Genomic DNA, 226,763 nt, shown 5'->3' on the forward strand with positions numbered 1-226,763 from the left:
CGCCGCGGCAACCCCTTCAACGCCGCCGCGTCCACCGAGGCCGGCCCGAGGTCCCGCAACGCGGGCACGTGCCACGCCCCCGCCACCACCGCGACGGGCCCGGCGAAGTCCTTCAGCGCCCGCCGCAGGTTCTGCCGCATCGCGGCCTCGCGCCGCAACGTCCGCGCGTCCACCCGGTCGGCGAACTCCTCGCGCAGCGCCCCCATCGCCTCCGCCACCGCCTCGGCCAGGTCGGTCGGGTCGCGGTGGTGCTCGACCACGTCCTCCCACCACCGCTCCGGGTCGTCGAACCCCGCCGCCTCGGCCAGCACGCCCAGCGGGTCCAGCGCCGCCCGCGGCGTCGAGTCCGGCGTCGAGTCCGGTTCGGCGAGCGACGCCGCCGCCGGCAGGTCGAAGAACCGCACGGGGACGCCGTGCTCGTGCGCCCACACCACCGCCCGCCACTCCGGCGAGAACTCGGCGAACGGCCAGAACGCGGCCCGCGCCGGCTCGGCCTCGTCGTGCAGCAGCAACGCCACCGGCGGCACCAGCCCCGGCACGTGCGCCAGCAGCGCGTCACCCTCCGGCGGCCCCTCGACGAGCACCACCTCGGGCCGCGTCGCGTCCAGCGCGGCGGTGACCATGCGCGCCGAGCCCGGCCCGTGGTGCCGGACGCCGAGCAGGGCCACGCGTTCCGGGAGCGGCATCAGCCCACCAGGTCCCGGCACGCCCGGTACAGGTCGCGCCAGTCCGGGCGCTCCTTCACGACCGCCTCCAGGTACTCCTGCCACGCCGCCGCGTCCGACACCCGGTCCTTCACCACGGCCCCGAGCAGCCCGGACGCCAGTTCGTCGGCGGTGATCCGACCGTCGCCGAAGTGCCCGGCCAGCGCCATGCCGCCGGTCACCACGGAGATCGCCTCGGCGGTGGACAGGCTGCCGCCGGGCTTCTTCAGCTGCGTCCGGCCGTCCACCGTGGACCCGTCGCGCAGCTCCCGGAAGATCCGCACCACCCGGCGCACCTCCTCCAGCGCGGGCGGCTCGGCCGGCAGCTCCAGCGCCCGACCCAGCTGCGACGCCCGCGCCAGCACGATCTCCACCTCGGCGTCCTCGCTCGCGGGCGGCGGCAGCACGACCGTGTTGAACCGCCGCGCCAGCGCCGACGACATCTGGTTCACGCCCCGGTCCCGGTCGTTCGCGGTCGCGATCACCGTGAACCCGGGCACCGCCTGCACCTGGATGCCCAGCTCCGGCACCGGCAGCACCTTCTCCGACAGGACCGTGATGAACGAGTCCTGCACCTCGGCGGGCATCCGGGTCAGCTCCTCGACGCGCGCCACCGCCCCGGTCCGCATGGCCGTCATCACCGGGCTCGGCACCAGCGCCGCCTCCGACGGGCCCTCGGCGATGAGCCGGGCGTAGTTCCAGCCGTAGCGGACCTGGTCCTCGCCGGTGCCGGCGGTGCCCTGCACGACCAGGGTCGAGTTCCCGCTCACCGCCGCCGCCAGGTGCTCCGACAGCCACGACTTCGCCGTCCCCGGCACGCCGACCAGCAGCAGCGCCCGGTCCGTCACCAGCGTGCCGACCGCGACCTCCACCAACCGCCGGTCGCCCACGTACTTCGGCGTGATCACCGTGCCGTCCGGCAGCGCGCCGCCCAGCACGTAGGTGACCACGGCCCGGGGCGACATCCGCCACCGCGGCGGGCGCGGGCGGTCGTCCGCGGCGGCCAGGGCCGCCAGCTCGGCGGCGTACTGCTGTTCCGCGGCGGGCCGCAGCACGGTCTCGGTCACTGGCTTTCCTCCCGGGTGTTGAACGCCCCGCGCAGCCGCATCCGCAGCCGCAGGACGTCGAGTTCGACGGTGTGCCCGGGCCAGCGCCCGGTGATGCGGTCCCAGTTCGCGCCCAGGACCTCGGCGTCACCGCGCGCCAGCAGCACCGACGGCGGCCGGCCCGCGCGCCACCTCGGGTCGCGCACGGCCGCGTACCGGTCGAGCAGCTCGGCGGTCGCCCGCGGCCCCCACGGCGCGGGCAGCTGCGAGCACGCGTGGTCGAGCAGGTCGTAGTTCCACTGCCGGGACACCTCGACCACGGTCCGCGCGGCCAGGTCGGCGGGCAGCCCGGCGAGCATCTCCAGCTGCTCCATGCCGGTCAGCGACCGGGTGGCCGCGACCGCCCACGGCCGGGCGTCGACGGCGAGCCTCAGGTTCTGCGCCACGCCCCGCAGCAGCGCCGACGCCCACGGCCCCCTCGCCAGCTCGGCCGCCGCGCCCGCGTCGTCCGTGTCCAGCCGGTTCGTCCAGTGCGCCGGCGGCACGCTCGCCGCCGCACCCCGGATGCGCCCGGTCACGCCGGTCTCGGAACCGTCCCTGAGCAGGTCGCGGGCCTCCTCCGGTCCGGGGGCGAGTTCCGTCCACAGCTCGTCGTCCTGCACGTCGAACCCGTCGCCGGTGAGCCAGAGGCCGCGGTGCAGGCGTTCGGCGGCCCGTTCGGCGAGGGCCGAGCCGGGCAGGGTGCGCAGCAGCCGCAGCGCCTCGTCGTGCACGCCGATCGCCCGGTCGTCGAGGGCGCGTTCGAGCAGCGGCTCGTCCTCCGGCCCCAACCCGGTCTCCAGGGCGCCGACCAGCACCTGCCGGTCGGTGGCGCGGCGCTGCGCGTCGAACCGCGCGTCGACGAACGCGCGGGTGCCCGCCGGGTCGCGCGTGCGGGCCCGGCGCAGCGCGGCCAACCGGGACGCGCCGGGCAGGTCGAGCGCCTGCTCCAGGTCCACGTCCTCGTACCCGGCGCCCGTCGCCCACGCCCAGCGGTCCCGCAGCCCGGCCAACCAGCGCCCGCGCACGCCGAGCACCGCCGTCACCGCGGACCGCAGCCCGGGGTGCGCGGTGCCGAGCCCGAGGAGGGCGGGCAGCTCGCGGGGGTCCGCGGTCACCCCGGCGGTCCGGGCCAGGCCGCACCACTCGGTGAGCAGCACCTGGTCGTCCAGGGCGAGGATCTCCACCAGCACGTCCCGGGCCGCGGCGTGGGCCCGCGCGTCGTCGGCCGCGGGCGCCGGTGCGAGCAGGGGCTCGTCCACGACGGGCGGCAGCCGCGCGCCGTGCGCCGCGACGCCCAGCTCCGCCATCCGGTCGAGCAGCGCGGCCGGCGTCGTGCCGGCGCGGTGCGCCCCGATCAGCGCCGCCCGCACGGTCTGCTCCCACTCGTCGGCGAGGGTCACCCCAGCACCTCCGGCGCCCGGCCCGGCCCGGCCACGGCCCCCAGCCGCAGCGAGTGCCCGTCCCACAGCCCCCACGCGTCGAACGCCGCGCCGCCCGTCACCGCCAGCGCCTGGTCGAGCGCCACGTCGGCCCGCACCGGCAGGCCGCGCCCGGTCCCGTCGACCAGGTGCGCGGTGTCCCCGGTCAGCCGCACGCCCGCGCACCCCAGCGGGTGGAGCCGCTCCCACGGGTCGGCGCGCAGCCACGCCTCCAGCCCGGCCAGCGCCTCCCGCCACGACGGCGCCGCGTCGACCGGCCCGACCGGCCCGGCCACCGCCACCTCGCCCACCGCCACCCGGTGCGGCGGCGCACCGGGGTACGGGTGCAGCACCCCCTGGACGGCCACCCCGTGCACCAGCGGCGGGGCGGGCCGACCACCGCCCCCCTCATGCCGCACGACGACCACCCAGCCGCGCTCACGCCCCCACACCCACTGCCGCACGGTCCGCACCAACCCGTCGTCGGACTCCAGCTTCAGCAGCGGCACCCAGCGGTCCGCCCAGCCGGCCCCCGCGCGGACCTCCTCCTCCGCCACGGAGAAGCCCAACCGGCGGCGCACCACGTCCGCCGGGGCCGGCGACCCGGCCAACCGCGCCAGCAGGTGCAGCCCGCCCAGCCGGTCGGCCGCGTCGTGCGCCCACGCCGGCCCGCCCGCCGCCACGGCGTCGCGCACCCCCGCGACCGCCGCGGCCAGGCCCTTGGCCTGCGCGTCGACCATCCGCGCCTCGATCGAGCGCCACCACGCCCCGTCGCGCGACGGCAGCCCGGCGATCCCGGAACCGGCCACGTCGGCCAGCCAGTCGGTCAACCCGGCCACGCCGCCGCGCACCGCGTCCTGCCTGGCCAGCGCCGTCTTCTCCTTGGCCCTGGCCCGCCGCAGCACGGCCTCCGGCGAGTCGTCCACCGCGGCGGCCGGCCTGGCGCGGCGGTCCAGCCACTCCGCCACCCACGCCGGGGGTTCGCCGGCCGGCAGCGGTTCGCGCACGTCCCGCAACTGGAGCGCGAGCGCGTGCTTGCACGGGAACTTCCGCGACGGGCACGAGCACTTCGCCGCGCGGTCGGCCAGGTCGACGCACACCTGGTACGGGTTCTTGCCGCTGCCCGCGCACAGGCCCCACAGGGCGGTGTCGCCGCGCCCCGTGCCGTGCCAGCCGGACGACCCGGCGAGCCTGGTGGCGGCGCTCGCCACCTGCCCGTCCGGCGCCGTGCCGAGCAGCGTCTGCGCGTCCATGCCGGTTGACGTTAGAGGTGCCCCCCGACAAGGAGCCGATCAGTCCAGGTCGGGTCCCCGGCGGGCCCACGACCACGCGTACTTCGGGTCCTCGGTCGCCAGCGCCGCCTCGCCCAGCCGCAACGGCCGGAAGGTGTCGACCATGACCGCGGTCTCGTCGAAGCGCTCCGCGCCCAGGGAGGCCTCCACCGCGCCGGGTTGCGGGCCGTGCGTGCAGCCCGACGGGTGCAGCGACAGCGACCCGATGCCGATGCCCGAGCCCTTGCGCGCCTCGTAGTCGCCGCCCACGTAGAACATCAGCTCGTCGGAGTCCACGTTCGCGTGGTTGTACGGCACCGGGATCGCCAGCGGGTGGTAGTCGACCTTGCGCGGCATGAACGAGCACACCACGAAGTTCGGACCCTCGAAGGTCTGGTGGACGGGCGGCGGTTGGTGCACGCGGCCGGTGATCGGCTCGAAGTCGCGGATGTGGAACGCCCACGGGTACAGGCAGCCGTCCCAGCCGACGACGTCGAACGGGTGGTTCGCGTAGGTGAAGCGGGTGAGCCCGGCGCGGTGCCTGACCAGCACGTCCACGTCCTCGCCGTCGACCAGCAGCGGCTCGGTCGGCCCGCGCACGTCGCGCTCGCAGTACGGCGAGTGCTCCAGGAACTGCCCCTTGGCCGACAGGTAGCGGCGCGGCGGCCCGATGTGCCCGGTCGCCTCCAGCACCAGCAGGCTCATGGGCTCGTCCGGCACCACCCGGTAGGTGCACGACGTGGGCAGCACGACGTAGTCGCCCTCCGCCACGGGCAGGGCGCCGTAGACCGTCTCCACGACCCCGGCGCCGGCCTGCACGTACAGCAGCTCGTCGCCCGTCGCGTTGCGGTACAGGGGGCTGGGCGCGGTGGCCTTCACGAAGCCGATGAGGACGTCGGAGTTGCCGAACAGGGTGCGCCGCCCGGTGACCGCGTCCACACCGTCGTCCCAGGTCAGGTCGGGTGTGCGGAAGTGCCGCGGCTTGAGCGGCAGGTTGGGTGCGAGGGCGCCGCGGTCCTCCTCGACGGTGACCGCGTCCACGATGGCGGTGGGCAGGTGGCGGTGGTAGAGCAGGGCCGAGTCGGCCGAGAAGCCCTCGGCGCCCATCAGCTCCTCCGCGTACAGGCCCCCCTCCGGATCGCGGAACTGCGTGTGGCGCTTTCGGGGGATCTCACCGACCTGGCGGTAGTACGCCATCGTCTCACTCCGGGCGTTCGATAATCGGACATCTTTGTTCATTGACCGGTACGCCACTAGCGTGTCAGCCGTGTCAAGCGCCTTCGAACTCCGTGCGCCCGGTCCACGCGGGACTCCGCCCCTGCTCGCGAGGCTCGTCGACGACGCCGCACTGTTCCCGCCGGGCAACGCGAACATGCCCGACGCGGTCCGCGGCCACCTCGACGCGCGCAGCGGGGAATGGGCCGGCGCGGTCGGCCTGTTCCTGTGCCCGGCGTCGCGACTCGCCGAGCTCATCACCGAGTTGATCAAGGTCAAGCCGGTGAAGCCCATCGCCCTCTCCCTGGTCATCGACACCGGCCTGGGCGGTGTCCCCAAGGCCGTGTCGATCGTCGAGTCCCGCAGCGAGCTCCTCGCCCTGCGCATGGTCGAGATGCCCGCCCCGTCCGACGTGGACGAGGTGTGGCTGGAACGCGTCTCGGAGTTCGTCCCCGAGGACGTCATCCGCGTCGTCGAGCCCCGCCGGGGCGGCGCCGAGTGGCTGGACGGCGTGCGCCGCGTCATCGAGCACGGCAGCTGGCCCAAGCTGCGCTGCGGCGGCGTCAGCAGGGAGAACTTCCCGAGCGTCGACGAGGTCGCCGACTTCCTCGCGGTGGTCAGCTCCGGCGGGGTGGCCTTCAAGGCGACCGCCGGCCTGCACCACGCCGTCCGGCACACCGACGAGAAGACCGGCTTCACCCACCACGGGTTCCTCAACCTGCTGGTGGCGACCGCGCGGGCGCTGTCCGGCGGCGACGTGCGCGAAGCCCTGGCCAGCACCGACCCGGCCGCGCTCGGCGAGGAGGCCGGGTCGCTGTCCGACCAGGCCGCGCACGCCGTCCGCGGCGTGTTCGCCTCCTACGGGTCGTGCTCGCTGGACGAGCCGATCACCGACCTCGACCGCCTGGGGCTGCTGTGAGCTGGGTCGACGACCCCGCGTTCACCGCGGACGCCCCGTTCGGGCCGCAGACGCTGCCCTACGGCGTGCTGGCCGGCCACGGCGTGGCGGTGCGGCTGGGCGACCACGCGCTGCCGCTGCGCGGCCTGAGCCTGGGGGAGCGGCTGGCGCCCCTCGTGGCGGGGCCGTCCCTGGACCCCCTGCTGGCCGCCGGGCGCCCCGCGTGGAGCGAGCTGCGGGCCCGGCTGGGCGAGCTGGTGTCGTCGAGGGCCGCGCCGCGCGGCGCCGCGCTCGTCGGGCTGGACGACGCCGTGCTGCCGTTCACCGTGGCCGACTACGTGGACTTCTACTCGTCGCGCCACCACGCGGAGAACGTCGGGCGCATCTTCCGCCCCGACGGCGACGCGCTGACGCCGAACTGGACGCACCTGCCCATCGGCTACCACGGCCGCGCGGGCACGGTCGTCGTGTCCGGCACCCCGGTGACCAGGCCGAACGGCCAGCGCCGGACCTCGGGCGGGCCCGTGTTCGGGCCGTCCGGCCGGCTGGACATCGAGGCCGAGGTCGGCTTCGTCTGCGGCGGGCCCGTGGCGACCAGGCTGAGCCCGTCGAGGGCCGTGGAGCACGTGTTCGGCGTGGTCCTGGTCAACGACTGGTCGGCGCGCGACATCCAGGCGTGGGAGTACCAGCCCCTCGGGCCGTTCCTGGGCAAGTCGTTCGCCACGTCCGTGTCGGCCTGGATCACGCCGCTGGAGGCGTTCGCGGTCGCCCGCGTCACCCCGCCGCCGCTGCCCAACCCCGTGCTGCCCTACCTGGTCGAGGACCACCCGTGGGGCCTCGACATCGACATCGAGGTCGAGTGGAACGGCGAGGTCGTCTCGCGGCCCCCGTTCCGCGAGATGTCGTGGACGTTCGCGCAGCAGCTCGCGCACCTGTCGGTGAACGGCGCTACGGTCCGTCCGGGCGACCTGATCGCGTCGGGCACGGTGTCGGGTCCGGACCGCGCCGAGCGCGGCTCCTTCCTGGAGCTGAGCTGGGGTGGGAAGGAGTCGATCGCGCTGGGCGGCGGCGAGCGGACCTTCCTGGAGGACGGTGACACGGTGCGCATCACCGCCACCGCTCCGGGTGAGGGGGGTTCGGTCGTCGGGCTGGCCGAGGTGGTCGGCACGATCGCGCCCGCCGTCGCCGGTGTCGGCGTCGGCACCGCCGTCGAGGGGTAGGCCGTGGTCAGACCCGATCCGCGCGGACGACCGCCGGCGCCGGCGTCGAAGGAGAGCTCGTTGACCCTGGAGCGGGGCCTGGCCCTGCTCCAGGCGGTCGCCGACGCCGAGACGGAGGCGCCGTCGATCAGCGAGCTGGCGGCGGCCATCGGGGCGTCGCGCGCCGCCGTGTACCGGCTGCTGGTGCCGCTCCAGTCGCGCGGCCTGGTGCGGCGGGAGGGCTCCAAGGTCCGGCTGGGCCTCGGCGTGCTGCGGCTGGCGTCCAACGTCCTGCCGCAGCTGCGCATGGCCGCCCAGCCCGCGCTGCGGACCCTGGCGGAGCACGTGGGCGCGACCGCGCACCTGACCGTGGCGGACGGGTCGGAGGCGCAGGCCGTGGCGGTCGTCGAGCCGTCGTGGACGGCGTACCACGTGGCCTACCGGGTCGGGTCGCGCCACCCCGTGCACCGGGGGGCGGCCGGGAAGGCCATCGGGCTGTCCGTCGAGGGGCGCCAGTGGGTGCACTCGACGGGTGAGCTGCAACCGGGCGCGTTCGGGGTCGCGGCGCCCGTGCGCGGGGTACCCGGGCTGCGGGCCAGCGTGGGCGTGGTGGCCCTGGAGAAGCTGGACGGCGACGTCGTGGGGCCGCACGTGGTGCGCGCGGCCCAGGAGGTGGCGGATGCGTTGCGTTAACACAACGCTACGCTGCGTGTGCGGCAATGGCGTGGACGCGCGGAGGACCAAGTGACCGCTCTGCCCGAGCCTTCGGCGAACGAGCCCCACTTGTTCACGGTCGCCGAATACGCCGCGCTCGGAGAAGTCGAGTTCGGCTACTCCGAGCTGCAAGAAGGCCGCATCTTGATGTCGCCAAGTCCCGCACCGGACCACAACCACGCTTCGCTGCAACTCGCCATGCAGCTCAGCGCCCAGTTGCCGGCCGAACTCGAGGTCATCCAGGACGTGGATCTCGACCTCGAGCTGACCGAGCCGGACGCGCCCGGTTTCTCCCGCAGGCCGGACCTGCTGGTGCTGGAGCGGCGCGCCCGCCGGCGGGTGCGGTCGGAAGGCGGGCTGATGCGCGCGTCCGAGGTCTCGGTCGTCATCGAGATCGCCTCGCCGGGGTCGAAGCGCATGGACCGGATCGTGAAGCGGGGCGAGTACGCGGACGCCGGGATTCCCCACTACTGGATCGTGGACCTGGCCGAACCGGTCTCCCTGGTGGCCTGCCACCTCGCCGGCGAGTTCGGCTACCAGGACCCCGGCGACGTGACGGGGGTCTTCACCACCGACGTGCCGTTCCCCGTCCGGCTCGACCTGGACGTCCTCGTCTGAGCGGGGCGCGCGGCCCCCGGCGCGGGGCCGGGGGCCGCGCGCCGATCACGGCCAGGGGCCGCTGTTGCAGTACACGCCGCCGGTGCCGGTCACCGAGCCCGTCGCGTCGGCCACCACCGCCTGCACGGACACGGTCCGACCGCCCGAGCAGCCGCGACGGCCGGTGAACGTGCGGTTGTCCAGGCTCGCGACGTACGAGCCGTTGAGGTACCACTTGACCGTGTAGGGCGCGACGGCGTCGTGGTAGGCGAAGCAGTAGAACTGGTTGCCGCCGCTCTCGCACTGCACGTCGACCGACGTGACGGCGCTCGCGGCCGGGGCGGAGGCCAGCACGGCCCCCGCCGACAACAGCAGGGCGGTCAGGGTTCGTCTCACGTCTCGGCACCTCCGGGTCGCAGGGGCCTCGACGGTAGCCGCGCACCCCGCCCGCGCTCAGCACCCGATCAGGGGACGGGACCTTGGTCCCGGTCCGGACAGGACCCTCGTACCTGAGAAGAACGCCAGGTCAGACGTAATTTCATTGCCGTGGACGTCCTCGACCTGGCGCGGTGGCAGTTCGGCATCACCACCGTCTACCACTTCCTGATGGTGCCGCTGACGATCGGTCTGTCACTGCTCGTCGCGGGCATGCAGACGGCCTGGCTGCGCACGGGTGAGCGCAAGTACCTCGCCATGACGAAGTTCTGGGGCAAGCTGCTGCTGATCAACTTCGCCATGGGCGTGGTGACCGGCATCGTGCAGGAGTTCCAGTTCGGCATGGCCTGGAGCGCCTACTCCCGCTTCGTCGGCGACGTGTTCGGCGCGCCGCTGGCCATGGAGGGGCTCGTCGCGTTCTTCGTCGAGTCCACCTTCCTCGGCCTGTGGATCTTCGGGTGGGACCGCCTGCCCAAGAAGGTCCACCTGGCCTGCGCCTGGGCGTTCTCGCTGGCCACGATGATCTCGGCCTACTTCATCCTGGCCGCGAACTCGTGGATGCAGCACCCGGTGGGCGTCGTCATGGACGACGGACGACCGCGGCTCACCTCGATCTGGGCCGTGCTGGGCAACAGCACCGTGCTCGCGGCCTTCCCGCACACGATCTTCGGCGCCTTCGCCGTCGCGGCGTCGTTCCTGGTGGGCATCGCGGCGTGGCACCTGTGGCGGCGCACCGAGGAGGGAGCGGTCTGGCGGGCGTCGGTGAAGCTCGGCACGTGGGTCGGGGTCGTCGCGTTCGCCGGCCTCGCCGTCAGCGGTGACGTCCAGGGCAAGTTGATGTTCGAGCAGCAGCCGATGAAGATGGCCGCCGCCGAGGCGCTGTGCCACACCGAGCAGCCCGCCTCGTTCTCCGTGTTCGCCGTCGGCGACGTGGCGCGGCAGGACTGCGAGAGCGTCAAGAGCATCACCGTGCCCGCGCTGCTGTCGTTCCTCGCCCACAACGACTTCAGCACGGAGGTCAAGGGCATCGAGGACCTGGTGCCCGAGTACCAGGAGAAGTACGGCGCCAACTACCCCGTCGACCCGCGGCTGGGCGAGCTGTCCGGCAAGCCGATCGACTACGTGCCGAGCCTGCCCGTCACCTACTGGGGCTTCCGGCTCATGATCGGGTTCGGCGGTATCGCGGTGGCGTCCGGCCTGGCGATCCTGTGGCTGACCCGGGGCGGTCGCGTGCCGCGCGGGACGTGGTTCACGTGGCTCGCGCTGGGCAGCATCGCGACGCCGTTCCTGGGCAACAGCTTCGGCTGGATCTTCACCGAGATGGGACGCCAGCCGTTCGTGGTGGTGCCCAACCCGAGCGGCGTGGACGGGGTGTGGATGTTCACCGCGCGCGCCGTCTCGAACTCGACCGTCGGCGAGGTGCTGACCTCGCTGGTGGCCTTGACGCTGGTCTACGGGGTGCTGGCCTGCGTCGAGGTGTTCCTTGTCCGGCGGTACGTCCGCGCGGGTGTCGCGGGCGTGCTGCCGGACGGGGAGCCCGACGACGTGGGGAAGTCCGACGACCACCTGCAGTTCGCCTACTGAGCGGGGAGAGAGCCGTGGAGACGTTCTGGTTCTGCGTGATCGCCCTGCTGTGGCTGGGCTACCTGTTCCTGGAGGGCTTCGACTTCGGCGTCGGCATGCTGCTGCCGGTGCTGGGCCGCGACGACACCGAGCGCCGTGTGCTGATCAACACCATCGGCCCGGTGTGGGACGGCAACGAGGTGTGGCTGCTGGTCGCGGGCGGCGCGACGTTCGCCGCGTTCCCCGACTGGTACGCCTCGCTGTTCAGCTCCGCCTACCTGCCGCTGACGCTGTTCCTGATCGCCCTGATCGGGCGCGGGGTGGCGTTCGAGTACCGCGGCAAGGTCGACTCGGCGCGCTGGCGGCGGGTGTGGGACACCGTGATCGTCGCCGGCTCGTGGGTCGCGGCGCTGGGCGTCGGCCTGGTGCTGTCGGCGAACGTGTTCGGCCTGCCGCTGGACGCGAACGGCGACCGGCTCGGCTCGCCGTTCGCCGCGATCAGCCTGGAGACGCTGCTCGGCGCGTTCGCCGTGGCCGGGTACGCGCTCGTGCACGGCGCGGTGTTCCTGTCCCTCAAGACCGAGGGCGAGGTGCGGGAACGCGCCCGCTCGCTGGCCTTGAAGGTCGCGCCGCTCGCCCTGCTGCCGCTGGTCGTGCTGCTGCTGACCGTGCAGCTCCGGTTCGGCTCGGTGTGGACGTGGGCCGCCACCATCGTGGTGGCGCTGGCCGCGCTGGGCGCGTACGCCCGGCTGGTGCTGCGGCGCGAGGGCCAGGCGTTCGCCCTGATGGGCGTCGCGGTGGCGGCGACGGTGACCGCGCTGTTCGGCGCGCTCTACCCGAACGTGCTGCCGTCCACGCTGGACCCGGCGTGGTCGCTGACCGTGGCCGGCGCGGCGTCGTCGCCGTACACGCTGACCGTGATGACCTGGGTCGCCGCGTTCGGCACGCCCGCCGTCCTCGTCTACCAGGGCTGGACGTACTGGGTGTTCCGCAAGAGGATCGGCACCCGCCACATCCCGCCGGTCCACGTGCCGACCGGCGACGCGCGCGTCGGCGAACCGTCATGAGCTCCCCCGGGACCCCTTCCGCCACGAAGCCGGGGAAGGGCCCGCTCGGCGCGCTGCCCGCACTCTCGCGGTCGGCGCGCCGGGCGCTGGCCCTGTGCGCCGCGCTCGCCGCGCTGACGGCCGGCGCGCTGGTGTGGCAGGCCGTGGCGCTGGCGTCGGCGCTGGTGTCCGGCGGGTCGCTGTGGGTGCTGGCGGCGGCCGTCGTGGTGCGCGCGCTGCTGGCGTGGGCGACGGAGTCCGTGGCGGCCCGCGCGGCGGCCGGCGCGAAGGAGGAGCTGCGCGCCGCCGTCCTGGACCGCGCGCTGGCGCTCGGCCCCGGCTGGATCGTCGAACGCGGCCCCGCCGAGCTGGCCGTCCTCGCGACCAGGGGGCTGGACGCGCTGGACGCCTACTTCACCAAGTACCTGCCCGCGCTGGTGACGACGGCCGTGGTGCCGCCGCTCATCGGGGCGTGGGTGCTGTGGACCGACCCGACGTCGGCCGTGCTGATCGCCGTGACGCTGCCGCTGATCCCGATGTTCGCCATCCTGATCGGCAAGTTCACCTCCACCAGGGTGGCCGCCGCGGCCGAGGCGCTGGAGCGGCTGTCGGGGCGGCTCGCGGAGCTGGTGCGCGCGCTGCCGGTGCTGACCGCGTTCGGTCGCGCGGCGGCGCAGGCCGGCGCCGTCCGGGAGGTCGGCGAGCGGTACCGGAAGGCGACCATGGGCACGCTGCGGGTCGCGTTCCTGTCGGCCCTGGTGCTGGAGATCGCCGCGTCGCTGTCGGTGGCGCTGATCGCCGTCGGCATCGGGCTGCGGCTCGTGTCGGGGGAGATGTCGCTGGCCGTGGGGCTGGTGGTGCTGATCCTCGCCCCCGAGTGCTACCTGCCGCTGCGGGCCGCCGGCGCCGCGCACCACGCGTCCGAGGACGGCGTGGAGGCCGTGCGCCGGGTCGCCGAGGTCCCGGTGCGCGCCGCCGGGCCGTCCCCCCGGGCCGACGTCGCGGGCGTCGAGGTGCGCGACCTGCGCGTGCTGCGCCGCGGCCGGTACGCGCCGGACGGCGTGAGCTTCCGGGTGCGGCCCGGCGAGGTGCACCGGCTGGACGCGCCGAGCGGCGCGGGCAAGTCCACGCTCTTCGACGTGCTGCTGGGCTACGTGCGGCCCGACGGCGGGTCCGCGGCGGTGGACCGGGACGCCATCGCCTGGGTGCCGCAGCGGCCCGCGTTCGCCGGGCGCACGGTCGCCGACGAACTGGAGCTGACCACCGGTCGCGTCGCCCTCGACGTGCTGGCCTCGGTGGCCGCCGAGCACCTGGTGCACCGGCCGATCGCCGAGCTGTCCACGGGGGAGCGCCAGCGCGTCGCCCTGGCCCGCGCCCTGACCCGGGTGCGCGACGGGGCGACCGTCCTGCTCCTCGACGAGCCCACCGCCCACCTCGACCCGGCCACCGCCGCCCGCGCGATGACCGCCGTGCACGACGCGGCCGCCTCGGGCGCGGCCGTGCTGCTGGCCACCCACCGGGTGGTCGGGCAGGCGGACGACGAGGTGGGCGGCCGCGCGGTCGCCCGGACGGCCGAGCCCCCGGCGACGCCCCGCTCCCCGCGGCCGACCCGCCGGCTGGTGGCGGGTGCGCTGCTGGGCGCGGCGGCGTCGTCGAGCGGGGTGGCGCTCACGGCGGTCGCGGCGTACCTGATCGCGAAGGCCGACACGCAGCCGCCGATCCTGACGCTGTCCGTGCTGGTGGTGGGCGTGCGGACGTTCGCGCTGGCCAAGGGCGTGCTCCGGTACCTGGAGCGGCTGGTGTCGCACGACGCGGCGTTCCGGCACGCCGAGGAGCTGCGGGTGCGGTTGTGGCGGTCGCTGCGGCCCGGCCGGGCCGACCTGACCAGGCTGGTCGACGATGTCGACACCGTGCGCGACCTGCTGCCGCGCGTCCTCCAGCCGCCGATGGTCGCGTTCGGCACGGCGGTGGCGGCCGTGGTGCTGTTCACGCTGGTCGAGCCCGCCGCCGGGGTGGCGCTGGCGGTCGCGCTGGCCGCGGGCGGGGTGCTCGCGCCGCTGGTCGCGGTGCTCGTGGAGCGGCGGGCCACGACCGTGCTGGCGCGCGGGCGGCGCGAGGTGTCGGAGCGGGTGCTGACCCTGCTCACGGCCGCGCCCGACCTGATCGCGTTCGGGGCGGACCGCGCGGTGCGCGCCGACCTGGCCGCGCGGGACGCCGAACTGGCCCGATCGGCGCGCCGGCAGGCCGTCGGCGCGGGTGCGGCGACCGGGATCGTGCACCTGACCACCGGGTTGGCCGCGGCGGTGTGCACGGGCCTCGCCCTGGCCGGCGGCGTGGACCCGCTGTGGGTGCCGGTGCTCGGCCTCGTGCCGCTCGCGCTGGCCGAGGTGCTGGGGGCGCTGCCCGCCGCGGCCCAGCACCGGGCGGCGCTGCGCGAGTCCTACGGCCGGATCGTCGACCGTTCCGACGCGCCGGCGCCCTCGGTGGCGGTGGGCGACGACGTGGTCCTGTCCGGGGTCACCGTGCGCTGGCCGGAGAGCACCGAGAGCACGCTCGCCGACGTGACCGCGCGTCTGCCGCGGGGTGCGAAGGTCGCCCTGCGCGGTGCTTCGGGAGCCGGCAAGTCCACCCTGTTCGCGCTGCTGCTCGGGTTCGTGGCGGCGGAGCGGGGAACGGTGTCGCGGCCGGCGCGCGTGGCGTGGTGCCCGCAGGAGCCGATGCTCGTGACGACCACCGTGCGCGAGAACCTGCGGCTCGGCGACCCGCACGCCGACGACGACCGGCTGCGGTGGGCGCTCGGCGTGGCCGGCCTGGGCGGGCTCGACCTCGACACCGCCATCGGCCCGACCCTGCTGTCCGGCGGCGAGGCGCAGCGCGTCGCCCTCGCCCGCGCCCTGCTGCACGACGCCGACCTCGTCCTGCTCGACGAACCCACCGCCCACCTCGACGAACCCACCGCCCGCGCCCTCCTCGACCGGCTCGACGACGTCCTGCGCGACCGCACGGTCGTCCACATCACCCACCGCCCCGCCGAGGCCGAGCGGGCCGACCTCGTGCTGGACGTCGACGCGGGCCGGGTGCGCACCGCCGTCAGGGCCTAACGTTGACCTCCGTGGACCCCGCCCGCGTGCTCGCCGCGTCGACCGAGATCACCCACGCGGCGCTCGCGGGCGACGACCCGGACGCCGTGCTGCCGCTCGTCGTGCGCAGCGCCGTCGAACTCGCCGGGGCCGACCTCGGGCTCGCCATGGTCACCGCCGACGACGGCACGCTGACCGTCGAGGCGGCTTCGGGCGGCTCCACGGGCGACGGCGACCCGGTGGGCGTGGTCCTGTCCGGCCGCTCGTCGGCCGCCCGGGCCGCGCGGACCGGCGTGCCCGTGGTGGCTGACGACTTCACCACCGACCCGCGCACCGCGCCGTTCGTGCCGAAGGTGCTGCGGGCCTACGGGCCGTTCGCCGTGGCGCCGTTCGGGACGAAGGAGCGCAGGATCGGCGCGCTGGCCGTGTACCGGCGCAAGGGCGCGCAGCCGTTCAGCCCGGACACGGTGGACGTGCTGGCCGCGTTCGCCGCGCAGGCCGGACTCGCCGTCGTGCTGGCCGAGGGGTCCACCGCGCGCCAACGGGTGGCGGTCTACCAGGAGCGCGAGCGCATCGCGCGCGACCTGCACGACGTGATCATCCAGCGGCTGTACGCGACCGGCGTGCAGCTCGACCTGCTCGACCGGCGCCTCAAGCTCGACGGCCGCGAGGCCAAGCGCCTGGCCGACGCCGTCGACCAGCTCGACCAGACGATGGCCGAGGTGCGCGCCACCGTGCGGGCGCTGCGCAGCGCCGACCCAGGAACCCCGGCCGAGGCCGACCTGGGCCGTTCCGTGCGGGCCGAGGCCCGGACCGCGGGCGAGCTCCTCGGCCACGCCCCCGAGGTGCGCGTCGAGGGGGACCTCACCGACGTGCCCGCCGACCTCGCCGACCACGCCCGCGCCGCACTGCGCGAAGCCCTGGCCAACGTCGTCCGGCACTCCGGCGCGAGCCGGGTGGGGATCACCGTCGAGCGCACCCCCGACCGGCTCCGCCTGGAGGTGGCCGACAACGGCTGCGGCATCCCCCGGGGCGTGGCCAGGCGCGGTCTGCGCCACCTGGAGGAACGCGCCCTCGCCGCGGGCGGCGGCTGCGAGGTCGCCTCGTCCCCCAGCACCGGCACCACCATCACCTGGCACGTCCCCCTCCGCACCTGACCGGGAGTCCGACCCCCAGTCCTCGAGAGTCCACCCCCGGGTCGCGGGAGTTCTACGTCCAAGGCCCGTGAGTTCTACGTTCGAGTGGCGTGCGCCGGTCCTGGGCGTAGAACTCACCGGGCCTGGGCGTTGGACTCTCGCGACCCCGGGGTTGGACCCCCGCGGGTCAGCGGGAGCGGCGGGCCACCCAGGCGGCGGCCTGGGTGCGGCGTTCCATGCCCAGCTTGGACAGGACCGCGGTGACGTAGTTCTTGACCGTCTTCTCCGCCAGGAACAGGCGCTCGGCGATCTGCCGGTTCGTCAGGCCCTCGCCGATCAGCTCCAGCACCCGGCGCTCCTGCTCGGTCAGGGCGTCCAGCACGTCCGCCACGGCCGGCCGCCGCATCCGGTCCAGCACCCGCGCCGTCGTCTGCGGGTCCAGCAGCGACCGGCCCGCCGCCACCTCGCGCACCGCGTGCACCAGGTCCTGGCCGCGCACCTGCTTGAGCAGGTACCCGGACGCGCCGGCCATGATCGCGCCCACCAGGGCGTCCTCGTCGTCGAACGCGGTCAGGACCAGGCAGTGCGGCGGCGTCGGCGACGAGCGCAGCCGCCGGCACAGCTCGACCCCGCCGCCGTCGGGCAGCCGGACGTCCACGACCGCCACGTCGGGCCGGGACGACGCGGCGCGCACCAGCGCCTCGCCCACGCCACCCGCCTCGGCGACGACGGAGATGTCGTCCTCGTCCTCCAGCAGTTCGCGCAGTCCTCGGCGGACCACCTCATGGTCGTCTACGAGCAACACTCGCACGGGCACGAACCCACCATAGGTCGAATGCCGGTACCGGCCACGCGCGGTCACCAACACAGTGCAGGGATGTTCGTACGAGCGATCGAGGAAGCCGACCGGATCGTCGTCGGCCGACTGGTGCTGGAACTGTGGGGCGCGCACACCGCCGTCGCCCACGGCCAGGTGTTCTTCCCGGCGAGCCTGCCGGGGTTCCTGGTGGAGCAGCAGGAGCAGGTCGTGGGCCTGCTCACCTACGCCGCGACCGACGGCCACCTGGAGATCGTCACGGTCGACGCCCTGCGAAGAGGCAGGGGCGTCGGCAGCTCGCTCGTCGACGCCGCCGTGCACCGGGCGCGCCAGCTCGGCTGCTCGCGCGTCCGCCTCACCACGACGAACGACAACCTCGACGCGCTGCGCTTCTACCAGCGCCGGGGGTTCCGCCTCACCGCCCTGCGCCCGGACGCCGTCCGCGAGTCGCGCCGCCTGAAGCCGGAGATCCCCAGCGTCGGCGGCTACGGCATCCCCATCACCGACGAGCTCGACCTCGAACGATGGGTCGCGCCGCGCTAGTTGTCCACCCCCGCGCCCCGGTTGTCCACAGAGCTGTGGACAGAGCTGTGGACAACTACCGTCGCGGCAACGGGCTGAACACCTCGTCCCACGCCGCCGCCACCTGCCGGGCGCACGTCGTGGGCGCGACCCCGCCCACCCCCGTGCCCAGGCCGGGCATGGCGATGGTGCGCACGACGTCCCGCAGCGGGCGGCCGTCGTCGAGCCGCCCGCCCAGCCACAGCCGCAGCACGGCCCGCGCCGCCAGGTACGGGTGCACGGTGTCCCCGGGCAGCAGCTCGCCGGGCAGGCGCATGGTCGGGGCGCTGATCAGCCACTCCGGCTCGGGTTCGCCGGTCGGCACGGCGACGGCCTCGCCCACCGGCAGCTCGCCGCCGTGCAGGGCCAGCACGGCGCGGCGGACGTTGTCCTCGACGTGCGGGAACGCCCTCGCGTACACGGCGTCGATGCCCCCGCGCATCCAGCCGGACGAATTCGCGGGGCTCACGACGGCCTCGGCGACGATGTCGAGCACCGAGCCGCGGTGCACCTCGACGCCGGACCTGCCGTCGGCCACCGCCAGCCACGCGCTGGCCAGCGGTTCGTCGACGGCGCACAGCACCAGACGGGGAACTACTACCGGAGCGTTGATCTCACCCTCCGTATCGGCGGACACACCACCCAGCATTCCAGGAGAACCGCGTGCTGCGGAACGGGGGCGGCCACCCGGCGGACGGGTGATCCTCGCCTCAACGACGACCACCGGTGGTGCGCCTCGTATCGTTGCGGCGTGCTCGCCTACTTCGGACCGCAGGGAACGTTCACCGAGCAGGCCGCACGCGGCTTCGCCTCCCCGCAGGAGGAGCTCGTGCCGTTCGACACGGTCCCCGCCGCGCTGGCCGCCGCGCGGTCCGGTGCGACGCAGTGGGCGTGCGTGCCGGTGGAGAACTCCGTCGAGGGCGCGGTGCCCGCCACGATGGACGCGCTGGCCGAGGGCGAGCCCCTGGTCGCCGTCGCGGAGGCGGTGCTGCCGGTGCGGTTCAGCGTGCTCGCCCGGCCCGGTCACGGGCGGGTCCGCACGGTCGCCAGCCACCCGCACGCGCTGGCCCAGGTCCGGCACTGGCTGGCCGAGCACCTGCCGTCCGCCGAGGTGGTGAGCACGGCGTCCACCGCCGCCGCCGCGCGGGCCGTGCTGAACGGCGACTTCGACGCGGCGGTGAGCGCGCCCGTGGCGGTGCGGCACTACCCGCTGGAGGTGCTGGCCACCGACGTGGCCGACGTGCGCGACGCGAAGACGCGGTTCCTGGTCGTGCGCCCGCCCGGCGCGCTGCCCGAGCCGACCGGCCACGACCGCACGTCGGTGGTGTGCACGGCGCCCGACCGCGTCGGCGTGCTGGCGGACCTGCTGGCGGAGCTGGCGCTGCGCGGCATCAACCTGACCCGCATCGAGTCGCGGCCCACCAAGGGCAGGCTCGGCGAGTACCGGTTCTACATCGACCTCGACGGGCACGTGTCCGAGCCCGGGGTGGGCGACGCGCTGGCCGCGCTGCACCGGCACTGCCCGGAGACCCGGTTCCTCGGCTCGTACCCGAAGGCCGAGCCGGGCGGCCCGGTCGCGGGCAACGAGGAGTTCGTGGCGGCGGCCGAGTGGCTGTCCGACGTGCGGAGGGGGCGCGGCGCGTGAAGCTGATCATGGTCCGGCACGGTGAGACGTCGTCGAACGTGAAGATGGCGCTGGACTCGCTGCCACCGGGTCCGCCGCTCACCGAGGCCGGGGTCGTCCAGGCCGCCGCGCTGGCCGAGGCCCTGGCCGGCGAGCCGGTCGCCGCCGTCTACGCCAGCACGGCGATCCGCGCGCAGCAGACCGCGGCCCCCGTCGCCGCCGCGCACGGCCTGGAGGTGCGGGTCGTCGACGGCGTGCAGGAGATCTTCTGCGGCGACCTGGAGGGCCGGCACGACCGCGAGGCGTTCGAGGTCTTCATCGCCGTGGTGAAGCAGTGGGCCGAGGGCGCCCTGCACGTGCCGCTGCCGGGCGGCGAGACCGGCCGCCAGGTCCTCGACCGCTACCTGCGGGCGGTCCGGGACATCACCGCGGGGCACGACGACGCCGACACCGTCGTCCTGGTCGGCCACGGCGCGTCGCTGCGGATGGCGGCCCTCGCGCTGGCGGTCAACGTGCACCCGGCGATCGCCGAGGCGGGGCTGCTGCCCAACACGGGCCGGGTCGTGCTGGAGGACACCGGCGACGGGTGGCGCTGCACCTCGTGGACGGGCGTCGACGTGGTCGCCTAGCGGCCGACCCGGCCGACGCCGCCGACCCGGCCCCGCGGGGGACGATCAGCCCCAGCCCAGTTCGTGCAGCTTGTCGTCGTCGATGCCGAAGTGGTGCGCGATCTCGTGCACCACGGTCACCGCCACCTCGTCGACCACCTCGTCCTCGGACGAGCAGTAGTCGAGCAGCGCCTCGCGGTAGATCGTGATCCGGTCCGGCAGGACGCCGCCGTAGTCCGTGGTCCTCAGCGGCAGGGCTATGCCGTGGTACAGGCCCAGCAGGCCCGGCTCCTCCGGGTGCCGGTCCTCGACCAGGACGACCACGTTGTCCATCGCCGTCGCGAACTCGGGCGGGATCAGGTCGAGCGCCTCGCCCACCAGTTCCTCGAAGCGCTGACGGGACATCTCCACCGGCACGCGATCACCTCGTCGTCGTCGTGGTCGCCGTGGTGGTCGTGGCCGAGGCCGACGTCGGTTCCGACGCGCCCGACGACGGCGGGGCCTCCGAGCTGGTGTTCGACTGGGAGTGCAGCGGCGCGCCGGTGGCCTCCTCCTGCTGCACGGCGGTCGTCTGCGGCGGGTTCGAGGTGGTCAGCGGCGGGGCGTCGGGGTTGCGGACGGAACCCTCCCACGCCGCCAGGCCGCCCTCCACGGGCACCGCGCCGATCTTGCAGTTCGCCAGGCGCGAGCCCGCCGCCCAGCTCTCGGGGGCCCGCGTGTCCCAGGACACGATGAGGCCCCGGGCCTTGAGGTCCACGCCGCCGGTGTACTCGGCGGCGATCCGGGCGCACTCGTCCGCCATCAGCTCGTCCTGCGCGTCCGGTGACGGGTAGTCGCCCGGCGGCAGCGGCACGACGCCGACGATCTCGAACGTGTGGGGTTTCGCGCACTCCACCGGGTCGCCCACGCCCAGCGCCTCGGTGATGCCCAGGCACACGCCCGGGTCGTACACGTCCGACTGGTCCTGGGTGCGCGCCGTGCCGAAGGCCGGCAGCAGCCCGCCCGCCGGACCGGCGACCTGGAGCCCGCAGCGCAGCGTGCGCTGCCCGCCCGCCCACAGCCGCTCGCCCGGGTTGAGCGGGCCGACGGTGTACTTCCCGAACGGGTCGAACTTGTTCCCGAGGTACGCCAGCGACAGCTGCGTGCAGTTGTCCTGGCTGATCCGCTGCCACGCGGCGTCGTCCGGGAAGGGCGCCTGGGGGCCGTGCGAGGCCGAGATGTCTGCGACTCCCGTCACCTCGAACAGGTGCTGGGCGGCGCAGTCGACCTTGGCGACGTCGGTCAGGTCCTTGCGCGTCCAGTTCAGGCAGTCGCCCGCCTGGGCCTCCAGCACGGGGTTGACCTGCGTGGACGTGGTGACGGCCGCCCCGCCGGCACCCACCGGCCAGGAGGTGAAGGTGCTCAGCGCGAGCAGCGCGAACGCGCTCGCGAAAGCGCCGAGCATGACCAGTGTGTCGGCTCGACGAAACCAGCGGGCGCTCATGGACATCTACTCCATGATGCCTGTGCCGACCGTGGACGCCTTCGGGCGGGTGGAGTGTGTTGCTTTTGGGACACTCGTCACCCAAATGGCGGCCGATCTCTGTACCGTCCCCGCCGGGAGTGGCTGATGACTGAGAACGACAACACCGGCAACGCCGCGACGCCCGGTCAGGGCGGCGCGGGTGGACCGGGCAACGGACCGACACCTCCGGCCGGTGGTGGCGCGACGCCGCCGTACGTGCCGCCGTCCGGCCCCCGACAGGGGCAGACCCCGCAGGGCCAGTCGGGCGGGCGCGGTCAGATCCGCAGGCAGGAGCCCGGCCGGACCAAGCCGAGGCCGCCGACGCTCGCGGAGCAGCGCGCCCGCGCCGCGGCGATCGAGGAGCAGCGCCAGGCCGAGTTGGCCCGCGAGGCCGAGGAGAAGCGCAGGAAGAAGCTGCGCAAGCGCCTGCTCATCGGCGGTGGCGTGACCGTCGGCGTGGTCGGCGTGGTGGCCATCTGGTACGCCGCGTCCAGCCCCGACGAGGTCACCGCGCAGTGCACGGACGACGGCGTCGTGGTCGAGGACCAGTACTGCGACGAGAACTACGCGCGCTCGCACGGCGGGTACACCAGCGGCGGCTTCATCTACATCGGCGGCAACTCGTACCGCTACCACTACGGCGCCGCGCCCGCGGCGGTCGGCCAGAAGGTCAGCGGCGGCAGCTACACCGTCCCCAAGGGCGCGAACGTCACCACGAAGTCCGGCAAGACGATCCAGCGCGGCGGCTTCGGCGTCTCCGGCGGCAGCAAGAGCGGGGGCAGCTGAGTGCGCCGGGAGACCTCCGCACCGCGGCCGAACTGGCAGCGCACCGTCTCCGACCAGGGCCTGGTGTTCGGCTCGCCGTCCACGAACGCCGACGGCGGTCCGCGCCCGTACTGGGACGAGTCGGCGCACTACGTCTTCGACATGAGCGAGGTGCTCGCCCTCGAAGCGGACGTGGAGCTGCTGCACAACCTGTGCCTGGAGGCAGTCGACAACGTGGTGCTCACCGAGCGCTACCGCGACTTCGGCATCCAGGAGTGGCTGTGGCCCGCGATCGCCGAGTCGTGGAAGCGCCGCGACCCGCACGTCTACGGGCGGTTCGACCTGCGCTACGACGGCGGCGGCCCGGCCAAGCTGCTGGAGTACAACGCCGACACGCCCACCTCGCTGCTGGAGGCGTCGGTCGTCCAGTGGAACTGGAAGACCGACGTCTTCCCGGACGACGACCAGTGGAACTCGATCCACGAGAAGCTCGTCGAGCGCTGGGCCGAGGTCGGCGCCGGGCTGCCGTCCAACGAGCTGCACTTCACCTGGTCCGGCGCCGACCCGTCCGGCGAGGACCACGTCACCGTCGCCTACCTCCAGGAGACGGCGGCCGAGGCCGGGATGGACACGGTGGGCCTCGCCATCGAGGAGATCGGCTGGGACTCGCTGCTCACGCGGTTCGTCGACCTGGAAGACGCCCCGATGGGCACCGTCGTGAAGCTCTACCCGTGGGAGTGGGTGGTCGACGAGCAGTTCGGCCGCCACGCCGTGGAGAGCCTGCCCGGCACCCTGTGGATCGAGCCGCTGTGGAAGATGCTGCTCTCCAACAAGGCCCTGCTGGCGGTGCTGTGGGAGATGTACCCCGGCCACCCCAACCTCCTGCCCGCGTTCCTCGACGACCCCGGTCTCCTCACGGAGTACGTGCGGAAGCCCCGGTTGGGTCGGGAGGGCGCGAACATCCAGATCGTCGCCCCCGGCTACGAGACCCGGACCGGCGGGGTCTACGGCAAGGAGGGCTTCGTCTACCAGCTGTTCGACCCGCTGCCCGAGTTCGACGGCTACCGGCCGGCGCTCGGCGCGTGGGTCGTCGGCGACGCGTCGGCGGGCCTCGGCATCCGCGAGACCGTCGGCCTGGTCACCGACGACGGCGCGGCGTTCGTGCCGCACCGGATCGTCGAATGAGCACCGCAACCGTGTCACCGGCTCCTTCACCGGCGGCCCATCCCCGACACCTGAACACCACCCTGGAGGGTCTGTGAACACCAACCTCGCGTTGGACCCCGGCTTCGGCGGGGCCATCGGCCAGGGCATCGGCGCGATCGCCCTGTACGCGATCGTCGGCACGGTGCTGATGGTCGTCGGCTTCTACGCCATCGACTGGACCACGCCCGGCAAGCTGAGCACCCTGGTGCGCGACGGGGCCCCGAACGCGGTCATCGTCACGTCCGCCGGCCTGGTCAGCATGGCGCTGATCATCGTCGTCGCCATCTACAGCTCGGCCGGCAAGCTCGCCGAGGGCCTGCTGTCGGCGCTGATCTTCGGCATCGTCGGCATCGTCGTCCAGGTGCTCGCCGTGCGGCTGCTGGAGTGGGTGACCCGGCTCGACATCGGCTCGCTCATCGAGTCCGACCGCTTCGCCCCGGCGAGCGTCGTCGTGGCCGCGGCCCACGTCGCCCTGGGCCTCGTGGTCGCCGTCGCCATCTCCTAGCGGGTCGACCGCGCGAAGGGGGGGCGTGCCCGCGAGCCGGGCGCGCCCCCCTTTCCGCTGTTCAGCCGACGGGCAGGCGCTTCCGCCAGGCCATCGGGCCGACCTTGATGCGGGTGCGCACCGACCCGTTCCACTCGACCGGCAGGCCGGCCGAGGTGAGCGCGGTGACGACCTCGCGCGCCACGGCCTCGTCGGCGGCGGCGTGGTCCGCGACCTCGCCGAAGGAGCCGAACGCCAGGTACACGCCGCCGTCCGCCACGGCGGCCTCGGTGTCCTGCCGGTGGAAGAACACGTACCCGCGCGCGTCGCCCACCCCCGGGTCGACCTCGTCGCCGATCTCGGCGTGCCCGCACGTCTGGCAGCACGTGAAGTCGGCGCGCGCCACGATCCCGTCGCCCTCCAGCGCGTCGAACGCGGCGAGCAGCCGGTCCACGTCCGTCGTCGCGGGCCACCCGGCCTGCTCCTCTGCCCGCTCCCGCCACACCCGCTCGACCACGGACCGCGCGACCGCGCCCGTCACGCCGTCGTCCTCCTCGAAGTAGTCGCCCACGTCGTCCACGGCGTCCTCCAACGAGGTGAACCCGCCGTGCACCAGGCCCCGCGCGAACTCCTCGACCTCCTCCAGGCGCTCGGCGGGCAGGTCCGGGGTGTCATCTCGATCGACCACGCGCGCATCCTGCCCCACGGGTCCGACAATCCGTATGGGGCTCCGGTGGAGCGGGTACTACCCTGCTCCGTGTGATTGACCTCAAGGCTCTGCGCGAGAACCCGGAAGCCGTCCGCGCGTCGCAACGCGCTCGTGGCGAAGACGACGCCGTGGTCGACGCGCTGCTGTCCGCCGACGAGCGCCGCCGGGCCGCCGTGGCCCGCGCGGACGCGCTGCGCGGCGAGCAGAAGTCGTTCGGCAAGCAGGTCGGCCGCGCCAAGGGCGAGGAGCGCGAGGCGCTGCTGGCCCGGGGCAAGGAGCTGGCCGCCGGGGTCAAGGCCGCCGAGGCGGAGCAGTCCGCCGCCGAGGCCGAGCTGACCGAGCTGCACCGCGCCATCCCGAACGTCGTCCACCCCGACGCCCCCGAGGGCGGCGAGGACGACTACGTCGTGCTCAAGCACGTCGGCACCCCGCGCGAGTTCGACTTCGAGCCCAAGGACCACCTGGACCTCGGCACGAGGCTCCGCGCGATCGACATGGAGCGCGGCGCCAAGGTCTCGGGCTCGCGGTTCTACTTCCTCACCGGCATCGGCGCGCAGCTCGAACTCGCGCTGCTGAACATGGCCGTCGCCCAGGCCACCGCGGCCGGCTTCAGCCTGATGATCACGCCGACCCTGGTCCGCCCGGAGGTCATGGCCGGCACCGGGTTCCTCGGCTCGCACGCGAGCGAGATCTACCGGCTGGAGCAGGACGACCTGTACCTGGTCGGCACGTCGGAGGTGCCGCTGGCCGGCTACCACGCCGACGAGATCCTCGACGGCGAGAAGCGCTACGCGGGCTGGTCGTCGTGCTACCGCCGCGAGGCCGGCTCGTACGGCAAGGACACCCGCGGCATCATCCGCGTGCACCAGTTCAACAAGGTCGAGATGTTCTCCTACGTCAAGCCGGAGGACGCCGAGGCCGAGCACGCCAGGCTGCTGGCCTGGGAGGAGGAGATGCTCGCCAAGGTCGAGGTGCCCTACCGGGTGATCGACACGGCGGCGGGCGACCTGGGCAGCAGCGCGGCCCGCAAGTTCGACTGCGAGGCGTGGGTCCCGAGCCAGCGGGCGTACCGGGAGCTGACCTCGACGTCGAACTGCACCACGTTCCAGGCGCGGCGGCTCAACATCCGCTACCGCGACGAGAACGGCAAGCCGCAGATCGCCGCCACGCTCAACGGCACCCTCGCCACCACCCGCTGGCTCGTGGCGATCCTGGAGAACCACCAGCAGGCCGACGGCTCGGTCGTCGTCCCGCAGGCGCTCCGGCCGTACCTCGGCGGCCTGGACGTGCTCAAGCCGGCCGGCTAGCGACGGCGGGCTCCGCGGCGATGACGGGCTCCGGCCGCTGTTCCACGGTGGCCGGGGCCTGCTCTGCCCGCGGCCGGGAGACCACCTTCCGGCCGAATTCGATCATCGGCTGCTCGACCCACCGGAACAGCAGGTCGGCCATCAGCAGCGACACGATCGTCACGGCGACACCGGTCGCGGTCCGGTGCGCCCCGAAGGCGGGCACGCTCAGCATCACGACGGTCCCGGCGATCCCCTGGACGAGGTAGAGGGAGTACGACCGCTCGCCGACGAACCGCATCGGGGCGATCGACAGCGCCCGCTGCACCGGGCCCGGCCGCAGCGTCGACACCACCAGCAGGGCCACGGCGACGCCGTACCCGGCGACCGCGGGGAGGCCGCCGGCGGGGACGCCCAGCACGTCCATGTTCACCTGGATCAGGACCAGCGCGGCCACGACGGGGATCGCCGCCAGCGGGTGCGTGAACGGGCGGAGCACCGCGAACCCCTTGGGGCTGTGCAGCACGAACGCCAGCAGGCAGCCGAACAGGATCATGTAGTAGGCGGCCGAGCTGAACTGCGGCGGCATCGCGAAGTGGCCGATCACGGCCAACCCGAGCAGCCCGACGGTCGCGGACGCCCGCCAGGCCAGCGCCAGCGCGCCGAGCGCCGTCAGCAGAAGGGGCCACACGACGTAGAACTTCTGCTCGACACCCAGGGTCCAGGACTGGCCGAACACCTGACCGGGTGGCGCCCACTCGTTGGTGAAGGTCAGGTACTCGGGGAGCACACCGGCCAGCCCGCTCGTCACGAACTCGTCGCGGACCAGCGCGAACACCACGACCAGGGCCAGCACCACGTAGTAGACGGGCATGATGCGGAACAGCCGCCGCAGGTAGAAGTCGCGGATCGACAGCCGCCCGGTGCGGTCCTGCTCGCGCACGGCCAGCGTGGTGATCAGGTAGCCGGACAGCACGAAGAACATGTGCACGCCGATCCAGCCGTTCAGCGACACCCAGGTCGGGCCGGCATAGTGGAAGAAGACCACCATGGCGGCCGCGATGGCGCGCATGCCGTCGAGCGCCGGGAAACGCCGCATGGCGAGGTACTCGCTGTGGGCAAGGGTGCGCATGGGCATCTCCAGGGTGGCGATCGCGAAACACCGGATTATCACCACGTGCCGGTGGTCTTGCCCGATCGGGGTCACTCAACCGTGGAAAGCACCGTGTCGGCCACGTGCCGGCCGATCTCCAGGGCCGACGTCGCGGCGGGCGAGGGCGCGTTGAGCACGTGCACCTGCCGCGGCGCGGTGTCGATCAGGAAGTCGTCGACCAGCGACCCGTCGGCGCGCATCGCCTGCGCCCGCACACCCGCCCCGGCGCGCACCAGGTCGTCCTCGCCGACCGCGGGCACCAGCCGGGCCAGGCTCGCCGCGAACCGCCGCCGCGACAGCGACCGCAGCACCTCCTCGGCGCCGGTGCGGGCGAACCGGCGCGCCAGCTCCCACGTGCCGGGGAACCGGGCCACGTCGAGCACGTCGCGGAGCGAGACGTCCCGCCACCGGTATCCCTCGCGGTGCAGCGCGAGCACCGCGTTCGGCCCGGCGTGCACGCTGCCGTCGAGCATCCGGGTCAGGTGCACGCCCAGGAACGGCAGCGCCGGGTCCGGCACCGGGTAGACCAGGCCGCGCACCAGGTGCCTCCGGTCGGGCCGCAGCTCGTAGTACTCGCCGCGGAACGGCACGATCGTCGCGGACGGCTCCACGCCCGCCAGCCGCGCCACCCGGTCGCTGTGCAGGCCCGCGCAGTTCACCAGCGCGTCCGCCCGCACCACGTCGCTCGGCGTGGCGACCTCGACGCCGCCGCCCGACAGGGCCCGCCGGATGCCCAGCGCGGGCGTGCCCGGCCGCAGGTCCTGCTCGCCCAGCTCGCGCACCAGCGCGTCGCACACGGCGGGGAAGTCGATGACGCCGGTGCTCTCCACGCGCAGCGCGGCGACCGCGGCGACCTCCGGCTCGTACTCGCGCGCCTCGGCCGCGGACACCCGCCGCGCCGGCACGCCGTTCGCGGTCGCCCGCTCGGCCAGCGCCTCCAGCCGGGGCAGCTCGTCGGCCGACGTGGCGACGACCAGCTTGCCGCACACCTCCACCGGCACGCCGCGCTCCCGCGCGTAGGCCACGATCGAGGCGTTGCCCGCCACGGACATCCGCGCCTTCAGCGACCCCGGCCGGTAGTAGAGCCCGGCGTGCACCACGTTGCTGTTGTGCCCGGTCTGGTGCGCGGCCCAGCGCCGCTCCTTCTCCAGGACCACCACCTCGTGACCGCGCCGCACCAGCTCCCGGGCGGTCGCCAGGCCGACGATCCCGCCACCGATCACCACGACTCGTCGCACGGCGGAGACGCTATCCGCCCACGAGTTCCGGCAGCACGTCGGAGGCGACCCGCTCCAGCACCGCCTCGCTGCCCGCGTACACGCCCTCCGAGCGCGGCCAGTGCACGTTCAGGTCGGTGAACCCGAGTTCGCGCGCACGACCGGCCACGTCGCGGAAGTGCTCGACGCTGCTCAGCGAGTACACCGGGCAGGAGTCGGCGTTGAGGTGGAAGTCGACCGACTCCTTGGCCCGGCCGATCCCGGCGAGCACTTCGCGGAACCGCTCCGTGATGTCGGCCACGCCACGCCACCACGCGCCCTCGTCCTCGGTCTCCGGCCCGGTGGTGACCCACCCCGTGCCGTACTTCGCGGCGACCCCCATCGCCTTCGGCCCGTTGGCGGCCACCACGAACGGCAGCCGGGGTCGCTGCACGCAGCCCGGGTGGCCGCGGGCGTCGTGGATCTCGTAGTAGTCACCGCTGAACGAGGTCCGGTCCTGCGACAGCAGCAGGTCCAGCGCACCCACGAACTCCTCGAACCGGTGCTGCCTGCTGCGCGGTGGCTCGTTGCCCATGACCTGCGTGTCGTACCCGGACCCGCCCGCGCCGACGCCGAGCGTGAAGCGACCGTCGGACTGGTCGTCCAGGGCCAGCAGGTCCCGCGCGAACGGCACCGGGTGGCGGAAGTTCGGCGACGCGACGTAGGTGCCCAGGCGGATGCGGGAGGTCGCCGCGGCCGCCGCGGCGAGCGTCGGCACGGCGCCGAACCACGGTCCGTCCACCAGCGACCGCCACCCCATGTGGTCGTAGGTCCAGGCGTGGTGGAAGCCGTACTCCTCGGCGGCCTTCCACTTGTGCTCGGCCATCCACCAGCGGTGTTCGGGCAGGATCACAATCCCAGTGCGCACCTCGCGACGGTATCCGACGGGCACCATGGGGGGTGTGCAGAGACCATCCCTTGTGGCATCCGACGTCGACGGCACCCTGCTCACCCCCCTCGGCGGGGTGAGCCCCCGCACCGCCGCCACGGTCGGTCGCGTGCTCGCGGAGGGCGTCCCGTTCGTCCTGTCCACCGGCCGCCCACCGCGCTGGGTGCCGGTCGTCGCCGACGCGGCCGGCCTGACCGGGTACGCCGTGTGCTCCAACGGGGCGGTGCTCTACGACATCGGCGCCGACCGCGTCGTCTCGGCCGAGCTGCTCACGCCCGTGCAGCTCACCGACCTCGCGGCGGTGCTCGACGAGGCGCTCCCCGGCTGCTCCATGGCCTCCGAGCGGCTCGGCGGGAGCGCCCGCGACCCGGGCAGGGCGGAGTTCATCGCCGACGAGCGCTACCTGCACCCGTGGGAGGAGGGCGCGCAGCCGCTGCCCGGCCACCAGCGCGCCCAGCTGCTCGGCAAGCCCGCGGTGAAACTGCTGGTCAGGCATCCCGGGATGACGTCGGACGAGATGGCGCGCGCGGCCGGCCCGCTCGTCGGGGACTCGGTCGCGATGACCTGGTCGACCGACGAGGGCCTGCTGGAGTTCGCCGCGCCCGGCGTGACCAAGGCCACCGGGCTCGCCGCGGTCGCCGACCGCCTGGGCGTCGCCGCCGCCGACGTGCTCGCCTTCGGCGACATGCCCAACGACGTGCCGATGCTCAGGTGGGCGGGCCACGGCGTCGCGATGGCCAACGGCCACGCCGACGCGCTCGCGGTGGCCGACGAGGTCACCGCGAGCAGTGCGGAGGACGGGGTGGCGCAGGTGCTGGAGCGCTGGTTCTGACGACCGCTCAGGCGTGGTGGGCCGCGGCGAGCGGCTTGGCCGGTTCCGCCTCGGCCCACCACGCGAACGCCTCCCGCAGCTCCTCGGGCAGGTCGGCGGGCACCTCGGACCGGGCGTAGGCGTCCGCCAGCGCGCGGATCGCCGCCTCGCCGAACCCCGCGCGGCTCATCCCGACCGCGTTGACGCCCCGCAGCCGCACCGGCCCGCCGAACGCCTTCGCGAACGGGGGCACGTCCCGCGACACGACCGCGCCCATGCCCACCATCGAGAGCGGGCCCACGACGCGGCGCTGGTGCACGACCGCGTTCATGCCCAGGTTCACGCCGTCGCCCACCCGGACGTGCCCGCCGAGCGACACGCCCGCCGACAGCGTCACCCCGGCTCCCACCGCGCAGTCGTGCGCGACGTACGCGCGGTTCAGCAGCCACGTGCCCGCGCCGATCGAGGTGGGCCGGTGGCTGCCCTGGTGGACGGTGCTCAGCTCGCGCACCGTGACGCCCTCGCCGAGGTGCACGCCCGCGTGGGCGAGTTCACCGTCCCACGCCCGGTTGTGCGGTTCCGAGGTGATCTCGGGCGGCGTGCCGATCACGCAGTGGGGGCCGATCCAGCAGCCGTCCTCGACGACCGCGGGGCCGAGGACGACGGCCCCCGGGCCGATGGTGATGCCGTCCCCGAGTTCCACACCTGCGCCTACTACCGCGGTGGGGTGAATGTGGTTGACCACAGACGTCCGTCCTGATCGGGATGTGGTCCGCGCCGGTGGCCGCGGGTCGGTACGGGGTACCGTGGCGGCGCAATGCGGGCCGCGCAGCACTCTACCGGGGTCCGCGGGTGTGGCTTCGTGAAGGCGAGAGAGCGCTGCATGATCCCGATTACTGTCGTTGACGTAGCTGCCGCCGAGCAGTTGGTCCTCCAAGTGCTGCGGTCGGGAGCGATCGCGCAGGGACCGATGGTCAAGCGGTTCGAGGACGCGTTCACCGGGGTCGCGGGCGTGCCGCACGCGGTCGCCGTGAACAACGGGACGACCGCCCTGGTGGCCAGCCTCCAGGTGCTCGACCTCCAGCCGGGTGACGAGGTGGTCACCTCGCCGTTCACCTTCGTCGCCACGCTCAACGCGATCCTGGAGGCGGGTGCGACCGCGCGCTTCGCGGACATCCGCGACGACGACTTCTGCCTCGACCCGGCGGCGGTCGCCGCGGCCGTGACCCCGCGCACCAAGGTCCTGATGCCCGTGCACCTCTACGGGCAGATGGCCGACATGGGCGCGCTGGTCCCGCTGGCGGAGCAGCACGGGCTCGCCATCGTCGAGGACGCCGCGCAGGCCGTCGGGGCCACCTACGAGGGCCGCGCGGCGGGGAGCTACGGGCTCGGCTGCTTCTCGCTCTACGCGACCAAGAACATCACCACCGCCGAGGGCGGCGTCATCACCACCGGTGACGACGTGCTCGCCGACCGGCTGCGGGTGCTGCGCAACCAGGGGATGCGGCAGCGCTACCAGTACGAGGTCGCCGGCCACAACTACCGGATGACCGACGTGCACGCGGCCATCGGCATCCCCCAGCTCGAACAGCTGGAGACCATCACCGACGCCCGCCGGCGCAACGCCGAGGCGCTGTCGAAGGGCCTGGCCGACATCACCGGCCTGCGCGTGCCCCCGGTCCTGCCCGGTCGCACCCACGTGTGGCACCAGTACACCGTGCTCGTCACGGACGACGCCGCGGTCGGCCGCGACGAGTTCGCGGCGAAGCTCACCGAGAAGGGCATCGGCAACGGGATCTACTACCCGAAGGCGGTGTTCGACTACGACTGCTACCGGGACAACCCGAACGTCATCGCCTCGGACGTGCCGGTCGCCGAGCGGGTCGCCCGCCAGGCGCTGTCGCTGCCCGTGCACCCCAAGCTCACCGAGGCCGACCTCGACACGATCGTCACCACCGTCCGGGAGGTGCTGGGAGCATGAGCGCGCTGCCGCGGATCGCCGTCGTCGGCGTCGGCTCGATGGGATCGCTGCACGCCCGGGTCATCGCCCAGAGCGAGCGCTGCGAACTCGCGCTGATCGTCGACCCGCGCGAGGAGATCGGCCGGACCGTCGCCGGCAAGTACGACACGACGTGGTCGCCGGAGATGGGCGACCTCGACGGGATCGACGCGGTGGTCCTCGCGTCGAGCACCGAGAGCCACCACGGCCTCGCCCTGGAGGTGCTGGAGAAGGGCAAGCCGCTGCTGGTGGAGAAGCCGGTGTGCGCGAGCCTCCCGCAGACCGAGGAGGTCCTGGCACTCGCCGAGTCGAAGGGCCTGCCGGTCGTGTGCGGCCTGCTGGAGCGCTACAACCCGGCCGTCATGACCGCCCTCGGCATGCTGGAGGAGCCGGTCTACGTCTCCGCCGCGCGGCACTCGCCCTACGCGCCGCGCATCCGCACCGGGGTCGCGTGGGACCTGCTGGTGCACGACGTCGACCTGGCGGTCCAGTGCTTCGGCGGCGCCGAGCCCGAGCGGGTCGCCGCCGGCATCGCCCAGTTCCACCCCCAGTCCGTCCCGGGCGCCGAGGACGTGGTGGACGCGCTGCTCACCTTCCCCGCCGGCGGGATCGCCACGATCTCGGCCAGCAGGCTCGGGCAGCGCAAGGTGCGGTCCCTGACGATCCAGGAGCTCGAGCGCACCATCGAGGTCGACCTGCTGCGCCGCGACGTGACCATCTACCGGCACATCTCGCACGACTCGGACCCCGAGGGCCGCGGCTACCGCCAGCAGACGGTGATCGAGATCCCGGAGCTGGTCACCGCCCGCGAGCCGCTGGCGACCCAGTTGGACCGCTTCCTGGACCTGGTCGCGGGCAAGGGCGACGCGGACGACGAGCGCCGCCGCATCCTCCCGTCGCACCGGGCCGTCGCGGCCGTGCACGCCGACCGCCTGGTCGACGCCCGGCGGGGCTGATCCGACACCCGACGACGGAGGGGGCGTCCCGCCCGGGACGCCCCTCCTGTCCGCGGTGCGGCGGGGTCACACGTAGCCGAGCCGGTCCAGGGTGTCCGCGATGACCTCGCTCGGGTGGTACTGGTCCATCATGGACGGACGTCGCAGCGTCTCGTGCTCGGCGAGGAACTCCTCCAGCTTGTCCGCGCGCATCCCGGTCAGCACGATGTTCTGCCCGAGTCCCTGGTGCCGCTCGGTCCGCTCGCGGTGGATGGCGCACGGCATGCCGAGGTAGGCGCCCTCCTCCTGGAGCCCGCCGGAGTCGGTGACGACGAACTCCGCCCGCGTCAGCAGCGGCAGGAACTCCAGGTAGCGCAGCTTCGGCCGCAGCACGAAGCGCTCGTCGTCGAACAGCCCGTTCAGGCCGAGGGCATCGAGGCGCTCGCGCTCGTGGGCGCCGACCAGGTACAGCAGCGGGGTCTTCTCGCTCGCCCCCTTCAGGACCTGGAGCACCTCCCGGAACTTCTCCGGTCGCTGGAGGAGCTCGAACCGGTGCAGCGTCACCAGGCCGAACTCGGCGGGCAGGTCGTACGGCGCCCGGCCGCCCTCCTTGGCGAGCCTGAGCGCGTCGATGACCGTGTTGGCGCCGGTGTCGACCACCACGCCGCGCGCGCGGCGCAGGTTGCGCACCTCGCGGGGCGTCGGGGCGAAGTGGATGTCGACCAGGCGGGCGGCGAGGCGCCGGTTGGCCTCCTCGGGCAGCGGGCTGAGCAGGCTGCCGCTGCGCGTGCCGGCCTCGACGTGCGCGACGCGGGCGCCCAGGATGCGGCCGATCAGCGAGCCGTAGGGCGTGGTGAACGTGTCGCCGTGAACGACGACCACACCCGGCTTGCCGTCCGACTCCAGCGCGGCCCGGAGCTCCTTGCGCCGCCCGGCCACGGACCTGGCCACGGAGGCCGCCCAGCGGGGCACCTGCGCGGGCCGCTCCAGGTTGCGCGCGCTCCGCTCCGGCACGAGCCAGACGTCGGGCTTGGACAGCCCGAGGTCCTTCAGGGTGTCCGCGACCTCGTCCACGTGCTGCGCGGTGAACCACAACTGCGGCGTGGCGCCACGGGCGACGAGCGCGTGGTGCACCGGAGCGATCTTGATCAGCTCCGCGGTGGTGCCCACGATGAAAGAAATCACCGGAAGTCGCTTCCCTCTAGGCTGGAACCAGCTCAGCCGCGCGCGGCTGCGAACCCGACCGAGTGTAATCTCCACCATCGTGAGCCAGTCCGCCGTCACCCGGGCACCGATGCCCGGTGCCGCCCTCCCCCGGGTACGACGGGGAAGAGCGGATCGGCGGCTCACCGGCTTCCACCGCGGCGGAAGCGTGCCGGGGCCGGCGTCCGCGCCCGCCCCCACCGGGTCCTTCCGCGACACCGCGCCGTCCCGGTCCCTTCACGTGACACCGGTGCCGGCACCGCGAGCCGAGCCGCCTCCCGCCATTCCACCGACTGGGGATCGAACGCTCTCATGGGTGCACTGGTAGTACTCGCTTTCTGGCTGCCGGGGCTCGCCCTGGGCCTGACCCTGCGGCTGAGAGGGTGGACCCTCGCCGCCGCCGCGCCGGTGCTGACGTTCGGCGGCATCTCGATCGGCACGGTCGTGCTGGGCCGGCTCGGCATCCCCTGGGACCTGCTGAACGTCGTCCTGTGGTTCGCGGTCCTGGCGCTCGTGGTGGGCGTCCCGACCTGGCTGGTCGCCCGCCGGAAGGCGGGCTCCGCCGCCGCTCCCGCCACGGGTGACGACGCCGCCGGGCACGGCTCGGCCGCGTCGGACGGCACGTCCGCCGGGACCGACGCCGCCCCGCGTCCGCTGCGCGACAACCTGCTCGTCCTGGCGGGCGTCGTGGCGGGCATGGCGGTCGGGGTGGTGACCTTCATGCGCGGCCTCGGCTGGAGCCTCGCCACCATCAACCAGGACTGGGACGCCCCGTACCACGGCAACGCGATCCGCTGGATCTCGGAGCACGAGGACTCGTTGCCCGCCTCGCTGGCGCCCACCGCGAACCTGCCGGGCAAGGTCGACTACTTCTACCCCAACACGTACCACGCGCTGCTCGCGCCGATGCTGGACGGCGTCGCGGCGATGCCGCAGCTGCTGAACCTCGCGGTGCTGTCCGTCGTCATCGCGTGGCCCCTCGGCATCGCGGCCCTCGCGCTCGCCTGGCGGATGCCGCCGCTGACCGCCGCCGTCGCCGCCGCGGTCTCCACCTGGTTCACCGCGTTCCCGTACGACTCCCTGTGGCGCGGTCCGCTGTGGCCGTTCGTCGCCGGTGTCGCCCTGGTGCCCGCCACCCTCGCGCTGGCCCGCAGGATCTTCACCGACCGCGGCCTCACCGGACCGCTCGCCGTCGCCCTCGCCCTCGCGGGTCTCGTCGGCCTGCACACCAGCCTGGCCTTCGTCGTCGCCGTCTACGCGGTGATCCTGCTCGTGTTCCTGGCCGTCCGGCTGGAGCCGGTGGACTGGAGGCGGAGCGCGCTGCCCCTCGCCGTCACGGCGGTGCTGGCGGTGCTGGCGGTGGTCCCCATCGTGCTGCCCGCGTTCGGCCCGTCGGCCGGCGTGACCGCGGCGCAGTGGGCCGAGTTCGCCACCCCCGTCGAAGGTTTCGGCCAGGTGGCGCTGTTCTCCCCGGTCACCGGGTTCCCCCAGTGGTTCCTCGGCGCCGCCGCGTGCGCCGGCGTGGTGCTGATGGTGCTGCACCGCCGGATGCCGTGGGTGGTCGCGACCTACGTCGTCTTCGGCGCCGTCTACGCCGCCTGCGCCTCGCTGGACAACGACTTCGTCGACCTCGTCACCGGCCCCTTCTACAACGACGCGTGGCGGTTCGCGGCCCTCCTGCCGCTGGCCGGCGCGCTCGGCGTGGGCGAACTCGTGTGGACGCTCGCCCGGTCCGCCTCGGAACGCGCCTCGTCGCGGGTCGGCGCCGCCCGGGCGGCGTTCGCGGTGCCCGTGGCCGTCGCCCTGGTGGCGGTCGCCGTGCTGGGCGTGCTCGGCAAGGGCGCGTACATCGGCCGCAACTCCGAGCGCCTCGCGCAGTCCAACAAGAGCGGGCCGACGGTCCTGCCGGGGGAGCGCGACGCCTACCGGTGGCTCGCGGAGCACTCCGAGGGCAAGCCCGTGATGAACGACCGGCTCGACGGCTCGGTGTGGATGTACGCCCTCGCGGGGGTCAAGCCCGTCGAGTGGACCTTCTACGGCGCCACCGAGGAGAGCGACGCCGGCCGGCTCACGTGGCACCTCCAGGAGATCGACACCGACCCGTCGGTGCGCGAGGCGATCCGCGAGCTGGGCGTGAAGTACTTCCTGGTCGGGCGCGGCCTGGTGCGCGCCGAGATGAAGCCGGCGCCGGGCCTGGAGGACATCGAGGACATGCCGCAGATGCGGAAGGTCTACTCGAACCCGGACGCGGCGGTCTACGAACTGGTGGACGACGCCCTCGCGGACTCCTGACGGGGGCGGCCCCCGGAACGACGACGGCCCGAGGTGGTGACACCACCTCGGGCCGTTCCGCACCGGGAGGGTGCGTCGGTCAGACGTAACCGAGCTGCGCCAGCGTGTCGACGATGACCTGGCTCGGGTGGTACTTCTCCATCACGGACGGGCGACGCAGCGTCTCGTGCTCGTCGAGGAACTTCGCCAGCTTGTCCGACCGCATCCCGGTCAGCACGATGTTCTCGCCCAAGCCCTGCTTGGTCTCGGTGCGCTCGCGGTGGATCGCGCACGGCATGCCCAGGTACGCGCACTCCTGCTGGAGGCCGCCGGAGTCGGTGACCACGAACTTCGCGCGCGCCAGGATCGGCAGGAACTCCAGGTAGCGGCGCTTGGGGCGCATGATGAACCGCTCGCCGTCGAACAGGTCGGCCCAGCCGTGCCGCTCGATGCGCTCGCGCTCCGGCGCGCCCGCCAAGTACAGCATCGGCGTCCGCTCCGAGGCCTTGCGCAGCAGCTCCAAGGCCTCGCGGAACTTGTCCGCGCGCTGCACCAGCTCGAACCGGTGCAGGGTGGCGAGGCCGAACTCCGGAGGCAGGTCGTCCTCGGTGGTCGAGTCGATCGCCAGGCGCATCGCGTCGATCACCGTGTTCGCACCGGTGTCCACGACCACGCCGCGCGCGCGGCGCAGGTTGTGGACCTCGTTGTCGCTCGGCGCGAAGTGGATGTCGGTCAGCTTCGACGCGATCCGCCGGTTCAGCTCCTCGGGCAGCGGGCTGAGCAGGCTGCCGCTGCGCATGCCTGCCTCGACGTGGGCCACGCGGGCACCCAGGAGGCGGCGCGCGACGAACGAGCCGTACGGGGTGGTGAAGGTGTCGCCGTGCACGACCACCAGGCCCGGCCTGCCGTCGGACGCCAGTGCCGCGCGCATCTGCTTGCGCTGGTTCAGCGCGGTCCGGGCCACGGACAGCGCCCAGCCGGGGACGTGCGACGGCGTCTCCAGGTTCCGAGCGCGGTTGCGCGGCACCAACCACAGGTCGGGCTCGGGCAGCCGCAGGTCCTCCAGGGTGTCGGCGACCTCGTCGACGTGCTGCGCGGTGAACCACAGCAGTGGTTTCGTGCCCCGGGCGACCAAGGCGTGGTAGACGGGCGCCACCTTGATGAGTTCAGCGGTGGTGCCTGCGATGAAGGCGATCACGGAGTGGACCCCTGAGGCTTGGGATCGATGGGCCGCCTGGATACTGTCAGCTGTGACGAGCCGGAGCAAATCCCTCGACAGCGGTCCCGGCCTCAGCGTTGTGATGCCGGTCTTCAACGAGCAGGACTGGATCGAGAAATCGATCGAGGCGTTGCGGATCGCGCTGGACAAGGCAGCCTGGCCCGCTGAGATCCTCGTCGTCGACGACGGCAGCACGGACGAGACGCCGCAGCGCCTGGCGCGCACCGGGGTCACCGTCCTGACCCAGCCCAACCGCGGTCGCTTCGCGGCCCGGCAGGCGGGCATCGAGGCAGCGCGCGGCGAGCGCGTCCTCCTGCTCGACAGCCGGGTGCTGATCGACCCGGAGGCGCTCGTGCACCTCAAGCAGCAGCTGCGCGAGCACCCGGAGCGCGTGGTCTGGAACGGGCACGTGAACGTCCAGTCGGCGGGCAACCCCTACGGCGGCTTCTGGGCCGGCCTCGTGGCCGTCGCCTGGCGCCGTTACCTCGCCGACCCCCGCCCGGTGTCGTTCGGCGCGGAGGAGTTCGACCTCTTCCCCAAGGGCACGGGTTTCTTCTGCGCTCCGCGCGCCATGCTCGTCGAGGCCGCCTCGTCGTTCTCGTCGCTGTTCGAGGACGTGCGGCTGGCGAGCGACGACACGCGGATGCTCCGGTGGGTCGCCGAGCGCGAGCGCATCCACCTGAGCCCCGACTTCTCCGCGACCTACCACAGCCGCGACTCGCTGAAGAAGTTCGTCCGGCACGCCTACTTCCGCGGCACCACCTTCGTGGACGGCTACCTGGACTCGCCCGGTCCGGCGCGCACCGCGGCGTTCGTGGCCGGCGGCGTCGGCCTGGCCGGCCTGGTCGTCCTGGTGAAGCGGCCCAAGACCGCGCTCGCCCTCCTGGCCGCCGGGTCGGCCGCGGCGGGCGCGGTGTCCCGCAAGTCCGGCGCGACCGCCTCGCAGGCCGGGGCGGTCGCCCGGCTCATGCCGCTCTTCGCCGCCTGCTTCGGCTCCGGTGTCCTCCGCGGTCTGGTCCTGACCGCCCGCAAGGCACTGGCCACGAGGGGGCAGGGCAGGTGAGCGAGCGGCCCGCGGGCCGCTCGCTCGGCGTCGTCGGGATCGCCGTCCTCATCGCCGCGGGGCTCGGCTACCCGATCCTCATCATCGCCGGCCGGGTCCTGAGCCCTGCGGACTCCGCCGTCTTCCTGACCTTCTGGGGACTCGTCTTCGGCGTGGGCAGCACCCTGTCCCCCGTCGAGCAGGAGGTCTCCCGGCTGGCGGCCGTCGCCCACGTGGCCGGCGGGCGCGCCGGTGCGGCGGCCGGCCGCACGGTCGTCGTCGCGGCCGCGGCCGTGGGGGTCTTCGGCCTGTGCACGCTGCTCCCGCCGGTCAGCGGCCGGCTGTTCGGCGAGCACGCCGGGCTCGCCGTCGTCTCGCTGGTCGGCAGCCTCGGGTTCGCGCTGCTGTTCGGCACGCGGGGCCTGCTCGTCGGCAGCCACCGGCACAAGCCGTACGGGGCGCTGGTCGTCGCCGAGGCGCTGATCCGGCTGGTGCTGTTCGGCGGCGCGGCGCTGCTCGGGATGAACGGCCTCGTGCCGCTCGCGGTCGCCGTGGCGGCGGGGTCGTTCGCGTTCCTGCCCTTCGGCCGCCTCTCGTCGTCCTTGTACGACCGCGGTCACGGCGCGGAGCCGTGGGGCCGCGTGGCCCGGCGCATCCTCGTGCTGATGCTCGGCGCCGCGCTGACCGCGAGCGTGCTCACCGGCTACCCGGCGATCGTGAAGCTGTTCGCCGCGCCGGGGGACGCGGAGGTGCTCGGCGGCCTGTTCTTCGCGCTCACCGTCGCCCGGCTGCCCCTGCTGCTGCTGTCCCCCGTCCAGGCGATGGCGGTGCCCACCGTCGTGCGGCTGTCCCGGGACGAGGCCGGCCGGCGGAGGTTGCGCGGCCTGCTGGTCAAGGGCTCGGCCGGCGCGTTCGCCGTCGCCCTGGCCGGCGCCGGGGTCGGCTGGCTGCTCGGCCCGTGGGCGGTGCGGCTGCTGTTCGGCTCGCAGTACGTGGTCGCCGGGTGGGCCGTCGCGGGCCTCGTGTGGTCGTCCGTGCTGGTCGGCGCCGTCATGCTGCTGGCCGGTGTGCTCGTCGCCCGCACCCGCGGCGACCTGGTGCTCGTGCTGTGGGCGGTGGTCGCCGGGCTGAGCGTCGTCGTCCTGCTCGCCTGGCCCGGGGGCATCGTCGCCCGCGCCGTGGCGGGCCTCGTCATCGCGCCCACCGTGGGCGCGGCGCTGGCCACCCTCTTCGTACTGCGACCTGGGACCAGGCCGGTTACGGTGACTCGTTAGGCTCTGCCCGTGTCTTACTGGGCCGACTTGCGCCGGGTGCTGATCGTGTTGCCCGCCCTCAACGAAGAGCACAACATCGAGAAGGTCGTGGCCGAGGTGAAGGCCGCCCTGCCCGACGTCGGTGTGCTGGTGGTGGACGACGGTTCCACGGACGCCACCTCTCCGCGCGCCCGCGAGAGCGGCGCCGCCGTCGCCCGGCTCGCGGTGAACCTCGGCGTGGGCGGCGCGATGCGCACCGGGTTCCGGTACGCGGTGCGCCACGGGTACGACGTCGTCGTGCAGGTCGACGCCGACGGGCAGCACAACCCGGCCGAGGTGCCCGAGCTGCTCCGCGCGCTCGACCACGCCGACCTGGTCATCGGGGCGCGCTTCGCCGGCAAGGGCGAGTACCGGGCGCGCGGCCCCCGCCGGTGGGCCATGAAGGTCTTCTCCGTGGTCCTGTCGATGCTGGCCAAGACCAAGCTCACCGACGTGACGTCGGGTTTCAAGGCGGCGGGACCGCGTGCCGTCCGGCTGTTCGCACACCACTACCCGGCCGAGTACCTGGGTGACACGCTGGAGTCGCTCGTCATGGCGGTCCGGGCCGACCTGACGGTCCGCCAGGTGCCCGTCGCCATGCGGGTCCGCGCCGGCGGCACCCCGAGCACCTCGCCGGTGAAGTCCGCCGTCTACCTGTTGCGCGCGTCCTTGGCGCTCCTGCTCGCCCTGATGCGGCGGAGGCCCAAGCAGAACGCCGCCGAATCCGTCTAGGAGGTCCGCCGTGCCCGAGTGGCGGTTGTTGAGCTTGTTGGCCGCGGTGAGCGTGCTCGTCGTGGTGGTCGAGATGATGCGGCGGCGCAAGCTCCGGGAGAAGTACGCCGGGATGTGGCTCCTGGTCGCCCTCGGCGTCGTCGTCTTCGCCGGCGTCCCCGGCTTGCCCACCTTCCTCGCGGATCTCACCGGCATCCAGCTGGCGGCCAACCTCCTGTTCGCCGTCGCGGCGTTCGTCCTGCTGTTCGTCGTCCTCCAGCTGAGCAGCGAAGTGGGTCACCTGGAGGAGGAAGTACGCACCACGGTGGAGGAGATCGCGCTCCTGCGCTGCGAGCTGGAGCAGGTCCGCGGCGAACTCGACAGACGTCTCTCGGCAGCCGAGGACCGGCTCGTCGACGTCAAGCCCTGACTGCTTGGCGGTTCACCTGTGCGGGTAACCTTCGGCGCTGTGAGCTACGCTGGATTTGACCTGATCGTCGTCGGTTCCGGATTCTTCGGCCTGACGGTCGCCGAACGCACCGCCTCCCAACTCGGCAAGCGCGTGCTCGTGGTCGAGCGTCGGTCCCACCTGGGCGGCAACGCCTACTCGGAGGCCGAACCGGAGACCGGGATCGAGGTGCACCGGTACGGCGCGCACCTCTTCCACACCTCCAACAAGCGTGTCTGGGAGTACGTCAACCAGTTCACCGAATTCACCGGTTACCAGCACCGCGTCTTCGCGATGCACGACGGCCAGGCGTACCAGTTCCCGATGGGCCTCGGGCTGATCGCCCAGTTCGTCGGCCGCTACCTGTCGCCGTCGGAAGCCCGCGCGTGGGTGGCCGAGCACGCCTCCGAGATCGACTCCAAGGACGCGAAGAACCTGGAGGAGAAGGCGATCTCCCTGATCGGGCGCCCGCTGTACGAGGCGTTCGTCCGCGACTACACCGCGAAGCAGTGGCAGACCGACCCCCGGGAACTGCCCGCCGCGGTCATCAGCCGCCTCCCGGTCCGCTACACGTTCGACAACCGCTACTTCAACGACACCTACGAGGGTCTGCCGGTCGACGGCTACACCGCGTGGCTGGAGAAGATGGCGGATCACCCGAACATCGAGGTCCGCCTCGACACCGACTTCTTCGACATCCGCGACGAGATCCCGGCCGGCACCCCGATCGTGTACACCGGCCCGCTCGACCGGTACTTCGACTACAGCGAGGGCTGGCTGGGCTGGCGGACGCTCGACTTCGAGCAGGAGGTCCTGCCGGTCGGCGACTTCCAGGGCACCCCGGTGATGAACTACAACGACGCGGACGTCCCCTACACCCGCATCCACGAGTTCCGGCACTTCCACCCGGAGCGCGAGTACCCGTCGGACAAGACGGTCATCGTGCGCGAGTTCTCCCGCGCGGCCGAGAAGGACGACGAACCGTACTACCCGATCAACACCGCCGAGGACCGGGCCAAGCTGGAGCGGTACCGCGAACTCGCGCGCGTGGAAGCCGCCGAGCGTAACGTCGTCTTCGGTGGCCGGCTGGGCACCTACAAGTACCTGGACATGCACATGGCGATCGGTTCGGCGCTGAGTGTGTTCGACAACAAGATCGTCCCGCACCTGACCTCCGGTCGGGCGCTGGACGGTTCGCTGGAGGACTGAGTAGCAATGTCGGGCAACTCGACCCTCGTCGAGCACGAGGCTCCGGAGAAACTCCTGGCCCAGCGCGGGCTGTTCGCCGGCCCGTCGCCGATCGTCTCGGAGGACCTCTACGCCGAGGTCTCCCGGGGGGTGGCCGATCGCGAGCGGCACCGCCTCGTGCTGCACCCGCACGCGGTCGTCTCGATGAACACCTACTTCGGCCGGTTCCCCGCCACCTACTGGCAGCGGTGGTGCGTGAGCCCCGAGGTGGAGCTGAGCGTCACGCTGACGGGCTCCGGCACCGTGGCGGTCGTCGCCTCCGACGCCGAGGGCGAGTCCCGCACGGTCGCGGCCGAGCAGGTCGCGGACGTGACCCGGCAGGTCGTCACCCTGACGGCGAAGATCGACAAGTTCACCGACGGCGGCGGCCTCTGGTTCGACCTCACCACGGGTGAGGGCCAGCTGGTGGTCGAGGACGCCCGGTGGACGGTCGCGCCGCCGGCGAAGGTCCGCCCCACCGCGGTCGTGATCTGCACCTTCAACCGGGTCGAGGACTGCCTCAACACGATGGCGGCCCTCGCGTCCGACCAGGAGCCCCTGGCCCTGGTCGACGCGGTCTACGTGGTCGACCAGGGCACCGACGCGGTCGAGTCGCGCCCCCGGTTCGCCGAGGTCGCCGCCGCGCTCGGGGACAAGCTGCGCTACATCCGCCAGCCGAACCTCGGTGGCGCGGGCGGCTTCACCCGCGGCCTGTACGAGGTCACCGAGCTGGGCGGCGCCGAGCACGCCAACGTCCTGTTCATGGACGACGACGTGCTGTGCGAGCCGGAGATCGTGATCCGCACGACCGCGTTCGCCAACCGCACGGCGCAGCCGGTCATCGTCGGCGGCCAGATGCTCTACCTGCTCCACCCGAACCACCTGCACGTGGGCGCGGAGTACGCCAACCTCGACACGCTGGCCCCGGGCCAGGTCGTGGAGGGCGCGCTGCACGACGCCGACCTCACCGGTTTCGACGAGGAGACCGGCAAGCGCAACGTCCAGGACCGCCGGGTGGACGCCGGGTACAACGGTTGGTGGTCCTGCCTGATCCCCTCGGAGATCGTCAAGGCGATCGGCTACCCGCTGCCGCTGTTCTTCCAGTGGGACGACATCGAGTACGGCTACCGCGCGCGGGCCCACGGGTTCGCCACGGTCACGCTCCCCGGTGCCGGCGTGTGGCACGCCGACTTCCACTGGAAGGACTGGGACGACTGGCACCGGTACTTCAACCTGCGCAACGCCCTGATCACGTCGGCGCTGCACAGCCGGTTCGACCCGAAGCGGATCTGCCGGTCGATGGCCTCCCAGTTGGCCACCTACCTGGTGGGCATGCAGTACGGCCTGGCCGCCACGCAGCTCAAGGCCATCGAGGACTTCCTCAAGGGCCCCGAGTTCCTGCGCGACGGCGGCGTCCAGGCGGCGGCGGACATCCGCAAGCTGCGCGCCGAGTACCCGGAGACCGTGCGGCACCCGGCGTCGGAGGTGCCCGGCATCGCCTCGGGGGACCTCCCGCTGATCAGCGCGCCGCCCGCGCCGAAGCTGTTCGCCCCGGTGCTCGCCAAGCGGATCGTGCACCAGTTGCTCGGCAAGAACGTGCACGACGTGGGCGCGGTCAGCTCGGGGGACTCGGCCTGGTGGCACGTGTCGTTGTTCAACACCGCCGTGGTGACCGACGCCTCCCAGGAGGGCGTGCGGGTCCGCCGCCGGGACCGTGAACTCGCCGTCCGCCTCGGCAAGCAGGGCACGAAACTGATCCGCGAGCTGTACCGGCAGGCGCCGGAGATGCAGCGGGCCTACCGCGAGGCGATGGGCGAGCTGACCGACCGCTCGAACTGGAAGCGCCTGTACAACCTGTAGTTGGTGGCAGAGCCGACCGGCCGGGTCCCGCGGTGGGGCCCGGCCGGCCCGTCCCCCGGAGGGAACCCTCGTGGACGCAGTGCACCGGATCGTCCTCCCGCGGGAGGACGACCCGCTCGATGTCCGGCCGATGTACCTGGACGAGCCGCAGGACGTGCACTGCCGGGTGGACTCGCGTCGCGCGCTGACCGTGCCCGAGCACGCGAAGGTGTCGTTCGCGACCTACTTCAACGCCTTCCCGGCGAGCTACTGGAAGCGCTGGACCGCCGTCGGCGAGGTCGTCCTGCGGCTGGAGGTGCGGGGCTCCGGACGGATCGACGTGTACCGCTCCAAGCCGAGCGGCGACGTCGTCCACCTGGACGGCCGGTTCGTGAAGGACGCGTCCGAGTGGACGGCGCTGGAGTTCGCGGTGTCGCTCAAGCCGTTCGAGGACGGCGGGTTCATCTGGTTCGACGTGTTCACCCACGAGTCGCCGCTGGCCGTCCGGGACGCGGAGTGGGCGGTGCGCACGCCGCTGCCGCCGCAGCGCGTCGCGGTGACCATCACCACCATGCGCCCGCACGACGCCGTGGCCGCGCTGGCGGCGCTGGGCAGCGACCCGGCCGTCCTCGACGTGGTCGGCAAGGTCGTCGTCGCGGACCAGGGCGCGGTGAAGGTGCGGTCCGTCGACGGCTTCGACGAGGTCGCCCGCGTGCTCGGCCCGCGCCTCACCGTCGTGGAGCAGGACAACCTGGGCGGCTCCGGCGGCTTCACGCGCGGCATGTTCGAGGCGATCGAGAACAGCGACGTCGAGCAGGTCATGCTCATGGACGACGACATCCGGCTCGAACCGGAGGCGGTGCTGCGCTCCAACGCGTTCGCGCGCGCCGCGGCCAAGCCCGTCATCGTCGGCAGCCACATGCTCAACCTCCAGGCGCGCACGCGCCTGCACAGCTCCGCCGAGATCGTCGACCTCGGCACCTGCTTCTGGCGGGCCGCCCCCGGTGCGGTCACCGACCACGACTTCGCCACGTCGTCCCTGCGCGAGACCCCGGCGCTGCACCCCCGGGTGGACGCGACGTACAACGGCTGGTGGATGTGCCTGTTCCCGCGCGAGGTGATCGAGCGCGTCGGCTACCCGCTGCCGCTGTTCATCAAGTGGGACGACGCGGAGTACTCGCTGCGCGCGCTGGAGCACGGCTACCCGACCGTGTCGCTGCCGGGCTCGGCGGTGTGGCACATGCCGTGGACGGACAAGAACGACTCCACCGACTGGCAGGCGTACTTCCACACCCGCAACCGCCTGGTCCTGGCGGCGCTGCACAGCCCGTACGACGTGCGGTCGTGGATCGTGAAGCACGGGTTGAAGCTGTCGCTGCGGCACCTGCTGTCCATGGAGTACTCGACGGTGGCGCTGCAGCAGAAGGCGCTGGAGGACTTCCTGGACGGGCCGGCGGGTCTGTTCGACTCGCTGCGCACCGCCCTGCCGGAGGTGCGCCGCCTGCGCGACGGGTTCAGCGACGCGCGGCGCCTGGAGTCGGCCCGCGAGTTCCCCCCGCCCACCTTCGACGCCGTGCGCGCGGAGGCGCTGCTCCAGCCGACCAGCCGCAAGGCCGCCATCGCGGTGCGCGCGGCGAAGTCCGTGCTGCACAACCTGCGCCCGCCGCAGCCGGCCACCGGGGACCGCCCGCAGCTCAACGTGCCCGCGCTCGACGCCCGGTGGTTCCTGCTCGGCAACCTGGACAGCGCCACCGTGTCCACCGCCGACGGGACGGGGGTCGCGTTCTACAAGCGCGACCCGGAGCAGTTCCGCACCCTGATGGCCCGCGCGGTGCGCAACTACCGCAGGCTCGGCCGGGAGTGGCCGCGGCTGCGCCGGCTGTACCGCGACGCGCTGCCCGAGCTGACGTCGGCCGAGCGGTGGCGCAAGGTCTTCGAGAACTGACCCGGCCCGGCCGCGTGGCCGCCGCTCACTCGAAGTGCGCGGCGACCACGTGGCCGAAGTTGACCACGAACTCCTTGCCGTCGGCCGTGGGCACGGCCTGCGTGTGGCCGTTGCGGACCACCTGGATCAGGCGTGGTGCGAGGTCGGCGACCGTCTCGGCGGAGACCTTGACGGAGATGGGGTTCGAGTTGGCGGCCAGGTGCAGGACCAGTGTCGTGCGGCGCGCGTCGGTGGTGTTCACGCGCTCCAGCCCACCGCACCGGCCCCCGGGGGGGAAGGCGGTTTCGCCGGCGGCGATTCCGCGTCCGGCTGAACTCCCCGCCCGTCCGGTCCCTACCGGCGGAAGAACCGCTCCCGCTGCCCGAGCCGCACGAGCTTGAGCCACTCGACGAACGCCTTCGGGTCGCGCCGCACGCCGATGAAGTACAGCCCGAACCGGAACGCCTCCAGCAACCCCAGCTTGCGCATGCCCGGCTGGGACAGCAGGTACCCGCGGTTGCGGTACGTGTAGTACCGCTTGACCGCGTTCTCCGGGTCCTGGGCGTGGAACCGGCCGCCGAGCATCGGCTTGAACTCGTCCGAGCCGTCCGGGTGCAGGTAGGCCGCCTTCAGCGACGTGCCGAACGGCATGCCCGTGCGCACCATGCGCCGGTGGATCTCCACCTCGTCGCCGCGGAAGAACAGGCGGTAGTCCGGCACGCCGATCACGTCGATCGCGGAGGCCCTGAACAGCGCGCCGTTGAACAGCGACGCGATGCCGGGCAGGAAGTCGTCGCCCAGCTCGGAGGAGTCGCGCTTCCAGGTGAGCCCGCGCCGCAGCGGGAACGCCAGCTTCTCCGGCCTGTCGATGTTCGCCACGACGGGCGACACGGCCGCCAGCCCGCGGCGCTCCGCCTCGCCCAGCAGCACGGACAGCACCGTCTCGTCGGCGGGGCGGCCGTCGTCGTCGGCCAGCCACAGCCAGTCGGCGCCCAGCGACAGGGCGTGCAGCATGCCGAGGGCGAAGCCGCCCGCGCCGCCCAGGTTGCGGTGCGACGCGAGGTAGGTGGTGGGGATCGGGGACTGCGCCACCAGGTCCCCGACCGGCTGGTCGGGACCGTTGTCCACGACCACGAGGTGGTCCAGCGGTCGGGTCTGCGACGCCAGCACCTTCAGGGAGTCGGCCAGCAGCTCACGTCGGTGCCGGGTCACCACGACCCCGACGACGGACCCCTTCGGCAGTGCGCTCACGATCTACTCGCCACCGTTCCCGTTAGCGGCCTTCGACTTGGCCAGCCGCTCGCGCGTCTCCTCGCTCAGGTACTCGAACGGGTCGTGCCCCTTGTACGCGGTCAGCACCTCGCGCAGGTCGCCGTGCATCTTCACCCGACCCTCGTCCATCCAGATGGCGGTGTCGCAGAACTCCAGCAGGGACTCGTCGGAGTGGTTGGCGAACACCAGGAGGCCGGAGCGGCCGACGAGGTCCTTGAGGCGGTCCCGCGCCTTGGCCATGAACGCGGCGTCGACCGCGCCGATGCCCTCGTCCAGCAGCAGGATCTCGGGGTTGATGGACGTCACCACGCCCAGCGCCAGGCGGACCCGCATGCCGGTGGAGTAGGTCCGCAGCGGCATCGACAGGTAGTCGCCGAGTTCGGTGAACTCCGCGATGTCGTCGACCCGCTTCTCCATCTCCTTGCGGGTCATGCCGAGGAAGAGGCCGCGGATCATGATGTTCTCGTACCCGGAGATCTCCGGGTCCATGCCCACGCCGAGGTCGAACACGGGCGCGACCTTGCCGATGATGCGCGAGCTGCCCCGCGTGGGCTCGTAGATGCCCGCGAGCAGCCGCAGCAGCGTCGACTTGCCGGCGCCGTTGTGCCCCACCAGGCCCACGCGGGCGCCGTGGCCGAGCGAGATGTTGATGTCGTGCAGTGCCTCGATTATCGGCACGCGGCCCTCGGAGCCGATCTTGCCGCCGACCTTGCCGAGCGCGAGCTTCTTCAGCGACCTCGACTTGGCGTCGAAGATCGGGAAGTCGACCGAGGCGTTCCAGACGTCGATGCTGACCATGATTGCTTACGGCCTCACTCAGACCCAGTAGGAGACACGGGCGCGGTAGTTGCGCATGGCGACCAGCGCCAGCGTCCACCCCACGACGGTGATGGCGCCGACGACCACCCAGTGGTGCCAGTCCTGGGCGTGGCCCAGCATGGGCGCCCGGACGATCTCGACGAAGTGGAAGATCGGGTTCAGCTCGGCGATCAGGGTGCGCCAACTCCCCTCGCCGTCGGTGACCTTGTTGAGCACGCCGACGTGCCAGACGATCGGCGTCATGAAGAACACGAGGTTGATGAAGCTGCTGATGACGGGCGGGATGTCGCGGAACCGCGTGCTGATGATGCCGAACAGCAGGGCCATCCACACCGCGTTGACCACGACCAGCACGAAGCCCGGGATCGCCATGAGCGCCATCCAGGACAGGCCCGGCTGCGTCACCGGGTCGCCCTCCATCTGGTAGGGCTCGACCAGCGTGGGGAAGAAGATCGTGACGACGATCACGTAGACGATCAGGTTGTGCGCCAGGAACAGCACCTGGCGCCACACCATGCGCAGCACGTGCACCGTGATGGGCGCGGGCAGGTGCTTGATCAGGCCCTCGTTGGCGATGAAGACCTCGGTGCCCTCGGTGACCACGCCGAGGATGAAGTTCCAGATGATGAACCCGGCCGTCACGTACGGCAGGAACGTGCTGATCTGCTGGTTGAACAGCTGTGAGTACAGCAGGCCGAGCGCGAGGGCCGTGGTGCCCATCGAGATCGTGATCCACAGGGGGCCGATGATCGACCGGCGGTACCGCTGCTTGATGTCCTGCCAGCCGAGATGACCCCAGAGCTCCCGCTGCCGCCAGGCGTCGCGCACGTCGGCGAACGCGCGAGCGAAGGTGCGCGAGTTGGGCGCCAGGGGAGCGGCCGGCCGCTCGACCGTACTCGTGGGTTGCACGAGAGGTGAGACTACCGGCGACGAGGTGGGGACCCTGTCGCCGGGCCGTCACGGTACGGTCAACCCTCCCGGGGGGCTTCCGGTACGCCGGTCACCTTGACGATCACCTGTTCGTGGTCGTAGGTGTACCCGCGGTAGTCGAACTCGATCCCGGTGCGCGCGACGTGCTCGATCCACGCCTTGTGCTCGTGCTCTTCCCACCCGGGGTAGTTGAAGTACTCGTCGAAGACGATGACGCTGCCCGGCACCAGGCGCGGACCGACCAGGTCCAGCACCGTCCGGGTGGACGAGTACAGGTCGCAGTCGACGTGCAGGAAGGCCACCGGGCCGGGGTGCTCCTCCAGGAAACGCGGCAGCGTGTCGTCGAACCAGCCGACGACCAGTTCCGCGCCGTCCACGTCCGGCAGGCCGTCCACGCCGAACATGCCGGCGGGGAAGCCGTTGCGCCAGTCCTCGGGCAGGCCCTCGAACGAGTCGAAGCCGTACACGTCACGCCCCTCGCGGGCGGTGGCGATGATCTTCAGCGTGCCGCCGGTGTAGACGCCGAACTCCAGCGCCATGCCCTCGGCCTCGACCAGTTCCAGGCCGTGCTCCAGCGTCGCGTGGGGGTGGCCGAAGTGGGGCGCGGTCGGCAGGTGCCGGCGCACGAACCGGGCGCTCTGCAGGGCGGCCTCCTGCTCACCCGCGAACACCAGGTCGCGCCGGGCGCGGACCTCGTGCTGGATGGTGGCGTTCACCGCCCGGTCCGCCGCGTGCTCGGCGTGCTCGGCCCGCTCGCGCAGCGCCGCCAACTCCTGCTGGAGCCGCTCGATCCGCTGGGCCTGCTCGTGGTGGTAGGGCCGGACGACGTCGTCGATGGCCCTCAGGACCTTGCCCCGCACCCGCTTCCGGAACTCGTCGACGAACGGGCTGTGGCGGACTCTTCCGAGCACTGGTCGGCTCCTCTCGTGGGTGGCGGTGCCCACAGTCGGGCAGGACGGTGCCCGTTGTCCAGCCCGCGCCCGCCGCCACCTCCTCCTCCGGCCCCGCGCCCGCCGTGCCGGGACTACAGGTACTGGCCCGTGCCCCGGATGTGCGGACCGCCTTCCGCGTCGCCGCCGCCGGAACCGGCCGGCAGCGCCCGGCCGCGCATCTGCTCCAGCTGCGCGCGGGCCGCCATCTGCTGGGCGAACAGGGCCGTCTGGATGCCGTGGAACAGGCCCTCCAACCAGCCCACCAGCTGCGCCTGCGCGATCCGCAGCTCGGCGTCCGACGGCGTGCCCTCCTCCGTGAACGGCAGCGACAGGCGCTCCAGCTCGTCGCGCAGCTCCGGGGCCAGGCCGTCCTCCAGCTCCTCGATGGACCGCTTGTGGATCTCCTTCAGCCGGTTGCGGCTGGCCTCGTCCAGGGGAGCGGCGCGCACCTCCTCCAGCAGCTGCTTGATCATCGTGCCGATGCGCATGACCTTCGCCGGCTGCTCCACCAGGTCCGTGACGTCCTGGCCGGGCCCGTCGTCGCCCACGGGCACGCGCGCGGCGCCCACCGGCTTCCCGTCGGGCCCGACCACCACCACGTGCCGCTCGTTCTCTGCCTCGCTCATGCCGTCCATCCTGGCGCGATCGGGTGGCCACCGCCGAACCGGGTGGCGGAACGGGGGACGAAACCGCAGCCCCCTGCTGTCGCGCCGCCGACGTCCTCCGTACGGTGTGCGGCATGGCGTTCGACGTCGCACGAGTCCGCGGCCTGTTCCCCGCGCTCGGCGACGGCTGGGTTCATCTGGACGCTCCTGCGGGGATGCAAGTACCCGAACAGGTGGCCACGGCCGTCTCCACCGCGCTGCGCGCACCCGTCTCCGGGCCGGGTGGCATCTTCCCCGCCTCGCAACGTGCCGAGGCCATCGTCGACGCGGCCAGGCGCGCCGTGGCCGACCTGGTCGGGGCAGACCCGGCCGGCGTCGTCCTCGGCCCCAGCTCCGCGGTGCTGCTCCAGCGGCTCGCCGACGCCCTGTCCGACGGCTGGTTCCTCGGTGACGAGGTCGTCGTCTCGCGGCTCGACCACCCGACCAACATCAACCCGTGGCAGCGGGCCGCGCAGCGCACCGGCAGCGTCGTGCGCTGGGCCGAGGTCGACATCGAGACGTGCGAGCTGCCCGCCTGGCAGTACGACGAGCTGATCACGCCCAAGTGCAAGCTGGTCGCGGTGACCGCCGCGTCCGGCTCCGTCGGCACCAGGCCGGACCTGCGCAAGATCGCCGAGGCGGCCGGCCGGACCGACGCCCTGGTCGTGGTCGACGCCTCCTCGGCGGCCCCCTTCGTGCCGCTCGACGTCACGTCGATGGGCGCGGACGTGGTGGCCGTGTCCGCCAACAACTGGGGCGGGCCGCCGGTCGGCGCGCTGGTGTTCCGCGACCCGTCGATGCTCGACCTGCTGCCGTCCGTCGCCGTCGAACCCGGGGCGCGCGGCCCCGAGCGCCTCGAACTGGGCCCGCACGCCTACCCGCTGCTGGCCGGGCTGGTCGCCTCGGTGGAGTACCTGGCCGGGCTGGACGACGCGGCCGTGGGTCCCCGAAGGGAGCGCTTGCTCACGTCCCTGGGTTCGGTCAAGGCTTACCAGGCGGGTCTCCTGGCCAACCTCATCAACGAACTGCGATCGCTCCGTCACGTCATGGTGATCGGGGACGCCATGCGGCGCGTGCCGGCGCTGGCGTTCACGGTGGCCGGCGTGAAGGCCGCCGACGGCGTCGAGCACCTGTCGGAGCGCGGGGTGTGCGCGTTCGCGGACTCCGGGCAGCACGGCGTGTTCTCGGTGCTGGGGGTGGGGGAGGTCGGCGGGGCGATCCGCGTCGGCCTCGCGCACTACACGAACGCGGTCGAAGTGGACGAGCTCGTGCGGGCGGTCGCCGAGCTGGGGTGAGGTGGAGGCCGGCTTGGACGACCTGCTGTCGCGCGAACTGGCCGACCTGGCCGCACTCCACCGCCTGGCCCCGCTGATGTCGGAGTACCTGCCCGACACGGCGCACGAGCTGCGCCCGGCCGCCCTGGCCGCCGTCGTGGACGAGGTGCTCCTCGGTTCGCGCACGGTGCTGGTCGAGTGCGGCAGCGGCGCGTCCTCGGTGATCCTGGCCCGCCTCCTCGCCCGGCGCGGCTTCGGCCACCTGCTGTCGGTCGAGCACGACGAGCGCACGGCCGCGTTCGTGGCCAGCCAGCTCCGCCGGGAGGGCCTCGGGCACGTGGCGCGCGTGGTGCACGCACCCCTGTCCCCGCACCCGGCGGCCCTCGGCAGCGCCCACTGGTACGACCCGGGGCTCGTGCACGACGAGGTGTCGTACTACGTGGAGCGCTACGGCCTGGTCGACCTGCTGCTGGTGGACGGCCCCCTGCTGGGCGACGCCCGCTACCCGGCCCTCCCGGTCTTCCGGGGCGTGCTGGCGCCGGGCGCCGCGGTGCTGGTGGACGACGCCGAGCAGCCGGGCGAGCAGACGGTGCTGGTCCGGTGGGCGGAGGAGTTCTCCCTGCGCTTCCGCACCACACCCCGAACCTTCCTGGCCACCGCCGCAGCCCTGGACTGACCCGCGTGTCGTACGCCCGAGCCCCGCGTGTCGTGCGTTCGCGCCCCGCGACTCAGACCTTCAGCACGACCTTCCCGAACACGTCCCCCTCCTCCAGCGCCCGGTGCCCGTCCGCCGCCCGCTCGATCGGCAGCACGCGGTCCACCACGGGCCTCACCCGGCCGTCCGCGATCATCGGCCACACGTGCCCGCGCACCTCGGCCACGATCCGCCCCTTGCCGTTGCGCCCCTCCACCGGCCGGAAGCGCAGGCCCGTCCCGCTGACCGACCCGCGCTTGGCCAGCAGCTTGCCGATGTTCAACTCGCCCTTGACGCCACCCTGCATGCCGATCACCACCAGGTGGCCGTCCGGCGCGAGCACGTCGACGTTGCGCCCCAGGTACGCGGCGCCCATGTTGTCCAGCACCACGTCCGCCGCGCCGACCACCTCGACGAAGTCCTGCTCCCGGTAGTTCACCAGCACGTCCGCGCCCAGCTCCGCGCAGCGCCGCAACCGCTCCGCCGAGCCCGCCGTCACCGCGACCCGCGCGCCCAGCGCCTTGCCCACCTGGATCGCGTGCGTGCCGATCCCACCCGCGCCGCCGTGCACCAGCAACGTCCCGCCGGCCTCCAGACCGGCCAGCATCACCACGTTCGACCACACCGTGCACGCCACCTCGGGCAGCGACGCGGCCGTGACGAGGTCCACCCCCTCGGGCACCGGCAGCACCTGCGCGGCCGGCACGACGACCCGCTCCGCGTACCCGCCACCGGCCAGCAGCGCGCACACCTCGTCGCCCACGCGCCAGTCCCGGACGCCCTCGCCGACCGCGGCGACCGTGCCCGAGCACTCCAGCCCCAGCACGTCGGACGTGCCCTTCGGCGGCGGGTAGTGCCCCTGGCGCTGGAGCAGGTCTGCCCGGTTCACGGCGGTCGCCGCGACCTCCACCAGCACGTCGCCGGGGCCGGGTTCGGGGTCCCGCACCTCTTCCCACGACAGCACGTCCGGTCCGCCGGGTTCCCGAGTGGTGATCGCGCGCATGCCCCGACGTTAATCCGGTCGCGCCGGCACCGCGCGGTCACCACCATCGACGGGCATGAACCACTGGCCGTTCGCGGACCTGGTGCTCCGCACACCCCGCCTCGAACTGCGCCCGGACGACGACGCCGGCCTCCTCGAATTCGCCGACGTCGCCCTGCGGGGCGTCCACCCGCCGGACTACATGCCGTTCGGCGTCGACTGGACCGACGCGCCCCGCGACCGGCCGGGGACCAACACCCTCCAGCACCACTGGGGCGTGCGGTCGAGGCTGTCCACCGCGAACTGGACGCTCAACTTCCTGGTCAGGATGGACGGGCGGGTCCTCGGCGTGCAGACCCTGCACGCCGAGGACTTCCCCGTGCTGCGCGAGGTGGGCACCGGTTCGTGGCTCGGCCTGGAGCACCAGGGCAAGGGGTGCGGCACGGAGATGCGCGCCGCCGTGCTGCTGTTCGCCTTCGACCACCTCGGCGCGCTCGCGGCGCGGTCGAGCGCGTTCGAGCGCGTTCGAGCGCGTTCGACGACAACCTGCCGTCGCACGGCGTGAGCCGCAAGCTCGGGTACCGCCCGGACGGCACGTTCCGGCAGTCGCGCCGGGGTGAGGCGGCACGGCAGACCCGCCTCGTGGTGACGCCCGAAGAGTTCCGTCGACCCGCCTGGACCTCGTCGTGAACGGCGTCACAGCGTGCTCGCCCCTGCTCACGGGGCGAAAACCCATCGATTGACGGATTGCTTTCACCGGGTTGCTTTGTGAGGGTTCGGCAACCGAGTGAAGGGGAACTCGATCATGTCAGCTAGAACCGGGATCCGACGGGCGGTCGTCTTCGCGGCCTCCGCGTCCCTCGCACTGGTCGCCGTCCCGACCGCCGGCGCGGCGCCGACCGCGCTCGACGGTCCCCAGTTGGCCAAGAAGCTCACCAAGAACGTCACGCTGGAAGGGGTCAACCGCCACCTGATCGCGTTCCAGCGCATCGCCGACCGCAACAACGGCAACCGCGCGGCCGGCACCAGCGGTTACGACGCCAGCGTCGACTACGTCGCCGGCAAGCTGCGCGGTGCGGGCTTCGACGTGTCGACGCCGGAGTTCACCTACCCCGTGCAGATCACCGACGCCGCCACCGCCGAGGTCGGCACCACGACGTACGAGAACATCCCGCTGGAGTTCTCGCCGCAGACGCCGGCCGGCGGCATCACCGGCCCGCTGCGCGTGGTCCCCGAGGACGGCACCCCGGGCTGCGAGGCGACCGACTTCGCGGGCCAGGACTTCACCGGCGCGGTCGCCCTGATCCGCCGCGGCGCGTGCACGTTCGACATCAAGCACCGCAACGCCGCCGCCGCCGGCGCGATCGCCGTGATCATCGCCAACAACGTGCCGGACGCCAAGCTGTCCGGCGTGACGCTCGGCGCGCCCGGCGTCGTGCCGACCGGTGGCGTGACCCAGGCCGACGGCACCGCGCTCGCGGGCCTCGCGGGCCAGCCGGTGACGGTCGACCTCCGGTACCACGAGGAGGACCGGATCTCGCGCAACGTCATCGCGCAGACCAAGACCGGCCGCAAGGACAACGTCGTGTTCGCCGGCGCCCACCTCGACAGCGTCGAGAACGGCGCGGGCATCAACGACAACGGCACCGGCTCGGCCGGCCTCCTGGAGACCGCGCTCCAGCTCGGCGGCAAGCCGAAGGTGGACAACGCGGTGCGCTTCGGCTGGTGGGGCGCCGAGGAGCTGGGTCTCGTCGGCTCCACCGAGTACGTGCGGTCGCTGACCTTCGAGCAGCAGTTGGACATCGCGCTGTACCTGAACTTCGACATGATCGGTTCGCCGAACGCGGGCTACTTCGTCTACGACGGCGACGACTCGGACGGCGTCGGCGCGGGCGCGGGCCCCTACGGCTCGGCGCAGATCGAGAAGGCGTTCGTCGACTACCTCCAGGTCGAGAAGAAGGTCCAGGTCGAGGGCACCGACTTCTCCGGCCGCTCGGACTACGGCGAGTTCATCGCGAACGGCATCCCCGCCGGCGGCCTGTTCACCGGCGCCGAGGTCCTCAAGACCGAGGCCCAGGTGGCCAAGTGGGGCGGTACCGCGGGCGTCGCGTACGACCCGAACTACCACGGTCCGGGCGACAACCTCGGCAACGTGGACCGCAAGGCGCTCGACCGGAACTCCGACGCCCTCGCCTGGGTCACCGCGTCGTACGCCATGAGCACGGAGGACGTGAACGGTGTCCCGCCGCGCGCCAAGCGGGCCGACGCCCGTGCCGCGGCGAAGACCCGCGCCCTGCACGTCGAGCCCCACACGCACGCCGAAACCGCCTGATCCCGGCGGTTCCACCACGAGGGCCGGCCCCCGCCCGGGGGCCGGCCCTCGTGGTGGAACGCCCTGGAATCCACGCGACCCCGTGCTGCACCGGCCGCCCGGCCTCGGCGGCCAACGCCTCCTCCGCCCGGGCGAGGAAGGCGGGCAGGTTCCGGTCGACGGCGAAGCGGTCACGCTCGGTGCCCGCGACCTGCTCAAGGAGGCGCGGCCACTCCCCGCGCAGGGCGACGTAGTGCGCCTGCCCCTCGCGCATCTCCGGGTCGCGCCGCACCTCGGCCTCGACCAGGTCCAGGTACCTGCTCACCGGGTCCACGGCCCCTCCCGGGCGGCGGCGACGATCCGCGCGGCCCATCGTCCGGTGTCGACCACCGCCGTATGTACCGGCTGGTCAGAGAGCTGTTGGCTACGCTTCCACACCTAGGCGAACAACGCCGAACAAGCCCTGACGGAACGGGATTGAGACGACAACCGGGACGGCAGGATCACCGCGTGACGCACGCCCCGCGGGCGGTGACGCATCCCCTGCGGTCACTGCGCCCAGTGCCTCGTCACGCGACCTTGGCCGGGTAATCGGTCCAGCTGCGAACAGGTGAGTCGGTGGCGAAGCCGGTCTCGGGGCGTGCTCGGGCGTTGCGCCGGCGGGTGTAGGCCGCGACCCGTGTCCTGCCCACGCTTCTCACCTGCGTGGAGTCATCGGCAGGCACAGCGCCGTTCCGGCACCGTCGGATCCCTCCTGCTGGGTGCCTACGACGAACCGGGGCTGGTCCGCATCGGTCACGCAGGTACCGGTTTCACCGATGGAGCACCGACCGACGTGCGCCGACGCCTGACCGCGCTACGGCGTTCCATCCGACGACACGCGTCGATCCGATGCGTGTACCCACTGGTGCCGGTGGTCAAACGTGGCGTGCGGCACGGTCGCGAGATTGCTCGTGGTCCGGCCCTGCGGTGATCCTCGGTTACCGTTGCTCGCGTGCCCACCCACACCGATCCAGAGCGCCTGTCGGCGGTCCATCGCTACCACATCCTGGACGCGCCCGCCGACGGTAGTTTCGCCAGCGTCGCCCGTCTGGCCGCGCTGGTCTTCGGCACACCGATCGCGACCGTGACGATCGTGGACGTCGACCGCGTGTGGTTCGCGGCCAGCCACGGTCTGTCGGGCGTCACCCAGATCGGCACCGAGCCCGGCCTGTGTGCCTCGGCCGTGTTGCAGGACGAGGCGTACGTGGTGAACGACGGTGCGGTCGACCCCCGCACCCTCGACCACCCGCTGGTGCGCGGCGAACTGGGCCTGCGCTTCTACGCCGCCGCGCCGATCATCACCGGCGACGGGCACCGCCTGGGCACGGTCAACGTGATCGACCGCGAACCCCGCGAGGTCACCGACACCCAGGTCGCGACGCTCACCGCGCTGGCCGGGATCGTCGCCGACCAGTTGGAGCTGCGCCTGGCCGCCATCCAGGCGGTGCGCGCCGAACGCGGCCTGGACGAGGCTCCCGGAGCACACGCCACCGCGTCGGCGAAGCTGGCGGGCCAGTTGCGCCACCTCGCGGCCGACCACCTCGACGGTGAGCACCCCCGGACGTGCCAGCTCGGCTTGTCGAACCCCTGCGACAACCCCGTCGAGGTCAAGGTCGCCGACCCGTGGGGCGACTCCGTGTGGGCCTGCATCCGGCACGCCGAAGACATCATCATCAACGAAAGGTCGACGTTCATCGCCGACCAGAAGCTCAACGGACTGGAGCGCTACCTGCGGCCCGCGAAGCGCCGCACCGCCGGACCGGCGCGCACGCCCTAGTGCACCGACCTGTCGCACCAGCAGCCCGCACCTGGTGCTGCGTCACGCGACCTTGATCGGGTAATGGGTCCAGGTGCGGATGGGTGAGTCGGTGGGGCAGCGGTCTTGGGCCGGGCTCGGGCCGGCTTCCGGCCCTCCTCCGTCGACAACGACGTTCCGAGATGCAGCACTAGGTCGTTTCCGGCACCGCTGGGGAATCCACCATCCATCACGGCAGTGACGGCTGCCGGCACGGCCGCGTCACGGTCGGCGTGAAGGACAACGGCAAACCCGACCGCCGCCACGTGCAGGCCAAGACGCGGCCCGAAGTCGCCGAGAAGGTCCGCGAGCTCGTCGTCCGCCACCGCACACCAGGTGCGCCGCACCGTCCGTGCCGCGCTGAATGCCGCAATGCGGCGGAAGCACATTACCGAAATTCCGCCACCTCGGCCCGCGCGCCGAAGATCGGGGAAACGAGGTCGAGCCCTGCTCCGTAGAGGACGTCGAGAAGGCCGGTAAGCGCGGCATCGGTTTGCCGGACGAACTGATCGGCCTACTGCGTCGACACGCCAACGAGCAGGAGCGGGAACGGGCCAGGCCGCTCGACCGTGGGTGGACAGCGGCTATGCGTTCACCACGCCGACCGGTGCGCCGCTCAACCCGCGTACGGACCACGCGGAATGGAAACGGCTGCTGAAAGGCGCAGGGGTGCCGGATCGACGGCTGCACGACGCGCGGCACACCGCCGCGACGGTGCTCTTGCTGCTGGGTGTGGCGGAACGGGCCGTCATGGGCACGACGGGCTGGTCGAACACGGCGATGGCCGCCAGGTACCGGCACATCACCGCCGCGATCCGCCGGGAGGTCGCTCAGCGGGTCGGTGGACTGCTCTGGGAGCCGGTCAGCGCGGAGGACGGCAAGGGTGACGAGGGGCAGCGGGGGTGCCGATACCGGCCTGGACGGCACGACTGAGACGACGATTGAGACGACGCAGCAGAGCCCCGGTCACCGCGAGAGGTGATCGGGGCTCCGACCTGCGGAAGCGGAGGGATTTGAACCCCCGGACGGTTGCCCGTCTCCCGCTTTCAAGGCGGGTGCATTCGGCCGCTCTGCCACGCTTCCCGTGTGCGGCAGCAGGTTACCCGTCCACGGACCTCAGGTGCGTGATGACCCGCTCGAAGACCTTCGCCAGGACCTCCTGGTCCTCCCTCGGCAGCAGGTCGATCATGTGCGCCCGCACCCCCTCGACGTGCGTGGGCGCGGCGCTCTCCAGCACCGCCATGCCCCGGTCGGTCAGCTCGGCGAACACGCCCCGCCCGTCCTCGGGGCACTCGCGCCGCCGCAGCAGCCCTTCCTTCTCCATCCGGGCGACCTGGTGGGAGACGCGGCTCTTCGAGGACGCCACGTCGTCCGCCAGCTGGGACATCCGCATCCGCCTCCGCGGGCGCTCGGACAGTCGGACCAGGACCTCGTAGTCGGCCAGCGAGAGCCCGTGGTTGTCCTGGAGCTCGCGGTGCAGGCGGTCGGCGAGCATGGACGCCCCCACCACGTAGTTGCGCCAGGCGCGCATCTCACCGTCGTCCAACCAGCGCGGTTCCTGCTCAGTCACCCCGACAGGCTATGCCGCGCGGATTTCCGTTAACGGACGATCCACCCGGATGTCTGGTGCGCGCCGTCTTCGGGAGGCAAACTGCACCGCCGTAGCGCGCCCTCCTACCGGGGCGCGGCCAGGGAGGACCCCCACATGACCCCGTCGAGTCGCACCGTGCGCCGCACGGCCGCGCTCGCGGTGACCGCCGCCGCCGCACTGGCCGTCACCGTCGCGCAAACCCCCGCACAGGCCGACAACAAGCCGTCACGCACGGTCGACGTCCGGCTGATCGGCATCAACGACCTGCACGGCAACATCGAACCGCCGACCGGCTCGTCGGGCCGCGTCACGCTGTCCGACGGCACCACGGTCGAGGCCGGCGGCGCCGCGTACAACGCCACGCACATCAAGAAGCTCCAGTCCGAGGTGAGGAACTCGGTCATCGTCGGCCAGGGCGACCTGATCGGCGCTTCGCCGATCGTGTCCGCGCTGTTCCACGACGAGCCGACCGTCGAGGTCCTCAACCACGTCGGCATGGACACCACCGCCGCCGGCAACCACGAGTTCGACGAGGGCTACCGGGAACTGCTGCGCATGCAGAAGGGCGGGTGCCACCCGGTCGACGGCTGCCAGTTCAACGACAGGTACGAGGGCGCGGACTTCCCGATCCTCGGCGCCAACGTCACCCTGGCCAAGAACGACCTGCCCGCCCTGCCGCCGTTCTGGGTCGAGTTCCGCGAGGGCGTCCCGATCGGCTTCATCGGCATGCCGCTGAAGGACGTGCCGATCCTGGTCGACCCGAACGGCATCAAGGAGCTGGAGTTCGGCGACGAGGTCAAGGCCGCCAACCGGTACGCGGACCTGTTGAACTGGCTCGGCGTGAAGTCGATCGTGCTGCTGATCCACCAGGGCGACAACACCAGCGGCGGCGGGCCGGACGACTGCCGGACCGTCGAGGGCGGCCCCGGCCGCAGGATCGCCGAGCAGGTCAGCCCGAAGATCGACGCCGTCTTCTCCGGCCACAGCCACCAGCACTACAACTGCACGGTCACCGACCCGGCGGGCAACCCGCGCCCGTTCATCGAGGGCCTCGCGTTCGGCCGCGAGCTGTCCGTGGTCGACCTGAAGATCGACAAGCGGACCCGCGAGGTCGTCCGGAGCGCCACGGTGGCGCGCAACCGGGTCGTCACCAAGGACGTCACCCCGGACCCGGCCATCCAGGCGATCATCGACCAGGCCAAGGCGAAGTCCGGCCCGATCGCGAACCGCCCGGTGGGCACGATCGCCGCGGACGTCCCGCGCGCGCAGAACGCCGCGGGCGAGTCGCCGCTGGGCTACCTGATCGCGGACTCGCAGCTCGCCGCGACGCAGGGCAACGGCGCGGTCCTCGCGCTGATGAACCCGGGCGGCGTGCGCGCCGACCTGTCGTTCGCCTCCTCGCCGGCGGGCGAGGGCGATGGCGTCGTCACCTACGGCGAGGCGTTCACCGTGCAGCCGTTCGGCAACATCCTCCAGACGGTCACGCTGACCGGCGCGCAGATCAAGGCGGCGCTGGAGCAGCAGTGGCAGGTCGTCAACGGCGCGACGCGGCAGATCGTGCTCCAGCCGTCGAAGGGCCTGACCTACTCGTGGTCGGCGTCCGCGCCGATCGGCTCGAAGGTGTCGGACGTCGTGCTGAACGGCGTGCCGCTCGACCCGGCCGCGAGCTACCGCGTGACGATCAACAGCTTCCTCCAGGGCGGTGGTGACGGCTTCAGCGTCTTCACCGGCGGCACCGCCATCACCGGTGGCGGCATCGACCTGGACGCGTTCGCGGCCTACCTGACCGCGAACCCGGGCACCACCCCGCCGGCGCTGGGCCGCATCACCACCACGCCGTGACGGCACGCGCGGTGGGCGTCCCGCACGAGGGGGCGCTCACCGCGCGCGCCGCGCCACCCGGTGGTGGATTCCGTTTCACCAGTTCAGGGCGCTGCGGAACGGTTGCGGCGAGGGCCGATCAAGCGCATGCTCGAAGCAGGACCTGTTGCCGGCGAACACCCAGGAGCAACGTCGGCGGCACGCCCGGAAGGGGAAGGTGGTGCGGTGCAGACAAGTCCTCGACGTGACGATCCGCGCACGACCGCGACCCCGCGGGCGGAACGCGCCAGACGGTTCCGAACGCGACCGTGAGCGGTCCCGACGAGGGTTCGAGCGCGCGCCGCCCCAGGCGGCCTGCACGCGCTTGACGCTGTTGACCCGGTGCTCTCCAGGCGCAGTCTCCACCGTCGGCGCCGGCCGAGGTCCACGCCGACCTCGTCACCAGCGGTTTCGCCACTTGCACAATGGGAAAACCCGGGTGCGGCCCCGATATCGGGCTCCGCACCCGGGGCCTATTGTCGTGCGGGCTCCAGTGGGTCCCGGGTTGGAGGTCGCGGTGCAGTTCAACGAGAACGCCGAACTCGACACGTCGCAGGTCAACGACCAGCGCGGCGGCGGCGTCGGCGGTCGCGTCGCCCTCGGTGGCGGTGGGCTGGGGATCGTCGGTGTGATCATCTACTTCGTGCTCTCCCAGCTCGGCGGCGGCGTGGAGCTGCCCACCGGCTCCGGGTTCGGCGACGTCGGCCAGAACCAGCAGGTGGGGTCCGAGGCCATCAAGGAGAAGTGCAGGACCGGCGCCGACGCCAACCGCGAGTCGGACTGCCGCGCGGTCGCCTTCATCAACTCGATCCAGGGCTACTGGACCGACCAGTTCGCCCGCTCCGGCCGCACCTACCAGCAGGCGCAGACGAACTTCTTCTCCGGCGGCGTGCAGACCCGCTGCGGCAACGCGACGTCCGCAGTCGGTCCGTTCTACTGCCCGGCCGACGGCCAGGTGTACATCGACCTGAACTTCTACCAGGAGTTGCGGCAGAAGTTCGGCGCTCAGGGCGGTCCGTTCGTCGAGGCGTACATCCTCGCCCACGAGTACGGCCACCACGTGCAGAACCTGCTCGGCACGTCCGACCGCGTCGGCCAGGAGGCCGGTCCGACATCGGGCTCGGTGCGGCTGGAGCTCCAGGCCGACTGCTACGCGGGCGCCTGGGCGAACCACGCGCAGTCCGTGCCCACCGCCTCGGGCCAGCCGCTGATCACCGGCGTCACCCAGGAGGACGTGAACGCGGCGCTGGACGCGGCGGCGCGCATCGGCGACGACTACATCCAGAGCGAGTTGGGCGGCGGCCAGGTCGACACGACCCAGTTCACGCACGGCTCGTCGGCGCAGCGCCAGAAGTGGTACACGACCGGCTACGACACCGGCGACCCGGCGCGGTGCGACACGTTCGGCACCGACAACCTGGGCTGACCCCGCCCCTCCCCGCGAGCCGCGCCCCGCGGGGGCGCGGTGTCGGGATTCCCACACCGCGCCCCGCCCGACGCGGTGTTAGCGTCCGCTGACGACCGCGGGAGCAGGGGAGAGTGGGCTTGTGACGACGCTGGAGGCGATCCTCGTCGTCCTGGCCGGGGTCTTCGCCGGCGGCATCAACACCGTCGTCGGGTCCGGCACCCTCGTCACGTTCCCGGTGCTGCTCGCCGTCGGCTACCCGCCGGTCGTCGCGAACGTCTCCAACAGCCTCGGCCTCGTGCCCGGCTCGCTCAGCGGCGCCTGGGGCTACCGGCGCGAGCTGGCCGGCCAGGCCGGCCGGGTGAAGCGGCTGCTGCCCGCCTCCGTGCTCGGCGCGGTCGTCGGCGCGGTCCTGCTGGTGGTGCTGCCCGAGGACGCGTTCTCCGCGATCGTCCCGGTGCTGATCGCGGTGGCCCTGGTGCTGGTGGTGGCCCAGCCGTGGCTCAACCGGAAGCTCGCCGAGCGCGAGCGCCACGAGCACGGCGGTCTCGCGCTGTGGGTCGGGGTGTTCCTCGCGGGCATCTACGGCGGCTACTTCGGCGCGGCCCAGGGCGTGCTCGTGATGGGCATGATGGGCGTGCTGATGAGCGAGCACATCCAGCGCATGAACGCCCTGAAGAACGTGCTGACCGCGTTCGTGAACCTCGTCGCGGGCGTGCTGTTCATCTTCATCGCCGACGTGGCGTGGCTGGCCGTGCTGCTGCTCGCGATCGGCTCGGTCGTGGGCGGCCAGATCGGCGCCAAGGTCGGCCGCCGACTCCCACCGGTCGCGCTGCGCGCGGTGATCGTGGTGGTGGGAGTCGTGGCCATCGTGCAGATCCTGACCCGCTAGCTCAGCCGGCGAACGAGCGCGCCGCCGCCAGGAACGCGTCGTTCTCCTCGGGCTCGCCGACCGTCACCCGCGCGCCGTCGCCCGGGAACGCCCGCACCACCACCTTGTGGCCGAGGCAGTGCTCGTTGAACGCCGCCGTGCGCTCGCCCAGCGGCAGCCACACGAAGTTCGCCTGCGACACGGGCACCTCGTACCCGGCGGCCACCAGCTCGTCCCGCACCCTGGTCCGCTCCGCGACGACCGCCCGGCAGCGCGCCATCAGCTCGTCCTCGGCGTCCAGCGACGCGAGCGCGGCGACCTGCGCCAGCGCGTTCACGCTGAACGGCACGTAGACCTTGCGCAGCGTGTCGGCCACCTCGGGCGAGGCCACCGCGTACCCGACGCGCAGCCCGGCCAGGCCGTACGCCTTGGAGAAGGTGCGCAGCACCGCCACGTTGTCCCGGCCCGCCGCCCACATCCGCTTGGCCAGCTCCACGCCGTCCGGCACGTCGGCGTCCTCGACGAACTCCTTGTACGCCTCGTCGATCACCACCAGCACGTCCGACGGCACCCGCTCGACGAACCGCTCGATCTCCGCCTCGGTCAGCGCGGTACCGGTCGGGTTGTTCGGGTTGCACACGAACACCAGCCGCGTGGCGGGAGTGATCGCGTCGGCCATCGCGTCCAGGTCCAGGCCGTGGCCCGGGGTCAGCGGCACCCTCGTCTGCCTGGCGCCGACGACCGCGGTGATCAGCGGGTACGCCTCGAACGAGCGCCACGCGAACACCACCTCGTCGGCCTCGGTGCAGGTGGCCTGCACGAGCTGCTGGCACAGCGTCACGGAGCCGCAGCCCACCGCGACCTGCTCGACGGGCACGCCCAGCTTGTCGCCCAGCCGCGCTACGAGGTCGGTGGCGGCGGTGTCGGGGTAGCGGTTCACGGCGGTGGCCGCGTCCGCGATCGCCCGCACCACGCTGGGCAGCGGTCCGGCCGACACCTCGTTGCTGGCCAGCTTGATGGCGCCGGGGATGGACTTGCCGGGCACGTAGCTGGGCAGGGACACGAGGTCGGCACGGGTTCGCACGGTCATCCAAGGACTCCCTTCGGGGTTCTGCGGCACGGTAACCCGCGGTAGGGGCGAATGGGCACACGTCTGGTTGCTCACGTTGACTGGCGTTCACCCCCACGTGGAAGGGTTGCCGCATGACACCTACCCGCACCGAGACGATCTCCCTCACCGACGGCCGCGAGCTGACGCTGACCGTGGCCGAGCCGGAGAACGCCGTCCGCGGCGGCCTGGTCGTGCTGCACGAGGCGCGCGGCGTGACCGACACCGTCCGCGGTCTGGTGGGGTCGCTCGCGGCCGAGGGGTGGTTGGCGGTCGCGCCGCACCTCTACGACGAGGTGTCCGACGACGAGGTCCCCGCCAAGGTCAGCGGCCTGTCCGGTGAGGCCGTGCTGGCCGACACCGACGTCGCGTTCGTCTGGCTGGGGCAACGCGGCGTGAGCGCGGACCGCATGGGTGTCATGGGGTTCGACCTGGGCGGATCGGTCGCGATGGTGGTTGCGGGAAGCCGAACCGTCGGTGCGGCGGTCACCGTCGGTGGCGGCGGCATCCTGGAACCGCTCTCGGCGGGGCTGCCGTCGCTGGTGGAGGTCGCGGCGGAGCTGACGTGCCCGTGGCTCGGCCTCTACGGCGACGACGCGGAGATCCCGGTCAGCGAGGTGGAGAAGCTGCGCGACGCGGCGGCGTCCGCGCCCGTGGCCACCGACGTCGTCCGGTTCGCGCGCAGCAGCCACCGCTTCGACACCACGCCGGCGGCCAGCGCGGAGGCCTGGCAGCGGGCGTTGAACTGGTTCGACTCCCACCTCCGCTGAGCCTCTTGTCGGAGGCTTGGAACCGAACCGCCTTCCCGGTACATCTAAGGGGAGCGTCCGGAACGCCTGATTCGGTCGCTGCCGGCTAACGCGAGGCAGGGCTGCGGCGAATCGCAGTGCAGGGGGTAGTGATGAGCGACGGGAACACGGTCAACCTGATGGCGGGTGCACCGGCGGTGCAGGTCCCGCCGGGTTTCACGCCGTCCGCGGTACCACCACCCGCGCCGGTCGCGGCCCCGGTCGCCGCGCCCGACGCCGGCGCGACCGTGACCCTGCCCGCGCAGGCCCCCGCTGCTCCCGTCCCGGCCGGGACGGCGCCGGTCGGGGCAGCGCCGGAGCCGGTGGTCGCGGAGAGCTTCGCGAAGGCCGCGCAGACGGACCTCGACAAGGCCAACGTCGCGCTCGACGCGGTGGACAAGGGCGCCGTCCAGCTCGACCTGGACAAGCAGGGCGTCGACGACCTGCTCAAGCTGATCTCGCAGGCCCGCAGCCTGGTCGACAACGTGCACAGCAGGGCCGTCAACAACCTCGACGTCGAGCTGAAGTTCGGCAACAACTGGGTGAGCGACGCGATCAGCAGGCGGCTACGCGAGGTCGCGGTGGGCAACGAGAAGTCGGCGGTCAACGTGATCGGCGACTTCATGCAGGTCCTCTTCGAGGTCGAGGAGACGATCCGCGAGGCCGCGCGCAACCTGGAGCAGGCCGACGACGAGGCGGCGGACGCCTTCGGTGCCGCGGGGGAGGCTAAGGGCTGATGGGCGACAACAGGCACGGCGGTCACGGTGGTCACGGCGGTGGTCACGGCGGCGGCAACCACCACGGCGGTCACCACGGGGGCCACCACAACGGTGGTCACGGCAGTGGTGGCGGCCGGGACGACAAGCCCACCGACCTCGGCCAGAAGGTCGACTGGATGACCTACAGCCACCAGCAGCTGTGGGAGATGGTCAACACCGGCGTCGACCTCAAGGCCGCGGGCAGCGCCCAGGCGGACTGGGCGACCGTCGGCAAGGCGCTCGGCGAGGTGCAGGAGCTGCTGGCCAAGGCGATCGGCCAGTCCTCCCAGGCGTGGGAGGGCGGCACGGCCGACCGCGCCCGCGAGGCGCTGGAGTCCGTCGAGAAGTGGGCGCTGAACACCAGCGAGCACGCCGACAACGTGGCCAAGTGCATCGCCACCGAGATCGAGCACGTGCAGACGGCGCGCGAGATGATGCCGCCGCCCGCACCCGCCCCGCCGGTCGTCACACCGGTCGACGGCGCCGTCGCGACCCCCGTCCCGGCCCCGGTGGCCGGCCCGACGCCCGTCGCCACGACGCGCTCGCCGTTCGCCAACCAGCTCGCCGAGCCGGTGGGCTTCGGCTCGGCGACGCCCTCCGAGCAGCTCGCCGACCCGCGCCTCGGCGGCGCGCGCGGCGCGTTCACCGGCATCGACACCATCGCCGCGCCCGCGGTCGGCTCGGTCACCGCCGCCGACGCGACGCACCGCCAGGCCGCCGAGGTCATGGCGCTGTTCCAGCAGAACTCCTACGCGGTCGACCGGACCGTGCCCTCGTTCGCGCCGCCGGTCAACCCCGTCGCACCGCCCCCGCCGCCGCCGCCGCCCGTGGTGGTGACCGGTGGTCCGACCACCCCGTCCACCGTCGACGGCAACGGCCACGGCGGTCCCGTCGTCGTCAACAACAACCAGCAGCAACAGCAGGGCAACCAGCAGCCGCGCCCCGCCGGCGCGCAGCCCTCGTTCGGCCGCGGCGGGTTCGCGGGCGGTCGCGGCGGCTACGGCGGCGGACGCGGTGGCGGCGTGCCCACCCCCATCGGCGCGGTCGGCGCGGTCGGCGGTGGCGGTGGTGGCGGCGCGGGCGCCCCGCTCAGCGCGCCCGGCACGGCCAGCGGCGCCCTCGGCGACCGCGGCGGCTCCGGCTCCGGCAACCCCGGCAGCGTGACCAGCACGTTCCAGGCGCCGAAGTCCGTGACGCCGCAGGCGGGCATGATCGGCGCGGCACCCATGGCGGCCCCGCCGCCCATCGCCGGTGGTGGCGGCGGTGAACGTGACCACAACCGCCCGAACTACCTGGAGGACGACGACAACGTGTTCGGGCTGGACAACAAGGCAGCACCCCCGGTGATCGGCCTGTGACCGAACGCGTCTTCCAGCTCAGCGAAGTGGAGTTCTTCCTGCTCTGGCAGGCCGTCCACCGCGACGCCCACCCGGTACCGCTCGGCACCAGGCACTTCGGGCACACCCAGGCGGAACGCGCCCGGTTGATCGAGTCGGCGTCCCGCGACCTCGTGTCACGGGGCTACGGCACCGTGCAGCGGCCCGACGAGGAGCTGTACGGGCACCTGCGCGGCCTCGCCGAGTTCGAGGTGGGCCTGGAGGTCTTCTTCACCCTGCGCGGCGCCCAGGCGCGCGGCCTGGCCACCGCCGCGTGGCACGGCGCGTTCGCGGGCAGGCTCGGCGACCAGGTGCAGGTGACCGGCTTCCGGCCCACCGCCCTCGCCGCCACCACGGTCAACACCCTGCCGCCCGCGCCGCCCGGCAACGGCCGGTCGGTCAACGTCCGCTGGGACGACTACCTGGCCGCGGGCCGGGCCGGCGAGTCCGACGGCACCGAGGGGTTCCTCGACGTGCTGCGCGGCGTCGGCCTGCGCGAGCCCGAGGCGAACACCCTGATGCGCGCCGTGACCACGCGCAGCGGCGGCGGCCAGGTCGGCGTCATCGCCCGCAACCGCGCCGGCTACCTGCACCCGACCGGCGCGGTCGTGTCCTGGCTGGACAGCCGCGAGGGCCGCTACCTGGTGCGGCGGGACGCGGCGTGGCTCGTCGTCGCTCCCACGGACGCGCCCCGGCTGATCTCCGCCGTCGAGGGACTGGTGGCGAGCGCCGGCCGCGGCTGACCCGGTGTGTGGATGACGACTGTGGTTCCGCGCCGTCCGATCGGCTAGGAATCCAGGTATGACCGAGATGCGTGCCGGCACCGCCGCCGGCGAGGCGGAAGTCCTGTGGCGCCCGGACCCCGACCGGGTCGCGGGCAGCCGCATGGCCGCGTTCCGCTCCTGGCTGTCCACCGACAAGGGCCTGGGGTTCGCCGACTACGAGTCGCTCCGGGCGTGGTCCACCTCCGACCTGGAGGGCTTCTGGGGCGCCGTCGCCGAGTTCTTCGACGTGACGTTCCACGACGCGCCGTCACGGGTCCTGGAGGCGCCCGTGATGCCGGGGGCGTCCTGGTTCCCCGGCGCGACGCTGAACTACGCCGAGCACGCCCTGAAGGGCCCGGACGAGGCCCTGGCCGTCGTCTTCCACCGCGAGGACGGCGTCTCGTCCGAGCTGACCCGCGGCGAGCTGCGCGCCCGAGTGGCGGCCGTCCGCGCCGGTTTCGCGTCGCTCGGCGTCGGCGTCGGCGACCGCGTGGTCGCGCTCGTGCCGAACTCGCCGGAGGCGCTCGTCGCGTTCCTCGCCGCCGCGTCCCTCGGCGCCACCTGGTCCTCGTGCTCGCCGGACTTCGGCGCGCGGGCGGTCGTCGACCGGTTCGCCCAGGTCGAGCCCACCGTCCTCGTCGCCGTCGACGGCTACCGGTACAACGGGCGCGCGTTCGACGTGCGGCCCACCGTGGAGCGGCTGCGGTCGGAGATCCCGTCGCTGCGCGCCACCGTGCTGGTCGACTACGTCGGCGGCGGCACCCTCCCCGGCGTCGTGGCCTGGGACTCCCTGCTGGCCGAGCACGCGGGCGCGCCCCTGGAGTTCACGCCGGTCCCGTTCGCGCACCCGCTCTGGGTGCTGTACTCGTCCGGCACCACCGGGTTGCCCAAGGGCATCGTGCAGGGCCACGGCGGCATCGTCGTCGAGCACCTGAAGATGCTCGCGCTGCACAGCGACCTGGGGCCCGGCGACCGGTTCTTCTGGTTCACCACCACCGGCTGGATGATGTGGAACTTCCTCGTCTCCGGCCTGCTCGTCGGCTCCACCGTCGTCCTGTTCGACGGCAGCCCCGCCCACCCCGACCTCGACGTGCTGTGGGACCTGGCCGAACGCGACCGCGTGACCTACTTCGGCACCTCGGCCCCGTACATCCAGTCGTGCCTCAAGGAAGGCCTGGAACCCGCCGCCCGCCACGACCTGTCGGCGCTGCGCGCGGTCGGCTCGACGGGCGCGCCCCTGACCCCCGAGGGCTTCCGCTGGGTCGCGTCGGCCATCGGCCCCGACGTGCAGATCGCCTCGGTGTCCGGCGGCACCGACCTGTGCACCGCCTTCGTCGCCGCCGCCCCCGACCTGCCGGTGTGGTTGGGCGAGCTGTCGTGCCGGGCGCTGGGCGCGGCGGTCGAGTCCTACTCGGAGGCGGGCGAGCCGGTGGTGGACGAGGTGGGCGAACTCGTGATCACCGCCCCCATGCCGTCGATGCCGGTCTTCTTCTGGGGCGACGAGGACGGCTCGAAGCTGCACGACGCCTACTTCTCCACGTTCGACGGCGTGTGGCGGCACGGCGACTGGATCAGGATCACCCCGCGGGGGTCGGCGGTCATCTACGGCCGCAGCGACTCCACCCTCAACCGGGGCGGGGTCCGCATGGGCACCAGCGAGTTCTACCGCGTGGTCGAGGGCGTCCCCGGCATCGCGGACTCGCTGGTGATCGACACCTCCGGCGCCGGCCGGACCAACGGCGAACTCCTGTGCTTCCTGGTCCTGGAGGAGGGCGCGGACCTGGCGGAGGTGGAACCCGTCCTGCGCCGGGACCTGCGGGTCAACCTGTCCCCGCGCCACGTGCCGGACCGCTTCGTGGCCGTCGACGAGGTGCCCAGGACGTTGAACGGCAAGAAGTGCGAGGTCCCGGTGAAGAAGATCCTCGCCGGCACCCCGCCCGAGCGCGCCGTGAGCCGCGACGCCCTGCGCAACCCCGCCTCCCTGGACCCGTTCCTGACCATGGCGCGAGACGAACATCACCAACCGGCCCCCTGAGCCCCCTCCGGAGCCGTGCCGTACCCGCTCTGACCAGCGGGTACGGCACGTAGAGGGGGGCGTTTTGTGTCCACTCGTGGACCTGTGTAATCTATGCGTCGTAGCCGAGGGGTTCCGCCGGGAGGCTTCGCCTAGTCTGGTCTATGGCGCCGCACTGCTAATGCGGTTTGGGGTAACCCCCCATCCCGGGTTCAAATCCCGGAGCCTCCGCAACGCCCGGTCTCGGCTGGGTGACAACTGAATACGATGCGCTCGTAGCTCAACGGATAGAGCATCTGACTACGGATCAGAAGGTTGCAGGTTCGAATCCTGCCGAGCGCGCCACGTCAGTTCGAATACAGGCCCATTCCCCTCGGGGAGTGGGCCTGTTTCGTCGTGCGCGAGCCCGCCCGTCGAAGGGGGCGGGACGACGTCGCGGGCAACCCGGGGGGGCGGCCGCAGGCGTTTACCCGGTGACCGACACCGATCACCGGGAGGAAACATGGAGTTCGCCAAGCCGAGCGTCGCCGTGGCACTGGTCGTGGCGGGGCTGTTCACCGGCGGCACGACCGCGGTGGCGGAGGGCGAGGGGGAGGTCGGCGCGTTCGGCGCGCTCTACACCGTCACGACGTGGCACGAGGTCAAGATCCGCACCTGCCCCTCGTCCGCGTGCTCGCAGCAGGGCTCGCTGCACGCGGGGCAGAGCAGGAAGGTCGAGTGCTGGGCGCACGGCGAGTCGATCACGGACGCCGGCATCACCAACGACATCTGGCTGCAGGTCGACGACGCGGACGAGGACAACGGCGACCTGTGGTCCAGCGCCGTCTACTTCGTCGGTGACCAGTACGCCGGCCTGCCCGCGGACGCGCGGTGCGCCGACTCCCCGGAGCCCGCTCGGCGCTGACCTACGGCTCTGTCCTCCACTTCCTCCGCCGCGCCCAGCCGGACCGGAGCACAGGCCTTCCGGTTCTCCCCTGCTCGCCGACCCGGGTGATCCAGGACCGCCTCCACCAGGCGGTTCGTGTTGTCCGGCTGGGGCACGTCCGGTCCAGGCAGGACGTGGTCGGCGCGCCGCGGGCCCGGTTCCACGTGGAGCCAGGCCCGCGGCGCCTCGGGAGTGGTCAGTTGTCGTCCTCCAGCAAGGTCGACATGCCGTTGGTCACGGGGTGCTCCAGGACCGTGGGGGGCAGGATGACGGGCGATGTCATCGGCGCACGGGTGGACGGGATGACGTCGGTGTAGGTGAAGGACACGCCCGGGGCCGGGGCGTCCGGCCGAGTGTCCGGTTGGTCGACGCCGCCCTTGTGGCGCATGCCGGCCCCCGGGCCTACCGGCATGTCGCCCTTCCGCGTGGTCTCCGGGTCTGCGGCGAGGACGGTCATGGCGCGGTGGAGGTGGGCGGCGGGGCTGTCGCCGCCGGTCGAGCCGACCCGGGTGCCCGGGTAGGTGCGAACGAGGTCGTGCACGAGGTCGGCCACGGTGCCGGGCACGTCGGGGAGGTACTGCTCGACGCGGTGGCAGACGACCTGCTTCTCCCGGATCTGCCGGGCGACGTCGCGGGCGCTGCCGTCGAGATCTGCGTCTTGGTACGGCGGGTGGCCGGTGAGCAGGTAGTACCAAGTGGCGCCCACCGAGTAGACGTCGGCGAGCTGGGCGTCGAAGTCCCCGCCCAGGAGGGCCTCGGGCGCGGTGTAGAGGGGGGTGCCGCCGTGGAGCACCGCGGCGCCCTCCTCGAGTCTGCTGGACAGGCGGGCGAAGCCCCAGTCCACGAGCTTGAGGGTGGGGCCGTGCAGGACGGCGTTGGTGGGTTTGATGTCGCCGTGGGTGACGTTGCGCTCGTGCGCGTAGACGAGGGCGTCCACGAGTTGCTTCATGTAGTTGATGCTGTGCTGGAGGGTGTAGCCGGCGGGGTCCTGGTCGGTGGTGGTCTCGATCCACTTGACCAGGCTTCCGGGCTGGTAGAGGGGGGAGGCGGTCCAGAGGTGGCCCTTGTCCAGACCTGAGGTGATGATCTTGCCGATGTTGCCGTGGGCCAGTTTCTGGGCGGCGTCGACCTCCCGCTGCCACATCTCGCCGAGCGGGCTGCGGGAGCCGTCATCGCCGTCGGTGTCGCGGACCGCCTTGATCACGACCTGGCGGCCGGTCTTGGTGTCCTTGCCGCGCAGCATCCGGCCGAAGCCGCCCCGGTCGGCGCCCTCCAGCGGCTCGACCGCCCGGTACAACCCGCCGAATACGTGACCGACCAACGCCTGATCCTGCTCGGCCCAACTGCGCGGGAGGCGTACGGAGGACGTCGTCGCAGATCGTCGGTCGAGCACTGTCAGAGGCTGTTCCCGTACTGCCTCCGGTACGACCGGCTTCTCGCGCAGCTCCTCGACCGCTTGCTCGAACCGCACGCGCTCCTTCTCGACCTCGATCTTGCGCGTGGTGTCGCCGCGCAGCTTCACCAGCTCCAATTCCAAGTCGCCGTGGAGGCGTTCGCGCGCCGCCGCGCGTTGCAGTTCACCCAAGTGCCGGTCACCCGCGTGGGCGAGTTCGGCGGCGTGCCGCTCCTGCGCGGAACGGACGTCGTACGCGTGCCTCGTGCGGTGGGCCACCACAGTGCGGTCGTAGTCGGTCTGGCCGCGCCACATCTTGATGAGCAGCGGGATCATGTCCAGCAGGATGCCGAACACGATGAGCATGAGGTGCATCAACCTCCCGTTGGGGTCCTTCGTCGTGAACTCCAGCATGGCGCGCCACCGCGCGGGCACGCTCTTCGCGGACTCGGCGGACCGCTGTGCCTCGTCGAGGTCCGTGTTCACGGCGGTCCTCAGGTCGCTGATGTCGCGGTCCAGTCCGGGCGCCTGCTTGCTGCGCTCGGCCGTCGCGCTCTCCAGCGCGGTGCGGGCCGCATCCCGCTCCTGGTTCAGCAAAGCGGTCTTGTCGCCCTCGCCGGCGCGGCCGGTGATCCTGCCCTGCGCGAGGAGGTCGTCGCAGCCGCGCGGGTCGAGTTCGCAGGCGGCGAGGCGGCTGGCGTCGTCGAACGCCTTCTGCGCGTCGGCGACGCGCGTGTCCAGTGCGGCGCGGTCGGCTTCCAGTCCTTCGAGCTTCGCCTGGCGCTCGCTCGGCGCGCCGTCCGCGCCGACCACCAGTCGTCGTGCCTCCTCGACCTGTTTGGCGGTCGTGTTGCCCATGGTGCGCTCCACGTCCTCGTGGAAGATCGCCAGTGCTCCCAGTTCGGCGACGATGAACCCGATCAGGACCGCGCAGATGACGCGCACCACGTAACTGGAGCGGCTGCGCAGTTTGTCCTCTCCCGGGTCGACGACCTTCGCCGCGATGGCTCGGTCGAACAGCAGGACGAACAGGCCCCAGACGATCGTGAACGGCGCGGCGTCGGCGAACGACGGCACCAGTTCCATACCGACGGCGGCCAGGGTGACCAGCCCCCAGGCGATGACGCCGTTGAGGAGCACGAAGAATCCGGAGACCTGGTACGACGAGCGGTCGTACCGGCTGGTCAGACCGCGCCACGAGGCGCCACCCAGCCACGCGAAGCCGTTGCCCAGCCACCACAGGGGCAGTAGGAGGCGATGAGGCCGCGACACGACGAGTGCGGTGGACGGAGGTTGGGTCGAGTCGTGCAAGGTACCTCGCTCAGCTCGCCGGGGGATGGGTGTCGTGCGTGGGGATCAGCCCCTCAGGTGTCGTCGGCGGCCACGGCCTGCCTCGCCGCGCTGCCGTGCAGTCCCGCACCCCGTGTCCACGAGCAGCGCCGGTCCGCACAACGTCGTCCCTCGTCGGACCAGGGAAGTCCGGCTCCGCGTGCGCCGCGGTGAACAGCGCGCAGGTCTCCAGCGCGGTGCTGCGGTGACCGGCGTCCTCGGCGGTGGCCCGCCGGTTCGACCCGCTCCCGTGCCGGACCTCGCCGGGGTTGCGCGCCCCCGGGGTGCACGCGCAGTTCGACGGACCGCGCGGTGTCGCGCACGAGCACGTGGTCACGGGAGGTGAAGGGCGGTCGGCGGGGAAGGCCCTTCCGCCGCAGCCGTACCACAGCGCCATCCGCTCACGCATCGACGTCCAACCGCAGTCGGACCCTGCGGCCGAGCCCGAGGATGTCCCCGTGGTGCAGCATCCCGAGCGTGGTCGTGCGCGAGTTGATGCTGATGCCGTTGGCGCTGTCGAGGTCCTCGACCTCGAACCCGGCGGCCCGTGGGCTGATGCGCGCGTGGCGCCGGGACACCGTCGGCCGGTCCACCACGACCTGGCACTGCCCGGCGTCCCGGCCGATCACACCGCCTGTCGTGGGCAGTTCGAGGGTGGTGCCGGCCTCGTCGACGAGAACCAGTCGTGCGGTGCGGTGCGGTGTCGACGTGCGGGGCGGCGGTTCGGTGTCGACCAGTGCCCTGGTGCGGGGCGTGGCCGGGTGCTCGTCCGCGCTGACGTGGACGCGTGTGCGGGGCATGTGCTCCTCCCGGACGTACTGGCGCACGCGGACGCGGGTGTCGGTGTCCATGTCGGACAGTGCGAGGTTGATGTCCACCTCGTCGGCGATGACGTCCTGCCCCACCAGTTCCGCGTCGGCCGGGTGCACACGGATCGTCACGAACAAGGGGGCACCGTCGACGGGGACGGGCAACTTCGCCGCGGCCCGGGCGATCCGCAGGATCATGACCCGTCTGAGCTGGACGTACTCGGCGTCCAGCCGGGACGGTCGCATGCGGCGGACCAGTGGGACCCGCGCGGTCCTGAGCCGGTCCAGGACGTGCCTGAATCGGTGGAGGTCGATCGGTCGGCCCTGGTGGTGTCTGACCAGGACGACCAGGACGACGGCGGCGACGAGCACCACGAGTGCGGTCAACATGCGCATCACACTCTTTCCGGGGTGACCTGCGGAATTCATCGGTGCGTGGTCGGTGCACCCGCGGGTGCGAGCGTAAAGCCGTTCGTTTGCGTACGCGCTTGTATCGGCTGTGCACCGGAAGACGTTTCAGCTCGATTCCGCGGAGTTGCGCCGGACTGCCCGGCGGAATACGCGACTACTGCTCATGTGTATCGGTGGGTGATAACCGCATCGCTCGGAGTTCTCCGCAATAATGAAGTCACGCTGAAAGCGCGTCGTCGCGAAGATGTCGGCGTATCGAAGTCGCCCGTGCCCGCGGTCCCCTTGTAGGCGGACCGGGTCGTCTCCACGGGCACCCCCGCCGCGGGGTCCCGCTCACGAACCGCCGGACGTGCGGCGAGTTGGGCGCAGATCGCCCTGTCGCAGGCGCGCCAGGGCGAACCGACGGGTGGTGACCGCGCTGGTCCCGCGAGTGCGGAGCCGGCCCGCGACTTCGGGCTCACGGCGGTTCCGGGCGGAATCGGAACGGTGTGCGACGAACCTCGGACCTGACGTGCACGGCTCCGATCGGCCTCGGAACGGCGAAGTCCGCGAACCGCGCTGCTTTCACCGCCGGCGCCGGAGGAGTCGGCTCGACGCCGGATGCCCGAGCGGGAGTGGGCGGCAGCGCGTGTGGCAGTGCTGCGCCGTGACGGATCTCGTCGACGGTGCGGGAGTGGGGGATTTCGGGGAGATCCGACAATCGGCGGACGACGTCCCGCGGGGTCCTGCCCTTGGAGCCGTGCACGACGTCTTGGGGCAGGGGTTTCCCCGCGCGGCGACAGGCGATGTCCCCGACCGGGGACCTGCTGTCGTCCATCGGGGTGCGCAAGCGCGAGGTTCCGCGGTCGGCCCTCGTGCGGTCGGGGGCGACGACCGGCTCGAATGTCAAACATCCTTGACACGATGTCCGGTAGACCCGACACTGACCATGTCAAAGATGTTGTACACGGGGGAGGGGTCCATGTCGTACGAGGAGAAGGGCACGTGGGTGTACCTGGTGGTCACGCTGGTGACCTACGGCGGGTACGCGGCGCTGCTGCTGGGGCGGGCCGGTGACGACCTGGCGGCCACGCCGTACGTCGGCCTGATGATCGGTGCCGTCATCGCGTCGATGGTGCTGGCGATCGTGGTGCGCATCCTGGTCGAGGTCGTGCGGCCGAGCGACCGGCACCGGGCCGACGAGAGGGACCGGGACATCGACATGCGGGGCGAGCAGGTGGCCGGCGGGGTGCTCGGCTTCGGCATGATCCTGCCGCTGGCGCTCGCGATGGCCGAGGCGCCGCACTTCTGGATCGCCAACGCGATCTACGCCGTCTTCACCGCGTGGGCGGTCGCCACCTCGGCGGTCAAGCTCGTGGCCTACCGGCGGGGGTTCTGAGTGGGCAAGCCGACCAGGATCACCAACTCCATCCGGGCGCTGCGGTTCGCGCACGGGGAGATGACGCAGGCCGAGCTGGCCAAGCGGGTCGACGTCACCCGCCAGACGATCATCGCCATCGAGCAGGGCAGGTACTCGCCGTCACTGGAGACCGCCTTCCTGATCGCCCGCGTCTTCGGGGTGCCGATCGGCGACGTGTTCCAGTACCCCGAGGAGGAAGCGTGAGAGCGGTCGTCCAGCGGCGCTACGGCGATCCCGCCGCGGTGCTCCGGGTGGAGGACGTCGAGCGGCCCACCGCCGGGGACGGGGAGGTGCTCGTCCGCGTCCTCTCCGCGCCGGTGAGCGGCAGCGACTGGCACATCCTGCGCGGCCTGCCCTACGCCGCGCGGCCCGTCGTCGGGGTGCGCCGGCCACGCGGTGCGATCGCGGGCATCGAGATGGCGGGCGTCGTCGAGGCGGTCGGCCCCGGCGTCACGGCGCACGCCGTCGGCGACGAGGTCTTCGGCTGGTGCGACGGCGCGTTCGCCGAGTACGTGGCGGTGCCGGCGGACCAGGTGGCCCGCCGGCCCGCGAACCTGACCGCCGAGCAGGCCGGGGCGCTCCCGATCGCCGGGTTCACCGCCCTCCAGGCGGTCCGGGACAAGGGCCGCGTCACGGCGGGCACGCGGGTGCTGATCACCGGCGCGACCGGCTGCGTCGGCACGTACGCCGTGCAGATCGCCAAGGCCCTGGGCGCCGAGGTGACGGCGGTGTGCGGCGCGGCCAAGGCGGACCTCGCCAAGGCGCTGGGCGCGGACCACGTGCACGACTACGCCACCGGCGGCCTGCCGACCGGCTTCGACGTGCTGGTCGACCTCTACGGCAACCCGTCGGCGCGCGAGTGCGCGGCGGCCGTGCGCCGGGGCGGCACGGTGGTGCTCACCGGCGGCACGGGTGGCCGCTGGTTCATGGGCACCGACCGGTGGCTCCGGGTGCTGGCCGCCGCGCCGCTCCTCGGGTTCCGGGCGACCCCGCTGGTGCACGCGGACCGCCTCGACGACCTGGTGGCGCTGCGGGACCTCGTCGAGGCGGGCGACGTCACGCCCGTGGTCGACCGGACCTACCCGCTCGACGGGGTGGCGCGCGCCGTCGAGGACGTGCGGCGGGGGCGCGTGCGCGGTCAGGCGGTCGTCACGCCGTGAACCGGGGGCCGTGCGCGGGACGGGCACGGCCCCCGGTCCGTCACCACCGCAACGGTGGCTTGCCGCAACCGCCGTCAACCGCGCCCTCGGCCCAGCTCCCCCAACACCCCGTCGGTGAACGCGGGCCACGCCTCCACGGCCCACTCTCCGAACTTCCGGTCGGTCAGCGCCACGCACGCCACGCCCGCGTCCGGGTCGATCCACACGAACGTGCCGCTCTGGCCGAAGTGCCCGACCGTGCGCGGCGAGCTGAGGGACCCCGTCCAGTGCGGCGACTTGCGCGCCCGGACCTCGAACCCGAGCCCCCAGTCGTTCTCCTTCTGCATCCCGAAACCGGGCAGCACGCCGCGCAGCCCCGGGAACGCCACGGTCGTCGCCTCGGCCACCAGGCCGGCGGACACCAGCTTCGGCGCCTGCACCTCGGCCGCGAACCGGACCAGGTCGGACACCGTCGACGTGCCGCCCGCGCCCGCCGAACCGTCGAGGCTCGACGACGCCATGCCCAGCGGCGCGAACACGGCCTCGTGCAGGTAGGTGGCGAACGGGATCTCGGTGGCCGCCTCCACGGAGTCGGCGAGCACCTGGAACCCGGTGTTGGAGTAGATCCGCCTGGTCCCCGGCTCGGCCTGCACGTCGGCCGAGTCGAACGCCAACCCCGAGGTGTGCGCGATCAGGTGGCGCACGGTCGCGGGCCCGGCCGGCTGGTCCCACTCGACCGCGCCCTCCTCCACCGCGACCAGCACCGCGTACGAGGTCAGCAGCTTGGTCACCGAGGCCAGGGGGAAGCGGTGGTCCACCGGCCCGTGCTCGGCGAGCACCTCCCCGTCCGCGCGCACCACGGCGACCGCCGCGGTGTCCACCGGCCACGACGACACAGCCCGCAAGCTCTCCATGCCGCAGACTCTGCCACGTGTCCCCGAGAGAGCTGGTCGTGCTCGGCACCGCGAGCCAGGTGCCCACCCGCGCCCGCAACCACAACGGCTACCTGCTGCGCTGGGACGCCGAGGGCTTCCTCTTCGACCCCGGCGAGGGCACCCAGCGGCAGATGCTGCGCGCGGGCGTCTCGGCCACCGACGTGACCAGGCTGTTCGTCACGCACTTCCACGGCGACCACTGCCTGGGCGTGCCGGGCGTCGTGCAGCGCCTGTCGCTGGACCGCGCGCCGCACCCCGTGCACGCGCACTACCCGGCCGAGGGCGCCGAGTTCTTCGCCCGGCTGCGGCACGCCACGTCGTTCCACGACACCGTCGACGTCCGCGAGCACCCCGTCACCGGACCGGGTGTCATCGCGGCGGGTCCGTTCGGCACGCTCGAAGCCCGCCGCCTCGACCACTCGCTGCCCGCCTACGGCTACCGCCTCGTCGAGGACGACGGCCGCACGATGGTCCCCGAGCTGCTGGCGGCGCGCGGCATCACCGGCCCGGCGATCCGGAAGCTGGAGCCGCCGCTGCTGGACGAGGTGAGCGTGCCGCGCCGGGGCCAGCGGTTCGCGTTCGTCATGGACACGAGGCTGTGCGACGGCGTGTTCGAGCTGGCCGACGGCGCTGACATGCTGGTCATCGAGTCGACGTTCCTGCACGCCGACGAGCGCCTGGCCGACGAGTACGGCCACCTGACCGCCCGCCAGGCAGGCCGCGTCGCGGCCGAGTGCGGCGTCCGCGCGCTCGTGCTCACGCACTTCTCCCAGCGCTACGCCGACCCCGGCGCGTTCCGCGCCGAGGCCGCCGAGGTGTTCGCCGGCGACATCCACGTGGCCGCCGACCTGGACCGGGTCAGGGTGCCGAAGCGGCGGTGAGCACGAGGGGCGGCACCGGGTGGTGCTCGACGGTGAACCGCCCGACCTGGACCCGCCGCGCCCGACCTGGACCAGCCGCGCCGCGTGACCTCAGGTCCGGCCGACCTCCGCCGCCCACTGGTCGCGCACCAGGTCGTCCAGGTCGGAGTGCGCCGGTCGCCAGCCGAGCGCCCGCAACCGCGTCGTGTCCGCGCGCAGCTCGCGGACCTCGCCGGGGTTCGCCGGCCGCCGCACGACCGGCACCGGGCGGCCGGTCACCCGCTCCGCGGCGGCCAGCACGTCGGACACGCTCGCGGGCGTCGCGCCCACGTTGAGCACCGCGCACCCGTCACCGGCGTGCTCGACCGCACCGGGTCCGAGCACCGCCGCGAACGCCCGCGCCACGTCCCGCACGTGCACGAAGTCCCGCACCGCCGACCCGTCGCCGAACACCTCCATCGGCGCCAACCGACCGGACGCCGCCCCGCACGCCCTGGTGACCACGCGCGTGTCGTCGCGGTCCCCGCCGCCCGCGACGTTGAACAGCCGCAGCACCACCGCGGACAGCCGGCCGGTCCGGGCGGCCCGCGCGACCGCGTCCTCGGCGGCGGCCTTCGAAGCCGCGTACGGGTTGGCCGGCGCGCGCGGCGAGTCCTCGGCGAGCACCCCGCCGCCCCCGCCGTACACCCCGGCCGTCGACGCCAGCACGAACCGCGTCCCCGGCGCCACCGAGCGCAGCAGGTTCACCGTCCCGCCGACGTTCACGTCGTGGTACCGCGCCGGGTCGTCGAACGACTCGCGCACGCGGGCCAACCCGGCGAGGTGCACGACGGCGTCCACCCCGGCCGCCGACCCCGTCCGGACGTCGCCCGCGAAGGGCAGGGGTTCGTGGCCGGCGGCCCGCAGCTCCGTCGAGACCACCCGACCGACGTACCCCGAGGAGCCGGTGACCAGTACGCGCACGAGCGTCATCCCAGCACGGGGCCACTCCGTCGGCGGTCACCGGTCAGGTGGAAATTGACCCTAAAGGTGTGGACGGAAGGGGCCGATACTCCCCATGTGAGTTACCCGTACCCAGTCATGCACACGAGCATCGAGGTCGTGCTCGCGGAGTACGCAGTGCGCGAGGCGAAGCGTCAGCGCTTCCTGGAGACCGCCGCCCTGATCGTCGCCGCCGCGCCGTCGTCGCTGGACGACACGCTGGTCGGCCTGACCCTCCCGTTCCCCGCACCGCAGGGCGCCCGCGCCTTCCTGGGTCGGGTTGACCAGGTCCTTCGCGACGCCGCTCGATGATCTCGCGCACCACCGCCTGAACCCATCGGAAGCTTTCATCCGGTCGTTGCCGGACCGTGCTGGGCCGTTCCATCCGGGTGCCTCTACAGTGCGTGGCACCCGGCGCTCGCCGGCTGTCTCGTCTGCTTCTCATAAAGCGAGTTCTCGGCGATGGATCACGTCCTTTCCGCGCTCCACGAGCGCCTCGGAACCCTGTTCGGCGACCGGCTGGTCGTGCTCGCGGGCGGCACCAGACTGAGTAGTCGCGCCGGCGAGCTGCACCAGCTGGGTGCTCGCCACACGCTCGTGCTCTCGACGGACGACCACGCCCCCCTGCACGACTCGCAGGTGGCGCGCTGGGTGCCGCTCGGCATCGCGGGCGGCTTCGTCGCGGTGGAGCAGAACCGGCTCACCCGGCTCCTGACCTCGCCGCCCGAGCACGTCCGCGACGTGCTCGCGGACTTCGACCCGCGCGGCGAGGCGCTGGTGATCAGCACGCCGTACGTGCACACCCCGGAGTTCGCGGGCCGGCCCGTGCTCAACGCGCGCCGCCCCGAGTGGGTGGAGCTGGAGAACAAGACGACGATCGACGCCCTGTGGGACGAGCTGTCCGCGCCCCGCGCCCCCGCCGTCGTGCTGGACCTCGACTTCGAGGCCCTGTGGGCGGCCACGCTGGAGCTGGACCGCGGCGCGGGTGTCGTGTGGTCCGGCGACGGCCCGGCGATCAACGGCGGCGCGAACTTCGTGCGCCGCGTCCGCGACCGCGCCGAGGCGCTGGAGGCGTTCGAGAAGTTCGCGCCCAAGTGCCACTTCGTCCGCGTGATGCCGTTCCTGGAGGGCATCCCGGTCAGCGTGCACGGCATCGTGTTCCCGGACGGCACGGCGGTGCTGCGGCCGATCGAGATGGTCGTGCCGCGCCGCGCGGGCCAGGCCCGCTTCCTCTACGCGGGCTGCGCGTCCTACTACGACCCGCCCACCCGCATCCGCGAGGAGATGCGCAACCTCGCCCGCCGTGTCGGCGAGCGGCTGCGCGAGACCGTGGACTACCGCGGCACGTTCACCCTCGACGGCATCGCCACCGCCGACGGCTTCCTGCCGACCGAGATCAACACCCGCTACGGCGGCGCGATGGTGTGCTTCGAGGACGCCCTCCCGCAGCTGCCGCTGTCGCTCGTGCAGGTCGCCCTGGTCGCCGGGCACGACCTGGGCGTGTCGTCCATCGAGTTCGAGGAGCTGCTGGTCTCCGCCGCCGACGGCTACCGGCACGGGACGGTCGGGGCGAACGTGCGCGCGGTCGACCAGGACGAGGTCGTGGAACGCCCGATCGTGTTCACCGAGTGGTCGTGCCGGTTCGCGCACCCCGACGAGGCGCCGCACGGCGTGCTGCGGCTGCGCCCGTCACCGCTCGGCGCCCGCCTGGAGCTGGACTTCGCGGCCGAGCAGCTGTCGCCGGGGCGGCCCGTGGTGGCGCTGACGGTGGCCGCGTTCGCGCTGGCAGACCAGGAGTGGGGCACGGCGCTCGGCCCGCTGGAGCCGGCCGTGCCGGTCGACGACGAGCAGATCGCCGCCCCCGTCGTGGAACTGGACGCCGTCACGGCGTAGTCGGGGCGCCTTCCTGGTCGCCGTACGCGGCCAGGAAGGCGTACCGGTAGCCCATGAGCTGGAGGGTCACCTCGGCGGGCTGGTTCGGCGGGTAGCCCTTGCCGCGGTAGGCGCGCAGCAGTTCCGGGTGGCCCTGCGCCGTCGTGCGCAGCAACAGCGGCGTGACGGGCTCCCCGCTCACCACGTGCCGCGCCACCCGCGCCGCCTGCGCCAGCAGCCGCGGCGAGCCGTCGTCGGACGCGATGGCGTCCGCCACCTCCACCACGTGCGCGGGCACCACCTCGGGCACCGCGATGGCCAGCGCCATCGAGCACGCCACCTCCGCGCCGGCCAGCGTCTCGAAGACCTTGGGCGCGCACTTGGCCACCCCGTACCGCGTCTGCGTGATCCAGTCCGGCGGCCGCCGGGGAAGCTCGCGGCCCGCGGCGTTCCAGCGGCGCCGGGTGCGCCTGCCGTCGTCCGTGAACCCCGCGCCCGCGAGGGCCAGCGCGGCCAGCAGGAAGATCACCCGATCGCGTGAGGTGGCGGGCACCCGGTAGCTCGCGCCCATCTCGGCCAGGAACGGCACCGCCCAGGCGCTCGCCTCGGACACCGTGCCGTCGATGAGCAGCCGGTCGACCAGCTCCCGGCAGGCTGCCTCGTTGACGGCCGGTTCACCGTTCGCGGCGTCGCGCAGCAGGTCGTCCACGCCCGCTCCGTTGGACAGGACCGCCCACGGGATGTCCTCCAATCCACGCAACGGGTCCGGCCGTTGCCACGCAGGTGGGAGTTCCATGGCGCGCAAGCTACGCGATTCCGGGAATCAGTACCGCCGGGATCACTCGCCAGTGGTCCACCTGATCGCCGTAGGATCACCCGGTGCGCGGACCCCGCTTCAAGGTCGTCGACCTGTTCTCCGGTGCCGGTGGCATGAGCCTGGGTTTCCAGGCGCACCGGGATTTCACCATCGTCGGCGCGGCGGACGCGCAGATCGGCAAGCCCTCGTCCCGGCTGGGCTCGTTGCGCTGCAACGGGATCTACCGGGACAACATCGGCGTCGACCCGCTCCAGGTCGACCTCGGCCGGCTCGACCCGTCCGTGCTGCGACAGGTCTGGGGCCTGGCCCGCGGCGAGCTGGACGTGCTCGTGGCGTGCCCGCCGTGCTCCGGGTTCACCCGCATCTCGCCGAACAACCACCTGCGCGACGACCCGCGCAACTCGCTCGTCGGCCGGGTCGCCTCGTACGTGGCCGAGTTCCGGCCCCGCGTGCTGCTGCTGGAGAACGCGCGCGAGCTGGTGAAGGGCAAGCAGCGTCACCACCTCGACGGGTTGGCCGAGCAGCTGCTGGAGCTGGGCTACGAGGTCGACGCGTCCACCCACATGCTGTCCCGGTTCGGCCTGCCCCAGCTGCGCGAGCGCGCCATGGTCGTCGCGGTCGACGCGGGCGTGCCGCTGCGCACCCTGGAGGACCTGTGGGCCGGGTTCGAGGTGAAGCCGGGCGCGGTGACCGTGCGGCGGGCGATCGGCAAGCTGCCGTTCGTCGCGGCGGGGGAGGCGCACCCGGAGGACGCGATGCACGTGTCGCCGTCGTTCCGCCGGGACCGGTCGCTGGACCGGATGCGGGCCATCCCGGCCGACGGCGGGTCGTGGGGCGACCTCGTCGGGTCGACCGCCGAGCTGCTGCTGAACCCGGCGCAGCGCAAGATCATCGAAGAGGGCAAGTGGGGATCGCACCCCGATGTGTACGGGCGGATGTGGTGGGACGAGCCCGCGCGCACGATCAAGCGCGAGTGCGGGCACGTCGGCAACGGCCGGTACGCCCACCCCGAGCAGCACCGGCTGTGCACCGTGCGGGAGATGGCCCTGCTCCAGGGCTTCCCGCGCAAGTTCCGGTTCGACGTGTCGGTGATCGGCAACGCCTACCGGCACCTGGGCGACGCCGTGCCGCCGCTGATCTCGTTCCAGCTCGCCGCCCTGGTGCGGTGGATGCTGACCGGCGAGCCGCCCGCGGCGAAGGACCTGTGCCTGCCCGGGACGTCGCTGCGGGTGGGCGACATCCGACCGGTCGTGCCGTCCGCCGCCCTGGTCGCCTAGATCACCGTTCGGCAACGGTGTGGCGTCGAAACAGGATTTCCGGGTAGTGCACGTCTTTTGTGGACAGGTCTCCTGAACTGCGGAAACGGAGTTGTCCACAAGGGGCGCGACAGCCGTTTCGCCTTGTCCCGAAACGGACTTCCGCAGTGGCTCCCGGCGCGGTGTCGTTCCCGTCGATCATCCACAGTGGACTCGGTGATGTCGTTTGCACTGGTGGTGGTCGTGCGGAAGATCAAACGGACCTCGACTGATCGAGTATCGCCCGATCGGATAGTGTTCCGCCGATTCTGTCGATTCGGTGTCGGAACCCCACGCGGAGGCGTTCCACCGCTTCGGCAGACCGCCGCCTTGAACCACACCAACGGGCTACCCTCGCGAGCCTCAAGGAGACACATGGCATCCCGGTTGACTCCCAAGCGCCTCGGGGCTGCGGTCCTCGGCGCGTCGGTGGTCCTGCTGACCGCCGCGCTCCCCGCCGCCGCCGAACCGGTGAAGATCATTCCGGTCGAGCGCAACGACCCGGACTTCGGCAAGCACCACGAAGAGGGCATCGAAGTCGGCCTCGAGGGCGAGGGGCGCGAGTGGTTCGACGCGAACCTCATCCCGCTCTACGTCATCGAGAACGGCGAGAAGACCGTCGTCAAGGCGTACTGCGTCGAGTTGCCGACCGTGCTCCAGAACGGCACGCCGCTGCACGAGGTGCCGTGGGACCAGCACCCGAACGACGGCACGCAGTTCAAGAAGAACGCGTCGAAGATCAACTGGATCCTGCACAACAGCTACCCGCTGCGCGAGACCTCGGTGCTCTCCGAGGCCACCGGCCGGGACATCGACGAGCGCGAGGCCATCGCCGCCACCCAGGCCGCGATCTGGCACCTCAGCGACGGCGCGAAGCTGAAGTCCGGTGACGCCGCGACCAAGGACGGCAACTCCGAGGTCGACAAGGACGTCCGCGCGGTCTACGAGTACCTGACCGGCGCCAAGAACACGGGCATCGAGCAGCAGCCCACGCCGACCCTGGAGATCACCCCGGAGGAGCTGGAGGGCAAGGCGGGCGAGCTGATCGGCCCGTTCGAGATCGCCACCACGGCGGCGTCCGTCGTGCTGGAGGCCGAGCTGCCCCAGGGCGTCACGCTGACCGACAAGGACGGCACCCCGCTGGAGCCGGCCGAGGGCGGCTTCCAGGCGCGGGCCGAGACGAAGGTCGTCGAGTTCTTCGTCAAGGTCGACGCCGACGTCGAGCCCGGCGAGGCCAAGGTCACCGTCAAGGCCGACGCGGAGCTCCAGCACGGCCGCCTGTTCGTGTCCGAGGACCCGAACAAGAAGACCCAGTCGGTCGTGGTCGCCAAGCCGAGCACCGTCAAGGTCGAGGCGCAGGCCAAGGCCAAGTGGGCCGAGGGCGTGGTCGTGACCACCACGACCGCCGCGCCGACCACCACCACGACGGTCGAGGCGACGACCACCACGGCGGCCCCGACGACCACGACCACGGCCGTGGCGTCCGGTGGCGGCAACGACGACGACCTGGCCAACACCGGTGCGTCCATCTTCGTGCCGCTGCTGATCGGTGTCGGCCTGCTGGGCGCCGGTGCGGCCGCCCTGCTGGTCGTGCGCCGCAAGCGCGCCGCCTGACAGGCGCGAACCGACAGCGCGAACTCCCGCGAACGGCCCCCTCGGTGCACACCGAGGGGGCCGTCCCGCATCGCGGGCCGCGGCCACGCACGGGTGGCGGACCGGGCGGCGGCGAGCCGTCCCCGCACGCCGGGGGGTACGTTTGCCGCTGGGGTCACGGGGGCGGTTCGGGTAGCCTGCGTCAGGAGTGCGGAGGAGCACGATGAACTTCGACGAGATCAAGAACAAGGCGTCCGAGCTGCTGGAGCAGAACCACGGGAAGGTGGACGCGGGCATCGACCAGGCGGCCGGCTTCATCGCCGGCCGGTTCGGCCACGAGGACCAGGTCAAATCGGTGGCCGAGAAGGCCAAGGACTTCCTGCCGGGTGGAGAGTGAACTCGTTCAACACGGCTGAGCGGACCACCCCGACCGGGGAAACCCGTTCTCCCGCCGCACACATGACGACCTGGCAGGGCTACGACGTGCCCAGGCTGGAGCAGGTGCGCCTGCTCCTCTCGGAGCGCAAGCTCCGCGCCTCGGGCCGCCTCGTCACCGCCGGTCCGGCCGAGCAGTTCAGCGGCTCGTACGAGGTGTCGGTCGGCGAGACCGGCGCCGTGAAGCGGGTCCTGCTGCGCACCGCGACGGTCTCCGAGGAACGCCACGTCTCGATCAGCCGCTCGTCCGAGGGCGGCTGGCTGGTCGACCACGGCCAGGGCGCGGAGCAGGCCGACTTCGACGGCGCGGTGGACGTGGACGTGCAGTTCGCGGTCCTGTTCAACGCCATCCCGATCCGCCGGCTGAACCTCCAGGCCGAGGAGGGCGAGCACGAGATCCCCGTGGTCTACGTGACGCTGCCCGACCTGTCGGTGCAGCTGGTGCGCCAGACGTACCGCACGGTGTCCCCGGGCGAGGACCGCTCGGTGGTGGCCTTCACGCACGGCGAGTTCCAGCAGGACATCACCGTGGACAGGACCGGCCTGGTCGTCGACTACCCCCGCATCTCGTACCGCATTTGACCAGCGGTCCCGTTCGTCCGACCTGATCACCAGATCGGTCGAGCAAGCGTTTGCGCGCGTTCGGATGGCGCAACGATGCTCCGGTGAGCACACACGTCTTCGTTCGACGAGTCGACGCCTACTACCTGGTCGCGGCGTACGTCCCGATCACGGAACCGGGGCCGGTCAGGGGTGCGATGCGCGCGCTGTGCCTGCCCGGTGAGCGGCGGGTGCACTTCCAGGCCGGGCGGGACAACCGCCGTCGCGAGATCGTCTCCTGCCTGACCGGACTGTCGGCGCGGTCGCGCGTCTACACCGGTCGGGGGCCGAGGGACGCGGTCCGCGCCGCCCTGTTGCGCGCACTGGTCGCGGACGTGGTGGACGCGGGCGGCCGGCGGCTCGTGGTCGAGTCCCGCGGCCACACCCGGGACCGGGACGACCGGCGCCGGGTGGTGAGCACGCTGCAGCGCCTACGCGTGCCGATGGACGTCCTGTCCTACGAGCACTTCGAGCCGCACGAGGACCCGGCCCCGTGGATCGCCGACGCCGTGGCGTGGTGCTTCGGCGCGGCAGGGGAGTGGAGGCGTCGGGTCGAGCCGCTCATCGACAAGGTCGTCGACCTGGACCAACCACATAGAGCCTGAACAGCGCGAAACCCGGGCGCCCGTCGTCCGGCGGGTCCTGCCCGGGTCCACTTCCTCGGCCTAGCGGCCTCGGCTGAGACGAACCCCACCAACTCCCCGCCGCCGGTGCCGTCCCTCGACCAGGTGATCTACACCCGCACCGCGATCGCCATCGCCTGACCCACGCCCACGCACGCCGCCGCCACGCCCAGCCCGCCGCCGCGCGCCCGCAGGTGCCGGCACAGGTCGACCACGACCCGCGGCAGGGAGGCGCCCAGCGGGTGGCCGTACGCGATCGCCCCGCCGTGCACGTTGACCTTCTCCCGGTCCACCTCGGGCAGGTGGTGCAGCACCGACAGCGCCATCGCCGAGAACGCCTCGTTGACCTCCCACAGGTCGACCTCGTCCGCCCCCACCCGGAGCCGCTCCAGCAGCTTGCGGATCGCCGACACCGGGGCCACGGTGAAGCGCTGCGGCTCGTCCGCGGTCACCGCGGAACCCAGGAACTCGCCCAGCGGCTCGATCCCCAGCTCCGCCGCCGCCTCCTCGGTGCCCATCAGCACGGCCGCCGCGCCGTCGCCGAGCGGCGACGAGTTGCCCGCCGTCACCGGACCGGCCTCCGAGAACACCGGCTTCAGCTTCGCCAGCCGGTCCGCCGTGGTCTCCGGCCGCACGGACTCGTCGCGCCGCACGGGCGGGTCGTCCGGCAGCCGCACCGGGAACACGAACCCGTCGTGCACCCCCGCGTCCCAGGCCGCCGACGCCCGCCGGTGCGACCGCAGCGCGAACGCGTCCATCCGCTCCCGCGTGATGCCCAGCGACACGGCGACGTCCTCCGCCGCCCGCCCGAGCGGCACGACCCACTCGGGCCTCATCCGCGGGTTCACCAGCCGCCAGCCGAGCACCGTGGACACGGGTTCGAGCCGGTCCGGGAACGGCCGGTCCGGCCGCGGCACGACGAACGGCGCCCGCGTCATGCCCTCCACGCCGCCGGCGACCAGCAGCGACGCGTCGCCGAGGGCCAGCGCCCGCGCGGCCTGCACGATCGCCTCACCGCCGGAGGCGCACAGCCGGTTGACGGTCGCACCCGGCACGGACGTCGGAAGCCCGGCGAGCAGCGCGGCCATCCGCCCGACGTTCCGGTTCTCCTCGCCCGCCCCGTTCGTGTTGCCCAGCAGCACGTCGTCGATCCGCGCCGGGTCCAGCCCGGGGTGCCGCCGCAGCAGCTCGACGATCGGCAGCGCGGCGAGGTCGTCGACCCTGACCCCGGACAGCCCGCCGCGGTAGCGGCCGAACGGGGTGCGGGCGGCGTCGAGCACCAGGGGGCGCAGCATGCGCCCATCCTCTCACCGGCCGAGGAAGAAGGGGACGAACGCGGAGGTCGCCCTGGTCTCCGCGGACGTGCCGAACAGCCTCACCTCGATCATGTGCGGGCCCGGGGACAACCCGCTCGTGTTCAGCGCGAACCGGTACTTCCCGGCGATCCCCGGCCCCTCCTCGGCGGTCGGCACCACGGCCACCCGCTCGTCGTCCACGCGCAGGCTGAACCCGGCCATCCCGGCCAGCGGCTCACCGGGCCGGCTCGTCAGCAGCAGGTCGAGCACCAGCCGCCCGCGCCGCACCGCCGCGCCCTCGGGCACGACCTGGCCGCTCGCGTCGAGGACGGTCCCGGTGACGCGCGCCAGCTTGAGCTCCAACCCGGCCGGCGGCACCGACCTGGTGGCCGGCGGCGTGCCGGTCGCGGTGCCCGCCAGCTCCAGGTCGACGTGCGAGACCTGCACCCGCAGCCCGGTCACCAGCGTCGCGCGCAGCTCGCCGCCCGGGGAGCCCAGCACCTCCGCCGGCAGGTCGGCGACCAGCGGGTACGGCACGCTCGGCCGCCACGGCGCACCCTCCACGGCGGGCCGCAGCGGCACCACCGCGCCGCCCACCGCCAGGGTGAACGGCGGCGCCTGCGGCGACTCGTCGGTGTGCAGCACCGCCAGCCGCAGCCGGCCGCCCGTCACGCCGGGCGGCGGGGGCGACGTGGGCGCCGACGCGGGTGCGTCGGGCGCGGTCACGACCTCCACCCCCGGTCCCGGCACCAGCGGCGGCGGCGACGCCGGCGCCCCGTCGAACGCGATCAGGCTGAACGCGGCCCGCTGACCGGTCGGCCCGACCGCGGACACCAGCGCCGTCGCCTCGGTCCACGCCGGCGCGGACGGGCTGGTCGCCACCACGTCGCCGTCCAGTACGACCCGCGCGCCGCCGGGCCCCAGCTCCAGCTCCCACCGGTGGCTGATCCCGGCCTCCAGCGCCGCCACGGGGCGCACCTCCGTCGTCGCCGCGCCGTCGGGCGTGAGCACCCGCACGGACGTCGAGCCGTTGCCGGTCGCCACGCGCAGCCGCACCGCGCCCGGCGGCAGGACGTCCCCGCCGACCAGGGTCACCGGTCCGGGCACGAGGTCCAGCAGCAGTTCGCCGTCGGGACCGGGCGCGTCGGTCTCCACGACCAGCCGCCCGGAGCCGTCGTCGAGCCGGAACGGCGTCCGCGACCTCAGCGTGGCCGGTGACGCGGCGCAGTTGTTGCTGATCACCAGCCGCGGCCCGTCGTCGCCCCGACCGGGTGTGGCCCGCGCGCAGTCGCCGCGCGACGCCAGCCGCCACCGGGTCGGGTCGGGCGCGTCCGGCTGGTCGAACCGGTCCTCGAGCTCGTAGTCGCCCGCCGTGCCGCGCGGCGTGCCGACGGACTTCGCGGGAGCCGAGCGCCGGCCGTGCGCGTCCACGGCGAGCACCTCGACCCGGTACTCCTCGTCGTTCTCCAGGCCGTCGAGCTGCGTCGCCAGGTCGGTGACGAACTTCGTCCGCCCCTGTCCCCAGCGCACCTCGTAGCCGGGCGCGTCCCCGGTCCACCGCAGCTGCAACCGCCGGGGCCCGGACGACACGGTCAACGCGCCGGGCGGGGCGGGCGGCTCACCGGCCTTGGGCACCAGCACGCCCTCCGCGGCGAACGGCGCGAGCGAGGTCGGGGGCGGCGCGGACGTGGTCGTCGTGGCCGACGACCCCTCGTCCCCGCCGGTCCGCAGCACCGCGATCACCCCGGCGAACAGCACCACACCCGCGGCGACGAGCGCGATCCGGCGACGGTCCATGGCGTCAAGCTAGGCGTCGGGGTGATCGCGGTCACCAGGTCGTTGCGGAGCCGAGACCTACAGGGGTCGGATCTCGAACACCTGCTCCGCCGATCGGACGTCACGCCGCTGGTCCACCGGGAGCACGCGCACCGCCACCTCGTGCCGGCCGCTGGGCACCCCGGCGAGGTCGACGGTGAACTCGTGCCGCCCGCCCGCGGACCCGTTCACGGGCAGCGCGACGACCCGTTCGCCGTCCAGGTCCAGCTCCAGGCCCTCGACCGCGGCCACCTCGCGCCCCCGCGGTTCGGCCAGGTCGACCACGACCCGGGCCGTGCCACCGGGCGGGCCGGGCTCGTGCACAACCGACAGCGACGGCTTCGGCACCTCCGGCGCGGGCGCGCCGCGGTCGACGAGCCGGGGCAGCGGTCGGTCCGCGCCCTCGTCGTCGGTGACGACGAGGTGCGCGCCGAAGACCGTCGTGCCGCCGGGGGAGCGCACCCGCACCCGCGGGTTCGGCTCGGGCCAGGGCAGCGGGAAGTCGGCGTACACGACGGCGGGCCCGTGCCCGCCGGGCCCGGGGGCGGACGGCATGAACGACGCGGGAGCGCTCCGCGAGCCCAGCTCCACCGTGATCGGTCCACCCCGCGCGGCGACCGCCGCGGCCACCACGCGCACCGACGAGGCGCGCTCCAGCCGCTGCGTGGCGACGTTGCCCGGGGACGACGCGTCGCCCTCCGGCGCGGCCGGTCCGAGCAGCACCACGGAGGCGGGCGCCGGGCTCTCCGGCGAGCCGCCGACGCCGAACGAGTCGACCCGCGTGTGCCGCGCCTCCCGGAACGTCAACCGCGGCGAGGCCGAGGTCCACGGCACCGCCACCGGGGCGGCGGCCACCACCTCCCCGTCGCGCAGCGCCACCACGGCGTCGGGCAGCACGCGCAGCTCCCAGCGGTGCCGGACGCCCTGCGCGGCCGGTGGGACCGCGGCCTCGACCGGCACCACCCGCCGCGTCGCCGGCACGCCCGCGCCCACCTCGAACTCCGCGCCGAGCGGCGTGATGCGCAGGACCACCGAACCGGGCGGGTGGGGCGGGACGATGTGCCCGAGGTCCTGGAACGGCTCGGGCAGCAGCGCCACCAGCAGCTCGCCGTCCTCGCCGGGCTCGCCCACCGGACCGTCCGCGGTGAGCACGACCCGGCCCACCGCGCCGTCGTCGGCCGGCGTCCCGAGCCGCAGCGGCACGTTGGACTGGAGGTCGACGGTGGCGCAGGTGACCTCCAGGCGCGGGCCGTTGAGCCGGCCCAGGCCGAGGCAGTCGGCACCGCCGTCGAACACCCGCCAGCGGCGCGGGTGCAGCGCCTCCGGGCCGTCGAACACGTCGAGCGGCACGACCAGCCCGTCCGCCCACGCCTCGTCGTGCGCCGACCTCGGCACGGCCCGTGCGGTGACCGGCTCGGAACGGCCGCCCATCCGGTCCAGGGCGCGCACCTCGACCGCCACCTCGGTGTTCGGGTCGAGGCCGACCAGCTCCGTCTCGGTGCCCTGGACCAGGCGCTCCAGGCCGTTCCACGACACCGCGAACCCGCCGGGGCCCGGCCGGTCGCCCGCCGCCCAGGTCGCCCGCAGGCTCGTCCGGTCCAGCGCGGTGAGGACCAGGTCGGTGGGGCGCCGCGGCGGCAGGTCGTCCGGGAGGTGCTCGACGCGGTCGTCCAGGACGCGTTCGAAGGCGGTCGTCGGGGGAGCGGGTTCCACGCGCAGCACCACGACCGCGCCCACCACGAGCGCCAGGCCGCCGACGACGGCGATCAGCTTGCCGCGTTCCACCCGTTCGAGCCTACGAGGTGCGGGCGTGCGCGGTGGTGCCGTCCAGCGCGACCACCCGACCGCCGCGCGCGCCCAGGTCGCGCAGGACCTCCAGGGCGTCGGGCGAGGTCAGGTCGACGGTCGTCGCCGTGGTCGGCTCCGGCCGGTCCCGGAGGGCCAGGCGCGCGGCGTGACCCGCCTCGATGGTCTTGGCGAGCGCGCCGGTGGAGGCCAGGCTGCCGCGGGCCGCGCCGAGCCTGCCCAGGGCGTCGTCCACGGCGTCGAGCAGCGCGCCCCGGTTGCCCTCGCACATCGCGCGGACCAGTTCGGGGCGGCTGCCGGCGACGCGCGTGCCGTCGCCGAACGAGCCCGCGGCCAGGGACAGGGCCAGCGGGCCGCCGTCCGCGCCGACGCTGGCCAGCACGGCGGCCAGCACGTGCGGCAGGTGGGAGACGCGGGCCACGGCGGCGTCGTGCTCGGCGGCGGACGCGGGCACCACGTGCGCCCCGGTGGCCAGGGCCAGCGCGGTGACGTCGGCGAACACGTCCGGGTCCGCGCCGTCGTCGGCGGCGACCACCCACGCGGCGCCCCGGAACAGCGCGGCGTCGCCCGCCGCCCAGCCGGACGCGCTGGTGCCCGCCATCGGGTGGCCGCCGACGTACCGGGCGTGCGGGGCGACCCGGGCGACGAGGTCGGCGACCGGTCCCTTGACGCTGACGACGTCGGTGAGGCGGACCCCCTCGGGGAGCGCCCGGAGCACGTCCTCCACTGCCGGCAGCGGAACGGCGACGACGACGAGCGCGTCCTGTGCGCGCGCGCGTTCGAGTGCCGCGTCCACCCCGACGACGTCGAACCCGTCGGCCCGCGCGGCCACCGCATCGGCTTGCGACGCGGTCGCGCCCCAGGTCACGCGTCCCGCGGCGGCTGCCGCGCGCAGCACCGAACCACCGATCAAGCCGAGCCCGACCACGCACACGTCTCGCACGGCGCCCATCCTGCCGGCGATCCGCCCGTCCACAGCCGGTCCGGTTGTCCACAGGTCGCCCGCCGACCGCGGCGCGCCCCGCCGCCCGCCGGCACGGTCGGGACCGTGGACACCACGGACCCGACCGCACCCGCCCCGTCCCCGTTCCCGCGCTCGCTCCTAGCGGAGCGCGTCGAGCGCCAGCGCCGCGTACACGACGACCCCGTGCTCCATGGCCGCCTCGTCGAACAGGACCCGGCTGGAGTGGTTGGCCTCCGCGTGCTCCAGCTCGACCCCGCGCGGGCAGGCGCCCAGGAACGAGATGGCCCCCGGCACCTCCTGGAGGACGTAGGAGAAGTCCTCCGCGCCCATCAGCGGGTCCTCCATGTGCGCGGCCCAGCGCGTGCCGAGGGCCGCCGCCGCGACGTCCAGGACGTGCGGGCCCGCCTCGGCGTCGTTCACCGTGACCGGGTAGCCGGGCACGATCGTCACCTCGGCCGTGCAGCCGTGCGCGGCGGCCACGTGCTCGGCCAGCTTCGGCAGCTCGCGGCGCACGAACGCCCGGGTGTCCTCCGACAGCGTCCGGATCGTGCCCTCGACCAGCGCGGACTCCGGGATGATGTTGGTGGTCGTGCCCGCGACGATCCGGGTCACCGAGACCACGGCCGGCCGGTGCACGCTGATCCTCCGGGCGACGAGCGACTGGAGCGCGCCGACCAGCGCGGCGGCGGGCGGCACGGGGTCGACCGCGTCGTGCGGCATGCCGCCGTGCCCGCCCTGCCCGGTCACGGTGACGTGGAAGGTGTCCGCCGAGGCCATCGTCGGGCCGGGGCGGGAGACGACCACGCCGGACTGCAGCGTCGAGCTGATGTGCAGGGCGAACGCCTTCTCCACCCGCGTGCCCGCGGCGTCCAGCACGCCCTCGTCGAGCATGTGCCGCGCGCCGTGGTGCCCCTCCTCGCCGGGCTGGAACATGAACACGACCTGCCCGGCGAGCGCGTCGCGGCGCGAGGCCAGCAGCCGCGCGGCGGAGGTCAGCATCGCCACGTGGGTGTCGTGCCCGCAGGCGTGCATGGTGCCGTCGACCTCGGAGGCGTACGCCAGGCCGGTCTCCTCCCGCAGGGGCAGCGCGTCCATGTCGGCGCGCAGCAGCACCGTCGGGCCGGGCCGGGCGCCGCGCAGCACCGCGGTGACCGAGCTGCCGGCCCGGCCCGTGGTCACCTCCAGCGGCAGGCCGGCCAGCGCGTGCCGCACCGCCGCCTGGGTCACGGGCAGGTCGAGGCCCTGCTCCGGGTGCCGGTGCACCTGCCGCCGCAACGCCACCGTCCTCGGCTGCAAGGAGCGCGCGGCCTCCACCAGCCCGGTGAACCGGGGCTCGGGAGCGGTCGTCTTGACGTCGGGCGGAGTTGTGCTCATCCCTCGATAGTGGCATCGCGCCAACCCCGCTGCCCGTGGCCGAGGCCCCCGTGCTACCGGGTGCGTGCGCCTGGCCCTACGGTGTGCACATGGCACACCAGGAGCCGGTCAACGGCTTCGCTGTCGCGGTTGTCCGGGAGGACGGCCGCTGGCGGTGCAGCAGGATGGACAGCTCCGCGCTGTCGGAGCTCGACGCGGCGATCACCGAACTGCGCCAACTGCGCTCGACCGGCGCCGTCTTCGGGCTGCTCGCCGTGGACGACGAGTTCTTCATCGTCCTGCGCCCCGTCCCCGGGGGCGTCTCGCTGCTCCTGTCGGACGCCGCCGCGGCCCTGGACTACGACATCGCCGCGGACGTCCTGGACCTCCTGCGGGTCGACCCGCCGGACGAGGAGGACGAGGAGCTGTGGCCGGAGGGCGACCTCGCGGTGCTGGCCGACCTCGGGATGCCGCAGCACGAACTCCAGGTGATCGTGGACGAGGTGGACCTCTACCCGGACGAGCAGTTGCAGATGATCGCGCAGCGCTGCGGCTTCGGTGACGAGTTCACCAAGGTCCTGGACACCATCCAGGCGTGACCGCGCACGCGCCGTCCGACGAGGTCGTGGTCGAGGCCGCCCTGGCCGTGGCCGCCGAGGCGCCCGCGACGGGCGACATCCCCATCGGCGCCGTGGTCTACGGCCCGGACGGCCGCGAACTGGCCAGGGCCTGCAACGCCCGCGAAGCCCTGGGCGACCCCACCGCGCACGCCGAGGTGCTGGCCCTGCGCGCCGCCGCCGCCGTCTTCGGCGACGGCTGGCGCCTGACCGGCTGCACCCTGGCCGTGACCGTCGAGCCGTGCACGATGTGCGCGGGCGCGCTGGTCCTGGCGCGGGTGTCGAGGGTCGTCTTCGGCGCCTGGGAGCCCCGCACGGGCGCGGTCGGCTCCCTGTGGGACGTCGTCCGCGACCGCCGCCTCAACCACCGCCCCGAGGTGGTCGGCGGTGTCCTGGAGGCGCGGTGCGCCGCCCTGATGGAGTCCTTCTTCGCCGACCTGTGAGCCGTCGTCGCAGGTCGGACGGTTGTGCACCCCCTGTTTGGGGCGTGGTCCCCGGTCTTGTATTGTTCTCGGCGGTGGCGTGTCCGAGCGGCCGAAGGAGCACGCCTCGAAAGCGTGTGAGGTGAAAGCCTCCGTGGGTTCAAATCCCACCGCCACCGCAGGTGAGAGCCCCTGTCGCTGATCAACGCGACAGGGGCTCTCGTCATCTCGTCTCAGTTCTCGTCCCAGTTGTGGCCGCTAGGCCGGTACGGCCACCCCGGCGGCTCCCTCGTCGGCGTCCGGCCCGCTGGTCCCTCCTGCGGCATCTGAGGGCTTCCGGAGCAGTCCTCCGACCCGCTGGGCCACGGCCCGGCGGATGGCGGCGGTGATGTGCTGGTAGCGCGCGGCCATCGCGGTGTTCGACCAGCCCATGATGCCCATCACCGTCCGGTCGGGGACCCGAGCAGCAGCAGCACCGTCGCGGCCGTGTGGCGCGCGTCGTGCAACCGGCCGTCCGGCACCTTGGCCGCGTCCAACAGCCGCTTCCACTCGGTCCAGTCCGTACGCGGGTTGAGCGCGGCCCCGGTCGGCGAGGTGAACACGTAGCCGCTCTCGTTCCAGAACTGCCCGGCCGTCTTCCGCTCCCGGTCCCGGATGGCCTTGTGCAGCGTGAGCAGCGTTACCAGCTCATCGGGCAGCCCGATGCCGCGCGTCCCCGCCTCGGACTTCGTCCCGGCCGTCTCCGGGCGCGTGGCGATCCGGGCCGGGCAGTGACCGCCGAACTTCCGGCCGCGGGGATCGGTACACCCGTGCTTCCACTTCGGCCGCAACCGACTGCGGCGCACGCTCAACGTACCGATTTCCAAATCGACATCTGCCCACCGCAGCCCCGGCGCTTCACCCTGGCGCAAACCGAGTGCGAGCGCGATTGCCCGCCGGGCGCTATTGCGTCCTTCCTGTGCGGCCTCCAACAGGCGTTTCACCTCGTCCACGGTGTACGGTTCGACTTCCAACTCTTCGAGCTTGGGAGCGCGGGCCAGCGTCGCCGGGTTCTCGGTGATGTGCTTCCGGCGTACCGCGATGTTCAGTGCCGCGCGAATGGTGCCGTGCACCTGGTGGACCCGTCCGGACTTCGCGCCCTCGTTCATCATCTTCCGGCACAGCTTCTCCAGGTGCTCCGGTTCGAGCTTGTCGATCCGGTGCTCGCCGATACCGGGGACGAGGTGGACCCGCACCGCCACCTCGTGGGCGCTGAACGCGTTCTCGGAGATCGCGGGTGGAGCCACGATGTTCCCCAGCCAGTGGGTAAGCCACTTCTCCACGGTCCACGCCTTGCCGGTCTTGCGCACCTTGCCCGCGTCCCGCTCCTGTTCGAGCTCGGCGACCTTCCGCGCGACCTCCGCGCGGGTCTTGGCCTGCACGTGCCGCAGGTCCGGCTTGCCGTCGTCCTTGGTGTCGACCGTGACGCGACCGTGCCGGTAGCCGTCACCGCCCTCGTGGATCGAAGATTCCCCGTTGGACCTGCGTCCCTGTCCATCGGGGATAAGTGCAGGTCAGGGCGCATGATGGTATGAGTCTGTAAATCCGTCCGGAAGTTGTCTGCTCGGGAAGATCAAGATGCTTTAAGGAGCGGGTTGTCGATCGGGATCGGTAACCCGCGATCAAAGGTGACCCTCTGACCTGCATGGTTGCCGCAGTTGTCGCAGTTGCCGAGACGCGGTTCTACCGTCCGTTGCAAACTTCCGTAACCGGCTGGGCCGATTGGGTGGAGATCGTTCGGATTCCTAGGTTTAGCGTGCAAATAGTGGAAAGTGGTTACTGCTGCCCGCGCGGTGTGGGCGCTGAAATGGGGAACAGTGATGGCTCGTTTAGCTTCGTTGACCGTGCTTCCGCTTGTCGCGGCTGCGGCACTGCTGGGTGCCGGAACTGCTTCGGCGTCGGTGGTGGCCGACGACGTGTCTGTGATGGCGGCCTGCGACGGTACCCCCAGTTGGCAAGGGGCGACGTGGACGTGGCGCTGCACGGCGGCCGCGCCCGGCACCGAGTTCCGCGCGGTGAACGTGTGTCCCGACGGGAACAGGCACTACGGCCCGTGGGTCCTCCAAGGTCCGGGTCGCGTCTCGGTGGCCACCTGCGGGAACCCTGCGACCAACTCGTGGGCCGAGAAGAGGTAGCGAGCGGCGGGTCGCAGGTGGGGCGACCGGTGACCGGTTCCAGCGGACCCGCCGTCCATGGTGGACAGAAGTCATGACGGGTCGTCTCGGTTGTCGTGCGTCCAGCTCTGTTCAGCGCCGTTCGCTAAGCTCCGTGGATCACGTACTACTAGGCTCTGACCTGCGGACACGAATCCTGAGGGATGGTGGCGGACGGATGGTCGCAGACCTCGAAAGCGTGTGAGGTGAAAGCCTCCGTGGGTTCAAATCCCACCGCCACCGCAGGTGAGAGCCCCGGTTGCCGATCACGGCAACCGGGGCTCTCGTCATCTCGTCCCAGTCCGCGCCTCAGAAATCAGCCGGGGGAGTCCCGATGCCGACCGTGTCGATCATCACCGCCGCGTACGCGCCCAAGGCGGGGTTCCTGCGGGAGACCGCCGCGAGCGTCGCGGCGCAGGAGCTGCCGGCGGGGTGGCGACTGGAGTGGGTCGTCCAGGAGGACGGGGTCGGCCCGTCGCTCGGCCCGGTCCTCGCGGGTCACGACTTCGTGCGCTACGAGGCCCACGACGCGCAGCTCGGCATCAGCCTGACGCGCAACCTCGCCCTCAGCCGGGCCTCGGGGCAGCTCGTCCAGGTGCTCGACCACGACGACGTCCTGCTGCCCGGCGCGCTGGCCCTCCTGCTGGGCCGCTTCCTGCGCAACGACATCCACTGGGCGGTCGGCGCGGCCGACGACCTGTTGCGGGACGGGACCCGCCGGAGCTGGGAATCGGCGCTGCCGTTCGGCCTCGTCGAGGCGGGGGCGGTCAACAGGTGGGCCGAGGAGCACGGGGGCAACTGGCCCGTGCACTGCGCGGGTCTGCTCATGCGGACCGACTCGCTCCGCGCGCTCGGGGGGTGGGCCGGGGCGCCCCTGGACGACGACCTGGTGACGTTCGCGGCCCTGTCCGAACTCGGCGCGGGGTGGAACGAGCGGACGGTGACGTGGCTGTACCGGCAGCACGCCGACCAGACCACCCGGTCGGGCGCGCTCGCCGGGATGCGCGACGTGGGGCGTCGGATGGCCCTCCAGCGCGCGAAGGCCGTGCGGAACGCCGAACTGCGGTTCGCGCCCACCGCGCCACCGGGGTTCGAGGGGGACGGCTCCGTCGTCCGGCTGGGCCGGAACATCAAGCTCCCGGCCGATCTCGGGTGACCCGTGCGCTCCCGCACCCAGCGTGGCCGGGATCGCCGACATCGCCCGCCCGGTGTACCCCACCTCGGTGTTGCGCCGAACGGAGGCCCGTCGAGGCGGCCGAGCGGGCGGCTCGTCGGGGGCGCGGACCGGTGCGGTGGGATGGGGCGAGCGCGGAGGTCGCCTGAACGCACAGGGGCGCCGAACGTCGGCCTCGTCAGACCTCGGTGCGGCGCCCCTGTCGTGTGCGGCGTGCCGGCCGGCGCTGGGAGGGCCACCGGTGGCACGTCGAGAACCCTACCCTACGGTCGAACACACGTTCGAGTGAAGGGTCATGGGTTAACCGTTAGTCACGGTGTCTTTCGCTGTTCACTCGATCCGGGGAGGATGCGCGAACCCGCCGAACTTCCCGGAGGAAGCCTTGAGACCCTCTCCGCTGCGCGTCGGACTGGCGGCGACAGCCGCCTCCGCCGTGACGCTCGCCCTCGCCGCGCCGGCCTTCGCGGCACCCAGCCCGGACGCCCTCATCGCCGAGGTCTACGGCGGTGGCGGCAACTCCGGGGCGACGTTGAAGCAGGACTTCGTCGAACTGGCCAACCGCGGCGCGAGCGCGGTCGCGGTGGACGGCTGGAGCGTCCAGTACCTGCCGGCGAGCGCGAGCGCCGCGAGCACCTGGCAGGTCACGCCGCTGACCGGCTCGATCGCACCCGGCGGGCGGTTCCTCGTGGCCGAGTCCAAGGGCGCCGGCGGCACGGTGGACCTGCCCGCCCCGGACGCCACCGGCACGATCGCCATGGGCGGCACCGGGGGCACGGTCGCCCTCGTCACCGGCACGACCGCGCTCACCTGCAAGACCGCCGCCGACTGCGCGGCCGACACCCGCGTCCGCGACCTGGTCGGCTACGGCACGTCCACCGTGGTCCGCGAGGGCACGCCGACGGCCAACCCGGGCAACGCGACCTCGGTCGCCCGCACCGCCCTGGCCGACACCGACGACAACGCCGCGGACTTCGCCGTGGGCGCGCCGACGCCGGTCAACGCCAAGGGCGAGGGCCCCGGTGGCACGGACCCCGACCCGGACCCCGGGCCCGGCGACAAGCGCATCCGCGACGTCCAGGGCACCACGCGGATCTCGCCGCTGCTCGGTCGGAGGGTGACCGGCGTCCCGGGCGTCGTCACGGCCACCCGCGCCGTCGGCGACCGCGGCTTCTGGGTCCAGGACACCGCCCCGGACGACGACCCGCGCACCAGCGAGGGCGTGTTCGTCTACACCGGCGACCTGACCCCGACCGTCGAACCGGGCGACGACGTGCTGGTCTCCGGCACGGTCGCCGAGTACCGCCCGGCCGGTGACGCGGCGAGCAACAGCAACCAGACGCTCACCGAGATCACCAACGCCACGGTCACCGTGAGGTCCAGGGGCAACGCCCTGCCGGCCCCCGAGGTGCTCAGGCCCCCGGCCGGCTACCTGCCCACCGCGGGCGGCGGCAGCATCGAGGCCCTCCCGCTCGACCCGGCGACCTACGGCCAGGACTACTTCGAGTCCCGCGAGGGCATGTACGTCCAGGTGGACGACGCCCGCGTCACCGGTCCCACGAACCGCTTCGGCGAGACGTGGATCACCACCCTGCCGGACCAGAACCCGACCGCGCGCGGCGGCACGATCTACCTCGGCTACGACCAGCCCAACAGCGGCCGGATCAAGGTCAAGCCCGGTGCGGCGACCCCGGTCACCAGCAACGTCGGCGACGTGTGGCGCGGTGCCACGGTCGGCAACGTCGAGTACACCAACTTCGGCGGCTACACCCTCGCCACCAAGACCGTCGGCGAGCACGTCCCCGGTGGCATCCAGCCGGAGAGGACCGACGCGCAGCGCGGCTACGAGCTGACCGTGGCCACGTACAACGTGGAGAACCTGGCCGCCACCAACGACCAGGTGAAGTTCGACCGCCTGGCCGCCGCCGTGGTGCGGAACCTGGCGAGCCCGGACGTGGTGGTGCTGGAGGAGATCCAGGACGACAACGGTGCGGTCGACGACGGCACGGTCACCGCGGACCGGACGTTCGCGAGGTTCACCGACGCCATCGCCGCCGCGGGCGGTCCGCGCTACCAGTGGCGCCAGATCGACCCGGCGAACAAGCAGGACGGCGGCGAGCCGGGCGGCAACATCCGGGTCGCGTTCCTGTTCAACCCGGCGCGGGTGTCCTTCGTGGACCGCGCGGGCGGCGACGCGACGACCCCGGTGTCCGTGGTGAAGCAGCGGGGCCGCGCCGCGCTGTCGGTGTCGCCCGGCCGCATCGCCCCCGCCGACCCGGCGTGGGACAGCAGCCGCAAGCCGCTGGCCGGCGAGTTCACGTTCCGCGGCCGCACCGTGTTCGTGGTCGCGAACCACTTCAACTCCAAGGGCGGCGACCAGGCGATGCACGGCCGCTACCAGGAGCCGGTGCGCGGCTCCGAGGTGCAGCGCGCCCAGCAGGCCGCGCTGCTCAAGGGGTTCGTGGACCAGGTGAAGGCGGTCGACAAGGGCGCCAACATCGTCCTCGCGGGCGACATCAACGACTACCAGTTCTCGCCGGTGGTCAAGACCCTGACCGCCGGTGGCCAGGTCGTCGCCCTGATGGACACGCTCCCGGCGGCCGAGCGGTACAGCTACGTGTTCGAGGGCAACTCGCAGACCCTCGACCACATCCTGATCAGCTCGAACATCACCCGGTACCGCTACGACGTGGTGCACGTCAACGCCGAGTTCGCCGACCAGGCCAGCGACCACGACCCGCAGGTCGTGAAGCTGCGCCCGAGCACCGGCAACAAGAACGTCGACAAGGTCGTCTTCCTGCTGGAGGACGTCCTGGAGTACCTGCCCAAGCCGTAGCGCACCGCCGACGAGAGGCCCCCCGGACGGCGTGTCCGGGGGGCCTCGTCGTCCGGTCAGGCCGCCTGCGGGCGGGGCAGGGTGTGGTCCCGGCACGCCGCGTGGCCGGGGAGGCCGGCGTACGCGTCGCCCTGGAAGTAGACGGCGCTCGCCCACCTCTGGCCGCCGTCCTGGAGGCTGACCAGCAGCCAGACGTCGTTCGTGATGCCGGCGTCGGTGACGGGCTCGCCCTGGTACCAGCAGTAGGCGATGGTGCGGGTCCAGGCGGGGATCGTGCCCAGGTACGCGCACGCCGACGACGGGCACGACCTCTCGTTGACGTAGTGCCACGTGGTGACGGCGTAGGGCGCGTCCGGGTCCCACGCGGACGCGGGCGCGGCGCCCGCGGCGGCGCTCCCGGTGAGCACGCCCGCGGCGGCCAGCGCGAGGGCGGCGATCGTCTTGGCGATCCTCATGCGGTTCCTCCCAGTGATCGAGTGCGATCACTGGGTACACGCGCCGCGGGTCGGTGGAGGTTGCTCCGGAACGACAGAACCCCGGTCACCTGACGGTGCCGGGGCTCTGTGCGGCGGAGGATACGGGATTTGAACCCGTGAGGGGGTTAACCCAACACGATTTCCAGTCGTGCGCACTAGGCCACTATGCGAATCCTCCGTCGCCGAGTCTAACGGAGCCCACCGGCGGTCCCCAAAACGGGTGGTCGTCGGGCCTCTCGGCGCCCGCGCGGCGGTGACGCGGACCCGTGCGCGCATAGGTGGGCGATGTGTTCGGTTAGGCTCACCTAAGGAGGTGCAAGGTGAAGCGTGGTTTCGTGGTCGTCCTGTCCGCACTGCTGCTGGCCGCTTGCGGTGGCGGTGGTGGTGGCGAGTCGGGGAGCGGGCAATCCGCTGAGCAGGGAGCGGCGGTGACCGTCGACACCCGCTTCGGTCCCGTGACGATCGACGAGCCGCCGACGCGGGTCGTGGCGCTGGGCTGGTCCGACGCGGAGGCGGCGCTCGCCCTCGGCGTGCGGCCGGTCGGCGCGAGCGACTGGCTGGGGTTCGGCGGCAACGGCGTCGGCCCGTGGGCCGACGGGCTGTACGAGGAGGCGCCGAAGCCGCTCGGCACCACCGAGGTCGACTACGAGGCCGTGGCCGCCCTCCAGCCCGACCTGATCCTCAACACGCGCTCGGACAACGACGAGAAGAAGCACGAGACGCTGTCCCGGATCGCGCCCACGATCGGTGCGCCCAAGGACGTGATCCCGTACGGCACGACCTGGAAGCAGCAGGTCGAGCTGGTCGCCAAGGCGCTCGGCAAGGTCCCCGAGGGTGAGAAGATCATCAAGGACCTGGACGCGAAGTTCGCCGAGAACAAGAAGTTCGACGGCAGGTCCACCGTGGTCGGCGCGTTCTTCGACGGCAAGTTCGGCGCGTACGTCTCCGGCGACTCGCGCACCGACTTCATGAAGGCCGTCGGCTTCACGCCGCGCGCCGAGGTCGAGGCGCTGGCGTCCGGCACGTTCTACGTGGACATCTCGGCCGAGCGGCTCGACCTGCTGAACGCCGACCTGACCGTGCTGTTCCCCATCGGCGGCGACGCGAGCGCGCTCAGGGCCAACCCGCTGGTCCCGCCGAACGCCCTGGTGCTCGATGACGAGGACCTGGTCAACGCCTTCTCCAGCGGGTCGGCCCTGGGCACGGCCTACGCGCTGGACAAGGCCGTGCCGCTGTTCGCGCAGAAGCTGGGGCTCTGAGGCTCGGCGGAACCAGCCGTCGACGACCCGGCCGTGGGCGAAGCCGTGGACGTAGTTCCCCTTCTTCGGTCCTTCCACGAGGAACGTCCGGCCGACGGTGCCGTCGGCCGGCCCGGGCGGGGTGGCGGTCGCGACCAGCGCGACCGCCACCACCGCCAGAGCGGTCTTCACCACGAGTCGTAACCCCCGATGCGACTCGATCCGGAGACAACCCCGGTCGTTCGGGCCGAAGTCCGTGCTCGCCGCCCACCCGTTGTGGACGGGGGGCGCGCCGGGCGTGTGGCCGACCTTGTCGCCGCGGGTCGGGGTCCGCTGGAGCCGACGGGTCCGGACGAGTGGTCGTAGCCGGCGAGGGCCGGAGCCGTTCTCGTGTTCCTCTCCACCGAGTGCGGGAGGTTCCGGTGAAGAGTCCGCCGGGCGGGTCGACGGGGCGTCCGGCGGACCGGCTACACTGGCTGCGGACCTCGTGCGGCACACATCTCGCGAACCTCCCCAGGGCCGGAAGGCAGCAAGGATAAGCGGGCTCTGGTGGGTGCACGGGGTCCCCTTCTTTTGTCGGACCCTCCCGGTAAGGTCCCCGGCGTGGCGCTCGCCCTCTACCGCAAGTACCGACCGGCCACCTTCGGCGAGGTGGTCGGGCAGGAACACGTCACCGACCCGTTGCGCATCGCGCTCGGAGCCGGGCGGATCAACCACGCGTACCTGTTCTCCGGGCCGCGCGGGTGCGGCAAGACGTCCAGCGCCCGCATCCTCGCCCGCTCGCTGAACTGCGTGGAGGGGCCGACCCCCGACCCGTGCGGCGAGTGCAACTCGTGCGTCGGCCTCGCGCCCAACGGCCACGGCAGCGTCGACGTGGTGGAGCTCGACGCGGCCAGCCACGGCGGTGTCGAGGACACCCGCGAGCTGCGCGACAAGGCGTTCTACGCGCCCGCCGAGTCCCGCTACCGGGTGTTCATCATCGACGAGGCGCACATGGTCACCACGCAGGGCTTCAACGCCCTGCTGAAGATCGTCGAAGAGCCGCCCGAGCACCTGATCTTCATCTTCGCCACCACCGAGCCGGACAAGGTGCTGCCCACCATCCGCTCGCGCACGCACCACTACCCGTTCCGGCTGATCCCGCCGAGCGCGATGCGGGCGCTGCTGGAGCGCAACTGCGCGGCCGAGGGCGTGACCGTCGACCCGTCGGTGTTCCCGCTGGTCATCCGGGCGGGCGGCGGGTCCGCGCGCGACACCCAGTCGGTGATGGACCAGCTGCTGTCCGGCGCCGGTCCCGAGGGCGTGCGGTACGACCGGGCCATCGCGCTGCTCGGTGTGACGGACGTCGCGCTGATCGACGAGGTGGTCGACGGCCTGGCCGCCGGCGACGGCTCGGCCGTGTTCGGCACCATCGACCGGCTCGTCGACGCCGGGCACGACCCGCGCCGGTTCGCCTCCGACCTGCTCGACCGCCTGCGCGACCTCGTGCTGCTGCACGCCGTGCCGGACGCGGCGTCACGCGGCCTGGTGAACGCGCCGGACGACGAGATCGCCACGATGACGGCCCAGCGCGACGCGACCCGCCCGGCGACCGTGACGCGGTGGGCGGAGGTCCTGCACACGGGCCTCACCGACATGCGCGGCTCGACCGCGCCCAGGCTGGTGCTCGAACTGGTGGCGGCCCGGATGCTGCTGCCGTCCGTGGGCGACGCCGAGTCGGGCCTGCTCCAGCGGCTGGAACAGCTGGAGCGCCACGGCCCGCCCGCCGGTGCGGGTGGCGCCCAGGCCGGCGGTCCGCCGGTCGAGCCCCGCTTCCAGCGCCCGTCGCAGCGACCGGCGGAGCCCGCCCCGGCCCCCCAGGCCGTCGCAGCGCCCCCGACCGCCCAGACCCCGCCCCCCCAGGTCCCGGCCACGCAGCCCTCCGCGCAGGCTCCGGCGGCGCAGGTCCCTGCTGCCCACACCCCCGCTGCCCACACCTCCGCTGCCCAGGCCCCCGCAGGTCCGCCGCCCCCGCCGCCCGTGCTGCGGTCCGCGGCGATGCAGCAGGCCCCGGCGCGTCCCGACCCCGCGCCCTCCCGGCCGGTCGAGGTGTCGCCCCCGCCCGCCGCGCCCGCGCCCGAACCGGCGGCGGCCGGTCCTCACGCCGGCGGCATCGACGCGGTCGAGGTCCGGCGGCGCTGGTCCGAGCTGCTGGGCGTGGTCCGGAACGCCAGCCGGAGCACCGAGGCGATGCTGACCAACGCCACGGTCGCCGAGGTCGACGGCACCACCGTCACCCTGGCGCACACCTCCGCGCCGCTGGCCCGCCGGCTCGCCGAGCCGCGCAACGCCGAGACCATCGCCGCCGCGTTCGCGCAGGTCCTGGGGGGCACGTGGCAGGTGCGGTGCGTCCACGGCGACGCCCCGGCAGCCGCCGCGCCCGCCCGGCCGGCGGCGGCGAAGCCCCAGCGGCCCGCGCCGAGCAGGCCCAGCCAGGCCCAGGCGCAGCGCGCCCCCGAGCAGCCGACCCGGCAGGCGCCCCGCCCACCGGTGGACGACGTGCCGCCGCCCCCGGAGCCGCCCGAGCCCGACGACCCCCTCCCGCCGGAACCCGTCGACGAGGAGGAGATGCTCGCCGAGGCGGCCCTGCCGTCCGAGGAGGGCGCCGAGCGGCTCGATCCCGAGGCCGTCGTGCTCAAGCTCCTCGCCGACGAGCTGGGTGCTCGCCCGTTGAAGGGCTGATCCACGCGGCTACGCTGGTTGGCGGCGGCAGACCCCGAAGAGAGGAACCCGCGGTGCAACCCGGTGGGCCCAACATGCAGCAGATCCTCCAGCAGGCGCAGATGATGCAGCAGCAGCTCGCTGTCGCGCAGCAGGAATTGGCAGAGGCCGAGGTCACCGGCACCGCCGGTGGCGGCCTCGTCACCGCCGTGGTGTCCGGTGGCGGCGAGCTCAAGAGCCTGAACATCGACCCGAAGGCGGTCGATCCGGACGACGTCGAGACGCTGTCCGACCTCGTCGTCGCCGCCGTGCGCGACGCGAACCGCGCCGCCCAGGAGCTGGCCGCCCAGAAGATGGGCCCGCTGGCCAGCGGCATGGGCGGGATGGACGACCTGGGTGGTCTCGGGAAGCTGTTCGGCTGATGTACGAGGGGCCCGTCCAGGACTTGATCGACGAACTCGGCCGGCTGCCGGGCGTCGGTCCGAAGAGCGCGCAGCGCATCGCCTTCCACCTCCTCGCCGCGGAGCCGGCCGACATCGGCCGGCTCCAGGACGCCCTGCAGAAGGTCAAGGACGGCGTGGTGTTCTGCGACGTGTGCGGCAACGTCTCGGCCGAGACGACGTGCCGCATCTGCCGCGACCCGCGCCGCGACCTGACGCTGATCTGCGTGGTCGAGGAGCCGAAGGACGTGCTCGCGGTGGAGCGGACCCGCGAGTTCAAGGGCCGCTACCACGTCCTGGGCGGCGCGCTCGACCCGCTGTCGGGCGTCGGACCGGACCAGCTGCGCATCCGGCAGCTGCTCACCCGCATCGGCACGGACGTCAACGAGATCATCATCGCCACCGACCCGAACACCGAGGGCGAGGCGACGGCGACGTACCTGGTGCGCATGCTGCGCGACTTCCCGGGGCTGACCGTCACGAGGCTGGCCTCCGGCCTGCCGATGGGCGGCGACCTGGAGTTCGCCGACGAGCTGACCCTCGGCCGGGCGCTGTCCGGGCGCCGCAGCATGTGACGCCCCGGCGGTGAGGCTGGTCGCGGTCGACGGGCCGTCGGGTTCGGGCAAGTCCACGGTCGCCCGCGACCTGGCGGCCGACCTCGGCGCGCACGTCGTGCCCACCGACCACTTCGCCACCTGGACCGACCCGGTCGCCTGGTGGCCCCGCCTGCTGCACGGCGTCCTCGAACCCCTGTGGCGGGGCGAGGAGGGCCGCTACCGGCGCGTGGACTGGTCGGCCGGCTGGCCGCGCCCGGGCGAGTGGGTCACCGTGCCCGTGGTGGACGTCCTCGTCCTGGAGGGCGTCTCGGCGGCCCGCCGGTCCATCGCCGCGCGCCTGGACGAGGCGATCTGGGTCGAGCACCCGGACCCGGCCGGTCGCCTCGCCCGCGCCGTGGCCAGGGACGGCGAGGCGAGCCGCGCCCACCTGGAGCGCTGGCAGTCCTTCGAACGGGGGTGGTTCGCGGTGGACGGCACCAGGTCACGCGCCACCCGCACCATCCTCACCTGACCCGCCCGCACCCGACCGCTTCCGCGTACCCAGCAGGGCGGCGTCCGGCGAACCGATCGACGTGAACCACTCCAGCGCCGTCCGCCAGTGCTCCTCGGCGCCGGCCCGGTCCCCGGACGCGGCCAGGGCGTCACCGGCCAGGTGGGCGGCCCGGGCGTGGACGAACCGCTGCCCCGTCGCCCGGCTCAGCTCCAGGCAGCGCAGCGCCAGGTCCAGCGCCTGCGGCACGTCACCCTGGTCCAGCCGCACACGACCCAGGACGGCGAGCGCGTCCACCTCGGCCACGCGCAGCCGGTAGCGGACGGCGTTGTCCAGGGCCTGACCCGCCGAGTACCGGGCCTCGTCGAGCCGCCCCGCCGCCCGGTGCACCAGGGCCAGGTTGCGCCGCGCCGCGCTGATACCCAGCGGGTAGCCGGTCTCCTCGGCGGTCCGCAGCGCCTCGGTGGTCCGGTCGACGGCCTCGTCCAGCCGCCCCAGGCCGCACAGCGCCTCGCCCAGGGCGTTCTTCGCGTCGCACAGGCCCTTGAGCAGGCCCATCTCCTCGGCGATCGCGACGGCCTCCTCGGCCTCCCGCGCCGCCTCCGCGAACCGCCCCCGCATCACGTAGGTCAGCGCCAGGCCCTCGTGCGAGAAGTGCGCGAACCGCCGCGCGCCGGCCCGCTCGTACAGCTCCCCGCACCGCACGTACAGCTCCGCCGCCCGCTCCGGCTGCCCCAGGAACAGGTGCGCCTCGGCCAGCGCCCGGTGGCTGTCGGCCTGCGTCATCCACGCCCCGAGCCGGTTGCCGACGTCCAGCGCGCCCTCGAACGACGACACGGCCCGGTCGAGCTGCCCGAGGTGCATGTAGACGCCGCCGAGGTTGAGCTGCGCGATGCCCTCCTGCTGGAGCGCGCCGATGGACCGGGTGATCACCAGCGCCCGCTCCAGGTGGTCGGCGGCCTGCTCCAGCTCCGCGACCTCGATGTAGACCGCGCCGAGGTTCGCCAGCACGGCCGCCTCCACGGCCGGTGACGCGCCGGTGCGCTGCTGGATCGGGATGGCCCGGCGGAAGTAGTCGACGGCCACCCGGTGCTGGCCGATCACCCAGTAGAGGGTGCCGAGCGAGGACAGCATCGCCACCTCGCCGACCGCGTCCTGGGTGGCCTGCGCGACCGCCAGCCCGGCCTTCGCCGTCGCGAGCCACTCCGCGGGTAACCCGATCGTGTAGAAGTACCGGCGCAGCGCGTCGGCGAGCTGCCACACGTCCCGGTCGGGCCGCCGGTCGGCCGCGTGCACGACCAGTGCCACGAGGTTGGCCCGTTCGGCGTCCAGCCAGGTCAGCGCCTCGGCGGAGGTGGCGAACAGCCGGGGCGTCACGCCCGCCACCACGTCGGTGCGCGGCAGCCGCAGCAGCGTCGACTTGAACGCGTCGGTGGCGTTGTCGACCGACCGGATGGACCAGTCCAGCAGCCGGCGGGCGGCCTGCGCGCTCTCCGCCGGGTCGTCCTCGAACGCGAGCCGCTCGGCGGCGTAGTCCCGCAGCAGGTCGTGGAACTGGTAGCGGCCCGGCGCGTGGTTGTCCACGAGGTTGGCCGTGGCCAGCCGGTCGAGCCGCCGCCGCGCGTCCTGCGTGGTCAGCCCGCCCAGCGCCGCCGCCACGTCCGGCGTGATGTCCCCCGGGGCCAGGCTGAGCAGCCGGAACAGCGAGGCCAGTTCGGGCTTGAGCGCCGTGTACGACAGGTCGAACGCCGCGTGCACGGCCGCCCGCTCGTCGCCCTCCACGGCCAGCGCGGCCAGCCGGTTGCCCGCCCGCAGCTCCTCGACGTAGGACGCGATGGTCGTCTCCGGCCGGGACAGCAGGTTGGCCGCCGCGATCCGCAGCGCCAGCGGCAGGTGCGCGCACAGCTCGGCCAGCTCCCCGGCCGCCCCGGCCTCCGCCGACACCATCCGCTCGCCGAGCATCCCGGCCAGCAGCGCCCGCGTCTCGCACCGGTCGAGCACGTCGAGCCGCACGTTGGACGCCGCGTGGCTCACCGCGAGGCCCCGCAGGGTGTCCCGGCTGGTCACGAGCACCGCGCACCCCGGCGAGCCGGGCAGCAGCGGCCGGATCTGCTCGGCGTTGGCCGCGTTGTCCAGCACCAGCAGCACCTGCTGGTCGGTCAGCCGCGACCGGAACATCGCCTCCTGCTCGTCCTGGTCCAGCGGCACCGACTCGGGTGGCACGCCCTGCGCCCGCAGGAACCTCGGCAGCACGTCGACCGCGCTCAGCGGCTGGCCCTGGGCGTACCCGCGCAGGTTCACGTACAGCTGTCCGTCCGGGAAGAAGTGCCGCATCCTGTGCGCCGCGTGCACGGCCAGCGCCGTCTTGCCGACCCCCGGCGGGCCGGCGAGCGTGACCACGGGCACGCCCTGCGCGGTCCTCAGCAGCGCCTCGATCAGCTGCACGGCCTGCTCGCGGCCCACGAAGTCGCCGATGTCGGCGGGCAGCTGCGAGGGCACCACCCGGTCGTGCGCCGCCGGGGCCGCGTGCCGCTGGTCGAGCGCGGGGGAGCCGTCGAGCACCCGCTGGTGCACGCGCCGCAGCTCGTCGCCCGGGTCGATGCCCAGCTGCTCGGCCAGCAGCCCGCTGACCCGGCGGTACGCGCCGAGGGCGTCGGCCTGCCGGCCCGACCGGTACAGCGCCACCATCAGCTGCGCCCACAGCCGTTCGCGCAGCGGGTGCTCGCTGGTCAGCCGGGACAGCTCGGGCACCAGCTCGGCGTGCCGGCCCAGCTCCAGGCCGATCTCGACGCGGCGCTCCTCGACGTGCAGCCGCCGCTCGCCCAGGCGCGGCACCTCGTCGCGGTGCAGCACCTCGGACGGCACGTCGACCAGCGCCGGGCCCCGCCACAGCGCCAGCGCCGCGGTGAAGATCGCCGACGCGGCCTCCAGCCTGCCCGCGGCCCGCTCCCGCTCGCCCTCCTCGACCAGGTGCTCGAACCGCACCACGTCGATCGTGCGCTCGTCGACGTCGATCAGGTAGCCGTCCGGGACGGTCCGGATCGGCACGGCGGGCCCCAGCACCTGCCGGAGCCTCATCACGTACGTCTGGAGCGTGCCGCGGGCCCGCGCGGGCGGTTCGGCGCCCCAGATGTGCTCCGCGAGCTCGTCGACCGAGACGCCGGCGCCCGCGCGCATGAGCAACGACACGAGCAGGGACCGCTGCCGCCCCGCGCGGACCGCGACCTGCTCGCCGTCGACCAGTACCCGCAGCGGCCCGAGGAGGCGGAACTCGACCACTGGGCCCACCGGCGACCTCCCCTCCGCGCGATCCCGCAGGTTTCCCCTTGTCCGTTGTACAGCGTAGGAGAGCGTTTGCCCGATCATGCGTCGTCACGTTGGGTCAGCGGTGGTCCACCACTTGTATGAGAATGGGTAACCACGTGGCCGGATCGTGACCTGCGACGACCCGGAAGGGTTGTGGTGACCGGTTAGGGTCCCTGACCACACCGTGAGATCCCGGATTTCCCATAGGGGTGTTTGATGGTTCATTCCCGAACGGCACGGCGCCGTTGGACGGCCGCGATCGGCCTGACCGGCGTAGCCGCGCTCGCACTGTCCGCCTGCGCTCAATCCGAGCGGGACGGAGACTCCGGGGCCGGCCAGGTCGGCGGCACGCTCACCTTCGGCGCCGCCGGAGCCCCGAAGCTGTTCGACCCGTTCTACGCCACGGACGGCGAGACGTTCCGCGTCTCCCGCCAGATGTACGAGGGTCTCGTCGGCTTCAAGCCCGGCACGGCCGAGGTCGAGCCCGCTCTCGCGACCAAGTGGGAGTCGACGCCGGATGGCAAGACGTGGACATTCACACTGAAAGAAGGTGTGAAATTCCACGACGACACGGACTTCAACGCCGAAGCGGTGTGCTTCAACTTCGACCGCTGGTACAACCAGAAGGGCGCCGGCCAGTCCGACGCCGTTTCGCAGTACTGGCTGGACAACTTCGGCGGCTTCGCGGACACCCCCGACAAGCCGTCGCTGTACAAGTCCTGCAAGGCGAGCGACCCGAAGACCGCGGTCATCGAGCTGAACGAGGCCACCTCGCAGTTCCCGTCGGTCCTGGGCTTCACCTCGTTCTCGATCTCCAGCCCCGCGGCGCTCAAGCAGTACGACGCGGACAACGTCGTCGCGGCCGGTGACAGCTTCACCTACCCGGCCTACGCCAACGAGCACCCGACCGGCACCGGTCCGTTCAAGTTCTCCAAGTTCGACAAGGCGAACAACGTCGTCGAGCTGGTGCGCAACGACGGCTACCACGGCGAGAAGGCGAAGCTCGACAAGATCGTCTTCCGGATCATCCCGGACGAGACGGCGCGCAAGCAGGCGCTGGAGGCCGGCGACATCGACGGCTACGACCTGCCGAACGCGGCGGACTGGCCGGGCCTGAAGGAGAAGGGCTTCAACGTCGCGGTGCGCCCGGCGTTCAACGTCCTCTACCTGGGCATCAACCAGAAGAACAACCCGAAGCTCCAGGACCTGAAGGTCCGCCAGGCGCTCATGTACGCGATCAACCGCGAGCAGCTGGTCAAGTCGCAGCTGCCCGAGGGCGCGTCCGTGGCGACGCAGTTCATGCCGGACACGGTCGAGGGCTACAACGACTCGATCACCGAGGTCAAGTACGACCCGGAGAAGGCCAAGTCGCTGCTCGCCGAGGCCGGCGCGTCCGACCTGACGCTGAACTTCTACTGGCCGACCGAGGTCACCCGGCCGTACATGCCGAGCCCGAAGGACATCCAGTCCGCCATCGCCGGCGACCTGGAGAAGGCCGGCATCAAGCTGAACGTGACCTCGAAGCCGTGGAACGGCGGTTACCTGACCGACGTCGACCAGGGCATCCCGGACCTGTTCATGCTGGGCTGGACCGGTGACAACGGCACCCCGCAGAACTGGATCGGCACGTTCTTCGGCCGCACCGACAACCGCTTCAACACCAGTGCGTCGCCGTGGGGCCAGACCCTCGCCGACGAGCTGGCCGCGGCCAACTCGGAGCCCGACGAGGCCAAGCGCAAGGGCATGTACGAGGACCTGAACAAGAAGATCATGGAGGAGTACCTCCCGGCCATCCCGGTGTCCCACTCGCCGCCGGCGCTGGTGCTGAAGTCGGACATCAAGGGCGTCGTGCCCAGTCCGCTGACCGACGAGAGGTTCGGCCCGGCCAGCAAGGGCTGAGTCCGCACAACTCCAGATAGAGACCACGGGGTAGTTCAATGCTCCGCTACACGATCCGACGGCTCATCCAGCTGGTCGGCGTGGTGCTGGTGCTGTCCCTGCTGCTCTTCGCGTGGCTCCGCGCTCTCCCGGGAGGTCCGGTCTCGGCCCTCCTGGGGGAGCGCGCCACGCCCGAGTCGCGGGAAGCCCTCACCAAACAGCTCGGCTTGGACCAGCCGATCCTGATCCAGTACTTCAAGTTCCTCGGACGCGCGCTGTCCGGCGATTTCGGCGTCTCGACGGGCGTGCAGCCCGGCGACTCGGCGCTCGACATCTTCCTCCAGCGCTTCCCCGCCACGCTCGAGCTGAGCTTCTTCGCCATCGTCATCGCCATCGCCATCGGCGTACCGCTGGGGTACATGGCGGCCAAGCGCCGCGGCGGCTGGTTCGACAACCTGAGCGTCGGGGGTTCCCTGCTCGGCGTGGCCGTGCCGGTGTTCTTCCTGGCCTACGTGCTCAAGGACGTGCTGTCCTCCGCGCTGGGCCTGCCCACCGAGGGCCGCCAGGACGCGATCAACGCGACCCGCGTGACCGGGTTCTTCGTCCTCGACGGCGTGATCACCCAGGAGTGGGACGCGGCGCTCAACGCGCTGGAGCACCTGATCCTGCCGGCCATCGCACTGGCCACGATCCCGTTCGCGGTGGTCTTCCGGATCACCCGCGCGGCGGTGCTCGACGTGCTCGACGAGGACTTCGTGCGCACGGCCGAGTCCAAGGGCCTCACCGCCCCGGTGATCCGCACCCGGCACGTGCTGCGCAACGCGATGCTGCCGGTCGTCACCACCATCGGTCTCCAGACCGGTGCGCTGCTGGCGGGCGCGGTGCTCACGGAGAAGGTGTTCTCCTTCGCCGGGGTCGGCCAGGCGTTGGCCATCGGGTTCGAGAGACGCGACTACCCGGTGCTCATGCTGCTGATCATCATGGCCACGATCGTGTACGTGGTGGTCAACCTGCTGGTGGACCTCTCGTACGCGCTCATCGACCCGCGGATCAGGACGAGGTAGCCCGCGATGGTCACTCCGACCCGCAAGAAGGACCGCATCGACAAGCTGGCCGAGGCCGGTTCCGATGCCGGTGTCAGCCTGGCCGCGAGCGCGTGGCGGACCCTGCGGCGCAGCCCGGTGTTCCTCACCGGCGCCGGGATCATCACCCTGTTCGTCCTGGTGTCGATCCTGTCGCCGTGGCTCGCGCCGCACGACCCGTCCGACCCGATGCTCATCGACCAGGTCGTCAAGGCGCGCAACGAGATCCCGCCGCCCCAGGACGGCCACCCGCTCGGCGGCGACCTCCAGGGCCGCGACTTCCTGTCGCGCATGCTCATCGGCTCGCAGCAGACGCTGATCGTGGGCGTGCTGGCCACGCTCATCGGCCTGGCGGGCGGGCTCACGCTCGGCACGCTGGCCGGCGCGTTCGGCGGTTGGGTCGACTCGGTCGTCATGCGCATCGTGGACGTCATGCTGTCGCTGCCCAGCCTGCTGCTGGCGTTCAGCATCAGCGCGCTGTTCGCGAGGCCCAACCAGTACACCGTGATCGTCGCGGTGGCGGTGGTGCAGATCCCGGTGTTCGCGCGGCTGCTGCGCGGCTCGATGCTGGCGCAGCGGTCCAGCGACCACGTGCTGGCCGCGACCGCGCTGGGCGTGAAGCCGGGGGCCATCGTGTTCCGGCACATGCTGCCCAACTCGCTCGGACCGGTGATCGTGCAGTCCACGCTGGTGCTGGCCACGGCCATCATCGACGCGGCGGCGCTGTCGTTCCTCGGCCTGGGCAACCCCGACGACCGCATCCCGGAGTGGGGGCAGATGCTCGGCGACGTGCAGAACGTCTTCGACACCCACCCGCAGCTGGCGTTCTGGCCGGCGGGCTGCATCATCGTCGTCGCGCTGGGCTTCACGCTGATGGGCGAGACCCTCCGCGAAGCCCTCGACCCCAAGAGCAGGCGGTGAGTCGTGCCACTACTGGAAGTCCGTGACCTCACCGTGGTTTTCGAGCGCAAGGGGGAAGAGCCCTTCACCGCCGTCGACCACGTGAGCTTCGACGTGGAGCCGGGCCAGACCGTGGGCCTGGTCGGCGAGTCGGGGTGCGGCAAGTCCGTCACGTCGCTCGCGATCATGGGCCTGCTGCCCAAGCGCGGCGCCAGGGTCACCGGCACGGTGGGCTACGAGGGCGAGAACCTGCTGGCGCTGTCCGACAAGCAGATGCGCGACCGGCGCGGGCGCGACCTCGGCATGGTGTTCCAGGACCCGCTGTCCTCGCTGAACCCGGTGATCCCGATCGGGTTGCAGGTCACCGAGGTGCTGGAGCGGCACCGCGACATGCCGCGCAAGAAGGCCATGGTCGAGGCGGCCGAGCTGCTGGACAAGGTCGGCATCCCCGACCCGAAGCGGCGGCTCACCGAGTACCCGCACCAGCTGTCCGGCGGCATGCGCCAGCGCGCGCTGATCGCCATCGCGCTGGCCTGCCGCCCGCGCCTGCTCATCGCCGACGAGCCGACCACCGCGCTCGACGTGACGATCCAGGCGCAGATCCTCGCCCTGCTCAAGGAGCTGGTACGGGACATGGGCACGGCGCTGGTCATGATCACGCACGACCTGGGCGTGGTCGCGGGCCTGTGCGACGAGGTCAACGTGCTCTACGGCGGCCGGGTGGTGGAGAAGGCGCACCGGCACGAGCTGTTCGCGCAGCCGCGCCACCCGTACACGCACGGCCTGCTGGCCTCGATCCCGCGGCTCGACGCGCCGCGCGGGGAGAAGCTGAACCCGATCCGCGGTTCGGTGGCCGACAACATCCCGTGGACGCAGGGGTGCGCGTTCGCGCCCCGCTGCCCGAACAGGCTGGACGTGTGCGTGCAGGTCACCCCCGAGCAGGAGGACATCGGCGCCGGCCGGCTGCTGCGCTGCCACAACCCGGTGACGCCCGCGCAGGCCGAGGAGGTGTCGGCGTGAGCACCGAGACCACCCCCCAGTCGGGGACCCCCGCGCCGGACCCGGCGGGCGACGTCCTGATGTCCGTCGAGGGCGTCAAGGTGCACTTCCCGATCAAGCGGGGCGTCGTGCTCGACCGCACCGTCGGCCACGTGTACGCGGTCGACGGCGTGGACCTCGAGGTGCGGCGCGGCGAGACGTACGGCCTGGTCGGCGAGTCCGGTTGCGGCAAGTCGACGCTGGGCCGCGCGGTGCTGCGGCTGACCGAGCCCACGGCGGGCCGGGTCGTCTTCGACGGCACGGACCTGTCCGGCCTCAAGGGCGAGGAGCTGCGGCGGATGCGCCGCCGGATGCAGATGGTGTTCCAGGACCCCATGTCGTCCCTGGACCCGCGGCAGTCGGTGGAGTCGATCCTGGTGGAGGGCCTGCGGGCGCACGACCTGGACAAGGGCAAGGAGACGACCGGCAAGCGCCTGCGCGAGCTGCTGTCGTCCGTCGGCCTGCCGTCCACGTCGCTGCGCAAGTACCCGCACGAGTTCTCCGGCGGCCAGCGGCAGCGCATCGGCATCGCCCGCGCGCTGACCGTGGAGCCCGACCTGATCATCGCCGACGAACCGGTGTCGGCGCTGGACGTGTCGGTGCAGGCGCAGGTCGTGAACCTGCTGGAGGAGCTCCAGGACCAGCTGGGCCTCACCTACCTGGTGATCGCCCACGACCTGGCCGTGGTGCGGCACATCTCCGACCGGGTGGGCGTGATGTACCTGGGCGGCCTGGTGGAGGAGGCGACCTCGGACGACCTCTACACCGAGCCGCTGCACCCGTACACCAAGGCCCTGCTGTCGGCGATCCCCGTGCCGGACCCGGTGCTGGAGGACCGCCGCGAGCGCATCCTGCTGACCGGCGACCTGCCGTCGCCGGCGAACCCGCCCACCGGCTGCCGGTTCCACACCCGGTGCCCGTGGAAGCAGGCGACGAAGTGCGACACCGAGCGGCCCGCCCTGCGCGAGGTCCTGCCCGGCCACAAGGTGGCGTGCCACTGGGCCGAGGACATCCGCGCGGGCAGGATCCGGCCGCACGAGGTCGAAGCGGTGCTGGTGGAGGAGGACGACGGCATCTCGCCGGACATCCCCCTGGTCGGCCCGGCCTCGGTGACCGAGGCGCTCAACCCCTGAGCGCACCGAGGGGCGCCCCGCCGAGGGGCGCCCCTCGCGTTCGCGGTTCCGGTGCGTGTCGTCAGGCCGGCGTCAGCACGGGCTGCGTACGAGTGCACCACCGCATGCCGGCCAACCAGTACCGCACGACCTTGTGGCCGGACTTCCTCCGAGGCTCTGCCCACATCCCCGGCTCTGATCAACGGAGCGCGCTGGACGGTCGTGTCCGCCGTCTGCACGATCTCCGCAACCTGTGGAAGCGCCCCGACCACCCCCTCACGCCGGCCAGCGCGGTGAGCGGCCGAGCAGGCCCACCAGCCGGTCGGTGATCGGCGCGTCCGCCGGCACGTCGACCGGCATCGCGAACGCGCCCCCCGGTCCTCGAACGTCCGGCGTCGTCGGATAGTGCCGCGCCATGCGGAACGCGGCCGCGGCCGGTTCCGCGTCCAGCGTCGAGTCGAGGCCCAGCGCCCGGCTCAGGTCCCAGGCGTGCACCAGGTTGTCCACGAAGTGCGCGGCCACCAGGTCCTTGCCCCTGCGCGGGCCGTAGCCGGGGAACTCGGCGGTGCGGTCGAGGAACCCCGGTGCCCGGAACGCCTCGGCGACGGCGTCGGACGCGACCCGGTACGCGGTGAGCGGGTCGTCGTCCGCGGGCTCCTCCGGGGTCGTGCCGCGCGCGCTCGCCGCGAACTCCAGCGCCACGGCCACCTGGTGCCGCAGCAGTTCGTGGACGGTCCAGCCGGCGCACGGCGTGGCCAGGTCCAGGTGGGCTTCGGACAGGTCCGCCCACAGCTTCTCGTTGAGGTCGATCGACGACCTGTGCAGGTCCAGGAGATCCATTCGGGTCCACCCCTCTAATTGTACGAACGATCGTACAATTAGTTTGGCGGTGGTCAAGGGGTCCGTGGTCAGGGGTTAGCGTGGAGGGGTGAAGGTCGACGGACGGGTGGAGCGCGGCGAGCGGACGCGACGGCTGATCCTGCGGCGGGCCGCGGACATCGCCTCGGTCGAGGGCCTGGAGGGCCTGTCGATCGGCCGGCTGGCGACCGAGCTGGAGGTCAGCAAGAGCGGCGTGTTCGCGCACTTCGGCTCCAAGGAGGAGCTGCAACTGGCGACCGTGCGCGCTGCGGCGGCGATCTTCGTGCGCCGGGTCGTGGAGCCGGCCCTCGCCGTGCCGCCCGGGCTCGACCGCCTGACGCGCCTGCTGGACGGCTGGCTGGCGTACTCGGAGGAGCGCACGTTCCCCGGCGGGTGCTTCTTCTACGCCGTGCAGGCCGAGTTCGACGCCCGGCACGGCCGGGTGCGCGACGTCGTCGCCGAGTACGGGGTCCGGTGGCACGACCTGGTGCGCGCCACGATCGCCGAGGTGCCCGGCCTGGAGGAGGAGGCGGACCAGGTGGCGTTCGAGCTGGTCGCGTTCCTGGAGCTGGCCAACGCCCGCTCCGTGCTGCACGACGACCCGCACGCCTACCGACGTGCCCGCGCCGCCGCCCGCGCCCGCCTGGACCGGGCGGGCGCGGGCGACGGCGGTCCGGTCAGCGGTGGGCGCGGTTGATCGCGGACACCAGGGCGCGCAGCGCGGCGGACACCGTGGAGCTGTCGATGCCCACGCCCCACAGCACGCGGTCGCTCACGGCGCACTCCAGGTAGGCCGCGGCGCGGGCGTCGTCGCCCGAGGACAGCGCGTGCTCGAAGTAGTCCAGGACGCGGATGTCGTAGCCGACGCCGGCCAGCGCGTCGACGAACGCGGCGATCGGGCCGTTGCCGGTGCCGGTGATCTCCTGCGCCTCGCCGTCCACGACGACCACCGCGACGATCTTCTCGTGGCCGCTGCCGTCGCCGGACACCTTCTGCCGCACCAGCCTCAGCGGCGCGGTCGGGTCCAGGTACTCCGTGGAGAACGAGTCCCACATGTCCTTCGGGCCGATCTCGCCGCCGTGGGTGTCGGCGACCTCCTGGATGACCCGGGAGAACTCGACCTGCAACCGGCGCGGCAGGTCCAGGTGGTGCTCCGTCTTCATCAGGTACGCCACGCCGCCCTTGCCGGACTGCGAGTTGACCCGGATGACGGCCTCGTAGTTGCGACCCACGTCCTTCGGGTCGATCGGCAGGTACGGGACCTCCCACGGGAACTCGTCCACGTGCTGCCCGGCCGCCTTGGCCGCGTCCTCCAGGGCCTCGAAGCCCTTCTTGATCGCGTCCTGGTGCGAGCCGGAGAACGCGGTGAAGACCAGGTCGCCGCCGTACGGGTGCCGCTCGGCGACGGGCAGCTGGTTGCAGTACTCGACCGTGCGCCGGATCTCGTCGATGTCGGAGAAGTCGATCTGCGGGTCGACGCCCTGGCTGAACATGTTCATGCCCAGCGTCACCAGGCAGACGTTGCCGGTGCGCTCGCCGTTGCCGAACAGGCAGCCCTCGATGCGGTCGGCGCCCGCCAGGTAGCCCAGCTCGGCCGCCGCGACGCCGGTGCCCCGGTCGTTGTGCGGGTGCAGCGACAGGATGATCGAGTCGCGTCGGGCCAGGTTGCGCGACATCCACTCGATCGAGTCGGCGTAGACGTTCGGCGTGGCCATCTCGACGGTCGCCGGCAGGTTGATGATCAGCGGCTTGTCGGGGGTGGGCGCGATGATCCCGGACACCGCGTCGCACACCTCCAGCGCGTAGGACAGCTCCGTGCCGGTGTAGGACTCGGGCGAGTACTCGTAGCGGAACTCGGTCTCCGGGTATTCGCCTTCCAGCGTCAGCGCGTACCGCGCCGCGTCCGTGGCGATCTTCTTGATGCCCTCGCGGTCCGACCTGAACACGACGCGGCGCTGGAGCACGGACGTCGAGTTGTAGAAGTGGACGATCGCCTTGTGCGCGCCGCGCAGCGACTCGAACGTGCGGGTGATCAGCTCTTCACGGCACTGGGTCAGCACCTGGATGGTGACGTCCGGCGGGATCGCGCCGTCCTCGATGATCTCGCGGACGAAGTCGAAGTCGGTCTGCGAGGCGGCCGGGAAGCCGACCTCGATCTCCTTGTAGCCCATCCGCACGAGCAGGTCGAACATCTTGCGCTTGCGCGCGGGGGACATCGGGTCGATCAGCGCCTGGTTGCCGTCGCGCAGGTCGACCGCGCACCACAGCGGGGCCTTCTCGACGCGCTTGTCCGGCCACGTGCGGTCGGGTACCTCGACGACCTCGACGACCTCGTGGAACGGGCGGTAGCGGTGCACTGGCATCGACGTGCCGCGCTGCGGGTTCCAGGCGGGCTGGCCGGTGACGGGGCGGGCCGGCGGGCGGATGCGGCTGGTGCCGGTGGTGTACGCGTCCGGGGTCGTGCTCATGATCGGGTCTCTCCTGCTGGCCGGTGGTGGGAGACGACCGGCGGCAACGCTCGATCCCGCGACGGGGGGCCGGTCTGATCAGACCCCGTCACGGCGGCGAAGCAGGAGGGCGCGTGCCATGGCGCCTAGGTTAACCGGATTCCGCGTCGTGGTGGAACCGCGCGCCCAGATGGTGGAACTTCACCCGAAGGAGTTTCACTCGAACGCGGGTTGGGCATCTCCATTCCATGTCCAGATGGCGAACCTCAACGACGCGCAGCGGCTCGTACACCGCCGCGCGAGTGATCCGCGGTATCGGCGCCGTGTTTGCGCTCATCGAGGTCATCTACATCCTGATGCTGCTCATCGGGGTGAACACGGCGAACGCGTTCTTCCGCTTCATCCAGCAGCTCGCCGAGCCGTTGGCGCTCTTCTTCCCGGGCCTCTTCCAGACGGGGAACGTCAAGCTCGACGTGCTCCTCAACTACGGTCTCGCGGCGGTCTTCTGGCTCGTCGTGGCAGGCCTGCTCGCCCGCCTCGTCGCCCGCTAGGGCACGCGGCCCGCGCGAGCAGCCCCGGACCCCGCCACCCCTCCCCCCTGGTGGCGGGGTCCGGCGCGTCGACCGGACGTCCAACCACACCCCGAGAGTCCAACGCCCGGGTCAGGTGGGGAAGGCGGGGGTGCCCCAGTGGGTGGTGAAGGCCGTTTCGGACAGTGGTCTGCGGGTGCGCTCGCGGCGTTCGCGGGCGGCCAGGTCGTCCGGCAGGTCGTCGGCCGAGCCGAGCACGCCCACCGCGACCACCACGACCGGCCGCACGTCCTGCGGCACCCCGAAGGACGCGCGCACCGCCTCCGGTGAGAACCCGCCCACCTGGTGCGCGACCAGCCCCAGCTCCACGGCCTGGAGCACGAGGTTCTGCACGGCCAGGCCCAGGCCGAACTCGGTGTTCGGCACCGGGCCCCGGTCGTCCACCGTGGCCACCGCCCCCACGAGCAGCACGGACGCGCGCCCCGCCCACGACTGGTTGCCCGGTCGCAGCGAGGCGAAAATTCGCTCGAACGTGTCGTCGCCGCGGTACCCGACCAGGAACCGTGCGGGCTGGGTGTTGCCGTGCGAGGCCGCCCAGCGGGCCGCCTCCAGGAGCACGCGCACCACCGGCGGCTCCACGACCGCCGCCGGGTCGAAGGCCCGCGGGCTCCAGCGCTCTGAGATCAACCGGTTGACGTCCATCAGATCGCATACTGCCAAGCGGTGATCGCGTACGCGCCGAACCACGCGCTGAACACGGCCAGGCCGACCAGCACCGCGGCCACCGTGGACGTGCGCCGGCGCGCCAGGGCCAGCGCGACCGGCACCAGCAGCGTGAACGCGGGCAGCAGCAGCCGCGCCTTGGAGTTCATCAGCCCGTTGGACCCGAGGTCCATCACCAGCACGCCGAGGCCGTAGACCGACAGCGGCCACTCCGGCCCCCGCCGGAAGCCCAGCACGACCAGGGCCAGCGCCACCACCAGCAGCCACACCGTCGCCAGCTCCAGCACCGACCGCGGCTCGCCCAGGATGAGCAGCGCGAACTTCCAGGTCGCGGCCCCGCCGTCGAAGCGCGAGTCCCAGCCGGCCTGCTGCACGGCGAACCAGCCGTCCCAGCGGCCCGTGCGCACCGCCACGTACCCGAGGTAGCCGAGCAGCCCGAGCGGCGCGAGCACCCCGCCCGCCCACGGCCGCCAGCCGTCCCGCCGTCGCCAGATCGCCACGGCCGCCGCCGCGCACACCGCGAGCACCAGCGCCGCCGCCGTCGGCCGCACCAGCCCCGCGCCCGCGCAGCACAGCCCGGCGAGCAGCCACCGCCCCTCCACGACGCCCACCAGCGACCACACGGCCAGCGCGCAGAACGTCGCCTCCGAGTACGTCATGGAGAGCACCACGGCCATCGGCGACGCCGCGAACAGCACCACGAGCACCAGCCCGGCCCGCCGCGACCCGCCGAGCACCCGGCTGCCCAGCCGCGCCAGCCCGTAGGCGCAGACCACGCCGCTGACGAGGCTCACCGCGAACGCCGCGCCCACCGGGGCCACGCCCGGCAGCCCGGCCACCCACCGCACCAGCGCCGGGTAGCCGGGGAAGAACGCCAGCGGCGTCTCCGGCGAACGCCGCCCGAACGCGTCCACCAGCCACGGCGGCACGTCGGCGTAACCGCCTTCGGCGATCCCCAGGAACCACTGGCCGTCCCACGAGGTGAGAACCTTCGCGACGTCCTTGTCCCAGCGGGCGGCCATCAACTGGAGCGCCACCAACCCCAGCTCCCTGACCAGCAGGAACAGCACCGCGGGGGCGAGTGCCGCGGTCACCCGGTGTCTGGCCGCGCGAGCCAGCCGGTCCCGCGCCGACGGCGCGTCCTCGGGCTCCACGCGAACAGCCTCCAGGGTTGGCACGGCCCCGAGGGTAGTGGGCGCCACGGTGACCGCTTCCCACTCCTCGGGCCAGGTAGTCTCCCCGTTGAGCTGGGCTTGAAGCACCTGGAGGGAGTGGGTCTGTGGCGCTCGTCGTCCAGAAGTACGGCGGTTCCTCGGTCGGGAGCGCCGAGCGGATCAAACGCGTGGCCGAGCGCATCGTCGCGACCCGCAAGGCGGGCAACGACGTCGTCGTCGCGGTCTCCGCGATGGGCGACACGACCGACGAGCTGCTCGACCTCGCGCGCCAGGTGTCGCCGGTGCCGCCCGCCCGCGAGATGGACATGCTGCTCACGTCCGGTGAGCGCATCTCCATGTCGCTGCTGGCGATGGCGATCAGCTCGCTGGGCGCCGAGGCGCGCTCCTACACCGGCTCGCAGGCCGGCGTGATCACGACCTCCGTGCACGGCAAGGCGCGCATCATCGACGTGACGCCGAGCCGCATCCAGGACGCGCTCGCCGAGGGGGCCATCGCGATCGTCGCGGGCTTCCAGGGCGTGTCCCAGGGCAGCAACGAGATCACCACGCTCGGCCGCGGCGGCACCGACACCACCGCGGTGGCGCTGGCCGCCGCGCTGAAGGCCGACGTCTGCGAGATCTACACCGACGTGGACGGCGTGTTCAGCGCCGACCCGCGCATCGTGCCGAACGCCAAGCGGCTGGAGACCATCACCTACGAGGAGATGCTCGAGATGGCGGCGAGCGGGGCCAAGGTGCTCATGCTCCGCTGCGTCGAGTACGCCCGCCGCTACAACGTCCCGGTGCACGTCCGATCTTCGTTCAGCAACAAGCCCGGGACCATCGTGTCCGGGTCAGTGGAGGACCTTCCCGTGGAACAGGCGATGATCACCGGCGTCGCGCACGACCGGTCCGAGGCCAAGGTCACCGTGACCGCGGTGCCCGACCTGCCCGGCATGGCGGCGCGCATCTTCCGCGTCGTGGCCGAGGCGGAACTCGACATCGACATGGTCGTGCAGAACGTGTCGCAGGCCGTGTCCGGCCGCACCGACGTGACGTTCACCCTGCCGAAGGACGACGGCCCGCGCGCGGTGGCGGCGCTGGAGAAGTCGCGCGAGGAGATCGGCTTCGACCAGGTGCTCTACGACGAGCACGTGGGCAAGGTCTCGCTGGTCGGCGCGGGCATGCGCTCGCACCCCGGCGTGACCGCGCAGTTCTGCGAGGCCCTGGCGTCCGCCGGGGTCAACATCGAGATCATCTCCACCTCGGAGATCCGGATCTCGGTCATCTGCCGCGACACCCAGCTCGACGACGCCGTGCGCGCGCTGCACGACGCGTTCGACCTGGGTGGCGACGAGGAGGCCGTGGTGTACGCGGGGAGCGGTCGATGAGCGGGCCCGTGCTCGCCCTGGTGGGGGCGACCGGTGCCGTCGGCACCGTCATGATCGACATCATCAACCGGCGCGAGTCCGTGCCGTGGGGTGAGATCCGGCTGGTCGCGTCGGCCCGGTCGGCCGGCAAGAAGATCACCGTGCGGGGCGACGAGCTGACCGTGGTCGAGCTGACGCCCGAGGCGTTCGACGGCGTGGACGTCGCGATGTTCGACGTGCCGGACGAGGTCTCGGCCGAGTGGGCGCCGGTCGCGGCGGCCCGCGGCGCGGTCGCGGTGGACAACTCGGGCGCGTTCCGGATGGACCCCGAGGTGCCGCTGGTGGTGCCCGAGGTCAACGCCGACGCGACCGCGACGAGGCCCAAGGGCATCATCGCGAACCCGAACTGCACGACGCTGTCGATGATGGCGGCGCTCGGCGCGCTGCACCGCGAGTTCGGGTTGCGCGAGCTGGTCGTGGCGTCCTACCAGGCCGCCTCGGGCGGCGGGCAGGCCGCGATCGACCGCCTGTACGGCGAGGTCCAGGCGTTGGCGGGCAAGCAGGTCGGCCTCCGCGCGGGTGACGTGCGGGAGGTGCTGGAGGCCGCGGGCCTGCCGGTGTCGGACTCGCCGTTCCCGGCGCCGCTGGCGCTGAACGTGGTGCCGTGGGCGGGTTCCCTCAAGGACGACGGGTGGACCAGCGAGGAGCTGAAGGTCCGCAACGAGTCGCGCAAGATCCTCGGCATCCCGGACCTGAAGGTGTCGGCGACCTGCGTGCGCGTGCCGGTCGTGACGACGCACTCGCTGGCCGTGCACGCGACGTTCGAGCGCGAGGTGACCGTCGGCGAGGCGCACGAGATCTTCGAGGCGCAGCCGACGATCGTGCTCGTGGACGACCCGGCCGAGAAGCGGTTCCCGACCCCCGCGGACGTCGTGGGCGAGGACCCGACCTACGTGGGCCGGGTGCGGCAGGCGCTGGACTTCCCGAACACGCTGGACTTCTTCGTGTGCGGCGACAACCTGCGCAAGGGCGCGGCCCTGAACACCTACGAGATCGCCGAGGAACTCGTCGGCCGCCTGTAGGTTCGCCTCATGGCGGACGTAGTGCTGGCGATCGACCTCGGTACGACGGCGACCAAGGTCATCGCGGTGGACCGGAACGCGGGCGTGGTCGCATCGGTGGAGCACGACTACCCGATGCGCACCACGCCCTCCGGTGAGGCGACCCACGACCCGGACGAGGTCCTGACGGCCGCGCTCACCGGGTTGCGCGAGATCGCGACCGGCGGGCACGCGGTGCGCGCCATCTCGCTGACCGGGGCCATGCACACGCTGCTCGGCCTGGACGCCTCCGGCCGCCCGGTGACGCCGTCGCTGTCGTGGGCGGACAACCGGGCCGTGGCGCAGACCGCCGAGCTGCGCGGCACCGGGCGCGGCACCGCCCTGCACCGCGCCACCGGCACCCCGATCCACACCATGTCGCCGCTGGTGAAGCTCGCCTGGTTCGCCGAGAACGGCATCACGGCGGACCGCTGGTGCGGTCTGAAGGACTACGTCGCGCTCAAGCTCACCGGCGAGCTCGTCACCGAGCACTCGTCGGGGTCGGCGACCGGCCTGATGGACCTGGGGACCCGGTCCTGGCACGCCGACGCGCTGGCGTTCGCGCGGGTGACCGCCGAGCAGCTGCCCGGCCTGCACGCCCCGACCGACTCGTTCCCGCTGACCTTCGCCGTGCCCGGCGTGGCCCCCGGCACGCCGGTGGTGCTGGGCGGCGGCGACGGTCCGATGGCCAACCTGGGCGTGGGCGCCGTCGTGCCGGGCGTGGCGGCGGTGTCCCTGGGCACGAGCGGCGCGCTGCGCGTGGTCCGCTCCTCGCCCGCGGTGGACGAGCGGGGGCGGGTGTTCTGCTACGCGATCGCCGACGACCTGTGGGTGCTGGGCGGCGCGGTGAGCAACGGCGGTGTGGTCGCCCAGTGGGCCGAGGACACGTTCCAGGCGGACCTGCTCGACCTGCTGGACGAGGCGTCCGCCGTCCCGCCGGGTGCGAACGGCGTCACCGCCCTGCCCTACCTGCTCGGCGAGCGCGCGCCCTGGTGGGACCCGGACGCGACCTCGGCCCTGGTCGGCCTGCGCCGCGAGCACGGCCGGGCCGAGATCACCCGCGCCCTGGTCGAGGGTGTGGCGCAGCAGCTGGCCCTGGTCCTCGACGCGGTGCGCTCGGTGGCGGACGTGCACGCGGTCCGGGTGACCGGCGGCGCGTTCCGCAGCGACCTGTGGGCGACCGTGCTGGCGTCCGCGCTGGGCCTGGAGCTGGAGCTGGCGGACGACAGCGAGGGCTCGGGCGTGGGCGCGGCCCTGGTGGCGTGGCGGGCGCTCGGCGAGTTCCCGGACCTCACCGTCGCCGCGGAGCTGGTCAAGCCCGTGAAGACGATCAGCCCGGACCCCGCGGCGGTCCGCCACTACGCCGCGGCCCGTCCCGGGATCGAACGCCTCTACCGGGCGCTGGCCGAGCTGTAGCGCGGGCCGCCGACCCGGCGGTCCAGCAGCACGGTGAGCAGCGCGATCGCCACCGCGCCCAGCCCGGCCGTCGCGAAGCCCCAGGCCGGCGAGCTGTGGTCGATCACGAAACCGGTGAACGGCTGGCCGAGCGCCACGCCCAGCGTGAACGCCGAACCCTGGAGCCCCATCGCCTCGCCGCGCGCGGACGCGGGGGCGTGGGTCGTGATCGCCTCCCCGGTCGCGGTGATGGTGGGGGCGCACAGGAAGTTCGTCGGCACCAGGGCCGACGCCAGCCACCACGGCGAGGCGTCGAACAGGCCGATCGGGATGGCCAGCACGCCCATGCCGCCCATCAGCGCCCACAGCGGCGGCACGCGGCGGAGGCCGCCGTAGAGGAAGCCGCCGACCAGCGACGCCACGCACATCACGACGACCATCGCGCCCGTCCAGCCGGTCAGGTCGAGCGCGCGCATCGACGCCACCAGCGACACCTCGACGCCGGACAGCACGAACGTCGCACCGCCCGCGCTGATCAGCACGCCCACCATGCGCCCGTCGAGCCACTGCCGGCGCGGCACCCGGCCGGAGTCGTCGTCCTCGCGCCGCACGGGCGGGTCGACCAGCCACAGCACGACGCCGACGAGCACCATCGCCGTGCCGATCGTCCACATCGCGGTGCGGCTGCCGCCCTGCGTGACGAGGGCGACGCCGAGCGCCGGACCCGCCATGAACGAGACCTCGACGGCCATCGAGTCCATCGCCAGCGCGGTGCGCCGGGAGGAGTCGGGGACGAGCGCGGTGAGGATCTGCCGGCCCATCGACATCACCGGCATGGTGGTGAGGCCGGCGAGGAAGCACGTGATGAGCAGCACGTGGAACGGCAGCAGGGGCGCGACGAACCAGAAGACGCCCTCGGTGACCATCGACAGGGCGAGCATGGCGCGCAGCCCGCGCCGGTCGACCAGCCGCCCCATCAGCGGCGCGCCGATCGCGATGCCGAGGGTCGACAGGGCCCCGACCAGGCCCGCCTCGCCGTAACCGCGCTCCAGGCCGAGCAGGACGTGCATCGTGATCGTCATGCCCGCCGCCGTCGCGGGTATCCGGGCGAGGAGCATCAGCAGCATGAAGCCGGGCACGCGCGGAGCCCGCAGGACGGCGAGGTAGTTAGCAACGTTCACGAGTTCATCTTCACCTGTCCCCGCAAGAGCTTTAACCACTCGTTTTCTTGACTCGTTCCAGAAAAGCTGGTGTAGTGGAGGAGCAATGACCCCAGGACCACGCGAGTTGCTCAAGGACGCCGGGTTGCGCATCACCGCACCCCGGGTCGCGGTGCTCGAATGGCTGGTCGAACACCCCCACGCCACGGCCGACCAGGTCGCGGAGGCCGTGCGGACGAGGTTGGGCGCCGTGTCCACGCAGGCCGTCTACGACGTGCTCAACACGTGCTCGCGGACCGGGCTGCTGCGCCGGATCGAGCCCGCCGGGCACCCGGCGCGCTACGAGACGCGGATCGGCGACAACCACCACCACCTCGTGTGCCGGGGGTGCGGCCGGACCGAGGACGTCGACTGCGTCCACGGCGCCGCGCCCTGCCTGGAGCCGTCGACCACCGCCGGCTTCGCCGTGGACGAGGCGGAAGTCCTGTTCTGGGGCTTCTGCCCCGATTGCCGAGGCACCCCTGCCCGCCAGGGGGCCCGCTGACCGTCACACTGACAGAAGGAGTTGGAAGCGTGACCGAATCGCGTCACACCACCAACAACGCGGGCATCCCGGTCGCGAGCGACGACCACTCGCTGACGCTCGGCGCGAACGGGCCGATCCTGCTCCAGGACCACTACCTGATCGAGAAGAACGCCCAGTTCAACCGCGAGCGGGTGCCGGAGCGGGTCGTGCACGCCAAGGGCGGCGGCGCGTTCGGCCACTTCGAGACGACCGAGGACGTCAGCCGCTACACGAAGGCCGCGCTGTTCCAGCCGGGCGTGAGGACCGACACGCTGCTGCGCTTCTCCACCGTCGCCGGCGAGCTGGGCTCCCCGGACACCTGGCGCGACCCGCGCGGCTTCGCGCTGAAGTTCTACACGACGCAGGGCGTCTACGACCTGGTCGGCAACAACACGCCGGTGTTCTTCCTGCGCGACCCGATCAAGTTCCCCGACTTCATCCGCTCGCAGAAGCGCCGCGCCGACACCGGCCGCCGCGACCACGACATGCAGTGGGACTTCTGGACCCTCCAGCCGCAGACCGCGCACCAGGTGACCTGGCTGATGGGCGACCGGGGCATCCCGAGGACGTGGCGGCACCAGAACGGCTACGGCTCGCACACCTACCTGTGGGAGAACGCGGCCGGCGAGCGGTTCTGGGTGAAGTACCACTTCAAGACCGACCAGGGCATCGAGACGCTGACCTCCGAGGAGGCCGCGCGGATCGCCGGTGAGGACGCCGACGCGCACCGCGCCGACCTGTGGCACTCCATCGAGCGCGGCGAGTTCCCGTCGTGGACGCTGCACGTGCAGGTCATGCCGTACGAGGACGCCGAGGGCTACCGCTTCAACCCGTTCGACCTGACCAAGGTGTGGCCGCACGGCGACTACCCGCTGATCAAGGTCGGCACGCTGGTCCTGGACCGCAACCCGCAGGACTACTTCGCCGAGATCGAGCAGGCCGCGTTCGCGCCGACGAACCTGGTGCCGGGCATCGGCACGTCGCCGGACAAGATGCTGATCGGCCGGATCTTCTCCTACCCGGACGCCCAGCGGTACCGCATCGGCGCGAACTACGCGCAGCTGCCGGTGAACCGGCCGACGTCACCGGTGAACTCGTACTCCAAGGACGGCGCGATGGCGTACCGCAACGCCACCGACCCGGTGTACGCGCCCAACTCGCACGGCGGCCCGCACGCCGACGCCGCGACCGCCGGCGAGACGGCGTCGGCCTACGGCGTCGAGGACGAGGTCGTGCGCTCCGCGTACCGGCTGCACGCGGAGGACGACGACTTCGGCCAGGCGGGCACCCTGGTCCGCGAGGTGTTCGACGACGCGCAGCGCGAGCGCCTCGTGCGGACCGTCGTGGCGCACGCGGGCAACGGCGTGTCGGAGCCGGTGCTGGAGCGGGTGTTCGAGTACTGGCGCAACATCGACAAGGAGACCGGCGACAAGATCGCCGCCGCCTTCGGCAGGTGAGCGCGCCGACACCCGAATACGTGGTCGCGCGAGCCGCGTGACCAGGGAGGAGCCGCCCGGATCAGCGCCGGGCGGCCCCTCGTCCCACCTCCGCCGCCGGCCGGGACCGGGGCCTCAGGCGGTCTCGGGCACGTCCTGCCGGGCGTCGGCCGGCGCCAACCCGGTGCGCAGCGCGCCGACCGCCTCGGCCACCGCCTCCCGGAACACGCCCCCGACGCCGAGGATGTTCGCGTACCCGTGGAACAGGCCGGGGTGGCGGCGCAGCACCACCGGCACGCCCTGGCGCGCCAGCTTCTCGGCGAACGCCTCGCCCTCGTCGCGCAGCGGGTCGAACCCGGCCGTGGCCAGGTAGGTCGGCGGCAGCCCGCTCAGGTCCTCGGCCAGCAGCACGGACAGCCTCGGGTCGCTGTGCGCCTCGCGGGACGGCGCGTAGTGGTCGAGGAACCAGTCCATCTTCTCGTCGGTCAGGAAGAAGCCGTCGCCGAACAGCTCCCGCGACCGCCGCCGCACCGACGCGTCCACCGCGGGGTAGAACAGCAGCAGGAACACCGGCTTCACCGCGCCCGCGTGCAGGGCGGTCACCGCGGCCAGGTTGCCGCCCGCGCTGTCGCCGCCCAGGGCGATCCGGTCGCGGTCGGCCTTCAGCTCGTCCGCGTGCGCCACCGCCCACTCGAACGCGGCCTGCGCGTCGTCCGCGGCCGCCGGGAACGGGTGCTCGGGCGCCAGCCGGTAGTCGGCCGACAGCACCCGCACCCCCGCCTCGACCGCGAGGAACCGGCACAGGTTGTCGTGGCTGTCCAGGTCGCCGGAGACCCACCCGCCACCGTGGTAGAAGACCAGCAGCGGCGACCCGGCCGCCAGCGAGGTCGGCTCGTAGAAGCGGCCCGGGACGCCGTCCAGGTCGAGCGGGCGCACCGCCACGCCGCCGATGACCGGTCCGCACACCAGTCGGGTGCTGCGGGCCAGCGCGGCGCGGTTCGCGGCCGGCGTGCTCGTCCGCCAGTCCTCGCCGCCGATCCGCTGGAGCTTGAGCAGCAGTTGGGCCTCGGGGTGCAGCTCCTGCCCGTCGAGGGTGACGGGGCGCCCGGCGATCAGCCTGCGCAGCGGCGCGGGCAGGCCGAACGCGAAGCGCAGCGCGCCGGCGAGGACACGGGGTGGTAGCGACTCCGCGAGCTTCGACATGCGACGCACGTTACTCGCGGGTAAGCACCGAAGCGAGTAGTGGACCTCCAGCTAGGTCGAGGTGGCAGGATCGGGGGCATGACGGTCACCGTGGTGGGCATCGGCGGGTCGCTCCGCTCCAATTCGCAGTCCGAGCGCGCCATGCGCATCGCGCTGGCCGGCGCCGCGGACGCCGGCGCCAAGGTCGTCGAGGTCGCCGGCCCCGACCTGGTGCTGCCGTTCTACGACCCGTCCGTCCCCGGCCGGCCGGACAACGCCCGCCGCCTCGTGGAGGCGCTGCGCGTGGCCGACGGCGTGGTGCTCGTCTCGCCCGGCTACCACGGCACCGTCTCCGGCCTCATCAAGAACGCCCTGGACTACGTCGAGGACCTGCGCGGGGACGAGCGCCCCTACCTCGACGGGCGGGCGGTGGGCTGCGTGGCCGCGGCCCAGGGCTGGCAGGCGTCCGTGACGACGCTCACCGCCCTGCGGTCGATCGTGCACGCCCTGCGCGGCTGGCCCACCCCGCTCGGCGCCGCCCTGAACTCCCGCGAGGTCGACTTCGACCTCGAAGGCGGCTGCTCCGTGCCCGCGGTGGCGGACCAGCTCCGCACGATCGGGCGACAGGTGGTGGAGTTCGCGGTGTCGAAGGCGGGTTAGCGGGTACCTCTCCCAGGGGCGTGAGCTGCCGCACCACCGGGTGTGGTCCGGCCCCGGCCGGGTGTTGGAACGATCGACGACACCACCGGCTCGAGGGAGAACGTGACGATGAAGGTGCTGTACACGGCGAGGGCCACCGCGGCGGGGGACGGGCGCAACGGCGAGGTCCGGTCCTCCGACGGCGTCATCGACGAGCAGCTCGCCACGCCCACCGAGCTGGGCGGTCCCGGCGGGGACAAGACCAACCCGGAGCAGCTGTTCGCCGCCGGGTACGCGGCGTGCTTCCACAGCGCGATCAAGGTCGCCGCCCGCCAGGCCAAGGTGACGACCGGTGAGACCACCGTCGACGCCGAGGTCGGCATCGGCCCGGACGACGCGGGCGGCTTCCGGCTGGCCGTGGAGCTGGTCGCGCACATCCCCGGTGTGGAGCAGGCCGTCGCCGACCGGCTGGTCGCCGCCGCGGACCGGATCTGCCCCTACTCCAACGCGACGCGCGGCAACATCGAGGTGGCCGTCACCGCCACCGTGTGAAGGAGGAGCCAGCCACATGAGCAAGAGCCCGATCACCAGCACGCTGTCCGACGCCGACAAGGCCGCGGTGGGGACGGTCCTCCAGGCCACCCTGGTCGACCTGATCGACCTGTCCCTCGTGGCCAAGCAGGCGCACTGGAACGTGGTCGGCAAGAACTTCCGCAGCGTGCACCTCCAGCTCGACGAGCTGGTCACGACCGCGCGGACCTACACCGACGAGGTCGCCGAGCGCGCCGCCGCGCTGGGCATCTCACCCAACGGCAAGGCCAGGACGGTGGCCGAGGGGTCGGGTGTGCCGGAGTTCCCGGACAGCTGGCTCAAGGAGGCCGACGTCGTCGAGGCCGTCGTGACGATGCTCACCAAGCTCATCGAGCGGTTGCGCTCGCGCATCGACGAGGTCGACAAGCCCGACCTGGTCACCCAGGACCTGCTCATCGAGATCACCCGCAACCTGGAGCAGGCCCACTGGATGTGGCAGGCGCAGCAGGCCTGATCCGGGCGTAGCGCAGCATGCTCGACGGGGCCGTCGGTGCTTCCGACGGCCCCGGAATGTCGGAGGAGCGGTCGCTGGTTCGTCCTGACCGCATCAACGGTCCAACGGTGGTTTCGGAGCCGGTGCCCAGGCGGCAGGGGGCACCGATCATCCCGCTGTGCACGGCACAGCAGGAGATCGACCTTTCGTTGTCGTGCCGCCCAACCACCGGCGAATTTCGCTGCGAGCACGCCTGAGCCGACCTTCGACCGCCCGCGGCGTAAGCCCGAGTCGTTCGCCGATTTCCTCGTGTGAGACTTCGTGAGCGCTTAAGTATAAAATTTCAGCCGCTCGTCCGCTCAGTTTTTTTAATGCCCACTCGATCCGGACGTTCTCCACGACGAGATCTTCAGGCGAGCGCGTTTCAATCAAGTTGTCCAGCATCTCCTCGATCGTGGACGGTTCGGACGGCAGCACCGCTCGCTCGGTCCGGCGGTGCATGCGCTCGTGGCGGCGGAAGACATTCGGAAAGCTCAGGACGCACGCGCCGATGAAGTAGGTGTTGAGCAAGGTGCCCTGAGCGGAGTCCCAATGACCCGAAGCGATGCGTTCGCGGAATAATCGAATGGCGTCAACGACCGTGTCGGCGGCCATGTCCTCGACCGCCTCGGTGTCGATCGCCCATGAATGCTCTAAGGGACGTCCTCGGTGGGCGGACTCTGCGAACATCCTCCCCGAGTGGATCCAGGCTTTGACGACGGGGAGTCCGTACGCGGCCAGCGTCTCGACCAGTCGGTCCCAGAGGCTCCCCTGGACGCCGTCTGCGCGAAGAGCCTCCACCAGTCGGGCGTCGGCTTCCAGTCGGTGGTCGCGAGGATGTTCAGCGTCGCGCCGCCCGCGCTCGCCAGTTGCCGCCGACTCGGCGAGATCCGCCGACGTCAGCGGGTGATCAAGGGTGTCGGTCACTGGGGCTCCACAGCGTTAGACCCCTGACCAGGTGCGACGTACAATCTCAAAGTCTTGTGTGGGGCAGTCGGACTCCGCTGACCTATAACAAGACGTGTTGAGTTGGACGAACTGCTGGATCCCGGTCAGAGGTGGGTCTTCCTCCTCTGGGTGTGGTGTTCGGCCAAGGGGCCCGGAACGGCGGGCGGTGGGCGGCAACCCACCTACCCGCTCGTCCCGGGCAGCACTGCCTCCTCTCAACGCGGCAGGAAGATCAGTGGTCGCTTCCCCAGTACTTCGCGGTCAGGTAGGCGATCACTGTTCGGAGGGTCCAGGAGGCGATCAACTTGGCGATTTTTCGCCAGTTGATCGTCTTCCTGGTTCCTCGGGCGTCGGGGGTGCCATCCGTCGGCTCGGTCGACGGAGCTGTGTTCTCGGGGATCGCCCGAGCTTCGGCGTCGGCTGACGGCTCCTCGGGAGGACCCGCGTTCCCTTCGGACCTGGGACTGTTCATCTCACCTCCCCCCAGGTCGGGGCTACCCCACGGTCGGGGTTCGACAGCCGGTGGTCGAACCCGGCGATCGCGGAGTGAGCAGATGGAGTTGTGTCACCCCAACGTGGTCACTGAGGCGAGTGGTATTAGATCACAGCTTGAATCGCCTGCCTCAGGGCCCTGGAGTCGGCCGGTCTTGTCGAACACGGTCACATGGTCTATTTGTACGAATCAGTCTCGTATCTATCGGTTGGTTCAGCGTTCAATAACAATCAGGGGGATCGGGCCGCAGTAGTGCGGTATTCCGGCCCAATTGGACTACCTCGTGGATGCTGATGGTGTCTTCCGTCCGGGGCAGACGATTTCAGTAGCGGCTCGAACGATCCGGCTTAACGCCGGTAGGCCTGCAAAGGGCGAGGGCCGCCGGAGTCGCCCGGCGGCCCTCGCCCTCCTTCAAGACCCGGTCAGAGCACCCGCTGGACGAACGCGACCTCCGCCGCGGTCTGCCGGATGGTCTCCGCGACGACCAGCGAGCCGTGCCCGGCGTCGTACCGGTACACCTCGTAGTCCGCGCCCCGCCCGGCCAGCCGGTCCAGGTAGTTGTCGATCTGCCGGATCGGGCAGCGCGGGTCGTTCTCGCCCGCCAGCACCAGCACGGGCGCGCGCACCGCGTCCACGTAGGTCAGCGGCGAGCACTCGCGGTACCGCTCGGGCAGCTCCTCGGGCGACCCGCCGAACAGTGCCCGGTCGAACGCCCGCAGCGGCTCCATCTCGTCCTCGTAGGCGGCGAGGTAGTCGGCCACCGGCACGCCCGCGACCCCGGCCGCCCACCGCTCAGGCTGCGTGCCCAGCGCGAGCAGGGTCAGGTAGCCGCCCCACGACGCGCCGTTGACCACGCACTTCGCCGGGTCGGCGAACCCGCTGGACACGGCCCAGTCGTGCACCGCGGCCACGTCCTCCAGCTCGGTCAGCCCCGGCCTGCCCTCGATCGCGTCGCGCCACTTCGAGCCGTACCCGGTCGACCCGCGGTAGTTCACGTGCACCACGGCGTACCCGGCGTCCAGCCACACCGCGCGGTAGGCGGAGAACCGGTCCTCGTCGGCCGAGTGCGGGCCGCCGTGCAGGTGGAACACGGTCGGCAGCGGACCGTCCGGCGCGCCCTCGGGCCGCGCGACCAGGGCGTGCACGTCGCCGACGAACACGTCGGTCAGGTCGACCGAGGCGGGCGCCTCGTGACCGGGGGGCGTGAGCAGCACGCGCTCGTCGCCGTCCGCGGCCAGCACCCGCACCACGCCCGGCCGGGCGGCCGAGGACCACGAGTACTCCACCGAGCCGTCGGGCCGCACGTGCGCGCCGCCGACCGTGCCGTGCGGGGTGTCCAGCGCGGTCAGCGCGCCGGTCGCCAGGTCGTAGCGGTGCAGCGTGTTGCGCGCCCGGAAGGTGTGCGCCACCAGCAGCGCGGAGGCGTCCGGGTACCAGTCGGCGCTGATCTCGCCCGGCAGGTCGACGACGACCTCGGTCTCGGTGCCCGCGGCGACGTCCCAGATCAGCAGCTCGTCCTTGCCGCGCCGCTCGTGGCCGACCAGGAGCCGGTTGTCGCCGCGCACCGGGCTGAACGCGATGGCGTCCAGGCCCTTGCCGGGACCGTCCCACTTCTCGGTGATCTTCTCACCCGTCGGCGTGATCACGCGGAGCGCGGCGTGCCGGTTGTCGCCGTGCTCGGAGTGCGCGATCACGAGCAGCGTCTCGTCCTTGGACAGCGCGGTCACGCCGCCGTCGTTCTCGTGCGCGTAGACGACCTCGGCGGGCGCGCCGCCGCGCGAGACGTACACGGTGGTGCCGTCGTCGGTGGACGTGCCGATCGCGACCACCTCGTGCCCGATCTCCAGCCCGGCGGGGTAGCCCGCCGGCACGCCCTCCACGGCGGGCCGGGCCTCACCGCCGGGTTCGAACGGCTCGCTCACCCACGTGCCGAACTCGTCGCCGTCGGTGTCGTCGAACCACCAGATCGCCTCGCCGTCGGGGGTGAGCGCGCCGTGCGAGGTGCCGTTGGGCCGGTCGGTGACCTTGCGGTGGGAGTCGGTGGCGCGGTCCCAGGCGTAGAGCTCCCACACGCCGCTGGAGTTCGACAGGTACAGGTTGCGGTCCGGCGCGTCGTCCGCCCAGCCGGGCAGGCTCACGCGCGGCGCCGTGAAGCGGGCGCGCCAGCGGGCCTCGGCGTCCGGGTCGGGGAACAGGGGGTCGGGCACGTCGGCGGTCGGGTGCGTCGTCACACCCCCGATCCTGCCGGCTTCCGCGCGGTGACCAGGTAGTAGTCGACGAGGCCGCGCCGCGCGGCCCGGTGGTACGCGCGGTCCCAGTGGTCGGGGCGCGGGCCGAGTTCGAGCCAGCGGTCCAGGCCGCGCCACACGTGCTCGCCGATGCTGACCGCGGCCACGTCGGCGAACCCCGCCGCGCGCAGGTGCCCGAGCACGTCGTCCACCGGGTGGGCCAGGTCGAGGCCCGTGGCGAACGACTCGACCGCCGCGACCAGCTCCGGCGCGGCGGCGGCGCTGGTGGCGAAGAACGTGGTCAGCGCGAACCGGCCACCACCGGCCAGCACCCGAGCGCCTTCCCGGGCGAACCCCGCGACGTCCTCGAAGTGCTGGGCGGCCTCCACCGACAGCAGCGCGTCGAACGAGCCGTCGTCGAACGGCATGTCGTGGGCCGCGCCCAGGGCGAACGCCGCGCGCGGGTCGTCGTTGGCCGCGGTGGCGCGGGCGACCTGCTCGGGCACCAGGTCCAGGCCGCGGACCAGCGCGGGGTCGTGCCGCAGCGCCCGCCGGGTGCCCACGCCGTGTCCGCAGCCGACTTCGACGACCCGGTCGCCCGGTCGGAGCGCGAGCGCGTCGAGCACGACGTCGTAGAGGGCCTCCTGGGTGGCGACGCGCTGCTCGACGGTGATCGGGCCGCTCAGGTCGACGTCGCGCCAGTAGCCGAAGTTGATGAACCCGCCGGCGAAGACGGGCAGCGCGGCCAGGTCCCGGGTGCCGTACATGTGCTGCCGCCGCGCCGTGCGCTCCTCGATGTCCGCCACACCGCGATGATGCCGGTTCCGGGCCTCTCCGCACCCCCTACCGGCCCGTCCTCGCCCCGCACCTCGACGCAGCGTGATGCGGGCGCCGGTGGCGGTGGTGGCGCAGGGTGATCAGCGGTGGTCGAGTTCCTCGTCGAGGATGCGGTCGACCGCGTCCGACGCGCGGGTCAGCGCGTGGGCGGCGAGGCCGACGAGCGCGGCCACGACGCCCGCGACCGCGCCCCGGGCGGGGGTGGTCAGGAACGCGGCGGAACCGGCTAAGCCGAGCGCGACCAGCGACCACGTGACGAGCACGAGCCGGCTGTCGGGGTCCGGGCGGGCGGTGGAGGTGAGGCTCATGGTGCTGCTCCCTGCTGGCGGTGCCCTCGGCGCTGAGCTGTGAAGCCTGTGGTGCGGTTGCGTTGACTCGTCGTCGCGTCGATCTTGACCGTTGTTACGCACCGTAAGTTGAATCTGCAACCTCCACCCGATCGGACTAACAGAACGTGACGTTCGTTCGGATATTTAGCCCTGGGGCAATTTGGCAACAGCGGGGAGTGACGCGTAACGCTCACGTTCGTCCGAACGAATCACCGGTCAAGACGAATGCGGCACAGGGAGGTCAGACCGATGATCGACAACACGGTTCGGCAGGGCGGTCGTGTCGGGTGCGTGGACGCCCTCGGTCGCCGGCGCACCCTGGAGGTCACCCTGACCGAAGAGGGCAACGTCTGCATCCACACCCCGCCCGGCGAGTCGGCCAAGCTCGACTGGAACCAGGTGGGCGAACTGCTCCGCCGCCTGGCCGAACTCCGCCCGCACGTCCGCTAGCCCACATCCCCGCAGCTCGCGGCGGTGGCCCGGGCGAGCGCCCGGGCCACCGTCTCCGCCGCCGTCCACGTCGTCGTGTCGACCACCGTCATCGTGCGCGGTGGCATGACTTCCGCGGTCCTCGGCAGCCGGTCGGTCGTCACGTGCTTCGCCACGTCCACCCGCCGCCCACCTCGCCCGCGATGTCCGGCAGGGAGCGCCGGAACGCCGGGTAGTCCGCCCGCCCGCCGCTCACCGCCGCCGCGCCCGCGGCCATCACGTCGCCGTCCAGGGCCAGGGAGCCCGGGTCCCGCGCCAGGGTGCGGCGCACCGTCGACTTCCCGGCCGCCGCGGCGCCCGTGACCACCGGTGTTGGCGTCCTGCTCACTCGATCGAGGAAATCTGTGGTGGCGGGGGTAGACATTCCATGATCCCTGTGTGTAGTATCTTCCATGTCGACAGGGAGAAGATCTCATCGGCACGGGAGATGACGAACTGCCCGTGAGCTGGGAAGCAGTACCGGTCTCCGGACCGGGGCGAGCAGTCGAAGGGTGCCCCGGACGTCGACGGCCGGAGTTCGACGAGAAGTTGGCAAGCAGTACGACCGCAAGATCAGCAGTTGGCACGTTGCAAGACCAGTAGGACCAGCAAGATCGGCAGTTGCAAGACCGGTAAGACGGCAAGTTGCAGGATCAGCAAGCAGCAAGACGGCAAGGCACGGATCAAGGAAGCAAGTAACCAGAGGAGAAGGGAAGGGTCACACACCATCGGATCGCCTGCCTCGGGCTACACCAGTCGGGCGGGTACCGCACTCCAGACAGATTGGAAGGTGGTCTCCGGTTACGCAAAAGCGATCCTCGCGCTCATCGTCGTCAGTGAGGCGTGCAGCGCGGATGTGACAAGCCGACTTCACAGTCGGATGATGGAAGTGAACCCATAACCCTGGGCCCCGGTGCTACGGCACCGGGGCCCTCGTGGCGCGGAGGTGCAATGCCGGCAGAGACAAACGAGCCGCAGACCGCGGCGGACAGGTTCGACGACGACCACTACCCCGCCTACACCATGGGCAGGGCCGCGGAGATGCTCGGCACCACACCGGGCTTCCTCCGCAGCCTCGACGAGGTGAAGCTGATCGAGCCCCAGCGCTCGCAGGGCGGGCACCGGCGCTACTCCCGCCACCAGCTCAAGTTGGCGGCGAGGGTCCGGGAACTCGTCGACCGGGGCACCGGCCTGGAGGCCGCGTGCCGCATCGTCACCCTGGAAGACCAGCTCCAAGAGGCCCAGGACCTGAACAAGCGGCTCGCGCCGCCACCGGAGCAGGACTACCCGCCGCTGCGCGGCGTGTGACGCGGAGAGAACCGGGGACGTCGACCACGGCACACGGGGAACCCCCGACGCGGGTCACACCGACCGCGACGCACCGCCGTCGACGTCCCGGATTCCCGCCCGCCGGACACCGGGCACGACCTCACCCGGCAGGGAGCGACATGACGACCGGAAACGACTCAGGGCCCGTCCGAATACCTCTCGGACAGGCCCTGATCTGTGTGGTCGGGGTGACAGGATTTGAACCTGCGACCTCTTCGTCCCGAACGAAGCGCGCTACCAAACTGCGCCACACCCCGGTCCCGCTCGTCCGACCGGTCACCCGCTCGAACGAGGAGAACTCTACCTGACGTTCCCGCCCACTCCGAACCGGGTATCCCTTTCCGTGCCCGACCGGCTCTGACCTGCGTCGACAGGGCGTGGCACCAGGGTCAGCAGGCTCGCCTCCGGCCGGCAGGCGAAGCGCACCGGCGCGTACGGCGACGTGCCGAGGCCCGCCGACACGTTCAGCCACGTGCGGGAGCCCCAGCGCGACACGCCCCGCGCCCGCGAGCGGTCCAGGTCGCAGTTCGTCACCAGCGCGCCGTAGCCGGGGATGCGCAACTGCCCGCCGTGCGTGTGGCCGGCCAGCACGAGGTCGTAGCCCTCGGCGGCGAACGGGTCCAGCACGCGCGGCTCGGGGGAGTGCGTCACGCCCAGGCGCAGCCCCACGTCCGGCACGGGGCCGCTGATCTCGTCGAACCGGTCGCGCTTGAGGTGCGGGTCGTCCAGGCCGGCGGCGAACACGTCCACGCCGCCCACCGTGAACGAGTGGCGCGAGTGCGTCAGGTCCAGCCACCCGCGCTCGAGCATCGCCGCGCGCAGGTCCCGCCACGGCAGCGGGATGCCGTGGATGCGCTTCGTCTTCGCCGACGGCAGCAGGTAGCGCGCCGGGTTCTTCGGTCGGGGCGCGTAGTAGTCGTTGCTGCCGAACACGAACGCGCCCGGCCGGTTCAGCAGCGGGCCGAGCGCCCGGATCACCGCGGGCACGGCCTGCTTGTGCGCGAGGTTGTCCCCGGTGTTGACCACCAGGTCGGGCTCCAGTTCGTCCAGTGCCGCCACCCACCGCTGCTTCGACACCTGCCCCGGCATCATGTGCAGGTCGGAGATGTGCAGCACGCGCAGCGGCGACGACCCGGGCGCGAGCACCGGCACGGTGGCCCGGCGCAACGCCCAGAGCCGCCGTTCGATCCCCGCCGCGTAGGCGAGCGCGGTGGCGCCCAGGGCGGTCGTGGTGAGCAGCGCTCGGCCCAGCTTGTTCACGAAGTCGAGGGTAGGGGGTTGACCGATTCGGGCGGACGGGGGCCTTTCGGTACCGTTCCGCCCCATGGCGGAGCTGAAGGCACGGTTGCAGTCGGACCTCACGGTGTCGATCAAGACCCGGGACACGGTCCGGGCGGGTGCGCTGCGGATGACGCTCGCGGCCGTGACCACCGAGGAGGTCTCCGGCAAGGTGGCGCGCGAGCTGTCCGACGAGGAGGTCCTCAAGGTCATCACGCGCGAGGTGAAGAAGCGCAAGGAGGCCGCCGAGGCGTTCGCCGGCGCCGGGCGCACCGAGCAGGCCGAGCTGGAGCGGCAGGAGAGCGCGGTGCTGGAGGCGTACCTCCCCGCGCAGCTGTCGGACGACGAGCTGGCGACCCTGGTGGACGCCGCCGTGGCGCAGGTGGCCGAGCAGATCGGCGAGCAGCCGGGGCAGCGCCAGATGGGCCAGGTCATGAAGCTGGTGAACGCGCAGGTGGCGGGCCGCGCCGAGGGCGGTCGAGTGGCGGGTGCGGTGCGGGCGAAGCTGGCCTGAGGCCGGCAGTCGTTCACACGATGCGGTGAACGATGTACGGAAACGTTGTTACCGGACATCGGTTGAGACGAAGCGGAACCCCGACCCCCACCTGACCCGCCCACCAGGACGACCCGCCCACCAGGACGACCGCGCCGAGGGCTGCGGAGCGCGGTCCGAGCTGCCGGCACCGGGCCGGCGACCGGGGGCGAACCCGGCGGCGGTGAGGTCGGGTGCCGGTGAGGTCGGGTGCCGGGGAGCCGGGCGCAGGTCAGCGGCCGGGCGGCTCGACGGGAATCGTGATCTCCGGCGGCTCGCCCGGCCGACCCGGCGGCTCCCCGGGCCGCCCCGGTCCGGGCTGCCCGGGATCGGGCTGCCCGGGCGCCGGCTGCCCCGTCGTGGGGTCGGTCGGCTGCGGCGGGGGGACGTAGCCCGTCGAGACCAGGAGGGTGATCACGGTGCCGCGCAGCGCGCTCCCGCGCGGCGACTGGCTGACGACCTGGCCCTTCGGCTGCTCGGAGTTGCGGTTCTGCGCGGAGACCTTGTAGCCGGCCTCCTCCAGGACGCGGGTCGCGTCGTTGACGTTGCGCCCCACCACGTCCGGCACGCGGATCTCGCTGCCGCCCTTGAGGTAGCGCTCCTCGACCGGCGGCAGGCCGCGCACCGGCAGTCCTTCGTGGATCTTCGTCATCGTGTCGAACCACGTCCGCGCGGGCACCGTGCCGCCGTAGATGTCACCCTTGCCGCACAACCGCGGCGGCCCGGCGTTGACGCAGATCCCGCGCGGGTTGGTGCCGTCGTTGAACGTCTGCACCGCCCCCGCGAAGTCCGGCGTCGCCCCGATGAACGCCGCGGACTTGTACTCCTCCGTCGTCCCGGTCTTGCCGAGCATCGGCCGCGTCCACTTGAACTGCCGCGCCGCCGCGGCCGCCGTGCCCCCGGTCTGGTCGTCCTTCGACATGCCCGCCGCCAGCCCGTTCGCCAACGGCTCGGCCACGGCCTGCTCGCAGGGCGCCTCGTTGACCGGTACCGGCTGACCGTTGCGGTCCAGCACCTTGCCGATCGGCGACGGCGGGCACCACACGCCACCGCTCATGATCGTCGCCGCCGTGTTCGCCAGCTCCAGCGTGGACACCGGCGCGGGCGACAGCGTGAACGACGCGTTGCCGCCGTTGGACTTGTAGAACTCGGTCTGCGAGATCCGCAGCTGCCGGTCGCGCGCCTTCGGGTCGGGCCGGGTGCCCGCGATGTTCGTGGCCATCGTCTCGCGCATGCCGAGCCGCGACGCCATGTCCACCACCGGGTCCATGCCCAGCTGCTCCTCCAGGATCACGAACCCGGTGTTCGGCGAGGTCTGGAGCGCCGTTTGCAGCGACATCCGCGCCGGGACCGAGTCGGAGTCGTTGCTCAGGCAGTACCACCGGGTGTTGGGCTCGCCGGTCGACGGGCACTTGGCGCCGCCTCCCTTGAACACGCGCGACACGTGCGAGTGGGGCGTGGCCATCGTGCTCTCGATGCCCATGCCCGCTTCGAGCGCCGCCGCCGCGGTGAAGATCTTGTAGATGGACCCGGCGCCGAACTTGTTCTCCACACCGGACGGCAGGTCGAACTGGGTCTGGAACTGGTCGGCCTTGAGCCCGTAGTCGCGGTTCGCGACGAGCGCGACCACCTCGTGCCGCTCCCTGCCCGGCCGCACGACCGCCATCGTGTTGGCGATGCCGTCGCTCGACTTCGCCACCTGCCCCTCGGCGGCGAGCTTGGCGTGCGAGGTGATGGTGCGGTCCAACGTGGTCTGCACGGTGTAGCCGCCGGTCCTGAGCTGCTCCAGGCTGAACCCGTTGCGCTCCAGGTAGTTCACGACGTACGAGCAGAAGAACCCGTTCTCCGGGCCGGCGCCGACGCAGCCGTTGGGCGGCGTCCGGACGGGGTTCGCCAGCCCCAGCGGCTCGGCCTTCGCCGCCTCCGCCGCCTCGCGCGACAGCTTGTCGTTCTCGACCATCTTGTCGATGACCTGGTTGCGCCGCACCAGCGCCTTCTCCGGGAACACCTCCGGGTTGAGCGCGGACGGGCTGTTCACCATCCCGGCGAGCATCGCCGACTGCGCCACGGTCAACTTGTCGGCGGTGGTGTCGAAGTACGCCTGGGACGCCGCCGCGATCCCGTAGATGGTCGAGCCGAACGGCACCACGTTCAGGTAGCGGGCGAGGATTTCCTCCTTGCCCAGTTTGCGTTCCAGTTGCAAGGAGATGCGCGCTTCACGTGCTTTTCGCGCAATCGTCTGCTCCTGCGCCTTTTGCTGTTCGACCTGGTTGTTCCGCGCCACCACGTGCACGAGGTAGTTCTTCACGTATTGCTGCGTGAGCGTGGAGGCACCCTGCGTCACGGCGCCGCTGAACTGGTTGGTCAGCCCGGCGCGGATCGTGCCCTTCCAGTCCACGCCCTGGTGCTCGTAGAACCGCCGGTCCTCGATCGACACCAGCGCGGCTTTCATGGTGGGGGAGATCTTCTCCGGCGGCACGAGCACCCGGTACTGGTCGTAGAGGTACGCGATGGGCGCGCCGTCCTTGTCCGTGATCGTGGAGATCAGCGGGGGATCGGTCGTGACCAGGTCCGCGGAGATGCTGTCGACCGTGTCGCTGGCTCTGTTCGACACGACCCCCAGCGAGCCCACGACAGGGAACAACAAGCCTGCCAGCAGCACTCCGGCCAGCAGACACAGGCCAAGCAGTTTCAGCACGCCGTTCCTGGCTCGCATGCCGGTGAGCGTACGCGGCACCCGAAGAGGTGATCGAGATCGCGCACAGTTGATTACCCAGGATGAGTACTCGTACTCAAGACAGGTAACAGGTGGGCAACCCAGGGTTGGAGGTGGAACCGGAAGGCTCTACAGTCCGTCACTGTCCAAGACAGCAGCCAACGGCATGACCACTCGTCGTGGTGAGCCTACGGCATCCGCGGCAGGGGTGTGGCGGATTTAGGAAGTCTGGGCACAGGGGAACTGAGGTGGGGGCTATGCAGCAGGGGGATTGGCGTATCAAGGCTTCGTGCCGCGACGAGGAGCCGGACCAGCTCTTCGTGAGAGGTGCGGAGCAGCGCAAGGCCAAGGTGGTGTGCCTGGGGTGCCCGGTGCGCACCGAGTGCCTCGCGGAGGCCCTGGACAACCGGATCGAGTTCGGTGTGTGGGGCGGGATGACCGAGCGTGAACGGCGTGCGCTGCTGCGGCGGCGGCCCGACGTCACCTCGTGGCACGAACTCCTGGACACGGCGCGCCAGGAGCACACCGAGGAGTCCAAGGTCGGGTAGGACCTACTCGCCCGCGAGCCGCCGGCCGATCTCCTGCAGGCCGTCCAGGTCGTGCACGTCGGTCGGCAGCGCGGGCACCCCGACCAGCGGAACGCCGGGGTGCGCACGGGTGAACCGCGCGAGCAGCCGCTTCTCCCGGTCGGCGACGGCCACGCGGTCCGCGTGCACCCGCAGCACGGCGGCGGCCAGCGGGGCGTCTCCCGTGCGCTCCAGCCGGTCCGCCGCCGCCAGCGCGCCCGGCGCCGGCAAGGGGGCGAGCACGGGGTGCGTCCGGTTCGCGACCAGGCCGGTCAGCGGCATGTGCTCCGCGCTCAACCGCTCGACGAAGTAGCTGGCCTCGCGCAGCGCGTCCGGTTCGGCCGCCGCGACCACCAGGAAGCCCGTGCCGGGTGAGCGCAGCAGGTCGTAGGTGGCCTGGGCGCGCTGCCGGAAGCCGCCGAACATGCTGTCGAACGCCTGCACGAACGTCGACGCGTCCTGGAGGAGCTGGCCGCCCACGATGGTCGACACGGCCTTGGTGAACAGGCCGAAGCCGGCCCCGACGATCTTGCGGATGCCGCGCCCGCCCGCCCGCGCGGGCGCCGACAACATCTTGATCAGCTTCCCGTCGAGCACGGTCGACAGCCGCTGCGGCGCGTCCAGGAAGTCCAGCGCCGAGCGGCTCGGCGGCGTGTCCACGACCACCAGGTCCCACTCGTCCTGCGCGACGAGCTGACCCAGCTTCTCCATCGCCATGTACTCCTGCGTGCCGGAGAACGACGTGGAGATCGTCTGGTAGAAGGGGTTGGCGAGGATCTGCTCGGCCCGCTCGCGGCCCGCGTGCTGCCACACCATGTCGTCGAACGTGCGGCGCATGTCCAGCATCATCGCGTGCAGCTCGCCGTCGAAGTCGCCCTCGACGCGCCGCGGGTTGTTGTCCAGCTCCCGCAGCCCGAGGGACTGGGCGAGCCGCCGCGCGGGGTCGATCGTCAGCACGACCGCGCGCCGGCCCCGTGCCGCGGCCCGCAGGGCGAGCGCCGCGGCCGTCGTCGTCTTCCCCACGCCACCCGAGCCGCAGCACACCAGCACCCGCGTCTCCGGGTTGTCCAGCAGCGCGTCCACATCCAGCCGGTTCACCGCACACCCCGCCCGACCAGCAGTTCCGCCAGCTCGTACAGCGCGGCCACGTCCACCCCGTCGGTCAGGTCCGGCAGCTCGACCGACGGCAGGTCGGACTCGGCCAGCTTGTCCTTGGCCCGCTCCTCGGCGAGCACCCCGGCGGCGTGCTCCACGGCCTGCTCGACCAGGCCGTCCAGCACGTCGTCGTCCACGTCCAGCCCGGCGGCGGCGAGCCCGGCCCGGACCCGGTCCGCGTCCACCCGTCCCTCCGCGGCGGCGGCCACGGACCGCGCGGGCAACCTCGGCGGGCGCACCCGGTTCACGAACACCGCGCCCGGCCGCAGGTCGGCGGCGTCCAGGTCGGCGACCGCCTCCAGCGTCTCGCGCACCGGCATCTCCTCCAGCAGCGCGACCAGGTGCACGGCCGTGTCGCCCGAGTGCAGCAGGGTCACCACGCCCTCGCTCTGCCCCTTGATCGGCCCGACCTTGGCCAGGTCGGCCATGGCCCGCGTGACGTCGAGGAACCGCACCACGCGGCCGGTCGGCGGCGCGTCCAGCACGACCGCGTCGTACTCGTGCCTGCCGCTCTTGCCGACCCGGCGCACGCACTCCTTCACCTTGCCGGTGAGCAGCACGTCCCGCAGCCCCGGCGCGAGGGTGGTGGCGAACTCGATCGCGCCCATCTTCTTCAGCGTCCGGCCCGCGAAGCCCAGGTTGTAGAACATGTCCAGGTACTCCAGCAGCGCCGCCTCGGGGTCCACGGCCAGTGCCCGGACCTCGCCGCCGCCGGGCGCGGACGCGATGCGCTCCTCGGAGTACGGCAGCGGCGGCCGGTCGAACAGCCGCGCGATGCCCTGCCGGTTCTCGACCTCGACCAGCAGCACCCGGCGACCGCCGGTGGCCAGCGCCAGGGCGAGCGCCGCGGCGACCGTGGTCTTGCCGGTCCCGCCCTTGCCCGTGACGACGTGCAGCCGCGCGCGGGTGAGTTCGTCGGTCCAGCCGTTCACCAGGTCAGCCTAGGCGCGGACCCCTGGGAGCCGCTGGCCGAGGGACGCCGCCGGCTCAATCCCACATGGTGACGAACACCACTCCGATGGCGGTCGCCGCCACCACGCCCCAGGCCACCACCGACGGCAGCACGTAGGCGATCAGCACGGCCACCACCGCCACCGCGAGCGCCCCGATGCCCGCCGCCCGCCACACCTGCGACCGCATCGCGCCCTTCCGGTCGCGGGCCAACGCCATGGCGACCAGCACCATCACCAGCCCGCCCAGCAGGAACGAGCTGGTCGCCACGATCCGCCACGTCTCCACAACCGCAAGTTAGCGCTTCGTGACGGGGGCGTCACCAGGGGAAACCGCAACTCCGCGCGGACCCCGGCCCCGGCCGGCTCGGGCGAGCACGCAGGGTGTCCGGCTAGGCTGCCCGCCATGCAGACGTGGGAGTACGCGACCGTCCCGCTGTTGATCCACGCCACCAAGGCGATCCTCGACCAGTGGGGCCAGGACGGCTGGGAGCTGGTCACCGTGCTGCCCAACCCCAGCGGTGAGCAGCACGTCGCCTACCTGAAGCGGCCGAAGGCATGAGCTGGACCGCTCGCCTGGCCGAGCTCGGTGTCACCCTCCCCCCGGTCGCGGCGCCCGTCGCCGCGTACGTGCCCGCCGTCCGCAGCGGGCAGCAGGTGTTCACCTCGGGCCAGCTGCCGTTCGTCGACGGCGCGCTCGCGGCCACCGGCAAGGTCGGCGGCGACGTGAGCCCGGAGGAGGCCAAGGCGCACGCCCGCACCTGCGCGCTCAACGCGCTGGCCGCCGTGGACGCGCTCGTCGGCCTGGACTCGGTGGTCCGCGTCGTCAAGGTCGTCGGGTTCGTCGCCTCCGCCGAGGGCTTCACCGGCCAGCCCGCCGTGGTCAACGGCGCGTCCGAGCTGATCGGCGAGGTGTTCGGCGACGCCGGCCGGCACGCGCGGTCCGCCGTCGGCGTCGCCGAGTTGCCGCTGGGCGCGCCCGTCGAGGTGGAGCTGATCGTCGAGATCGGGGAGTGAGATGTCGGACACGTGCCACGAGCTGCTGCTGCGGCTCGCCGGGAGGCTCCCGGACGACGTCCTGTGGCGCTTCCGCGACTGGGCCGCGACGGACGCGATCCTCGTCCTCGCACGCACCCTGCCGCGCACGTTGCTGCACGACCGGATCGGCCTGACCGACCGCGAGCAGGCGCTGCTCGTGGACGCCCTCGTGCCGCACGGCGCGGACCGATCCGCCATCAGTTCCGTCAGGGGACTGGACGAACCGCCCGATACCGGCTACACCTTCACCCCGGAATCACCCGATCGGGTGCTGATGGGTGATTCCGCGACCGTGGTGCTCGGGGCAACCCTGCGCGGTCGCCCCGGGGTCGGCGAAGTCCGCTCCTCGTGGCGGCTGGGCGGGGGCGACGCCAGGAGGCTGGTCCTGGTCGCCGCCACGTCCGGGTACGCCCGGCTGGCCGGTGAACTCCAGCGCGTGCTGCGGGCGCTCGGCGAGCACGACCCCTGCGTGGAGGTCCTGCCCGCCGGACTTGACCTGCCGCCCTACCACCGGGCGGCGTTGGCGGCCTCGGAACTGGTGTGCACCGGCGCCGAGGCCGACGGGCACCTGGTGCCCGTCTAGAGCTCGTCGCTCCCGCGCGGGCCGGAAGGAGAACAGGCGTGACGAACGACGGAGTGGGACTCCCCGTCCGTTTACACGACCTCCTGTTGTCGTTGGCCGGACGGGTCGACGACGACGCGTTGACGCAGGCCCGGGAGCTGCTCGCGGTCGCCGAGCTGGACAGGGCGGTGGAACTGCTGGTCGGCTGCCTGCTGGCCGGGCGCATCCCGGTGTCCACGGAGGAGCGTCGCGAGGTGGGGTGGCTGCTGGCGGAGGTCCGCTCGGACCGCTCGCTCGCCGACCGGTTGTTCGCGGTCGAGCAGGTGCCCGTGCCGCGACACCGGTTCAGCGTCGAGTCCGACCCGGCCGACGGCCTGGGCGACGTGCTGGGCAGGACCGTGTCGGCGCTGCCGGACGTGCGCGGCGTGCGCGCCACGTGGCGGTCCACGCCGGCCGGCGCCACGCCCGGCCCGCTGCCGCAGCGGATCGTCCTGGTCGACATCGGTCCGTCCGGCTTCGCGCCGGCGACCGCGTACCGGGTCGACACCGTGCTGCGGAAGGCCGGCATCCGGGCCGCCGTCGAGGTGCTGACCGTGGGCACGCCGCTGGGTGAGTACCACGCGGCCGCCGTGACCACGGCGCGCGAGGTGTTCTTCGCGTCCGGTTCCACGACGCCCGGGCCACCACCCGACCCCGGCACGTGGTTCGACGGTGACGTCTCGGGTCAGGCACCGGTGGTCGAGCCGGAACCGGTGCCGGTCGAACCCGAGAACGGCTCCAAGTCCCGTCGTGCGCGCGTCGACTCGTACGAGGGGGCGCAACCGTTCCCGCCCAAGCCGGTCAAGCGGCTGCCGGTGCGCGAGCCCGCCGACGAGCCGCGGTTCGACGGGTTCCGGGGCAGCGGGGACGGGATCGACGACGTGCGGGCCGACGACGTGCGGGTGCCGGACGTGGCGCCCGAACCCGTCGCCGAGCCCGCGCCGGAACCGGTCGTGGAACCCGCGCCGGAACCGGTCGTGGACGAGCCGAGGGCCGCGACGCCCCCGGTGGTGCCGCTGTCGTTCCCGCTGCCGGACGACCACCCGCTGTCGCGCGCCGAGGTCACCACGGAGCTGAACCCGGACGACCTCGCCGCGCTCCAGGCCGCCCTGGCCGACGGGCAGGCGCCGGCGTCCGTGCAGCTGCCGCCGACCGTCGACGCCAAGCTCAGCGACCGCGAACGCGCCCTGCTCCAGCAGCTCCACGAGGAGCTGGCGCAGCGCGAGCAGCAGTCGTGGCCGGGCGGGCCGGAGTTCGTCAACGGCGTGCCGAAGCCGAACAACGGCAGGTTCACCGGCTAGGGGGCGACCGGGCCCGCTCGGAGGGCTCGCAGCGCGTCGAGCAGCCCGGCCCCGACGTCCGCGCCCAGCGGGCGGAGGGGCCGGGCCGCCGCGCGGTCCGTCGCCGCCTCGACCCGCACCCGGACCGGGTCGTCGGGGGGCATCCCGCGCGCGGTCAGGCCCTCGGCGGCCTCGCGCAGCGTCTCGCCGTCCAGTGCGTACACCCGGTCAGTGTTCCGCCTTGCGGCGCGCCAGGTCGACGATCCGCTGGAGGTGCAGGCCCCGGCGCACGTCCAGCGGGTGGTGCGCCGTGCCGCTGTCGACCATCGCCACGAAGTCGTCCAGCAGGTGCGTGAAGCACTGCGCCGCGCTCGTGCCCCGGTCGGCGAGCACGCGGTGGCCGTGCTCGCCGTACACCGCCACCTCCGAGACGGTCGGCTCCAGCGGCAGCGTCATGCTCAGCGCCGCCGAACTCGTCGCACCGCCCTCGTGCCGGAACACCACCTGCCACAGCCCGTGCTCCGACCGGTCCGCCGCGACCACGTCGGTGATCGTGCCCAGGGCGGCGTCCAGCAGGTCGAACGCGTGCGGGCCGACGTCGTCCAGCGGCCCCCGCTCGTGCCGCCACGGCGAGTGCGAGAACGGCCCGCCCAGCAGCGCGCCCGACAGCCACCGGAGGCTGCCGCCCACCCAGCCGCCCGTGCGCGCCAGCTGGTCCAGCTGCTCCCGGACCTCCGGCGCGTACCGGCGGGTCAGCACGACCAGCGACGCGACGCCGTTCCGGTCCACCGCCTCGGCGAGCCGCTCGGCGTCGGCGAGGGTCGAGGCGATCGGCTTCTCCAGGACGAGGTGCCTGCCCAGCTCCGCGGCCCGCGTCGCGAGCGGCGCCTGGACCTCCGGCGGCACGGCGAACGCGACCGCGTCCACCTGCTCCAGCAGCTCGTCCGGCGACGCCGCCGTGCTCGCGCCGTAGGCGTCGGCCAGCGCCGACGCGGCCTCCTCGCGGCGTGCCCACACGGTGGTCAGGCGGGTGCCGGGGTGGTCGGCGAGGCCCGGCGCGTGCACCCGCTCCGCCCACGGGCCCGCACCGATCAGTCCCACGCGCAGCTGTTCGTCCACGCCGGCCACCCTAACTTCCGGTCGGCCCGCCCACGGGCGGCCGCCCTACCGGCCGCCGAGGTAGTCGGCCTCGGGGACGAAGATCCGGCCGCCGCCGTCGAAGCGCAGCTCCACGCCGCCCTCCTGGCGCACCACCTCCGGGTCGGCGCCCCACCCGCCCGGGACCCGCACGACGTGCCCGTGGTCCTCGCCGCGCCCCAACCACACCTCGTGCTCCGTGCCGCCGATCAACCGGGACCTCTCCTTGACGTACACGTTCGGCGTCCCCTCGTCCGTGCTGATCGTGTCCACGGCCGGCAGGAACAGCACCACGGCCGCGACGGCCGTCAGGCCCGTGCCGATCACCGCGCCGAACCCGAACAGCAGGACGTTGAGCACGCAGCCCTTCTTGGTGTCCACGGGGAAGATCCTCGTCGTAGGCTCGGTGCGTGCGCGAACTACCCGACGAACTGGTGCTGCCGGCCTCGATGGTCCCGTCCACCCCCACCGGCCCGCCGGTCGAGCCGCGCGACGCGGCGACCGTCGTGCTCGTCCGCGACGGCGACCGGGGGATCGAGGCGTTCCTGCTGCGCCGGGTCGCCGGGATGGCGTTCGCGGGCGGGATGACCGTGTTCCCCGGCGGTGGTGTCGACCCGCGCGACGCCGACACCTCCGTCGCGTGGAGCGGCCCCGCACCCGGGTGGTGGGCCTCGAAGTTCGCCTGTTCGCCCGAACTCGCCGCGGCGCTCGTGTGCGCCGCCGTGCGCGAGACGTTCGAGGAGTCCGGCGTGCTGCTGGCCGGCCCGTCGGCCGCCACGGTCGTCGCCGACACCACCCCGTACGCGGCGGCGCGGGCCGCGCTGGTGGCGCGCGAGCTGTCCTTCGCCCGGTTCCTGGCCGACGAGGGGCTGGTGCTGCGGGCCGACCTGCTGCGACCGTGGGCGAACTGGGTGACGCCGCCCGAGGAGCCGCGCCGCTACGACACCAGGTTCTTCGTCGCCCTGCTGCCCGAGGGGCAGAAGGCGGACGGGGCGACCACCGAGGCGTCGGACGCGGTGTGGCAGCGGCCGGCCGACGCGCTGGCCGACTGGAAGGCCGGTCGCCGCGCCCTCATGCCGCCGACCTGGGTGACCCTCACCGAGGTGGACGAGCTGGGGTCCGTGAGCGCGGTGCTGGACGAGTCGCGCGAGGTCTCGAAGATCATCCCCAAGATCGTCCGGGACGGCGACGTGCTGCGGGTGGTCCTGCCGTGAGCGCCGAGTACGGGGTGCCGCGCCGGGTCACGCCGTTCGCGTCGGTCGTGCTCGCCGAGAACCCGGGGGTGATGACCCTGGAGGGCACCAACACGTGGGTCCTGCGCGCGCCGGGCGCCGACTCGTGCGTCGTCGTCGACCCCGGCCCCCTGGACCGCGGCCACCTGGACCGCGTGGCCGCCCACGGCCCGGTGGACGCGGTGCTGCTCACCCACGGCCACCCCGACCACTCGGAGGGCGTGCACGACTTCGCGCGACTGGTGGGCGCCCCCGTGCACGCGGCGGACCCGGGGTTCGCCACCGTCCGGCTGACCGGCGGCGAGGTCGTCACCGGCGGCGGCCTGGAGATCACCGCCCTGGCGACGCCGGGGCACACCGACGACTCGGTCTCGTTCCTGGTGGGCGGCGCGGTGCTCACCGGTGACACCATCCTCGGCCGGGGCACGACCGTGCTGGACGGCGGGCTGGCCGACTACCTGGCGTCCCTGAGGACCCTGGCGGACCTGCCGGAGGGCACCACCGTGCTGCCCGGCCACGGCCCGGTCCTGCCGGACGTGGTGGCCGTCGCCCGCGCCTACCTGACCCACCGCGAGGAACGCCTGGCGCAGGTCCGCGCGGCCGTGGAACGACTCGGTGGCGCACCGACCGCGCGCCAGGTCGTGGAACTCGTGTACGCCGACGTCGACCGCTCCCTCTGGCCCGCCGCCGAGTGGTCGGTGCGGGCGCAGCTGGCCTACCTCGGGGTGGCCTGACCGCCCGGGGTGGTCCGACCCGGGGTGGTCCGGGGAACCGGTCAGACGGTCGTGCGGAGCGGGACGACCAGGTAGGTCAGCTCCACGCCGTCCTCGCCCGCCTGCGACGTGAGCACCGTCGACCGCAGGCCGTCCTGGATGCGCAGCTCCACGCGCCTGCCGCTGAACGCCTTCAGCGCGTCCGCCAGGTAGTGGGCCTGGAAGGTCTTCGTGACCCGGTTGCCGTCGATCGTGGCCTTGACCGACTCCTCCGACCCGCCCGCCCGCGGGTCGCTGCCGCGCACGCGCAGCTCGCCGTCGTCGACCTGGAGGGTGACCGAGCCGTGCGGGCCGGAGCAGGGGACCGCCCGGCGGACGGCGCGCGCCAGCGCGTCGGCCTCCACCATCACCGTGCTGTCGATGACCGCCTCCAGCAGCTTCCGTGTTCGATCGTCGGGGAACGGGGCGGCCGGCGGCGCCGTGCCGGTACCTACCGTAGCGAAGCGAACGCCACGAGGTGACGATCCGTCGCCGCCGGCTCCAGCCGCGACGGCGAGCACGGGGTCGGCGGTGAGGTCCACGCGGTGGACGCTGGACCCGACCACCGACAATCCCGATCACGGCGGGACCGCGACACCCCGGGGCGTCAGCGGGCCGCCAGGTCCATCTCCTCCTGCTTCGGCACCGGCACGCCGGCCGCGACCGTGCCGCGGAACACCCACACCAGGACCGCGATCACCAGGCCGGACACCGCCGCCGCCGCGAACGCCGCGCTCGTGCCGCGCGACTCGACCAGCTGACCGCTCGCCGACTGCCCGATGGCCAGCCCGACGGTGACCGCCGTGACCACCCAGCCGAACGCCTCGGTCGCCGTGCCCGCGGGCGCGACCTGCTCGATCGCCGCCGAGTGCGTGGTCGCCTGCGGCGTGATCAGGGTGCCGACCACGAGCAGCGCGCCGGCCAGCCACACCAGGCTGGTGGGCAGCGCGAGCAGCAGCGACAGCAGCGCGAACCCGCCGAGCAGCACGGGCAGCCGCAGGTGCATGGCCCGCGGGAACGGCTTCATCGCGTACAGCACGCCGAACACCACCGAGCTGACCGACCACAGGCTCAGCAGCAGCCCGCCGAGGCCCACGTGACCGGCGTTCGCGGCGGCGGCCGGCACGGCCACCTCGATGAACCCGATCGTGACGCCGAAGCCGAGGGCCGCGAGCGCCACCGTGCGCATGCCGGGCGAGGCCAGCGCGCCGAGCAGGTCGCGCCGGGCCGGTTCCGGCCGCACGGCGCGCACGGTCGGGTCGAACGCGAACCACAGCGAGCCGACCACCATGGACGCCGCGCCGACGATCACGCCGGTGCCCGCCCAGGGTGCCGCGACCAGCACACCGGCGAGGCCGGGGCCGAGGATGAAGAACACCTCCATGCTGATCGCCTCGTAGGCGTAGCCGGCGAGCCGCGCGGACCCGGCGGGCAGCACGTGCGACCACAGGGCGCGGGACGCCGAGCCGACCATGGGCTCGGTGAGCCCGACGGCGAACGCGATCGGCACGAGGAGGGGCAGCGGCACGCCCGCCTCGACGGCGGTGACGGCGAGCGCCACGAACGCGGAGAACAGCACCACGGCCACGAGCAGCGGGCGGGTCGGCCCGAGCCGGTCCATCAGCCTGCCCTGCACGATCGACCCGAGCGCGACACCGACCAGGGACGACGCCGACACCAGCCCCGCCGCGGCGAACGAACCGGTCTCGCGCTGCACGTAGAGCAGCAGCGAGAGGCCGATCATCGCGATCGGGAGGCGGGCGAGCAGGGACGCGACGACGGGGCCGCGCATGCCGGGCGTGGTCAGCGCGGTGCGGTAGTCCGCGAGGCGGGCAGAGTGGGACATGTGTACCAGTATGCGCGCTGTGGTACGCGCGTACCAGTCATTTGGCGGTGCGTTCGATCACCGGGCGCGGCACGCGTGAAGATCGTCCACTTCCCGGGAGGAGTGTTGCGATCGGATAACAACAATGGGATGACCGGGTGAAACCCCTCGGAAAAGTACCTGCACAAGGGGTCCTTGAGGGTGAACGGCCTTGAGTTGCGGCCAGGGGGGCGTGCGATCGTGGACCGCACAGCCCGCCGCACCCGTTTCCACGGGTGGCGCGACGGGTAGTCGAACCTCCTTCCGGCGCTGAAGGGTCGGGGCCTGTGGGCGCCGGAGGAGTGGAACGCGTGATCTGTCGGGGGATGGGTCGCGCGAACAACAGGGCCGGTGCGCCGCGTCGGGGGCGGCGCCCGGCTCTGTTGTCACGTGCGGTGCCGAACCGCGGACCTGCTCAGCGAGCGCGGCGCGCCAGGCGCTCCGGGTCCAGGATCAGCACGCTCTTGCCCTCCAACCGCAGCCACCCGCGGTGGGCGAAGTCGGCCAGGGCCTTGTTCACCGTCTCGCGCGACGCGCCCACGAACTGGGCGATCTCCTCCTGCGTCAGGTCGTGGGTGACCCTCAGCAGACCGGCCTCCTGGCTGCCGAAGCGCTGCGCGAGCTGCAACAGCGCCTTCGCCACGCGGCCGGGCACGTCGGTGAAGATCAGGTCGGCCAGCATGGAATTCGTCCGGCGCAGCCTGCGGGCCAGGGCACGCAGCAGCTGCTCGGCGATCTCCGGCCGGTTGGTGATCCACTGCCGCAGCGCGGGGCGGTCCATGCTCACCGCGCGCACCTCGGTCACCGTCGTGGCGGTGGACGTGCGGGGGCCCGGGTCGAAGATCGACAGCTCGCCGAACATGTCGGACGGGCCGAAGATCCCCAACAGGTTCTCCCGACCGTCCGGCGACTTGCGGCCGATCTTCACCTTGCCGGATTGGATGATGTAGAGCCGGTCGCCCGGCTCGCCCTCCGCGAAGATCACGTGGCCACGCGGGAATTCAACGGACTCCAGCGTCTGCGCCAGTGCCTCCGCTGCCGCCGGTTCAACCCCCTGGAAGATGCCCGCGCGGGCCAGGGTCTCGTCCACCTCGTCCCTCCTGTCGAGACGCGGCGGCATGGTCGAGCGCGTTCCGCCTTCTGGCGGATAAGCGCCTTGCCGCCGATCACTGGGTGCAGTCTAAGGGCTGTGCGGGAGATCGCCTTCCGGCGCGCCGCCGCACGGTGCCCCGCGACTCGGGGCGGACAGCCCAGAAAGGCCCACCGGGGGGTTGACCCCGTGGGCCTCGCCGGTCCTCGCCCCGGTCAGCGGCGGGTGCGCCGCTGACGCAGGTTCCTCGCACGACCACCCAGCCTGCGCAGCCGGAACAGCTCCAGCGCGCGGCCGATGCCGTGCCCGTAGAGGGCCCTGACCTCGTCGGGCCGGGCCGACTCCAGGAACTCCTCGACCTCGTCCTCCTGCACGGCGACGTGGCGCAGACGAGCTTCCACGCGCTCCATGAAGAGCGCGAAGAACATGATCACGATCGGAACGGCGATGACGAACCAGGCAGTCATGATGGCTCCGATCCTTGCGCATCCGTTTCGGCGCGCACTAGAGGGGGGGTCACTCTTGCGGGTGTCGTCGTGCGCTCGTACGTGGGACGTGTGCGGCGGGGACGGGGTTGCCCGGCGGTCGCAGCGGGTTGTCTTCCCGGAACCGCCACCGGGAAAACGCCGCCCCCGCGCGACCCCGCCCGCCGGCGCCACGTCCGCGTGGTCCCCGGACCGGGCGCAGTAGGGTTCGGAGCATGGCCAAGAGCGCGGTGAAGCAGCCGGAGACGAGGTTGGGGCTGGTCCGCCGGGCGCGCCGCGTGGTGCGGGTGCTGGCGCAGGGCTACCCGGACGCGCACTGCGAACTGGACTTCCGCGACCCGCTGCAACTGCTGGTGGCCGTCGTGCTGTCCGCCCAGACCACCGACGTCCGGGTGAACCAGGTCACGCCCGCGCTGTTCGAGCGCTACCGCACGGCCCGGGACTACGCCTCGGCGGACCGGGCCGAGTTGGAGGAGCTGATCAGGCCCACCGGCTTCTACCGCAACAAGGCGACGTCCCTGCAGGGGCTCGGCGCCGCGCTGGTGGAGCGGTTCGACGGCGTCGTGCCGGGCAGGCTGGAGGACCTGGTCACGCTGCCCGGCGTGGGCCGCAAGACCGCGAACGTCGTGCTGGGCGACGCGTTCGGCGTGCCGGGGATCACCGTGGACACCCACTTCGGCCGGCTCGTCCGCCGCTGGGGCTGGACGCGGGAGGAGGACCCGGTCAAGGTCGAGCGCGCCGTCGGTCCGCTCGTCGAGCGCAAGGACTGGACGATCGTCTCGCACCGCACGATCTTCCACGGCCGCCGCGTCTGCCACGCCCGCACGCCCGCCTGCGGCGCGTGCCTGCTGGCGCCCCTGTGCCCCTCCTACGGCATCGGCCAGGTCGACCCGGCCAAGGCGGAGAAGCTGGTCAAGGGGGAGGAAGCGCCGCACCTGATCGCGCTGGCCGAGCGCGTGAGGGCGGGGGAGAGGTTGGCGTGAGCACCCGAGCCCGGTGGGCGGCGGTCGTCCTGGTGCTGGCGGTGGCGGGCGTCGTCGCCCTGTGGCCGCGTCCGTCGGAGCCCGTCGACACCGGCCCGGTGAGCACCCGGCAGGCCCCGGACGTCGGCCTCGCCAGGGAACGGGCCGCGCTCCGGCCGTGCGCGCCACCGCCGCGCGACCAGGACCAGCAGGCCGCGGGGGACGTCGGACCGGCCGCGCTGCGCGGCTTGGAGGTCACCTGCCTCGGCGACGGCGCCCGCGTCGACGTGGCGTCCGCCCTGCCCGGTCGCGCCGTGGTGAACTTCTGGGCGACCTGGTGCGTTCCCTGTCAAGAGGAACTGAGGGTGCTCGACGCCTACGCCCGGGAGCCCGGCTCGGTGCCGGTGCTGACGGTCCTGGTGGGCAGCAAGGAGGGGGACGGACTGGAGTTGCTGGCCAAACTCGGTGTGCACCTGCCGTCCGTGCACGACCCGGACGACCGGCTGCGCAAAGCCCTGTCGCCACCGCCGCGCACGCCGGTGACCTACGTCGTCGGCGCCGACGGTGCGCTCTCGCTCGTGTCCGACCCGCTCGTGCTCACCACCGTCGAGCAGGTGCGCGAGGTGGTCGGATGACCGCCCTGGCCGACCCGGGCGACGTCCCGGAGTGGATGAGCGGGCTCGTCAAGGCCACCGCCGAGATCGACGCCCGAGCCTTCACCCGCATGTCGCCGCCGCCACCGGGCACCGGGCGGCCCGCCGCCGTGCTCATGCTGTTCGGCGAGGGCCCCGGCGGGCCGGACGTGCTGCTGCTGCGCCGCGCCGACACCCTCGGCTCGCACCCCGGCCAGGTCGCGTTCCCGGGAGGCGCCGCCGACCCGACCGACGACGGCCCGCTGGACACGGCGCTGCGCGAGGCGTTCGAGGAGACCGGCGTGCTGCGCGAGGGCGTGCGCCCGGTCGCGCTGCTGCCGGAGCTGCACGTGCCGGTGTCCGGGTTCGTCGTCACGCCGGTGCTCGCGCACTGGCGCGAGCCGTCGCCGGTCGCGCCGGTCGACCCGGCGGAGACCGCGGCCGTGGCCCGCGTGCCGGTCGCGCACCTGGCCGACCCCGCGAACCGGTTCCGGGTGAGCCACCCGTCCGGCTACGTCGGGCCCGCGTTCTCCGCCCCGGGCATGTTGGTGTGGGGCTTCACCGCCGGGCTGCTCAACGGCCTGCTGGCGCTCGGCGGGTGGGAACGGCCGTGGGACACCGCGGACGTGCGCGACCTGGACCTCGCGCTGCGCGCAACGGAGATGTCGTGAATCGGGGTGGCCGTGAACTGGGTTGACCTGCTGGTCCTGGCGCTGGCCGCCTTCGCCGCGGTGTCCGGCGCCCGGCAGGGCATGGTCGTCGCGCTGCCCGCGTTCGTCGGCGTGCTCATCGGCCTCGTCCTGGGCACGCAGCTGGCGCCGCTGGTGGTCGCCCAGTTCGAGAACGTCGTGACCAAGGTCGTCTTCGCGGTCGGCATCGTGGTGCTGCTCGTGGCGCTGGGCGAGACGCTCGGCGTGTACGTGGGGCGGACGATCAAGCCGCGGGTCAACGCCGGCCCGCTGCGCGGCGCGGACAACGCGCTCGGCGCGATCGTGCAGGGCGCCGTGGTGTTCGTGGTGGCGTGGATGATCGCGCTGCCGCTCACCGTGGTCGCCGGGCTGCCGTCGCTGGCCAAGGCGCTCAACCAGTCGGTGATCCTGTCCACCGTCGACGACACCATGCCGCAGGCCGCCCGGACCCTGTCCGCCGACCTCCAGAGCCTGTTCGACGTGTCCGGCTTCCCGGCCGCGATGGACCCGTTCAACCGCACGCCGCTCCGCGAGGTCGGCCCGCCCGACCCGGCGCTCAGCCAGGACCCGGTCGTGCAGAACCTGCGGCCCAGCGTGCTCAAGGTGCGCGGGCGAGCCCCGTCGTGCTCCCGCGCCCTGGAGGGCACCGGGTTCGTGATCTCACCGGAGCGCGTGATGACGAACGCGCACGTCGTGGCCGGCACCACCGAGGTCTCCGTCGAGGTCGGCCGGGGCCAGTTCGACGCGACCGTCGTGCACTACGACGCGCAGACCGACGTCGCCATCCTCGCCGTGCCGGACCTCAAGGCCGAGCCGCTGCCGTTCCGCACCGACGAGATCGCCCAGGGCGAGGACGGCATCGTCCTCGGCTACCCCCTGGACGGCCCGTACACGGCCTCCGAGGCCCGCGTGCGGGAGCGCATCCCCATGCTGCGCGGCCCGGACATCTACGACGCGCAGACCGTGACGAGGGACGTCTACACGGTCCGCGCGAAGGTCCGCAGCGGCAACTCCGGCGGTCCGCTGGTCGACCCGCAGGGCCGCGTCATGGGCGTGGTGTTCGGCGCGGCCGTGGACGACCAGGAGACCGGGTTCGTGCTGACCGCGCAGGAGGTCGCCGACGAGGTCGCCAAGGCGCCGTCGCTGGTGCGGCGGACGTCGACGCAGACCTGCGCCTCGTGACCCCCGCGCCCTAGACCATCGCCAGGAAGTCCGTGATCAAGCGGCTCGTCGTGTGGGGCGCCTCCTGGTGGGGGAAGTGGCCCACCTCGGGCAGCACGCGGTACGACGAGCGGGGGCCGGCCCAGGCCGTCGAGTCCGCGGCGGTGGACTCCAGCAGCACCGGGTCCCGCGCGCCCTGCACCTGGAGGACGGGCACCTCCAGGCGGCGGTCGACGGCTTCGGTGAAGCGGCGGCCGTCGGTGCGCAGCTGGGAGCGGACGGCCCAGCGGTAGTACTCCATCGCGCTGTGCGCCACACCGGGGATCAGGACTGCCTCGCGGTTGCGGCGGACCACCTCGTCGAACTCCGGCGACACCGTCCACTTCGGACCGGCCCAGGCGCGCAGCAGGTCGGCCGCGCCGGCTCCGCGGTCCCGGGTCAGGCTCCGCTCGGGCCGCACGGGCACCTGGAAGCGGAAGATGTGCGCCGCCGCGCGCCCCTGGCCCCGGGGGTGGCGGCGGATGGCGCGGCGCAGCGCCAGGGGGTGCGCCGCGGACACGGCGGTGACCGAGCCGACCAGGCGGGGGTGCATGGCGCCGACCGTCCACGCGAGCATGCCGCCCCACGCGTGGCCGACGAGGTGCGCGCGGCTCTCGCCGAGCGCCTTCACCAGGCCCGCGACGTCACCGGCGAGCGTGAAACCGTCGTAGCCGCGCGGGGGCTTGTCCGAGTCGCCGTACCCGCGCAGGTCCACCGCGACCGCGCGGTACCCGGCCTCGGCGAACGAGACCAGCTGGTGGCGCCACGTCCACCAGAACTCCGGGAACCCGTGCAGCAGCAGCACGAGCGGCCCGTCGCCCAGCTCGGCCACGTGCAGCCGGATGCCGTTCGCGGACACGTCGCGGTGCGACCACGGGCCGGGCACGCGGGCCGTCGACGGGTCCGGTGGCAACCGCACCGGCTCAGCGGGCGTCGCGGTGGCGCAGCGCCGCGACCGTGTCCCTGGCCGAGTCGATGGTCCGCTGCGGCGCGCGCAGCTTCTTCACCTTGCGGTAGCCGAGGAACGCGAACAGCCCCGCCGTGACGAGCATCAGCCCGAACACGATGAGGAACGCCGACCAGCGCGGCAGCCACACGTCGAGCAGTTCGGCGCCGAAGAAGAAGAAGAAGAAAGAGCTGAACAGCAGCACGGTCAGGGCGACGATGAAGTAGACGCTGCCCTTCACGCCCTTCTTGATCTCACCGGCCACCTCGGACTTGGCCAGTTCGACCTCGGCCCTGACCAGCGTGGACAGGTGGGCCGTCGCGTCGCGCACGAGACCGCCGACCGACGTCTCCCCCGCGATCACCGCCGGGCTCTCCGCGGTCAACGGGATGGACGGGACAGGTGGCAGTCCGCTGCCGTTGGTGTTCTCCCGAGCGCTGGTCACCGCGTCATCGTGCCACGGCCGGCCGGCCGTCACCGCTCGACCGGCTGATGTCGGGCGGCACTTCTCCGACCCGGACGGGAAGGGCGCCCCTCCCGGTCCGGGAGGGGCGCCCTTCCGCGCGGCCGGTCAGTCCTCCGGGGAGCCGGTCTTCAGGCCCTGGGAGATCAGGTCCATGACGGACGAGTCGGCGAGCGTGGTGACGTCGCCGACCTGCCGGTTCTCCGCGACGTCGCGCAGCAGGCGGCGCATGATCTTGCCCGAGCGGGTCTTCGGCAGCTCCGGCACGACCATGATCTGCCGCGGCTTCGCGATCGGGCCGATCTCCTTGGCCACGTGGTCGCGCAGCGCCTTGATCGCCTCCGCGCCGTCCGAGCCCTCGGCGACGCCGCCGCGCAGGATCACGAACGCCACGATGCCCTGGCCGGTGGTCGCGTCGGTCGCGCCGACGACCGCCGCCTCGGCCACCGTCGGGTGCGACACCAGCGCGGACTCGACCTCGGTGGTGGAGATGCGGTGCCCGGACACGTTCATCACGTCGTCCACCCGGCCCAGCAGCCAGATGTCGCCGTCGGCGTCGTACTTCGCGCCGTCGCCGGCGAAGTAGTAGCCCTGCTCGCCGAACCGCGACCAGTAGGTGTCGCGGTAGCGCTGCTCGTCGCCCCAGATGCCGCGCAGCATCGCGGGCCACGGCTCGTCGAGCACCAGGTAGCCGCCACCGCCGTGCGGGACCTCGTTGCCCTGGTCGTCGACGACCTTCGCGCCGATGCCGGGCAGCGGGCGCTGCGCCGAACCGGGCTTGGCCGCCGTCGCGCCGGGCAGCGGCGAGATCATGATCGCGCCGGTCTCGGTCTGCCACCAGGTGTCCACGACGGGCGTCTTGCCCGCGCCGATGGTCTCCCGGTACCAGATCCACGCCTCGGGGTTGATCGGCTCGCCGACGCTGCCCAGCACGCGCAGGCTGGAGAGGTCGTACCCGGCGGGGATGTCCGCGCCCCACTTCATGAACGTGCGGATCAGCGTCGGCGCGGTGTAGTAGATCGACACGCCGTACTTCTGCACGATCTGCCAGTGCCGGCCCTTGTCGGGGGTGTCGGGGGTGCCCTCGTAGACGACCTGCGTGACGCGGTTGGACAGCGGGCCGTACACGATGTAGCTGTGGCCGGTGACCCAGCCGATGTCGGCGGTGCACCAGTAGACGTCGGTGTCCGGCTTGAGGTCGAACACGGCGTGGTGCGTGTACGACGCCTGGGTCAGGTAGCCGCCCGAGGTGTGCAGGATGCCCTTGGGGTTACCGGTGGTGCCCGAGGTGTAGAGGATGAACAGCGGGTGCTCGGAGTCGAACGCCTCCGGGGTGTGCTGCTCGGACTGGCGGTCGACCAGGTCGTGCCACCACACGTCGCGACCCTCGGTCCACTCGACGTCGGAGTTCGTCCGCTTCACCACGAGCACGTGCTCGACGCTCCCGGCCTTGGCCACGGCCTCGTCCACGGCGGGCTTGAGCGCCGCCGACTTGCCGCGCCGGTACTGGCCGTCGGTGGTGATCACGAGCTTGGCCCGCGAGTCCTCGATGCGGGTGCGCAGGGCCTCGGCGGAGAAGCCGCCGAACACCACGCTGTGCAGCGCGCCCAGGCGTGCGCAGGCGAGCATGGAGAAGATCGCCTCGGGGACCATCGGCATGTAGATGGCGACCCGGTCCTCGGCGCCGACACCCAGTTCGACCAGGGCGTTCGCGGCCTTGGAGACCTCGCGCTGGAGGTCGGCGTAGGTGATGGTCCGGCTGTCGCCGGGCTCGCCCTCCCAGTGGATGGCGACCTGCTCGCCGTGCCCGGACTCGACGTGCCGGTCGACGCAGTTGTACGCGACGTTGAGCCTGCCCCCGACGAACCACTTGGCGAACGGGGCGTTCGACCAGTCGAGGACCTGCGTCCACTTCGCGTCCCAGGACAGCCGCTCGGCCTGCTCCGCCCAGAACGCCTCGCGGTCGGCGTCCGCCTCCTCGTAGAGCGCGGCGGTGGCGTTGGCCTGTGCGGCGAACTCGTCGCTGGGCGGGAACTTCCTGTTCTCGGTCGACAGGTTGTCCAGGGCGGCGTGCGGCTCTGTCATGGCGGGGCGTACCTCCTGAATCAGCGTGGTGCGCACTGACCGTAGTGCGATTCAGCTCACTGCGCACCAAAAGGTTCAGACCAATTTCGGCCGAGTTCGAAACGCGTGGGTAACTGTGTAACCCGGTCGCGGGCCCCTGACCACCGTGATCCGGTCGAACGACACGCACGTTGCGACGAGCGGCACCTCGCGTGAGACGGGTCACGTGGTCAGCCGGGCCTTCAGCGCGGGCCACTCGGCGGCCGTCATCGAGTAGACGACCGTGTCGCGCAGCGACCCGTCCGGCCGGACGCGGTGCACCCGCAGCACGCCCTCGCGGGTCGCGCCGAGCCGTTCGATGGCGCGTTGCGAGCGCTCGTTGCGCAGGTCGGTGTGCCAGCCGACGCGGAGCGCGCCGAGGTCCTCGAACGCCCGCGTGAGGAGGAGGAACTTGGCGTTGGTGTTGAGCGCGGTGCGCTGCCAGCGCGTGCCGATCCACGTGTGGCCGATGTAGAGGCCCCGGTTGCGCGGGTCGATCTCGTAGTACGACGTGGTGCCCGCGACCTCGCCCGTGCGCGGGTCGATCTGCGCCCACGCCAGGCGGGTGGGGTCGTTCAGCGCCTCGTCCACGTACGCCCGGGTGTCGTCGAGGTCCTTCGGCTGGTCCGAGCTGAGCCACGTCCACGTGTCGGGGTCCTTGCCCGCCTCGTGCAGGCCCTCGACGTGGTCGTGGGACAGGGGTTCGAGGCGGACGTGCGCGCCGGCGAGCACGGGGCGGTCGTACCAGGTCATACCGCGAAGGTATCCTCCGGATTGGCATCGTTGAACATCCAATTCCGACTTCTTCGGAATGACCACTTACCGGCGGGTAGTGTGCGGTCCCGTGACCGATCCGCTCGCCCCGCTGCTGGACCTGCCCGGCGTGACCGCCGCCGTCGACTCGGCCCGCGACGCCGTGTTCCAGGTGCACCGGCACCGGGTGAACCTGCGCGGCTGGGCCACCACCGCGGCCGAGGCGTCCGTGCGCGCCGCCCGCGCGTCCGCCGCGCTCGACGGCGGGGCCACCGCCATCCCCGAGGACGGCGCGGTCACCGACCCGGTGCTGGCCGGCGCGCTGCGCGTGGCCGAGGCGCTGGGCGTGGTGCTCCCGACGTGGCAGCGCGCGCCCCTGCAGGCCCTGGCCCGGCTCCACGTCCTGGCCGGCGCCGACCTGGGCGGCGACCTGGGCCGCCCCCGGCCGGCGCCGGGCGTGGCCGAGCGCCTGGACCTGCTGGCGCAGCTCGTGACCGGCGGCACGTCCGCCCCGGGACCGCTGGTGGTCGCCGTCGTGCACGGCGAGCTGATGTCCCTCGCGCCGTTCGACAAGGCCAACGGGGTCGTGGCGCGTGCCGCGTCCCGCCTGGCCTCCATCGCGACCGGCCTGGACCCGAAGTCGCTCGGCGTGCCCGAGGTCATGTGCCTGCGCAGGCAGAACGACTACGCCGCCGCCCTGCACGGCTTCTCCACCGGCGACCCCGAGGGCATCGGCCGCTGGATCGCCTTCTGGTGCGAGGCCCTGGAGGCCGGCGCCCGCGAGGCGCGGAGCATCGCCGACGCCGCCGCCGGCTGACCCCGGGAGTCCACCCCCGGGCCCGGCGAGTCGTACGTCCAGGCAGGGCGAGTCGTACGTCCAGGTCCGGCGAGTCCGACGTCCGGGAGCCCTGGGTTCTTCACTCACGAGTGAAGAACCCAGGGCTCCCGGACGTCGGACCCTCGCGGCCCGGGCGTCGGACTCTCGGGTCAGAGGAGTTCCTTGAGGATCGCCGCGGCGCGCTCGGCCTCGTCGAACGTGTTGTACAGCGGTGCGAAGCCGAACCGCAGCACGTCCGGCGGGCGGTGGTCGCCGAGGACCTGGCGCTCGGCCAGCTCCTCCACCAACCGCCGCGCGTCCGGGTGCCGCAGGCTGACCTGGTGCCCGCGCCACTCGTCGGACGGGGTCAGCACCCCGATGCCCGGCAGACCCTCGACCAGCCGCATGAAGTGACCGGTCAGCGCCAGGCCCTTCGCCCGCACGTCCGCCAGCGACACGTCGTCCCACACGTCCAGCGCGGCGTCCAGGGCCAGCATCGACAGGATGTCCGGCGTGCCCACGCGCGCCCGGGACACGCCGGGGTCGGGCGTGTACTCCGCCGACATCGCGAACGGCACCTCGTGGCCCGTCCACCCGGTCAACGGCTGCTCGAACGCGTGCTGCGCGTTCCTCGGCACGTACAGGAACGCCGGTGAACCCGGCCCGCCGTTGAGGAACTTGTACGTGCAGCCGACCGCCAGGTCCACCTCCAGCGCGTCCAGCTCGATCGGCAGCACGCCCGCGCTGTGGCACAGGTCCCACACGACCTTCGCGCCCACCTCGTGCGCCTGCCGCGTCAGCGCCGCCATGTCCAGCAGCCGGCCGGTGCGGTAGTCGACGTGGTTGAGCAGCACGACCGCCGTCGTGTCCCGCAGGTCCAGCTCCTCCGGCGGCGCGGGCCGCAGCGCGAGCCCGGTCAGCTCCGCCACGGAGCGCGCGATGTAGCCGTCGGTCGGGAACGTCCCGGCGTCGACCACGATCTCGGACCGGTCGGTGTTGCGGACCGCCGCCATCAGCGCCTTGAACAGGTTCACGCTGGTCGAGTCCGCGACCACGACCTGCCCCGGCGCCGCGCCGACCAGCCGCCCGATCCGGTTGCCGACCCGCTCCGGCGCCTCCCACCAGCCCTCGGACCAGCTGCGGATCAGCCGTCGGCCCCACTGCCGCTCCACGACGTCGCGCACGCGCCCGGCCACGGCCTTCGGCGGCGCGCCCAACGAGTTGCCGTCCAGGTAGACGACGTCGTCGTCGAGGTCGAACAGGTCCCTGACGTGCGCCAACGGGTCGTGCGCCACCGGGCCGCTCACACGTGGCTCCTCGCGGTCCACAGCTCGGGGAAGACGGAGCGCTGCGCGCGCTTCTCCAACCACGCGACGCCGGCCGAACCGCCGGTGCCGGTCTTCGCGCCCATCGAACGCCGGGTCGCGAGCAGGTGGTCGTGCCGCCAGCGGGTGAACTCCTCGGCGATGTCGGTCAGCGCCTCGCCCAGTTCGAGCAGGTCCTGCGGGCCGTCGCGGTAGATGTCCGCCCACACGGCCTCGACCTCGGCGTTCGGCTCGTAGCCCCGGCTCACGTCGCGCGTCAGCACGTCGGCGGGGATCGGCTTGCCGCGGCGGTGCAGCAGGGCGAGCACGTCGTCGTACAGGCTCGGCTCGTGCAGCAGCGCCTCCAGGGCGTCGTGCTGGCTGGGCACGGCGCGGTGCGGCACGAGCAGCGAGCGGGACTTCTCGCCGAGCAGGAACTCCACCTCGCGGTAGCGGCCGGACTGGAAGCCCGAGCCCTCGCCGAGGGCGTCGCGGAAGGAGTTGAACTCGGCGGGGGTCATCCGCGCGATCGGCCGCCACGCCGCGTTCAGCGCCTGCATGTGCAGCTCGCTGCGGCGCAGGGTGCGCACGGCGGCGCGCACGTCGTCGGCGCGCAGCTCGCCCTGCGCGTGCCGCCACTCGAAGCACAGCAGGCCGAAGTACAGCTCCATGACCTGGGTGATCACCAGGAACGACATCTCGCGCGGGTCGTCGGACCACTGCTGCTGGAGGCCGTGCAGCACGGAGGCGTGCACGTAGTCCTCGTAGGGTGTCGTGCCGCCGAAGTCGAGTTTGGGTGAGACCGGACAAGTCATGCTTCCCATCATCACCCGGTAAACGGGTGGGATGAAGAGGCACCGCGACACGCTGACCAGCGAACTTCTCACGATCGCAAATGATTCGGGCGGGTAGCTTCACGGTCATGAGCATCGAGTTGGACGGCGTCGACCGCGCCCTGCTGGAGGCGCTCCAGGACGACGCGCGGCTGTCGTACAACGAGCTGGCCCGGCGCGTGCACGTGTCGCCGCCGACCGTGGCCCAGCGCGTGCGGCGGCTGGAGAACGCGGGCGTCATCACCGGCTACCGGGCCGCGGTGGACCCGACGATGGTGGGGCGGCCGGTCATCGCCCTGGTGCGGATGAAGTGCTACGGCTCGCGGTGCATCACCGTGCACCCCGAGCTGCTCGACGACTGCCCCGAGGTGGTCGAGGTGGTGCGGTTGACCGGGGACATCTGCTCCGTGGTCAAGGTCGTCACCACGTCGGTCAGCGAGCTGGAGCGGCTGCTCGTCCGGCTGGGCGGCTACGGCGAGACGTCCAGCGCGATGGTGCTGTCGACGCCTATCCCGTGGCGCCCGGTGCCAGCAGGGTGAGCGCCTGCCGCACGTGCCCCTGCGTCTTCCCCAGGGCGTCCGCGGCCAGCGCGGTGGGCACGTCGGCCAGCAGGTGCACCAGCGCCACCTTGAGGTCGCCGCCCGCGTCTGCCAGCGCCGTCGTGCACTCGTGCTCGGCCAGGCCGGTCGCCTCGCGCAGGATGCGCACCGTGCGACCGCGCAGCTTCGCGTTCGTGGCGCGCATCGACACCATCAGGTTCGAGTAGGTGCGGCCCAGCCGGACCATCACCGCCGTCGAGAACGACGTCAGCACCAGCTTCTGCGACGTGCCCGCCTTCATCCGCGTGGACCCGGCGATGGCCTCCGGGCCGGTGTCCACGGCGATCAGCACGTCCACGTCGACCGGCGCGGTCGCGGTCGGGTTGTTCGACACCAGGACCGTGCGGGCGCCCAGCGCGCGGGCCTCCTCCAGCGCGGCCACGACGAACGGCGTGCGCCCGGACGCCGTGACGCCCACCACCAGGTCGCCCGCCACCGCGTGCCTGCGGATCTCGGCGGCGCCGGCGGACGCCTGGTCCTCGACGTTCTCCACCGCGTGGACCAGGGCTTCCCGCCCGCCCGCGTGGTGCGCGACGAACCAGTCCGGCGGCGTGTTGAACGTCGGCACCAGCTCGGCGGCGTCCAGCGTGGCCAGCCGGCCGGACGTGCCCGCGCCCACGTAGTGCACCCGCCCGCCGGCCCGCAGCGCGCCCACGGCGAGGTCCGCCGCCCGCGCCAGCTCGGGCAGGACGGCGGCCACGGCGTCGGGGACCAGGTGGTCCTCGGCGTTGATCAGCCGCAGCACGTCCAGCGTGGACAGCCGGTCGATGTCCTCGGTCCTCGGGTTCCTGGCCTCGGTGGGGGATTCCACGGTGACCACGACGTCGTGCCGCGGCGGCGTCATTTAGCGGTCTCCCGGCGTCGCCGGCCGTCCGGCCTGGCGCCCAACCGGTGGCCCGCCACCGCGTCGTACGTCGCCTCCAGGGCGGTCTTCGCGCTGTCCACGTGCCGCTGGGCGACCCCGATGAACAGGCAGTCGATCACGGTCAGCTGCGCGATGCGGCTGGCCATGGCGCCCGACCGGAAGGTGGTCTCGCGCGCCGCCGTGGTGAGCACGTGGTCGGCGACCTCGCTGATCGGGGAGCGCGGGAAGTTCGTCAGCGCCACCGTGGTCGCGCCGCGGTCGCCGGCCACCCGGAGCGCCTCGACGGTCTCCGAGGTGGAGCCGGTGTGCGAGATGCCGACCGCGACGTCGGCCGGGGTGAGGACGGCGGCCGAGGTGAGCGCGATGTGCGTGTCGTTCCACGCGAAGCAGGTACGCCCTATGCGGTGCAGCTTCTGCTGGAGGTCGAACGCGACGAACGCGCTGGCGCCGAACCCGTAGACGTCCACCCGGCCCGCGCCCGCGACCGCCTCGACGACCGCTTCCAGCGTCTCGACGTTCAGCTGCTCGGCGGTCTCCTCGACGGCGCGCGCGTCGGCGAACGCCACCTTGCCGACGACCTGCCGCAGGTCGTCGCCCGGTCCGATGTCGCCGCCCAGGTCGCGGTCGCTGCGCATCGACGTGCGCGCCGTGTCGGCGGCGAGCGCTATGCGCAGCTCGGGGTAGCCGCCCACCCCGATGGCCTTGCAGAAGCGGGTCACCGTGGTCTCGCTGGTGCCCGCGGCCTCGGCGACCTCGGTGATGCTGCGGTGGGCGACGGTCGCCGGGTTGTCCAGCACGACCTTGGCCACCCGCTGCTCCGCACGGGCGAGGCCGGGCAGGAGCGAGCGGATCGTGACCAGGGGGCTGGAATCGGCAGTGTTCTCAGTGGACACGTGGGAAACTTACTAACCGGTCAACGGGTGGTCAACGCAGGGTGGGTGCAACTCACCCCAACCGTGACCGAATCCCACCACTTGGCGGCAGGGTGGGTGACTAGCGGTCCGCGACCCGCCACCCTTCGGAGTGCAACCCCGCCGGCTCGCGTTCCGCGTCGAGCAGCACGCCCCGCCGGTCGGTGATCCGCACCGAGTCCACGTACGCGCCCCGGCCGCCGTAACCGGTGCCCTGGACGTACCGCCAGCGGAACGCCACCGCCGCCTCGGTCACGACCTCGACCCGCTGCCACCGCCGCTGCCCGTACCCGGTCAGCACCCGGACCTCGCGCCAGGTCGCCCCGTCGTCGGTCGCCTCCACCACGACCGAGTCGCCCGGGTCGAGGTCCACGAACGCGTCGAACACCAGCTTCCGCTGCCCGGGGCGCTGCTCCAGGGCCCGGGTGGTCAACGTGGCGCCGCCCGCGGTCGGTGTGTGCGCGGTGCCGTGCCGCGGCTTCACCGCCATCGCCTGCGCCAAGCCGTTCGCGACCGCCCGGCGGGCCGGGTTGATCGAGCCCCAGTCGCGGCTCGGGTGCACCCGGTTGGTCAGCAGGACCGCGATCGACCTCGACAGCGGGTCGAGCACCAGCGTCGTGCCGGTGAACCCGGTGTGCCCGGCGGCCCTCGCGGAGGTCAGCGCGCCCATGTACCAGCGCTGGTCCAGCTCGAAGCCCAGGCCGTGCGAGTTGCCCGGGAACGCCTGGTTGAAGTCGGTGAGCATCAGCTCGACGGTGTCCGGCCGCAGGATGCGCCGACCGCCGTACGAGCCGCCGTTGAGGATCGCCTGGCCGAGGACGGCCAGTTCACGGGCCGTGGAGAACATGCCCGCGTGCCCGGCGACACCGCCCAGCGACCACGCGTTCTCGTCGTGCACGACGCCGCGCACGACGCCCCGGCCGGCCTGGTACTCGGTCGCCGCGATCCGGTCGAGCTTGCTCGCGGGCGGGTTGTAGCCGGTGTCCTTCAGGCCCAGCGGCGCGGTGATGCCCTCGCGGACCAGCACGTCCAGCGACGTGCCGGACCACTTCTGCGCGAGCAGCCCCAGCGTGATCAGGTTCAGGTCGGAGTAGACGTACGCGGTGCCCGGCGGGTTGACCGGCGTGGTGTCCATGACGGCCTTCACCCGCGACGGCACGTCCGGGTACCGCGACCACAGCGGCAGCCACGCCACCAGGCCGGACGTGTGCGTGAGCAGCTGCTCCACCGTGATGGACGACTTGCCGTTGACGCCGAACTCGGGCAGGTGCTCGGCGACCGGGTCGTCCAGCTCGAACCTGCCCAGCTCGTGCTGGCGCATCACGACGATCGACGTGAACAGCTTCGAGATCGACGCCAGGTCGAAGATCGTGTCGCGGGTCATCGGCACCCGCTGGTCCTCGGGCAGCTCGACGGCCGAGCCGTCGCCGTAGCGGACCGCCCAGCCCGTCGGCTCGTGGGTGACCACGGTGCCCTCGTGCGCGAGCAGCGTGACGGCGCCCGCGAACAGGGGGTGACCGGTGGCGTCCGGTCTCGTGTACTGCTCGACCCGGTCCAGGGCGGCGTCGATCGGGGCCGGGTCGAGCCCGGCCCGTTCCGGGCTGCCGGCGCGCAGCACGGAGCTGTGCGCCCAACCGTCGTGCGGCCGGTCGAAGCGGGCCTCGTGGCCGCCGGTGGCGTGCGCGGGTGTCGTGATCACGAGCGTGGTGGCGACAAGCAGGGCAGGGATGCGCATCGCTCTCTCCATCTACCGGTAGCGCAGGTATCGCCGGCGGGTGCGGTCGAACGCGGCCAGCTCCTCGGACCAGGCGCCGACCACCTCGTCGGTGCCCGCGCCCGCGTCGACCATGCGGCGCAGCCGGTCCGAGCCGCTGAGCTTGTCGATCCAGTTGTCCGGCCGCCACGCGAACACCTGCGGGTACCGGGCCTTCGCGGCGACGATCATGGCCACGGCGGTGCGCGGCGCGTCGAACCGGTCCGGGTCGGTGACGTGCACGGCCACCCCGCCGCACAGCTGGTTCGCGAACTTCTGGAACGTCGGCGTGAAGTGGGTCTCGCGGAACCGGACGCCGGGCAGGCCCTGCGCGTTCAGGTCCTCGGCCCACCGCCAGTCCAGGCCCGGCGCGCCGATCGTCTCGAACGGGCGGGTCGTGCCGCGGCCCTCGGAGAACACCAGGCCCTCGAACAGGCACGTGCCGGGGTAGACCAGCGCGGTGTCGCGCGTCGGCACGTTGGGGCTGGGCGGGATCCACGGCAGGCCGGTGTCGAGCTGGTCGCGGCGCCAGCCCTTGACGTCGACGACCTCCAGGCCGCCGACCCGCCCGCCGTCGGTCGGCAGGAACTCGCCGTCGAAGAAGCGGGCCAGCTCGCCGATCGTCATGCCGTGCTGCTGCGCGATCGGCTTGCGGCCGACGCCGGTGGCGTACGCCGGGTCGAGCTGCGGCCCGCGGGCCCTGCCGCCGACCGGGTTGGGGCGGTCCAGCACGACGAACCGCGCGCCCGTCGCGGCGGCGGCCTGCATCGCCGTGTACATCGTCCAGATGTAGGTGTAGAAGCGCGCGCCGATGTCCGCGATGTCGAACACCAGCGTGTCCACGCCCGCCTTGGCGACCATGCCGGCGAACTTCGTCGCGTTCGCGCCGTAGGCGTCGTAGACCGGGATGCCGGTGCGCGGGTCGAGGTAGTCGCCCTCCGAGCCGCCGGCCTGCGCCGTGCCGCGGAAGCCGTGCTCCGGGCCGAACGCGGCCACCGGCGGCACGCCCGCGGCCACCATGGAGTCGACGATGTGCGTGTGGTCGCGCAGCGCGCCGGTCGGGTTGGTGACGACGCCGACCTTGGCGCCCGCGAACCGGCGCCAGCCGTCGGCGGCCAGCTGCTCCGCCCCGGTCTCCAACCTCCTCGTCCGGCCGGGACCGGCCGCGGTGTCGGGACCGGCGGAGGCGTCGGCGGGGAGGGCGGCGAGGGCGGGCGCGGCGAGCGCGCCGGCGAGGAAGTGCCTGCGGTCCACGGCGCTCACCAGGCCAGGCCGTGGCCGAGCGGGTACGGCGTGGGTCCCGGCACGTCCACCGGGAGCCTGCCCGCCGGACGCACCTCCCCGGTGATGACGCGGGCCAGCGACTCCATCGACACCGCGCTGTAGGAGTAGGTGGCGAGCCACGTCGGCGCGGCGGTGTGCGCCACGTCGTACGGGTTCTGCGCGGCCACCGCGACCACCGGCTTGCCGGTCGCGAGCAGCCTGGTCAGCAGGGTCTGCTGGGCGGGCCGGGCCGACAGGCCGTTGGTCAGCACGACCACGACGTCCGCGGCCGCCGCCGCCTGCACGGCCGCCGCGACCTGGGCCTCGGTCGGCGCGGTGCCGGTCGGCAGGGCCGTGCCGCCGAGGACGCCCGCGAGGGTGCGCGTCGTCGTCTCGCCCCACCCGGTGACCAGTGCGGCGGTCGGCCTCGCGGCCAGCGGCAGCACGCCCGCGTCGTTGCGCACGGCGGTGATCGTGCGGTCGGTGATGCGGCGCGCGTCGGCCAGGTGCTCCGGTGCGCCGACGACCGCCCCGACCCCCTCCACGTCCACGCGCGGGCTGGTCAGCATGCCCCGCAGCAGCTTCATCCGCAGCACCCGCAGCACGCTCTGGTCGATCCGCCGCTCGGTCAGCTCGCCGCCGCGCACGGCCGCGACCACGCTGTCGACCGCCAGTCGGAGGTCCACCGGCATCAACAGCTGGTCCACGCCCGCCTTGAGGGCCAGGACGGGGATCTCGGCGTCGCCGTGCAGCTGCCGCACGCCCGCCATGGCCAGCGAGTCGGTGATGACCACGCCGTCGTAGTCGAGTTCCTCGCGCAGCAGGTCCAGCGTCGGCTTGGACAGCGTGGCCGGCTCACCGGAGGGGTCGATCCGCGGCATCGTGATGTGCGCGGTCATGATCGAGTCGATGCCCGCCGCGATGGCCGCCTCGAACGGTGGCGCGTCCAGCTCCCGCCACTGCTCGGCGGTGCGGTCGACGGTCGGCAGGCTCGTGTGGCTGTCCTCGGCGGTGTCGCCGTGGCCGGGGAAGTGCTTGGCGGTGGCGCTCACCGAGTCCCGCCCGAGGGGCCTGCCCTGGTAGCCGCGCACCTGGGCGGCGGTCAGCTCGGCGGCCAGCGCGGGGTCGCTGGAGTACGAGCGGACGCCGATCACCGGGTTCGCCGGGTTCGAGTTGACGTCCGCGTCCGGTGCGAAGTTCTGGTTGACGCCCATCGCGCGCAGTTCGCGGGCGGTGATGCGGGCGGCGCGCTCGGCGTCCTGGGCGCTGCGGCCCGCGCCGAGCGCCATGTTGCCGGGGAACTGGGTGGCCGGGGCGCCGATGCGGGTGACGATGCCCATCTCCTGGTCGGTGGAGATGGCCAGCGGGATGCGGCTCGCGCGCTGGAGCCCGTTGGACAGGGTCGCGATCTGGCGCGGGGTGTCGATGTTGTCGTAGCTGGAGTTGTTGAAGTAGACGACCCCGCCCGGCTGGAACTTCGCCACCACCTCGGCCGGGGAGGCCACGCCGAAGTCGCGCAGGTTGCCGGGGTGCTGCTCGTCCGGCGCCTGGCCGTGCACGTAGGTGACGAACAGCTGCCCCACCTTCTGCTCCAGCGTCATGCCGCGGGCCAGGGCGGCGGCCTGCTGCCGCACCTGGTCGACGACCCGCGCCTGGTCGGGCGCGGCGACGGCGAGCGGAGGCGGTGCGGCGGTGGACGCCGCGACCACGGCGACGGCGGCGACGAGCGGACGGAGCACGGCGGCCTCCCCACATGAAAACTTCCACCAGAAGGTGGTCGTAATCGGCAAGTTACCCACGTCACAGGGGCGGGTCAACGGGTTGCGCTGCGTGGGAATTGTCCTGGGGGCCACCGACAGGGGACCGGCTGCGACCGGTCGTCCGATCGGGTGTCTTTCCGATTCGGGCCCGAACATGACGTTGGGCCCCTCGTCGAGGGGCCCAACATCGCGGCGCGGACTGTCGAGTTACCAAGCGCGCAACTCGTGTCGTACCGACCTGGCCTCGGCGTCCGGCGTCCCGGTACGCAGGCCCTAGACGACAAGCCTCCCGCGGCGTGCCGCGCGTGGGTGTCTCGAAGTCCGCGCACGGAGCCCGGTCGGGGTGGACGCCGCTTCTCCTCCGCTTCGTCCCTGGCCGACCCGAGGTCCGCACCTCCATTTGTAGTACGTGTCGCGCGTCACAGCAAGTGCTCGATGGGGTGGACCGGTCAAGCGACGTTCCGTAGCGGATCCGGTGCTGTCACAGCGTTTCGGGACGTTCGCGGGTGTCGGTACCGCTGTCCGGGGGGAGGGGCCGGGTGGCTCAGCTCCGGCGACGGCGGCGCAGCCCGTACCAGGCGGCGCCCGCGACCGTCGCCGCGCCGAGGCCGATGGCCGTGACGGCGACCGTCGCGCCCGAGGGGCGGGGGATGCGGGCGTGCAGCGACACCGGGTCGGAGAACGTCAGCACCGGCCAGCCGCGCCGTTCGGCGACCCGGCGCAGCGCGCGGTCCGGGTTGACGGCGGTCGGGTGGCCGACGGCCTCCAGCAGCGGCAGGTCGCTGATCGAGTCCGAGTAGGCGTGGCAGCGGTCCAGGTCGTAGTGGTGCTCGGCGGCGAGCTGCTTCACGGCGACGGCCTTGTTCTCGCCCGCGCAGTAGAAGTCCACGTCGCCCGAGTACCGGCCGGCCGAGACGACCATGCGCGTGCCCACGCTGTGCGTCGCGCCGACCATGGTGGCGATGGGCGCCACCAGCTCCGCGCCGGACGCGGACACCACGACCACGTCGTGGCCCTCGTCCTTGTGCTCGGAGATGAGCTGCGTCGCCTCCTTGTAGACCAGGGGGTCGACGATGTCGTGCAGCGTCTCCTCGACGATCGAGCGCACCTGCTCGACGTCCCACCCCTGGCAGAGCGCGGTGATGTGCGAGCGCATCCGGTCCATCTGGTCGTCGTCGGCGCCGGCCAGCATGAAGACGAACTGCGCGTAGGCGCTCTTGAGCACCGCACGCCGGTTGATGAGGCCCTCTTGGAAGAACGGCCGGCTGAACGCCAGCGTGCTCGACTTGGCGATGACGGTCTTGTCCAGGTCGAAGAACGCGGCGACGCGGCTGCCCTCGGTGGCGTGCTCGGTCACGGCTCCAGCTTAGGGCGGTCGGCGGAGCGGACCGGCGCGAGCCGTTCGCCACTTTACGAACTGGATGTGCCGTCGGACGAAATTTCCCCTTCCCTCTGGCGGAAGGCACGCACGACCCTGGCCCGTGGGGATACAGTAGTGCCGTCCGGCTCGACCGGACGGGTTCAGTCCGACCCCCCGGGACTGAACCGATGACGACCCCCGTCCCTCCCCCCTGGCGGGGGTCGTCCCATGTCCGGGGTCGGTTCGCCCCCGTGGTCCCGCCGCGTTCCCGCGGCCGTTCCCGCCGTCGCCGCCACCGTTCCGCGTGTCACCTGGACGTGTGCCGCGCCGACGCGTGTCGCACTCCGCCGCCCGGTTCCCGGCCCTCCGGAGTTGTCCACAGGCTGTCAAGTTGTCCACATGTCGATCATGAATCGTTGTGTCGTTCCTCACCGCTCGCGACCGTGGACGCCGGAGATCCGCTCCGGGTGGGTCGAGCTGAGGAGGAACGGTGGAACGACCAGTGGTCCTGGTGTCCGACGCGGTTCTGCTGGACGAGGTCCTGCACGCCGCGGCGGTGGTCGGGTGCGAGGTGGAGCGCGTCGCCGACGCGCCCGCCCTGCGCGCCCGCTGGCACGACTCGCCGGTGGTGGTGCTGGACGAGGTGTCGGCGGGTGCGGCGGGGGAACTGCCCCGCCGGCCGGGGGTGCACGTGGTGGCCACCGGCCCGCCGGGCGAGGCGACGTGGCGGCGGGCCGTCGCGCTGGGCGCGGAGCAGGTGCTGGAGCTGCCCGCCGGTCAGGCCGCGCTGCGGGCCGCGTTCGCCGACGCCCTCGACGGCCCGTCCGGTGACGGCCGGGTCCTCGCGGTCCTGGGCGCACGCGGCGGTGCGGGCGCGTCGGTGCTGGCGGTGGCCGTGGGCCAGGCCGTGCTGTCGTCCGGCGGCCACGGCCTGCTGGTCGACTGCGACCCGCTCGGCGGCGGCCTCGACCTGACGCTCGGCGCCGAGCGCCAGGAGGGCCTGCGGTGGCCCACCCTGCACCTCAAGGGCGGTCGCGTCCCGGCGGCGGCGCTCCGCTCGGCGCTGCCCGGCCGCACCGGCAAGCGCGGCAGCCTGACCGTGCTGTCCTGCGGCCGGACGGGGCCGGGGCCCGAACCCGCCGCCGTGGTGGCGGTCGTCGAGGCGGGCAGGCGCGCGGGCGGCACCGTCGTGTGCGACGTCCCGCGCCAGCTCACCGCCGCCGCGTGCGCGGCGCTCGACCGGGCCGACCTGGCGGTCATGGTGGTGCCCGCCGACGTCAAGGCGTGTATGGCCGCGCAGCCCCTGGTCGACCAGGTGGCCGACCGGGGCGTTCGGCTGCGGGCCGTCGTGCGCGGCCCCTCCCCCGGCGGTCTGACCAGCGACGAGGTGGCCGAAGCGGTCGACCTCCCGCTGCTCACCAGCATGCGCCCGGAACGCCGCCTGGCCGCGGCGCTCGACCAGGGCCGCTTCCCCGGCACCACGCGCGGCCCGCTGGCCAAGGCCGCCCGGGAAGTCCTGGCGGCCCTCAATGACCACTGACCCGGAGGCAGCCGACCCGATGTGCGCCGACCCGATGTCCACCGGCCCGACCACTGCCGGATCGACCACTGCCGGCACCACCGGCCCGAAGCCGTTCCTGACCGCCCACCCCAACCACCGACCGCCCTCGACCTTCCGCACCTACCGCCCGACCGGGCCCGGCGGCGGGAAGCCCGCCGATCCCGACCCGTGCGGTGCCGGGCCGGCGGGGTCCCCCGGTGACCCGGCGGTGCGCGGGGGAGCGCCACCCGGGCAGCCGGTGCCGTGGCCGAGGCTGCCTCGCGAAGCGGTAGGCGGTGTCCGGGTCCGCTCCACCCGGCTCCGGTCCCGGTGGGGTGCGCGATGAGCGATCTCGTGGAGCGCGTCCGGCTGAGGCTGGCCAACGGGAGCGGCGACCTGACGTCCGCCGCGGTCGCCGAGGCGGTCCGCTGCGAGGCGGGCGGGGTCCTCGGGGACGAGGACGTCCAGCGGGCGCTCGCGGTGCTGCGGCAGGAGTTCGTCGGGGCGGGGCTCCTCGAACCGCTGCTGCGCGACCCGGACACCACCGACGTCCTCGTCACCGCGCCGGACCAGGTGTGGGTGGACGGTGTCGGCGGCCTGCGCCGGACCGGGATCTGCTTCCCCGACGAACCTGCCGTCCGACGGCTCGCCCAACGGCTCTCGGCGGTGGCCGGGCGGCGGCTGGACGACGCCGCGCCGTACGTCGACGGGTGGCTGCCCGGCGCGGTGCGCCTGCACGCCGTGTTGCCGCCGATCGCGCCGTCCACCTGCCTGTCGCTGCGCGTGCTCCGACCGGCGGCGCACGACCTGGCCGCGTTGCAGGCGTGCGGCACGTTCGACGGGCCCACCGCCGAGCTGCTGCGGGCGATCGTGCGGGCGCGCCAGGCGTTCCTGGTCGTCGGGGGCACCGGGTCCGGGAAGACGACGCTGCTCGCCGCCCTCCTGGGCTGCGTGCCGCACCACGAGCGCGTGGTCTGCGTGGAGGACGCGGGGGAGCTGCGACCGGACCACCCGCAGGTCGTCCGGCTGCTCGCCCGCGGCCCGAACGTCGAGGGGGCGGGCGAGGTGACGCTGCGCGACCTGGTCCGCCAGGCGTTGCGGATGCGCCCCGACCGGATCGTGGTCGGCGAGGTGCGCGGCGCCGAGGTGTGCGAGCTGCTGTCCGCCCTGAACACCGGCCACGACGGCGGCGCGGGCACCCTGCACGCGAACTCGCCCGCCGAGGTGCCCGCGAGGCTGGAGGCGCTGGCCGCCTCGGGCGGGCTCGACCGGGCCGCGCTGCACAGCCAGCTCGCCGCCGCGGTCAAGGTCGTGCTGCACGTGCGCCGCGCCGCCGACGGCACCCGGCACCTGGCCGAGGTCGGCGTCCTGGGCCACCGGGACGGACGGCCGGCGGTGGTCCCGGCATGGCACCGCGACGGCGGTTGGCAGGAGGCGGGCGAGGAGCTCAAGTCCCTGGTGGGGTGGACGTGAGCGGCCTGCTCCCGACCCTCGCGCCGCCGACCCTCCCGCTGCCGGCCCCGGTGCTGCCGGCCCCGGTGCTGCTGGCCTCGGCCGTGCTGCTGGCCTCGGCCGTGCTGCTGGTGCCGTCGACCTCGGCCCGCCGGCGGCTGACCGGTCCGCGCCGCCGGTCGATCCGCCGCCGGGTCCCCGCACCCACGGGACTCGCGGTGCTCGTGGCGGGCGTGGCGCTCGGCCTGCCGGCGGGCGTCGGGGGCGCGATCGCGGGCGCGGCGCTCGCCGCGACCGCGTGGCGCGTGCACCGCGACACCGCGCGGCAACGCGACCGGCTCCGGGCGACGGGCGCGCTGGCGGACGGCCTGGGCGGTTTCGTCGCGGAGCTGCGCTCGGGCGCCCACCCGGCGGACGCCGCGACCGGGGCGGCCGAGGACGCCGAGCCACCCGCGAGGGACGTCCTGCGCGCCATCGCGGCCACGTCGGCTCGGGGCGGTGACGTGGAGGCGGCCCTGGCCGGCTTCCCGGACGCCCACCACCTCGCCAGGGCGTGGCGGTTGTCCGCGGACCACGGCGTGCCGCTGGCCGACGTGCTCGACGCGGTGCGCCGGGACCTGGGCCGCCGCACCGCGTTCACCAGGCAGGTGCACGCGCGCATGGCGGGTCCACGGGCCAGCGCGGCGGTCCTGGCCGGCCTGCCGCTGCTCGGCGTCCTGCTGGGCGAGGCGAGCGGAGCCGGGCCGCTCGCCGTGCTCGCCGGCACCGCTGTCGGCCAGGTCCTGCTGGTGGTCGGTGCGCTGCTGATCTGCGGCGGACTGCGGTGGAGCGGGCGACTGACGAGGCAGGTGGTCGCGTGAGCGCGTTCCTGCTGGCGCTGGCGCTGGTCGTGTTCCCGGTCCGGTCCGCCGCGAGCGCCAGGGTGAGGCCGCCGCGCCGGCGGCCCCGCAAGTCCAGGGCCCGCCCGCCGGACCCGTTCGCGCAGGCGGCGACCTGGGACCTCCTGGCCGCGGCGCTGCGGGCGGGGCTCCCGGTGGCCCGGGCGGTGCACGCCGTCCTGGCGGGCGTCCCGCCGGGAGCGGCCGAGCGCCTCCGGGAGGTCGGCGATTTGCTGGACCTGGGCGCGGACCCGGTGACGGCCTGGGCGGGCGCCCTGCGCCACCCGGACACGGCTCCGCTGGCCCGCGCCGCCCGGCGGACCGCGAGGTCGGGCGCGGCCCTGGCGGGGGCCGCCGCGGACCTGGCCGCGGAGGCCAGGGCGACTGTCGCCGACCGGGCCGAGGCGCGTGCGCAACGGGCGGCCGTGCTGGTGGCGGGGCCGTTGGCGCTGTGCTTCCTGCCGGCGTTCCTGTGCCTGGGTGTCGCGCCCGTGGTGATCGGTCTGATCGGGAAGGTGGGGAAGAGCTGGTGATTGTCCACAGTGGAGGGATCAGGGTGTTGGGAGACGAGGGGATGTCGACGGCCGAGTACGCGATCGGCACGTTGGCCGCCGCGGGGTTGGCGATGGTGCTCTACGGGATCGTCAACGGCGACTGGGTCGTGGACGCGGTGCGGGGGTTGCTGGAACAGGCCTTCACGGTGGGCCTGTGAGCGGTCGCCGAGGGACGCGGGGAGCGGGGGAGCGCGGGAGGGGCCGTCGCCGGGGCGCGTGTCGGCTCGGGGATCGCGGGGCGGTGACGGTCGAGGCCGCGGTCGCCGTGTGCGGGTTGGTCGTGGTGCTGGCGCTCGGGGTCGGGGCCGTGATGGCGGTGGTCGGGCAGGTTCGGTGCACGGACGCGGCTCGGGAGGTGGCCCGGGTTGTCGCCCGTGGCGATGAAGGGCTGGCCCGCGGGGTGGTGGACGTCGTCGCGCCGGGAGGGGCCTCGTTCGAGGTGCGGTGGGAGCGGGCGGGGGAAGGGGCGCGGGAAGGCGGGGGAGGCGGTGCGGGGGTGTGGGTCGAGGTGTGGGTGTCCCGGTTCGGGGTCGAGTTGCGGGCTCGGGCTTACGCGGTGGTGGAGCCGGGTGTCCGGGAAGGGGGGCGGTGACGCGGAGCGCGGGGCCGCGTCCGTCTTCGCGGTGGCCGTGGTGGGCGTGTGGGGCGCGCTGGTGGTCGTCGGAGTGCTGGTGGGCGAAGGCGTCGTCGCCCGCCACCGCGTCGAGGCCGCCGCCGACCTCGGGGCGCTGGCCGCCGCCTCGTGGGTGGTGGAGGGGGTGGACGTGGCCTGCTCGCGTGCGGGGCGGGTCGTCGGGCGGATGGGCGCCCGGCTGGACGGGTGCGTGGTCGACGGCTGGGAGGTGGAGGTGGTGGTGAGCGGCGGCGGGTCGTTGTTCGGCGCGCCCGGCGCTCGGGCTCGGGCAGGCCCGGCCGAAGGGTGAGCACCGGCCCGCACGACGAACGGTCGATCAGCGGCGGTGAGCGGACTCACACGACCGCATATTCGCGGCCTCGGCGCGGATGAGGGGTTCTGGCGCCGTTCGGCCGCACCGCGAGGCCGCCGCGCTCGCCGTGCCACATCGACCAGTTGTCGAACTGCGGGTTACCAGAACCCCCGGTCATGGCGTTAGTTCAAGTGGCGGCACCGACGCGGTGTCGAGGAACGCCCGACACGGTGTCGTGGTCGTGACAGAGGAGGCGAACGGAAGATGGAGTGGTCGGATAGCTGGCGCGGGGCATTCCGCATCGAGCTGCGCGCGGAGGCGGTCACCCTCGCGTGGCACGGGTGGTCTGTGCTGCCGGGCACCTATCCGGCGGGCGACCAGTGGGCCGGCCGCGACGGGCTGGAGCACCACGGCCCGGTCCCCGTGCACCACGACTGGGAGGCGCGCGTCGGCACCGAGCCCGACGAGGTCGCCACCTGGTGGGCCGGCCAGTCCTACAGCGTCCTGCTGGCCACCGGCCACGGTGTGGACGCCGTCGAGGTCAACGCCGAGCTGGGCCACCGCGCCGCCGTCGCGCTGCGGACCACCGGCAACCCCGTCCCGATCGTCGCCACCCCGGCCGGCCGGTGGATGTTCCTCGTCGCCTCCGGCGGCTCCGTGCGGGTGAACGACGACGTCCGGCACTACGCCGCCGGCGAGTACGTCCCGCTGCCGCCGACCCCCGCGCACCACGGTGTCGTGCACTGGAGGGTCAAGCCCCAGGTCTGCGGATGGGTCCTGCCCCCCGCGAGCGTGGTGCAGGACGCCCTCCTCCAGGCGCGGACCACCTCCGACTACGACCTGGTCACCGCCGACCGGTCGTGACCACCGTGGCCGTGCCGGACGTCGTGGGGCCTCTCCCCGACAACCCCGAGCACGACGTCCAGCACGGCCACCCCGCCCGCCTTGTCCAGCGGATCGTTGCCATTCCCGCACTTCGGCGACTGAACGCAGGACGGGCACCCGGCCGGACACGCGCAAGCAGCGATGGCCTCCCTAGTAGCGACCAACCACGGGACTACCGCGTTGAACCCGCGGTCGGCGAACCCGGCACCCCCCGGATGACCGTCGTGCACGAACACCGTCGCCTCCCCGGTGTCCTGGTGCAGTGCGGTCGAGACCCCGCCGATGTCCCAGCGGTCACAGGTCGCGAAGAGCGGTAGCAGGCCGATCGCCGCGTGTTCGGCGGCGTGCAGTGCGCCGGGGACGTGCGCCGGAGCCAGACCGGCGCCCCCCGGCGCACTGCCCAGCAACTCCGCCGAGACCGTGTACCAGACCGCGCGCGTCCGCAGCGTCTGCGCGGGCAGGTCCAACGGCACCGAGTCGACCACCTGACCGGACGACAGCTTCCGCAGGTAGCCGACGACCTGCGAGGTCACCTCCACCTCGCCCAGGCACACCGTGACGCCGCCGAAGTCCAGCCTCTCGACCTCGCGGACGATCGAGATGTCCTTGGTGTCGCGGGCCGTCGTGGACCAGTCCGGCCGCTCGGCGTGCACCAGCGCGATCCCGCTGTCCAGGTCGAGCCGGTCGACCACGTACGACTCGCCCTGGTGCAGGTAGACGGCGCCGTCGTGGACGGTCCGGTGCGCCGCGCCGGGGTCGACCGTGCCGAGCATCCGGCCCGAGTCGGCCTCCACGACCACGACCTGCTCACCGCCCGAGCCGCGGATGTCCACGTCGCCGTGCGGCCGGTCGCGCGACGTCCAGTACCAGCCGTTCGGGCGCCGCCGCAGCACCGTGCGGGCCACCATGTCGTCGAGCACGGCGAGCGCCGCGTCACCGCCGAAGTCGGCGAGCGAGTCGGGCGTCAGGGGCAGCTCGGCGGCGGCGCAGGCGAGCTGGGGTTCGAGGACGTACGGGTTCGCCGGGTCCAGCACGGTCGCCTCGACCGGTGTGTGCAGCACGGCGGACGGGTTGTGCACCAGGTACGTGTCCAGCGGGTCGTCGCGGGCGACGAAGACGACCAGCGCGTCGGAGTCGCCCGTGCGCCCCGCGCGGCCCGCCTGCTGCCAGAAGGAGGCGAGGGTGCCGGGGAAGCCGGCGACGACGACCGCGTCCAGCCCGACGATGTCGACGCCCAGTTCGAGGGCGTTGGTGGTGGCCACGCCGAGCAGGTCGCCGGAGGACACCGCCCGCTCCAGGGCGCGGCGCTCCTCGGGCAGGTAGCCGCCGCGGTAGGCGGCGACCCGGCCCGCCAGCTCCGGGTCGACCTCGGCGAGCACGCGGCGGGCGCCCAAGGCGGTCAGCTCGGCGCCCACGCGGGAGCGGACGAACGCGAGCGAGCGCGCGCCCTCGACGACGAGGTCGGCCAGGATGCGGGCGGTCTCCGCGCCCGCGGAGCGGCGGACCGGGGCGCCGTTCTCGCCCTCCAGGTCGTCCAGCAGGGGCGGTTCCCACAGGGCGACCGTGCGGGCCGCGCGGGGCGAGCCGTCGTCGGTGACGGCGGTGCAGGGCAGGCCGAGGAGGGCGGAGGCGGAGGCCGCCGGGTCGGCGACGGTGGCGGAGGCCAGCACGAACACGGGGTCGGCGCCGTAGCGGTTCGCGATCCGCCGCAGGCGGCGCATCAGCAGCGCCACGTGCGAGCCGAAGACCCCCCGGTACGTGTGGCACTCGTCGACCACGACGTACGACAGCCCGCGCAGGAACCTGATCCAGCGTGCGTGGTGGGGCAGCACGCCCCGGTGGAGCATGTCGGGGTTGGTGAACACCCAGTTCGCGTGCGCCCGGACCCAGTCGCGCTCCGCCATCGGCGTGTCGCCGTCGAACGGGGCGGCGCGGACGCCGGGCAGGCCCAGCGAGGTGACGGACCGGAGCTGGTCCGCGCCGAGCGCCTTGGTGGGCGAGAGGTAGAGGGCGGTCGCCCTCGGGTTGTCGACGAGCGCCGTGAGCACCGGGAGCTGGTACGCGAGCGACTTCCCCGAGGCGGTGCCGGTGGCGACGACGACGTGCTCGCCGGCGCGCGCCAGGTCCGCCGCCTGCGCCTGGTGCCGCCAGGGTTCCCGCACACCGCGGTCGACCAGCGCGGACACCACGTCGGGCGAGGCCCAGGACGGCCACGGCGCGTGGCGGGCGGGTTGCGCGGGCAGGTCCTCGCTGTGCGTCAGCGGGGATTCACCGACCGGGACCCCGGCGAGCACCCGGTCCAGCAGACGACGTCCCTGGTTCACCACGCACCCGAGCTTCGCACCACGCGCCGCACCCCCGCATACCGGCTCCGCCCACCACTTCCGCGCACCGGGGCGACGTGGCTTTCGCTTCCTGCGCGGATAACGGTGTGTGTACGGATCGGAGCGGGCCGTTGTCTCCTTGCGCGCTATGAATAGACTCCGCCGCTATCGCATCCAATGAGGGGTGCATCACGTCGTGTCGGGGCTGACAGTCGCGTGAGTGACCCGCCTCACATAACGGGGTGTGCCCGAAGTTGGGTTAGGAAAACTCACCAGGAGGACGGATGTCCCGGCAATTCCTCGCGGAGGGCCTCGAGCTCTCCGGAGGTGATCGCGGCCTCGTGGCCGTGGTCGCCGTGGTCGCGCTGGCCGCCCTGGCCGTCGGTTACGTGTTGCTTCGCGAGGTGCTGGCCGCGGGCCAGGGCACCTCCAAGATGCAGGACATCGCCAGGGCGGTCCAGGAGGGCGCGGCGGCCTACCTCAACCGGCAGTTCCGCACGCTCGGCATCTTCGTGGTCGTCGTGTTCGTGCTGCTGTTCGCGCTCCCGGCCGAAGACCTCGGCGAGCGCATCGGCAGGTCGCTGTTCTTCATCGTCGGCGCGGTCTTCTCGGCGATCATCGGCTACCTCGGCATGTGGCTGTCGACCCGCGCGAACGTGCGCGTCGCCGCCGCGGCCAAGGAAGCGGGTGGCCGGGAGAAGGCCATGCGGATCGCGTTCCGCACCGGCGGTGTGGTCGGCATGTTCACCGTCGGCCTCGGCCTCTTCGGCGCGGCCCTGGTCGTGCTGGTCTACGCCGGTCAGGCGCCCAAGGTGCTGGAGGGCTTCGGCTTCGGCGCCGCCCTCCTGGCCATGTTCATGCGCGTCGGCGGCGGCATCTTCACCAAGGCCGCGGACGTCGGCGCCGACCTGGTCGGCAAGGTCGAGCAGGGCATCCCCGAGGACGACCCGCGCAACGCCGCGACGATCGCCGACAACGTGGGCGACAACGTCGGCGACTGCGCCGGCATGGCCGCGGACCTGTTCGAGTCCTACGCGGTGACGCTGGTGGCGTCGCTGATCCTGGGCACGGCCGCGTTCGGCACGCAGGGCCTGCTGTTCCCGCTGATCGTGCCCGCGATCGGCGTGCTGACGGCGATCGTGGGCGTCTACATCACCCGCGCGCGCACCGGCGAGAACGGCCTGTCCGCGATCAACCGCTCGTTCTACATCTCGGCGGGCATCTCCGCCGTGCTGTGCACGGTGGCCGCGTTCGTCTACCTGCCCAGCTCCTTCGCCAACCTGAACCTCGCCGGCGCGTCCACGGACGCGAGCACCAGCGGCAACCCGGCGCTGATCGCCACCATCGCCGTGATCATCGGCATCCTGCTGGCCGGCGTCATCCTGTGGCTCACCGGCTACTACACCGGCACCGAGCACAAGCCGGTCAAGGAGGTCGGCCGGACCTCGCTGACCGGTGCGGCGACCGTCATCCTGTCCGGCATCTCGGTCGGCTTCGAGTCGGCCGTCTACACGGCGCTGGTCATCGGCGGCGCGGTGTACGGCGCGTTCCTGCTGTCCGGTTCGGCGATCGTGGCGCTGTTCGCGGTGGCCCTGGCCGGCTGCGGCCTGCTGACCACGGTCGGCGTCATCGTGGCCATGGACACCTTCGGCCCGGTCTCCGACAACGCGCAGGGCATCGCCGAGATGTCCGGTGACGTCGACGGCGAGGGCGCGCAGATCCTCACCGAGCTGGACGCGGTGGGCAACACGACGAAGGCCATCACGAAGGGCATCGCGATCGCGACGGCCGTGCTGGCCGCGACCGCGCTGTTCGGCTCGTACCGGGACGCGATCGACAAGGCGTTGCGGGGCGTGGGAGCCTCGTTCAACGACTCCGACTTCGTGTCGTTCGCGCCGAACGTGCTGGTCGGCCTGCTGATCGGCGCGGCCGTGGTGTTCATGTTCTCCGGCCTGGCCGTCAACGCGGTGACGCGGGCGGCGGGCGCGATCGTGTTCGAGGTGCGGCGGCAGTTCCGGGAGAACCCCGGGATCATGGACGGCACCGTGAAGCCCGAGTACGGCCGCGTCGTGGACATCTGCACGCGCGACTCGCTGCGCGAGCTGGCCACGCCGGGTCTGCTGGCGGTCATGGCCCCGATCGCGGTGGGCTTCGGCCTGGGTGTCGGGCCGCTGGCCGGGTACCTGGCCGGCGCGATCGCCACCGGCACGCTGATGGCGGTGTTCCTGGCCAACTCCGGTGGCGCCTGGGACAACGCGAAGAAGCTCGTCGAGGACGGCAACCACGGCGGCAAGGGGTCGGACGCGCACGCGGCGACGGTCATCGGCGACACCGTCGGCGACCCGTTCAAGGACACCGCCGGTCCGGCCATCAACCCGCTGATCAAGGTCATGAACCTGGTCTCGGTGCTGATCGCGCCGGCGATCGTCACGTTCTCGGTGGGCGCGGACGCGTCGCCCGGGGTGCGGTACGCGATCGCGATCGTGGCCGCCCTGGTGATCGTGGTGGCCGTGGTGGTGTCGAAGCGGCGGGGTACCGCCATCTCGGACGAGCCGCCCGCCGGGCCCACGTCGGTCTCCTCCGAAGGTGCTTCGGTGGCCAACGGCGCCGCGTAGCGCCGAGGGCCGGAAGAGCGGGGCGTCCTCCGGGGCGCCCCGCTCCTGTTCGTGCCCATTGGTCCGGTCGGGGGCACACTGGGTGCGATGACCGAGATGTTGGGAGCCACTCGATGAGGCTGTCTGTGCTGGTCGCGGTTGCGGTGTTGGCCGCAGGGTGTTCGTCCGGCGGTGGTCCGGGAGCGCCCGCGCCCTCGTCGGCCGACGCCCGGGACAACCCGGCGGTCGCCTACATGGACAAGGTGTGCACCGCGGCGTCCACGTTCGTGACGGCGACCAAGACGCCGCCGCGGCTCGACGCGGGCGACCCGGCCGTGCTCAAGGCCGAGATGGCCGCCTACATGGGGCAGATGGCCGACGCCTACGACCAGACCGCGACCAGGCTGCGGGAGGTCGGGCCGTCGCCGGTGGCCGGTGGGGACGAGCAGGTCGGGGCCATGGCGACGACGTTCACCGACATCGCCAGGAACTTCTCCGACGCCAAGGCCGCGCTGGACGCGGCGGACGCGAACGACCAGACGGGCGGGTTGCAGGCCGCCGGTGACGCCATCGCGCGCCTGGACGCGTTCGTGGAGCCCCTGAAGGCGTTGGACGCGTCGCCCGAGCTGACGGCGGCGGCGGAGAAGGCGGGCGCGTGCCAGGGGCTGCGGAGGTTGACTCCCACGGGTTCGGCGGTACCCACCACGTAGTAGGTTGCTCGGTCTCTTGCCGATTCTTTTGGGGGGATTGTGAAGCATCGTGTCGCGCTCGCGGGCGTTTTCGCCGCTGTGCTCGTGAGCGCTGCGTGCGGTGGTGGGTCCGGGAGTGGCACGGCGGGGTCCACGACAGGGTCCGCCACGTCGACCACCTCGTCGGCGCCGGCGGCCTCGGCCGACCCGGTCGAGTGGACGGGGACGTTCTGCGAGGGCATCGGGCCGACGATCGACGGTGTGATGTCCCTGCTCAAGACCATGTTCGAGGGCGGCGCCGACGACCCGGCCGTGCAGAAGGCCGCGCTGCTCGACTACAGCTCCAAGGCCGCCCCGGCGTTGACCCGGGCGGGCGAGGAGCTGGAGGACCTCGGCGCGCCCACGGCGGAGGCCCAGGCCCTGCACGACGAGCTGGTGAAGTTCTTCACCGAGTCGGGGGAGACGCTCACCGAGGTCAGCACCGACCTGGCCGCGCTGGACCCGGCCGACCCGGAGTTCGCCACGAAGCTGGAGCAGCTGGGCGGGGACCAGGCCGACCCGTCCAAGCTCCAGGAGCAGATCAAGAAGTTGCAGGACGACCCGCAGCTGGGTGAGGCGTTCACGAAGGCGCCCCAGTGCGTGGCCCTCCAGGAGAAGATGGCGTCGCTGGGCGGCTGACGGCGTCCTGCGCCATTCGGTTGAACAACAGCGCCGGCAATCGGGTGAACTGCCGGCGCTGTTGTCGTCGGCGTTCCCGACGGGGGCATCGGTTCAGTCGTTCGGCGACTGGCCGAGGTCGAACGTGTGTTCTACGCTGCTGGGCCGTGGGGCAACTGTCCTTCTTCTCGGCCGAGGCCAGGCAGCCTTGCGTCGGTGACCTGGCCGGCCTGCTGTGCGGGCCCGGCCAGGTGCTGGGGTTCGCGCGCGGTCGGGCGGCCCGGGTGTCGGTCGGGGTGGACAACCGGGCCCGCGCGGCCGCCGTGGAGGCCGCGCTGGGGGAGCGCGGGGTGCAGGCCCGGGTCGAGCTCGTCGAGGAGTCGTTGCAGGTCACCACCGCTTTTCGGACCGACCTGACCGGGTTGGCGGGTCAGTGGCTCGTCGACGGGTGCAAGGCGGTGCCGGACGGGTTCGCGCTGGACGGCGGGGTGCTGCGGTTGTGGGCGCTCGCGTCCGGCCGGTGGATCGAGTCGGGGTACTTCCTGGGCCTGGACCCGGCGGCGCCCGACACGCACGAGGTGTTGCGAAAAGCGTTGGCCACGTCGGGCCTGCCCTCGACACTCTTGGCGGAGAAAGCGGGGGGACCGGCTTTGCGCGTCGTCGGTCGCCGGCGGCTCGAACGGCTCGCGGAGCTGGTCGGACGTGCGCCGCACGGGGTCGCCGAGCGCACTTGGCCGGCTGCGTAGCGCCTCCTCCTGGCGGATGATCAGGCACAGTTGTGTCACCCTGTCCGGACCAGGGCTGCCCCGGCGGCGACAAAGGACAGTGCACACTGGCGGGTCGGGACACAGTGTTCGAAGAGAGCGGGACGGCGTGGCTGGATCGACACGGGCGAAGAAGGCAAGCGGGGGAGCGGCGAGCGGCAATCGGCGGTTGGTGATCGTCGAGTCGCCCGCCAAGGCGCGCAAGATCGCGTCCTACCTCGGCAACGGCTTCGTCGTGGAGTCGTCCAAGGGGCACATCCGGGACCTCCCCCGGGGCGCCGCGGACGTGCCCGCCAAGTACAAGGGGCAGCCGTGGGCGCGGCTGGGCGTGGACGTGGACCACGACTTCGAGCCGCTCTACGTGGTCACGCCGGACAAGAGGTCGACCGTCGCGGAGCTGAAGGAGCTGCTCAAGGGCGTCGACGAGCTGTACCTGGCGACGGACGGCGACCGCGAGGGCGAGGCCATCGCCTGGCACCTGCTGGACACCCTGAAGCCCAAGGTCCCCGTCCGGCGGATGGTGTTCCACGAGATCACCGAGCCCGCCATCCTGGCCGCGGCCGCCAACCCGCGCGACCTGGACCAGGACCTGGTCGACGCGCAGGAGACGCGCCGCATCCTCGACCGGCTGTACGGCTACGAGGTCAGCCCGGTCCTGTGGAAGAAGGTCATGCCGAAGCTCTCGGCGGGCCGCGTGCAGTCCGTGGCGACCCGGATCGTGGTCGAGCGGGAGCGCGAGCGGATGAAGTTCGTGACCGCGTCGTACTGGGACGTGTCGGCGACGATGGACGCGGGGGCCGACGCCTCGCCGCGGACGTTCGCGTCGCGGCTGGTCGCGGTGGACGGGGTGCGGCTGGCGGTCGGTCGCGACTTCGGCTCGGACGGTCGGCTGAAGGCCGGGTCCGAGGTGCGGGTGCTCGACGAGGCGCAGGCGCGGACCATCGCGAACGGCCTGGTCAACGCGTCGATGACGGTGTCCTCGGTCGAGGAGAAGCCGTACACGCGCAAGCCGTACGCGCCGTTCATGACCTCGACCCTCCAGCAGGAGGCCGGGCGCAAGCTGCGCTTCTCGGCCGACCGGACCATGCGCACGGCGCAGAAGCTCTACGAGAACGGCTACATCACCTACATGCGCACCGACAGCACGACGCTGTCGGAGACCGCCATCTCGGCGGCGCGGGCCCAGGCGACGGAGCTGTACGGGTCGCAGTACGTGGCGAGCGCGCCCCGGCAGTACACCCGCAAGGTCAAGAACGCGCAGGAGGCGCACGAGGCCATCCGCCCCGCCGGTGAGGTGTTCCGCACGCCGGGGCAGGTCGCCCGGGAGCTGGAGTCCGACGAGTTCAAGCTCTACGAGCTGATCTGGCAGCGGACCATCGCCTCGCAGATGGCCGACGCGCGGGGCAACACGACGTCCGTGCGGATCACCGGCCGGACCGCCGGGGGCGAGGCCGTCACGTTCGCCTCGTCGGGCCGGACGATCACGTTCGCGGGCTTCCTCAAGGCGTACGTGGAGACGGTGGACTCGGAGGCGGGCGGCGAGTCCGACGACGCCGAGTCGCGCCTCCCGCAGCTGGTCAAGGACCAGGTCGTGCAGGCGGCCGAGCTGTCGGCGGACGGGCACTCGACGTCGCCCCCGCCGCGCTTCACCGAGGCGTCGCTGATCAAGACGATGGAGGAGCTGGGGATCGGGCGGCCCTCGACGTACGCCTCGATCATCAGCACCGTGCAGGACCGCGGTTACGTGTGGAAGAAGGGCTCGGCGCTCGTGCCCTCGTGGGTGGCGTTCGCCGTGGTCGGGCTGCTGGAGCAGCACTTCGGCCGGCTGGTCGACTACGACTTCACGGCCGCGCTGGAGGACGAGCTGGACGGCATCGCCGCCGGCCGGCAGGAGCGCACGACCTGGTTGTCCGGGTTCTACTTCGGCGGGAACGTGGGGCCGGAGTCGTCCGTGGGGCGGTCCGGTGGGCTGAAGAAGCTGGTCGGGTCGAGCGTCGAGGAGATCGACGCCCGCGAGGTCAACTCGATCCCGCTGTTCGCCGACGACGAGGGGCGGACCGTGGTGGTCCGGGTCGGCCGGTACGGGCCGTACCTGGAGCGCGAGGTCGGCGGTCCCGACGGCGAGGTCACCGCGCAGCGGGCGAACCTGCCCGACGACCTGCCGCCGGACGAGCTGGACCGGGAGGTCGCGGAGAAGCTGTTCTCCACCCCGCAGGAGGGTCGCTCGCTCGGGGTCGACCCGGTCAGCGGGCACGAGATCGTGGCCAAGGAGGGCCGCTTCGGGCCGTACGTGACCGAGGTGCTGCCGGAGCCGCCGGACGGCAAGAAGGCGGTCAAGCCGAGGACGGGCTCGCTGTTCAAGTCCATGTCCCTGGACTCGGTGACGCTGGACGACGCGCTCCGGCTGCTGTCGCTGCCGAGGGTGGTCGGCAAGGACCCGGAGACCGGCGCCGAGATCACCGCGCAGAACGGCCGCTACGGCCCGTACCTGAAGAAGGGCACCGACTCGCGGTCGCTGACCGGCGAGGACCAGCTGTTCACGGTGACCCTGGACGAGGCGCTGAAGATCTACGCGGAGCCGAAGAAGCGGGGTCGGGCCGCCGCCGCGCCGCCGCTGAAGGAGCTGGGCGAGGACCCGGTGTCCGGCAAGCCGATGGTGGTCAAGGAGGGCCGGTTCGGCCCGTACGTGACGGACGGCGAGACCAACGCGTCGCTGCGCAAGTCCGACAGCGTCGAGGGCCTGTCCGACGAGCGGGCCTCCGAGCTGCTGGCCGAGAAGCGGGCCAAGGGGCCCGCGCCGAAGAAGAAGGCGCCCGCGAAGAAGGCCCCGGCCAGGAAGGCGCCCGCGAAGAAGGCACCGGCGAAGGCGAAGGGCTGACGGAGCCCTGGTGGGGGGTGGCGGTGGACGGCGTCGAGTTCGGACCCGACGGGACGGGGGAGCCGCCGCCCCCGCGCCTGTTCACCGACCCCCTGGCGGGGTTGGTGACCGGTGAGGCGGTGCTCCGGCCGGAGGCCGTGACGCCGGTCGTGGTGCCACCCCCGGTGGTGCCTCCTGCGGTGGTGCCCCCCGGGGTGGTGCGACCGTCGGCCGTGGTGGCGGCCCCGGTCGTGCGGCGGGCGCGGCGGGCCCCGGCCACCGGCGGGCGGGCGCCCGTGGTGCACGCGCCGCCGGGGCGGGCCCGGGTGGGCGCGGGGGAGAAGGGCCGGGGCGGGCTGGTCGCGTTCCTGGTCGTGCTCGGTGGGCTCGGCGCGCTGCTGTTCCCGGTGGTGCGTGCGATCATCGACGCCGTGGTCGACCTGTTCCGATGATCTCGCTTCGGTCACCCGAATGGTGGAGGGGGTCATCCGGGTGAACTGCCCCGGCTAACCTGATGGCCTGCAACAACGGCGGGGGTGAGCACCATCCGAGAAGGCGGCACAGCTGCTTCGACCAGCCACCGGATTCGCAGCGTGTTGGCGATCCGGCCGTTCCGCAGGCTCTGGGGTGTCACCTACCTGTGCAGCGTCGGTGACTGGCTGTCATTGCTGGCGTTGACCGGCCTGGTCACGAAGCTGATGGACAGCTACCAGTGGCAGAACTTCTCGCTGAGCCTGGTGGTGCTGACGCAGCTGCTCCCGGGCATCCTGTTCGCCCCCCTGGGCGGCGTCCTGGCGGACCGGTTCGACCGGCGCAAGATCATGATGGTGTGCGACCTGCTCCGCGGCGGGCTGTTCATCTCGATCGCGCTGGTCGGCACGGCGTGGTGGCTGTTCGTCGCGAACTTCCTCGTCGGCTGCTGCGCGATGCTCTGGATCCCCGCCAAGGACTCGGCTGTGCCGAACCTGCTGCGCAGGCCCGACCAGGTGGAGACGGCCAACCAGCTCGGCCTGGTGATGACCTACGGCATCTCGGTGATCTCCGGCGCGGGCCTGTACTCGATCATCTCCGGCATCCCCGGCTACCTGCACCTCCAGAGCACCGACCTGGACTTCCGGATCGCGACCATCGCGGTCATGGTCAACGGCGCGCTGTACGTGACCTCGGCCATCCTGGTGGCGACCCGCATCCCCGAGCTGTCGGGCCGCATCGCGACCGCCAACAGGCGGCGGCGCGAGCAGGGCGAGGCACCCGGGTTCTTCGCCATGATGAGCGACGGCATGAAGTACGCCGGCCGCACGCCGCTGGTCCGCGGCCTGGTCGTCGGCATGATCGGCGCGTTCGCGGCGGCCGGCGCGGTGATCGGCACGGCCAAGACGTACTCGAACTCGCTGCTCGGCGGCGACTCGACGTTCGGCCTGCTGTTCGTGGCCGTGTTCGCGGGCCTCGCGGTCGGCATGGCGACGGCGCCCCGGATGGCGCGCCGGCTGTCCTACGAACGGCTGTTCGGCGTCACGATCGTGGTCGCCGGCCTGAGCCTGGTGCTGGTCGCCTTCGCGCCGCACCTGTGGGTCGCGCTGATCGCGGTGGCGTTCGTGGGCGCGTCGGCGGGCATGGCGTTCCTGACCGGCCTGACGATCATCGGCTCGCGGGTCGAGGACGCGATGCGCGGCCGGGTCGTGGCGCTGGTGCAGACGCTGCTCAAGGTGGTGCTGTTCGCGTCCTCCGCGGCGGCCCCGCTGCTGGTCACGCTGGTGAAGACGCGCACGGTCACGGTCTTCGACCACCCGATGCAGGTGGACGGGACGCGGCCGGTGATGTTCGGCGCCGGCCTGCTGGCCGCCCTGCTCGGGCTGATCGCCTACCGGCAGATGGACGACCGGCGCTCCGAGCCGATCCTGTCCGACCTGATGGCGGCGCTGCGGGGGCGCGGGCGGCGCAAGGGCGGCGTGCTGATCGCCGTCGAGGGCTACACGCGGCAGGACACGGCGGCGCAGGCGCGGCGGTTGGCCGACGCGCTGCGGGAGGACGGGCGGCAGGTGCTGCTGGCCTCCGACCCCGACCTGGACGAGCAGCGGCTGCGCAACCTGCTGACCACGGCCGACCTCGCCGGGGTGCGGGCGCACGCCCTGGTCGCCGCCGCGGTGCGCGCGGACGTGGTCGAGCGCGAGGTGCGACCGGCGCTGGACGAGGGCGCGATCGTCGTCATGGAGCGGTACGTGGACAGCCCGTTGGCGCACTTCAGCGCGGCCGGCAGCGTCGAGCCCCGGGAGATCGAGGGCCTGGTCGACTGGGCCACCGGGCGGCTGCGGCCGGACGTGACGGTGCTGCTGGACCGCACGCCCGCCGAGGGCCGCGCGTCGGGCGGGGCGCTGGAGACCGTCGAGCACCACTGGCGGGTGCAGCGGCTGCTGACCGAGATGGCGTCCGCCGATCCCGAGCGGTACCTGGTGGTCGACGGCGACGGCACCGAGGACGAGGTGGCCGAGCGGGTGTCGTCGGCGCTGCTGCCCCTGCTGTCGAGGCGGGCCGGGACGGTGTCGCGGCCGGTGGCGGAAACGTCGTAGCGGCTCGGTACGGTCGGCGCCGTGAACCGTGGTGGTGCTTGGGCGGGTGTCGTCGGTCAGCCCGAGGCGGTCGCCGTGCTGTCGGCGGCCGCGGAGGCCGCTGCCTCGATCGTGGCGGGCGGCACGCCCGCGCCGGGCGCGATGACGCACGCCTGGCTGTTCACCGGCCCGCCCGGGTCGGGCCGGTCGGTCGCCGCGCGGGCGTTCGCGGCGGCGCTCCAGTGCACGACCACCGACGACCGGCCGGGCTGCGGCACGTGCGCCGGGTGCCACACCGCGCTGGCCGGGACGCACTCCGACGTGCGGGTGGTCGCCCCCGAGGGCCTGTCGATCTCGGTGGGCGACATGCGGGCGCTGGTGCAGGTGTCCGCGCGGCGGCCCACGACCGGGCGCTGGCAGGTGGTGATCATCGCCGATGCCGACCGGTTGACCGAGGGCGCGGCGAACGCGCTGCTCAAGGCCGTGGAGGAGCCGCCGGCGCGCACGGTGTTCCTGCTGTGCGCCCCGTCTGGCCACCCGGACGACGTGTCGGTGACCATCCGGTCCCGGTGCCGCGTCGTGTCCCTGGGCACGCCCCGGCCGGCGGCCATCGCGTCGGCGCTGGAGGACGAGGGCGTCGCGCCGGACGTGGCGTCGTGGGCCGCGTCGGTGTGCGGCGGGAACGTGGGGCGGGCGCGGCGGCTGGCGACCGAGGGGACCGCGCGGGAGCGGCGCGAGTCGGTGCTGCGCATCCCGCTGGCGCTGAAGCGCCCGGCGGACGTCTTCACCTGCGCCGACCAGCTCGTGTCGGCCGCCGAGGGTGACGCGCTGACCGCGACCGAGGGCCGCGACGTGGCCGAGCGGGAGGCGCTGGAGACGGCGATGGGCGCGGGTGGCACCGGCAAGGGCACCGCGGCGGCCACCCGGGGGGCCAAGGGCGCGCTGAAGGACCTGGAGAAGCGCCAGAAGTCGCGGGCCACCCGCACGCAGCGCGACTCGCTGGACCAGGCGTTGGTCGACCTGGCCGCGTTCTACCGGGACGTGCTGGTCACCGCGACGGGCGCGGCGGCGACGCTCAACCACCCGGACCGGGCCGGTGACGTGCGCACGGCCGCGTCGTCGTGGACGCCGGAGTCCACCCTGCGCCGGCTGGAGGCAGTGCTGGGCTGCCGCACCGCGCTGGAGCGCAACGTGAAGCCGAGGATCGCCGTGGAGGCGATGCTCACGCACCTCCAGCGGGGCTGACGGGCAGGCCCGCCGAGCGGACCGCGGCGGTCACGGCGGCCGTCGCCCGGTGCAGGGTGGCGACCGACCCCTCGGACAGCCGCACCCGTTCCGGGACGGCGAACCGCAGCGACACGGTGTGCGCGCCGCGGTGGTCGATCGAGAACAGCATGGACAGGTCGCCGCCCGCGTCGGTGCGCAGGTCGTACTCGAACGTGACGTCCGAGTCGGTCCCGTCCTCGCGGTACGCGCTGCCCGCGACGGCCCAGCCCGCTGCGGTCAGCTCGTCCCAGGCGGTCTGGAACGCGGTGGCGTGGATCGCCTGGAGCGGCTCGGGGCCGTCGGTCGAGACCAGCGTCAGGTCGGGCGTGGTCATCGGATGCCTCCGGGCGTGGCGGAATCCCCCGACGGTGTGCTTCTCGGCTGGTGCCGGGTCCGTTACAAAGGGCTGCTCCAAGTCCTGCCGGAACCGCCGCGCGCCTTCCCGCGCCGCCCGTTCGGCAGCGCGGCCACCAGGACGACGCCGAGCATCAGCAGGGCGGTACCGGTCCAGAAGATCGGTACCGTCTTGTACGCCGCGCTCGTGTAGGCCAGTTGCGGCGTGCCCGGCGCCGGTCCGGCCTGGGCGCCGCCACCGGGCCGGGCGGGCGGCGCGGCGCACACCACGCCGCCGGCCGGGGCGGCCGCGCGCACGATCTGCTCACCCAGGGACACCTGCGCCAGCGCCGAAGGCAGGTTCGGCAGCCCGAGCGCGTCGGTCGGGAGCAGCTGGAGGTCGAGCAGGCGCGCGGTCGCCCCGAGCATGAACCCCTTCACCACGGGGCCGCCCTGCTGGAGCGGGCCGTCGACGGCCTGCCCCTTCTGGTTGAGCTGGCCGACCTGGAGCCGCAGGACGCCGATGTCGAGCCTGGGCAGCGCGTCCGTCAGGCCGCCGACCAAGGGGAGCCGCTGCCCGCCGGCGACGCTGATCGGCACGTCGAGCTTCGGGTTGGCCGCGTCGATCGTGCCCAGCTCCCGGCCGCCCTGGCCGACCCGGAGCACGGGCGCGGTGTACTCGACCCTCGAGGTGGCCTCGTCACCGGTGGACAGGGCGGTCAGCACGGGCGGGCTCACCACGTCGACCCGGATCTCGGCGGGGGTGCCCTCGAGCAGCCGCAGGCTCGCGACCTGGAGCGTGGACGTGGACTTCACGGCCTTGTTGGCGCTGCCGGGGAGGTCCACGACCTCGACGGTGGAGCGGGCGCTCATCGTCTCCGGGAGGCTCAGCAGCGACCCGGTGGCGCCCGTGTCGGGCGTGCCGGAGAGCAGGCCGCCGAGCCGGCTGAGCGGCCCGGCCAGGCCCTTGACGGCGTCGATCAGCGACTGCTTCGCGGCGGCGTCGAGCTTCGGCGTGTCCTGGGTGAGCATGCCGGTCAGGTCGGTGGCGCCGGGCAGCGTCGGGATGGCGTTGAGCACGCTGAGGCTCGCCACCGAGGTCCGGGCGTCCGCCAGGGGGCTCACGCACGGACCGAGCTCGTCGTCCCAGCGGGCGTGCGCCGAGCCGTCGAGGAGGCCCACCCCGAGCAGCGCGTCCAGCGGCGTGGCGGGCGGCGTGAGACCTCCCGCGACCGGCTCGGCGTTGTCCGGCGACGCGGTCTGCACGAGCGTGCCCGGCGTCTGCGGCGCCCGGCCCTGCACGGCGAAGCCCAGCGGCGACGCCTGTGCCACCGACCGCTCGTAGCTCAGGAACGCCTCGCTGTTGACCTGGGCGCCGGCCAGCCCCACCCCGATCTCCGCCGCCGACTGCCTGGGCAGCTGCTCGCCGAAGCCGGGCAGGATCGAGCCGGCCGGCGCCGACTCGGGCGCGAGCCGCACCACGGCCAACCCGGTGCCCGCGTCGCCGACCGCGTGGGTCGTGAGCTCCGGCCCGGCGGACGCGGGGGGCTGACCGGGGTCGTTCGGGCCCGGCACGGGGGTGGTCGTCGGCTGCGCGGACGCGGGGGAGGCGGCGAGCGCGACCAGGATGGCGGCGGCGGGCAGGGCCGTCAGGCGCATGTGGTCGTACCTCCCGGTGGTGGCGGCGGCATCGCGCGACGCCCTGTGGGCGGCGTCACGACGCGTTCAACGACCCGACCCCCGGTCAGGTGACGGTGCCGGCGTGGGCTATAGTTGTCGCGTCTCGCCGCCTTAGCTCAGTCGGCCAGAGCGGCTCACTCGTAATGAGCAGGTCGTCGGTTCGATTCCGACAGGCGGCTCGCGAGATCAGGAGGCCCCGGACCCCGGTCCGGGGCCTTCTTCGTCATCAGTGCTCTGATACTGCTCCATCAGGGTGACGTTTCCACCATCGGCGTCAGCTGTGGGTGAGGGTGTCGTTGCCACCGTGGAGGTGATGCCGATGGGTGCGATGGTCCTGATGACGGTTCTCGCGCTGCCGCTCGTGGTGCTCGCGGCGCGGGTGGGGCGACGTCGCTGGGTGCGGTGTTCCGTCCGGCGGCGTACCGGGCTGTTCCGGCACTGGACGCTGGACGAGCCCAGCGGACGTCACCTCATCCGGCCCTGAGGACCGGTGCGGCCACGCGGGTGACCACGTCGCCGTAGCGGCGGGTCAGCTCGGCGCGGGCCTCGGCCGGCGTGCCGACGACGGCGAAGGCGTGCAGCACCTCGTCGGTCACCAGGCCGGCCATGTCGTCCCAGCGGGAGCGGCGGGACAGGCGGTGCAGCTCCTCGTGCAGGTCGCCCCAGCCGTGCAGGTCGAGGACCTTGCGGTACGACGGGGTCGAGCCGTAGAACGCGATCCGCCGCCGCACCGCCGCCACGTCCTCGTCGGTGCACGCCACCAGCGACGGACCGCTGATCCCGAGGCCCGCGAGCGGCTTGCCGGCGCGTGCCCGGCCCCGGCTCAGGGCGGGGAGGGTCACCTCGCGCAGGTACCGCTCGGTGGTGAAGTCGTGGCACAGGAAGCCGTCGGCCACCTCGCCCGCCACCTCGGTCATCAGCGCGCCGACGCCCGCCAGCCAGACCGGCGGCGCGCCGTGCGGGTTGGGTCCGGGGTCGAAGAACGGGGTCATGAGCGTGTGCGCGTAGAACTCGCCCCGGAACCGCAGGCGCTCGCCGGTGGCCCAGCTGTGCCAGATCGCGCGGACCGCCAGCACGAACTCGCGCATCCGCGCCGCCGGGTGCGACCACGGCATGCCGAACCGCTTGGTCACGTGCGGTTCGACCTGGGAGCCCAGGCCCAGCTGGAAGCGCCCGCCCGAGAGCAGTTGGAGGTCGTTGGCCTGCACGGCCACCGTCATCGGGTTGCGGGCGAACGCCACCGCGATGGCGGTGCCCAGGTCCAGGTCGACGGTCCCCGCGACGCGGGACAGCGCGACGAACGGGTCGTGCTTGGTCTCGGCGACCCAGAACCCGTCGCAACCGGCCGCCGCGGTCTCCCGCGCGGCGTCCAGGACCGTGCGCGGGTCGGGTTCGATCACCAGGCGGTCGACCTTCATGCCGCGCACGCTAGTCGGCGGGGGGACCCGCGGGATCGCGCCGGCCCTCGGACGCCGGCGCGTCACCCGTGGCACGGCTACTCGCAGGCCACGCCGTCGCCGTCGCGGTCCAGCGCGGACCGGTAGCCCGGCTGCCCGGCGTACAGGGGGGCGGCTCCGGCCGCCCTGGCCGCGGCGCAGTTCGCGTAGTGGGCGGCGTTCGCGGGCGGGTCGGGCCGGGGCGCCGGCTGCGGGGCGGGCTCGGGCGCCGGCGGCACGGGCGCGGGAGCCCGCGGCGGCACGGGGGCCGGTGCGGGTGCGACCACGTCCGCGCCCGAGCACGGCGCGCCCCACAGCCCGACCCGTGTCACACGAGGTGACGGGCCGGTCACCGGTTGGGGCGCAACGTCCAGACGACGGTCATCTCGCCGGTCGTGACGCCCTCGGCGTCGGTGATGGTCACGTCCACCGGGAACTCCGGCCGGGTGCCCGACTCCAACTCGGCCACCACGTCCGCCGCGGGGCGGCCCAGGACGGCCTCGGCGCGCAGCACGCCCAGCGCGAGCTTCCGGTAGGCGATCTCCGACCGCACGACCAGCGGCGTGGCCTTGGCCAGGTGCTCCGCGAACGCGGCCATGACGACCGCGCCCGAGGCGGTCTCCGCGACGCCGAACATCATCGCGGCGTGCGGGCCGCCGACGTGGTTGCGCAGCTCCTCGCGGTCGGGCAGTTCGGCGACCACGCGGTCGCCGGCGACCTCCGGGAACTCCACGCCCGAGGTCTTGACCCACGGCACGGCCTGCTTCATCGCGTCGGCGACGAACGAGTGGTCAGCGCTCACGCGGGTCACCTTACTCGCGGGTAACCCCTGAGACGCCGGTCACCGGTATTCCGTTTGCGACAACGCCGCCCCAGGGTCCATGCTTGTACTCAGCAACTAGTTGGTTGGTGCAAGCAAACGGAGTGTGCCATGGTCGTGCCAGTCGGGGGCGAAGTGTCGGTCGAGGACGACCTGGTCGTGGCCGATCGGCTGGGCACGGCGCTGGTGCGCATGAACAGGATGCACGCCTGCGTCTCGTCGCACATGAGCAAGTCGGGCATGGACAAGGCGTCGTTCGTCCTGCTCGCGACGCTGAGCCGGCTCGGGCCCGCGCGGTCGAGCGCCCTCGCCGAAGCGGTCTTCTCCGATCCGTCCACGGTCAGCCGCCAGGTGGCGACGCTGGTCAAGGAGGGACTGGTCGAGCGCCGCGCGGACCCCGAGGACGGCCGCGCCAGCGTGCTGGCCGTGACCGACGCGGGCGGACACCTGCTGGACGAACGCCGGCGGCAGCGCAACCAGGCGCTCGTCCGGCTCTTCGCGGACTGGGAGCCGCAGGACCGGCTCCGGTTCATCGAGTACTTCGAGCGCTTCGTGGGGGACTACGAGAAGGCGCTGCCGCATTTCATCGCTGAGAGCGGACTGGGGCCGCGCTCAGAAGGGGAGAAGTGACCTGATGTCGGAAACGACGACCCGAGCGGACGCGCCGCCACCCGGCGCCGCCCTGCTCACCCACCGGCAGATCCTGACGATCCTGTCGGGCCTCCTGCTGGGCATGTTCCTGGCCGCGCTCGACCAGATGATCGTGGCCACGGCCATGAAGACCATCGCGGACGAGCTGCACGGCCAGACCCTCCAGGCGTGGGCGACCACCGCCTACCTGATCACCGCGACGATCTCCACGCCGCTGTACGGCAAGCTGTCCGACATCTACGGCCGCAAGCCGATGTACCTGACCGCGATCTCGCTGTTCCTGGTCGGCTCGCTGCTGTGCGGCATCGCGGACACGATGTACGAGCTGGCCGCGTTCCGCGCGGTGCAGGGCCTCGGCGCCGGCGGTCTGATGTCGCTGGCCATGGCGATCCTCGCGGACATCACCTCACCGCGCGAGCGCAGCCGCTACGCCGGCTACTTCATGGCCGTGTTCGGTGTCTCCAGCGTCGCGGGCCCGGTCGTCGGCGGCCTGTTCGCCGGCATGGAGTCCTTCCTCGGCACGGCCGGCTGGCGCTGGGTGTTCCTGGTCAACGTGCCGGTCGCGCTGATCGCGCTGGCCGTCGTGGCGAAGGTGCTGAACATCCCGCACAAGCGGGTGAACCACCGGATCGACTTCCTCGGCGCGGGCCTGCTCACCGTCGGCCTGGTGCCGCTGCTGATCGTGGCCGAGCAGGGCCGCGAGTGGGGCTGGGCCTCGCCCGCCACCCTCGCGCTGTGCGCCGTCGGCGTCCTCGGCCTGGCCGGGTTCGTGTGGGCCGAGAAGCGCATGGGCGACGAGGCGCTGCTGCCGCTGCGCCTGTTCAGGCGCCGGACGTTCTCGCTGGGCAACGCGGTCAACTTCCTGCTCGGCCTCGGCATGTTCGGCGGCATGGTGTCGCTGCCGCTGTACCTCCAGATCGTGAAGGGGTACTCGGCCACCGAGTCCGGCCTGATGATGCTGCCGATGACGCTCGGCATCATGACGGCGGCGGGCACGAGCGGCAGCATCACCGCGAGGACCGGCCGCTACAAGGTCTTCCCGGTCGTCGGGTTCGGCGTGATGACCGCGGCGCTGTTCGCGTTCGGCTTCGTCGGCACCGACACGCCGCTGTACGCGCCGCTGGTCCTGATGTTCTTCCTGGGCATCGGCGTCGGCCTGAGCATGCAGACCCTGCTGGTGGCGATCCAGAACGACGCCGAGCCGCGCGACATGGGCGTGGCGACCGCCTCGGCCACGTTCTTCCGGCAGATCGGCGGCACGGTCGGCACCGCGGTGTTCCTGTCCATCCTGTTCAGCACGGTCGGCGACAGGATCGGCGACGCGCTGCGCGCGGCGTTCACCCGGCCCGACTTCCAGGCGGCGCTGGCGCGGCCCGAGAACCAGGCGTTCGCGGGCGCGCTGCAGAGCGGCCAGGGCTTCGACCTGGACAACACCGAGTTCCTGTCGACCCTCGACCCGGCGCTGGCGCGGCCGTTCCTGGACGGCTTCTCCGGCTCCATCGACCTGGTGTTCCTGGTCGGCTCGTGCGTGACGCTGGTCGGCTTCGCGATCATCTGGTTCCTGCGCGAGCTCCCGCTGTCGAACCGGTCCGGCCTGGAGCGGGTCAAGGACGGCGAGGACGCGGCGGCCGCCGAGGACGCCGAACGGCCCGCGTCCATCGCGATGCACTGACCACGGCGCACTGATCGCGGTCACCGATCGGGTGAAAATGAAGAGGCCCACCCCTGCGGGGGTGGGCCTCTCGCCGTTCACGCTTTTCAGTGATCTTCGCCGCGGGCGACCGCGTCCTTCAGGCGCTGGTAGGAGCGGACGATCTCCGCCTCGGCCTCGGTGCGGCCGACCCAGGTGGCGCCCTCGACGCTCTTGCCCGGCTCCAGGTCCTTGTAGACCTCGAAGAAGTGCTGGATCTCCAGCCGGTAGAACTCGCTCAGGTGGTGGATGTCGCGCAGGTGCTCCGAGCGCGGGTCCTCCGCCGGGACGCAGAGCAGCTTGTCGTCGCCGCCCTTCTCGTCGGTCATCCGGAACATGCCGATGGCGCGGGAGCGGATGAGGCAGCCCGGGAACGTCGGCTCCTGGACCAGGACCAGCGCGTCGAGCGGGTCGCCGTCCTCGCCCAGCGTGTCGTCGACGAACCCGTAGTCCGCCGGGTACTGAGTGGCCGTGAACAGGGTGCGGTCCAGTCGGATGCGCCCCGTCTTGTGATCCATCTCGTACTTGTTGCGGACCCCCTTGGGGATCTCGATGGTGACGTCGAACTCCACTGCGCGGTCCTCGCTCGTCTTCGCCGTTCGTTACGCCACTAGTGTGGACTACGACGTCTCGTCAACCCTTTGCCCCTGGTGTGACGTTGCCCGTACTCGACTGCGGAGGATTGCGTGCCCGACGAGCCATCGTGGCCGACCGTCGACGGCGACGAGGTGCCGCGCGAGCCGCCGACGGTGCAGGTCAGGCGTCCCGACCCGCCGACCATGCGCATCCCGGCGCCCGTGCCGCCACCGCCCGCGGCGGTTCCGCCGAGGCCCGCCGCACCGACGCCGCGCCCCCCGCGCGAGCGGCCGACCGAGATCAAGTCGGAACCTGAACCGGTTCCTGAACCGATCACGGAAAGTGAAGGGGCGTCGCCTGCCGCGCCGCCCGCCAAGCGGCGCAAGCGGCTGTACGCGCTCGCGCTCGCCGCGCTGCTCGTGCCGGCGCTGGCCGGCACCGCCGTCGTCGGCGCGCAGCGGGGCTGGTTCGACCGCACGCCCGCCGCGACGACCGCCGCCGCGCCGCCGCCCGCCCCCGTGGCGCTGTCCGTCAAGGGCATCGGCGCGGACGGCGCCGCGCCCACCGCGGCCGGGGTGGAGGCCGCGTTGACCGGACCGGCGGCCAACCCGCTGCTGGCCCCCCTGACGGGGGTCGTGGTGGACCCGGGCACCGGGCAGGCGCTGTGGAACCAGGGCGAGAAGACCCCGGCCACGCCCGCGTCCACCACCAAGGTGCTGGTCTCGGCCGCCGCGCTGCTCTCGCTCGACCACACCGCGCAGTTCTCGACCAAGGTGGTGCGGGGGGCGCAGCCGGGCACCGTCGTGCTGGTCGGCGGCGGCGACCCGACGCTCTCCTCGCTGCCCGTCGGCGACACCACCGTGTACCCCGGCGCGCCGACGCTGGACGAGCTGGTCGCGCAGGTCAAGGCGACCGGTCCCGTCACGCAGGTGCTGTTCGACGCGTCGCGGTACACCGGTGAGGGCCTCGCGCCCGGCTGGGCACCCGGCGACGTGCCGGACGGGTACGTGTCGCCGATCCAGCCGGTGATGCTCGACGGCGGTCGCGGCAACCCGAAGCTCCTCGACACGCGGCGCACGTCCACGCCCGCCGCCGACGCGGCGTCCGCGCTGGCCCAGCGGCTGGGCGTGACCGCCCCCGTCGCGCCGGGCACGGCGGCGGCCGGGGCCGAGGTGCTGGGCGAGGTGAAGTCCGCGCCGGTGGACCGGCTGGTCGAGAACCTGATGCAGAACTCGGACAACGTGCTGGCCGAGACGATGGCGCGGGAGATCGCCATCGCGCGGGGCGCGGAGCCGTCGTTCGCGGGTGGCGCGCAGGCCGTGCGGGACGTGCTGACGCAGCACGGGTTCGACCTGGCCACGGCGGTGTTCGTGGACGGCAGCGGCCTGTCGCCGAACAACAAGCTGCCCGCGGAGCTGCTCGCCGACATCCTCACCGCGGCGGCCAAGCCCGACGCGTCCGACGAGCGCACGGCCAAGCTCCGACCGCTGCTCACGGCCCTGCCGGTCGCGGGCGGCAGCGGCACCCTGGCGAGCCGCTTCCAGGAGGCCGGCGCGTCCGCGAAGGGGTGGGCGCGGGGCAAGACGGGCACGTTGAGCGGGGTGCACTCGCTGGCCGGCGTGGTGGTCGACGCGGACGGCCGGCTGGTGGTGTTCGCGTTCATGTCCCAGAGCACGCAGAGCGGCGACGCCGTGCGCGGCGCCCTGGACGAGATGGTCGCCGCCCTGCGCGCCTGCGGCTGCTGACCGGACGTCCCAGGTCCCGAGAGTCCAACGCCCAGGCCTCGCGAGTCGTACGTTCAGGTCGCGCGAGTCGTACGTTCAGGCCCCATGAGTTCCACGTTCAGGACCGTGCCTGATCGTCAGGGGGCCTGAACGTGGAACTCGCGCGACCTGAACGTAGAACTCGCGCGGCCTGGACGTACGACTCGCGAGGCCTGAACGTACGACTCGCGGGGCTTGGACGTACGACTCGTGGGGATGTCGTGGGGTCGGTCGCGCAGGTAGCGTCGAAGGGGTGAACCCGGCGACGCAGCAGGACCGCAGTGCACCGGTCGATTGGGACCTGGCCGTCACGACCGCCACCAGGCTCGTGCGGCCCGGCCCGGTGGTGCCCAGAGCAGAGGCGGACGTCGCGGTCGGCCGGTTGCGCGAGCTGGCCGTGGACGCCGAGGTGCACGTCCGGGAGCTGACCGGCCTCGGTCACGGGCTGCCGCTCAGGGCGGGCGAGGTCGTGGACCGGCCGGGTTGGGTGCGCGCCGCCGTGCAGGGGCTCGCCGCGCTGACCGAGGGTGCGCTGCCCAAGCAGTCCGGCGCGTTCGGCGGCCTCCTGGCGGGCACCGCGGGCGTGCAGGCGGGCGTCGTCGTGGCGTTCCTCAGCGGCCGGGTGCTCGGCCAGTACGACCCGTTCTCCGATGGCGGCAGGCTGCTGCTGGTGGCGCCGAACATCGTCGGCGCGCAGCGCGCCCTGGACGTGCCGGGCGAGGACTTCAGCATGTGGGTGTGCCTGCACGAGGGCACGCACCGCCTCCAGTTCACCGCCGTCCCCTGGCTCGCCGGGCACTTCTCCGCCCAGGTCGCCGAGCTGCTGGCCGGCATGGACGAGGGCGGCTCGTCGCGGCTGCGCGACCTGCCGAAGCGGCTGCGCGAGGCGGACGGCATCATCGACCTGCTCCAGGCGCCCGGCCAGCGCGAGGTGCTCGACCGGCTCATCGCCCTGTCCACGCTGCTGGAGGGCCACGCCGACCACGTGATGGACGCCGTGGGTCCGGACGTCGTGCCGTCGGTGCTGACGATCCGCGAGCGCTTCACCGCCCGCCGCAAGGGCGGCGGCCTGCTCGACCGCGTCCTGCGCACGCTGCTCGGCGTGGAGGCGAAGGTCCGCCAGTACGCCGAGGGTGCCGCGTTCACCGGGCACGTCGTCCACGCCGTCGGCATGGAGCGGTTCAACACGGTGTGGACCGGCCCGGAGACGCTGCCGACCCGCGCCGAGATCGCCGACCCGGCCGCCTGGCTGCGCCGCGTCCGGCCGTGAGCGGGAACGGGCCGCTCGCCGAGGTCCGCACCGCCGTCCGCCGGTTCCTCGCCGAGCACCGGCCCGAGGAGGTCGCCGTGGCGGTCAGCGGCGGCGCGGACTCGCTCGCGCTGGCCGCCGTCACGGCGAAGCTGACCCCGGCGCGCGCGGTCGTCGTGGACCACCGGCTCCAGGACGGGTCGGCCGAGGTCGCCGAACGGGCCGCGCGGACGTGTCGCGAGCTCGGTCTGGAGACCGAGGTCCGCACGGTCGAGGTCACCGGGTCGGGTGGTCCTGAGGCCGCCGCCCGCCGGGCCCGCTACGCCGCCCTGAGGCCCGGGCGCGGCCTGGTGCTGCTCGGCCACACCCGTGACGACCAGGCCGAGACGGTGCTGCTGGGCCTCGGCCGGGGTTCGGGTCCGCGCAGCATCGCGGGCATGCGGCCGCACGACCCGCCGTGGGGCCGGCCGCTGCTCGGCGTGTCGCGCGCCACCACGGCCGCCGCGTGCGCGGAGCTGGGTCTCACGCCGTGGCGGGACCCGCACAACGACGACCCGCGCTTCACCAGGGTCCGCCTGCGCCACGAGGTGCTGCCGCTGCTGGAGGACGTCCTCAACGGCGGGGTCGCCGACGCGCTCGCCCGCACCGCCGCCCACCTGCGGGAGGACAACGACGCGCTGGACGAGCTGGCCGAGGCGTTCGACGGCGACTGCTGCGAGGTGGCCGAGGTCGAGCACCTGCCGACGGCCCTGCGGCGGCGCGTGCTGCGGCGGTGGCTGCTCCTGGCGGACGTGCCCGAGTTGTCCGACTCGCACCTGCGCAGAGTGGACGCCCTGGTGAGCGACTGGCGTGGTCAGGGCGGCGTCTGGTTGCCCGGCGGCTTTGTGGCACGCCGCGCGCATGGCAGGCTGCGAGTGGAACCAGTGCAGTCATGACAAAAGGGGAACCGTCCGTGTACGACGGCGACATCAGTTCCGTGCTCATCACCGAGCAGGAGATCAGCGACAAGGTCACCGAGCTGGCCAACAAGGTCGCGGCTGACTACCCGGCCGACGGCGGGAACGACCTGGTCCTGATCACCGTGCTCAAGGGCGCGGTGATGTTCATGACCGACCTGGCCAGGGCGTTGCCGGTGCCGGTGCAGCTGGAGTTCATGGCGGTGAGCTCCTACGGCTCGTCGACCTCGTCCTCCGGCGTGGTGCGCATCCTCAAGGACCTCGACCGGGACATCGCGGACCGGGACGTGCTCATCGTCGAGGACATCATCGACTCCGGCCTGACGCTGTCGTGGCTGCTCAAGAACCTGGCGTCGCGCAAGCCGCGGTCGCTGGAGGTGTGCACGCTGCTGCGCAAGCCCGACGCGGTCAAGGTCGAGGTGCCGGTGAAGTACGTCGGCTTCGAGATCCCCAACGAGTTCGTGGTCGGCTACGGCCTGGACTACGCCGAGCGCTACCGCGACCTGCCCTACATCGGGGCCCTGGACCCCAAGGTCTACTCCGACTGAGGACGGCGGAGGGGCGTTCCCGCCGGCGGGAACGCCCCCACCTGCCCGACTCAGCAGTTCGGCCGGCAGCGGCGCTGCGAGATGCCGTCCAGCAGCACGCCGCGGATGTCCTGCGGCTCCATGGCCTGGTACGCCTTGCCGCCGGTGGCGTCGGCGATCCGCCGCAGCGCGTCCATGTCGGCGTCCTTGCCCAGCCCCACCATGATCATCGGCACCGGGCGGGCCGGGTCGACCTCGGCCTTCAGCGTGGCGAGCAGGGCGGGCAGGTCGATGCTGGAGATGTCGTCGTTGCTGCCGTCGGTGATCAGCGTCACCGAATTGATCTTCGACGGGTCGTAGCCCCGCTGCACGTGCCGGAACGCGGCCAGCGCCGTCTCGTTCAGCGACGTGCCGCCGCCCACCAGCCCGGGCAGGCCGCCCGCGCCCTTCTGGAGCTGCACGCGCCGCGGCGCGCCCCCGATCGGCTCGCCCAGTGGGCCGATCGGCACCAGCTCGATCCAGTCGTTCGGCGGCTTCTTGTCCGTGGAGAACGCCCACAGGCCGATCTCCGAGGTGTCCGGCAGCATGCCCAGCGCGGTGAGCGCGGCCTCGCGGGCCGCCTCGATGCGGGTGGAGCCGTCGCTCATCTTCTCGGCCATCGAGCCGGACACGTCGAGCACGGCCAGCAGCCGGGTGTCCAGGCTGACCGCGCCCCACGTGCCCAGCAGCTCGGAGACCTGCTCGGGGGACGGCGTCCCGAGGAGGGCCACGTCGTCGCCGCGCACCCCGTGCTCCTCGTTGGACCAGCCACCGGGCGCCTTGCCGTCGGGCGTGCGGAAGCCCGCCTCGGCGAACCGCCGACCGGTGTGGTCGGTGCGCAGCGCCCGCTCGAAGTCCTCGGCGGCCTCCGCGGTGCCCGGCTGCTCGCCCGACCGGCTGACCCGCACCACGGGGTAGTCGAACGAGACCGTGCCCTCCTCGGGGTAGGAGGCGACGACCCGCCGCGACCCGGCGGCCCGGTTCGCGGCCAGCACCGACTGCTCGGAGGCGGTGAACACCGGCGCGTCGTCGGCGCCCTGCACGACCTTGCCGAACGCGTCCCGCACCGACGGCAGCGCCGCGCGGCCCACCCGCAGCAGCGCGCCGATCAGCTCGGGCTTCGGCGTGCCGTCCGGGTTGCCGAGCTGCGCGCGGATGACGGCGAGCGTGGCCAGGCCCTCGGTGGACGTGGTCGGGTCGCTCAGCGTGACGCTGACCTTCGGGTCCACGACCTTGGCCCAGCTCACCGGGGCGATGGGCCAGCCGAGGTCCGTCATCGCCCGCGTCGAGCCCGCGATGAGCAGCGGCGAGGAGGCCAGCGGGTCGGAGATGTCGAGCCGCGGCGCGTCCGCGCCCTCGTCGCCGGCCTGGCGCTGGGTCTCGGCCGCCCACATGGACGAGTCCGGCACCCACAGGGCGGGCGGGTTGATCTGGGCGGTGGGCAGCTCCTTGGACACGTCCGCGGCGCCGCGCGCCTCGACCTGGACCTGCACGCACTTGCCGTCGACCACGGGCTGGGTGGCCTGGTAGTCGTCGGCGGCCCCCCGCACTACCTCCTCGACCGCCGGGGTGACGACGACCTTGAGCGGTAGGGTGCCGTCGCACTCCGGTCCGCCCGCGGCCCGCAGCGCGACCACGGTGACGCCGGCGGCGGCGACCACGCCGAGGAGCGCGCCGAGGGGCAGGAGCACGCGGCGGGCGCTGCCGCGGCGTGGCTGGGTGCGAGCTGACATACTCTTGGTACCTTCGGTTGGTGTTCACCCTTTCGGGTGCTTGGGGAACACTCCGTGACCTCCGAGGGTGACATGTGCTCCTCACATGACAAACTCTCGTGTCTCAGGTCACCCGAGTGGACCTCACGTCTTGTCTACCTGCTAGTAACGCACTACCTCCGGTAAGTGTTACGGGTGTGAGAGCCCCTCGGTTCACGCCCGCGTCCCCTCCCGGCTGAACCGCGTTGACCTGGGATACGTGTTCCCGGTTACGGCGGACGACCCCGTGGGAACACCGGAGGGGGTTCACCCGTTGGTCCGGCAAGACGCGATGGGTCCGCACGTGCAGCGCTCCGCCCGGCACCACGGGCGGTAGGCTGGTCGGACGGGTGAGCCCGTCTGCGCCCGTCGTCAAGTCAGGGAGGGTCGAGGCCGCCCGCCGGCCGTAAGTGCATGGACCGCAAGCGCCTGCTTCGCAACCCGCTGCTGTGGATCGTGGCGGTGTTGGTGCTCTTTTACGTCTTCAACGTGCTTTTCGACGACAACCGGGGCTACACCCCGATCAAGACGTCCCAGGCACTGCAACAGATCCGGGATGGTCAGGTCAAGGAAGCCACGATCGAGGACAAGGAGCAGCTGCTCAAGCTGACCTTGAACGACGGGGTGACCGTCGAGGGCAGCAACCGCGTGCGGGCCCAGTTCCCGGCCAGCTCCACGGACGAGATCTTCACCATCCTCGACCAGGCGGGCAACAAGCCGGTCGTCGAGACCAAGGTCACCCAGGACTCGTTCCTCACGCAGATCCTGCTGTACCTGGTCCCGCTGGGCCTGCTCCTGCTCCTGCTCATGTGGATGATGAACAACGCCCAGGGCGGCGGGAACCGCGTCCTCAACTTCGGCAAGTCCAAGGCCAAGCAGCTCTCCAAGGACATGCCCAAGACGACGTTCGCCGACGTGGCGGGCGCCGAGGAGGCGGTCGAGGAGCTCTACGAGATCAAGGACTTCCTGCAGAACCCGGGCCGCTACCAGGCCCTGGGCGCGAAGATCCCCAAGGGCGTGCTGCTCTACGGCCCGCCCGGCACCGGCAAGACGCTGCTCGCGCGCGCCGTGGCCGGCGAGGCCGGGGTGCCGTTCTACTCGATCTCCGGCTCCGACTTCGTCGAGATGTTCGTGGGTGTCGGCGCCTCGCGCGTCCGCGACCTGTTCGAGCAGGCGAAGCAGAACGCGCCCTGCATCATCTTCGTCGACGAGATCGACGCCGTCGGCCGGCACCGCGGCGCCGGCATGGGCGGCGGTCACGACGAGCGCGAGCAGACGCTCAACCAGCTCCTCGTCGAGATGGACGGCTTCGACTCGCGCGGCGGCATCATCCTGATCGCGGCCACCAACCGGCCCGACATCCTCGACCCCGCGCTGCTGCGCCCCGGTCGCTTCGACCGGCAGATCCCGGTGTCCGCGCCCGACCTCAAGGGCCGGAAGCAGATCCTGCGCGTGCACGCCAAGGGCAAGCCGTTGGCCCCCGACACGGACCTCGACGGCCTGGCCAAGCGCACCGTCGGGTTCTCCGGCGCCGACCTCGCGAACGTCATCAACGAGGCCGCCCTGCTCACCGCCCGCCACAACGGCACGGTGATCGACGGCGCCGCGCTGGAGGAGTCCGTCGACCGCGTGATCGGCGGCCCGGCCCGCAAGAGCCGGATCATCTCCGAGAAGGAGAAGAAGATCACCGCGTACCACGAGGCCGGGCACGCCCTGGCCGCGTGGGCCATGCCGGACATCGACCCGGTGTACAAGGTCACGATCCTGGCCCGCGGCCGGACGGGTGGTCACACCCTGTCCGTGCCCGAGGAGGACAAGGACCTGATGACCAGGTCGGAGATGATCGCCCGGCTGGTGTTCGCGCTGGGTGGCCGCTCCGCCGAGGAGCTGGTGTTCCACGAGCCGACCACGGGCGCGTCCAACGACATCGAGCAGGCCACGAAGATCGCCCGCGCGATGGTCACCGAGTACGGCATGTCCGCCCGGCTGGGCGCCGTCAAGTACGGCCAGGAGCAGGGCGAACCGTTCCTGGGCCGCACGGCGGGCCGGCAGGCCGACTACTCGCTGGAGGTCGCGCACGAGATCGACGAGGAGGTCCGCGAGCTGATCGAGGCCGCGCACACCGAGGCGTACGAGGTGCTCAACACCTACCGCGACGTGCTCGACGCGCTCACCCTCGAGCTGATCGAGAAGGAGACCCTGCACCAGAAGGACCTGGAGCGGATCTTCGCCTCGGTCGAGAAGCGGCCGCGGATCACCAAGTTCAACGAGTTCGGCACCCGCACCCCGTCGGACAAGCCGCCGGTCAAGACCCCGGCCGAGCTGGCCAAGGAGCGCGGCGAGCCGTGGCCGCCCGCCATCGAGGACCTCCGCGACGCGGAGCCCTCGGTGCCGGACCCGACGCCCGCGCCGCCGGTCAACCCGACCGGGCCGAACGCGCCGGTCTTCCCGGCCGGTCAGACCGCGCCGATCCCGACCAGCCCCAACGGCAGCAACGGGTCGCCGTACCCGGCGGCGCCCGCCGCGCCCGGGCAGCAGCACCAGCCCCCGCAGCACCCGTCGTCGGGCCCGCCGAACTACGGCGCGCCCCCCGGCTGGACCCCGGCGACCGCGCCGGGCGGGAACGTCGCCCAGCCGCCGTGGCAGCCGGGACCGACGGACGCCGAAGCGGGCAAGCGCAACTTCGATTCGGACCCGGACAACCGCACGTGACCGAGATCGACCGGACCGGCCTCCCCGCGAACGGGGGGGCCGGTCTCGCGCGTCGCCCCTTCGACCAGAAGCGCGCCGAGGCCGCCGTCCGCGAACTGCTGCTCGCGTGCGGCGAGGACCCGGAGCGCGAGGGCCTGCGCGACACCCCCGCCCGGGTGGCGCGGGCGTACCGCGAGCTGTTCGCGGGCCTCTACACCGACCCGGACAGCGTGCTGGCGAAGACGTTCGACGAGTCTCACGAGGAGTTGGTGCTGGTCACCGACATCCCCATGTACTCGTTCTGCGAGCACCACCTGCTGCCGTTCCACGGCGTCGCGCACGTCGGCTACATCCCGAACGAGCAGGGCCGGGTCACCGGCCTGTCGAAGCTCGCCCGGCTGGTCGACCTGTACGCCAAGCGGCCGCAGGTGCAGGAGCGGCTGACGTCGCAGGTCGCCGACGCCCTGGTGCGGCGGCTGGAGCCGCGCGGCGCGATCGTGGTGGTCGAGGCCGAGCACCTGTGCATGGGCATGCGCGGCGTGCGCAAGGCCGGGTCGCGGACCACGACGTCCGCGGTGCGGGGCATCTTCCGCAGTTCGGCCACCTCCCGGGCGGAGGCGCTGGAGCTCATCCGGGGGCGGTTGAGGTGAGCGTGCCCAGGCCCGGGCGCTGCGTGGTGATGGGCGTCCTGAACGTCACGCCGGACTCGTTCTCCGACGGTGGCCGCTACCTGGGGTTGGACGACGCGGTGGCGCACGGCGTGGCCCTGCACCGGCGTGGTGCGGACGTGGTGGACGTGGGCGGCGAGTCGACCCGTCCCGGCGCGGAGCGGGTGCCCGCGGACGTCGAGGCGGCGCGGGTCGCCCCGGTGGTCGCGGCGCTGGTCGCGGAGGGCGTGCCGGTCAGCGTGGACACCACGCGGGCCGAGGTGGCGGCGTCGGCGCTGGAGGCGGGCGCGTCGATCGTGAACGACGTGTCCGGCGGCCTCGCCGACCCCGGCATGGTGTCCGTGGTGGCCTGCGCGCGCGTGCCGTACGTGCTCATGCACTGGCGCGGGCACAGCCGGACCATGAACGAGCTGGCGGTCTACGACGACGTGGTGAAGGACGTGCGGGACGAGCTGTCCCGGCAGGTCGACGTGGCGCTGGCCGCGGGCGTGTCGGCGGACGACGTCATCCTCGACCCGGGGTTGGGCTTCGCGAAGGACGCCGACCACAACTGGCAGCTGCTGCACCGCCTCGACGCCCTGCTGTCGCTCGGGTTCCCGGTGCTGGTGGGCGCGTCGCGCAAGCGGTTCCTGGGCGCGCTGCTGGGCGGCCGCACCCCCGACGGCCGCGAGGACGCGACGGCGGCGGTGTCGGCGCTGGCGGCGTTCAACGGGGCGTGGGGCGTGCGGGTGCACGACGTCGGCCGGACGCTGGACGCGGTGACCGTGGCGGGGGCGTGGAGGGCGGGCGGTGTCTGACCGGATCTCGTTGCGCGGCCTGCGGGTGCGCGGCTTCCACGGCGTCTTCGAGCACGAGAAGCGCGACGGGCAGGACTTCCTGGTCGACGTGACGGCGTGGCTGGACCTGTCGCGCGCGGCGGCGACCGACGACCTGCGGGAGACGCTGCACTACGGCGAGCTGGCCGAGCGGACGGCGGCGATCGTGGCCGGCGGCCCGTACGACCTGATCGAGACGGTGGCGGGCAAGGTGGCCGACGAGGTGCTGACCGACCTGCGCGTGCGGGCGGTGGAGGTGACGGTGCACAAGCCGTCCGCCCCGATCCCGCTGACGTTCGCGGACGTGTCGGTGACCGTGCGGCGGACCCGTGACTAGGGCCGTGCTGTCGATCGGCTCGAACCTGGGCGACCGGGCGGGGTTCCTCCGGCAGGCGGTCGACGGCTTCGCCGGGTTCCTGGTCGCGGTGTCCCCGGTCTACGAGACCGCGCCGTGGGGCGTGACGGACCAGGACGACTTCCTCAACGCGGTCCTGCTCGTGTCGGGCCCGTGCGACGAGTGGGGCTGGCTGCGGCGGGGGCAGGCCCTGGAGGACGCCTCGGGACGCGTGAGGCTGAGGCGCTGGGGGCCGCGCACGCTGGACGTGGACGTGGTGACGGTCGACGGGGTGCGGTCGGACGACCCCTCGTTGCTGCTGCCGCACCCCGGGGCGCACGAGCGGGCGACGGTGCTGGTGCCGTGGCTGGACGTGGAGCCGGACGCGGTGCTGCCCGGCCACGGCCGGGTGGCCGACCTGGTGGCGGGGCTGGACCTGTCGGGCGTGGCCCGGCGGGACGACGTGCGGCTGACGTGACGCCGCCCCGGTCGCGCGGTTCGGGGACGATGGTGGGGTGAGGTTCACCAAGCCCCGTGATCTGGCCGCCGCCGCGCTCGTCGCGGGACTGCTCGCGCACCTGCTGGTCCGGCTCTCCTACTCGACGCTGCCGCCGTTGCCCACGTTCGCCGGTTTCACCCTGCTGGTGATCGCGGCGGGGAACCTGTGGTTGGCGGTCTCGTTGCGCGCGCGCATCCTGCGCAAGCCCGGCGCGCGACCCGTGGAGCCGTTGACGGCCGCGCGGGCGGTGGCGCTGGCCAAGGCCTCGTCGCTGCTGGGCGCGATCATGCTGGGCGCGTGGGCCGGGCTGCTGCTCCACGTGGTGCCGGTGCGCGGCGAGTTCGCGGCGGCCGACCACGACACGGTCAGCGGGATCGTGGGCGTGGTGTGCTCCGCGCTGCTCATCGGGGCCGCGCTGTGGCTGGAGCACTGCTGCCGGACGCCCACCGATCCCCGCGGGGACGGGTGAATGCGGACGCCGAGGTCTCGATCGGGTAACTGACCGGTACGGTAGACGCCATGACCGGGCGAGGCGCGTCGGACGATGACGAGCAGCAGGATCACGGTCGGGGTTCCGGGCGACTGCTGCTGGTGGGGGCACTGGCGCTCGCGCTCGGTGCCGCGGCGGTCCTCGTGCTGAGCGACAACGCCCGCTGGCTGCGGCTGGCCGTGATCGCGGCGCTGTGGGCCGCGCTGGTCGGCGCGTTCCTGGCCGCCCGCTACCGCCGGCAGATCACGGACCGCGAGGACGAGGTCGCCGACCTCCAGTCGGTCTACGAGCTGGAGCTGGAGCGCGAGGTCGCCGCGCGTCGCGAGTTCGAGCTGGAGCTGGAGACCGAGACCCGCAAGCGGATCGAGGAGGACGCCCGGGACGACCTGGAGGCGCTGCGCGGCGAGCTGCGCGCCCTGCGGGAGAACCTGGAGGCGCTGCTCGGCGGCGAGGTCCTCGTGGAGCGGGTCGCCCTGCGCGCCGAGTCGACCCGGATGCGCGCGCTCGGTGAGCAGTCGCGCCTGATGGCCGTCGGCGACAAGCGGATCATCACGACGGGGACCGCCGTGCCGGTGGCGAAGGCCGCCGACAAGGTCGCGCCGGAGCGCCCGGACCGCACCGAGCTGATCGAACGGGTCGAGCGGGTGGAGCGGATCGCCCACGACACCCGCAAGGACACCGCCCGGCGTCCCGAACCGGCGCGGCCGGAGCAGCCCGTCCGGCGCGAGCAGGGCCAGCCGGTGCGCCGCGAACCCGCGCGGGCGAACGCCGGCGGCGTCGTGCAGCAGCGGCCCGCGCCGCCCCCGGTCGTGCGCCGGGAGCCCGCGCAGGCCGGCAAGCCCAATCCCGCCGAGCGGGTGAACCGGGGTGACGCGGCGGCCAGGCAGGCCCCCGCCCAGGCCGAGCCGGCGCGGGAGCCCGAGCCGTCGAAGACCGAGCACACCGTGCAGCGGCGCAGCCGGGTGGCCGAGCGCACCGAGATGATCAGCCGCGATGCGTTGGCGCAGCAGGCCGAGGCCGCCCAGCCCGCGCGCAGGCCCGAGCCGCCGCGTGCCGGTGGCGGGTCCGTGCCGGTGCGGCGGTCGCCCGCCGAGCGCGCGGCCGGGCGGTCGCCCGCGGAGCTGACCGGTGAGCACCGGCCCGTGCAGGCGCGTCGCGCCGAGGCGACCGGCGAGCACCACCCGGTGCCCGGCCCGGTCGAACCGCGCCGGGTGGACCCGGCGGGCGAGCACCGGTCGGTCGCGGCCCCCGCCGGTCGTCGGCCGGGGCTCGAAGCCCGGCGGGCCGAGCTGACCGGTGAGCACCGCCCCGTGCAGGCGCGTCGCGCCGAGCCGACCGGCGAGCACCGGCCCGTGGCGGGTGGGCGGTCGCCCGCGGAGTTCACGGGTGAGCACCGCCCCGTGCAGGCGCGTCGCGCCGAACCGGCCGGCGAGCACCACCCGGTCGCCGGTGACGGGTTCGCGGACGAACGCCGGCCCGCGTCCGGCAAGCGCGCGGAGCAGACCGGGACCCAGCGGTCCATGGCGGCCGAGGGCGGTCGCCGGTCCGCCGAGCGGCGGACCTCCTCCACCGAGGCCGGGGCCAAGGCCGGCCGCCGGTCGGCGGACTCGGCGACGGCGTCCGCGGCCGGTCGTCGTCGCGCGCCGGAACCGGAGACCGGTGGCCGGCGTCACGCCGACGACGGGGGTGACACGTGGGAGGAGATCTCCAAGCCCGTCCGGCGCCCCGCGTCGACCCCGCCGCCGCCCCCGCCCGCACCGGTCGAGCCCGCCGGCGCCCACGCGGACGGCAAGTCGGTCAGCGAGCTGCTCGCCGCGTTCGGCGGGGGCGACTCGCCGCGCCGTCGCCGCCGCCGCGAGGACTGACCTACTTGTCGATGTCGCCGACGACCACGGCGAACGACCCGAGGACGGCGGGCAGGTCCGCCACCCGCGTGCCGGGCAGCAGGGCGGACAGCGCCTGCACGTTGTTGAACGACGGCGTGCGCAGCTTCAACCGCCACGGGGTCTTCTCGCCGCGCGACGCGAGGTGCACGCCGGAGGTGCCCAGCGGCGCCTCGACCCACGTGTAGACCGACCCCTCGGGGGCCTTGACCGCCTTGGGCAGCCGCAGGTTCACCGGTCCGGCCGGCAGCGCGGCCACCAGCCGTCGGGCGAGGTCGACGGACAGCCGCACCTCGTCCACCAGGCAGCGGACCCGGGCCAGCGCGTCGCCCTCGGTGCGCACCACGGGCCGCACGTCGAGGTCCCGGTAACCGGGCAGCGGGTCGTCGCGGCGCAGGTCGAAGTCCACCCCGGACGCCCGGCCGATCGGACCGGTCACGCCGTGCGCGAGCGCCGCGTCCCGGCTGAGCACGCCGAGCCCGGCCAGGCCCCCGGGCGGCTCGCCGGGGTCCACCGCGGCCAGCACGTCGAGCACCCGGCCGGTCCAGCCCGCCGGGACGTCCTCGCGCAGGCCGCCGATCCGGTTGAACATGAAGTGGACGCGCCCGCCGGACGCCTCCTCCAGCACGGCCTGCACGGCGTCGCGGTCGCGGGTGCCGGTGAGCGGGGCGAGGAACACCAGGTGCGCCATGACCCGGTTCAGCTCGCACAGCAGCACGCGCAGGACCTGGGCGCGCGGCGGGACGTCCATGCCGGTCATCCGCTCGACGGCGAGGGCGACGGCCAGCTCGTTGCAGAACGCGGCGAGCCAGTCGTGCCGGTTCGCCAGGGTCAGCACCTGCCGGTAGTCGCGGACCTCGAACAGCTTCTCCGCGCCCCGGTGCAGGTGCCCGACCAGCGGTTCGGCGGCGGTGATGACCTCGTCGTCGCGGACGGTCAGGCGCAGCCGGTACGCGCCGTGCGCCGACGGGTGCAGCGGCCCGAGGTCGACCACGCGGTCCACCCCGAGGTGCCGGGCGCCCGCGCCCACGCCAACGGTGATCTCCACCCCCTCATGCTCGCACGGGCCCCAATCCCGGGTGAGGGCGTGCGGGAAGCAGCCGTGCGAGGCGCCGCGCACCTGGACCGCGGCCACGGCGGGGTCGTCGGGCGGCGCGGCGACCCGGTCGGCCGGCTCGTGGGGTCGTGCGGTCTCGCCGTGGAGCCCGTGCCCGGGGGTCAGGGCCGCCAGGGCGGCAGCGGCGGGAGGAGCGACGACACCGGCACGCCCACGCCGTGCAGGAGCCAGCCGAACGAGCCCAGACCGCCGACGGCCCGCAGCTCGGCGATCCGGGACGCCCGCTCGGCCGACGCCAGCCAGTCCGCCGGGTCGACCCGGCCGGCGGCCCCCGGGGCGCCGGTGAGCCCCAGGGCGGCCAGCGCGTCCCGCTGCGAGACCAGCGCGAACCCGCCGCCCGCCGCCGCCCCGCACGCGTCCAGCGCCACGTGCGCGGTCAGGTCGCAGCTGCCGTCGAACACCGGCTCGACCCGCCGACCGCCGCGGTACGCCGCGAACGTCCCCGCCGCGTACCGCCCCGCGGCCCGGTCGGCCAGCACGTGCCCGTAGTCGACCGCCAGCGCCGCACCCGCCGCGACCCGCGACACCGCGTCCGCCCACGCCCGGTCGCGCGGTTCGCCCACCTCGGCCCGCTCACCCGCCCGCACCGGCCACCACCGGGCCAGCCACGGGTCGTCGCACGGCCCCTCCACCAGCGGGCACGGGATCGCGTCCAGCCACTCGTGCCCGACCAGCAGGCCGCGCACCGACCGGGGCGGCTCCGACGTCCACACCACCCCCGGCAGCGACCGCGCCGGACCCACGTCCACCGCCGTCACCACCAGGCGGCGGGCGAGGTGCGGTGGCGCCAGCGACCGCACGGAGGCGGACAGCTCGCCACCGCCCGCGCCGACGTCCACGAAGTCGATCCGGTCGGGCCGGCCCAGCGCGGAATCCACCCGGTCGAGCAGCACGAGGAGGGCTTCGGCCAGCTCAGGACCCACCAGCGGGGCGGTGCAGAAGTGGTCGGCGGGCACCGCGCCCCGGGTGAAGAAACCACCCGGTCCGTACAACGCCTCGCGCCACAGGGCTTCCGGGTCAACCACGGGGCAAGTGTCCCTTTAAAGTTCCACCCCGTGACCACTCCCGCCCGCAAGCGCGTCGACCAGCGCCGCTGGACCGTGCTGCTCCCGGTGATCGGGCTGATCGCGCTGGGCGTGTCCGCCCTGGTGCTGCTCGGCCTGGGCACGAGCGCCATCGGCCTGGGCCCCATCCTGGTCGGCGCCCTCGCCGCGCTGGTGCCCGTGGCCGCCGTGATCGGCGCCTGCCTGTGGGTGGACCGGTGGGAGCCGGAGCCGGCGAAGATCCTGCTGCTGGCGTTCCTGTGGGGCGCGTGCGGCGCGACCATCACGTCGTTGGTGTTCAACCAGACCGCGCACGTGCTGGGCGAGCTGCTCAACGGCGACGGGGCGACGTTCGCGGCCGTGGTGGGCGCGCCCATCACGGAGGAGGCGGCGAAGGCCGTCTTCATCGTCGTGCTGTACCTGCGCCGCCGCCAGGAGTTCGACGGGGTGGTCGACGGCATCGTCTACGCGGGCGTGGTGGCCGCGGGCTTCGCGTTCACCGAGAACATCTGGTACTTCGGCCGGGTCTTCTCCGACAGCGGTTTCGGCGACCTGGGCAGCGGCGTGATCGCGCTGTTCATGCTGCGCGGCGTCCTCTCGCCGTTCGCGCACCCGCTGTTCACGTCGATGGCGGGGATCGGCATCGGCCTCGCGGCGATGACCGCCAACCGCACGCTCAAGGTCGTCGCGCCGATCCTCGGCTACCTCGGCGCGGCCGGGCTGCACTCGCTGTGGAACTTCTCCACGACCGTCGGCACCGGCTCGACGTTCATCAACCTGTACTTCCTGATCATGGTGCCGATCTTCGCCGGCATGGTGTTCCTGGTGGTCTGGCAGCGCCGCCGCGAGCAGCGGATCGTCGCCGCGCAGCTGCCCGCGATGGCCGAGCGGCGGTGGATCGCCTCCAGCGAGGTCACCCTGCTGGCCAGCCTCCAGGGCCGCAGCCGGTGGCGGCGCGCGGTGAAGCGCAAGGTGGGCGACGAGGCGGCCAAGGCCGTCGCGGGCTACCAGGTGGCGGCGACCGAGCTGGCGTTCCTGCGGCACCGGATGGCGCAGGGCACGGCGGGCGCGGACGCGGAGAAACGTCACGCGATGATGCTGGACGTGCTCGTCGCCGCACGTCAGGCCGCTGTCGACGCACCGGGGGCGCTGAAGGCCGCGGGTGGTGTTCGTCGCAGTTGAGGGCCCCTCGCCCCGCACCGGATTACGCTCGCGGCCGTCGTCCGGTACCCGCTCCAAGGGACTGGAACGCCGCATAAGGAGTACGTCGCATGGACGCGACCCCCCGCCCCGCGCGGCTGGCCGTGGGAGTGATCTCCGCCGGCCGGGTGGGTTCGGTGCTGGGCGCCGCGCTGGCCCGGGCCGGGCACGTCGTGAGCGCCGTGTCCGCCGTGTCGCGCGACTCGCTGCGCCGCGCCGAGGACCTGCTGCCCGACGTCCCCGTGCTGTCGCCGCCCGAGGTCGCGGCCTCCGCCGACCTGGTGCTGCTCGCCGTGCCGGACGACGTGCTGCCGGGCCTGGTGCGCGGCCTGGTCGCCACCGGGTCGCTGCGCGCGGGCCAGATCGTGGTGCACACCAGCGGCGCGCGGGGCGTCGGGGTGCTGGCGCCGGCGGCCGACGTGGGCGCGCTGTGCGTGGCGCTGCACCCGGTCATGACGTTCACCGGCCGCCCCGAGGACGTGGAGCGGGTCACCGCCTGCTCCGTCGGCGTCACCGCGGCCGACGGCGACGAGGTCGCCTGGAACGTCGGCGAGGCGCTGGTGGTGGAGATGTCCGCCGAACCCGTGCGCCTGCCCGAGTCGGCCCGCCCGCTCTACCACGCCGCCCTCGCGCACGGCGCGAACCACCTGGTCACGCTGGTCGCCGACTGCGCCGACCTGCTGCGCGCCGCCGGGGTCGCCCACGCCGAGCGCGTGCTCGGCCCGCTGCTGTCCGCCGCGCTGGACAACGCCCTGCGGCACGGTGACCGCGCCCTCACCGGCCCCGTCGCGCGCGGCGACGCGGGCACCGTCGCCAAGCACCTCGCCGTGCTCGACGGGCACGACAGCCTGCCCGCCTACCGGGTACTGGCGCTCCGCACCGCGGCGCGCGCCCAGGCCGCCGGGCTGCTCAAGCCCGAAGCGGCGTCCGACGTCCGATCCGTCATCGAGGACTGAACAGGCATGACCAAGCCGCTCACCAAGGACGACTACAAGCCCGGCGACGTGACCGTGCACCACGACCCGGAGCGCCTGCACCGGGTCGTGAAGGCGCTGCGGGCCGCGGGCCGCAACGTCGCGCTGGTGCCGACCATGGGCGCGCTGCACGAGGGGCACCGCAAGCTCATCCGCGAGGCCCACGTCATGCAGAACACCGTGGTCGTGGTCTCGATCTTCGTGAACCCGACCCAGTTCGGGCCGGGCGAGGACTACGAGCGCTACCCGCGGACGTTGGAGTCCGATGTGGACATCTGCCGGGAGGAGCGGGTCGGCCTGGTGTTCGCGCCGTCCGCCGACGACGTGTACCTGCCGGGCTCCTCCGTGACGGTCCACCCCGGCCCGCTGGGCGACGAGCTGGAGGGCGCCAGCCGGCCCGGCCACTTCGCGGGCGTGCTCACCGTGGTGGCCAAGCTGTTCAACATCGTCCAGCCCACCTACGCGGTGTTCGGCGAGAAGGACTACCAGCAGCTGACGCTGGTCCACCGGATGGCGCGCGACCTGAACATGCCGACGCACGTGGTGGGCGTGCCGACCGTGCGGGAGGCGGACGGCCTGGCGCTGTCCTCGCGCAACCGCTACCTGTCCGAGGAGCAGCGGCAGGCCGCGACCGCGCTGTCCGCCGCGCTGGTGGCGGGCGCGCACGTCAGCGGCCGGGGCGCGGACGCCGTGCTGAAGGCCGCCCGCGACACCCTCGACGCCGTGCCCGGCGTCGACCTCGACTACCTGGAGCTGCGCGCGCCCGACCTCGGTCCGGCGCCCGAGAACGGCGACGCCCGGCTGCTCGTCGCCGCCCGCGTCGGCTCCACCCGACTGATCGACAACATCGCCGTGCTGCTTGGCACCGGTGACGAGTAAGGGGGCAACGATGTTCCGCACCATGCTCAAGTCGAAGATCCACCGCGCCACCGTCACCCAGGCCGACCTGCACTACGTCGGCTCGGTCACGGTCGACGAGGACCTGATGGACGCCGCCGACCTGCTCGCGGGCGAGCAGGTGGCCATCGTGGACGTCACCAACGGCGCGCGCCTGGAGACCTACGTCATCCCCGGCGAGCGCGGCACCGGCGTCATCGGCATCAACGGCGCCGCCGCGCACCTGGTGAAGCCCGGCGACCTGGTCATCCTCATCTCCTACGGGCAGATGGACGACGCCGAGGCGCGCTCGTACGAGCCGAGGGTCGTGTTCGTGGACGCGGACAACCGGGTCGTCGAGCTGGGCGCCGACCCGGCGCACGCGCCCGAGGGGTCGGGGCTGGTCAACGGGTCCACGAGCGGCGTCGTGGTCGTCGAGACCATCGCGCCGGCCGAGACCGAGGACGCGGCGGCGCTGGACGCGCTGATCCAGGCCGAGAACTAGCGAGAACCGGAGAACCGCACGTGCTGCTCGCCATCGACGTCGGCAACACCAACATCGTCCTGGGCCTGTACGACGGCACCGGCGACTCGGCCGCGCTCGTCCGCGACTGGCGGATGCGCACCGACGCCAGGATGACGGCCGACGAGCTCGCGCTGACCATGCGCGGCCTGCTCGGCGAGTACGCCGACGAGATCACAGGCATCTCGGCGCTGTCCACCGTCCCGGCGGTGCTGCGGGAGCTGCGCGTGATGCTCGGCCGGTACTACTCGGCGGTGCCGAAGGTGCTGGTCGAGCCGGGCGTGCGGACCGGCGTGCCGCTGCTCGTGGACAACCCCAAGGAGGTGGGCTCCGACCGGGTGATCAACACGCTCGCGGCGCACCACCTGCACAGCACGGCGTGCGTCGTCGTGGACTTCGGCACGTCGACCAACCTCGACGTCATCTCCGCCAGGGGCGAGTTCCTCGGCGGCGCGCTCGCCCCCGGCATCGAGATCTCGGTGGACGCGCTGGCGGCGCGGGCCGCGCAGCTGCGCAAGGTCGAGCTGGTGCGGCCCCGGTCGGTGATCGGCAAGAACACCGTCGAGTGCCTCCAGTCCGGCATCGTCTACGGGTTCGTCGGCCAGGTCGACGGGCTGGTGCGGCGGATCGTGGACGAGTTGCAGGTCGTGGACCCCGGTCCGGTGACCGTCATCGCGACGGGCGGGCTCGCGCCCCTGGTGGTGGCCGAGTCGGCGACCATCCAGGCGCACGTGCCGGACCTGACGCTGCTCGGGCTGAGGTTGGTGTTCGAGCGCAACATGAGGTGACGCGGGCGGCGGCCGGTCAGCGCGTGGCGCACCGGCGCAGCACGTAGGTGCGGAGGGGGAGGTCGAACTCCCCTTCCGCGGTCTCCGGGGTCTTCTTCAGGAAGTCCAGCATCCGCGCGTCGAGCCGCGCGCGTTCCGCGGCGTCCACCACGAGCATGTGCGAGTGCGTGTTGACGGTCGCCACCAGCGACTCGGCGGTGCGCCGCTGCGAGTGCGCGAACACCCGCTCGGCGGTCTCGCCGAACAGCTCGTGCGCGGGCATCCAGTCGCCGTAGGAGTTCCGGTCGTCGGCGTCCGACCTCCCGACGCGGTGGAACTCCGCCACCCACGGCACGGAGTCGTCGTCGCCGTTCCACAGCGCCGCGAGGACGCCGCCGGGTCGCAGCACGCGGGCGATCTCGGGCAGCGCGCGTGCGGCGTCGAACCAGTGGAACGCCTGGCCGACCAGGACCGCGTCCACGGTGTCGTCGGGCAGCGGGACGCGCTCGGCGCTGCCGGGCAGCGCGCGGACGTTCCGGTGCCGCCGCACCAGTTCCGTCAACATCTCCTCGTCCGGCTCGACGGCCGTCACCTGGTGGCCCTCGGCCAGCACGACGCCGGTGAGCTTCCCGGTGCCCGCGGCGAGGTCGAGCACGCGGTGCGGCCCCTCGCCCAGGGGCTCCAGCGCCCACCGCACGGCGGCGGCCGGGTAGTCGGGTCGGTGCTCCGCGTAGGCCGGCGCCGCCGCTCCGAAGGAGTTGGCCCGCCTGGCCCGCCAGTCCTCATGCCTCACCACCCACACCCTAGTGATCCGCACCGACCGCCCGGGAGGTTCGTCCGGCCCCTCCTCGACGGGGGCCGGCGGTCGATTCCGGGGAACCCGCGCGCGACTCCGGTGAAGGGGACGGAGTCGGCCCATTCACCGGGTCCCGTGCCGGAGCGCCACAAGGCGCGAGCCGTTGTCCGTGCGGTGGTGAAGATGTCACGCCCGAAACCTCTTCCGGGCGTCCGGGTAAGCTCCCGGCGGCACGCTCGTCGGCGAGCTGCGGAGCACCCGGTCGGCGACATCCCGCGAGTGCCCGCGTTTGTGCGTGATTTCCCCGTGGAGACCCCCGGCTTGCGCGGTTTCGCGTTGGCGGGGTATACCGGGAACCGGTCGAACCGGTGATCGGGCGTCAGCGGCCGGATGCCCGCGTCGCGTTGCCGCCGGGTGACGTCGAAGCGTTGCCGGTCGACGAGGACTTTCCGCGATCGGCGCGGTACGGAATGCCACCGGGTATCGGGAGGCGATCCCGTTCCCGACGCCCCCCGGAATGAGTAACTTCTCGGACTCCGGGCGGCGCATTCCGCTAGTTGTGCGCTAACCTGCACTCGCCAATGCTTTAAGGTCGCGGTCGGGGATGAAGAGCCGCGCATTCGAGTCCAGGAGGATACGCATGGCGCAGAAGGTCACCGTGACCCTGGTCGACGACCTGGACGGCGGGCAGGCCGAGGAGACGGTCGGTTTCGGCTTGGACGGTGTGTCCTACGAGATCGACCTTTCCGGTGCCAATGCGGGCAGGCTCCGCGATGCCCTCGCCGACTTCGTCGCCAGTGCCCGCAAGGCGGGGGGCCGCAAGCGCGGTCCGGGTCGACCGGCCGGTGTGAAGGCCGCACGTCCGGCTTCGGCGGACAGGGAGCAGAACCAGGCCATTCGGGAGTGGGCGCGCAAGCAGGGGATGAAGGTCTCCGACCGCGGGCGCATCCCGGCCGAGGTGCTGGAGGCTTACCACCAGCAGGGCTGAGGGCCCGCATTGCCGTGGTGACCGTCACTCCGCTGTCGGCCGGCCGCGGTCCGGGCAATGAAAACGTCGTTGTGCGAAGGGGCACCGGAATCCGGTGCCCCTTCGCGCGTTTTCCCGGCCGGCCGGGCGGGCGCCGGGGCGGTCGCGGGGAAGATCCATTCTCGGGCTGTTCCCCGCAGGGTGATCTTCTGTTCGGAGTGGCCCCTGTCTCGATTGGTTTGTGGGCTGCTTCACGTCGAGGGCCGGTTCCGTCGCGGTGGGTGCGCGCCGATCGACCGACGGTGTTCGGTTAGGCTTACCTCACCACAGGCCGTCGCACAGGAGGAGCGGGACGTGGCCCTCCGCACCGGTCGTCTGCTCCTGCTGCTGGGCCTGCTGGCCGTCGTCGTGCTCGGCAGCGTCGCCCTCGGGGCGAAGGACATTCCCCTCACCGGCGTCTGGCACGCGCTGACCACGCCGACCGGGTCGGAGGACGACCTGGTCGTGCGCGGGCTGCGGGTGCCCCGGACGGCGTTGGGCGTGCTCGCCGGCGTGGCCCTCGGGGTCGGCGGGGCGCTCATGCAGGGCCACACCCGCAACCCGCTCGCCGACCCCGGTGTGCTCGGCGTCACGCAGGGCGCGGCGTTCGCGGTGGTGCTGTCGATCTTCACGCTGGGCGTGACCAGCCTCCACGGGTACATCTGGTTCGCGTTCGCGGGCGCGCTGGTGGCGAGCGTGGTGGTGTTCCTCCTCGGGTCGAGCCGGACCGGGCCGACGCCGGTGACGCTGGCGCTGGCCGGCGCGGCGGTGTCCGCCCTCATGCACGGCCTGGTGTCGGCACTGGTGCTGCTGGACAGGCAGAGCCTCGACGCCTTCCGGTTCTGGCAGGTCGGCGGCCTCGCCGGGCGCGACCTGGCCGTGCTGTGGCAGGTGCTGCCGTTCGTGCTGGTCGGGCTGGTGCTGGCGGCGTTCAACGCGGGCGGGCTGAACGCGCTGGCGCTCGGCGACGAGGTCGCCCGGTCGCTCGGCCGGCGGGTCGTGCCGACCCGGGTCGTGGGGGTCGCCGCCATCACCCTGCTGGTGGGCGGAGCGGTGGCGGCGTGCGGCCCGATCGGGTTCGTCGGGCTGGTCGTGCCGCACGTGGCGCGGGCGATGACCGGGCCGGACCACCGGTGGCTGCTGCCCTTCTCCGGGGTGCTGGGCGCGGTGGTGCTGCTGGTCGCGGACGTCGTCGGGCGGGTCGTGGCCCGGCCGGGCGAACTGGAGGTCGGCATCGTGATGGCCCTGCTCGGGGCGCCGTTCTTCATCGCGCTCGTGCGGCGGCGCAGGCTGGTGAGGCTGTGAAGCCCGTGAAGACCGCGCCGCGGGACGGCGGGGCCGTCAGGATCGGCGCGGCGTCGTGGCGGCTGCGGTGGCGGCCGGCGGTGGTGGTGGCGGTGGGGCTGGTGCTGGTGCTCGTCGCCGGCGCGCTGAGCATCGCGTTCGGCGACTTCCCCCTCGGCCTCGGCCAGGTGGTGGACGTGCTGCTCGGCGGCGGTGCGCGGAGCCAGCGGTTCGTCGTGGTCGACCTGCGGTTGCCGCGGGCGCTGACCGCGGTGTTCGTCGGCGCGGCGCTCGGGTTGTCGGGGGCGGTCTTCCAGGCGATCGCGCGCAACCCGCTGGCCAGCCCGGACATCCTCGGCGTGACCTGGGGCGCGGGCGTCGGCGCGGTGACCGTGATCACCTTCGCCGGGTCCCTGGGCGCGGTGGGCGGGTCCCTGTCGACGGTGGGGGTGCCGCTGGCGAGCCTGGCGGGCGGGCTCCTCGCCGGGCTGCTCGTGTACGGGCTCGCGTGGCGGCGGGGCATCGAGGGCTTCCGGCTGGTGCTCGTCGGCATCGGCGTCTCGGCGGTGACCGGCAACCTCACCCACTACCTGCTGACGGTCGGCGACGTGACCGACGCGGCGCGGGCGATGGTGTGGATCACCGGCAGCCTCAACGGGCGCGGCTGGGAGCACGTCGTGCCGGTCGGCCTGGCGCTGGCCGTGCTCGTCCCGGCGGCGCTGGTGGGCAACCGGCAGCTCGGCGCGCTCCAGTTCGACGACGACACGGTG

General features: G+C 72.9%; 219 protein-coding genes, 8 tRNA genes and 1 other RNA gene (2 of these 228 only partly in view). 137 read left to right on the forward strand and 91 right to left on the reverse strand.

The window, feature by feature from the left end; translation table 11 throughout:
* The 5 genes in view from CKY47_RS04055 to CKY47_RS04075 are tightly spaced (at most 39 nt apart) and all read right to left on the reverse strand, a layout consistent with a single transcriptional unit that may run on beyond the window.
* Positions 1 to 686 carry the 5' portion of a DUF5682 family protein gene (locus CKY47_RS04055; RefSeq protein ID WP_306744223.1) on the reverse strand. 1,513 nt of this gene lie to the left of the window's left edge, so 686 of the gene's 2,199 nt are visible here — the first part of the coding sequence; it begins with the start codon at positions 684 to 686; the stop codon falls past the left edge of the window.
* Entirely contained in the window at positions 686 to 1,771 is a 1,086-nt protein-coding gene (locus CKY47_RS04060; protein WP_306744224.1) for an ATP-binding protein, read from the reverse strand. The genes CKY47_RS04055 and CKY47_RS04060 overlap by 1 nt, the downstream gene beginning before the upstream one ends.
* Entirely contained in the window at positions 1,768 to 3,192 is a 1,425-nt protein-coding gene (locus CKY47_RS04065) for a DUF5691 domain-containing protein (protein ID WP_306744225.1), read from the reverse strand. The genes CKY47_RS04060 and CKY47_RS04065 overlap by 4 nt, the downstream gene beginning before the upstream one ends.
* A complete protein-coding gene (locus CKY47_RS04070) occupies positions 3,189 to 4,463 on the reverse strand; it encodes an SWIM zinc finger family protein (protein ID WP_306744226.1) in 1,275 nt (424 codons plus the stop codon). Before CKY47_RS04070 ends, CKY47_RS04065 begins: the two co-directional genes overlap by 4 nt.
* 39 nt (positions 4,464 to 4,502) lie before the next feature.
* A complete protein-coding gene (locus CKY47_RS04075; protein ID WP_306744227.1) occupies positions 4,503 to 5,678 on the reverse strand; it encodes a homogentisate 1,2-dioxygenase in 1,176 nt (391 codons plus the stop codon).
* A gap of 70 nt (positions 5,679 to 5,748) precedes the next feature.
* Here CKY47_RS04075 and CKY47_RS04080 point away from each other — a divergent pair, with 70 nt between their 5' ends.
* The 4 genes from CKY47_RS04080 to CKY47_RS04095 are packed head-to-tail and all read left to right on the forward strand — an operon-like array spanning position 5,749 to position 9,125.
* Positions 5,749 to 6,615, forward strand: coding sequence for a hypothetical protein (locus tag CKY47_RS04080; protein ID WP_306744228.1), 867 nt, complete (start codon positions 5,749 to 5,751; stop codon positions 6,613 to 6,615).
* A complete protein-coding gene (locus CKY47_RS04085) occupies positions 6,612 to 7,814 on the forward strand; it encodes a fumarylacetoacetate hydrolase family protein (RefSeq protein WP_306744229.1) in 1,203 nt (400 codons plus the stop codon). Before CKY47_RS04080 ends, CKY47_RS04085 begins: the two co-directional genes overlap by 4 nt.
* A gap of 3 nt (positions 7,815 to 7,817) precedes the next feature.
* On the forward strand, positions 7,818 to 8,486 hold the full coding sequence (locus CKY47_RS04090; RefSeq protein ID WP_306744230.1) for an IclR family transcriptional regulator: 669 nt from the start codon (positions 7,818 to 7,820) through the stop codon (positions 8,484 to 8,486).
* Positions 8,487 to 8,537: 51 nt separating this feature from the next.
* Positions 8,538 to 9,125 carry a Uma2 family endonuclease gene (locus CKY47_RS04095; RefSeq protein WP_306744231.1) on the forward strand — a complete coding sequence of 196 codons (588 nt, stop codon included), beginning with the start codon at positions 8,538 to 8,540 and terminating at the stop codon, positions 9,123 to 9,125.
* A gap of 45 nt (positions 9,126 to 9,170) precedes the next feature.
* Here CKY47_RS04095 and CKY47_RS04100 read toward each other — a convergent pair whose 3' ends face one another.
* Complete coding sequence (locus CKY47_RS04100; RefSeq protein WP_306744232.1) at positions 9,171 to 9,500, reverse strand: hypothetical protein; 330 nt, start codon at positions 9,498 to 9,500, stop codon at positions 9,171 to 9,173.
* A gap of 150 nt (positions 9,501 to 9,650) precedes the next feature.
* On the opposite strand from CKY47_RS04100, the gene CKY47_RS04105 reads away from it, so the two are divergent.
* Genes CKY47_RS04105 through CKY47_RS04120 form a run of 4 tightly spaced genes read left to right on the forward strand, consistent with a single transcriptional unit; the run spans position 9,651 to position 16,385 of the window.
* A complete protein-coding gene (locus CKY47_RS04105) occupies positions 9,651 to 11,123 on the forward strand; it encodes a cytochrome ubiquinol oxidase subunit I (RefSeq protein ID WP_306744233.1) in 1,473 nt (490 codons plus the stop codon).
* A 14-nt stretch (positions 11,124 to 11,137) separates the two neighbouring features.
* Positions 11,138 to 12,169 (forward strand): cytochrome d ubiquinol oxidase subunit II, encoded by a 1,032-nt coding sequence (gene cydB, locus CKY47_RS04110; protein ID WP_306744234.1) that lies wholly within the window; start codon positions 11,138 to 11,140, stop codon positions 12,167 to 12,169.
* Complete coding sequence (cydC, locus tag CKY47_RS04115) at positions 12,166 to 15,249, forward strand: thiol reductant ABC exporter subunit CydC (RefSeq protein ID WP_306744235.1); 3,084 nt, start codon at positions 12,166 to 12,168, stop codon at positions 15,247 to 15,249. Before cydB ends, cydC begins: the two co-directional genes overlap by 4 nt.
* Before the next feature lie 2 nt (positions 15,250 to 15,251).
* Entirely contained in the window at positions 15,252 to 16,385 is a 1,134-nt protein-coding gene (locus CKY47_RS04120; RefSeq protein WP_371320605.1) for a GAF domain-containing sensor histidine kinase, read from the forward strand.
* A 166-nt stretch (positions 16,386 to 16,551) separates the two neighbouring features.
* On the opposite strand, the gene CKY47_RS04125 is transcribed toward CKY47_RS04120, so the two are convergent.
* Positions 16,552 to 17,181: a response regulator gene (locus CKY47_RS04125; RefSeq protein WP_306744237.1), complete on the reverse strand. Its 630-nt coding sequence runs from the start codon at positions 17,179 to 17,181 to the stop codon at positions 16,552 to 16,554.
* A 60-nt stretch (positions 17,182 to 17,241) separates the two neighbouring features.
* Between CKY47_RS04125 and CKY47_RS04130 the strand changes: the two genes are divergently transcribed.
* Complete coding sequence (locus CKY47_RS04130; RefSeq protein ID WP_306744238.1) at positions 17,242 to 17,724, forward strand: GNAT family N-acetyltransferase; 483 nt, start codon at positions 17,242 to 17,244, stop codon at positions 17,722 to 17,724.
* Positions 17,725 to 17,779: 55 nt separating this feature from the next.
* Here the strand turns inward: CKY47_RS04130 and CKY47_RS04135 are convergent, their stop codons facing one another.
* Entirely contained in the window at positions 17,780 to 18,391 is a 612-nt protein-coding gene (locus CKY47_RS04135) for a macro domain-containing protein (protein WP_371320606.1), read from the reverse strand.
* 102 nt (positions 18,392 to 18,493) lie between these two features.
* On the opposite strand from CKY47_RS04135, the gene pheA reads away from it, so the two are divergent.
* Together pheA and CKY47_RS04145 are read left to right on the forward strand one after the other, a co-directional pair.
* On the forward strand, positions 18,494 to 19,387 hold the full coding sequence (gene pheA / locus CKY47_RS04140; protein WP_306744240.1) for a prephenate dehydratase: 894 nt from the start codon (positions 18,494 to 18,496) through the stop codon (positions 19,385 to 19,387).
* On the forward strand, positions 19,384 to 19,995 hold the full coding sequence (locus tag CKY47_RS04145; RefSeq protein WP_306744241.1) for a histidine phosphatase family protein: 612 nt from the start codon (positions 19,384 to 19,386) through the stop codon (positions 19,993 to 19,995). The genes pheA and CKY47_RS04145 overlap by 4 nt, the downstream gene beginning before the upstream one ends.
* A 45-nt stretch (positions 19,996 to 20,040) precedes the next feature.
* On the opposite strand, the gene CKY47_RS04150 is transcribed toward CKY47_RS04145, so the two are convergent.
* Together CKY47_RS04150 and CKY47_RS04155 are read right to left on the reverse strand one after the other, a co-directional pair.
* Positions 20,041 to 20,391, reverse strand: a complete 351-nt coding sequence (locus CKY47_RS04150) for a metallopeptidase family protein (protein WP_306744242.1) — start codon at positions 20,389 to 20,391, stop codon at positions 20,041 to 20,043.
* Positions 20,392 to 20,395: 4 nt separating this feature from the next.
* The gene (locus CKY47_RS04155) at positions 20,396 to 21,418 is read right to left on the reverse strand and encodes a septum formation family protein (RefSeq protein WP_306744243.1); all 1,023 of its coding nucleotides are present in this window, start codon (positions 21,416 to 21,418) and stop codon (positions 20,396 to 20,398) included.
* Between the two features lie 165 nt (positions 21,419 to 21,583).
* On the opposite strand from CKY47_RS04155, the gene CKY47_RS04160 reads away from it, so the two are divergent.
* The 3 genes from CKY47_RS04160 to CKY47_RS04170 all read left to right on the forward strand — a co-directional run bounded on the left by CKY47_RS04160 (position 21,584) and on the right by CKY47_RS04170 (position 23,954).
* Entirely contained in the window at positions 21,584 to 22,264 is a 681-nt protein-coding gene (locus CKY47_RS04160) for a hypothetical protein (RefSeq protein WP_306744244.1), read from the forward strand.
* Positions 22,265 to 23,428, forward strand: a complete 1,164-nt coding sequence (locus CKY47_RS04165; protein ID WP_306744245.1) for a glutathionylspermidine synthase family protein — start codon at positions 22,265 to 22,267, stop codon at positions 23,426 to 23,428.
* A gap of 73 nt (positions 23,429 to 23,501) precedes the next feature.
* Positions 23,502 to 23,954 carry a DUF350 domain-containing protein gene (locus CKY47_RS04170; RefSeq protein WP_306744246.1) on the forward strand — a complete coding sequence of 151 codons (453 nt, stop codon included), beginning with the start codon at positions 23,502 to 23,504 and terminating at the stop codon, positions 23,952 to 23,954.
* Between the two features lie 61 nt (positions 23,955 to 24,015).
* On the opposite strand, the gene CKY47_RS04175 is transcribed toward CKY47_RS04170, so the two are convergent.
* Complete coding sequence (locus CKY47_RS04175; protein WP_306744247.1) at positions 24,016 to 24,621, reverse strand: DUF6891 domain-containing protein; 606 nt, start codon at positions 24,619 to 24,621, stop codon at positions 24,016 to 24,018.
* Between the two features lie 71 nt (positions 24,622 to 24,692).
* Between CKY47_RS04175 and serS the strand changes: the two genes are divergently transcribed.
* Positions 24,693 to 25,949: a serine--tRNA ligase gene (gene serS, locus CKY47_RS04180; protein WP_306744248.1), complete on the forward strand. Its 1,257-nt coding sequence runs from the start codon at positions 24,693 to 24,695 to the stop codon at positions 25,947 to 25,949.
* Here serS and CKY47_RS04185 read toward each other — a convergent pair.
* From CKY47_RS04185 to CKY47_RS04195, 3 genes are all read right to left on the reverse strand, one after another.
* Positions 25,933 to 27,060, reverse strand: a complete 1,128-nt coding sequence (locus tag CKY47_RS04185) for an acyltransferase family protein (protein WP_306744249.1) — start codon at positions 27,058 to 27,060, stop codon at positions 25,933 to 25,935. The two genes, serS and CKY47_RS04185, sit on opposite strands and share 17 nt — an antisense overlap.
* 71 nt (positions 27,061 to 27,131) lie before the next feature.
* Complete coding sequence (gene lhgO, locus CKY47_RS04190; RefSeq protein ID WP_306744250.1) at positions 27,132 to 28,319, reverse strand: L-2-hydroxyglutarate dehydrogenase; 1,188 nt, start codon at positions 28,317 to 28,319, stop codon at positions 27,132 to 27,134.
* 10 nt (positions 28,320 to 28,329) lie between these two features.
* Entirely contained in the window at positions 28,330 to 29,205 is an 876-nt protein-coding gene (locus CKY47_RS04195; RefSeq protein WP_306744251.1) for an LLM class flavin-dependent oxidoreductase, read from the reverse strand.
* Between the two features lie 34 nt (positions 29,206 to 29,239).
* Here CKY47_RS04195 and CKY47_RS04200 point away from each other — a divergent pair, with 34 nt between their 5' ends.
* Complete coding sequence (locus tag CKY47_RS04200) at positions 29,240 to 30,058, forward strand: HAD family hydrolase (RefSeq protein ID WP_306744252.1); 819 nt, start codon at positions 29,240 to 29,242, stop codon at positions 30,056 to 30,058.
* A 7-nt stretch (positions 30,059 to 30,065) separates the two neighbouring features.
* Here the strand turns inward: CKY47_RS04200 and CKY47_RS04205 are convergent, their stop codons facing one another.
* Entirely contained in the window at positions 30,066 to 30,740 is a 675-nt protein-coding gene (locus tag CKY47_RS04205; RefSeq protein ID WP_306744253.1) for an LbetaH domain-containing protein, read from the reverse strand.
* A 180-nt stretch (positions 30,741 to 30,920) separates the two neighbouring features.
* On the opposite strand from CKY47_RS04205, the gene CKY47_RS04210 reads away from it, so the two are divergent.
* Both CKY47_RS04210 and CKY47_RS04215 read left to right on the forward strand, forming a co-directional pair.
* Complete coding sequence (locus CKY47_RS04210; RefSeq protein WP_306744254.1) at positions 30,921 to 32,018, forward strand: DegT/DnrJ/EryC1/StrS family aminotransferase; 1,098 nt, start codon at positions 30,921 to 30,923, stop codon at positions 32,016 to 32,018.
* Positions 32,015 to 32,992: a Gfo/Idh/MocA family protein gene (locus CKY47_RS04215; protein WP_306744255.1), complete on the forward strand. Its 978-nt coding sequence runs from the start codon at positions 32,015 to 32,017 to the stop codon at positions 32,990 to 32,992. Before CKY47_RS04210 ends, CKY47_RS04215 begins: the two co-directional genes overlap by 4 nt.
* 66 nt (positions 32,993 to 33,058) lie before the next feature.
* Here the strand turns inward: CKY47_RS04215 and CKY47_RS04220 are convergent, their stop codons facing one another.
* Positions 33,059 to 34,156, reverse strand: coding sequence for a UDP-N-acetylglucosamine 2-epimerase (locus tag CKY47_RS04220; RefSeq protein ID WP_306744256.1), 1,098 nt, complete (start codon positions 34,154 to 34,156; stop codon positions 33,059 to 33,061).
* 330 nt (positions 34,157 to 34,486) lie between these two features.
* Here CKY47_RS04220 and CKY47_RS04225 point away from each other — a divergent pair, with 330 nt between their 5' ends.
* The gene (locus tag CKY47_RS04225) at positions 34,487 to 36,466 is read left to right on the forward strand and encodes a DUF6541 family protein (RefSeq protein ID WP_306744257.1); all 1,980 of its coding nucleotides are present in this window, start codon (positions 34,487 to 34,489) and stop codon (positions 36,464 to 36,466) included.
* A gap of 79 nt (positions 36,467 to 36,545) precedes the next feature.
* On the opposite strand, the gene CKY47_RS04230 is transcribed toward CKY47_RS04225, so the two are convergent.
* Complete coding sequence (locus CKY47_RS04230; RefSeq protein WP_306744258.1) at positions 36,546 to 37,643, reverse strand: UDP-N-acetylglucosamine 2-epimerase; 1,098 nt, start codon at positions 37,641 to 37,643, stop codon at positions 36,546 to 36,548.
* 103 nt (positions 37,644 to 37,746) lie between these two features.
* Here CKY47_RS04230 and CKY47_RS04235 point away from each other — a divergent pair, with 103 nt between their 5' ends.
* From CKY47_RS04235 to CKY47_RS04265, 7 genes are all read left to right on the forward strand, one after another.
* Positions 37,747 to 38,727: a glycosyltransferase family 2 protein gene (locus CKY47_RS04235; RefSeq protein ID WP_472909119.1), complete on the forward strand. Its 981-nt coding sequence runs from the start codon at positions 37,747 to 37,749 to the stop codon at positions 38,725 to 38,727.
* The gene (locus CKY47_RS04240; protein ID WP_306744260.1) at positions 38,724 to 39,980 is read left to right on the forward strand and encodes a lipopolysaccharide biosynthesis protein; all 1,257 of its coding nucleotides are present in this window, start codon (positions 38,724 to 38,726) and stop codon (positions 39,978 to 39,980) included. The genes CKY47_RS04235 and CKY47_RS04240 overlap by 4 nt, the downstream gene beginning before the upstream one ends.
* A gap of 9 nt (positions 39,981 to 39,989) precedes the next feature.
* Positions 39,990 to 40,730: a glycosyltransferase family 2 protein gene (locus tag CKY47_RS04245; RefSeq protein ID WP_306744261.1), complete on the forward strand. Its 741-nt coding sequence runs from the start codon at positions 39,990 to 39,992 to the stop codon at positions 40,728 to 40,730.
* Positions 40,731 to 40,740: 10 nt separating this feature from the next.
* Positions 40,741 to 41,139 (forward strand): DUF2304 domain-containing protein, encoded by a 399-nt coding sequence (locus CKY47_RS04250; protein WP_306744262.1) that lies wholly within the window; start codon positions 40,741 to 40,743, stop codon positions 41,137 to 41,139.
* Positions 41,140 to 41,178: 39 nt separating this feature from the next.
* Positions 41,179 to 42,366: a UDP-galactopyranose mutase gene (gene glf, locus CKY47_RS04255; protein WP_306744263.1), complete on the forward strand. Its 1,188-nt coding sequence runs from the start codon at positions 41,179 to 41,181 to the stop codon at positions 42,364 to 42,366.
* Between the two features lie 6 nt (positions 42,367 to 42,372).
* Entirely contained in the window at positions 42,373 to 44,244 is a 1,872-nt protein-coding gene (locus CKY47_RS04260) for a glycosyltransferase (RefSeq protein ID WP_306744264.1), read from the forward strand.
* 70 nt (positions 44,245 to 44,314) lie between these two features.
* The gene (locus CKY47_RS04265; RefSeq protein WP_306744265.1) at positions 44,315 to 46,168 is read left to right on the forward strand and encodes a glycosyltransferase; all 1,854 of its coding nucleotides are present in this window, start codon (positions 44,315 to 44,317) and stop codon (positions 46,166 to 46,168) included.
* A 25-nt stretch (positions 46,169 to 46,193) separates the two neighbouring features.
* Here the strand turns inward: CKY47_RS04265 and CKY47_RS04270 are convergent, their stop codons facing one another.
* From CKY47_RS04270 to CKY47_RS04295, 6 genes are all read right to left on the reverse strand, one after another.
* Positions 46,194 to 46,409, reverse strand: a complete 216-nt coding sequence (locus tag CKY47_RS04270) for a hypothetical protein (protein ID WP_306744266.1) — start codon at positions 46,407 to 46,409, stop codon at positions 46,194 to 46,196.
* A 92-nt stretch (positions 46,410 to 46,501) separates the two neighbouring features.
* Positions 46,502 to 47,398: a galactofuranosyltransferase GlfT1 gene (gene glfT1 / locus CKY47_RS04275; protein ID WP_306744267.1), complete on the reverse strand. Its 897-nt coding sequence runs from the start codon at positions 47,396 to 47,398 to the stop codon at positions 46,502 to 46,504.
* Positions 47,399 to 47,401: 3 nt separating this feature from the next.
* Positions 47,402 to 48,217, reverse strand: a complete 816-nt coding sequence (gene wzt, locus CKY47_RS04280; RefSeq protein WP_306744268.1) for a galactan export ABC transporter ATP-binding subunit Wzt/RfbE — start codon at positions 48,215 to 48,217, stop codon at positions 47,402 to 47,404.
* 18 nt (positions 48,218 to 48,235) lie between these two features.
* The gene (gene wzm / locus CKY47_RS04285; protein WP_306744269.1) at positions 48,236 to 49,147 is read right to left on the reverse strand and encodes a galactan export ABC transporter permease subunit Wzm/RfbD; all 912 of its coding nucleotides are present in this window, start codon (positions 49,145 to 49,147) and stop codon (positions 48,236 to 48,238) included.
* Positions 49,148 to 49,206: 59 nt separating this feature from the next.
* Complete coding sequence (locus CKY47_RS04290) at positions 49,207 to 50,079, reverse strand: TylF/MycF/NovP-related O-methyltransferase (RefSeq protein WP_306744270.1); 873 nt, start codon at positions 50,077 to 50,079, stop codon at positions 49,207 to 49,209.
* Positions 50,080 to 50,192: 113 nt separating this feature from the next.
* Complete coding sequence (locus CKY47_RS04295; protein ID WP_306744271.1) at positions 50,193 to 50,726, reverse strand: bacterial proteasome activator family protein; 534 nt, start codon at positions 50,724 to 50,726, stop codon at positions 50,193 to 50,195.
* A 113-nt stretch (positions 50,727 to 50,839) separates the two neighbouring features.
* Between CKY47_RS04295 and CKY47_RS04300 the strand changes: the two genes are divergently transcribed.
* Positions 50,840 to 52,039, forward strand: coding sequence for a cysteine desulfurase-like protein (locus CKY47_RS04300; RefSeq protein ID WP_306744272.1), 1,200 nt, complete (start codon positions 50,840 to 50,842; stop codon positions 52,037 to 52,039).
* Positions 52,040 to 52,052: 13 nt separating this feature from the next.
* Positions 52,053 to 52,694, forward strand: a complete 642-nt coding sequence (locus CKY47_RS04305) for a class I SAM-dependent methyltransferase (RefSeq protein WP_306744273.1) — start codon at positions 52,053 to 52,055, stop codon at positions 52,692 to 52,694.
* Positions 52,695 to 52,746: 52 nt separating this feature from the next.
* Here the strand turns inward: CKY47_RS04305 and CKY47_RS04310 are convergent, their stop codons facing one another.
* A complete protein-coding gene (locus CKY47_RS04310; RefSeq protein WP_306744274.1) occupies positions 52,747 to 53,715 on the reverse strand; it encodes an NAD(P)H-quinone oxidoreductase in 969 nt (322 codons plus the stop codon).
* A gap of 55 nt (positions 53,716 to 53,770) precedes the next feature.
* Here CKY47_RS04310 and CKY47_RS04315 point away from each other — a divergent pair, with 55 nt between their 5' ends.
* Positions 53,771 to 54,259, forward strand: a complete 489-nt coding sequence (locus CKY47_RS04315; RefSeq protein WP_306744275.1) for a GNAT family N-acetyltransferase — start codon at positions 53,771 to 53,773, stop codon at positions 54,257 to 54,259.
* Between the two features lie 240 nt (positions 54,260 to 54,499).
* The gene (locus tag CKY47_RS04320; protein WP_306744276.1) at positions 54,500 to 56,026 is read left to right on the forward strand and encodes a M28 family metallopeptidase; all 1,527 of its coding nucleotides are present in this window, start codon (positions 54,500 to 54,502) and stop codon (positions 56,024 to 56,026) included.
* Between the two features lie 548 nt (positions 56,027 to 56,574).
* Here the strand turns inward: CKY47_RS04320 and CKY47_RS04325 are convergent.
* Positions 56,575 to 56,697 carry a hypothetical protein gene (locus tag CKY47_RS04325; RefSeq protein WP_306744277.1) on the reverse strand — a complete coding sequence of 41 codons (123 nt, stop codon included), beginning with the start codon at positions 56,695 to 56,697 and terminating at the stop codon, positions 56,575 to 56,577.
* Here CKY47_RS04325 and CKY47_RS36820 point away from each other — a divergent pair.
* From CKY47_RS36820 to CKY47_RS04335, 3 genes are all read left to right on the forward strand, one after another.
* A complete protein-coding gene (locus CKY47_RS36820) occupies positions 56,685 to 56,978 on the forward strand; it encodes an ATP dependent DNA ligase (protein ID WP_371320607.1) in 294 nt (97 codons plus the stop codon). The two genes, CKY47_RS04325 and CKY47_RS36820, sit on opposite strands and share 13 nt — an antisense overlap.
* A 21-nt stretch (positions 56,979 to 56,999) precedes the next feature.
* Positions 57,000 to 57,824 carry a GAF domain-containing protein gene (locus CKY47_RS04330; protein WP_306744278.1) on the forward strand — a complete coding sequence of 275 codons (825 nt, stop codon included), beginning with the start codon at positions 57,000 to 57,002 and terminating at the stop codon, positions 57,822 to 57,824.
* Between the two features lie 591 nt (positions 57,825 to 58,415).
* On the forward strand, positions 58,416 to 58,775 hold the full coding sequence (locus tag CKY47_RS04335; protein ID WP_306744279.1) for a tyrosine-type recombinase/integrase: 360 nt from the start codon (positions 58,416 to 58,418) through the stop codon (positions 58,773 to 58,775).
* Positions 58,776 to 58,840: 65 nt separating this feature from the next.
* Here the strand turns inward: CKY47_RS04335 and CKY47_RS04340 are convergent.
* Both CKY47_RS04340 and CKY47_RS04345 read right to left on the reverse strand, forming a co-directional pair.
* Positions 58,841 to 58,925 (reverse strand) — tRNA-Ser (locus tag CKY47_RS04340).
* A 16-nt stretch (positions 58,926 to 58,941) separates the two neighbouring features.
* A complete protein-coding gene (locus tag CKY47_RS04345) occupies positions 58,942 to 59,412 on the reverse strand; it encodes a MarR family winged helix-turn-helix transcriptional regulator (RefSeq protein WP_306744280.1) in 471 nt (156 codons plus the stop codon).
* Between the two features lie 135 nt (positions 59,413 to 59,547).
* Between CKY47_RS04345 and CKY47_RS04350 the strand changes: the two genes are divergently transcribed.
* From CKY47_RS04350 to CKY47_RS04360, 3 genes are all read left to right on the forward strand, one after another.
* Positions 59,548 to 61,275, forward strand: a complete 1,728-nt coding sequence (locus CKY47_RS04350; RefSeq protein ID WP_306744281.1) for a bifunctional metallophosphatase/5'-nucleotidase — start codon at positions 59,548 to 59,550, stop codon at positions 61,273 to 61,275.
* Positions 61,276 to 61,810: 535 nt separating this feature from the next.
* Positions 61,811 to 62,719: a KPN_02809 family neutral zinc metallopeptidase gene (gene ypfJ / locus CKY47_RS04355; protein ID WP_306744282.1), complete on the forward strand. Its 909-nt coding sequence runs from the start codon at positions 61,811 to 61,813 to the stop codon at positions 62,717 to 62,719.
* A gap of 121 nt (positions 62,720 to 62,840) precedes the next feature.
* A complete protein-coding gene (locus CKY47_RS04360; RefSeq protein ID WP_306744283.1) occupies positions 62,841 to 63,590 on the forward strand; it encodes a sulfite exporter TauE/SafE family protein in 750 nt (249 codons plus the stop codon).
* Between the two features lies 1 nt (position 63,591).
* Here the strand turns inward: CKY47_RS04360 and hisC are convergent, their stop codons facing one another.
* Positions 63,592 to 64,659: a histidinol-phosphate transaminase gene (gene hisC, locus CKY47_RS04365; RefSeq protein WP_306744284.1), complete on the reverse strand. Its 1,068-nt coding sequence runs from the start codon at positions 64,657 to 64,659 to the stop codon at positions 63,592 to 63,594.
* A gap of 113 nt (positions 64,660 to 64,772) precedes the next feature.
* Between hisC and CKY47_RS04370 the strand changes: the two genes are divergently transcribed.
* The 8 genes from CKY47_RS04370 to CKY47_RS04405 all read left to right on the forward strand — a co-directional run bounded on the left by CKY47_RS04370 (position 64,773) and on the right by CKY47_RS04405 (position 71,281).
* Positions 64,773 to 65,447, forward strand: a complete 675-nt coding sequence (locus CKY47_RS04370; protein ID WP_306744285.1) for a dienelactone hydrolase family protein — start codon at positions 64,773 to 64,775, stop codon at positions 65,445 to 65,447.
* A gap of 131 nt (positions 65,448 to 65,578) precedes the next feature.
* Positions 65,579 to 66,202 (forward strand): hypothetical protein, encoded by a 624-nt coding sequence (locus tag CKY47_RS04375; RefSeq protein ID WP_306744286.1) that lies wholly within the window; start codon positions 65,579 to 65,581, stop codon positions 66,200 to 66,202.
* Positions 66,202 to 67,581: a hypothetical protein gene (locus CKY47_RS04380; RefSeq protein WP_306744287.1), complete on the forward strand. Its 1,380-nt coding sequence runs from the start codon at positions 66,202 to 66,204 to the stop codon at positions 67,579 to 67,581. Before CKY47_RS04375 ends, CKY47_RS04380 begins: the two co-directional genes overlap by 1 nt.
* Positions 67,578 to 68,342 carry an ESX secretion-associated protein EspG gene (locus CKY47_RS04385; protein ID WP_306744288.1) on the forward strand — a complete coding sequence of 255 codons (765 nt, stop codon included), beginning with the start codon at positions 67,578 to 67,580 and terminating at the stop codon, positions 68,340 to 68,342. Before CKY47_RS04380 ends, CKY47_RS04385 begins: the two co-directional genes overlap by 4 nt.
* 58 nt (positions 68,343 to 68,400) lie before the next feature.
* Positions 68,401 to 70,398: an acetoacetate--CoA ligase gene (locus tag CKY47_RS04390; RefSeq protein WP_306744289.1), complete on the forward strand. Its 1,998-nt coding sequence runs from the start codon at positions 68,401 to 68,403 to the stop codon at positions 70,396 to 70,398.
* A 120-nt stretch (positions 70,399 to 70,518) separates the two neighbouring features.
* A tRNA-Ser gene (locus tag CKY47_RS04395) sits at positions 70,519 to 70,608 on the forward strand.
* Positions 70,609 to 70,646: 38 nt separating this feature from the next.
* Positions 70,647 to 70,722 (forward strand) — tRNA-Arg (locus tag CKY47_RS04400).
* Between the two features lie 157 nt (positions 70,723 to 70,879).
* Complete coding sequence (locus CKY47_RS04405) at positions 70,880 to 71,281, forward strand: hypothetical protein (protein ID WP_306744290.1); 402 nt, start codon at positions 70,880 to 70,882, stop codon at positions 71,279 to 71,281.
* A 217-nt stretch (positions 71,282 to 71,498) separates the two neighbouring features.
* Here the strand turns inward: CKY47_RS04405 and CKY47_RS04410 are convergent, their stop codons facing one another.
* A complete protein-coding gene (locus CKY47_RS04410) occupies positions 71,499 to 73,967 on the reverse strand; it encodes a DUF4407 domain-containing protein (protein WP_306744291.1) in 2,469 nt (822 codons plus the stop codon).
* A gap of 458 nt (positions 73,968 to 74,425) precedes the next feature.
* The gene (locus CKY47_RS04415; RefSeq protein WP_306744292.1) at positions 74,426 to 75,223 is read right to left on the reverse strand and encodes an FHA domain-containing protein; all 798 of its coding nucleotides are present in this window, start codon (positions 75,221 to 75,223) and stop codon (positions 74,426 to 74,428) included.
* Between the two features lie 958 nt (positions 75,224 to 76,181).
* On the opposite strand from CKY47_RS04415, the gene CKY47_RS04420 reads away from it, so the two are divergent.
* Genes CKY47_RS04420 through CKY47_RS04430 form a run of 3 tightly spaced genes read left to right on the forward strand, consistent with a single transcriptional unit; the run spans position 76,182 to position 77,803 of the window.
* Positions 76,182 to 76,622, forward strand: coding sequence for a hypothetical protein (locus CKY47_RS04420; protein ID WP_306744293.1), 441 nt, complete (start codon positions 76,182 to 76,184; stop codon positions 76,620 to 76,622).
* Positions 76,623 to 76,847 carry a helix-turn-helix transcriptional regulator gene (locus CKY47_RS04425; protein WP_344957436.1) on the forward strand — a complete coding sequence of 75 codons (225 nt, stop codon included), beginning with the start codon at positions 76,623 to 76,625 and terminating at the stop codon, positions 76,845 to 76,847.
* On the forward strand, positions 76,844 to 77,803 hold the full coding sequence (locus tag CKY47_RS04430) for an NAD(P)-dependent alcohol dehydrogenase (RefSeq protein WP_306744294.1): 960 nt from the start codon (positions 76,844 to 76,846) through the stop codon (positions 77,801 to 77,803). The genes CKY47_RS04425 and CKY47_RS04430 overlap by 4 nt, the downstream gene beginning before the upstream one ends.
* Before the next feature lie 74 nt (positions 77,804 to 77,877).
* On the opposite strand, the gene CKY47_RS04435 is transcribed toward CKY47_RS04430, so the two are convergent.
* Positions 77,878 to 78,696 (reverse strand): serine hydrolase domain-containing protein, encoded by an 819-nt coding sequence (locus CKY47_RS04435; protein ID WP_306744295.1) that lies wholly within the window; start codon positions 78,694 to 78,696, stop codon positions 77,878 to 77,880.
* Between the two features lie 17 nt (positions 78,697 to 78,713).
* Between CKY47_RS04435 and CKY47_RS04440 the strand changes: the two genes are divergently transcribed.
* On the forward strand, positions 78,714 to 79,598 hold the full coding sequence (locus CKY47_RS04440) for a ribonuclease Z (protein WP_306744296.1): 885 nt from the start codon (positions 78,714 to 78,716) through the stop codon (positions 79,596 to 79,598).
* A gap of 90 nt (positions 79,599 to 79,688) precedes the next feature.
* Here the strand turns inward: CKY47_RS04440 and CKY47_RS04445 are convergent, their stop codons facing one another.
* Positions 79,689 to 80,549, reverse strand: a complete 861-nt coding sequence (locus tag CKY47_RS04445) for an NAD-dependent epimerase/dehydratase family protein (protein WP_306744297.1) — start codon at positions 80,547 to 80,549, stop codon at positions 79,689 to 79,691.
* A gap of 108 nt (positions 80,550 to 80,657) precedes the next feature.
* Between CKY47_RS04445 and CKY47_RS04450 the strand changes: the two genes are divergently transcribed.
* Both CKY47_RS04450 and CKY47_RS04455 read left to right on the forward strand, forming a co-directional pair.
* Positions 80,658 to 80,870, forward strand: coding sequence for a hypothetical protein (locus CKY47_RS04450; protein ID WP_306744298.1), 213 nt, complete (start codon positions 80,658 to 80,660; stop codon positions 80,868 to 80,870).
* 150 nt (positions 80,871 to 81,020) lie between these two features.
* On the forward strand, positions 81,021 to 82,451 hold the full coding sequence (locus tag CKY47_RS04455; protein WP_306744299.1) for an ATP-grasp domain-containing protein: 1,431 nt from the start codon (positions 81,021 to 81,023) through the stop codon (positions 82,449 to 82,451).
* Here CKY47_RS04455 and CKY47_RS04460 read toward each other — a convergent pair.
* On the reverse strand, positions 82,441 to 83,226 hold the full coding sequence (locus tag CKY47_RS04460; RefSeq protein ID WP_306744300.1) for a hypothetical protein: 786 nt from the start codon (positions 83,224 to 83,226) through the stop codon (positions 82,441 to 82,443). The genes CKY47_RS04455 and CKY47_RS04460 overlap by 11 nt on opposite strands.
* An 83-nt stretch (positions 83,227 to 83,309) precedes the next feature.
* Here CKY47_RS04460 and CKY47_RS04465 point away from each other — a divergent pair, with 83 nt between their 5' ends.
* From CKY47_RS04465 to CKY47_RS04485, 5 genes are all read left to right on the forward strand, one after another.
* Positions 83,310 to 84,524, forward strand: coding sequence for a DNA cytosine methyltransferase (locus CKY47_RS04465; protein ID WP_306744301.1), 1,215 nt, complete (start codon positions 83,310 to 83,312; stop codon positions 84,522 to 84,524).
* 393 nt (positions 84,525 to 84,917) lie between these two features.
* The gene (locus tag CKY47_RS04470; protein ID WP_306744302.1) at positions 84,918 to 86,156 is read left to right on the forward strand and encodes a thioester domain-containing protein; all 1,239 of its coding nucleotides are present in this window, start codon (positions 84,918 to 84,920) and stop codon (positions 86,154 to 86,156) included.
* Between the two features lie 202 nt (positions 86,157 to 86,358).
* The gene (locus CKY47_RS04475) at positions 86,359 to 86,532 is read left to right on the forward strand and encodes an antitoxin (protein ID WP_306744303.1); all 174 of its coding nucleotides are present in this window, start codon (positions 86,359 to 86,361) and stop codon (positions 86,530 to 86,532) included.
* Between the two features lie 62 nt (positions 86,533 to 86,594).
* Complete coding sequence (locus CKY47_RS04480) at positions 86,595 to 87,152, forward strand: putative glycolipid-binding domain-containing protein (RefSeq protein ID WP_306744304.1); 558 nt, start codon at positions 86,595 to 86,597, stop codon at positions 87,150 to 87,152.
* An 83-nt stretch (positions 87,153 to 87,235) separates the two neighbouring features.
* Entirely contained in the window at positions 87,236 to 87,775 is a 540-nt protein-coding gene (locus tag CKY47_RS04485) for a hypothetical protein (RefSeq protein ID WP_306744305.1), read from the forward strand.
* A 128-nt stretch (positions 87,776 to 87,903) separates the two neighbouring features.
* On the opposite strand, the gene CKY47_RS04490 is transcribed toward CKY47_RS04485, so the two are convergent.
* The 5 genes from CKY47_RS04490 to CKY47_RS04510 form a co-directional block, all read right to left on the reverse strand.
* A complete protein-coding gene (locus tag CKY47_RS04490; protein WP_306744306.1) occupies positions 87,904 to 89,088 on the reverse strand; it encodes a thiolase family protein in 1,185 nt (394 codons plus the stop codon).
* Between the two features lie 12 nt (positions 89,089 to 89,100).
* A complete protein-coding gene (locus tag CKY47_RS04495; protein WP_306744307.1) occupies positions 89,101 to 90,885 on the reverse strand; it encodes a fibronectin type III domain-containing protein in 1,785 nt (594 codons plus the stop codon).
* 57 nt (positions 90,886 to 90,942) lie between these two features.
* Positions 90,943 to 92,688 carry a fibronectin type III domain-containing protein gene (locus tag CKY47_RS04500; RefSeq protein WP_306744308.1) on the reverse strand — a complete coding sequence of 582 codons (1,746 nt, stop codon included), beginning with the start codon at positions 92,686 to 92,688 and terminating at the stop codon, positions 90,943 to 90,945.
* A gap of 10 nt (positions 92,689 to 92,698) precedes the next feature.
* Positions 92,699 to 93,652 (reverse strand): prephenate dehydrogenase, encoded by a 954-nt coding sequence (locus tag CKY47_RS04505; protein WP_306744546.1) that lies wholly within the window; start codon positions 93,650 to 93,652, stop codon positions 92,699 to 92,701.
* A gap of 159 nt (positions 93,653 to 93,811) precedes the next feature.
* Entirely contained in the window at positions 93,812 to 95,047 is a 1,236-nt protein-coding gene (locus CKY47_RS04510; protein WP_306744309.1) for a M20 metallopeptidase family protein, read from the reverse strand.
* An 89-nt stretch (positions 95,048 to 95,136) separates the two neighbouring features.
* Between CKY47_RS04510 and CKY47_RS04515 the strand changes: the two genes are divergently transcribed.
* From CKY47_RS04515 to CKY47_RS04525, 3 genes are all read left to right on the forward strand, one after another.
* Positions 95,137 to 95,625 carry a tRNA adenosine deaminase-associated protein gene (locus CKY47_RS04515; RefSeq protein ID WP_306744310.1) on the forward strand — a complete coding sequence of 163 codons (489 nt, stop codon included), beginning with the start codon at positions 95,137 to 95,139 and terminating at the stop codon, positions 95,623 to 95,625.
* Positions 95,622 to 96,086, forward strand: coding sequence for a nucleoside deaminase (locus CKY47_RS04520; RefSeq protein WP_371320608.1), 465 nt, complete (start codon positions 95,622 to 95,624; stop codon positions 96,084 to 96,086). The genes CKY47_RS04515 and CKY47_RS04520 overlap by 4 nt, the downstream gene beginning before the upstream one ends.
* A 73-nt stretch (positions 96,087 to 96,159) precedes the next feature.
* Positions 96,160 to 96,244, forward strand: a tRNA-Ser gene (locus CKY47_RS04525).
* 79 nt (positions 96,245 to 96,323) lie between these two features.
* Here CKY47_RS04525 and CKY47_RS04530 read toward each other — a convergent pair.
* On the reverse strand, positions 96,324 to 96,497 hold the full coding sequence (locus tag CKY47_RS04530; RefSeq protein ID WP_306744311.1) for a hypothetical protein: 174 nt from the start codon (positions 96,495 to 96,497) through the stop codon (positions 96,324 to 96,326).
* Positions 96,498 to 96,505: 8 nt separating this feature from the next.
* Positions 96,506 to 97,486: a tyrosine-type recombinase/integrase gene (locus CKY47_RS04535; RefSeq protein ID WP_306744312.1), complete on the reverse strand. Its 981-nt coding sequence runs from the start codon at positions 97,484 to 97,486 to the stop codon at positions 96,506 to 96,508.
* 937 nt (positions 97,487 to 98,423) lie between these two features.
* On the opposite strand from CKY47_RS04535, the gene CKY47_RS04540 reads away from it, so the two are divergent.
* From CKY47_RS04540 to CKY47_RS04550, 3 genes are all read left to right on the forward strand, one after another.
* Positions 98,424 to 98,500: transfer RNA gene (locus CKY47_RS04540), tRNA-OTHER, on the forward strand.
* A 91-nt stretch (positions 98,501 to 98,591) separates the two neighbouring features.
* Positions 98,592 to 99,413 carry a glycosyltransferase gene (locus CKY47_RS04545; protein ID WP_306744313.1) on the forward strand — a complete coding sequence of 274 codons (822 nt, stop codon included), beginning with the start codon at positions 98,592 to 98,594 and terminating at the stop codon, positions 99,411 to 99,413.
* 400 nt (positions 99,414 to 99,813) lie between these two features.
* Positions 99,814 to 102,264 (forward strand): DUF8508 domain-containing protein, encoded by a 2,451-nt coding sequence (locus CKY47_RS04550; RefSeq protein ID WP_306744314.1) that lies wholly within the window; start codon positions 99,814 to 99,816, stop codon positions 102,262 to 102,264.
* 56 nt (positions 102,265 to 102,320) lie between these two features.
* Here CKY47_RS04550 and CKY47_RS04555 read toward each other — a convergent pair whose 3' ends face one another.
* Positions 102,321 to 102,719 (reverse strand): hypothetical protein, encoded by a 399-nt coding sequence (locus CKY47_RS04555; protein WP_306744315.1) that lies wholly within the window; start codon positions 102,717 to 102,719, stop codon positions 102,321 to 102,323.
* 114 nt (positions 102,720 to 102,833) lie between these two features.
* Positions 102,834 to 102,918: transfer RNA gene (locus CKY47_RS04560), tRNA-Ser, on the reverse strand.
* A gap of 142 nt (positions 102,919 to 103,060) precedes the next feature.
* On the opposite strand from CKY47_RS04560, the gene CKY47_RS04565 reads away from it, so the two are divergent.
* From CKY47_RS04565 to CKY47_RS04590, 6 genes are all read left to right on the forward strand, one after another.
* The gene (locus CKY47_RS04565; protein ID WP_306744316.1) at positions 103,061 to 103,999 is read left to right on the forward strand and encodes an iron-siderophore ABC transporter substrate-binding protein; all 939 of its coding nucleotides are present in this window, start codon (positions 103,061 to 103,063) and stop codon (positions 103,997 to 103,999) included.
* 456 nt (positions 104,000 to 104,455) lie between these two features.
* An RNA gene (gene ffs / locus CKY47_RS04570) (signal recognition particle sRNA small type) lies at positions 104,456 to 104,550 on the forward strand.
* A gap of 31 nt (positions 104,551 to 104,581) precedes the next feature.
* Positions 104,582 to 106,699, forward strand: a complete 2,118-nt coding sequence (locus CKY47_RS04575; protein ID WP_306744317.1) for a DNA polymerase III subunit gamma and tau — start codon at positions 104,582 to 104,584, stop codon at positions 106,697 to 106,699.
* A gap of 53 nt (positions 106,700 to 106,752) precedes the next feature.
* Positions 106,753 to 107,100: a YbaB/EbfC family nucleoid-associated protein gene (locus CKY47_RS04580; RefSeq protein WP_306744318.1), complete on the forward strand. Its 348-nt coding sequence runs from the start codon at positions 106,753 to 106,755 to the stop codon at positions 107,098 to 107,100.
* On the forward strand, positions 107,100 to 107,693 hold the full coding sequence (recR, locus tag CKY47_RS04585) for a recombination mediator RecR (protein WP_306744319.1): 594 nt from the start codon (positions 107,100 to 107,102) through the stop codon (positions 107,691 to 107,693). Before CKY47_RS04580 ends, recR begins: the two co-directional genes overlap by 1 nt.
* Before the next feature lie 10 nt (positions 107,694 to 107,703).
* On the forward strand, positions 107,704 to 108,186 hold the full coding sequence (locus tag CKY47_RS04590) for a uridine kinase family protein (protein WP_306744320.1): 483 nt from the start codon (positions 107,704 to 107,706) through the stop codon (positions 108,184 to 108,186).
* On the opposite strand, the gene CKY47_RS04595 is transcribed toward CKY47_RS04590, so the two are convergent.
* On the reverse strand, positions 108,157 to 111,453 hold the full coding sequence (locus CKY47_RS04595; RefSeq protein WP_306744321.1) for an AfsR/SARP family transcriptional regulator: 3,297 nt from the start codon (positions 111,451 to 111,453) through the stop codon (positions 108,157 to 108,159). The two genes, CKY47_RS04590 and CKY47_RS04595, sit on opposite strands and share 30 nt — an antisense overlap.
* 234 nt (positions 111,454 to 111,687) lie before the next feature.
* Between CKY47_RS04595 and CKY47_RS04600 the strand changes: the two genes are divergently transcribed.
* Genes CKY47_RS04600 through CKY47_RS04620 form a run of 5 tightly spaced genes read left to right on the forward strand, consistent with a single transcriptional unit; the run spans position 111,688 to position 117,502 of the window.
* Positions 111,688 to 113,370, forward strand: coding sequence for an ABC transporter substrate-binding protein (locus CKY47_RS04600; RefSeq protein WP_306744322.1), 1,683 nt, complete (start codon positions 111,688 to 111,690; stop codon positions 113,368 to 113,370).
* A 38-nt stretch (positions 113,371 to 113,408) separates the two neighbouring features.
* On the forward strand, positions 113,409 to 114,413 hold the full coding sequence (locus CKY47_RS04605; protein WP_306744323.1) for an ABC transporter permease: 1,005 nt from the start codon (positions 113,409 to 113,411) through the stop codon (positions 114,411 to 114,413).
* A 6-nt stretch (positions 114,414 to 114,419) separates the two neighbouring features.
* On the forward strand, positions 114,420 to 115,352 hold the full coding sequence (locus CKY47_RS04610; RefSeq protein WP_306744324.1) for an ABC transporter permease: 933 nt from the start codon (positions 114,420 to 114,422) through the stop codon (positions 115,350 to 115,352).
* A gap of 3 nt (positions 115,353 to 115,355) precedes the next feature.
* Complete coding sequence (locus tag CKY47_RS04615) at positions 115,356 to 116,351, forward strand: ABC transporter ATP-binding protein (RefSeq protein WP_306744325.1); 996 nt, start codon at positions 115,356 to 115,358, stop codon at positions 116,349 to 116,351.
* Between the two features lie 59 nt (positions 116,352 to 116,410).
* Entirely contained in the window at positions 116,411 to 117,502 is a 1,092-nt protein-coding gene (locus tag CKY47_RS04620; RefSeq protein ID WP_306744548.1) for an ABC transporter ATP-binding protein, read from the forward strand.
* Positions 117,503 to 117,757: 255 nt separating this feature from the next.
* On the opposite strand, the gene CKY47_RS04625 is transcribed toward CKY47_RS04620, so the two are convergent.
* Positions 117,758 to 118,321 carry a TIGR03086 family metal-binding protein gene (locus CKY47_RS04625; protein WP_306744326.1) on the reverse strand — a complete coding sequence of 188 codons (564 nt, stop codon included), beginning with the start codon at positions 118,319 to 118,321 and terminating at the stop codon, positions 117,758 to 117,760.
* 88 nt (positions 118,322 to 118,409) lie between these two features.
* Between CKY47_RS04625 and CKY47_RS04630 the strand changes: the two genes are divergently transcribed.
* A complete protein-coding gene (locus CKY47_RS04630; protein WP_306744327.1) occupies positions 118,410 to 119,036 on the forward strand; it encodes a TetR/AcrR family transcriptional regulator in 627 nt (208 codons plus the stop codon).
* Here CKY47_RS04630 and leuA read toward each other — a convergent pair.
* Positions 119,017 to 120,807, reverse strand: a complete 1,791-nt coding sequence (gene leuA, locus CKY47_RS04635; protein ID WP_306744328.1) for a 2-isopropylmalate synthase — start codon at positions 120,805 to 120,807, stop codon at positions 119,017 to 119,019. The genes CKY47_RS04630 and leuA overlap by 20 nt on opposite strands.
* Before the next feature lie 302 nt (positions 120,808 to 121,109).
* On the opposite strand from leuA, the gene CKY47_RS04640 reads away from it, so the two are divergent.
* Positions 121,110 to 121,337 carry a hypothetical protein gene (locus CKY47_RS04640; protein WP_306744329.1) on the forward strand — a complete coding sequence of 76 codons (228 nt, stop codon included), beginning with the start codon at positions 121,110 to 121,112 and terminating at the stop codon, positions 121,335 to 121,337.
* 111 nt (positions 121,338 to 121,448) lie between these two features.
* Here CKY47_RS04640 and CKY47_RS04645 read toward each other — a convergent pair whose 3' ends face one another.
* The gene (locus CKY47_RS04645; protein ID WP_306744330.1) at positions 121,449 to 122,018 is read right to left on the reverse strand and encodes a nitroreductase family protein; all 570 of its coding nucleotides are present in this window, start codon (positions 122,016 to 122,018) and stop codon (positions 121,449 to 121,451) included.
* A complete protein-coding gene (locus tag CKY47_RS04650) occupies positions 122,018 to 123,241 on the reverse strand; it encodes a glycosyltransferase family protein (RefSeq protein WP_371320609.1) in 1,224 nt (407 codons plus the stop codon). Before CKY47_RS04650 ends, CKY47_RS04645 begins: the two co-directional genes overlap by 1 nt.
* Before the next feature lie 77 nt (positions 123,242 to 123,318).
* Here CKY47_RS04650 and CKY47_RS04655 point away from each other — a divergent pair, with 77 nt between their 5' ends.
* From CKY47_RS04655 to CKY47_RS04665, 3 genes are read left to right on the forward strand one after another with little or no spacing between them, the layout of a single operon-like run.
* Positions 123,319 to 124,584 carry an aspartate kinase gene (locus CKY47_RS04655; RefSeq protein WP_306744332.1) on the forward strand — a complete coding sequence of 422 codons (1,266 nt, stop codon included), beginning with the start codon at positions 123,319 to 123,321 and terminating at the stop codon, positions 124,582 to 124,584.
* Entirely contained in the window at positions 124,581 to 125,645 is a 1,065-nt protein-coding gene (locus tag CKY47_RS04660) for an aspartate-semialdehyde dehydrogenase (protein WP_306744333.1), read from the forward strand. The genes CKY47_RS04655 and CKY47_RS04660 overlap by 4 nt, the downstream gene beginning before the upstream one ends.
* A 9-nt stretch (positions 125,646 to 125,654) precedes the next feature.
* A complete protein-coding gene (locus CKY47_RS04665; protein ID WP_306744334.1) occupies positions 125,655 to 127,079 on the forward strand; it encodes a gluconokinase in 1,425 nt (474 codons plus the stop codon).
* Here CKY47_RS04665 and CKY47_RS04670 read toward each other — a convergent pair.
* Positions 127,055 to 128,239 carry an MFS transporter gene (locus tag CKY47_RS04670; protein ID WP_306744335.1) on the reverse strand — a complete coding sequence of 395 codons (1,185 nt, stop codon included), beginning with the start codon at positions 128,237 to 128,239 and terminating at the stop codon, positions 127,055 to 127,057. The genes CKY47_RS04665 and CKY47_RS04670 overlap by 25 nt on opposite strands.
* An 85-nt stretch (positions 128,240 to 128,324) precedes the next feature.
* On the opposite strand from CKY47_RS04670, the gene CKY47_RS04675 reads away from it, so the two are divergent.
* Positions 128,325 to 128,762, forward strand: a complete 438-nt coding sequence (locus CKY47_RS04675; RefSeq protein WP_306744336.1) for a Fur family transcriptional regulator — start codon at positions 128,325 to 128,327, stop codon at positions 128,760 to 128,762.
* 29 nt (positions 128,763 to 128,791) lie between these two features.
* Positions 128,792 to 130,240 (forward strand): catalase, encoded by a 1,449-nt coding sequence (locus tag CKY47_RS04680; protein WP_306744337.1) that lies wholly within the window; start codon positions 128,792 to 128,794, stop codon positions 130,238 to 130,240.
* A 114-nt stretch (positions 130,241 to 130,354) separates the two neighbouring features.
* On the opposite strand, the gene CKY47_RS04685 is transcribed toward CKY47_RS04680, so the two are convergent.
* Positions 130,355 to 131,422, reverse strand: coding sequence for an alpha/beta hydrolase (locus CKY47_RS04685; protein WP_306744338.1), 1,068 nt, complete (start codon positions 131,420 to 131,422; stop codon positions 130,355 to 130,357).
* Between the two features lie 78 nt (positions 131,423 to 131,500).
* Here CKY47_RS04685 and CKY47_RS04690 point away from each other — a divergent pair, with 78 nt between their 5' ends.
* The 3 genes from CKY47_RS04690 (at position 131,501) to CKY47_RS04700 (ending at position 133,085) form a co-directional block, all read left to right on the forward strand.
* Entirely contained in the window at positions 131,501 to 132,061 is a 561-nt protein-coding gene (locus tag CKY47_RS04690; protein WP_306744339.1) for an NADPH-dependent FMN reductase, read from the forward strand.
* Positions 132,062 to 132,169: 108 nt separating this feature from the next.
* A complete protein-coding gene (locus CKY47_RS04695) occupies positions 132,170 to 132,592 on the forward strand; it encodes an organic hydroperoxide resistance protein (protein ID WP_306744340.1) in 423 nt (140 codons plus the stop codon).
* 16 nt (positions 132,593 to 132,608) lie between these two features.
* The gene (locus tag CKY47_RS04700) at positions 132,609 to 133,085 is read left to right on the forward strand and encodes a Dps family protein (protein WP_306744341.1); all 477 of its coding nucleotides are present in this window, start codon (positions 132,609 to 132,611) and stop codon (positions 133,083 to 133,085) included.
* A gap of 147 nt (positions 133,086 to 133,232) precedes the next feature.
* On the opposite strand, the gene CKY47_RS04705 is transcribed toward CKY47_RS04700, so the two are convergent.
* The 4 genes from CKY47_RS04705 to CKY47_RS04720 all read right to left on the reverse strand — a co-directional run bounded on the left by CKY47_RS04705 (position 133,233) and on the right by CKY47_RS04720 (position 137,917).
* The gene (locus CKY47_RS04705) at positions 133,233 to 134,030 is read right to left on the reverse strand and encodes an RNA polymerase sigma factor (protein WP_306744342.1); all 798 of its coding nucleotides are present in this window, start codon (positions 134,028 to 134,030) and stop codon (positions 133,233 to 133,235) included.
* A 936-nt stretch (positions 134,031 to 134,966) separates the two neighbouring features.
* The gene (locus CKY47_RS04710) at positions 134,967 to 136,775 is read right to left on the reverse strand and encodes a S9 family peptidase (RefSeq protein ID WP_306744343.1); all 1,809 of its coding nucleotides are present in this window, start codon (positions 136,773 to 136,775) and stop codon (positions 134,967 to 134,969) included.
* The gene (locus CKY47_RS04715) at positions 136,772 to 137,578 is read right to left on the reverse strand and encodes a class I SAM-dependent methyltransferase (RefSeq protein ID WP_306744344.1); all 807 of its coding nucleotides are present in this window, start codon (positions 137,576 to 137,578) and stop codon (positions 136,772 to 136,774) included. Before CKY47_RS04715 ends, CKY47_RS04710 begins: the two co-directional genes overlap by 4 nt.
* Positions 137,579 to 137,689: 111 nt before the next feature.
* Positions 137,690 to 137,917, reverse strand: coding sequence for a hypothetical protein (locus CKY47_RS04720; protein WP_306744345.1), 228 nt, complete (start codon positions 137,915 to 137,917; stop codon positions 137,690 to 137,692).
* 270 nt (positions 137,918 to 138,187) lie between these two features.
* Between CKY47_RS04720 and CKY47_RS04725 the strand changes: the two genes are divergently transcribed.
* Complete coding sequence (locus CKY47_RS04725) at positions 138,188 to 138,388, forward strand: hypothetical protein (RefSeq protein WP_306744346.1); 201 nt, start codon at positions 138,188 to 138,190, stop codon at positions 138,386 to 138,388.
* Here the strand turns inward: CKY47_RS04725 and CKY47_RS04730 are convergent.
* Together CKY47_RS04730 and CKY47_RS04735 are read right to left on the reverse strand one after the other, a co-directional pair.
* The gene (locus CKY47_RS04730; protein WP_306744347.1) at positions 138,385 to 138,549 is read right to left on the reverse strand and encodes a hypothetical protein; all 165 of its coding nucleotides are present in this window, start codon (positions 138,547 to 138,549) and stop codon (positions 138,385 to 138,387) included. The genes CKY47_RS04725 and CKY47_RS04730 overlap by 4 nt on opposite strands.
* Complete coding sequence (locus CKY47_RS04735) at positions 138,528 to 138,755, reverse strand: nucleoside/nucleotide kinase family protein (protein ID WP_306744348.1); 228 nt, start codon at positions 138,753 to 138,755, stop codon at positions 138,528 to 138,530. Before CKY47_RS04735 ends, CKY47_RS04730 begins: the two co-directional genes overlap by 22 nt.
* Positions 138,756 to 139,357: 602 nt before the next feature.
* On the opposite strand from CKY47_RS04735, the gene CKY47_RS04740 reads away from it, so the two are divergent.
* Positions 139,358 to 139,714 (forward strand): MerR family transcriptional regulator, encoded by a 357-nt coding sequence (locus CKY47_RS04740; RefSeq protein WP_306744349.1) that lies wholly within the window; start codon positions 139,358 to 139,360, stop codon positions 139,712 to 139,714.
* Between the two features lie 201 nt (positions 139,715 to 139,915).
* Here the strand turns inward: CKY47_RS04740 and CKY47_RS04745 are convergent.
* A tRNA-Pro gene (locus CKY47_RS04745) sits at positions 139,916 to 139,992 on the reverse strand.
* A 43-nt stretch (positions 139,993 to 140,035) separates the two neighbouring features.
* Entirely contained in the window at positions 140,036 to 140,986 is a 951-nt protein-coding gene (locus tag CKY47_RS04750; RefSeq protein WP_371320619.1) for a metallophosphoesterase, read from the reverse strand.
* 73 nt (positions 140,987 to 141,059) lie between these two features.
* Between CKY47_RS04750 and CKY47_RS04755 the strand changes: the two genes are divergently transcribed.
* On the forward strand, positions 141,060 to 141,527 hold the full coding sequence (locus CKY47_RS04755) for a GatB/YqeY domain-containing protein (protein WP_306744351.1): 468 nt from the start codon (positions 141,060 to 141,062) through the stop codon (positions 141,525 to 141,527).
* A gap of 250 nt (positions 141,528 to 141,777) precedes the next feature.
* Here CKY47_RS04755 and CKY47_RS04760 read toward each other — a convergent pair whose 3' ends face one another.
* Complete coding sequence (locus tag CKY47_RS04760) at positions 141,778 to 144,261, reverse strand: penicillin-binding protein (RefSeq protein WP_306744352.1); 2,484 nt, start codon at positions 144,259 to 144,261, stop codon at positions 141,778 to 141,780.
* A gap of 257 nt (positions 144,262 to 144,518) precedes the next feature.
* On the opposite strand from CKY47_RS04760, the gene CKY47_RS04765 reads away from it, so the two are divergent.
* Complete coding sequence (locus CKY47_RS04765) at positions 144,519 to 144,809, forward strand: WhiB family transcriptional regulator (protein ID WP_306744353.1); 291 nt, start codon at positions 144,519 to 144,521, stop codon at positions 144,807 to 144,809.
* Positions 144,810 to 144,812: 3 nt separating this feature from the next.
* Here the strand turns inward: CKY47_RS04765 and bagB are convergent, their stop codons facing one another.
* The 3 genes from bagB to CKY47_RS04780 are packed head-to-tail and all read right to left on the reverse strand — an operon-like array spanning position 144,813 to position 147,221.
* A complete protein-coding gene (bagB, locus tag CKY47_RS04770) occupies positions 144,813 to 145,925 on the reverse strand; it encodes an ATPase BagB (RefSeq protein ID WP_306744354.1) in 1,113 nt (370 codons plus the stop codon).
* The gene (bagA, locus tag CKY47_RS04775) at positions 145,922 to 146,914 is read right to left on the reverse strand and encodes an ATPase BagA (RefSeq protein ID WP_306744355.1); all 993 of its coding nucleotides are present in this window, start codon (positions 146,912 to 146,914) and stop codon (positions 145,922 to 145,924) included. The genes bagB and bagA overlap by 4 nt, the downstream gene beginning before the upstream one ends.
* A 55-nt stretch (positions 146,915 to 146,969) precedes the next feature.
* A complete protein-coding gene (locus CKY47_RS04780) occupies positions 146,970 to 147,221 on the reverse strand; it encodes a hypothetical protein (RefSeq protein ID WP_306744356.1) in 252 nt (83 codons plus the stop codon).
* A gap of 117 nt (positions 147,222 to 147,338) precedes the next feature.
* On the opposite strand from CKY47_RS04780, the gene CKY47_RS04785 reads away from it, so the two are divergent.
* The 4 genes from CKY47_RS04785 (at position 147,339) to CKY47_RS04800 (ending at position 149,872) form a co-directional block, all read left to right on the forward strand.
* The gene (locus tag CKY47_RS04785; protein WP_306744357.1) at positions 147,339 to 147,494 is read left to right on the forward strand and encodes a Sp36 family protein; all 156 of its coding nucleotides are present in this window, start codon (positions 147,339 to 147,341) and stop codon (positions 147,492 to 147,494) included.
* Complete coding sequence (locus CKY47_RS04790) at positions 147,491 to 147,949, forward strand: RidA family protein (RefSeq protein WP_306744358.1); 459 nt, start codon at positions 147,491 to 147,493, stop codon at positions 147,947 to 147,949. The genes CKY47_RS04785 and CKY47_RS04790 overlap by 4 nt, the downstream gene beginning before the upstream one ends.
* Before the next feature lies 1 nt (position 147,950).
* On the forward strand, positions 147,951 to 148,553 hold the full coding sequence (locus CKY47_RS04795; RefSeq protein ID WP_306744359.1) for a hypothetical protein: 603 nt from the start codon (positions 147,951 to 147,953) through the stop codon (positions 148,551 to 148,553).
* An 86-nt stretch (positions 148,554 to 148,639) separates the two neighbouring features.
* Positions 148,640 to 149,872 carry a hypothetical protein gene (locus CKY47_RS04800; protein WP_306744360.1) on the forward strand — a complete coding sequence of 411 codons (1,233 nt, stop codon included), beginning with the start codon at positions 148,640 to 148,642 and terminating at the stop codon, positions 149,870 to 149,872.
* Here the strand turns inward: CKY47_RS04800 and CKY47_RS04805 are convergent.
* Genes CKY47_RS04805 through CKY47_RS04815 form a run of 3 tightly spaced genes read right to left on the reverse strand, consistent with a single transcriptional unit; the run spans position 149,869 to position 151,369 of the window.
* Positions 149,869 to 150,075 (reverse strand): hypothetical protein, encoded by a 207-nt coding sequence (locus CKY47_RS04805; RefSeq protein ID WP_306744361.1) that lies wholly within the window; start codon positions 150,073 to 150,075, stop codon positions 149,869 to 149,871. The two genes, CKY47_RS04800 and CKY47_RS04805, sit on opposite strands and share 4 nt — an antisense overlap.
* Positions 150,076 to 150,079: 4 nt before the next feature.
* On the reverse strand, positions 150,080 to 150,970 hold the full coding sequence (locus CKY47_RS04810) for a Gfo/Idh/MocA family protein (protein WP_306744362.1): 891 nt from the start codon (positions 150,968 to 150,970) through the stop codon (positions 150,080 to 150,082).
* A gap of 45 nt (positions 150,971 to 151,015) precedes the next feature.
* Positions 151,016 to 151,369, reverse strand: coding sequence for a hypothetical protein (locus CKY47_RS04815; protein ID WP_306744363.1), 354 nt, complete (start codon positions 151,367 to 151,369; stop codon positions 151,016 to 151,018).
* A gap of 68 nt (positions 151,370 to 151,437) precedes the next feature.
* Between CKY47_RS04815 and CKY47_RS04820 the strand changes: the two genes are divergently transcribed.
* Together CKY47_RS04820 and CKY47_RS04825 are read left to right on the forward strand one after the other, a co-directional pair.
* Positions 151,438 to 152,202, forward strand: a complete 765-nt coding sequence (locus CKY47_RS04820; protein ID WP_306744549.1) for an NUDIX hydrolase — start codon at positions 151,438 to 151,440, stop codon at positions 152,200 to 152,202.
* Positions 152,199 to 152,954: an MBL fold metallo-hydrolase gene (locus tag CKY47_RS04825; RefSeq protein WP_306744364.1), complete on the forward strand. Its 756-nt coding sequence runs from the start codon at positions 152,199 to 152,201 to the stop codon at positions 152,952 to 152,954. Before CKY47_RS04820 ends, CKY47_RS04825 begins: the two co-directional genes overlap by 4 nt.
* 41 nt (positions 152,955 to 152,995) lie before the next feature.
* Here the strand turns inward: CKY47_RS04825 and CKY47_RS04830 are convergent, their stop codons facing one another.
* The 4 genes from CKY47_RS04830 to CKY47_RS04845 form a co-directional block, all read right to left on the reverse strand.
* Complete coding sequence (locus CKY47_RS04830; RefSeq protein WP_306744365.1) at positions 152,996 to 153,340, reverse strand: hypothetical protein; 345 nt, start codon at positions 153,338 to 153,340, stop codon at positions 152,996 to 152,998.
* Between the two features lie 239 nt (positions 153,341 to 153,579).
* Positions 153,580 to 154,818, reverse strand: a complete 1,239-nt coding sequence (locus tag CKY47_RS04835; protein ID WP_306744366.1) for an MFS transporter — start codon at positions 154,816 to 154,818, stop codon at positions 153,580 to 153,582.
* Between the two features lie 433 nt (positions 154,819 to 155,251).
* On the reverse strand, positions 155,252 to 155,926 hold the full coding sequence (locus CKY47_RS04840) for a Crp/Fnr family transcriptional regulator (protein ID WP_015097742.1): 675 nt from the start codon (positions 155,924 to 155,926) through the stop codon (positions 155,252 to 155,254).
* 215 nt (positions 155,927 to 156,141) lie between these two features.
* Entirely contained in the window at positions 156,142 to 156,393 is a 252-nt protein-coding gene (locus CKY47_RS04845) for a hypothetical protein (RefSeq protein WP_015097743.1), read from the reverse strand.
* 233 nt (positions 156,394 to 156,626) lie between these two features.
* On the opposite strand from CKY47_RS04845, the gene nth reads away from it, so the two are divergent.
* From nth to CKY47_RS04865, 4 genes are read left to right on the forward strand one after another with little or no spacing between them, the layout of a single operon-like run.
* The gene (gene nth, locus CKY47_RS04850; protein WP_306744367.1) at positions 156,627 to 157,394 is read left to right on the forward strand and encodes an endonuclease III; all 768 of its coding nucleotides are present in this window, start codon (positions 156,627 to 156,629) and stop codon (positions 157,392 to 157,394) included.
* Positions 157,391 to 158,008, forward strand: a complete 618-nt coding sequence (locus tag CKY47_RS04855; protein WP_306744368.1) for a TlpA family protein disulfide reductase — start codon at positions 157,391 to 157,393, stop codon at positions 158,006 to 158,008. Before nth ends, CKY47_RS04855 begins: the two co-directional genes overlap by 4 nt.
* Positions 158,005 to 158,676, forward strand: coding sequence for an NUDIX hydrolase (locus CKY47_RS04860; protein WP_306744369.1), 672 nt, complete (start codon positions 158,005 to 158,007; stop codon positions 158,674 to 158,676). The genes CKY47_RS04855 and CKY47_RS04860 overlap by 4 nt, the downstream gene beginning before the upstream one ends.
* 12 nt (positions 158,677 to 158,688) lie before the next feature.
* Positions 158,689 to 159,876: a MarP family serine protease gene (locus CKY47_RS04865; protein WP_306744370.1), complete on the forward strand. Its 1,188-nt coding sequence runs from the start codon at positions 158,689 to 158,691 to the stop codon at positions 159,874 to 159,876.
* 10 nt (positions 159,877 to 159,886) lie between these two features.
* Here the strand turns inward: CKY47_RS04865 and CKY47_RS04870 are convergent, their stop codons facing one another.
* The 4 genes from CKY47_RS04870 to CKY47_RS04885 form a co-directional block, all read right to left on the reverse strand.
* A complete protein-coding gene (locus CKY47_RS04870; protein ID WP_306744371.1) occupies positions 159,887 to 160,813 on the reverse strand; it encodes an alpha/beta fold hydrolase in 927 nt (308 codons plus the stop codon).
* A gap of 4 nt (positions 160,814 to 160,817) precedes the next feature.
* Entirely contained in the window at positions 160,818 to 161,285 is a 468-nt protein-coding gene (locus tag CKY47_RS04875) for a phage holin family protein (protein WP_306744372.1), read from the reverse strand.
* Positions 161,286 to 161,411: 126 nt separating this feature from the next.
* Positions 161,412 to 163,388 carry an acetate--CoA ligase gene (gene acs / locus CKY47_RS04880; protein WP_306744373.1) on the reverse strand — a complete coding sequence of 659 codons (1,977 nt, stop codon included), beginning with the start codon at positions 163,386 to 163,388 and terminating at the stop codon, positions 161,412 to 161,414.
* A gap of 201 nt (positions 163,389 to 163,589) precedes the next feature.
* Positions 163,590 to 164,159 (reverse strand): GNAT family N-acetyltransferase, encoded by a 570-nt coding sequence (locus tag CKY47_RS04885; protein ID WP_306744374.1) that lies wholly within the window; start codon positions 164,157 to 164,159, stop codon positions 163,590 to 163,592.
* 91 nt (positions 164,160 to 164,250) lie between these two features.
* On the opposite strand from CKY47_RS04885, the gene CKY47_RS04890 reads away from it, so the two are divergent.
* Positions 164,251 to 164,976, forward strand: a complete 726-nt coding sequence (locus CKY47_RS04890; RefSeq protein ID WP_306744375.1) for a Fic family protein — start codon at positions 164,251 to 164,253, stop codon at positions 164,974 to 164,976.
* A 170-nt stretch (positions 164,977 to 165,146) separates the two neighbouring features.
* Here CKY47_RS04890 and kynU read toward each other — a convergent pair whose 3' ends face one another.
* Positions 165,147 to 166,283: a kynureninase gene (gene kynU, locus CKY47_RS04895; RefSeq protein WP_306744376.1), complete on the reverse strand. Its 1,137-nt coding sequence runs from the start codon at positions 166,281 to 166,283 to the stop codon at positions 165,147 to 165,149.
* Positions 166,280 to 167,095, reverse strand: coding sequence for a tryptophan 2,3-dioxygenase (locus CKY47_RS04900; protein WP_306744377.1), 816 nt, complete (start codon positions 167,093 to 167,095; stop codon positions 166,280 to 166,282). The genes kynU and CKY47_RS04900 overlap by 4 nt, the downstream gene beginning before the upstream one ends.
* Before the next feature lie 107 nt (positions 167,096 to 167,202).
* Between CKY47_RS04900 and CKY47_RS04905 the strand changes: the two genes are divergently transcribed.
* On the forward strand, positions 167,203 to 167,652 hold the full coding sequence (locus CKY47_RS04905) for an Lrp/AsnC family transcriptional regulator (RefSeq protein WP_306744378.1): 450 nt from the start codon (positions 167,203 to 167,205) through the stop codon (positions 167,650 to 167,652).
* Here CKY47_RS04905 and murQ read toward each other — a convergent pair.
* From murQ to CKY47_RS04935, 6 genes are all read right to left on the reverse strand, one after another.
* Positions 167,621 to 168,556 carry an N-acetylmuramic acid 6-phosphate etherase gene (gene murQ, locus CKY47_RS04910; protein ID WP_306744379.1) on the reverse strand — a complete coding sequence of 312 codons (936 nt, stop codon included), beginning with the start codon at positions 168,554 to 168,556 and terminating at the stop codon, positions 167,621 to 167,623. The genes CKY47_RS04905 and murQ overlap by 32 nt on opposite strands.
* Positions 168,553 to 169,470, reverse strand: coding sequence for a MurR/RpiR family transcriptional regulator (locus CKY47_RS04915; RefSeq protein WP_306744380.1), 918 nt, complete (start codon positions 169,468 to 169,470; stop codon positions 168,553 to 168,555). Before CKY47_RS04915 ends, murQ begins: the two co-directional genes overlap by 4 nt.
* A gap of 100 nt (positions 169,471 to 169,570) precedes the next feature.
* Complete coding sequence (locus CKY47_RS04920) at positions 169,571 to 171,223, reverse strand: serine hydrolase domain-containing protein (protein ID WP_306744381.1); 1,653 nt, start codon at positions 171,221 to 171,223, stop codon at positions 169,571 to 169,573.
* 12 nt (positions 171,224 to 171,235) lie between these two features.
* Positions 171,236 to 172,504, reverse strand: a complete 1,269-nt coding sequence (locus tag CKY47_RS04925) for an exo-beta-N-acetylmuramidase NamZ family protein (RefSeq protein WP_306744382.1) — start codon at positions 172,502 to 172,504, stop codon at positions 171,236 to 171,238.
* Positions 172,501 to 174,243, reverse strand: coding sequence for a glycoside hydrolase family 3 protein (locus CKY47_RS04930; protein ID WP_371320610.1), 1,743 nt, complete (start codon positions 174,241 to 174,243; stop codon positions 172,501 to 172,503). The genes CKY47_RS04925 and CKY47_RS04930 overlap by 4 nt, the downstream gene beginning before the upstream one ends.
* Positions 174,244 to 174,808: 565 nt before the next feature.
* Positions 174,809 to 175,621 carry an HAD-IB family hydrolase gene (locus CKY47_RS04935; RefSeq protein WP_306744383.1) on the reverse strand — a complete coding sequence of 271 codons (813 nt, stop codon included), beginning with the start codon at positions 175,619 to 175,621 and terminating at the stop codon, positions 174,809 to 174,811.
* A gap of 493 nt (positions 175,622 to 176,114) precedes the next feature.
* Between CKY47_RS04935 and ssd the strand changes: the two genes are divergently transcribed.
* The 8 genes from ssd to CKY47_RS04975 all read left to right on the forward strand — a co-directional run bounded on the left by ssd (position 176,115) and on the right by CKY47_RS04975 (position 181,838).
* Positions 176,115 to 177,164, forward strand: coding sequence for a septum site-determining protein Ssd (gene ssd / locus CKY47_RS04940; protein WP_306744384.1), 1,050 nt, complete (start codon positions 176,115 to 176,117; stop codon positions 177,162 to 177,164).
* Between the two features lie 342 nt (positions 177,165 to 177,506).
* A complete protein-coding gene (locus CKY47_RS04945) occupies positions 177,507 to 178,637 on the forward strand; it encodes a TadA family conjugal transfer-associated ATPase (RefSeq protein WP_306744385.1) in 1,131 nt (376 codons plus the stop codon).
* Entirely contained in the window at positions 178,634 to 179,476 is an 843-nt protein-coding gene (locus CKY47_RS04950; protein ID WP_306744386.1) for a type II secretion system F family protein, read from the forward strand. The genes CKY47_RS04945 and CKY47_RS04950 overlap by 4 nt, the downstream gene beginning before the upstream one ends.
* Positions 179,473 to 180,027, forward strand: coding sequence for a type II secretion system F family protein (locus CKY47_RS04955; RefSeq protein ID WP_306744387.1), 555 nt, complete (start codon positions 179,473 to 179,475; stop codon positions 180,025 to 180,027). Before CKY47_RS04950 ends, CKY47_RS04955 begins: the two co-directional genes overlap by 4 nt.
* A 23-nt stretch (positions 180,028 to 180,050) precedes the next feature.
* Positions 180,051 to 180,206 (forward strand): DUF4244 domain-containing protein, encoded by a 156-nt coding sequence (locus CKY47_RS04960; RefSeq protein WP_306744388.1) that lies wholly within the window; start codon positions 180,051 to 180,053, stop codon positions 180,204 to 180,206.
* A gap of 83 nt (positions 180,207 to 180,289) precedes the next feature.
* Positions 180,290 to 180,640, forward strand: coding sequence for a TadE family type IV pilus minor pilin (locus tag CKY47_RS04965; protein WP_306744389.1), 351 nt, complete (start codon positions 180,290 to 180,292; stop codon positions 180,638 to 180,640).
* The gene (locus CKY47_RS04970) at positions 180,618 to 180,971 is read left to right on the forward strand and encodes an Rv3654c family TadE-like protein (RefSeq protein ID WP_306744390.1); all 354 of its coding nucleotides are present in this window, start codon (positions 180,618 to 180,620) and stop codon (positions 180,969 to 180,971) included. Before CKY47_RS04965 ends, CKY47_RS04970 begins: the two co-directional genes overlap by 23 nt.
* 267 nt (positions 180,972 to 181,238) lie before the next feature.
* Positions 181,239 to 181,838 carry a bifunctional DNA primase/polymerase gene (locus CKY47_RS04975; protein WP_306744391.1) on the forward strand — a complete coding sequence of 200 codons (600 nt, stop codon included), beginning with the start codon at positions 181,239 to 181,241 and terminating at the stop codon, positions 181,836 to 181,838.
* Here CKY47_RS04975 and CKY47_RS04980 read toward each other — a convergent pair.
* Positions 181,808 to 184,186, reverse strand: a complete 2,379-nt coding sequence (locus CKY47_RS04980) for a DEAD/DEAH box helicase (protein WP_306744392.1) — start codon at positions 184,184 to 184,186, stop codon at positions 181,808 to 181,810. The genes CKY47_RS04975 and CKY47_RS04980 overlap by 31 nt on opposite strands.
* 281 nt (positions 184,187 to 184,467) lie before the next feature.
* On the opposite strand from CKY47_RS04980, the gene CKY47_RS04985 reads away from it, so the two are divergent.
* The 8 genes from CKY47_RS04985 (at position 184,468) to CKY47_RS05020 (ending at position 195,535) form a co-directional block, all read left to right on the forward strand.
* The gene (locus CKY47_RS04985; RefSeq protein ID WP_306744393.1) at positions 184,468 to 186,798 is read left to right on the forward strand and encodes a sodium-translocating pyrophosphatase; all 2,331 of its coding nucleotides are present in this window, start codon (positions 184,468 to 184,470) and stop codon (positions 186,796 to 186,798) included.
* 113 nt (positions 186,799 to 186,911) lie between these two features.
* Positions 186,912 to 187,487: a hypothetical protein gene (locus CKY47_RS04990; RefSeq protein WP_306744394.1), complete on the forward strand. Its 576-nt coding sequence runs from the start codon at positions 186,912 to 186,914 to the stop codon at positions 187,485 to 187,487.
* Between the two features lie 240 nt (positions 187,488 to 187,727).
* Positions 187,728 to 188,144, forward strand: a complete 417-nt coding sequence (locus CKY47_RS04995) for a hypothetical protein (RefSeq protein ID WP_306744395.1) — start codon at positions 187,728 to 187,730, stop codon at positions 188,142 to 188,144.
* A gap of 146 nt (positions 188,145 to 188,290) precedes the next feature.
* Positions 188,291 to 188,869 (forward strand): hypothetical protein, encoded by a 579-nt coding sequence (locus CKY47_RS05000; protein ID WP_306744396.1) that lies wholly within the window; start codon positions 188,291 to 188,293, stop codon positions 188,867 to 188,869.
* A gap of 127 nt (positions 188,870 to 188,996) precedes the next feature.
* Positions 188,997 to 191,765, forward strand: a complete 2,769-nt coding sequence (topA, locus tag CKY47_RS05005; protein ID WP_306744397.1) for a type I DNA topoisomerase — start codon at positions 188,997 to 188,999, stop codon at positions 191,763 to 191,765.
* A gap of 23 nt (positions 191,766 to 191,788) precedes the next feature.
* On the forward strand, positions 191,789 to 192,196 hold the full coding sequence (locus CKY47_RS05010; RefSeq protein ID WP_306744398.1) for a hypothetical protein: 408 nt from the start codon (positions 191,789 to 191,791) through the stop codon (positions 192,194 to 192,196).
* 84 nt (positions 192,197 to 192,280) lie between these two features.
* Positions 192,281 to 194,311: a bifunctional MFS transporter/dTMP kinase gene (locus tag CKY47_RS05015; RefSeq protein ID WP_306744399.1), complete on the forward strand. Its 2,031-nt coding sequence runs from the start codon at positions 192,281 to 192,283 to the stop codon at positions 194,309 to 194,311.
* Between the two features lie 21 nt (positions 194,312 to 194,332).
* Positions 194,333 to 195,535, forward strand: a complete 1,203-nt coding sequence (locus CKY47_RS05020) for a DNA polymerase III subunit delta' (protein ID WP_306744400.1) — start codon at positions 194,333 to 194,335, stop codon at positions 195,533 to 195,535.
* Here CKY47_RS05020 and CKY47_RS05025 read toward each other — a convergent pair.
* Both CKY47_RS05025 and CKY47_RS05030 read right to left on the reverse strand, forming a co-directional pair.
* Positions 195,513 to 195,890 carry a hypothetical protein gene (locus CKY47_RS05025; RefSeq protein WP_306744401.1) on the reverse strand — a complete coding sequence of 126 codons (378 nt, stop codon included), beginning with the start codon at positions 195,888 to 195,890 and terminating at the stop codon, positions 195,513 to 195,515. The genes CKY47_RS05020 and CKY47_RS05025 overlap by 23 nt on opposite strands.
* A 62-nt stretch (positions 195,891 to 195,952) precedes the next feature.
* Positions 195,953 to 197,548 carry a hypothetical protein gene (locus tag CKY47_RS05030; protein ID WP_306744402.1) on the reverse strand — a complete coding sequence of 532 codons (1,596 nt, stop codon included), beginning with the start codon at positions 197,546 to 197,548 and terminating at the stop codon, positions 195,953 to 195,955.
* 126 nt (positions 197,549 to 197,674) lie between these two features.
* Between CKY47_RS05030 and CKY47_RS05035 the strand changes: the two genes are divergently transcribed.
* Both CKY47_RS05035 and CKY47_RS05040 read left to right on the forward strand, forming a co-directional pair.
* Positions 197,675 to 197,748 (forward strand) — tRNA-Thr (locus tag CKY47_RS05035).
* A gap of 140 nt (positions 197,749 to 197,888) precedes the next feature.
* A complete protein-coding gene (locus tag CKY47_RS05040) occupies positions 197,889 to 198,053 on the forward strand; it encodes a hypothetical protein (protein ID WP_306744403.1) in 165 nt (54 codons plus the stop codon).
* Here CKY47_RS05040 and CKY47_RS05045 read toward each other — a convergent pair.
* From CKY47_RS05045 to CKY47_RS05055, 3 genes are all read right to left on the reverse strand, one after another.
* Entirely contained in the window at positions 198,040 to 198,987 is a 948-nt protein-coding gene (locus CKY47_RS05045) for a TIGR03617 family F420-dependent LLM class oxidoreductase (RefSeq protein WP_306744404.1), read from the reverse strand. The genes CKY47_RS05040 and CKY47_RS05045 overlap by 14 nt on opposite strands.
* A gap of 77 nt (positions 198,988 to 199,064) precedes the next feature.
* A complete protein-coding gene (locus tag CKY47_RS05050) occupies positions 199,065 to 199,337 on the reverse strand; it encodes an excalibur calcium-binding domain-containing protein (protein ID WP_306744405.1) in 273 nt (90 codons plus the stop codon).
* Positions 199,338 to 199,354: 17 nt separating this feature from the next.
* Positions 199,355 to 199,807: a DUF4442 domain-containing protein gene (locus CKY47_RS05055; RefSeq protein WP_306744406.1), complete on the reverse strand. Its 453-nt coding sequence runs from the start codon at positions 199,805 to 199,807 to the stop codon at positions 199,355 to 199,357.
* 129 nt (positions 199,808 to 199,936) lie between these two features.
* Between CKY47_RS05055 and CKY47_RS05060 the strand changes: the two genes are divergently transcribed.
* A complete protein-coding gene (locus CKY47_RS05060; protein ID WP_306744407.1) occupies positions 199,937 to 200,455 on the forward strand; it encodes a MarR family winged helix-turn-helix transcriptional regulator in 519 nt (172 codons plus the stop codon).
* A 4-nt stretch (positions 200,456 to 200,459) separates the two neighbouring features.
* Positions 200,460 to 202,148 (forward strand): MDR family MFS transporter, encoded by a 1,689-nt coding sequence (locus CKY47_RS05065; protein ID WP_306744408.1) that lies wholly within the window; start codon positions 200,460 to 200,462, stop codon positions 202,146 to 202,148.
* Between the two features lie 86 nt (positions 202,149 to 202,234).
* Here the strand turns inward: CKY47_RS05065 and CKY47_RS05070 are convergent, their stop codons facing one another.
* The gene (locus CKY47_RS05070) at positions 202,235 to 202,738 is read right to left on the reverse strand and encodes an inorganic diphosphatase (protein ID WP_306744409.1); all 504 of its coding nucleotides are present in this window, start codon (positions 202,736 to 202,738) and stop codon (positions 202,235 to 202,237) included.
* A 114-nt stretch (positions 202,739 to 202,852) separates the two neighbouring features.
* Between CKY47_RS05070 and dacB the strand changes: the two genes are divergently transcribed.
* From dacB to hpt, 4 genes are all read left to right on the forward strand, one after another.
* The gene (dacB, locus tag CKY47_RS05075; RefSeq protein WP_306744410.1) at positions 202,853 to 204,487 is read left to right on the forward strand and encodes a D-alanyl-D-alanine carboxypeptidase/D-alanyl-D-alanine endopeptidase; all 1,635 of its coding nucleotides are present in this window, start codon (positions 202,853 to 202,855) and stop codon (positions 204,485 to 204,487) included.
* 271 nt (positions 204,488 to 204,758) lie between these two features.
* The gene (locus CKY47_RS05080) at positions 204,759 to 205,775 is read left to right on the forward strand and encodes an Rv3626c family coenzyme F420 biosynthesis-associated protein (protein ID WP_306744411.1); all 1,017 of its coding nucleotides are present in this window, start codon (positions 204,759 to 204,761) and stop codon (positions 205,773 to 205,775) included.
* Positions 205,772 to 206,689, forward strand: coding sequence for a tRNA lysidine(34) synthetase TilS (gene tilS / locus CKY47_RS05085; RefSeq protein WP_306744412.1), 918 nt, complete (start codon positions 205,772 to 205,774; stop codon positions 206,687 to 206,689). The genes CKY47_RS05080 and tilS overlap by 4 nt, the downstream gene beginning before the upstream one ends.
* Before the next feature lie 17 nt (positions 206,690 to 206,706).
* The gene (gene hpt, locus CKY47_RS05090; RefSeq protein WP_306744551.1) at positions 206,707 to 207,258 is read left to right on the forward strand and encodes a hypoxanthine phosphoribosyltransferase; all 552 of its coding nucleotides are present in this window, start codon (positions 206,707 to 206,709) and stop codon (positions 207,256 to 207,258) included.
* 50 nt (positions 207,259 to 207,308) lie between these two features.
* Here hpt and CKY47_RS05095 read toward each other — a convergent pair whose 3' ends face one another.
* A complete protein-coding gene (locus CKY47_RS05095; RefSeq protein WP_306744413.1) occupies positions 207,309 to 209,009 on the reverse strand; it encodes a substrate-binding and VWA domain-containing protein in 1,701 nt (566 codons plus the stop codon).
* A gap of 432 nt (positions 209,010 to 209,441) precedes the next feature.
* Between CKY47_RS05095 and ftsH the strand changes: the two genes are divergently transcribed.
* The 7 genes from ftsH to CKY47_RS05130 are packed head-to-tail and all read left to right on the forward strand — an operon-like array spanning position 209,442 to position 216,389.
* Positions 209,442 to 211,739 carry an ATP-dependent zinc metalloprotease FtsH gene (ftsH, locus tag CKY47_RS05100; RefSeq protein WP_306744414.1) on the forward strand — a complete coding sequence of 766 codons (2,298 nt, stop codon included), beginning with the start codon at positions 209,442 to 209,444 and terminating at the stop codon, positions 211,737 to 211,739.
* 5 nt (positions 211,740 to 211,744) lie between these two features.
* On the forward strand, positions 211,745 to 212,368 hold the full coding sequence (gene folE / locus CKY47_RS05105) for a GTP cyclohydrolase I FolE (RefSeq protein WP_306744552.1): 624 nt from the start codon (positions 211,745 to 211,747) through the stop codon (positions 212,366 to 212,368).
* Positions 212,369 to 212,397: 29 nt separating this feature from the next.
* The gene (folP, locus tag CKY47_RS05110; protein ID WP_306744553.1) at positions 212,398 to 213,183 is read left to right on the forward strand and encodes a dihydropteroate synthase; all 786 of its coding nucleotides are present in this window, start codon (positions 212,398 to 212,400) and stop codon (positions 213,181 to 213,183) included.
* Complete coding sequence (gene folB / locus CKY47_RS05115) at positions 213,176 to 213,538, forward strand: dihydroneopterin aldolase (protein WP_306744415.1); 363 nt, start codon at positions 213,176 to 213,178, stop codon at positions 213,536 to 213,538. Before folP ends, folB begins: the two co-directional genes overlap by 8 nt.
* The gene (folK, locus tag CKY47_RS05120; protein ID WP_306744416.1) at positions 213,531 to 214,013 is read left to right on the forward strand and encodes a 2-amino-4-hydroxy-6-hydroxymethyldihydropteridine diphosphokinase; all 483 of its coding nucleotides are present in this window, start codon (positions 213,531 to 213,533) and stop codon (positions 214,011 to 214,013) included. The genes folB and folK overlap by 8 nt, the downstream gene beginning before the upstream one ends.
* Before the next feature lie 37 nt (positions 214,014 to 214,050).
* Entirely contained in the window at positions 214,051 to 214,503 is a 453-nt protein-coding gene (locus tag CKY47_RS05125; protein WP_306744417.1) for a DUF3180 domain-containing protein, read from the forward strand.
* Between the two features lie 50 nt (positions 214,504 to 214,553).
* On the forward strand, positions 214,554 to 216,389 hold the full coding sequence (locus tag CKY47_RS05130; RefSeq protein ID WP_306744418.1) for a DUF6779 domain-containing protein: 1,836 nt from the start codon (positions 214,554 to 214,556) through the stop codon (positions 216,387 to 216,389).
* A gap of 1 nt (position 216,390) precedes the next feature.
* On the opposite strand, the gene CKY47_RS05135 is transcribed toward CKY47_RS05130, so the two are convergent.
* Together CKY47_RS05135 and CKY47_RS05140 are read right to left on the reverse strand one after the other, a co-directional pair.
* The gene (locus tag CKY47_RS05135) at positions 216,391 to 217,455 is read right to left on the reverse strand and encodes an NADH-quinone oxidoreductase subunit D (protein ID WP_306744419.1); all 1,065 of its coding nucleotides are present in this window, start codon (positions 217,453 to 217,455) and stop codon (positions 216,391 to 216,393) included.
* Between the two features lie 170 nt (positions 217,456 to 217,625).
* Positions 217,626 to 218,549, reverse strand: coding sequence for an SAM-dependent methyltransferase (locus tag CKY47_RS05140; protein ID WP_306744420.1), 924 nt, complete (start codon positions 218,547 to 218,549; stop codon positions 217,626 to 217,628).
* 75 nt (positions 218,550 to 218,624) lie between these two features.
* Here CKY47_RS05140 and CKY47_RS05145 point away from each other — a divergent pair, with 75 nt between their 5' ends.
* The 5 genes from CKY47_RS05145 (at position 218,625) to CKY47_RS05165 (ending at position 222,928) form a co-directional block, all read left to right on the forward strand.
* On the forward strand, positions 218,625 to 219,749 hold the full coding sequence (locus tag CKY47_RS05145; protein ID WP_306744554.1) for a PrsW family intramembrane metalloprotease: 1,125 nt from the start codon (positions 218,625 to 218,627) through the stop codon (positions 219,747 to 219,749).
* An 89-nt stretch (positions 219,750 to 219,838) separates the two neighbouring features.
* Positions 219,839 to 220,723 (forward strand): Rossmann-like and DUF2520 domain-containing protein, encoded by an 885-nt coding sequence (locus CKY47_RS05150; RefSeq protein ID WP_306744421.1) that lies wholly within the window; start codon positions 219,839 to 219,841, stop codon positions 220,721 to 220,723.
* 6 nt (positions 220,724 to 220,729) lie between these two features.
* Positions 220,730 to 221,620, forward strand: coding sequence for a pantoate--beta-alanine ligase (gene panC, locus CKY47_RS05155; protein ID WP_306744422.1), 891 nt, complete (start codon positions 220,730 to 220,732; stop codon positions 221,618 to 221,620).
* A 10-nt stretch (positions 221,621 to 221,630) separates the two neighbouring features.
* On the forward strand, positions 221,631 to 222,122 hold the full coding sequence (gene panD, locus CKY47_RS05160) for an aspartate 1-decarboxylase (RefSeq protein WP_306744423.1): 492 nt from the start codon (positions 221,631 to 221,633) through the stop codon (positions 222,120 to 222,122).
* Positions 222,123 to 222,142: 20 nt separating this feature from the next.
* A complete protein-coding gene (locus CKY47_RS05165) occupies positions 222,143 to 222,928 on the forward strand; it encodes a type III pantothenate kinase (RefSeq protein WP_306744424.1) in 786 nt (261 codons plus the stop codon).
* Positions 222,929 to 222,944: 16 nt separating this feature from the next.
* Here CKY47_RS05165 and CKY47_RS05170 read toward each other — a convergent pair whose 3' ends face one another.
* Positions 222,945 to 223,700 (reverse strand): class I SAM-dependent methyltransferase, encoded by a 756-nt coding sequence (locus CKY47_RS05170; protein WP_306744425.1) that lies wholly within the window; start codon positions 223,698 to 223,700, stop codon positions 222,945 to 222,947.
* 643 nt (positions 223,701 to 224,343) lie between these two features.
* Here CKY47_RS05170 and CKY47_RS05175 point away from each other — a divergent pair.
* The 3 genes from CKY47_RS05175 to CKY47_RS05185 all read left to right on the forward strand — a co-directional run.
* On the forward strand, positions 224,344 to 224,691 hold the full coding sequence (locus CKY47_RS05175) for a histone-like nucleoid-structuring protein Lsr2 (protein ID WP_306744426.1): 348 nt from the start codon (positions 224,344 to 224,346) through the stop codon (positions 224,689 to 224,691).
* Between the two features lie 333 nt (positions 224,692 to 225,024).
* A complete protein-coding gene (locus CKY47_RS05180; protein WP_306744427.1) occupies positions 225,025 to 226,014 on the forward strand; it encodes a FecCD family ABC transporter permease in 990 nt (329 codons plus the stop codon).
* Positions 226,011 to 226,763, forward strand: partial view of a FecCD family ABC transporter permease gene (locus CKY47_RS05185; protein WP_306744428.1) — the 5' portion only. It continues 327 nt past the right edge of the window; 753 of the gene's 1,080 nt are visible here — the first part of the coding sequence; its start codon is at positions 226,011 to 226,013; its stop codon lies off the right edge, out of view. The genes CKY47_RS05180 and CKY47_RS05185 overlap by 4 nt, the downstream gene beginning before the upstream one ends.

This window comes from Saccharothrix longispora, from assembly GCF_030852425.1.
Taxonomy (GTDB): domain Bacteria; phylum Actinomycetota; class Actinomycetes; order Mycobacteriales; family Pseudonocardiaceae; genus Actinosynnema; species Actinosynnema longispora.

Bases quoted from the DNA above. Each gene is read 5' to 3' on its own strand.
- CKY47_RS04070 (WP_306744226.1), bottom strand. From the start codon at position 4,463: ATGGACGCGCAGACGCTGCTCGGCACGGCGCCGGACGGGCAGGTGGCG.
- CKY47_RS04075 (WP_306744227.1), bottom strand. From the start codon at position 5,678: ATGGCGTACTACCGCCAGGTCGGTGAGATCCCCCGAAAGCGCCACACG.
- cydC (WP_306744235.1), top strand. From the start codon at position 12,166: ATGAGCTCCCCCGGGACCCCTTCCGCCACGAAGCCGGGGAAGGGCCCG.
- CKY47_RS04130 (WP_306744238.1), top strand. From the start codon at position 17,242: ATGTTCGTACGAGCGATCGAGGAAGCCGACCGGATCGTCGTCGGCCGA.
- CKY47_RS04135 (WP_371320606.1), bottom strand. From the start codon at position 18,391: ATGCTGGGTGGTGTGTCCGCCGATACGGAGGGTGAGATCAACGCTCCG.
- CKY47_RS04155 (WP_306744243.1), bottom strand. From the start codon at position 21,418: ATGCTCGGCGCTTTCGCGAGCGCGTTCGCGCTGCTCGCGCTGAGCACC.
- CKY47_RS04160 (WP_306744244.1), top strand. From the start codon at position 21,584: ATGACTGAGAACGACAACACCGGCAACGCCGCGACGCCCGGTCAGGGC.
- CKY47_RS04185 (WP_306744249.1), bottom strand. From the start codon at position 27,060: ATGCGCACCCTTGCCCACAGCGAGTACCTCGCCATGCGGCGTTTCCCG.
- CKY47_RS04210 (WP_306744254.1), top strand. From the start codon at position 30,921: ATGATCCCGATTACTGTCGTTGACGTAGCTGCCGCCGAGCAGTTGGTC.
- CKY47_RS04215 (WP_306744255.1), top strand. From the start codon at position 32,015: ATGAGCGCGCTGCCGCGGATCGCCGTCGTCGGCGTCGGCTCGATGGGA.
- CKY47_RS04225 (WP_306744257.1), top strand. From the start codon at position 34,487: ATGGGTGCACTGGTAGTACTCGCTTTCTGGCTGCCGGGGCTCGCCCTG.
- CKY47_RS04235 (WP_472909119.1), top strand. From the start codon at position 37,747: ATGCCGGTCTTCAACGAGCAGGACTGGATCGAGAAATCGATCGAGGCG.
- CKY47_RS04260 (WP_306744264.1), top strand. From the start codon at position 42,373: ATGTCGGGCAACTCGACCCTCGTCGAGCACGAGGCTCCGGAGAAACTC.
- wzt (WP_306744268.1), bottom strand. From the start codon at position 48,217: ATGGTCAGCATCGACGTCTGGAACGCCTCGGTCGACTTCCCGATCTTC.
- CKY47_RS04295 (WP_306744271.1), bottom strand. From the start codon at position 50,726: ATGAGCGAGGCAGAGAACGAGCGGCACGTGGTGGTGGTCGGGCCCGAC.
- CKY47_RS04300 (WP_306744272.1), top strand. From the start codon at position 50,840: ATGGCGTTCGACGTCGCACGAGTCCGCGGCCTGTTCCCCGCGCTCGGC.
- CKY47_RS04310 (WP_306744274.1), bottom strand. From the start codon at position 53,715: ATGCGCGCGATCACCACTCGGGAACCCGGCGGACCGGACGTGCTGTCG.
- CKY47_RS04315 (WP_306744275.1), top strand. From the start codon at position 53,771: ATGAACCACTGGCCGTTCGCGGACCTGGTGCTCCGCACACCCCGCCTC.
- CKY47_RS04320 (WP_306744276.1), top strand. From the start codon at position 54,500: ATGTCAGCTAGAACCGGGATCCGACGGGCGGTCGTCTTCGCGGCCTCC.
- CKY47_RS04350 (WP_306744281.1), top strand. From the start codon at position 59,548: ATGACCCCGTCGAGTCGCACCGTGCGCCGCACGGCCGCGCTCGCGGTG.
- hisC (WP_306744284.1), bottom strand. From the start codon at position 64,659: ATGACCGTGCGAACCCGTGCCGACCTCGTGTCCCTGCCCAGCTACGTG.
- CKY47_RS04370 (WP_306744285.1), top strand. From the start codon at position 64,773: ATGACACCTACCCGCACCGAGACGATCTCCCTCACCGACGGCCGCGAG.
- CKY47_RS04375 (WP_306744286.1), top strand. From the start codon at position 65,579: ATGAGCGACGGGAACACGGTCAACCTGATGGCGGGTGCACCGGCGGTG.
- CKY47_RS04380 (WP_306744287.1), top strand. From the start codon at position 66,202: ATGGGCGACAACAGGCACGGCGGTCACGGTGGTCACGGCGGTGGTCAC.
- CKY47_RS04390 (WP_306744289.1), top strand. From the start codon at position 68,401: ATGACCGAGATGCGTGCCGGCACCGCCGCCGGCGAGGCGGAAGTCCTG.
- CKY47_RS04405 (WP_306744290.1), top strand. From the start codon at position 70,880: ATGGAGTTCGCCAAGCCGAGCGTCGCCGTGGCACTGGTCGTGGCGGGG.
- CKY47_RS04415 (WP_306744292.1), bottom strand. From the start codon at position 75,223: ATGTTGACCGCACTCGTGGTGCTCGTCGCCGCCGTCGTCCTGGTCGTC.
- CKY47_RS04420 (WP_306744293.1), top strand. From the start codon at position 76,182: ATGTTGTACACGGGGGAGGGGTCCATGTCGTACGAGGAGAAGGGCACG.
- CKY47_RS04435 (WP_306744295.1), bottom strand. From the start codon at position 78,696: ATGGAGAGCTTGCGGGCTGTGTCGTCGTGGCCGGTGGACACCGCGGCG.
- CKY47_RS04445 (WP_306744297.1), bottom strand. From the start codon at position 80,549: ATGACGCTCGTGCGCGTACTGGTCACCGGCTCCTCGGGGTACGTCGGT.
- CKY47_RS04450 (WP_306744298.1), top strand. From the start codon at position 80,658: ATGCACACGAGCATCGAGGTCGTGCTCGCGGAGTACGCAGTGCGCGAG.
- CKY47_RS04455 (WP_306744299.1), top strand. From the start codon at position 81,021: ATGGATCACGTCCTTTCCGCGCTCCACGAGCGCCTCGGAACCCTGTTC.
- CKY47_RS04460 (WP_306744300.1), bottom strand. From the start codon at position 83,226: ATGGAACTCCCACCTGCGTGGCAACGGCCGGACCCGTTGCGTGGATTG.
- CKY47_RS04470 (WP_306744302.1), top strand. From the start codon at position 84,918: ATGGCATCCCGGTTGACTCCCAAGCGCCTCGGGGCTGCGGTCCTCGGC.
- CKY47_RS04475 (WP_306744303.1), top strand. From the start codon at position 86,359: ATGAACTTCGACGAGATCAAGAACAAGGCGTCCGAGCTGCTGGAGCAG.
- CKY47_RS04480 (WP_306744304.1), top strand. From the start codon at position 86,595: ATGACGACCTGGCAGGGCTACGACGTGCCCAGGCTGGAGCAGGTGCGC.
- CKY47_RS04490 (WP_306744306.1), bottom strand. From the start codon at position 89,088: ATGCTGCGCCCCCTGGTGCTCGACGCCGCCCGCACCCCGTTCGGCCGC.
- CKY47_RS04495 (WP_306744307.1), bottom strand. From the start codon at position 90,885: ATGGACCGTCGCCGGATCGCGCTCGTCGCCGCGGGTGTGGTGCTGTTC.
- CKY47_RS04510 (WP_306744309.1), bottom strand. From the start codon at position 95,047: ATGAGCACAACTCCGCCCGACGTCAAGACGACCGCTCCCGAGCCCCGG.
- CKY47_RS04515 (WP_306744310.1), top strand. From the start codon at position 95,137: ATGGCACACCAGGAGCCGGTCAACGGCTTCGCTGTCGCGGTTGTCCGG.
- CKY47_RS04530 (WP_306744311.1), bottom strand. From the start codon at position 96,497: ATGGGCTGGTCGAACACCGCGATGGCCGCGCGCTACCAGCACATCACC.
- CKY47_RS04545 (WP_306744313.1), top strand. From the start codon at position 98,592: ATGCCGACCGTGTCGATCATCACCGCCGCGTACGCGCCCAAGGCGGGG.
- CKY47_RS04555 (WP_306744315.1), bottom strand. From the start codon at position 102,719: ATGAGGATCGCCAAGACGATCGCCGCCCTCGCGCTGGCCGCCGCGGGC.
- recR (WP_306744319.1), top strand. From the start codon at position 107,100: ATGTACGAGGGGCCCGTCCAGGACTTGATCGACGAACTCGGCCGGCTG.
- CKY47_RS04600 (WP_306744322.1), top strand. From the start codon at position 111,688: ATGGTTCATTCCCGAACGGCACGGCGCCGTTGGACGGCCGCGATCGGC.
- CKY47_RS04605 (WP_306744323.1), top strand. From the start codon at position 113,409: ATGCTCCGCTACACGATCCGACGGCTCATCCAGCTGGTCGGCGTGGTG.
- CKY47_RS04610 (WP_306744324.1), top strand. From the start codon at position 114,420: ATGGTCACTCCGACCCGCAAGAAGGACCGCATCGACAAGCTGGCCGAG.
- CKY47_RS04620 (WP_306744548.1), top strand. From the start codon at position 116,411: ATGTCCGTCGAGGGCGTCAAGGTGCACTTCCCGATCAAGCGGGGCGTC.
- CKY47_RS04625 (WP_306744326.1), bottom strand. From the start codon at position 118,321: ATGGATCTCCTGGACCTGCACAGGTCGTCGATCGACCTCAACGAGAAG.
- leuA (WP_306744328.1), bottom strand. From the start codon at position 120,807: ATGAGCACGACCCCGGACGCGTACACCACCGGCACCAGCCGCATCCGC.
- CKY47_RS04645 (WP_306744330.1), bottom strand. From the start codon at position 122,018: ATGGACGTCAACCGGTTGATCTCAGAGCGCTGGAGCCCGCGGGCCTTC.
- CKY47_RS04660 (WP_306744333.1), top strand. From the start codon at position 124,581: ATGAGCGGGCCCGTGCTCGCCCTGGTGGGGGCGACCGGTGCCGTCGGC.
- CKY47_RS04665 (WP_306744334.1), top strand. From the start codon at position 125,655: ATGGCGGACGTAGTGCTGGCGATCGACCTCGGTACGACGGCGACCAAG.
- CKY47_RS04675 (WP_306744336.1), top strand. From the start codon at position 128,325: ATGACCCCAGGACCACGCGAGTTGCTCAAGGACGCCGGGTTGCGCATC.
- CKY47_RS04685 (WP_306744338.1), bottom strand. From the start codon at position 131,422: ATGTCGAAGCTCGCGGAGTCGCTACCACCCCGTGTCCTCGCCGGCGCG.
- CKY47_RS04690 (WP_306744339.1), top strand. From the start codon at position 131,501: ATGACGGTCACCGTGGTGGGCATCGGCGGGTCGCTCCGCTCCAATTCG.
- CKY47_RS04695 (WP_306744340.1), top strand. From the start codon at position 132,170: ATGAAGGTGCTGTACACGGCGAGGGCCACCGCGGCGGGGGACGGGCGC.
- CKY47_RS04700 (WP_306744341.1), top strand. From the start codon at position 132,609: ATGAGCAAGAGCCCGATCACCAGCACGCTGTCCGACGCCGACAAGGCC.
- CKY47_RS04720 (WP_306744345.1), bottom strand. From the start codon at position 137,917: ATGAGCCTCACCTCCACCGCCCGCCCGGACCCCGACAGCCGGCTCGTG.
- CKY47_RS04725 (WP_306744346.1), top strand. From the start codon at position 138,188: ATGATCGACAACACGGTTCGGCAGGGCGGTCGTGTCGGGTGCGTGGAC.
- CKY47_RS04740 (WP_306744349.1), top strand. From the start codon at position 139,358: ATGCCGGCAGAGACAAACGAGCCGCAGACCGCGGCGGACAGGTTCGAC.
- CKY47_RS04755 (WP_306744351.1), top strand. From the start codon at position 141,060: ATGGCGGAGCTGAAGGCACGGTTGCAGTCGGACCTCACGGTGTCGATC.
- CKY47_RS04760 (WP_306744352.1), bottom strand. From the start codon at position 144,261: ATGCGAGCCAGGAACGGCGTGCTGAAACTGCTTGGCCTGTGTCTGCTG.
- CKY47_RS04765 (WP_306744353.1), top strand. From the start codon at position 144,519: ATGCAGCAGGGGGATTGGCGTATCAAGGCTTCGTGCCGCGACGAGGAG.
- CKY47_RS04785 (WP_306744357.1), top strand. From the start codon at position 147,339: ATGCAGACGTGGGAGTACGCGACCGTCCCGCTGTTGATCCACGCCACC.
- CKY47_RS04790 (WP_306744358.1), top strand. From the start codon at position 147,491: ATGAGCTGGACCGCTCGCCTGGCCGAGCTCGGTGTCACCCTCCCCCCG.
- CKY47_RS04795 (WP_306744359.1), top strand. From the start codon at position 147,951: ATGTCGGACACGTGCCACGAGCTGCTGCTGCGGCTCGCCGGGAGGCTC.
- CKY47_RS04820 (WP_306744549.1), top strand. From the start codon at position 151,438: ATGGTCCCGTCCACCCCCACCGGCCCGCCGGTCGAGCCGCGCGACGCG.
- CKY47_RS04830 (WP_306744365.1), bottom strand. From the start codon at position 153,340: ATGGTGGAGGCCGACGCGCTGGCGCGCGCCGTCCGCCGGGCGGTCCCC.
- CKY47_RS04835 (WP_306744366.1), bottom strand. From the start codon at position 154,818: ATGTCCCACTCTGCCCGCCTCGCGGACTACCGCACCGCGCTGACCACG.
- CKY47_RS04845 (WP_015097743.1), bottom strand. From the start codon at position 156,393: ATGACTGCCTGGTTCGTCATCGCCGTTCCGATCGTGATCATGTTCTTC.
- nth (WP_306744367.1), top strand. From the start codon at position 156,627: ATGGCCAAGAGCGCGGTGAAGCAGCCGGAGACGAGGTTGGGGCTGGTC.
- CKY47_RS04860 (WP_306744369.1), top strand. From the start codon at position 158,005: ATGACCGCCCTGGCCGACCCGGGCGACGTCCCGGAGTGGATGAGCGGG.
- acs (WP_306744373.1), bottom strand. From the start codon at position 163,388: ATGACAGAGCCGCACGCCGCCCTGGACAACCTGTCGACCGAGAACAGG.
- CKY47_RS04885 (WP_306744374.1), bottom strand. From the start codon at position 164,159: ATGACCTGGTACGACCGCCCCGTGCTCGCCGGCGCGCACGTCCGCCTC.
- CKY47_RS04900 (WP_306744377.1), bottom strand. From the start codon at position 167,095: ATGACTTGTCCGGTCTCACCCAAACTCGACTTCGGCGGCACGACACCC.
- CKY47_RS04905 (WP_306744378.1), top strand. From the start codon at position 167,203: ATGAGCATCGAGTTGGACGGCGTCGACCGCGCCCTGCTGGAGGCGCTC.
- murQ (WP_306744379.1), bottom strand. From the start codon at position 168,556: ATGACGCCGCCGCGGCACGACGTCGTGGTCACCGTGGAATCCCCCACC.
- CKY47_RS04920 (WP_306744381.1), bottom strand. From the start codon at position 171,223: ATGCGCATCCCTGCCCTGCTTGTCGCCACCACGCTCGTGATCACGACA.
- CKY47_RS04945 (WP_306744385.1), top strand. From the start codon at position 177,507: ATGAGCGATCTCGTGGAGCGCGTCCGGCTGAGGCTGGCCAACGGGAGC.
- CKY47_RS04975 (WP_306744391.1), top strand. From the start codon at position 181,239: ATGGAGTGGTCGGATAGCTGGCGCGGGGCATTCCGCATCGAGCTGCGC.
- CKY47_RS04985 (WP_306744393.1), top strand. From the start codon at position 184,468: ATGTCCCGGCAATTCCTCGCGGAGGGCCTCGAGCTCTCCGGAGGTGAT.
- CKY47_RS04990 (WP_306744394.1), top strand. From the start codon at position 186,912: ATGAGGCTGTCTGTGCTGGTCGCGGTTGCGGTGTTGGCCGCAGGGTGT.
- CKY47_RS05025 (WP_306744401.1), bottom strand. From the start codon at position 195,890: ATGACCACGCCCGACCTGACGCTGGTCTCGACCGACGGCCCCGAGCCG.
- CKY47_RS05030 (WP_306744402.1), bottom strand. From the start codon at position 197,548: ATGCGCCTGACGGCCCTGCCCGCCGCCGCCATCCTGGTCGCGCTCGCC.
- CKY47_RS05040 (WP_306744403.1), top strand. From the start codon at position 197,889: ATGGGTGCGATGGTCCTGATGACGGTTCTCGCGCTGCCGCTCGTGGTG.
- CKY47_RS05045 (WP_306744404.1), bottom strand. From the start codon at position 198,987: ATGAAGGTCGACCGCCTGGTGATCGAACCCGACCCGCGCACGGTCCTG.
- CKY47_RS05060 (WP_306744407.1), top strand. From the start codon at position 199,937: ATGGTCGTGCCAGTCGGGGGCGAAGTGTCGGTCGAGGACGACCTGGTC.
- CKY47_RS05065 (WP_306744408.1), top strand. From the start codon at position 200,460: ATGTCGGAAACGACGACCCGAGCGGACGCGCCGCCACCCGGCGCCGCC.
- CKY47_RS05095 (WP_306744413.1), bottom strand. From the start codon at position 209,009: ATGTCAGCTCGCACCCAGCCACGCCGCGGCAGCGCCCGCCGCGTGCTC.
- ftsH (WP_306744414.1), top strand. From the start codon at position 209,442: ATGGACCGCAAGCGCCTGCTTCGCAACCCGCTGCTGTGGATCGTGGCG.
- folP (WP_306744553.1), top strand. From the start codon at position 212,398: ATGGGCGTCCTGAACGTCACGCCGGACTCGTTCTCCGACGGTGGCCGC.
- CKY47_RS05130 (WP_306744418.1), top strand. From the start codon at position 214,554: ATGACCGGGCGAGGCGCGTCGGACGATGACGAGCAGCAGGATCACGGT.
- CKY47_RS05150 (WP_306744421.1), top strand. From the start codon at position 219,839: ATGGACGCGACCCCCCGCCCCGCGCGGCTGGCCGTGGGAGTGATCTCC.
- panC (WP_306744422.1), top strand. From the start codon at position 220,730: ATGACCAAGCCGCTCACCAAGGACGACTACAAGCCCGGCGACGTGACC.
- panD (WP_306744423.1), top strand. From the start codon at position 221,631: ATGTTCCGCACCATGCTCAAGTCGAAGATCCACCGCGCCACCGTCACC.
- CKY47_RS05175 (WP_306744426.1), top strand. From the start codon at position 224,344: ATGGCGCAGAAGGTCACCGTGACCCTGGTCGACGACCTGGACGGCGGG.